This window comes from Micromonospora violae (assembly GCF_004217135.1).
Lineage (GTDB): Bacteria > Actinomycetota > Actinomycetes > Mycobacteriales > Micromonosporaceae > Micromonospora > Micromonospora violae.
The window spans coordinates 6,003,167-6,233,852 of sequence record NZ_SHKK01000001.1 but is presented as its reverse complement, the minus strand read 5'-3'; the positions used below and the strand labels follow the sequence as shown (position 1 = coordinate 6,233,852).

Annotated in this window: 211 protein-coding genes, 1 tRNA gene, 1 pseudogene and 1 riboswitch (2 of these 214 cut by a window edge); of the genes and pseudogenes, 87 read left to right on the top strand and 126 right to left on the bottom strand. The window is 71.3% G+C overall.

From position 1 onward, the window contains the following. From EV382_RS28190 to EV382_RS28180, 3 genes are all read left to right on the top strand, one after another. Positions 1–382, top strand: the 3' portion of a protein-coding gene (locus EV382_RS28190; protein ID WP_130406790.1) for a sugar kinase. It extends 560 nt beyond the left edge of the window; the window shows 382 of its 942 coding nt (coding positions 561–942); its start codon lies off the left edge, out of view; the stop codon is at positions 380–382. A gap of 19 nt (positions 383–401) precedes the next feature. After that, complete coding sequence (locus tag EV382_RS28185) at positions 402–1,283, top strand: SMP-30/gluconolactonase/LRE family protein (protein ID WP_130406788.1); 882 nt, start codon at positions 402–404, stop codon at positions 1,281–1,283. A 100-nt stretch (positions 1,284–1,383) separates the two neighbouring features. Then, positions 1,384–2,487: an L-dopachrome tautomerase-related protein gene (locus tag EV382_RS28180; protein WP_130406786.1), complete on the top strand. Its 1,104-nt coding sequence runs from the start codon at positions 1,384–1,386 to the stop codon at positions 2,485–2,487. Between the two features lie 20 nt (positions 2,488–2,507). Here EV382_RS28180 and EV382_RS28175 read toward each other — a convergent pair whose 3' ends face one another. The 8 genes from EV382_RS28175 to EV382_RS28135 form a co-directional block, all read right to left on the bottom strand. Beyond that, positions 2,508–3,263 (bottom strand): dienelactone hydrolase family protein, encoded by a 756-nt coding sequence (locus EV382_RS28175; protein WP_130406784.1) that lies wholly within the window; start codon positions 3,261–3,263, stop codon positions 2,508–2,510. A gap of 78 nt (positions 3,264–3,341) precedes the next feature. Beyond that, positions 3,342–4,022 carry a response regulator gene (locus tag EV382_RS28170; protein ID WP_130406782.1) on the bottom strand — a complete coding sequence of 227 codons (681 nt, stop codon included), beginning with the start codon at positions 4,020–4,022 and terminating at the stop codon, positions 3,342–3,344. Beyond that, on the bottom strand, positions 4,019–6,568 hold the full coding sequence (locus tag EV382_RS28165) for a sensor histidine kinase (protein WP_130406780.1): 2,550 nt from the start codon (positions 6,566–6,568) through the stop codon (positions 4,019–4,021). The genes EV382_RS28170 and EV382_RS28165 overlap by 4 nt, the downstream gene beginning before the upstream one ends. A gap of 95 nt (positions 6,569–6,663) precedes the next feature. After that, on the bottom strand, positions 6,664–7,545 hold the full coding sequence (locus EV382_RS28160; protein WP_130406778.1) for a potassium-transporting ATPase subunit C: 882 nt from the start codon (positions 7,543–7,545) through the stop codon (positions 6,664–6,666). Continuing rightward, complete coding sequence (gene kdpB, locus EV382_RS28155; protein ID WP_130406776.1) at positions 7,545–9,740, bottom strand: potassium-transporting ATPase subunit KdpB; 2,196 nt, start codon at positions 9,738–9,740, stop codon at positions 7,545–7,547. Before kdpB ends, EV382_RS28160 begins: the two co-directional genes overlap by 1 nt. 20 nt (positions 9,741–9,760) lie before the next feature. Continuing rightward, the gene (gene kdpA / locus EV382_RS28150) at positions 9,761–11,416 is read right to left on the bottom strand and encodes a potassium-transporting ATPase subunit KdpA (protein ID WP_130406774.1); all 1,656 of its coding nucleotides are present in this window, start codon (positions 11,414–11,416) and stop codon (positions 9,761–9,763) included. After that, positions 11,416–11,505: a K(+)-transporting ATPase subunit F gene (gene kdpF / locus EV382_RS28145; RefSeq protein WP_036390805.1), complete on the bottom strand. Its 90-nt coding sequence runs from the start codon at positions 11,503–11,505 to the stop codon at positions 11,416–11,418. The genes kdpA and kdpF overlap by 1 nt, the downstream gene beginning before the upstream one ends. Before the next feature lie 498 nt (positions 11,506–12,003). Beyond that, the gene (locus tag EV382_RS28135; protein WP_130406772.1) at positions 12,004–13,044 is read right to left on the bottom strand and encodes a TRM11 family SAM-dependent methyltransferase; all 1,041 of its coding nucleotides are present in this window, start codon (positions 13,042–13,044) and stop codon (positions 12,004–12,006) included. A 72-nt stretch (positions 13,045–13,116) separates the two neighbouring features. Here EV382_RS28135 and EV382_RS28130 point away from each other — a divergent pair, with 72 nt between their 5' ends. Next, complete coding sequence (locus EV382_RS28130; RefSeq protein WP_130406770.1) at positions 13,117–14,004, top strand: zf-HC2 domain-containing protein; 888 nt, start codon at positions 13,117–13,119, stop codon at positions 14,002–14,004. 3 nt (positions 14,005–14,007) lie between these two features. Here EV382_RS28130 and EV382_RS28125 read toward each other — a convergent pair whose 3' ends face one another. The 4 genes from EV382_RS28125 to EV382_RS28110 form a co-directional block, all read right to left on the bottom strand. Further along, a complete protein-coding gene (locus EV382_RS28125; RefSeq protein ID WP_130406768.1) occupies positions 14,008–14,667 on the bottom strand; it encodes a CGNR zinc finger domain-containing protein in 660 nt (219 codons plus the stop codon). Positions 14,668–14,671: 4 nt separating this feature from the next. Continuing rightward, positions 14,672–15,520, bottom strand: coding sequence for an MBL fold metallo-hydrolase (locus EV382_RS28120; protein WP_130406766.1), 849 nt, complete (start codon positions 15,518–15,520; stop codon positions 14,672–14,674). A 222-nt stretch (positions 15,521–15,742) separates the two neighbouring features. Continuing rightward, positions 15,743–16,399: a TetR/AcrR family transcriptional regulator gene (locus tag EV382_RS28115; protein ID WP_130406764.1), complete on the bottom strand. Its 657-nt coding sequence runs from the start codon at positions 16,397–16,399 to the stop codon at positions 15,743–15,745. 108 nt (positions 16,400–16,507) lie between these two features. After that, on the bottom strand, positions 16,508–16,765 hold the full coding sequence (locus tag EV382_RS28110) for a hypothetical protein (protein ID WP_130406762.1): 258 nt from the start codon (positions 16,763–16,765) through the stop codon (positions 16,508–16,510). A gap of 159 nt (positions 16,766–16,924) precedes the next feature. Here EV382_RS28110 and EV382_RS28105 point away from each other — a divergent pair, with 159 nt between their 5' ends. From EV382_RS28105 to EV382_RS28085, 5 genes are all read left to right on the top strand, one after another. Further along, positions 16,925–17,143, top strand: coding sequence for a helix-turn-helix transcriptional regulator (locus EV382_RS28105; protein WP_341870175.1), 219 nt, complete (start codon positions 16,925–16,927; stop codon positions 17,141–17,143). Between the two features lie 473 nt (positions 17,144–17,616). After that, entirely contained in the window at positions 17,617–18,783 is a 1,167-nt protein-coding gene (locus EV382_RS28100; protein WP_130406760.1) for an acyl-CoA dehydrogenase family protein, read from the top strand. Beyond that, complete coding sequence (locus EV382_RS28095) at positions 18,773–19,987, top strand: acetyl-CoA C-acetyltransferase (RefSeq protein WP_130406758.1); 1,215 nt, start codon at positions 18,773–18,775, stop codon at positions 19,985–19,987. Before EV382_RS28100 ends, EV382_RS28095 begins: the two co-directional genes overlap by 11 nt. A gap of 14 nt (positions 19,988–20,001) precedes the next feature. Beyond that, positions 20,002–22,158, top strand: a complete 2,157-nt coding sequence (locus EV382_RS28090; RefSeq protein WP_130406756.1) for a 3-hydroxyacyl-CoA dehydrogenase NAD-binding domain-containing protein — start codon at positions 20,002–20,004, stop codon at positions 22,156–22,158. Further along, positions 22,158–23,351: a CaiB/BaiF CoA transferase family protein gene (locus EV382_RS28085; protein ID WP_130406754.1), complete on the top strand. Its 1,194-nt coding sequence runs from the start codon at positions 22,158–22,160 to the stop codon at positions 23,349–23,351. The genes EV382_RS28090 and EV382_RS28085 overlap by 1 nt, the downstream gene beginning before the upstream one ends. 9 nt (positions 23,352–23,360) lie before the next feature. On the opposite strand, the gene EV382_RS28080 is transcribed toward EV382_RS28085, so the two are convergent. Both EV382_RS28080 and EV382_RS28075 read right to left on the bottom strand, forming a co-directional pair. Beyond that, a complete protein-coding gene (locus tag EV382_RS28080) occupies positions 23,361–24,224 on the bottom strand; it encodes a cytochrome c oxidase assembly protein (RefSeq protein WP_130406752.1) in 864 nt (287 codons plus the stop codon). Beyond that, complete coding sequence (locus EV382_RS28075; RefSeq protein WP_130406750.1) at positions 24,221–24,703, bottom strand: DUF2243 domain-containing protein; 483 nt, start codon at positions 24,701–24,703, stop codon at positions 24,221–24,223. The genes EV382_RS28080 and EV382_RS28075 overlap by 4 nt, the downstream gene beginning before the upstream one ends. A gap of 166 nt (positions 24,704–24,869) precedes the next feature. Here EV382_RS28075 and EV382_RS28070 point away from each other — a divergent pair, with 166 nt between their 5' ends. From EV382_RS28070 to EV382_RS28055, 4 genes are all read left to right on the top strand, one after another. Next, complete coding sequence (locus tag EV382_RS28070; protein WP_130406748.1) at positions 24,870–26,132, top strand: DUF2786 domain-containing protein; 1,263 nt, start codon at positions 24,870–24,872, stop codon at positions 26,130–26,132. A 179-nt stretch (positions 26,133–26,311) separates the two neighbouring features. Beyond that, the gene (locus EV382_RS28065; RefSeq protein WP_244237004.1) at positions 26,312–26,668 is read left to right on the top strand and encodes a YciI family protein; all 357 of its coding nucleotides are present in this window, start codon (positions 26,312–26,314) and stop codon (positions 26,666–26,668) included. After that, positions 26,665–27,918 (top strand): RNA polymerase sigma factor, encoded by a 1,254-nt coding sequence (locus tag EV382_RS28060; RefSeq protein WP_130406744.1) that lies wholly within the window; start codon positions 26,665–26,667, stop codon positions 27,916–27,918. Before EV382_RS28065 ends, EV382_RS28060 begins: the two co-directional genes overlap by 4 nt. 92 nt (positions 27,919–28,010) lie before the next feature. Further along, complete coding sequence (locus EV382_RS28055; RefSeq protein ID WP_130406742.1) at positions 28,011–28,673, top strand: class I SAM-dependent methyltransferase; 663 nt, start codon at positions 28,011–28,013, stop codon at positions 28,671–28,673. A gap of 75 nt (positions 28,674–28,748) precedes the next feature. Here EV382_RS28055 and EV382_RS28050 read toward each other — a convergent pair whose 3' ends face one another. The 4 genes from EV382_RS28050 to EV382_RS28035 form a co-directional block, all read right to left on the bottom strand. Beyond that, positions 28,749–28,922, bottom strand: coding sequence for a CsbD family protein (locus tag EV382_RS28050; protein WP_036410891.1), 174 nt, complete (start codon positions 28,920–28,922; stop codon positions 28,749–28,751). Between the two features lie 74 nt (positions 28,923–28,996). Next, positions 28,997–31,246, bottom strand: a complete 2,250-nt coding sequence (locus EV382_RS28045) for a heavy metal translocating P-type ATPase (RefSeq protein WP_130406740.1) — start codon at positions 31,244–31,246, stop codon at positions 28,997–28,999. 12 nt (positions 31,247–31,258) lie between these two features. Further along, positions 31,259–32,236 (bottom strand): hypothetical protein, encoded by a 978-nt coding sequence (locus EV382_RS28040; RefSeq protein WP_130406738.1) that lies wholly within the window; start codon positions 32,234–32,236, stop codon positions 31,259–31,261. 13 nt (positions 32,237–32,249) lie between these two features. Next, the gene (locus EV382_RS28035) at positions 32,250–32,459 is read right to left on the bottom strand and encodes a heavy-metal-associated domain-containing protein (protein WP_130406736.1); all 210 of its coding nucleotides are present in this window, start codon (positions 32,457–32,459) and stop codon (positions 32,250–32,252) included. A 93-nt stretch (positions 32,460–32,552) separates the two neighbouring features. On the opposite strand from EV382_RS28035, the gene EV382_RS28030 reads away from it, so the two are divergent. Beyond that, complete coding sequence (locus EV382_RS28030; RefSeq protein ID WP_030329541.1) at positions 32,553–32,849, top strand: metal-sensitive transcriptional regulator; 297 nt, start codon at positions 32,553–32,555, stop codon at positions 32,847–32,849. A 6-nt stretch (positions 32,850–32,855) separates the two neighbouring features. Here the strand turns inward: EV382_RS28030 and EV382_RS28025 are convergent, their stop codons facing one another. Further along, positions 32,856–34,979 (bottom strand): copper-translocating P-type ATPase, encoded by a 2,124-nt coding sequence (locus EV382_RS28025; RefSeq protein WP_130406734.1) that lies wholly within the window; start codon positions 34,977–34,979, stop codon positions 32,856–32,858. Positions 34,980–35,291: 312 nt separating this feature from the next. Here EV382_RS28025 and EV382_RS28020 point away from each other — a divergent pair, with 312 nt between their 5' ends. Together EV382_RS28020 and EV382_RS28015 are read left to right on the top strand one after the other, a co-directional pair. Beyond that, positions 35,292–36,662: a YibE/F family protein gene (locus EV382_RS28020; RefSeq protein ID WP_130406732.1), complete on the top strand. Its 1,371-nt coding sequence runs from the start codon at positions 35,292–35,294 to the stop codon at positions 36,660–36,662. 166 nt (positions 36,663–36,828) lie between these two features. Next, a riboswitch (cyclic di-AMP (ydaO/yuaA leader) is annotated at positions 36,829–36,959 on the top strand. A 4-nt stretch (positions 36,960–36,963) separates the two neighbouring features. Beyond that, a complete protein-coding gene (locus EV382_RS28015) occupies positions 36,964–37,983 on the top strand; it encodes a coiled-coil domain-containing protein (protein WP_130406730.1) in 1,020 nt (339 codons plus the stop codon). Between the two features lie 56 nt (positions 37,984–38,039). Here the strand turns inward: EV382_RS28015 and EV382_RS28010 are convergent, their stop codons facing one another. Continuing rightward, positions 38,040–38,774, bottom strand: coding sequence for a carbonic anhydrase (locus EV382_RS28010; protein WP_130406728.1), 735 nt, complete (start codon positions 38,772–38,774; stop codon positions 38,040–38,042). Between the two features lie 224 nt (positions 38,775–38,998). On the opposite strand from EV382_RS28010, the gene EV382_RS28005 reads away from it, so the two are divergent. After that, positions 38,999–39,334: a helix-turn-helix transcriptional regulator gene (locus tag EV382_RS28005; protein ID WP_130406726.1), complete on the top strand. Its 336-nt coding sequence runs from the start codon at positions 38,999–39,001 to the stop codon at positions 39,332–39,334. A gap of 52 nt (positions 39,335–39,386) precedes the next feature. Beyond that, a complete protein-coding gene (mycP, locus tag EV382_RS28000) occupies positions 39,387–40,616 on the top strand; it encodes a type VII secretion-associated serine protease mycosin (protein ID WP_244236835.1) in 1,230 nt (409 codons plus the stop codon). Positions 40,617–40,698: 82 nt separating this feature from the next. On the opposite strand, the gene EV382_RS27995 is transcribed toward mycP (EV382_RS28000), so the two are convergent. The 3 genes from EV382_RS27995 to eccCa form a co-directional block, all read right to left on the bottom strand. Then, positions 40,699–40,977 carry a WXG100 family type VII secretion target gene (locus EV382_RS27995; protein WP_030329555.1) on the bottom strand — a complete coding sequence of 93 codons (279 nt, stop codon included), beginning with the start codon at positions 40,975–40,977 and terminating at the stop codon, positions 40,699–40,701. Positions 40,978–41,002: 25 nt separating this feature from the next. Then, entirely contained in the window at positions 41,003–41,311 is a 309-nt protein-coding gene (locus EV382_RS27990) for a WXG100 family type VII secretion target (protein ID WP_030329557.1), read from the bottom strand. Between the two features lie 205 nt (positions 41,312–41,516). Beyond that, the gene (gene eccCa, locus EV382_RS27985; RefSeq protein WP_130406724.1) at positions 41,517–45,479 is read right to left on the bottom strand and encodes a type VII secretion protein EccCa; all 3,963 of its coding nucleotides are present in this window, start codon (positions 45,477–45,479) and stop codon (positions 41,517–41,519) included. Between the two features lie 166 nt (positions 45,480–45,645). Between eccCa and eccD the strand changes: the two genes are divergently transcribed. Next, positions 45,646–47,043 carry a type VII secretion integral membrane protein EccD gene (gene eccD, locus EV382_RS27980; RefSeq protein WP_130406722.1) on the top strand — a complete coding sequence of 466 codons (1,398 nt, stop codon included), beginning with the start codon at positions 45,646–45,648 and terminating at the stop codon, positions 47,041–47,043. A 22-nt stretch (positions 47,044–47,065) separates the two neighbouring features. On the opposite strand, the gene EV382_RS27975 is transcribed toward eccD, so the two are convergent. Continuing rightward, positions 47,066–48,247, bottom strand: coding sequence for a type VII secretion protein EccE (locus tag EV382_RS27975; protein ID WP_130406720.1), 1,182 nt, complete (start codon positions 48,245–48,247; stop codon positions 47,066–47,068). Positions 48,248–48,408: 161 nt separating this feature from the next. Here EV382_RS27975 and eccB point away from each other — a divergent pair, with 161 nt between their 5' ends. From eccB to EV382_RS27935, 8 genes are all read left to right on the top strand, one after another. Next, a complete protein-coding gene (eccB, locus tag EV382_RS27970) occupies positions 48,409–50,028 on the top strand; it encodes a type VII secretion protein EccB (protein WP_130406718.1) in 1,620 nt (539 codons plus the stop codon). Positions 50,029–50,074: 46 nt separating this feature from the next. After that, positions 50,075–50,485 (top strand): hypothetical protein, encoded by a 411-nt coding sequence (locus EV382_RS27965; protein ID WP_244236834.1) that lies wholly within the window; start codon positions 50,075–50,077, stop codon positions 50,483–50,485. Next, the gene (locus EV382_RS27960; protein ID WP_130406716.1) at positions 50,478–51,773 is read left to right on the top strand and encodes a WXG100 family type VII secretion target; all 1,296 of its coding nucleotides are present in this window, start codon (positions 50,478–50,480) and stop codon (positions 51,771–51,773) included. Before EV382_RS27965 ends, EV382_RS27960 begins: the two co-directional genes overlap by 8 nt. Before the next feature lie 197 nt (positions 51,774–51,970). Further along, a complete protein-coding gene (locus EV382_RS27955) occupies positions 51,971–52,330 on the top strand; it encodes a hypothetical protein (RefSeq protein ID WP_130406714.1) in 360 nt (119 codons plus the stop codon). Between the two features lie 153 nt (positions 52,331–52,483). Continuing rightward, on the top strand, positions 52,484–53,302 hold the full coding sequence (locus tag EV382_RS27950; protein ID WP_130406712.1) for a hypothetical protein: 819 nt from the start codon (positions 52,484–52,486) through the stop codon (positions 53,300–53,302). 33 nt (positions 53,303–53,335) lie between these two features. After that, a complete protein-coding gene (locus tag EV382_RS27945) occupies positions 53,336–53,677 on the top strand; it encodes a YkvA family protein (protein ID WP_130406710.1) in 342 nt (113 codons plus the stop codon). 30 nt (positions 53,678–53,707) lie between these two features. Beyond that, a complete protein-coding gene (locus tag EV382_RS27940; RefSeq protein ID WP_130406708.1) occupies positions 53,708–54,115 on the top strand; it encodes a pyridoxamine 5'-phosphate oxidase family protein in 408 nt (135 codons plus the stop codon). Between the two features lie 227 nt (positions 54,116–54,342). Continuing rightward, complete coding sequence (locus EV382_RS27935; RefSeq protein WP_130406706.1) at positions 54,343–54,987, top strand: C39 family peptidase; 645 nt, start codon at positions 54,343–54,345, stop codon at positions 54,985–54,987. A 10-nt stretch (positions 54,988–54,997) separates the two neighbouring features. Here the strand turns inward: EV382_RS27935 and EV382_RS27930 are convergent, their stop codons facing one another. After that, entirely contained in the window at positions 54,998–56,314 is a 1,317-nt protein-coding gene (locus EV382_RS27930) for an FUSC family protein (protein WP_130406704.1), read from the bottom strand. Between the two features lie 49 nt (positions 56,315–56,363). Then, the gene (locus tag EV382_RS27925) at positions 56,364–56,546 is read right to left on the bottom strand and encodes an antitoxin (RefSeq protein WP_130406702.1); all 183 of its coding nucleotides are present in this window, start codon (positions 56,544–56,546) and stop codon (positions 56,364–56,366) included. A 201-nt stretch (positions 56,547–56,747) separates the two neighbouring features. On the opposite strand from EV382_RS27925, the gene EV382_RS27920 reads away from it, so the two are divergent. Further along, positions 56,748–57,848, top strand: a complete 1,101-nt coding sequence (locus EV382_RS27920; RefSeq protein WP_130406700.1) for an AI-2E family transporter — start codon at positions 56,748–56,750, stop codon at positions 57,846–57,848. Here the strand turns inward: EV382_RS27920 and EV382_RS27915 are convergent, their stop codons facing one another. Next, positions 57,849–58,502 (bottom strand): dienelactone hydrolase family protein, encoded by a 654-nt coding sequence (locus EV382_RS27915; RefSeq protein ID WP_130406698.1) that lies wholly within the window; start codon positions 58,500–58,502, stop codon positions 57,849–57,851. 192 nt (positions 58,503–58,694) lie between these two features. Here EV382_RS27915 and EV382_RS27910 point away from each other — a divergent pair, with 192 nt between their 5' ends. Then, on the top strand, positions 58,695–58,889 hold the full coding sequence (locus EV382_RS27910; RefSeq protein WP_130406696.1) for a hypothetical protein: 195 nt from the start codon (positions 58,695–58,697) through the stop codon (positions 58,887–58,889). A 51-nt stretch (positions 58,890–58,940) separates the two neighbouring features. On the opposite strand, the gene EV382_RS27905 is transcribed toward EV382_RS27910, so the two are convergent. The 10 genes from EV382_RS27905 to EV382_RS27860 all read right to left on the bottom strand — a co-directional run bounded on the left by EV382_RS27905 (position 58,941) and on the right by EV382_RS27860 (position 72,492). Then, positions 58,941–61,313: a glycoside hydrolase family 65 protein gene (locus EV382_RS27905; protein ID WP_130406694.1), complete on the bottom strand. Its 2,373-nt coding sequence runs from the start codon at positions 61,311–61,313 to the stop codon at positions 58,941–58,943. Continuing rightward, complete coding sequence (locus EV382_RS27900) at positions 61,310–62,113, bottom strand: HAD family hydrolase (RefSeq protein ID WP_130406692.1); 804 nt, start codon at positions 62,111–62,113, stop codon at positions 61,310–61,312. Before EV382_RS27900 ends, EV382_RS27905 begins: the two co-directional genes overlap by 4 nt. A 59-nt stretch (positions 62,114–62,172) precedes the next feature. Further along, positions 62,173–62,637 carry a DUF4442 domain-containing protein gene (locus tag EV382_RS27895; protein WP_130406690.1) on the bottom strand — a complete coding sequence of 155 codons (465 nt, stop codon included), beginning with the start codon at positions 62,635–62,637 and terminating at the stop codon, positions 62,173–62,175. Positions 62,638–62,699: 62 nt separating this feature from the next. Further along, positions 62,700–63,674 (bottom strand): hypothetical protein, encoded by a 975-nt coding sequence (locus EV382_RS27890; protein WP_130406688.1) that lies wholly within the window; start codon positions 63,672–63,674, stop codon positions 62,700–62,702. 94 nt (positions 63,675–63,768) lie between these two features. Beyond that, on the bottom strand, positions 63,769–65,067 hold the full coding sequence (locus EV382_RS27885) for an ABC transporter ATP-binding protein (RefSeq protein WP_130406686.1): 1,299 nt from the start codon (positions 65,065–65,067) through the stop codon (positions 63,769–63,771). Positions 65,068–65,191: 124 nt separating this feature from the next. Then, positions 65,192–67,402: a bifunctional glycosyltransferase/CDP-glycerol:glycerophosphate glycerophosphotransferase gene (locus EV382_RS27880; RefSeq protein ID WP_130406684.1), complete on the bottom strand. Its 2,211-nt coding sequence runs from the start codon at positions 67,400–67,402 to the stop codon at positions 65,192–65,194. Positions 67,403–67,417: 15 nt separating this feature from the next. Continuing rightward, complete coding sequence (locus EV382_RS27875; RefSeq protein WP_130406682.1) at positions 67,418–69,478, bottom strand: DUF5941 domain-containing protein; 2,061 nt, start codon at positions 69,476–69,478, stop codon at positions 67,418–67,420. Then, positions 69,475–70,221, bottom strand: coding sequence for an ABC transporter ATP-binding protein (locus EV382_RS27870; RefSeq protein ID WP_130406680.1), 747 nt, complete (start codon positions 70,219–70,221; stop codon positions 69,475–69,477). The genes EV382_RS27875 and EV382_RS27870 overlap by 4 nt, the downstream gene beginning before the upstream one ends. Before the next feature lies 1 nt (position 70,222). After that, complete coding sequence (locus EV382_RS27865) at positions 70,223–71,050, bottom strand: ABC transporter permease (RefSeq protein WP_130406678.1); 828 nt, start codon at positions 71,048–71,050, stop codon at positions 70,223–70,225. Positions 71,051–71,121: 71 nt separating this feature from the next. Beyond that, a complete protein-coding gene (locus EV382_RS27860) occupies positions 71,122–72,492 on the bottom strand; it encodes an L-serine ammonia-lyase (RefSeq protein WP_130406676.1) in 1,371 nt (456 codons plus the stop codon). A 391-nt stretch (positions 72,493–72,883) separates the two neighbouring features. Between EV382_RS27860 and EV382_RS27855 the strand changes: the two genes are divergently transcribed. Then, positions 72,884–73,093, top strand: a complete 210-nt coding sequence (locus EV382_RS27855; protein ID WP_124774243.1) for a PspC domain-containing protein — start codon at positions 72,884–72,886, stop codon at positions 73,091–73,093. A 336-nt stretch (positions 73,094–73,429) separates the two neighbouring features. Here the strand turns inward: EV382_RS27855 and EV382_RS27850 are convergent, their stop codons facing one another. From EV382_RS27850 to pdxH, 7 genes are all read right to left on the bottom strand, one after another. Beyond that, complete coding sequence (locus EV382_RS27850) at positions 73,430–74,284, bottom strand: DUF4230 domain-containing protein (RefSeq protein WP_425272006.1); 855 nt, start codon at positions 74,282–74,284, stop codon at positions 73,430–73,432. A 96-nt stretch (positions 74,285–74,380) separates the two neighbouring features. Beyond that, the gene (locus EV382_RS27845; protein ID WP_130406672.1) at positions 74,381–75,544 is read right to left on the bottom strand and encodes an acyl-CoA dehydrogenase family protein; all 1,164 of its coding nucleotides are present in this window, start codon (positions 75,542–75,544) and stop codon (positions 74,381–74,383) included. 44 nt (positions 75,545–75,588) lie between these two features. Next, entirely contained in the window at positions 75,589–75,894 is a 306-nt protein-coding gene (locus EV382_RS27840; RefSeq protein ID WP_030329612.1) for a type II toxin-antitoxin system VapB family antitoxin, read from the bottom strand. A 187-nt stretch (positions 75,895–76,081) separates the two neighbouring features. Further along, positions 76,082–76,684, bottom strand: coding sequence for a nitroreductase family protein (locus tag EV382_RS27835; RefSeq protein ID WP_130406670.1), 603 nt, complete (start codon positions 76,682–76,684; stop codon positions 76,082–76,084). Next, positions 76,684–77,613, bottom strand: coding sequence for an aldose 1-epimerase family protein (locus tag EV382_RS27830; RefSeq protein ID WP_130406668.1), 930 nt, complete (start codon positions 77,611–77,613; stop codon positions 76,684–76,686). Before EV382_RS27830 ends, EV382_RS27835 begins: the two co-directional genes overlap by 1 nt. 18 nt (positions 77,614–77,631) lie before the next feature. Beyond that, on the bottom strand, positions 77,632–78,930 hold the full coding sequence (locus EV382_RS27825) for an MFS transporter (RefSeq protein WP_130406666.1): 1,299 nt from the start codon (positions 78,928–78,930) through the stop codon (positions 77,632–77,634). Next, on the bottom strand, positions 78,927–79,556 hold the full coding sequence (gene pdxH, locus EV382_RS27820; RefSeq protein WP_130409258.1) for a pyridoxamine 5'-phosphate oxidase: 630 nt from the start codon (positions 79,554–79,556) through the stop codon (positions 78,927–78,929). The genes EV382_RS27825 and pdxH overlap by 4 nt, the downstream gene beginning before the upstream one ends. A 278-nt stretch (positions 79,557–79,834) precedes the next feature. On the opposite strand from pdxH, the gene EV382_RS27815 reads away from it, so the two are divergent. The 3 genes from EV382_RS27815 (at position 79,835) to sepH (ending at position 83,534) form a co-directional block, all read left to right on the top strand. Next, positions 79,835–80,941, top strand: coding sequence for a citrate synthase 2 (locus EV382_RS27815; protein ID WP_030329620.1), 1,107 nt, complete (start codon positions 79,835–79,837; stop codon positions 80,939–80,941). A 197-nt stretch (positions 80,942–81,138) separates the two neighbouring features. Next, positions 81,139–82,266, top strand: coding sequence for a phosphoserine transaminase (serC, locus tag EV382_RS27810; RefSeq protein WP_130406664.1), 1,128 nt, complete (start codon positions 81,139–81,141; stop codon positions 82,264–82,266). A 185-nt stretch (positions 82,267–82,451) separates the two neighbouring features. Next, positions 82,452–83,534, top strand: a complete 1,083-nt coding sequence (gene sepH / locus EV382_RS27805) for a septation protein SepH (RefSeq protein WP_130406662.1) — start codon at positions 82,452–82,454, stop codon at positions 83,532–83,534. Positions 83,535–83,588: 54 nt separating this feature from the next. Here sepH and EV382_RS27800 read toward each other — a convergent pair whose 3' ends face one another. Both EV382_RS27800 and EV382_RS27795 read right to left on the bottom strand, forming a co-directional pair. Next, complete coding sequence (locus tag EV382_RS27800; RefSeq protein ID WP_130406660.1) at positions 83,589–84,410, bottom strand: alpha/beta hydrolase; 822 nt, start codon at positions 84,408–84,410, stop codon at positions 83,589–83,591. A 48-nt stretch (positions 84,411–84,458) separates the two neighbouring features. Continuing rightward, positions 84,459–85,124 carry a DUF4097 family beta strand repeat-containing protein gene (locus tag EV382_RS27795; protein ID WP_130406658.1) on the bottom strand — a complete coding sequence of 222 codons (666 nt, stop codon included), beginning with the start codon at positions 85,122–85,124 and terminating at the stop codon, positions 84,459–84,461. Between the two features lie 235 nt (positions 85,125–85,359). On the opposite strand from EV382_RS27795, the gene EV382_RS34020 reads away from it, so the two are divergent. Next, positions 85,360–86,109, top strand: coding sequence for a helix-turn-helix domain-containing protein (locus EV382_RS34020; protein ID WP_130406656.1), 750 nt, complete (start codon positions 85,360–85,362; stop codon positions 86,107–86,109). Between the two features lie 26 nt (positions 86,110–86,135). Here the strand turns inward: EV382_RS34020 and thpR are convergent, their stop codons facing one another. From thpR to EV382_RS27765, 5 genes are all read right to left on the bottom strand, one after another. Beyond that, a complete protein-coding gene (thpR, locus tag EV382_RS27785) occupies positions 86,136–86,717 on the bottom strand; it encodes an RNA 2',3'-cyclic phosphodiesterase (RefSeq protein ID WP_130406654.1) in 582 nt (193 codons plus the stop codon). 12 nt (positions 86,718–86,729) lie between these two features. Next, complete coding sequence (locus EV382_RS27780; RefSeq protein ID WP_130406652.1) at positions 86,730–87,239, bottom strand: hypothetical protein; 510 nt, start codon at positions 87,237–87,239, stop codon at positions 86,730–86,732. A gap of 95 nt (positions 87,240–87,334) precedes the next feature. Further along, complete coding sequence (locus tag EV382_RS27775; protein WP_130406650.1) at positions 87,335–88,618, bottom strand: MFS transporter; 1,284 nt, start codon at positions 88,616–88,618, stop codon at positions 87,335–87,337. Positions 88,619–88,690: 72 nt separating this feature from the next. Next, complete coding sequence (locus tag EV382_RS27770) at positions 88,691–89,140, bottom strand: MarR family winged helix-turn-helix transcriptional regulator (RefSeq protein ID WP_208758505.1); 450 nt, start codon at positions 89,138–89,140, stop codon at positions 88,691–88,693. A 114-nt stretch (positions 89,141–89,254) separates the two neighbouring features. Further along, on the bottom strand, positions 89,255–90,733 hold the full coding sequence (locus EV382_RS27765) for an NCS2 family permease (RefSeq protein WP_130409253.1): 1,479 nt from the start codon (positions 90,731–90,733) through the stop codon (positions 89,255–89,257). Positions 90,734–90,821: 88 nt separating this feature from the next. Here EV382_RS27765 and EV382_RS27760 point away from each other — a divergent pair, with 88 nt between their 5' ends. Continuing rightward, on the top strand, positions 90,822–91,067 hold the full coding sequence (locus tag EV382_RS27760) for a DUF2530 domain-containing protein (RefSeq protein ID WP_088986669.1): 246 nt from the start codon (positions 90,822–90,824) through the stop codon (positions 91,065–91,067). Between the two features lie 37 nt (positions 91,068–91,104). Here the strand turns inward: EV382_RS27760 and EV382_RS27755 are convergent, their stop codons facing one another. Continuing rightward, positions 91,105–92,034 (bottom strand): DUF3027 domain-containing protein, encoded by a 930-nt coding sequence (locus tag EV382_RS27755; protein ID WP_208758504.1) that lies wholly within the window; start codon positions 92,032–92,034, stop codon positions 91,105–91,107. Here EV382_RS27755 and EV382_RS27750 point away from each other — a divergent pair. Both EV382_RS27750 and EV382_RS27745 read left to right on the top strand, forming a co-directional pair. Next, positions 92,033–93,634, top strand: a complete 1,602-nt coding sequence (locus EV382_RS27750) for an MFS transporter (RefSeq protein WP_130406646.1) — start codon at positions 92,033–92,035, stop codon at positions 93,632–93,634. The genes EV382_RS27755 and EV382_RS27750 overlap by 2 nt on opposite strands. Further along, positions 93,631–94,281 (top strand): futalosine hydrolase, encoded by a 651-nt coding sequence (locus EV382_RS27745; RefSeq protein WP_130406644.1) that lies wholly within the window; start codon positions 93,631–93,633, stop codon positions 94,279–94,281. The genes EV382_RS27750 and EV382_RS27745 overlap by 4 nt, the downstream gene beginning before the upstream one ends. Before the next feature lie 12 nt (positions 94,282–94,293). Here the strand turns inward: EV382_RS27745 and EV382_RS27740 are convergent, their stop codons facing one another. Next, a complete protein-coding gene (locus tag EV382_RS27740; RefSeq protein WP_244236833.1) occupies positions 94,294–95,163 on the bottom strand; it encodes a helix-turn-helix domain-containing protein in 870 nt (289 codons plus the stop codon). A 602-nt stretch (positions 95,164–95,765) separates the two neighbouring features. Here EV382_RS27740 and EV382_RS27735 point away from each other — a divergent pair. Continuing rightward, positions 95,766–96,614 (top strand): 1,4-dihydroxy-6-naphtoate synthase, encoded by an 849-nt coding sequence (locus EV382_RS27735; RefSeq protein WP_130406640.1) that lies wholly within the window; start codon positions 95,766–95,768, stop codon positions 96,612–96,614. Here the strand turns inward: EV382_RS27735 and EV382_RS27730 are convergent. Both EV382_RS27730 and EV382_RS27725 read right to left on the bottom strand, forming a co-directional pair. Further along, positions 96,575–96,961, bottom strand: a complete 387-nt coding sequence (locus EV382_RS27730) for a cold-shock protein (RefSeq protein WP_088986676.1) — start codon at positions 96,959–96,961, stop codon at positions 96,575–96,577. The genes EV382_RS27735 and EV382_RS27730 overlap by 40 nt on opposite strands. Before the next feature lie 27 nt (positions 96,962–96,988). Next, positions 96,989–97,612 (bottom strand): HAD family hydrolase, encoded by a 624-nt coding sequence (locus EV382_RS27725; protein WP_130406638.1) that lies wholly within the window; start codon positions 97,610–97,612, stop codon positions 96,989–96,991. Positions 97,613–97,696: 84 nt separating this feature from the next. Here EV382_RS27725 and EV382_RS27720 point away from each other — a divergent pair, with 84 nt between their 5' ends. Then, positions 97,697–100,180, top strand: a complete 2,484-nt coding sequence (locus EV382_RS27720; protein ID WP_130406636.1) for a helicase-associated domain-containing protein — start codon at positions 97,697–97,699, stop codon at positions 100,178–100,180. A gap of 30 nt (positions 100,181–100,210) precedes the next feature. On the opposite strand, the gene EV382_RS27715 is transcribed toward EV382_RS27720, so the two are convergent. Further along, positions 100,211–100,453: a hypothetical protein gene (locus EV382_RS27715; protein WP_130406634.1), complete on the bottom strand. Its 243-nt coding sequence runs from the start codon at positions 100,451–100,453 to the stop codon at positions 100,211–100,213. Positions 100,454–100,550: 97 nt separating this feature from the next. Continuing rightward, positions 100,551–101,432, bottom strand: a complete 882-nt coding sequence (locus EV382_RS27710; RefSeq protein WP_130406632.1) for a L,D-transpeptidase family protein — start codon at positions 101,430–101,432, stop codon at positions 100,551–100,553. A gap of 172 nt (positions 101,433–101,604) precedes the next feature. On the opposite strand from EV382_RS27710, the gene EV382_RS27705 reads away from it, so the two are divergent. Beyond that, on the top strand, positions 101,605–103,284 hold the full coding sequence (locus tag EV382_RS27705; RefSeq protein ID WP_130406630.1) for a DNA repair helicase XPB: 1,680 nt from the start codon (positions 101,605–101,607) through the stop codon (positions 103,282–103,284). Positions 103,285–103,421: 137 nt separating this feature from the next. On the opposite strand, the gene EV382_RS27700 is transcribed toward EV382_RS27705, so the two are convergent. From EV382_RS27700 to EV382_RS27690, 3 genes are all read right to left on the bottom strand, one after another. Then, positions 103,422–104,144 (bottom strand): hypothetical protein, encoded by a 723-nt coding sequence (locus EV382_RS27700; protein WP_130406628.1) that lies wholly within the window; start codon positions 104,142–104,144, stop codon positions 103,422–103,424. Between the two features lie 160 nt (positions 104,145–104,304). Further along, complete coding sequence (locus EV382_RS27695) at positions 104,305–105,267, bottom strand: zinc metalloprotease (RefSeq protein WP_130406626.1); 963 nt, start codon at positions 105,265–105,267, stop codon at positions 104,305–104,307. A 160-nt stretch (positions 105,268–105,427) separates the two neighbouring features. Next, complete coding sequence (locus EV382_RS27690; protein ID WP_130406624.1) at positions 105,428–106,180, bottom strand: TIGR03089 family protein; 753 nt, start codon at positions 106,178–106,180, stop codon at positions 105,428–105,430. 141 nt (positions 106,181–106,321) lie between these two features. Between EV382_RS27690 and EV382_RS27685 the strand changes: the two genes are divergently transcribed. Further along, positions 106,322–107,413 carry a hypothetical protein gene (locus EV382_RS27685; RefSeq protein WP_130406622.1) on the top strand — a complete coding sequence of 364 codons (1,092 nt, stop codon included), beginning with the start codon at positions 106,322–106,324 and terminating at the stop codon, positions 107,411–107,413. A 54-nt stretch (positions 107,414–107,467) separates the two neighbouring features. Further along, a complete protein-coding gene (locus EV382_RS27680) occupies positions 107,468–109,774 on the top strand; it encodes an esterase-like activity of phytase family protein (protein ID WP_130406620.1) in 2,307 nt (768 codons plus the stop codon). Positions 109,775–110,101: 327 nt separating this feature from the next. Here EV382_RS27680 and ligD (EV382_RS27675) read toward each other — a convergent pair whose 3' ends face one another. Both ligD (EV382_RS27675) and ligD (EV382_RS27670) read right to left on the bottom strand, forming a co-directional pair. Further along, on the bottom strand, positions 110,102–111,022 hold the full coding sequence (gene ligD, locus EV382_RS27675) for a non-homologous end-joining DNA ligase (protein WP_130406618.1): 921 nt from the start codon (positions 111,020–111,022) through the stop codon (positions 110,102–110,104). Then, a complete protein-coding gene (ligD, locus tag EV382_RS27670; RefSeq protein WP_130406616.1) occupies positions 111,012–111,953 on the bottom strand; it encodes a non-homologous end-joining DNA ligase in 942 nt (313 codons plus the stop codon). The genes ligD (EV382_RS27675) and ligD (EV382_RS27670) overlap by 11 nt, the downstream gene beginning before the upstream one ends. A gap of 85 nt (positions 111,954–112,038) precedes the next feature. On the opposite strand from ligD (EV382_RS27670), the gene ku reads away from it, so the two are divergent. The 6 genes from ku to EV382_RS27640 all read left to right on the top strand — a co-directional run bounded on the left by ku (position 112,039) and on the right by EV382_RS27640 (position 117,346). Then, positions 112,039–113,064: a non-homologous end joining protein Ku gene (gene ku / locus EV382_RS27665; RefSeq protein ID WP_130406614.1), complete on the top strand. Its 1,026-nt coding sequence runs from the start codon at positions 112,039–112,041 to the stop codon at positions 113,062–113,064. Positions 113,065–113,137: 73 nt separating this feature from the next. After that, on the top strand, positions 113,138–113,776 hold the full coding sequence (locus tag EV382_RS27660) for a DUF4241 domain-containing protein (RefSeq protein WP_130406612.1): 639 nt from the start codon (positions 113,138–113,140) through the stop codon (positions 113,774–113,776). Between the two features lie 112 nt (positions 113,777–113,888). Next, positions 113,889–114,605, top strand: coding sequence for an FKBP-type peptidyl-prolyl cis-trans isomerase (locus EV382_RS27655; RefSeq protein ID WP_130406610.1), 717 nt, complete (start codon positions 113,889–113,891; stop codon positions 114,603–114,605). Between the two features lie 188 nt (positions 114,606–114,793). Further along, entirely contained in the window at positions 114,794–115,621 is an 828-nt protein-coding gene (locus tag EV382_RS27650; protein WP_130409251.1) for an SCO6745 family protein, read from the top strand. A 32-nt stretch (positions 115,622–115,653) separates the two neighbouring features. Then, positions 115,654–116,307 (top strand): HAD family hydrolase, encoded by a 654-nt coding sequence (locus EV382_RS27645; protein ID WP_130406608.1) that lies wholly within the window; start codon positions 115,654–115,656, stop codon positions 116,305–116,307. A gap of 28 nt (positions 116,308–116,335) precedes the next feature. Next, complete coding sequence (locus tag EV382_RS27640) at positions 116,336–117,346, top strand: NADPH:quinone reductase (protein WP_130406606.1); 1,011 nt, start codon at positions 116,336–116,338, stop codon at positions 117,344–117,346. A gap of 186 nt (positions 117,347–117,532) precedes the next feature. Here the strand turns inward: EV382_RS27640 and EV382_RS27635 are convergent, their stop codons facing one another. After that, positions 117,533–119,167, bottom strand: a complete 1,635-nt coding sequence (locus EV382_RS27635) for a fatty acid--CoA ligase (protein ID WP_208758659.1) — start codon at positions 119,165–119,167, stop codon at positions 117,533–117,535. A gap of 71 nt (positions 119,168–119,238) precedes the next feature. Here EV382_RS27635 and EV382_RS27630 point away from each other — a divergent pair, with 71 nt between their 5' ends. Beyond that, positions 119,239–119,730, top strand: coding sequence for an NUDIX domain-containing protein (locus tag EV382_RS27630; RefSeq protein WP_130406602.1), 492 nt, complete (start codon positions 119,239–119,241; stop codon positions 119,728–119,730). A 45-nt stretch (positions 119,731–119,775) separates the two neighbouring features. Here the strand turns inward: EV382_RS27630 and EV382_RS27625 are convergent, their stop codons facing one another. Both EV382_RS27625 and EV382_RS27620 read right to left on the bottom strand, forming a co-directional pair. After that, positions 119,776–121,476, bottom strand: a complete 1,701-nt coding sequence (locus EV382_RS27625; RefSeq protein ID WP_130406600.1) for a DUF11 domain-containing protein — start codon at positions 121,474–121,476, stop codon at positions 119,776–119,778. A gap of 218 nt (positions 121,477–121,694) precedes the next feature. Continuing rightward, positions 121,695–122,729, bottom strand: coding sequence for an aldo/keto reductase (locus EV382_RS27620; RefSeq protein WP_130406598.1), 1,035 nt, complete (start codon positions 122,727–122,729; stop codon positions 121,695–121,697). A gap of 124 nt (positions 122,730–122,853) precedes the next feature. Here EV382_RS27620 and EV382_RS27615 point away from each other — a divergent pair, with 124 nt between their 5' ends. Next, positions 122,854–123,486 carry a TetR/AcrR family transcriptional regulator gene (locus tag EV382_RS27615; RefSeq protein ID WP_130406596.1) on the top strand — a complete coding sequence of 211 codons (633 nt, stop codon included), beginning with the start codon at positions 122,854–122,856 and terminating at the stop codon, positions 123,484–123,486. 14 nt (positions 123,487–123,500) lie between these two features. Here EV382_RS27615 and EV382_RS27610 read toward each other — a convergent pair whose 3' ends face one another. Next, complete coding sequence (locus EV382_RS27610; protein ID WP_130406594.1) at positions 123,501–125,177, bottom strand: MDR family MFS transporter; 1,677 nt, start codon at positions 125,175–125,177, stop codon at positions 123,501–123,503. 157 nt (positions 125,178–125,334) lie between these two features. Further along, positions 125,335–125,877, bottom strand: coding sequence for a type 1 glutamine amidotransferase domain-containing protein (locus tag EV382_RS27605; protein WP_130406592.1), 543 nt, complete (start codon positions 125,875–125,877; stop codon positions 125,335–125,337). 199 nt (positions 125,878–126,076) lie between these two features. Here EV382_RS27605 and rfaE2 point away from each other — a divergent pair, with 199 nt between their 5' ends. Then, on the top strand, positions 126,077–127,909 hold the full coding sequence (gene rfaE2 / locus EV382_RS27600) for a D-glycero-beta-D-manno-heptose 1-phosphate adenylyltransferase (RefSeq protein ID WP_130406590.1): 1,833 nt from the start codon (positions 126,077–126,079) through the stop codon (positions 127,907–127,909). Then, positions 127,906–128,784, top strand: a complete 879-nt coding sequence (locus EV382_RS27595; RefSeq protein WP_130406588.1) for a glycosyltransferase family 2 protein — start codon at positions 127,906–127,908, stop codon at positions 128,782–128,784. Before rfaE2 ends, EV382_RS27595 begins: the two co-directional genes overlap by 4 nt. Before the next feature lies 1 nt (position 128,785). Here EV382_RS27595 and EV382_RS27590 read toward each other — a convergent pair whose 3' ends face one another. Continuing rightward, positions 128,786–129,892 (bottom strand): glycosyltransferase family 9 protein, encoded by a 1,107-nt coding sequence (locus EV382_RS27590; RefSeq protein WP_130406586.1) that lies wholly within the window; start codon positions 129,890–129,892, stop codon positions 128,786–128,788. 8 nt (positions 129,893–129,900) lie between these two features. Beyond that, the gene (locus EV382_RS27585) at positions 129,901–130,509 is read right to left on the bottom strand and encodes a DUF2231 domain-containing protein (RefSeq protein WP_130406584.1); all 609 of its coding nucleotides are present in this window, start codon (positions 130,507–130,509) and stop codon (positions 129,901–129,903) included. A 153-nt stretch (positions 130,510–130,662) separates the two neighbouring features. Here EV382_RS27585 and EV382_RS27580 point away from each other — a divergent pair, with 153 nt between their 5' ends. The 3 genes from EV382_RS27580 (at position 130,663) to EV382_RS27570 (ending at position 132,870) form a co-directional block, all read left to right on the top strand. Continuing rightward, entirely contained in the window at positions 130,663–131,280 is a 618-nt protein-coding gene (locus tag EV382_RS27580) for a pyridoxamine 5'-phosphate oxidase family protein (protein ID WP_130406582.1), read from the top strand. A 16-nt stretch (positions 131,281–131,296) separates the two neighbouring features. Beyond that, positions 131,297–131,941, top strand: a complete 645-nt coding sequence (locus EV382_RS27575) for a class I SAM-dependent DNA methyltransferase (RefSeq protein WP_130406580.1) — start codon at positions 131,297–131,299, stop codon at positions 131,939–131,941. 68 nt (positions 131,942–132,009) lie between these two features. Continuing rightward, on the top strand, positions 132,010–132,870 hold the full coding sequence (locus EV382_RS27570; protein ID WP_130406578.1) for a patatin-like phospholipase family protein: 861 nt from the start codon (positions 132,010–132,012) through the stop codon (positions 132,868–132,870). A gap of 19 nt (positions 132,871–132,889) precedes the next feature. Here the strand turns inward: EV382_RS27570 and EV382_RS27565 are convergent, their stop codons facing one another. Continuing rightward, positions 132,890–133,258, bottom strand: coding sequence for a hypothetical protein (locus EV382_RS27565; RefSeq protein WP_130406576.1), 369 nt, complete (start codon positions 133,256–133,258; stop codon positions 132,890–132,892). A gap of 120 nt (positions 133,259–133,378) precedes the next feature. Continuing rightward, entirely contained in the window at positions 133,379–133,933 is a 555-nt protein-coding gene (locus EV382_RS27560; RefSeq protein ID WP_130406574.1) for a hypothetical protein, read from the bottom strand. Between the two features lie 391 nt (positions 133,934–134,324). On the opposite strand from EV382_RS27560, the gene EV382_RS33625 reads away from it, so the two are divergent. From EV382_RS33625 to EV382_RS27525, 7 genes are all read left to right on the top strand, one after another. Further along, positions 134,325–134,888, top strand: a complete 564-nt coding sequence (locus tag EV382_RS33625; protein WP_130406572.1) for a hypothetical protein — start codon at positions 134,325–134,327, stop codon at positions 134,886–134,888. Between the two features lie 44 nt (positions 134,889–134,932). Continuing rightward, positions 134,933–135,397, top strand: coding sequence for a tyrosine-type recombinase/integrase (locus EV382_RS33170; RefSeq protein WP_244236832.1), 465 nt, complete (start codon positions 134,933–134,935; stop codon positions 135,395–135,397). A gap of 594 nt (positions 135,398–135,991) precedes the next feature. Next, positions 135,992–137,056: a HesA/MoeB/ThiF family protein gene (locus EV382_RS27545; RefSeq protein WP_130406570.1), complete on the top strand. Its 1,065-nt coding sequence runs from the start codon at positions 135,992–135,994 to the stop codon at positions 137,054–137,056. Positions 137,057–137,349: 293 nt separating this feature from the next. Continuing rightward, positions 137,350–139,020, top strand: a complete 1,671-nt coding sequence (locus tag EV382_RS27540; RefSeq protein WP_130406568.1) for an alpha/beta fold hydrolase — start codon at positions 137,350–137,352, stop codon at positions 139,018–139,020. 67 nt (positions 139,021–139,087) lie between these two features. Continuing rightward, positions 139,088–140,245: a tetratricopeptide repeat protein gene (locus EV382_RS27535; protein ID WP_130406566.1), complete on the top strand. Its 1,158-nt coding sequence runs from the start codon at positions 139,088–139,090 to the stop codon at positions 140,243–140,245. Next, positions 140,242–141,489: an MFS transporter gene (locus tag EV382_RS27530; protein ID WP_130406564.1), complete on the top strand. Its 1,248-nt coding sequence runs from the start codon at positions 140,242–140,244 to the stop codon at positions 141,487–141,489. Before EV382_RS27535 ends, EV382_RS27530 begins: the two co-directional genes overlap by 4 nt. A 72-nt stretch (positions 141,490–141,561) precedes the next feature. After that, positions 141,562–142,029 carry a flavin reductase family protein gene (locus tag EV382_RS27525; RefSeq protein WP_165435874.1) on the top strand — a complete coding sequence of 156 codons (468 nt, stop codon included), beginning with the start codon at positions 141,562–141,564 and terminating at the stop codon, positions 142,027–142,029. Between the two features lie 13 nt (positions 142,030–142,042). On the opposite strand, the gene EV382_RS27520 is transcribed toward EV382_RS27525, so the two are convergent. The 5 genes from EV382_RS27520 to EV382_RS27500 all read right to left on the bottom strand — a co-directional run bounded on the left by EV382_RS27520 (position 142,043) and on the right by EV382_RS27500 (position 147,771). Next, positions 142,043–143,053, bottom strand: a complete 1,011-nt coding sequence (locus EV382_RS27520) for a GNAT family N-acetyltransferase (RefSeq protein ID WP_130406560.1) — start codon at positions 143,051–143,053, stop codon at positions 142,043–142,045. Then, on the bottom strand, positions 143,028–143,951 hold the full coding sequence (locus EV382_RS27515) for a sporulation-delaying protein SdpB family protein (protein WP_130406558.1): 924 nt from the start codon (positions 143,949–143,951) through the stop codon (positions 143,028–143,030). The genes EV382_RS27520 and EV382_RS27515 overlap by 26 nt, the downstream gene beginning before the upstream one ends. After that, positions 143,936–144,508, bottom strand: coding sequence for a hypothetical protein (locus EV382_RS27510; protein ID WP_130406556.1), 573 nt, complete (start codon positions 144,506–144,508; stop codon positions 143,936–143,938). The genes EV382_RS27515 and EV382_RS27510 overlap by 16 nt, the downstream gene beginning before the upstream one ends. A gap of 10 nt (positions 144,509–144,518) precedes the next feature. After that, a complete protein-coding gene (locus tag EV382_RS27505) occupies positions 144,519–144,710 on the bottom strand; it encodes a hypothetical protein (RefSeq protein WP_130406554.1) in 192 nt (63 codons plus the stop codon). A gap of 85 nt (positions 144,711–144,795) precedes the next feature. Beyond that, positions 144,796–147,771: an AfsR/SARP family transcriptional regulator gene (locus tag EV382_RS27500; protein WP_165435873.1), complete on the bottom strand. Its 2,976-nt coding sequence runs from the start codon at positions 147,769–147,771 to the stop codon at positions 144,796–144,798. Positions 147,772–148,120: 349 nt separating this feature from the next. On the opposite strand from EV382_RS27500, the pseudogene EV382_RS34015 reads away from it, so the two are divergent. Continuing rightward, positions 148,121–148,219, top strand: a pseudogene (locus tag EV382_RS34015) (ADP-ribosylglycohydrolase family protein); the annotation flags it as partial. A 237-nt stretch (positions 148,220–148,456) separates the two neighbouring features. On the opposite strand, the gene EV382_RS27495 reads toward EV382_RS34015, so the two are convergent. Further along, positions 148,457–148,533: transfer RNA gene (locus tag EV382_RS27495), tRNA-Thr, on the bottom strand. A 145-nt stretch (positions 148,534–148,678) separates the two neighbouring features. On the opposite strand from EV382_RS27495, the gene EV382_RS27490 reads away from it, so the two are divergent. After that, on the top strand, positions 148,679–150,433 hold the full coding sequence (locus EV382_RS27490; protein ID WP_130406550.1) for a metallophosphoesterase family protein: 1,755 nt from the start codon (positions 148,679–148,681) through the stop codon (positions 150,431–150,433). Positions 150,434–150,569: 136 nt separating this feature from the next. On the opposite strand, the gene EV382_RS27485 is transcribed toward EV382_RS27490, so the two are convergent. The 6 genes from EV382_RS27485 to tmk form a co-directional block, all read right to left on the bottom strand. Further along, positions 150,570–151,409, bottom strand: coding sequence for a PSP1 domain-containing protein (locus EV382_RS27485; RefSeq protein ID WP_130406548.1), 840 nt, complete (start codon positions 151,407–151,409; stop codon positions 150,570–150,572). A 307-nt stretch (positions 151,410–151,716) separates the two neighbouring features. Further along, positions 151,717–152,397 (bottom strand): hypothetical protein, encoded by a 681-nt coding sequence (locus EV382_RS27480; RefSeq protein ID WP_130406546.1) that lies wholly within the window; start codon positions 152,395–152,397, stop codon positions 151,717–151,719. Continuing rightward, complete coding sequence (locus EV382_RS27475) at positions 152,397–152,702, bottom strand: hypothetical protein (protein ID WP_130406544.1); 306 nt, start codon at positions 152,700–152,702, stop codon at positions 152,397–152,399. Before EV382_RS27475 ends, EV382_RS27480 begins: the two co-directional genes overlap by 1 nt. Position 152,703: 1 nt before the next feature. Continuing rightward, positions 152,704–153,033, bottom strand: a complete 330-nt coding sequence (locus EV382_RS27470) for a YbaB/EbfC family nucleoid-associated protein (protein ID WP_007454690.1) — start codon at positions 153,031–153,033, stop codon at positions 152,704–152,706. A gap of 121 nt (positions 153,034–153,154) precedes the next feature. Next, positions 153,155–154,435, bottom strand: a complete 1,281-nt coding sequence (locus tag EV382_RS27465; RefSeq protein ID WP_130406542.1) for a DNA polymerase III subunit delta' — start codon at positions 154,433–154,435, stop codon at positions 153,155–153,157. After that, positions 154,435–156,531 carry a dTMP kinase gene (gene tmk, locus EV382_RS27460; protein ID WP_130409249.1) on the bottom strand — a complete coding sequence of 699 codons (2,097 nt, stop codon included), beginning with the start codon at positions 156,529–156,531 and terminating at the stop codon, positions 154,435–154,437. Before tmk ends, EV382_RS27465 begins: the two co-directional genes overlap by 1 nt. Before the next feature lie 308 nt (positions 156,532–156,839). On the opposite strand from tmk, the gene EV382_RS27455 reads away from it, so the two are divergent. Next, complete coding sequence (locus tag EV382_RS27455; RefSeq protein ID WP_130406540.1) at positions 156,840–158,048, top strand: amino acid deaminase/aldolase; 1,209 nt, start codon at positions 156,840–156,842, stop codon at positions 158,046–158,048. A 44-nt stretch (positions 158,049–158,092) separates the two neighbouring features. Here EV382_RS27455 and EV382_RS27450 read toward each other — a convergent pair whose 3' ends face one another. Continuing rightward, a complete protein-coding gene (locus EV382_RS27450) occupies positions 158,093–158,698 on the bottom strand; it encodes a TetR/AcrR family transcriptional regulator (RefSeq protein ID WP_130406538.1) in 606 nt (201 codons plus the stop codon). 226 nt (positions 158,699–158,924) lie between these two features. On the opposite strand from EV382_RS27450, the gene EV382_RS27445 reads away from it, so the two are divergent. Continuing rightward, positions 158,925–160,241, top strand: coding sequence for a D-arabinono-1,4-lactone oxidase (locus EV382_RS27445; protein ID WP_130406536.1), 1,317 nt, complete (start codon positions 158,925–158,927; stop codon positions 160,239–160,241). Positions 160,242–160,332: 91 nt separating this feature from the next. On the opposite strand, the gene EV382_RS27440 is transcribed toward EV382_RS27445, so the two are convergent. The 7 genes from EV382_RS27440 to EV382_RS27410 all read right to left on the bottom strand — a co-directional run bounded on the left by EV382_RS27440 (position 160,333) and on the right by EV382_RS27410 (position 169,546). Then, entirely contained in the window at positions 160,333–161,118 is a 786-nt protein-coding gene (locus tag EV382_RS27440) for a PDDEXK family nuclease (RefSeq protein WP_244236831.1), read from the bottom strand. Positions 161,119–161,415: 297 nt separating this feature from the next. After that, a complete protein-coding gene (gene topA / locus EV382_RS27435; RefSeq protein ID WP_130406532.1) occupies positions 161,416–164,265 on the bottom strand; it encodes a type I DNA topoisomerase in 2,850 nt (949 codons plus the stop codon). Between the two features lie 340 nt (positions 164,266–164,605). After that, the gene (locus EV382_RS27430; RefSeq protein ID WP_244236830.1) at positions 164,606–165,445 is read right to left on the bottom strand and encodes a hypothetical protein; all 840 of its coding nucleotides are present in this window, start codon (positions 165,443–165,445) and stop codon (positions 164,606–164,608) included. Continuing rightward, the gene (locus tag EV382_RS27425) at positions 165,436–165,975 is read right to left on the bottom strand and encodes a hypothetical protein (protein ID WP_130406530.1); all 540 of its coding nucleotides are present in this window, start codon (positions 165,973–165,975) and stop codon (positions 165,436–165,438) included. Before EV382_RS27425 ends, EV382_RS27430 begins: the two co-directional genes overlap by 10 nt. A 103-nt stretch (positions 165,976–166,078) precedes the next feature. Further along, positions 166,079–168,439 carry a sodium-translocating pyrophosphatase gene (locus EV382_RS27420; RefSeq protein ID WP_130406528.1) on the bottom strand — a complete coding sequence of 787 codons (2,361 nt, stop codon included), beginning with the start codon at positions 168,437–168,439 and terminating at the stop codon, positions 166,079–166,081. Positions 168,440–168,755: 316 nt separating this feature from the next. After that, a complete protein-coding gene (locus EV382_RS27415; RefSeq protein ID WP_030334228.1) occupies positions 168,756–169,193 on the bottom strand; it encodes an ATP-binding protein in 438 nt (145 codons plus the stop codon). Next, positions 169,190–169,546, bottom strand: a complete 357-nt coding sequence (locus EV382_RS27410; RefSeq protein ID WP_130406526.1) for an STAS domain-containing protein — start codon at positions 169,544–169,546, stop codon at positions 169,190–169,192. Before EV382_RS27410 ends, EV382_RS27415 begins: the two co-directional genes overlap by 4 nt. Before the next feature lie 173 nt (positions 169,547–169,719). Between EV382_RS27410 and EV382_RS27405 the strand changes: the two genes are divergently transcribed. The 4 genes from EV382_RS27405 (at position 169,720) to EV382_RS27390 (ending at position 174,305) form a co-directional block, all read left to right on the top strand. Further along, positions 169,720–172,185, top strand: a complete 2,466-nt coding sequence (locus EV382_RS27405) for a DEAD/DEAH box helicase (protein WP_425272005.1) — start codon at positions 169,720–169,722, stop codon at positions 172,183–172,185. 99 nt (positions 172,186–172,284) lie between these two features. After that, positions 172,285–172,494, top strand: a complete 210-nt coding sequence (locus tag EV382_RS27400) for a hypothetical protein (protein ID WP_130406524.1) — start codon at positions 172,285–172,287, stop codon at positions 172,492–172,494. Between the two features lie 165 nt (positions 172,495–172,659). Continuing rightward, positions 172,660–173,238: an LURP-one-related family protein gene (locus EV382_RS27395; protein ID WP_130406522.1), complete on the top strand. Its 579-nt coding sequence runs from the start codon at positions 172,660–172,662 to the stop codon at positions 173,236–173,238. Positions 173,239–173,456: 218 nt separating this feature from the next. Next, positions 173,457–174,305, top strand: coding sequence for a phosphotransferase (locus EV382_RS27390; RefSeq protein ID WP_130406520.1), 849 nt, complete (start codon positions 173,457–173,459; stop codon positions 174,303–174,305). Positions 174,306–174,385: 80 nt separating this feature from the next. Here EV382_RS27390 and EV382_RS27385 read toward each other — a convergent pair whose 3' ends face one another. The 10 genes from EV382_RS27385 to EV382_RS27340 form a co-directional block, all read right to left on the bottom strand. Continuing rightward, positions 174,386–174,754: an Rv3654c family TadE-like protein gene (locus EV382_RS27385; protein ID WP_244236829.1), complete on the bottom strand. Its 369-nt coding sequence runs from the start codon at positions 174,752–174,754 to the stop codon at positions 174,386–174,388. A 50-nt stretch (positions 174,755–174,804) separates the two neighbouring features. Then, a complete protein-coding gene (locus EV382_RS27380) occupies positions 174,805–175,122 on the bottom strand; it encodes a TadE family type IV pilus minor pilin (protein ID WP_165435872.1) in 318 nt (105 codons plus the stop codon). A 179-nt stretch (positions 175,123–175,301) separates the two neighbouring features. Beyond that, positions 175,302–175,469, bottom strand: a complete 168-nt coding sequence (locus EV382_RS27375; RefSeq protein WP_081883916.1) for a DUF4244 domain-containing protein — start codon at positions 175,467–175,469, stop codon at positions 175,302–175,304. A 22-nt stretch (positions 175,470–175,491) separates the two neighbouring features. Continuing rightward, positions 175,492–176,076, bottom strand: coding sequence for a type II secretion system F family protein (locus tag EV382_RS27370; protein ID WP_244236828.1), 585 nt, complete (start codon positions 176,074–176,076; stop codon positions 175,492–175,494). A 125-nt stretch (positions 176,077–176,201) separates the two neighbouring features. Next, on the bottom strand, positions 176,202–177,512 hold the full coding sequence (locus EV382_RS33620; RefSeq protein ID WP_244236827.1) for a hypothetical protein: 1,311 nt from the start codon (positions 177,510–177,512) through the stop codon (positions 176,202–176,204). After that, on the bottom strand, positions 177,485–178,696 hold the full coding sequence (locus EV382_RS27360; protein ID WP_130406513.1) for a TadA family conjugal transfer-associated ATPase: 1,212 nt from the start codon (positions 178,694–178,696) through the stop codon (positions 177,485–177,487). The genes EV382_RS33620 and EV382_RS27360 overlap by 28 nt, the downstream gene beginning before the upstream one ends. Next, on the bottom strand, positions 178,693–179,796 hold the full coding sequence (ssd, locus tag EV382_RS27355) for a septum site-determining protein Ssd (protein ID WP_130406511.1): 1,104 nt from the start codon (positions 179,794–179,796) through the stop codon (positions 178,693–178,695). The genes EV382_RS27360 and ssd overlap by 4 nt, the downstream gene beginning before the upstream one ends. A 220-nt stretch (positions 179,797–180,016) precedes the next feature. After that, on the bottom strand, positions 180,017–181,027 hold the full coding sequence (locus tag EV382_RS27350) for a CU044_5270 family protein (protein ID WP_130406509.1): 1,011 nt from the start codon (positions 181,025–181,027) through the stop codon (positions 180,017–180,019). Continuing rightward, positions 181,027–181,578, bottom strand: coding sequence for an RNA polymerase sigma factor (locus EV382_RS27345; protein WP_244236826.1), 552 nt, complete (start codon positions 181,576–181,578; stop codon positions 181,027–181,029). Before EV382_RS27345 ends, EV382_RS27350 begins: the two co-directional genes overlap by 1 nt. Positions 181,579–181,688: 110 nt before the next feature. Then, positions 181,689–182,879: a serine hydrolase domain-containing protein gene (locus EV382_RS27340; RefSeq protein ID WP_130406507.1), complete on the bottom strand. Its 1,191-nt coding sequence runs from the start codon at positions 182,877–182,879 to the stop codon at positions 181,689–181,691. Positions 182,880–183,028: 149 nt separating this feature from the next. Between EV382_RS27340 and EV382_RS27335 the strand changes: the two genes are divergently transcribed. Further along, the gene (locus EV382_RS27335) at positions 183,029–183,916 is read left to right on the top strand and encodes a tetratricopeptide repeat protein (RefSeq protein WP_130406505.1); all 888 of its coding nucleotides are present in this window, start codon (positions 183,029–183,031) and stop codon (positions 183,914–183,916) included. An 85-nt stretch (positions 183,917–184,001) separates the two neighbouring features. Here the strand turns inward: EV382_RS27335 and EV382_RS27330 are convergent, their stop codons facing one another. Further along, positions 184,002–184,604, bottom strand: a complete 603-nt coding sequence (locus tag EV382_RS27330) for a hypothetical protein (protein ID WP_130406503.1) — start codon at positions 184,602–184,604, stop codon at positions 184,002–184,004. Between the two features lie 163 nt (positions 184,605–184,767). Between EV382_RS27330 and EV382_RS33165 the strand changes: the two genes are divergently transcribed. The 3 genes from EV382_RS33165 to EV382_RS27320 all read left to right on the top strand — a co-directional run bounded on the left by EV382_RS33165 (position 184,768) and on the right by EV382_RS27320 (position 186,551). Continuing rightward, a complete protein-coding gene (locus EV382_RS33165) occupies positions 184,768–185,010 on the top strand; it encodes a hypothetical protein (protein WP_208758503.1) in 243 nt (80 codons plus the stop codon). Between the two features lie 195 nt (positions 185,011–185,205). After that, complete coding sequence (locus EV382_RS32935; protein WP_165435687.1) at positions 185,206–185,352, top strand: hypothetical protein; 147 nt, start codon at positions 185,206–185,208, stop codon at positions 185,350–185,352. A gap of 395 nt (positions 185,353–185,747) precedes the next feature. Next, positions 185,748–186,551, top strand: coding sequence for an HAD family hydrolase (locus tag EV382_RS27320; RefSeq protein WP_030486293.1), 804 nt, complete (start codon positions 185,748–185,750; stop codon positions 186,549–186,551). Between the two features lie 296 nt (positions 186,552–186,847). Here EV382_RS27320 and EV382_RS27315 read toward each other — a convergent pair whose 3' ends face one another. Continuing rightward, positions 186,848–187,594 (bottom strand): Fic family protein, encoded by a 747-nt coding sequence (locus EV382_RS27315; RefSeq protein WP_130406501.1) that lies wholly within the window; start codon positions 187,592–187,594, stop codon positions 186,848–186,850. Between the two features lie 329 nt (positions 187,595–187,923). Here EV382_RS27315 and acs point away from each other — a divergent pair, with 329 nt between their 5' ends. The 6 genes from acs (at position 187,924) to EV382_RS27285 (ending at position 197,262) form a co-directional block, all read left to right on the top strand. Then, positions 187,924–189,888 carry an acetate--CoA ligase gene (gene acs / locus EV382_RS27310; protein ID WP_130406499.1) on the top strand — a complete coding sequence of 655 codons (1,965 nt, stop codon included), beginning with the start codon at positions 187,924–187,926 and terminating at the stop codon, positions 189,886–189,888. 236 nt (positions 189,889–190,124) lie between these two features. Beyond that, a complete protein-coding gene (locus EV382_RS27305) occupies positions 190,125–192,920 on the top strand; it encodes an immune inhibitor A domain-containing protein (protein WP_130406497.1) in 2,796 nt (931 codons plus the stop codon). 34 nt (positions 192,921–192,954) lie between these two features. Further along, positions 192,955–193,152, top strand: a complete 198-nt coding sequence (locus EV382_RS27300) for a hypothetical protein (protein ID WP_130406495.1) — start codon at positions 192,955–192,957, stop codon at positions 193,150–193,152. 100 nt (positions 193,153–193,252) lie between these two features. Continuing rightward, positions 193,253–195,646: an immune inhibitor A domain-containing protein gene (locus tag EV382_RS27295; RefSeq protein WP_208758657.1), complete on the top strand. Its 2,394-nt coding sequence runs from the start codon at positions 193,253–193,255 to the stop codon at positions 195,644–195,646. A gap of 131 nt (positions 195,647–195,777) precedes the next feature. After that, complete coding sequence (locus EV382_RS27290) at positions 195,778–196,254, top strand: hypothetical protein (RefSeq protein WP_130406491.1); 477 nt, start codon at positions 195,778–195,780, stop codon at positions 196,252–196,254. Positions 196,255–196,329: 75 nt separating this feature from the next. Further along, positions 196,330–197,262 carry an alpha/beta fold hydrolase gene (locus EV382_RS27285; RefSeq protein WP_130406489.1) on the top strand — a complete coding sequence of 311 codons (933 nt, stop codon included), beginning with the start codon at positions 196,330–196,332 and terminating at the stop codon, positions 197,260–197,262. Between the two features lie 4 nt (positions 197,263–197,266). Here the strand turns inward: EV382_RS27285 and EV382_RS27280 are convergent, their stop codons facing one another. Together EV382_RS27280 and EV382_RS27275 are read right to left on the bottom strand one after the other, a co-directional pair. Further along, on the bottom strand, positions 197,267–197,632 hold the full coding sequence (locus tag EV382_RS27280) for a hypothetical protein (protein ID WP_130406487.1): 366 nt from the start codon (positions 197,630–197,632) through the stop codon (positions 197,267–197,269). Continuing rightward, positions 197,629–200,478 carry an SseB family protein gene (locus EV382_RS27275; RefSeq protein ID WP_130406485.1) on the bottom strand — a complete coding sequence of 950 codons (2,850 nt, stop codon included), beginning with the start codon at positions 200,476–200,478 and terminating at the stop codon, positions 197,629–197,631. Before EV382_RS27275 ends, EV382_RS27280 begins: the two co-directional genes overlap by 4 nt. A 152-nt stretch (positions 200,479–200,630) precedes the next feature. On the opposite strand from EV382_RS27275, the gene mycP (EV382_RS27270) reads away from it, so the two are divergent. Beyond that, positions 200,631–201,854: a type VII secretion-associated serine protease mycosin gene (gene mycP, locus EV382_RS27270; RefSeq protein ID WP_130406483.1), complete on the top strand. Its 1,224-nt coding sequence runs from the start codon at positions 200,631–200,633 to the stop codon at positions 201,852–201,854. Positions 201,855–201,939: 85 nt separating this feature from the next. On the opposite strand, the gene EV382_RS27265 is transcribed toward mycP (EV382_RS27270), so the two are convergent. Both EV382_RS27265 and EV382_RS27260 read right to left on the bottom strand, forming a co-directional pair. Further along, a complete protein-coding gene (locus EV382_RS27265; RefSeq protein WP_130406481.1) occupies positions 201,940–202,233 on the bottom strand; it encodes a WXG100 family type VII secretion target in 294 nt (97 codons plus the stop codon). Between the two features lie 21 nt (positions 202,234–202,254). After that, entirely contained in the window at positions 202,255–202,575 is a 321-nt protein-coding gene (locus EV382_RS27260) for a WXG100 family type VII secretion target (protein ID WP_030334170.1), read from the bottom strand. A 201-nt stretch (positions 202,576–202,776) separates the two neighbouring features. Here EV382_RS27260 and eccE point away from each other — a divergent pair, with 201 nt between their 5' ends. From eccE to rarD, 4 genes are all read left to right on the top strand, one after another. Next, on the top strand, positions 202,777–204,651 hold the full coding sequence (eccE, locus tag EV382_RS27255; RefSeq protein ID WP_130406479.1) for a type VII secretion protein EccE: 1,875 nt from the start codon (positions 202,777–202,779) through the stop codon (positions 204,649–204,651). A 62-nt stretch (positions 204,652–204,713) separates the two neighbouring features. Further along, positions 204,714–205,100 carry a phage holin family protein gene (locus EV382_RS27250; protein ID WP_130406477.1) on the top strand — a complete coding sequence of 129 codons (387 nt, stop codon included), beginning with the start codon at positions 204,714–204,716 and terminating at the stop codon, positions 205,098–205,100. A 125-nt stretch (positions 205,101–205,225) separates the two neighbouring features. Beyond that, entirely contained in the window at positions 205,226–205,723 is a 498-nt protein-coding gene (locus EV382_RS27245) for a GNAT family N-acetyltransferase (protein WP_130406475.1), read from the top strand. Then, a complete protein-coding gene (gene rarD, locus EV382_RS27240) occupies positions 205,720–206,670 on the top strand; it encodes an EamA family transporter RarD (RefSeq protein WP_130406473.1) in 951 nt (316 codons plus the stop codon). Before EV382_RS27245 ends, rarD begins: the two co-directional genes overlap by 4 nt. Before the next feature lie 111 nt (positions 206,671–206,781). On the opposite strand, the gene EV382_RS27235 is transcribed toward rarD, so the two are convergent. Beyond that, positions 206,782–207,498, bottom strand: coding sequence for an anti-sigma factor family protein (locus tag EV382_RS27235; protein ID WP_130406471.1), 717 nt, complete (start codon positions 207,496–207,498; stop codon positions 206,782–206,784). Continuing rightward, positions 207,495–208,010 carry a sigma-70 family RNA polymerase sigma factor gene (locus tag EV382_RS27230; RefSeq protein ID WP_051708644.1) on the bottom strand — a complete coding sequence of 172 codons (516 nt, stop codon included), beginning with the start codon at positions 208,008–208,010 and terminating at the stop codon, positions 207,495–207,497. The genes EV382_RS27235 and EV382_RS27230 overlap by 4 nt, the downstream gene beginning before the upstream one ends. Before the next feature lie 227 nt (positions 208,011–208,237). Between EV382_RS27230 and EV382_RS27225 the strand changes: the two genes are divergently transcribed. Further along, complete coding sequence (locus tag EV382_RS27225) at positions 208,238–210,367, top strand: PhoX family protein (RefSeq protein WP_130406469.1); 2,130 nt, start codon at positions 208,238–208,240, stop codon at positions 210,365–210,367. Between the two features lie 106 nt (positions 210,368–210,473). Here EV382_RS27225 and EV382_RS27220 read toward each other — a convergent pair whose 3' ends face one another. Further along, positions 210,474–211,256, bottom strand: coding sequence for an IclR family transcriptional regulator (locus EV382_RS27220; RefSeq protein WP_130406467.1), 783 nt, complete (start codon positions 211,254–211,256; stop codon positions 210,474–210,476). Positions 211,257–211,410: 154 nt separating this feature from the next. Here EV382_RS27220 and EV382_RS27215 point away from each other — a divergent pair, with 154 nt between their 5' ends. Continuing rightward, positions 211,411–212,634, top strand: a complete 1,224-nt coding sequence (locus tag EV382_RS27215; RefSeq protein ID WP_130406465.1) for an MFS transporter — start codon at positions 211,411–211,413, stop codon at positions 212,632–212,634. On the opposite strand, the gene EV382_RS27210 is transcribed toward EV382_RS27215, so the two are convergent. The 16 genes from EV382_RS27210 to EV382_RS27135 form a co-directional block, all read right to left on the bottom strand. Continuing rightward, positions 212,610–213,695: a polyprenyl synthetase family protein gene (locus EV382_RS27210; RefSeq protein WP_130406463.1), complete on the bottom strand. Its 1,086-nt coding sequence runs from the start codon at positions 213,693–213,695 to the stop codon at positions 212,610–212,612. The two genes, EV382_RS27215 and EV382_RS27210, sit on opposite strands and share 25 nt — an antisense overlap. A gap of 89 nt (positions 213,696–213,784) precedes the next feature. Next, positions 213,785–215,338 (bottom strand): NADH-quinone oxidoreductase subunit NuoN, encoded by a 1,554-nt coding sequence (gene nuoN / locus EV382_RS27205; RefSeq protein WP_130406461.1) that lies wholly within the window; start codon positions 215,336–215,338, stop codon positions 213,785–213,787. Beyond that, positions 215,335–216,867, bottom strand: coding sequence for an NADH-quinone oxidoreductase subunit M (locus EV382_RS27200; RefSeq protein ID WP_130406459.1), 1,533 nt, complete (start codon positions 216,865–216,867; stop codon positions 215,335–215,337). Before EV382_RS27200 ends, nuoN begins: the two co-directional genes overlap by 4 nt. Positions 216,868–216,931: 64 nt before the next feature. Then, complete coding sequence (nuoL, locus tag EV382_RS27195) at positions 216,932–218,860, bottom strand: NADH-quinone oxidoreductase subunit L (protein WP_130406457.1); 1,929 nt, start codon at positions 218,858–218,860, stop codon at positions 216,932–216,934. Between the two features lie 12 nt (positions 218,861–218,872). After that, positions 218,873–219,172, bottom strand: a complete 300-nt coding sequence (nuoK, locus tag EV382_RS27190; protein WP_030486270.1) for an NADH-quinone oxidoreductase subunit NuoK — start codon at positions 219,170–219,172, stop codon at positions 218,873–218,875. Next, positions 219,169–219,939, bottom strand: coding sequence for an NADH-quinone oxidoreductase subunit J (locus EV382_RS27185; RefSeq protein ID WP_130406455.1), 771 nt, complete (start codon positions 219,937–219,939; stop codon positions 219,169–219,171). The genes nuoK and EV382_RS27185 overlap by 4 nt, the downstream gene beginning before the upstream one ends. Continuing rightward, positions 219,936–220,577: an NADH-quinone oxidoreductase subunit NuoI gene (nuoI, locus tag EV382_RS27180; protein WP_130406453.1), complete on the bottom strand. Its 642-nt coding sequence runs from the start codon at positions 220,575–220,577 to the stop codon at positions 219,936–219,938. The genes EV382_RS27185 and nuoI overlap by 4 nt, the downstream gene beginning before the upstream one ends. A gap of 1 nt (position 220,578) precedes the next feature. After that, positions 220,579–221,931, bottom strand: coding sequence for an NADH-quinone oxidoreductase subunit NuoH (gene nuoH / locus EV382_RS27175; RefSeq protein WP_130406451.1), 1,353 nt, complete (start codon positions 221,929–221,931; stop codon positions 220,579–220,581). Then, entirely contained in the window at positions 221,928–224,441 is a 2,514-nt protein-coding gene (locus tag EV382_RS27170; RefSeq protein WP_130406449.1) for an NADH-quinone oxidoreductase subunit G, read from the bottom strand. Before EV382_RS27170 ends, nuoH begins: the two co-directional genes overlap by 4 nt. Continuing rightward, a complete protein-coding gene (gene nuoF, locus EV382_RS27165; RefSeq protein ID WP_130406447.1) occupies positions 224,441–225,757 on the bottom strand; it encodes an NADH-quinone oxidoreductase subunit NuoF in 1,317 nt (438 codons plus the stop codon). Before nuoF ends, EV382_RS27170 begins: the two co-directional genes overlap by 1 nt. Beyond that, a complete protein-coding gene (gene nuoE, locus EV382_RS27160) occupies positions 225,754–226,746 on the bottom strand; it encodes an NADH-quinone oxidoreductase subunit NuoE (RefSeq protein WP_130406445.1) in 993 nt (330 codons plus the stop codon). Before nuoE ends, nuoF begins: the two co-directional genes overlap by 4 nt. Next, positions 226,743–228,071 (bottom strand): NADH-quinone oxidoreductase subunit D, encoded by a 1,329-nt coding sequence (locus tag EV382_RS27155; protein WP_130406443.1) that lies wholly within the window; start codon positions 228,069–228,071, stop codon positions 226,743–226,745. The genes nuoE and EV382_RS27155 overlap by 4 nt, the downstream gene beginning before the upstream one ends. Beyond that, on the bottom strand, positions 228,068–228,805 hold the full coding sequence (locus tag EV382_RS27150) for an NADH-quinone oxidoreductase subunit C (protein ID WP_130406441.1): 738 nt from the start codon (positions 228,803–228,805) through the stop codon (positions 228,068–228,070). Before EV382_RS27150 ends, EV382_RS27155 begins: the two co-directional genes overlap by 4 nt. Continuing rightward, positions 228,802–229,479: a NuoB/complex I 20 kDa subunit family protein gene (locus tag EV382_RS27145; protein WP_007454590.1), complete on the bottom strand. Its 678-nt coding sequence runs from the start codon at positions 229,477–229,479 to the stop codon at positions 228,802–228,804. Before EV382_RS27145 ends, EV382_RS27150 begins: the two co-directional genes overlap by 4 nt. A gap of 14 nt (positions 229,480–229,493) precedes the next feature. Beyond that, positions 229,494–229,859: an NADH-quinone oxidoreductase subunit A gene (locus EV382_RS27140; RefSeq protein WP_007454588.1), complete on the bottom strand. Its 366-nt coding sequence runs from the start codon at positions 229,857–229,859 to the stop codon at positions 229,494–229,496. A 135-nt stretch (positions 229,860–229,994) separates the two neighbouring features. Continuing rightward, positions 229,995–230,686: the 3' portion of a geranylgeranyl reductase family protein gene (locus EV382_RS27135; RefSeq protein WP_130406439.1), read on the bottom strand. It continues 586 nt past the right edge of the window; 692 of the gene's 1,278 nt are visible here — the last part of the coding sequence; its start codon lies off the right edge, out of view — the gene reads right to left on this strand; the stop codon is at positions 229,995–229,997.

Below are 230,686 nucleotides of genomic sequence, written 5' to 3'. Positions count from 1 at the left end.
CTCGATCGACCTGGTGGTCGCCTCCGACGACGAGTTGGCCGTGCTGACCGACGCGGCCGACCCGGCCTCGGCGCTACTCTCGGCCGGCGTCACCGAGGTCGTGGTCAAACACGGCGCCGGTGGCGCGACCAGCCACAGCGCGACCGGCACGACCCACCGTCCAGCCCGGACGGTGTCGGTGGTGGACACCGTCGGCGCGGGCGACGCCTTCGTGGCCGGGCTGCTCTCCGGCTGGCTCGACGGCCTCGACGCGCCGACCCGCCTGGACCGGGCCGTCACCACCGGCGCGTTCGCGGTCGCCACCCGGGGCGACTGGGAGGGTCTGCCCGACCGGGCCGAGCTGGCGCTGCTCGACCACGGCCCCGGCGGTACGGTCCGCTGACGATCTTTGGAGGAGCACCATGGAGTTGACCGAGCCGACCGTCTGGAGCACCGACCGGCTGGAGTTGGGTGAGGGCCTGCGCTGGGTCGACGACCGGCTGGTCCTCGTCGACCTGCTGGCCGGGCGACTGTGGGAGACCGACGGCGACGCCCCGACACCGCTGCGGGAGCTGCGCCGCCTCGACGGGCCGCTCGGCGCGGTCGCCCCGGTGGCCGACCGGCCCGGCGAGTGGCTGGCCGCCGCCGGGACCGGCGTCACCCTGCTGCCCGCCACCGGCGACCCCCGACCGGTCGCCGAGCTGGTCGCCGACGCGCCCGAGCCGACCCGGCTGAACGACGCGGTCGCCGACCCGCACGGCCGCTTCTGGGCCGGCAGCATGACGTACGCGATGGTGCCCGGCGGTGGCACGCTGTTCCGCCTCACCCCGGGCGCCGACCCGGTCCCCGCGGTGACCGGGCTGACCATCCCGAACGGGCCGGCGTTCGACGCGACCGGCACCACCATGTACCTGGCCGACACACCCCGCGGCGAGATCGACCGGTTCACCGTCGACCCCGCCACCGGAGCCCTGCACGGGCGGGAGCCGTTCGTGCGACTGACCCCCGCCGACGGCGGCCCGGACGGCATGACGCTCGACGCGGCCGGCCACCTCTGGATCGCGCTGTGGGGTGGCTCCGCGGTCCGCCGCTACCGGCCCGACGGCACCCTCGACCAGGAGATCCGGCTGCCTGCCACGCAGCCGGCCGGCATCTGCCTGGGCGGCCCCGACCTGCGCCGACTCTTCATCGGCACGGCCCGGGTGGGGCTGGACACGCCCGGTCCGCAGGACGGCGCGTTGTTCGCCGTGGACGTCCAGGTGCCCGGCCTGCCCACCGCGCACGCCGCCGCGCCAGCGAGCTGACCCGAGGCATATCGGACGCCAGGTCGGGAACAACCGCACCGAAGCGCGGTACCAGCCGACCGGTAGGGAGCGAGCCGATGAACACCGTGGGACGGACGTCATGAACGGGCCGGTCGGCGACGAGCCGATGGGTGAACTGGAGCTGGTGCACACCTTCACCGGCCCGATGCCGACCGGGGTGAGCGTCTCGCACCGGGGCCGGATCTTCGTCAACTTCCCCAAGTGGGGTGACGAGGTGCCGGCCACCGTCGTCGAGCTGCGCGACGGCCGGGAGGTGCCCTACCCGGACCAGGCGTGGAACGACCCGTCCGGCGACGACGACGCGGGCGCGTTCGTGTCGGTGCAGAGCATCGTGGTCGACCCGGCCGACCGGCTCTGGGTGCTGGACACCGGCAGCCCGATGTTGCAACCCACCAAGCCGGGCGGCCCGAAGCTGGTCCGGGTCGACCTGGAGACCGACACCGTCGCCCAGGTGATCACCTTCCCGGCGGACGTGGCGCTGCCGACGACGTACCTCAACGACGTCCGCTTCGACCTGCGGCGGGGCGAGTCGGGGGTCGCGTACATCACCGACTCCGCGTTCGCCGGGCCGAACGGGATCATCGTGGTGGACCTGGCCAGCGGTGCCGCCTGGCGGCGGCTGCACGACCACCCGTCCACCAAGGCGAAGCCGCTGACGTCGTTCCGCCCGATTGTCGAGGGCCGGCCGTTCCTGGAACGGCCGGCCGACGGGCCGCCGAAGCCGGTAGCGATGGGCTCCGACGGCATCGCCATCTCCGCCGACGGCACCCGGCTCTACTACTGCCCGTTGGCGTCCCGGCGCCTTTACAGCGTCTCCACCGAAGCGCTGGCCGACCCGGGCGTCACCCAGGAGGCGGTCGCCGCGACAGTGGTCGACGAGGGCGACAAGGGCACCGCCTCGGACGGGTTGGAGAGCGACGACGCGGGACGGCTCTACCTCACCTCGTACGAGCACAACGCGGTGCTGCGGCGACTGCCGGACGGCGAGTACGAGACCCTGGTGCACGACCCGCGACTGCTCTGGCCAGACACCATGTCGGTGGCCGCCGACGGGCACCTCTACGTCACCGCCAACCAACTGCACCGGCAACCGCAGTACCAGCGCGGCCAGGACCTGCGGCGCAAGCCGTACGCGTTGTTCCGGACCCGCATCGACGCCGGGCCGGTGCTGCTGCGCCGCTGAGCACCGACGCTCGCCCTCGCTCAGCCGACGGGCAGGGCGCGGTCCAGGAGGTCGAAGAGCGCGCGCCAGTGACGCTCGGTGGCCTGCTCGTCGTACGCCGGGGTGTCGCTCATGGTGTAGCCATGGTGGGCGCCGGCGTACACCTCGGAGCGGTACCGCACTCCGGCGGCGTCGAGAGCCTTCTCCAGCGTGGCGATCTGCTCGGGCGTCATCGACTGGTCGGCGTCGGCGTGCCCGAAGTACAGCTCGCCGGTGATCGAGGCGACGCCCAGGTGCGGGCTGTCGGGCGCGTCGGTGACGATCCGCCCGCCGTGGAAGCTGGCGATCGCCGCGATGCGGTCCGGGTGCGCCTCGATGGCCCGCAGCGCGTTGGTGCCGCCCATGCAGTATCCGGTGATGGCGACCGGGCCTGGCCGGACGTCGTCGCGGGCGGCCAGGAAGTCGAGGTACGCGGCGGTGTCCCGGTTGATCACGTCCGCGGTCAACGCGCCGATCAACGGCATGGCCTTCGCGAAGAGTGCGGCGCGACCGTCGGCCTCACCGAGTCGGGACAGGTCGAACAGCGGTGCCCGGCCGCCCCGGTAGAGCAGATGGGGCGTCAGCACGAGGTAACCCCGGGCGGCGATCCGCTCGGCCATCTCGACCAGGCGCGGACGCGGCCCGATGGCGTCCATGAAGAGCAGCACCGCCGGGAACGGACCGTCCCCGTCCGGCCGGGTCAGGCTCGCGTCCGCCACTCCGTCGCTGGTCGGGATGTCCACCGTCGTCGTCAGCACTGTGCCTCCTCGTACGTCGATCATGGTCCGTTCACGACGCTACCCGCCGGGTCGGCAGGCCCGGGCGGCAACCAAGGGTCAGGGGCGGTAGCGGTAGCCCATTCCCGGCTCGGTGATGAGGTGCCGGGGGCGGGCCGGGTCGTCCTCCAGCTTGCGCCGCAGCTGGGCCAGGTACTGCCGCAGGTAGTTGGTCTCGTTCTGGTATTCCGGCCCCCACACGTCCTGGAGGAGCTGACGTTGGCTGACCAGCTTGCCGGGGTGCCGCAGCAGCTTCTCCAGCACGCTCCACTGGGTGGGGGTGAGTTTGACCTCGGTGCCGTCGTCGTGGTGCACGCGGTGGTCGGCCAGGTCGACGGTGTGTCGACCGATCCGCAGCGCCGGCACCGCTTCGTTGGACGCGCCGAGGCGGCGGGTCACCGCGCGGATGCGGGCCAGCAGCTCCTCCACCCCGAACGGTTTGGTGACGTAGTCGTCCGCGCCGGCGTCGAGCGCGGCGACCTTGTCCTCACTGCCGGCCCTCCCGGAGAGCACGATGATCGGTACGCTGGTCCACCCGCGCAGGCCCCGGATCACCTCCACGCCGTCGATGTCGGGCAGGCCGAGGTCCAGCACCACCAGGTCGGGCGGGTGGCTGGCGGCGGCCTTCAACGCGGCGGCCCCGGTGCCGGCGACGTCCACGTCGTAGCGGCGGGCCCGCAGGTTGATGCGCAGGGCACGCAGGATCTGCGGTTCGTCGTCGACGACCAGGATGCGCGTCATTCCTGCGGCCCTTCCGGGGTGGTCTGCGCGGCCGGCAGCCGCAGCACCATGGTGAGCCCACCGCCGGGGGTGGCCTCGGGGGTGATGCTGCCACCCATCGCCTCGGCCAGCCCCCGGGACAGGGCAAGGCCGAGACCGACGCCGGTCTGGTTGTCCCGGTCACCGAGGCGTTGGAACGGCAGGAAGACGTGCTCCCACTGGTCCTCCGGGATGCCCGGCCCCCGGTCGATCACCCGCAGCTCGACCTGGCCGGCGTGGGCGCTGGCGGTGATCCTGGGCGGCTGACCGGGCGGGCTGTGGCGTAGCGCGTTGGCGATGATGTTGACCAGCACCCGTTCCAGCAGGCCCGGGTCGGCGGTCGCGGCCGGCAGGTCGGCCGGGATGTCCGTGCCGACGGTCGCGGCCGCCGCACCGAGTTCGTCCAACGCCAGGGGTACGGCGTCCTCCAGGCCGATCGCGGTCGCCGAGATGCCCAGCACGCCCGCCTGGAGCCGGCTCATGTCCAGGAGATTGGCGACCAGCCGGGCGAGGCGGTCCAGCGACTCCTCGGCGGTCTCCAACAACTCCTCGCGGTCGGACTCGTCGAACTCGATGTCGTGGCTGCGCAGGCTGGTCACGGCCGCCTTGGCGGACGCCAGCGGCGTACGCAGGTCGTGGCTGACCGCCGCGAGCAGCGCGGTGCGCATCCGGTCGGCGGCGGCGAGGGGCCGGGCGGTCGCGGCCTCCTCGGCGAGCCGTTCCTGGCGCAGCGCGACGGCGGCCTGGGCGGCGAACGCCTCGACGATCCGCCGGTCGGCGGCCTCCAACCGCCGGCCGCTGAGCACCACGGTGATCCGGTCGTCGACCGGTACCGCCGTCTCGCCGCCGTCGGGCGTGCAGGCCGGCTGGTCGCCGACGCTGGCCACGACACACCAGGCGTGCTCCTCGCGGGCGCGCGCCGGACGCCCGCTGGCCTCCTCGGCCAACTCCAGCACGCTCACCGCGCGCAGCCCGAAGGTCTCCCGGAGCTGATCCAGCAGGGCGGGCAGCGGGCGTTCGCCGCGCAGCACACCACCGGCGACGGCGGCGAGGGTCTGCGCGTCGGCGGCGGCCCGGGCGGCCTCCCGGGTCCGCCGGGCGGCCACGTCGACGATCCAGCTCACCGCCAACGCCACCCCGACGAAGACGGCCAGGGCGAGCAGGTTGTCCGCCTTGGCGATGGTCAACGTGCGAAACGGCGGGGTGAAGAACCAGTTGAGCAGCAGCGAACCGCCGAGCGCGGCGACCAGGGCCGGCCACACCCCGCCGACCAGGGCCACCCCCACCACCCCGGCGAGGAACAGCAGGATGTCGTTGGTCAACGTCAGGTCGGGCATGGCCTTCAGCAGCAGGGTGAGCAGCGGCATCCCCAGCGCCGCGAGGCCGAAGCCGAGCAGCCGGCGGCGGCGGGACAGCGCCGCCGGGACGGCCGCCGCCCGACGGCCCTTGCCGGCCTGCTTGTGGGTGACCAGGTGCACGTCGATCGAGCCGGACAGCGCGGTGGTGGTCACCCCGACACCCCGGGCGAAGATCTGCGCGAGGCGGCCCCGCCGGCTGGCCCCGAGCACCAACTGGGTGGCGTTCACGCCCTGGGCGAAGTCCAGCAGCGCGGCCGGCACGTCGGTGCCGAGCACCTGGTGGTACGTGCCGCCCAGGCTCTCCACCAGCACCCGCTGGCGGGCCAGCTGGGCCGGGTCGGCGCCGGCCAGGCCGTCGCTGCGGGCCACGTGCACGGCGAGCAGGTCGGCACCCTTGCTGCGGGCCGCGACCCGGGCCGCCCGGCGGATCAGCGTCTCGCCCTCCGGGCCGCCGGTCAGCGCGACCACGACCCGTTCCCGGGCCTCCCAGGTGGCGGCGATCCCCTGCTGGCTGCGGTAGCGGTCGAGCTGCTCGTCGACCTTGTCGGCGAGCCAGAGCAGCGCCAGCTCGCGTAGCGCGGTGAGGTTGCCGACCCGGAAGTAGTTGCCCAACGCGGCGTCGATCTTGTCGGGGCGGTAGATGTTGCCGTGCGCCATCCGCCGCCGCAGCGCCTCCGGGGTCATGTCGACCAGTTCGACCTGCTCGGCGGCGCGGACGATCTCGTCCGGCACGGTCTCCCGCTGGGTGGTGCCGGTGATCTGCGCGACGACGTCGTTGACCGACTCCAGGTGCTGCACGTTGACCGTGGACAGCACGTTGATGCCCGCGTCGAGCAACTCCTGGACATCCTGCCAACGCTTGTCGTGCCGGGAACCAGGCACGTTGCTGTGCGCCAGCTCGTCGACCACCGCGAGCTGCGGCCGGCGGGCCAGCACCGCGTCCAGGTCCATCTCGGTGAACTCCGCGCCGCGGTAGTCCATGCTCCGACGACGCACCTGCTCCAGGTCGCCGAGCATCGCCGCGGTGTGCGGGCGGCCGTGGGTCTCCACAAAGCCGATCACCACGTCGGTGCCGCGCGCGGCCCGCCGTTGGGCCTCCTCCAACATGGCGTACGTCTTGCCGACGCCGGGAGCGGCCCCGAGATAGATGCGCAGTTCTCCGCGTGGCACGGGAACATCCTTCCTGGTGGGGATCGCCGATGCGGGAGACCGGGCGAGACCGCTCGAGGGGAACGGTCTCGCCCGGTGTCGTGCTCAGGGCCTGCTCAGCGTGCCGGGAACTGCTCGTCCAGTGCGATGTTCAGCTCCAGCACGTTCACCCCCGGCTCGCCCATGAAGCCGAGCGCCCGCCCGGTGGTGTGCGCGTCCACCAGTTTGCGGACGGCCGCCGGGTCCGCGCCGCGCTCCCGCGCGACGCGATCGACCTGCAACTCGGCGTACGCCGGGCTGATCTGTGGGTCGAGGCCGCTGCCGCTGGCGGTGACCGCGTCGGCGGGCACGGCCGGGTCGGCGGGCGCGTCGCCCCGGATCGGGGTGACCAGCCCACCGGCGGCCACGTAGTCCTCGCCGGGCTTGGCCAGCTCCACCGGCACCCCCTCGTACGAGGAGACGAACGGTGTCGCCGGGGCGGTCTGGTTGACGCTGACCACCCGGGTGACCGGGCCGGTGAGACCGTCGGCGCGGAAGACCGCGAGCACGGCGCCCACCCCGTCGTCGGTGCAGTACGGGCGGCGACCGTCGACGCCGTTGAGCTCGCCGACGGCCCTGCTGCGTTCGCAGACCTGGGTGAGCAGGCTTTCGCTGGATTCCTCCGGGTCGGTGGCGATGGTGTCGACCACGCTCTCCGGGCCAAGGTTGCTGGCCGAGGTCGAGGTCGGGTCGTAGCCGTCACCGGCGGCCGACGGGCGGGACTGGAAGTAGCGGGCGACGGGGTTGCCGTCCGCGTCCGTGAAGGACTGGCCGATCAGCGAGCTGCCGACCGTCGTCCCACCCAAGGTGATCAGCGAGCCGTCGGCCTTGTGGTGGAGGCCGGGCAGTTGACCGACCGCGACCAGGGCCAGCGGGTAGACCAGCCCGAGCAGCATCGTGAACACGAGCACGGCGCGCAGAGCGGCGAGGTGTTGGGCGATCCAGGTGGGTAGGCGCATCACGAAATCCCCGGAATGAACTGGATGAGCAGGTCGATGATTTTGATCCCGATGAAGGGCACGACGATGCCGCCCAGCCCGTACACCAGCAGGTTGCGGCTGAGCAGCTTCGACGCGGCGTTCGGCCGGTACCGCACACCGCGCAGGGCGAGCGGGATCAGCGCGATGATCACCAAGGCGTTGAAGATGACCGCGGACAGGATCGCCGACTCCGGGCTGGACAGCCGCATGATGTTCAGCGCGTCCAGGCTCGGGTAGAGGCCGGCGAACATGGCCGGGATGATCGCGAAGTACTTGGCGATGTCGTTGGCGATGCTGAAGGTGGTCAGCGCGCCACGGGTGATCAGCAACTGCTTGCCGATTTCCACGATCTCGATCAGCTTGGTCGGGTCGGAGTCGAGGTCGACCATGTTGCCGGCCTCCTTGGCGGCCGACGTGCCGGTGTTCATCGCCACCCCGACGTCGGCCTGCGCGAGTGCTGGCGCGTCGTTGGTGCCGTCACCGGTCATCGCGACCAGCCGGCCACCCTCCTGCTCCCGCTTGATCAGCGCGAGCTTGTCCTCCGGCGTGGCCTCGGCCAGGAAGTCGTCCACCCCGGCCTCGTCGGCGATCGCCTTCGCGGTACGCGGGTTGTCCCCGGTGATCATCACGGTCCGGATGCCCATCCGGCGCATCTCGTCGAACCGCTCCCGCATGCCGGACTTGACCACGTCCTTGAGGTGGATGACGCCCAGCGCGCGAGCGGGTTCACCGTCCACGTGCTCGGCGACGACCAGCGGGGTGCCACCGGTACCGCTGATCGCGTCCACGATCTCGCCGACCTGCTCGGTCGGGTGGCCGCCGTTCTCCCGTACCCACTTCATGACCGCGGCGGCGGCGCCCTTGCGGACCCGGCGGGCCGCGCCCACCGCGCCGCCGTCCACGCCGGCGTCCGGGGTGAGGTCGACGCCGCTCATCCGGGTCTGCGCGGTGAACGGTACGAAGGTGGCGTGCGGCATCACGCCGGGCTCGCGCTCGCGCAGCCCGAACTCGTTCTTCGCCAGGACGACCACCGAGCGCCCCTCCGGGGTCTCGTCGGCCAGGCTGGACAGCTGCGCGGCGTCCGCCACGGTCGCCGCGTCGACCCCCTCGACGGGTACGAACTCGGCGGCCTGACGGTTGCCCAGCGTGATGGTGCCGGTCTTGTCCAGCAGCAGGGTGTTGACGTCGCCGGCCGCCTCGACCGCCCGGCCGCTCATGGCCAGGACGTTGCGCTGGACGAGGCGGTCCATGCCGGCGATGCCGATGGCGGAGAGCAGCGCGCCGATGGTGGTGGGGATGAGGCAGACCAGCAGCGAGATCAGCACGACACCGGTCACACCGGAGCCGGTGATCGCCCCGCTGTCCGGTGCGGCCGCCTGGTACGCCTTGGAGAAGATGGCGAGGGGCTGGAGGGTGACCACGGCCAGCAGGAAGATGATCGTGAGCGCGGCGAGCAGGATGTTCAGCGCGATCTCGTTCGGGGTCTTCTGCCGGTTGGCGCCCTCGACCAGGGCGATCATCCGGTCGATGAAGCTCTCCCCCGGCTTCTGGGTGATCTTCACGATGATCTGGTCGGAGAGCACCTTGGTGCCGCCGGTGACCGCGCTGCGGTCGCCGCCGGACTCCCGGATGACCGGGGCCGACTCACCGGTGATGGCCGACTCGTCGACGCTGGCGATGCCCTCGACGATGTCGCCGTCGCCGGGGATGATGCCGCCCGCCTCGACCAGGACGATGTCGCCCTGCCGCAGCTCGGGCGCGGGTACCGCCTCGTCGCGGTAGGTGTTGGCCCGCGCGCCCGGCTTCCAGTCGATCAGCCGGGTGGCGATGGTGTCCTTCTTCGCCTGCCGCAGGGTCGCCGCCTGGGCCTTGCCCCGACCCTCGGCGACCGCCTCGGCCAGGTTCGCGAAGATCACGGTCAGCCAGAGCCAGATAGTGATCGCCCAGGCGAACACCGACGGATCGGTCACCGCCAGGACGGTGGTGAAAGCCGCGCCGACCTCCACGATCAGCATCACCGGGTTGCGCCACAGCGTGCTGGGGTTGAGCTTGCGTACCGCGTCCGGCAGGGACCGGATCAACTGCTTGGGGTCGAGCAGGCCCCCGCCGATCCGGTTGCCCTGGGTGGCGGGCGTACCGGGAAGTTGCTCTGTTGGGGCGGACGTGACGGACATGTCCTCGTTCCTCATGATGGTCAGAGCCCTTCTGCCAGCGGGCCGAGCGCGAGCGCGGGCAGGAAGGTCAGCGCGACGAGGACCACGGTGACGCCGACGACCATGCCGATGAACAGCGGTCGGTGGGTCGGCAGGGTGCCCTCGGACGCGGGGGTGGGTGCCTGGCGGGCCAGCGAGCCGGCCAACGCGAGCACGAAGATGAGCGGCAGGAACCGGCCCAGCAGCATGCACAGCCCGAGCGCGGTGTCCCACCAGGTGGTGTTGACGGTGATGCCGCCGAAGGCGGAGCCGTTGTTGTTGCTGGCCGAGGTGAACGCGTACAGCACTTCGGAGAGGCCGTGCGGGCCGACGTTGAGCGCCGTGGTGTTGTTGCCGGTGGCGAACGCCGCCGCCGTGCCGACGAGCACCAGAATCGGCGTGATCAGGAAGTAGAGCGAGGCGAACTTGATCTCGCGCGACCCGATCTTCTTGCCCAGGTACTCCGGGGTGCGGCCCACCATCAGCCCGGCCACGAAGACCGTGATCACCGCGAGGATGAGCAGGCCGTAGAGACCGGAACCGGTGCCGCCCGGCGCGACCTCGCCGAGCATCATGTTGACCATCGTCATCATGCCGCCGAGCGAGGTGAACGAGTCGTGGAACGAGTTCACCGCGCCGGTGGAGGTGAGTGTGGTGGCGGCGGCGAAGGTGGCCGAGTTCGACACGTCGAACCGCACCTCCTTGCCCTCCAGGGCCGCGCCGACGGCCTGCGGCACCGTGCCGTGGCCGGTCAGCTCGAAGACGTTGGTGATGACCACGCTGGCGAACGCGAGGATGCCCATCACCGCCGCGATGGCGTAGCCCTGCCGGTTCTGCCCGACCATCCGGCCGAACACCCGGGGCAGGCTGAACGGGATCAGCAGGATCAGGAAGATCTCCAGCCAGTTCGTCCACGCGGTCGGGTTCTCGAACGGGTGGGCGCTGTTGACGTTGTAGAAGCCGCCACCGTTGGTGCCCAGCTCCTTGATGACCTCCTGGCTGGCCACCGGGCCGCCGGTGATGGTCTGGGTGCCGCCGGTCAGCGTGCTCACGTCGGTGCCGCCGTCGAGGTTCTGCACCGCCCCGCCGATCATCAGCACGATGGCGCCGAGCACCGCGATCGGCAGCAGGATCCGCAGCACGATCCGGGTCAGGTCGACCCAGAAGTTGCCGAGCTGCCCGGTGCGGCTGCGGGCGAAGCCGCGTACCAGCGCGACCGCCACCGCGATGCCGACCGCCGCGGAGACGAAGTTCTGCACCGCCAGGCCGGCCATCTGCACCAGGTGGCCCATCGTCGACTCACCCGAGTACGACTGCCAGTTCGTGTTGGTCACGAACGAGACGGCAGTGTTCCACGCGCCGTGCGGCACCACCGGGTCGAACCCCAGCGACAGCCACAGGTGGTTCTGCACCCGCTGGAACAGGTACAGAAACAGGATCGAGATCGCGGAGAACGCCAGCACGCTGCGGGCGTACACGCCCCAGGTCTGCTCGGCGGCCGGGTTCACCCCGACCAGTCGGTAGATGCCCCGCTCGACCCGCGACTGCTTGGTGCCGGCGACCGCCCGGAACATGTAGTCGCCGAACGGCTTGTAGCTGGCGACGAGGGCCGCCACCAGGGTCAGCACGAAGATGACGCCCGCTGTTGTCATGGTCATCAGAAACGCTCCGGAAACAACAGGGCGAACACCAGGAAGGCGCCCAGGACGATCGCGAGCACCAGACCGACGGCGTTGACCGCGTTCACAGCTTCTCCACCGCCCGGATCACCAGGGCGAGCGCTGCGAACAGCGCCACCGTCAGGATCACGAACACCACGTCAGACACGCTGACTCCTCATACCGGAAAGGTTCGTCGCGACCGCCTTCCGGTCGCGCGGGGCAATCAAAGCCCCGCCACCCGCCGGCCGGCAGAGGTCATAACGCGACCATGACGGCGGCGAACCGTTTCTTGACGTGGTTTTCACACCTGCCCACTGAACAGGTGAAATGCGGCACAGGCCGGCGGTTGGTCCGCGGGGTCAAGGGCGTGTGCCCGCCCCTTTGCTCTGCACCTGCGGAGGCACCAGCGCCCGGCGCAGCGTAAGCGTCGCCTCGGCGGGTGCAGAGCTGCGGAGGCGCCAGCTACCCGGCTACCGAGCGTGAGCGTCGCCTCGGCGGGTGCAGAGCAAAGGGAGGACGGGAGGGACCGGGCGCGACCCGGGTGGGTCGCACCCGGCGCGGCAGAGCGGACGTGCCAGGCCGTTTCAGGCCGAGCGGCGGGCCACCAGCACGTCCCGCATGATCGACTGGTCCACCCGGTGCCGCAGCGCGCGGTAGGGCTCCTCGTCGACCACGGTCAGGCCGGCGTCGGCCAACGCCGCCGCCGCGTCGTCCCGGCTGGCGACGTGGGTGTTCCAGGAGATCCCGAGCGCGCCGCCGGGGCGCAACACCCGGGCCCAGACCGGCGCGGCGTCCGCGAGCAGCGCCAGCGGGTCGCGGGCCAACCCCTGCCCAGCGGTACGACTGCCGTGCTGCACGCCGTACGGGGTATCGGCGACGACCAGGTCCACGGTCTCCGGGCGGAAGAACTCCCCCGAGCGGGCGGTGTCGGCGTTGACCACGTCCAGCAGCTGCGTCTGGCCGGCCTTGTGCTCCTCACGGGTCGGCGCCAGCTCGATCCGTACCCGCCGACCGACCACCTTGCGCTCCCGCCGCACCGGCCCCGACTCCAGCACCCGGTGCTTGACCCGCTTCTGCTTCAGCCAGGTGGTGATGAACGCCCGGTACGCCTCGACGTCCTTCTGGTCGCGCTCCACCCCGGCGGCGTCGAAGCCGTACATCAGCGCCTGGTTGAGGGTGGTGCCCCGACCGCAGAGCGGGTCGAGCACCCGAAACCGGCGGCTGGTCATCTCGGTGGCCCAGTCCGAGGCGAGCAGGGTGACGTTGAGCAGCAGCTTGGTGAACTGCTCGTTGGTCTTGCCCGGGTACTTCTGGATGGTGAGCAGGTCGTCGTCGTAGCGGTCCAGTCGACTCCACTCGACCGGCCGCAGCAGCGCACCGACAATCTCGAAGAGCGCGTACCCGGCGGAGAGGTTGCCCAGCACGGACAGGTCACGCTCGGTCAGCCCGTCGCCCGTGAACGTGACGTAGGACGCCCCGCCGACGACCTCGGTGTCCAGCTCGCCGATCCGGCCGTCCAGCGCCGAGCGGCCGAAGATCTCCAGCTCGGCCCGGGTGAGGTCGATGGCGGCGCGGGCGTACACCCGGTTGGTGGCGGGCAGGATCAGCAGGCCGTAACGCGTCATGATCCGGCGAGTATTCCACAACCAGTCACGGTCGCCGGGAACCGGAGCGGCTGCCCGAGCGACTACCGATACATGGGGTGTGAGCAGTGGCGGGAGGTCCTGTCCACGCAGTTGGACGGGGAGGAGACCGCCGCCGAACTGACGGCGGCGCAGGGGCACCTCGACGGGTGTGCCGAGTGCCGGGCCTGGTTCACGGCGGCGACCGCGGTGACCCGTCGGGTTCGTACCCGGTTGGTTGTTGAGGTACCCGACCGGACGGAGGCGATCCTGGCCGCCGCCGCGGCGACGCCGGCCCGTGGGTCGTGGTGGCGGCGGCTGACCGGCCGAGGTCGGTTGGCGACCGGGCTGCGCCCGGCGTTCGGGCGTGGTGGGTCGCTCGCCGGCCTGCGCGCGGCGTTCGGACGTGGTCCGCTCGTCGCCGGCCTGCGGTCGGCGCTCGGGCTGCTCGGCGCGGTGCAACTGGTGCTCGGCCTGGCCCAGGTGGGCCGTGGCTCGAACGCCGACCACCTGCACCCCACCGGTCAGCACCTGTGGCACGAGTCAGCGGCGTGGAACGTGGCAGTGGGGGCGGGCTTCCTCTTCGTGGCGCTGCGCCGCAGCCCACCCGCCGGGCTGTTGCCGATGCTCAGCGCTTTCGTCGGCACGTTGCTGCTGCTGTCGGTCAACGACCTGGCCACCGGATCGGTGGGCGGCGAGCGGCTGATCAGCCACGGCTTCCTGGTGGTCGGCTACCTGATCACTGTGGCGCTGTCCCGGCCCGGCCTCCGGCCCGGTGGGCCGGCACCGCAACGGCAGCCGACACCTTCCCGCTGGCGGTTCGGGTCCGACGAGGTGGACCGGCCGCTGCGGGTGGTACGCCCCGAGTCGTACCCGGCGCAGGCCGCCGACCGGTACGCCGCTCCGGCAGCGCACAGCGGTCGGCCCCGCACCGGGCAGGGCGACGAGCGCCGGGCCGCCTGACCGTCAGTCCACCTGCCGTTGGCGCGCCCGGTGGGCGCGCAGGTTGGTCGGGTGCCCACAGACGCGTACGGAGTGCCAGACCCCGCTGTTGTTGCGGGAGCGGTCGTAGAACGCCACCCGGCAGCGGGGGTTTCGGCAGGTCTTGATCCGCCGCCCGACGTCGGCGAGCTGCGCCTCGAACAACCCGGCGAGGATGAGCGAGATCAGCAGATCGGCCCCAATCCCCGCCGGGTCGAGGTGGACGGACCCGTCCCGGTCGAGCCGGAGCGTGGCCTCGGTGGCACGGGTTCCGGCCGGAACCCGGTCCGACGCCTCGGCGGACTGCCCGAGGTCCGGCGTGCCGCGCAACCTGCTGTCGATCCCGTCCAGCAACTCCTCGCGGAGGATCCGCAGCGCCCGGAGCCCCGCCGGATCGAGTGGGACGTCGGGTGCCGGCCGCCCGGTGGCCGTCGACCACTGCGCGACGGCCAGCCGTGCCCACTCCGTGGCGCTGCCCAGATCGTCGAGGAGGTCCGGTTGCCGTGGCGCGCCGGCCGAGATCGTGTTGAGCAGATCCTGAACGAGCCCGAGGCTGCCTGGGGCGGCGTCCAGGTCGTACCTCGCGGTGGCAGGCCACGACCCGACCACCACATCTGCCGGGTGGTCGGGGATCGAAGGCACCATCAGCTCACTTCCCGAGCAGGGCAAGCGCCCCGTACCATGCCGGTCCCGGATTGAGCCGGTCTGGGTAGAGTCGCACGATCTCGTCGAAGAACTCGCGGGCGGTCTGCTTCTCGGCCAACAGCCGCTCCACGTTCAGCAGGTACTGCCGGGTCTCGTCGATGCTGGCCGGGTCGTCGGGGAGGTCCCGGTTCTTGTGGCTGGCGACGACTGCGCGGGGTGCGAGCGCCTCGACGCGGTCGAGGGCGTCGAGCCACTGCCGCAGGCCCCCGTTGGCGCTCTCCGAGATGTACTGGTGAACCCCGTTGTAGACGACGTCACCGGCGACCACCAGGCCGATCGACGGGACGTGCAGCACGGTGGACCGGTCGGTGTCGGTGTGCCCGGTCTCGACGGGCTGGATGAGGTTGCCCTCCAGCAGGAACCCTTCGGCCGGCACGGGCACCGCGTCAACCGGCGACTCCGGGATCAGGCCGGGGAAATCCCGGTCGAACACCTCACTCCGGCCAACCGTGGCCTGCTGGTGCATGACCTCGATGGTGCCGGGCGTCGCGTAGGTGACGGCACCGGGGAAGCGCTTGACCAGCTCAGCCGCACCGAACCAGTGGTCGCCGTGCCCGTGGGTGGCGTAGATGTACGTCAGCCGCTTACCCGACTGGGCGATCCAGTCGCCCACCTTCGCGATCTGCTCGTGGGTGAAGGGTGGGTCCACGAGAAGGGCCTCCTCGGCCCCGAAGATCAACGTGGACGCGACCGGGCTCCCGTAGAGCCGCGACCCGTCCGGCATGCGCCGATCACCGGCTCGCATCGGGCCGTCTGAGACGAATACCTCGTAGGACAGGGCAGATGTGGTCATGTCTCCTCCTCCGGTGACGCGGTCGACGGCACGTCGGGGCCGGATACCCGTCGTGGACTGAAATAACCGTAACCACTACGCCTATTTCACTGCCATACTCACGCTCGTGGGCTGCGGCACACTGGATCAGGCCCGCCGGATGTCACGCGATCAGGGCAGCGCGGACCGACCCGAGACCGAGGCAGGTTCGGGTTGCCTTGTCCGCCTTGTCCGCCGTACGTCCTACGCCGGTGGCTTGGCCGGGTGCGCCGGCCGGGCCGAACCGTCGATGACCTGCGGGATGACCTGCTCGACGATGGTCAGCAGGGTGGTGGTGAGCAGCAGGTGCACCTGGGCGCGGGTCAGCGCGCCGCGCTGGAGCCACTCGCGGGCGGTCGACGTCGCCAGCCCGCCGTACGCGCGAACCATCCCGCGCAACTCCTCGCGGTGCTCCGCCTCGCCGGCCAACCCGACGGCGACCAGCATCCGGTCCGCGGCGACCTCCTCGGCCTCGGCGAGCACCCGCTCCACGTCGGCGTCGCCGCCCACCCCTCGGGCGGTGACCGCCGCCAGCCACGAGGTGCTGTGCCGGGACACCACGTCGAGGAACCAGGTGACGCTGGCGTCGACCCGAGTCCGAAGATCACCCTTGGGCAGCCGTTCCAGGGCAACCTCCGGGATGGTCACCATGACCCGGACAACCTCCAGATAGAGGTCCTTCTTCGCACCGAAGTAGTGGTTGACCAGGCCGCGAGCAACACCGGCCTCGCGGGCGACGTCGGTAGTCGACACGTCGGCGTATGGGCGCTCACCGAACAGCCGGACCGCGCAGGCCAGGATCTGCCCACGCCGGGCGTCCGGCTCCAACCGGCGGCGGCGCGGAGCCGTCTCGACACTCATTTGCCCGACCCTATCGACCGCCCACCGGGTCGACCGCCATTCCTCACCTGGATCGCTTGATGCTCAGCGGTCGCCACACCAACGCCTCAACTGCCGACCATCAAGCGATCACCGCACGCCCCGGCGACGCCGAACCACGTGTCGTCCCAGGTGACGCAAGTTGGACGCCTCGCAGTAGAGCGCCGCATTGATCGCGCCGAGGGCCACCCCGGGCGCTCGCTGCACGCGGTCGACGTCCTGAACCACCCGGCCGATCAACGTCAACCGACAACGGAGATCGAACAACTCCCTCCGCGCGCAGTGCAGCGCCGTCTCCAATCCCCCGACCCGCTCCCGCAACCACGCCAACTCCGACACCTGATCCATGGGACACCCCTTCCTTCACCACACTCCACGCCGCCCAATCGGTAGCGCGCCGACGCACTCCGACCACCCTCAGCCACTTTCGACTGAGAGTCAACCTTTCGGGGACCCCTAATTGGGGATCCCCGATTGGGGGTTGGCGACCGTGCCTAGGTTCCAGGTGTGGGAGACAAGGGGCCGGGCGAGCTGATGGGGCCGTATGAGATCGGCCAGCGGCTGAACGTCTCCCGGAGCCGGTTCCAGCAAATCGCCATGCGGCCGAGCTTCCCGAAGCCTTACCAGGAGCTACGCGGCATGAAGGTGTGGCTGCGCGCCGACGTGGAGGCGTGGATCGCCGAGCACCGCCCGCCGCGCCCCACCGATGGCGACGAGGCCGAGTAGATCCCACTCCCCGCTCTGCACCCGCCCACTCGCCGCCCGCCCGCCCGCGCTGCGCAACAACGTCGGTTCGCCCGATTGGCCCACCCGACCCCCACCCCCACCCGCGCCCAACACCCCCTCGCGGCGGGCAAACTTTCGCAATCTTGGACAGTTTCCGTTAGCAGCTAACGGAAACTGTCCAAGATCTCCAGCGAGCCCGCCAGGAAAGCCGCCTCCAAGACCTCCGCCCATCCAGTCGCGATGGCCGATGCCCCCTGCGCCGGACGCAGCCTGCTTGCCCGAGCGCCACCCCCGACATAGGTCGATCATGGAGTTGTGGTGGGCGGTATGGCCACACCATTCCCTTTTGCGGGGCACCACAAGTCCATGATCGGCGACTGCCGGGCCAAGGGCCCGCACGATGCCGCCCGCCCGCACCGGCAGCTGATCACGACTTATTGACAGGTCGCCAACAGCAGGCGAGGGTGGTGCGCATGCCGACTCCCCCGCCCCACGGCTCCCCCTCACCCTGGCGCGAACCCGAGCATGACGACCTGGCCGACCTGGCCCGCACCTTCTTCACCAACGAGGTGTTGCCGCACGCCGAACGCCTGCGGGCGCAGGGCCACCCGGACCGCGAGCACTACCGGCGCGCCGGCGAGCTGGGGCTGCTCGGCCTGTCGGTCCCGGAGGAGTACGGCGGTGGGGGCGGAGGGTTCACCCACGAGGCGGTGCTGCTGCACGAGCAGGCGTACGCCGGGGAGGGCAGCCTCGGCCTGGCCGTCCACAGTGGCATCGTCACCGGCTACCTGGTGGCGTACGGCAGCGCGGAGCAGAAGCGGCGCTGGCTGCCCGGCCTGTGCAGCGGTGAGCTGGTCGGCGCGATCGCGATGACCGAGCCGGACGGGGGTTCCGATCTGCAGGCGATGCGGACCCGGGCGGTCCGGGACGGCGACGACTACCTGGTCAGCGGCGCGAAGACGTTCATCACCAACGGCGGCCTGGCCGACCTGGTCATCGTGGCCGTGAAGACGGACCCGGAGCAGCGGGCGTCCGGTGTGTCGCTGCTGGTGTGCGAGGTGGGTGGCGACCCGGAGGGTTTCCGTCGGGGGCGGTTGCTGTCCAAGATCGGGCTGCACGCCAATGACACGGCGGAGTTGTTCTTCGACGAGTTCCGGGTGCCGGCGGCCAACCTGCTCGGCGGCGTCGAGGGGTTGGGCTTCATCCAGCTCATGCAGCAACTCCCGCAGGAGCGGCTGGTCATCGGCGTCGGCGCGGTCGCGGTCATGGAACGGGCGGTGGCGCTGACCGTCGCGTACGCCAAGGAGCGCACCGCCTTCGGCAAGACCCTGATGGGTCACCAGAACACCCGGATGGTGCTCGCGGAGTGCGCCACCCGGGCCCGGGTCAGCCGGGTGTTCCTGGACGACTGCATCGTCCGGCACACCCGCGGCGAGTTGGACGTGTCGACAGCGGCGATGGCGAAGTCGTGGCTCACCGACGGGCAGTGCGAGGTCGTCGACCGGTGTCTTCAGCTCTTCGGCGGTTACGGCTACACCACGGAGTACCCGATCGCCCGGATGTACGCCGACGCCCGGGTCCAGAAGATCTACGGCGGCACCAACGAGATCATGAAGGAGTTGATCGCCCGTGCCCTCTGAGGCGTACGTCTATGACGCGGTGCGCACCCCGCGCGGACGCGGCCGGGACACCGGCGCGTTGCACGGGGTCAAGCCGATCTCCCTGGTGGTGGGCCTGATCGACGCGTTGCGTGAACGCAACCCCGGCGTGGACGTCGGCCGGTTGGAGGATCTGCTGCTCGGCATCGTGACCCCGGTTGGCGAGCAGGGCGGCGACCTGGCGCGGGCCGCCGCGCTGCTGGCCGGGCTGCCGGACCAGGTGGGCGGGGTGCAGCTCAACCGGTTCTGCGCCTCCGGGTTGGAGGCGGTCAACTCCGCCGCCGCGCGGATCCGCTCGGGCTGGGAGCATCTGTTGCTCGCGGGCGGGGTCGAGTCGATGTCCCGGGTGCCGATGGGCTCCGACGGTGCGGCGTGGGCCACCGATCCGCAGACCGCGCTGGCCACGTCGTTCGTGCCGCAGGGGGTCAGCGCCGACCTGATCGCCACCCTGGAGGGCTTCACCCGCGACGATGTGGACGGCTACGCCCTGCGGTCGCAGGAGCGGGCCGCCAAGGCGATGGCCGGCGGGTACTTCGCCCGCTCGGTGGTGCCGGTACGCGACGGCAACGGGTTGGACATCCTCACGGTCGACGAGCACCCGCGTCCCGAGACCACCCGGGAGGCGCTGGCCAGGCTGACCCCGTCCTTCGCCACGATGGGCGCGGCGGCCGGCTTCGACGCGGTCGCGTTGCAGAAGTTCCACTGGTTGGAGGCGATCGACCACGTCCACCACGCGGGCAACTCGTCCGGCATCGTGGACGGTGCCGCGCTGGTGCTGATCGGCTCGGGCGAGGTCGGTCGGGACCTCGGCCTCACCCCGCGCGCCCGGATCGTCGGCGCGGCGGTCAGCGGGGCCGACCCGACGCTGATGTTGACCGGCCCGATCCCGGCGACCCGTAAGGCGCTCGCCGTCGCCGGGCTGACAGTCGACGACATCGACCTGTTCGAGATCAACGAGGCGTTCGCGGCGGTCGTGCTGAAGTACGTGCGGGACCTGGGCCTCGACCCGGACCGGGTGAACGTCAACGGCGGCGCGATCGCCCTCGGCCATCCGCTCGGCGCGACCGGAGCGATGCTGCTCGGTACGGCGTTGGACGAGTTGGAGCGCCGCGACCTGCGCCGCGCCGTGGTGACCCTCTGCATCGGCGGCGGCATGGGCGTCGCCACCGTTCTCGAGCGCTGCTGACCGGGAGGACGACCATGACGAACACCATCCGGTACGACCGCGGCGCCGACGGCATCGTCACGCTCACCCTGGACGATCCCACTCAGTCCGCGAACACCATGAACCGGGCGTACGTCGCCTCGATGAGCGCTGCCCTCGACCGGCTGGAGGCCGAGCCCGATCTCGTCGGGGTCATCGTGACCAGCGCGAAGTCGACGTTCTTCGCCGGCGGCGACCTGCCCGAGATGATCCGGGCCACCCGCGAGGACGCGCCCGCCCTGGCCGACCTGCTCGGCACCATCAAACGGGACCTGCGCCGGCTGGAGACGCTGGGCCGGCCGGTGGTCGCCGCGATCAACGGCTCGGCGCTCGGCGGTGGCCTGGAGATCGCGCTCGCCTGCCACCACCGGATCGCGCTGGACGCGCCGGACAGTCGGCTCGGCCTGCCCGAGGTGACCCTGGGCCTGTTGCCCGGGGCGGGCGGCGTGACCCGGACGGTACGGATGCTCGGCCTGGCCGGCGCGCTGACCACCGTGCTGCTCACCGGTCGGCGGATGCGCCCGGCCGACGCCCGGTCCGCCGGGCTGGTCGACGAGGTGGTGGCCACGCCGGCGGAGCTGCTGGAACACGCCCGGACCTGGGTCGCGGCGAACCCGCACCCGGCACAGCCGTGGGACCGGCCGGACTACCGGATGCCGGGTGGCACCCCGGCCAGCCGGTCGCTGGCGGCACAGCTGCCCGCCTTCCCGGCGACGCTGCGCAAACAGCTCAAGGGTGCCCGGCTGCCCGCGCCGGAGGCGATCCTGGCCGCCGCCGTCGAGGGCGCGCAGGTCGACCTGGAGACCGCCCTGACCGTGGAGACCCGACACCTGATCGGCCTGCTCACCGGGCAGGTCGCCAAGAACATGATCGGTGCTTTCTTCTTCGACCTGAAGGCCGTCAACGGTGGCGCGGCCCGACCGGCCGGTGTGGATGCCCCGCCGGTGCGCCGGGTGGCGGTGCTCGGGGCCGGCATGATGGGCGCGGGCATCGCGTACGCCTGCGCCAGCGCCGGGCTGGACGTCGTGGTCAAGGACGTCACGCCGGAGGCGGCCGGCCGGGCCCGGGAGCACGCGCAGCGGTTGTCGGCCCGCGCGGTCCGCAAGGGCCGCACCACCGAGGCGGACGCCCGCGTCGTGCTGGACCGGATCACCACCACCGACTCGGTGGACGCCCTCGCTGGCTGCGACGCGGTCATCGAGGCGGTCTTCGAGGACCCGGCGCTGAAACAGCAGGTCTTCGCCGAGGTGCTGCCCGTGCTGGCACCCGACGCGTTGCTCGCCTCCAACACCTCCACCCTGCCGATCACCGGGCTGGCCGCAGGCGTCGACCGGCCGGCCGACTTCATCGGCATGCACTTCTTCTCCCCGGTGGACCGGATGCCGTTGCTGGAGATCGTGGTGGGCGAGCAGACCGGGGACGTGGCGCTGGCTCGGGCGTTCGACCTGGGCCGACGGATCGGCAAGACCCCGATCGTGGTCAACGACGGCCGGGGTTTCTTCACCAGCCGGGTGATCGGCCGGTTCATCGACGAGGCGGTCGGCATGGTCGCCGAGGGTGTTCCCGCCGCGTCGGTGGAGCAGGCCGCCCTCCAGGCCGGCTACCCGACCGGGCCGCTGGCGTTGGCCGACGAGGTCAGCCTGACGCTGATCCAGCGGATTCGCCGCCAGTTCGAGGCGGCCAGCGAGGAGTTCCGGCCGCTGCCGGCGCACCGCCTCGTCGACGAACTGGTCGACGCGTACGACCGGTCGGGGCGCGCCGCCGGACGCGGCTTCTACTCCTACGACGACGGCACCCGGAGTCGGCTGTGGCCCGGTCTGGCGGACCTGACCACCGAGGCGGGTCGGGCGGTGCCGTTCACCGACCTTCAGGAGCGGATGCTCTTCGCCGAGGCGCTCGACGCGCTGCGCTGCCTCGACGAGGGGGTCCTGCGCACCGAGACCGACGCCAACATCGGCTCGATCTTCGGCATCGGCTTCCCCGCGTGGACGGGAGGGGTGATCCGCTACGTCCGCCAGTACGCGGGCGGTCCGGCCGGCTTCGCGGCCCGTGCCACCGAGTTGGCCGACCGGTACGGCGACCGGTTCACACCCCCCGCCGACCTGGTCGACCGGCTCGCCGCCCGCCCCGCCGAACCCGCCGGAGCCGTGTGATGGCGTCCCCGGGAGGTTCACCCGCGGCAGAGCAGCCGGACGCGGTGACGCACGCCGGGTCGGGCAGACCGGCGCGCGGCGGGCCGCTCGCCGGTCTGCGGGTGGTCGAGCTGGCCAGCCTCGCCCCGGCGCCGTTCGGCTGCATGGTGCTCGCCGACCTCGGCGCGGACGTGGTGCGGGTGGACCGACCGGGCGCCCCGGGCGCGGGCCGGTTGGCCGCACCGACCAGCGGGCCGTTGCAGCGCGGACGGCGGGTCACCGCCCTGGACCTGAAGTCCCCAACCGGGGTGGTGGACCTGCTGCGCCTCGTCGAACGCGCGGACGTGCTGGTCGAGGCGTACCGGCCGGGGGTGGCCGAGCGGCTCGGCTTCGGGCCGCAGGTGTGCCAGGCCCGCAACCCCCGTCTGGTGTACGCGCGGATGACCGGCTGGGGTCAGGACGGCCCGTTGGCCGCCCGAGCGGGGCACGACATCGACTACATCGCGGTGGCCGGGGCGTTGGAGCCGTTGGGACGGGCCGGCGAACGCCCGTACCCGCCGATGAACCTGCTCGGCGACTTCGGCGGCGGTGGCATGCTGCTCGCCGTCGGTGTGCTGGCCGCGCTGCTGGAGCGGGAGCGCTCCGGCACCGGCCAGGTGGTCGACGCGGCGATGGTGGACGGGTCGGCGCTGCTCACCTCGTTCCTGCACGGGCTCCTCGGCACCGGCCTGTGGGCCGCCCCGCGTGGGCGCAACATGTTCGACGGCGGAGCGCCGTTCTACGACACGTACGCCACCGCCGACGGCGGGTTCATGGCCGTCGGCGCGATGGAACCGGCCTTCTACGCCGTCCTGCTCACCGGTCTCGGCCTGGCCGACGACCCGGACCTGCCCGCCCAGTACGACCCGAGCGGCTGGGACGAGCTGCGTCGCCGGTTCACCGAGCGGTTCGCCGAGCGCACCCGGGACGAGTGGACGGCGGTCTTCGCCGACCTGGACGCCTGCGTCGCGCCGGTGCTCGCCCCGGGCGAGGCGCACGGGCACCCGCACAACGCTGCCCGGGGCACGTTCGTCGAGGTGGGCGGTGAGATCCAGCCGGCCCCGGCACCCCGCTTCGACCGCACCCCGACCGCGCGGCCCACCCCGGCACCAGACCCGACACAGGACCTCCGACCGGTCGAGGACATCCTCACCGGCTGGCCGCACCGCCCCTGACCGCGGTGATCAAGAGGTTTGCGTCAGGGATCCGTCCTCCGGTGACGCAAACCTCTTGATCACCACCTTGGGGCGGGGGCGGGGGCGGGGGCGGCGGCGGGGGCGGCGGGATTGGTACCAGGTGGTGAAGAGGGCTACTGCCAGGAGGAGCTCGGTCAGGTCGCCGCCGTAGTACATGAGTTGGGCGGCTGAGCGGAACGCTTCCGGGTCGGCGTCGACAAGGCCGGGCGGGAGGGTTCCGGCCTGGGCGTACAGGTACTTGGCCAGCACGGCGTGACCGGCGGACGCGGCCAGTAACGCCCCGACCCGGACCGCCAGGCCGGGGCGGCGCGGCGCCGGATCCGGCCCGGCCACCGACCAGGCGAAGAGGTACCCGGCGGCCAGGTAGTGCAGGTGCACGGCGTGATGCAGCACGGGGTGCCGTTCGGCCGCCGCGTACAGCGGGGTGAGCAGCACCAGGGCCAACCCGCCGGTGGTCAGCAGCGCGGCGGTGGCCGGGTGGGCGAGCAGGTGCAGCGCGCGGGCGCGCAGCAGCCGGCCGATCGACCGGCGTACCGGCGGTGGCGCGACCCGCAGCAGCAGCGTCACCGGGGCGGCGAGCACCAGCCCCAGCGGGGCCAGCATGCCGAGCAGCAGGTGTTGCGCCATGTGCCCGCGCGGGTCGTCGGAAAGGGGGGCCAGCGGCCCGACGGCCACCACCAGCAGGGCGCAGCCGACCAGCCAGGAGGCGGTGCGCCGGTGGTCCCAGCCGCGCGGGTCGCGAATGGCGGCCAGCAGGTAGCCGCCCGCCAGCAACACGACCGGGAACAGCGGTAACCAGGTCGGCCCCGCCGTACCGTGCCCGGCGTGCGCCAGCGGCCCGGCCGCCGTCATCGCGGGCCAGCGTCGGGCCGGTGGGACCGGGCCCGCCACAGCACCGCGACGCCGGCCAGCAGCAGCACCGCGCCAGCCACATTCCAGACCACGTCGTACGGCACCAGGTGTACGCCGTAGCGGATCTGGTGCAGCCGGAGCACCTTGTGGTCGACGAGCCCGTCGAAGAGCTGGAACGCTCCGGCGCCGAGCAGGAAGCCACCCCAGGCCAGCCGGCTCGACAGGGCAGCCCGCCGACGCAGGTCGGCGAACCAGAAGAACCCGCCCACCAGGGCGATCACCTCGGCGGCGTGCAGCAGCCCGTCCGAGAGCAGCGCCACCGAGGGGGTGGAGCGGTCGTAGAAGTGGTGCCAGGCGAGCAGTTGGTGAAAGACGATCTCGTCCACCGCAGCCATGATCGCGACGCCGATCAGGACGCCGGCGAGGGTGGAGGACCGCAGGTCGGTGGTGGGGGCACCGGGCAGACGGGCATCGACCACCACACACCTCGCTTCCGCGTCAGGCCGGCCTCAAATTACCCCGGACCGGGTGAGTCATGCCGTCGGAGCCGATGACATGCCCGTTTCGCGACTACCCGGCCACGGGGAGCATGATCATGGAGCCTAGGAAGGCAGCGACCACCAGAGCTCGGAGAAGGAGGTGCCCGTGCCGGACGCGGACGAACTCGTCGCCAACGCGCTCGCGGCGGTGCGCGGCACTGACGTACGGCAGGCCGAACGGCAGCTGGACCAGCTGATGGTCGGCACCGGCGCCGCGGACGGCACCACGGCGGTGGACGCGGCGCTGCTGCGTCGCCTGGTCCGCGGCCTGGGCGCGCTCTGGCCCCGCGGTTGGCAGCCGGTCGACGTGGACCGGATCACCGGTCGACGGCTCGACGCCCGCGCGGCCCGGTTGGTTCGCGCGGCGATGGCGGTTCAGCGGCGCGACCAGGCCGGGCCGGTCCCCGCCTGGTGGGACGACCAGCTACGCGAGTTGGAGGCCAACGCGGTCGGTGACGACCGGAGTGTGCTGACTGGCTGGGCCACCCGGGAGGGCCTGGACCGGGCCGACGCGCTCCGCATGGCCGTGGACCTTCTCGCGCTGGTGGAGAGCCTGCCGCCGATCGCGGTGCTGCGCCCACCGCCCGGGGCGACCGGTGCCGCGCTGCCTCGCACAGCCGGTACGGCCCGCACCGGGTCACCGATGCTCGACCGGGTACGCGCGCTGCTGGCCAAGGCCGAGTCGACCACTTTCCCGGCCGAGGCGGAGGCGCTGACCGGAAAGGCACAGGAGCTGATCGCCCGGCACAGCATCGACGAGGCGCTGGTGGCTGCCGGGTCGGAGCGCGGGGACGTGCCCGGCGGGGTACGCCTGAGCACCGACACCCCGTACGCGGGCGCGAAGGCGCTGCTGGTGCAGGAGGTGGCGGCGGCGAACCGGTGCGAGTCGGTCTGGTCCGACGATCTGGGCTTCGCCACCGTGCTGGGCTGGCCGGCCGATCTGGTGGCGGTGGAGTTGCTCTACACGTCGCTGCTGGTGCAGGCCACGGCGGCGATGCTGCGCGGGCGCGCCGAGCGGCGGCCGGGGTCGGGGCGGCGGACGAAGGTCTGGGACGAGTCGTTCCTCAACGCCTTCGCGCTGCGGATCGGCGAGCGGCTGCGGACGGCCACCGAGGCGGCGACCGACGCGGCGGACCAGGCGGCGGCCGGCACTCCCGGTGCGGAGCGGCTGCTGCCGGTGCTCGCGGCGCGCGGCGAGGCGGTCCGGGAGCGGCTGGACACGCTCTTCCCCGGCGTCACCCGACGCCGGCTCAACGTGCGCGACGCCGAGGGCTGGTCGTCCGGCACCTCGGCCGCCGACCGGGCGTCGCTGGACGTCGGGAGCGGCCGGAAGCCCCGACAGGTGCCCGGCCGACCCGATCCGCGCTGAACGCTGCTCCGCCAACCGGGCCTCGAACTCGGCCCGTCCGGCGTGGGATCACCCCCAGCGGAGGATTCTGCGTTTTTCTTCGGTACGCGGTAGGGATCGGGGGAACGGCTCCGACCCTCCAGTGAGCCGCACCCCGCTCGGGGCGCGGCCAGAGTCTGAGGAGCATCGCCGTGAAGTACATGCTGCTGATCTGGAACCGGCCCGGCTTCACCGAGGAGCTGAGCGAGCAGGAGCGCACCGCCCTCTTCGGCGAGGTCGACGAGATCATGAAGGAGCTGACCGAGACCGGCGAGCTGATCGGCGGCCAGGCGTTGGCCAATCCGTCGCAGACGCTGACGGTCCGGCAGGTGGACGGCAACCCCGAGATCCTCGACGGCCCGTTCATGGAGAGCAAGGAGCAGTTCGCCGGTTACCTGGCCGTCGACTGCGACAGCCCGCAGCGGGCTGCCGAGATCGCCGCCCGCTGGCCGGACGTCCGGTACGGCGGTGCCATGGAGGTCCGCCCGATCATGGACGAGGCCGGGACGGAGATGTGACCGGGGACCGGACGGTCGAGGACCTGCTGCGCACGTTCGCGCCGCAGGTCCTCGGCCTGCTGGTCCGTCGGTACGGACAGTTCGACAGGTGCGAGGACGCGGTCCAGGAGGCGCTGCTCGCCGCCGCGACGCAGTGGCCCGGACAGGGCGTACCGGATAATCCGCGCGCCTGGTTGCTCACCGTGGCCACCCGCCGGCTCACCGACGAGTGGCGCAGCGAGAGCGCGCGCCGGGACCGCGAGGTGGCGGTGGCGCGGCGCGAGCCGGCGTACGCCGGGGTGGCGCCGGCGGCGGACGCGGAGCCCACCGTTGCGGCCGACGACGACACCCTCACCCTGCTGTTCCTCTGCTGCCACCCGGCGTTGCCCGGATCGGCGCAGGTGGCGCTCACCCTGCGGGCGGTCGGTGGTCTCAGCACCGCCCAGATCGCACGGGCGCACCTGGTGCCGGAGGCGACGATGAGTCAACGGATCCGGCGGGCCAAGCAGCGGATCGAGGCCGCCGGGGCCCGGTTCACCATGCCCGGGCCGGCCGAGCGGGAGGAGCGGCTGGGGACGGTGCTCCGGGTGCTCTACCTGATCTTCAACGAGGGCTACACCGCGTCCAGCGGCCCGGACCTGCGCCGGACCGAGCTGACCGGGGAGGCGATCCGGCTGACCCGCATCCTGCGCGGGCTGCTGCCCGACGACGGCGAGGTGGCCGGGCTGTTGGCGCTGATGCTGCTGACCGACGCGCACCGGGCGGCCCGGGTGGGGCCGGACGGGGAGTTGGTGCCGCTGGCGGAGCAGGATCGGGCACGGTGGGACGCCGCCGCCATCGCGGAGGGGATCGCGCTGATCACCGAGGCGTTGACCTGGTCGCCGCCGGGCCCGTACCAGCTCCAAGCGGCGATCGCCGCCGTGCACGCCGAGGCGTCGACGGCGGCGGAGACGGACTGGCCTCAGATCGTCGCGCTCTACCGGCTGCTGGCCCGGATCGCGCCGAACCCGATGGTCACCCTGAACCAGGCGGTGGCGGTGGCCATGGTGGACGGGCCCCGGGCCGGGCTCGCCCTGCTCACGCCGTTGGACGCCGACGAACGCACGGCCGGGCACCACCGGCTGGCCGCCGTCCGGGCGCATCTGTTGGAGTTGGCCGGGGATGTCGATGCGGCGCGGGCGGCGTACCTGGCCGCGGCGCGGGGCACCACGAGCCGGCCCGAGCAGCGGTATCTGGAGGTGCGGGCGGCCCGGCTGACCGGGCAACACTGAGAGCCGCCCATGTTGCTGTTTCGGCAAGAAACTTTGCGCATTGCCCGGTCGCCGGTCACAGTCGTTGCCGAACCGCGAAGGAGCAGGCACCCATGACCGAGCAGCACGAGTTCGACAAGGACTACTGGGAGCGGCACTGGCACCAGACGCACCACGACCGCCCCGGCGCGATGAGCACCAGCCCCGCGCACCCGTACCTGGCCCGGGAGACCGCCGATCTCGCGCCGGGCTCGGCGCTGGACGCCGGGTGCGGTGCGGGTGCCGAGGCGATCTGGCTCGCCTCCCACGGCTGGCAGGTCACCGCTGTCGACATCGCACCCGTCGCGCTCGCCCGGGCGGCCGAACGCGCCACCGAGAGCGGGGTGTCCGAGCGCGTGCGGTGGGTGGAGGCGGACCTGACGAGCTGGGCCCCGGACACACGGTTCGACCTGGTCACGACGCATTACGCGCACCCCGCGATGCCGCAGCTCGCCTTCTACGACCGTATCGCCGGGTGGGTGGCGCCCGGCGGCACCCTCCTGATCGTCGGGCATCTGCACACCACGGAAGGCGCCGAGCCGGGCCATGGCCACGAGCACGGACATGGGCATGGGCAGCACCCGCCCGCCGAAGCATCGGTCACCCTCGCGGACATCACCGCCGGCCTGGACAGCGCCACCTGGGAGATCGTCACCGCCGAGGAGCACCGCCGCACGATGCCGGGCCGGGAGGCCCCGCTGTACGACGTGGTCGTCCGCGCCACCCGACGTCGCTGAGCAGGCCGGTGGCCGTACACACCGCACGCCGGGCCGGTAATGATCACCGACCCGGCGTGCGGATTACCTCGTACGTCAGCTCTTGAAGGCGTCCTTGATCTTCTCGCCCGCCTGCTTGAGCTTGGCGGTGGACTGGTCAGCGCGACCCTCCGCCTCCAACTGCTCGTTGTCGGTGGCCCGCCCGGCGCCTTCCTTCAGCTTGCCGGTCGCGTCCTCGGTGGCGTTGTTGATCTTATCGTCGAAACCCATTGCCAACCTCCATCGCAAGCGTCGCTACGCCTACCGAAGTACCCCCGCCGTCACCAGCCCAACCATTACCGCCGTCACAGATCGGCGGTGGCGGCCGGACGAAAGCGCCGCAGGCGCAGGCTGTTGGCGACCACGAAGACCGAGGACAGCGCCATCGTGGCACCGGCGATCATCGGGTTGAGCAGCCCGGCGGCGGCCAACGGCAGGGCCGCCACGTTGTAGCCGAACGCCCAGAACAGGTTGCCCCGGATGATGCCGAACGTGCGTCGGGACAACCGGATGGCGTCCACCGCGGCGTCGAGGTCGCCCCGGACCAGGGTGAGATCGGCCGCCTCGATCGCCACGTCGGTGCCGGTGCCCATGGCCAACCCCAGATCGGCCTGGGCCAGCGCCGGGGCGTCGTTGACCCCGTCACCGACCATCGCCACCGACCGCCCCTCGGCCTGAAGCCGCTTGACCACGTCGACCTTTCCGGCCGGCAGCACCTCAGCCACCACCTCGTCGATGCCCACCTCGGCGGCGACCGCGCGGGCAACCGTGGTGTTGTCCCCGGTGAGCAGGACCGGGGTCAACCCCAGCCCACGCAGCCGGGCCACCGCCGCCCGACTGCTCGGTCGGACCACGTCGGCGACCGCGAGCACGCCACGGGCCTGTCCGTCCCAGCCGGCGACGATCGCCGTACGACCGGCGGCCTCCGCCTCGCGTACGGCCCGCTCGACCTCCGGCGGTACGTCGAACTCGCGCTCGCGCAGCAGCCGGACCCGGCCGACCAGCACGACCTGCCCGTCCACCGTGCCGGTCACGCCGAGCCCGTCGAGGTTGCCGAAGGCGGTCACCGGGGGCAGCGCGCCCGCGTCGCTGGCAGCGGTGGTGACCGCACGGGCGATCGGGTGCTCGGAGGCGGCCTCCACCGCCCCGGTGAGCCGGAGCAGCGCGGCCCGGTCCACACCGCTCGCCGGCAGCACGTCCACCAGAGTCATCCGGCCGGTCGTCACGGTGCCGGTCTTGTCGAGCACCACGGTGTCCACCCGGCGGGTCGACTCCAGCACCTCCGGGCCCTTGATCAGTACGCCGAGCTGAGCGCCCCGACCGGTGCCGACCAGCAGCGCGGTCGGGGTGGCCAGGCCGAGCGCGCACGGGCAGGCGATGATCAGCACGGCCACGGCGGCGGTGAACGCGGCGGTCGGGCCGGCCCCGGTGCCGAGCCACCAGCCGAGCGTGCCGACGGCGAGGGCGATGACGATCGGCACGAAGACTCCGGAGATCCGGTCCGCCAGCCGCTGCACGGCCGCCTTGCCGCTCTGCGCCTGCTCGACCAGGTCGGCCATCCGGGCGAGCTGGGTGTCCGCGCCGACCCGGGTGGCGGTGACGATCAGCCGCCCACCCGCGTTGATCGTGGCGCCGACCACGCCGTCGCCCGGGGCGACCTCGACCGGCACCGACTCACCGGTGAGCATGCTGGCGTCGACAGCGGAGGTCCCCTCGTCGACCACCCCGTCGGTGGCGATCTTCTCCCCGGGGCGGACCACGAACCGGTCACCGACGGCGAGCTGGTCCACCGGGATCAGGGTCTCCACGCCGTCCCGCAGCACCGCCACGTCCTTGGCACCGAGGTCGAGCAGCGCCCGCAGGGCGGCGCCGGCGGTGCGCTTGGACCGGGCCTCGAAGTAGCGCCCGGCCAGGATGAACACGGTGACCCCGGCGGCCGCCTCCAGGTAGATGTTGCCGGCGCCGTCGGTCCGGGTGATGTCGAAGCGGAACGGGTGCGTCATCCCGGGCATCCCCGCGTCGCCGAGGAAGAGCGCCCAGAGCGACCAGCCGAACGCGGCCAGCGTGCCGACCGACACCAGCGTGTCCATGGTGGCCGCGCCGTGCCGCAGGTTCGTCCAGGCGGCCCGGTGGAACGGCAGCCCACCCCAGACCACCACCGGGGCGGCCAGGGTCAGCGACAGCCACTGCCAGTAGTCGAACTGCCAGGCCGGGACCATGGCCAGCAGGATCACCGGCACGCTCAGCGCCACCGAGACCCAGAGGCGGGTACGCGGGGCCCGCAACGGGTCGACCGGCGGTTCCGCGCTGGGCGGGGCCGGCAGCGCCGCCGTGTAGCCGGTCTTCTCCACGGTGCCGATCAGGTCGTCCGGGGTGACACCGTCGACGTACCGGACGGTCGCCTTCTCGGTGGCGTAGTTGACGGTGGCGCTCACCCCGTCCATCCGGTTGAGCTTCTTCTCGATCCGGGCGGCGCACGCGGCGCAGGTCATCCCGCCGATCGCCAACTCGATCCGGTTCAGTGCCTCGGGCAGGGGTCTGCTGGTGGTGGTCATCGTCTGGTCCCGTCAGTTGTGGCCGTGTCCGGGGGCGCCGTGGTCGGCGTCGCCGGTCGGTGCGGGTCCGCTCGGGGTCGGTCCGCCCGGGGTCGGTCCGCCCGGGGTGGGGACGGCTCCGGTGGCAGCAGCGTCGACGACCACGGTGAACTCGGCGGTGTGCACCCGCCCGCCGTGCTGGAAGTCGAGGTAGAGCCGGTAGCTGCCATTCGAGGGCACGTCGGCGAGGAAGGTGACGGCCGGACCGGGCGGGGTGCGCCCGTCGCCCGGCGTCCCGTCCGGGTGCACGTGCAGGTACGCCAGGTCACCCCGACGCAGCGCCACCAGGTGCCCGTACGCGCCCAGGTAGGGCTCCAGGTCGGTGACCGGTTGCCCGTCCCGGCTGACGGTCAGGGTCAGCGGTGACGTGCGGCCGGGCTGCGGTGCGCCGGCCAGGGTGACCGTGTAGCCGTCGACGGTGGTGCTGGTCGCCGGGGCGGGCAACGGCCGTTCGGTCAGCTCGCCGGGGACTGTCACGTCCACGCCGAGGGTCAGCGGATCACCCCCGGCCGGGGTGAAGTCGGCGAACGCCCGCCACTGCCCGGGGCCGGCCAGTGGGGTGTCGACCCGCCAGGTGCCGTCCGGGCCCAGGTCGGGGTGGACGTGGCGGAAGCCGGAGAGGTCCCGTCGGGCGACGATCAGGTGCATCTGCCGGTCGTGCGCCACCTCGTACCGGGTGACCGGGCGGCCGTCCGGGCCGGCGATCCGGAAGGCGAACTCGCCGGCCGGCGCGGCGACCTGTTCCAGGGTGTGGCCGCGCTCGGAGACGAGCAGCCCGCCGGGGAACCGCTCGGCCGTGCCGTCCCGCTCATCCGCTGTCGGGGTGGCGGCATTCTCGTGCCGGTCCGCGGCGACCGGGGCCGGGTCGACGACCCGAGCGACGCCGTAGGTCGCGCCGAAGACCGCCGCCAGGCCGACGGCGAACCCGGCCAGTCTCGTCACCGTACGCATGGCGGCCCCCCGATCACGCGTCGACGAGGTCGTAACCGGCCTCGTCGACGGCGGCCCGGACAACCGCGGTGTCCAGCGGCTGCTCACTGCTGACGGTGACCCGGCCGGTCGCGAGGTCGACCTGGACGTCCCGCACGCCCTCGATGGCGCCGACCTCGGCGCTCACCGCGCTGACGCAGTGCCCACAGGTCATGCCCTGCACCTGGTACGTCGTGTTGACCATCGAATCGTCTCCTTCTAGGTACCGGTACCCGGTGGGGGTATCGCGTAGTGAGGACCGTACCATACCCCCTGGGGGTAGGCTATCCTGGTCGGCATGACTGCACCCACCCCGATTCGCGGATACACCGCCAGCAAGGACCAGCTGCTCGCGCGGCTCCGCCGCGTCGAGGGGCAGGTCCGGGGCATCGAGAAGATGGTCGACGACGACCGCTACTGCATCGACGTGCTCACCCAGATCTCCGCGATCCAGGCCGCCCTCGACAAGGTGGCCCTGGGGTTGCTCGACGGGCACGCCCGCCACTGCATGCACGAGGGCGCCGCCGAGGGGCGGGCCGACGAGATGGCCACCGAGATGATGGCGGCGGTCGGCCGGCTCATGAAGCGCGGCTGACCGCCCTCAGTTCGACGCGGGATCGAGACGGACCCGGCGCAGCAACTGGGCGTTGAGCGCCACCACGATGGTGGACGCCGACATCAGCACCGCGGCCACCGCCGGGCTCAACGCCACACCGGCCCCGGCCAGCACCCCGGCGGCCAGCGGCAGCGCGACCACGTTGTAGCCGGCCGCCCAGGCCAGGTTCTGGCGCATCTTCCGGTACGACGCCCGGGACAGCCGGACCACCGCCGCCACCCCGCGCGGGTCAGAGGACGCCAGCACCACCCCGGCGGACTCGATCGCCACATCGGTGCCCGCGCCGATCGCGATGCCCACGTCCGCCCGGGCCAGCGCCGGCGCGTCGTTCACCCCGTCGCCGACCATCGCCACGACCAGCCCCCGCCGCTGAAGCTCGGCCACCCGATCGTCCTTCTCCGCCGGCAACACCTCGGCGAAGACCTCGTCGACGCCGGGGCGGAAGCCGAGGTCGGCGGCGACCGCCTCGGCCACCGGCCGGGCATCGCCAGTGATCATGGCGATGGTGCGGACCCCCTCGGCACGCAACTCGTCGACGGCGCGCCGGGCCTCCGGACGCACCTCGTCGGTCAACGCGAACGCACCGAGCACGGCCCCCGGCAGCCGCACCAGGTGCAACACCGCCGCGCCCCGCGCCGACCACCGCCCGGTCGCGGCCTCCACCTCGGCCGGGAGCGCCAGGCCCAGTTCCCGCAGCAGCGCCGGCCCGCCCACCGCGTACTCCGTACCGTCGATTGTCGCCTGCACACCACGGCCCGGCAGCGCCCGGAACCCGGCGGCCCGCGCCGGGCCGACGCGCCCGGCCGCCGCGACGATTGCCCGGGCCAACGGATGTTCGCTCTCCGACTCGACGCCCGCCGCGATCCGCAGCACCTCGTCCCGCTCGACGCCAGCTGCCGTCACCAGGTCGGTCACGCCGTGCTCGCCCCGGGTCAGCGTGCCGGTCTTGTCGAACAGCACCGCGCCGACGGTCCGCATCCGTTCCAACGCCAACCGGTCCTTCACCAGAATCCCGGACCGCGCGGCGAGCGCGGTGGAGAGCGCGACGACAAGCGGGATGGCGAGACCCAGCGCGTGCGGGCAGGCGATCACCAGGACGGTGACCGCACGGACCACCGCCTCGTCCGGCTGACCGAGCACGGTCCAGACCAGGACGGTCAGCACGGCGGTGCCGGTGGCCAGGTAGAACAGCGCGGCCGCGAACCGGTCGGCCAGCAGTTGGGCCCGCCCACCGGAGGCCTGGGCCTGCGCGACCATCCGCTGGATGCCGGCCAGGGCGGTCTGCTCACCCACCGCCTCGACGCGCACCCGGACCGCCGAGTCGGTGGCGACGGTGCCGGCCACCACCCGGTCGCCCGTCGACCGGGCGACCGGCCGCGACTCGCCGGTGATCATCGATTCGTCCAGCTCGGCGCCGCCCTCGACGACCCGGCCGTCCGCGGGCACCCGACCTCCCGGCCGGACCAGCACCACGTCGCCGATCCGCAGGCCGGTCACCGGCACCGCCTCGACCCGCCCGTCCGCCGCCACCCGCTCGGCCTCGTCGGGCAGCAGCGCGGCCAGCGCCGCGAGCGCGCCCTGCGCCTGCCCGATGGCCTTCATCTCCTGCCAGTGCCCGAGCAGCATGATGGTGACCAGCGCCGCCAACTCCCACCAGAAATCCAGGTCGAAGGCACCGACGCTGGTGGCCAGGGACGCGGTGTACGCGACGGTGATCGCCATCGCCACCAGCAGCATCATCCCGGGCGCCCGGTCCCGCACCTCCCGGACCGCACCGACCAGGAACGGCCACCCGCCCCACCAGAACACCACCGAGCCGAGCACCGGGCCCACCCAGGATCGACCGGGGACGCCGTCACCGGCCAGGCCCAGCTGATCCGACACGAGATGACTCGTCAGCACCACCGGGATGGTCAACACCAGGCACACCCAGAACCGGCGGCGGAACATCGCCGGATCGTGCCCGGCGTGCTTGTCGTGCCCGGCGTGCTTGTCGTGCTCGGCGGACCCGGCGTGCCCGGCGTGCTCGTCGGACCCGGGGTGCTGGTCCGGCGGTGACGAGCCGGCGCGGTGCGGGTGATCGGGGTCGGGCGGTGACGAAGCGGGCATGGTTCCAACATGCCGCCCCGGGGCCCGTCGCGCGAGGGGTTCGGCCGCCCGACACTCCGCCACGACCTGCGACCCGCGGGTGGGCTGGCTAGCATCTCCCCCAATGGCCCTCCGTATCTTGCTGCGCCCTGGCGCACCGACGCCGCCACGACCCGGCGTCGTCAGCGGTCGACCGGGCCGAACACTGACCGTCAGTGATCGAACGGTCGTCAGGCAGCGACCTGCCCCCGCCGGCCGCCGCGTTTCCACCGAAACGGTGAACCGCCCGGCCCGCTGACCCGTACCCCGCACCGGATCGTTGGGAGTCTCGACTTGGGCGCCGGCCACACCCACCCCGCTCCGTCCGCCTCGCCACGGGTGCGACGGACCCTCGTCGTGACGGTGGTACCCCTCTTCATCGCCACCCTGCTCGCCACGGCGCTGCTCTGGCCGCGCGGCGGGTCACCACAGACCGATGGTGGCGCGGACGTGCCGCGCTACCCCGGCACCGTCACCCGGGTGGTGAATGAGCCGTGCCCGCCGGCGCCGTCGGTCCCGGAGGGCACACCGAGGGTCGGCGGCGGGCGGTGCGGCACGGTCGACGTCCGGGTGGACGACGGGCCGAGCGCCGGCCAGCAGGTACGGACGCCGGTGCCCGACGGCCCCGGCGCCCCCCGGGTCGACGTCGGCGACGAGGTCATCCTGGTCGAGCTGGCCGATCCCACCGACCCCACCGCCAGCAACTGGAACATCGCCGAACACCAACGCGGCACCCCGATGGTGTGGTTGGCGCTGGTCTTCGCGGCCGCGATCGTCGCGTTCGGTCGGTGGCGAGGTCTGGCCGCGCTCGCCGGGCTGGCCGCCAGCTTCGCCATCCTGCTCACCTTCGTGCTGCCGGGCATCGGCGCCGGCAGGTCGCCACTGCTGGTGGCGGTGGTCGGCGCGGCCCTGATCATGTTCGTGGTGCTCTATCTGACGCACGGGCTCACCGCACAGACCTCGGTCGCGGTCCTCGGCACCCTGGGCAGCCTGGTGCTGACCGGCGTGCTCGCCGCCATCGCCACGGCGGCGACGCACCTCACCGGCTTCGGCAGCGAGGATGCCACCACGCTGTCGATGTTCCACAGCGACGTGGACCTGCACGGACTGCTGCTCGCCGGGATCATCATCGGATCGCTCGGCGTGCTCGACGACGTGACGGTCACCCAGGCGGCCACCGTCACCGAGCTGGCGAACGCCAACCCCGAGCTGACCCGGTTGCAGCTGTACCGTGCGGCCACCCGGGTCGGCCGCGCGCACATCGCCTCCACTGTCAACACCATCGTGCTGGCGTACGCGGGCGCGTCGCTGCCCCTGTTGCTCCTGCTCACCGCCGACTCGCGCCCGATCGGGCAGATCCTCACCAGCGAGTTCCTCGCACAGGAGATCGTCCGCAGCGCGGTCGCCACCCTCGGTCTGATCGCCGCCGTGCCGCTGACCACCGGGCTGGCCGCGGTGGTGACCGCCGCCGGACGCACCGATACGACGCCGTCCACCGGTGCTCCCGCGCCCCGACCCCAGCCGGACCGCGCGGAGGCGCTGGCCGCACTCATCTCATCGCGAAAGGTCGGCTCGGACGAGCCGGATCGGACGCGGACCCCACCCCCATCCGAGGCCACCGACCGGTGGCCGGAGTCGAACAGGAGCACGGATTCGGCATGGTGACACTCCTCAGCGTGACCAGATCGGGCGACCACCCTGAGAACCACGTCACTGGTAACTCAACGCTATGGCGAAATGACGCTTTTGGTCGGCCTCCAGGCGTAGCTCACCCGGTCGACTCTCGGGTAACCTCGCTGCCGGTTACCGATGAAGGCGCGAAGCGGCGCCTGCGGTGCCACCGCCCAATCGCCAACCGGCGAGCCGGGGACCCAGGTACGTGGGGTGAATCCGCGTCAGCGGTAGGGGCCACTTCCGCCCCGAACCCGGCAGCTAACCCGGTCGGCGGTCGACGGAAGGGAACATTGTGACGGCACCCCTACGCCGCTGGTTGACACCCGTGGTGGCCGTGATCGCCGCACTGACCGTGTTCGCCGGGCCGCTCCCGGCGCACGCCGCGCCAACGACCCCCACCCCGTCCGGGCACGAGGAGGACGGCGAGCCCAAGCTGCTCACCGACGTCATCGAGCAGGCCAACCGCGACTACTCCGCCGCCAAGTCCAAACTGGACAAGTCGAAGAAGCGGCAGGGCGAGTTGGCGCTGGAGGTCGCGCGGGCCAAGGCCGACCTGGACGCGTTGGCCCCGCAGGTCGGGCAGATCGCCGCCCAGTCGTACCGGACCGGTCGGATCGGCGCAGTCGCGATGCTGCTGGAGAGCGACGGTCCCGACTCGTTCGTCCAGCGCGCGGCGGCGCTCGACGAGTTGAACATGGTCCACGAGAAGAAGCTCTCCGAGGTCAACGAGGTCAAGGCCCGCGCCGAGCAGGCGAAGCTGGCCCTCGACACGGAGGTCCGGGAGCAGCAGAAGCAGACCGCTCTGATGGCGAGGCGGAAGAGCGAGGCCAACAAGGCGCTCGCCCTCGTCGGCGGCAAGGGCTTCACCGGCGGCCTGGTGGACGCCACCTCCCCGGTGGCGAAGATCGGTCCGGGTCGCACCGCCGACGGTGACTGGAAGCCCCAGTCGTGCAGCGAGAACGACCCGACCACGTCCGGCTGCGTCACCCCCCGCACGCTGCACGCGTACAAGGAGGTCAAGCGGGCCGGGTTCAACCGGTTCGTCGGCTGCTACCGCCCCGGTGGGCCGTGGGAGCACCCGAAGGGCCGCGCCTGCGACTGGTCGCTGCAGAAGAGTGGCTTCGCGCCGTGGCACAACGAGGACACCCGGATGTACGGCAACAACGTCGCCGCGTTCCTCATCCGTAACGCCGACCGGCTCGGCATCTACTACGTGATCTGGAACCGGCAGATCTGGTTCCCGGCCACCGGTTGGAAGTCGTACAGCGGGCCGTCGAACCACACCGACCACGTCCACATGTCGCTGCTCTGACCCGTACGACCCCCGTCGAGGGCCGTTCCGCGTCGCGCGGGGCGGCCCTCGCCGCGTCAGACGGTGGCGGGCGCGGCCGACTCGACCGATCCGGTGGAGGGGTCCACCGTCGCGAAGCCGGCCGGCGCGGCGGCCACCGGGCGCACCGCTCCGGCGGCCAGCCGGTAGGACACCCCCACCACCGCGCACCGCCCGCCCGCCACCGCGTCGGCGAGCACCGGGGACTGCCCGAGCAACGTCTCGACGGTGTGCGCGATGTGGATGTCGACGATGTCGTTGATGTCATCCACCCCCTCGGCCTCGGCCCTGCGCAGGCTGGGCAGCACGGAGTCGACCACCGCGCCCAGATGGCCACTCGGCGCGGTACCGGTCGCGACCGACTCCCGGGCGGCCTGCACCGCACCGCACGAGTCGTGACCGAGCACCACCACCAGTGGAGTGCCGAGCACGGTCACCGCGTACTCGACGCTGCCGAGCACCTCCGGGCCGGCGGTGTGCCCGGCCGTACGGACCACGAACAGGTCGCCGAGCCCTCGGTCGAAGATGATCTCGGCGGCCAGCCGGGAGTCGGAGCAGCCGACGATCACCGCGAACGGGTGTTGCCCGTCGGCCACGGCGGCCCGGTGCCCGGCGTCCTGGTTGGGGTGGCGTGGGACGCCGCCGACGAAGCGCCGGTTGCCGGCGATCAGCTCGGCGTACGCCCGGGTCGGTTCGCTGAGCTGATCGCCGGACGCCGGGTCGGTGATCCGCTGCGAACCCGGCAGACCGCCGGAGTTCCCGGTATGACTCATCCCGCACCTCGTCTCGACGCATCTGACCTGCTCAAGCCGGCTTTCCGCCGGCCGGGCGGCGGGCCCTGGCTCGTGCTCCACCGTCACACGCACCGTAAGATGCGTCAAGGTATGCGTGATTTAGATTTCATACGTTGACCCCGGTCGCCCCCTGGGCAACCGTCTCCAGACGGGGCGGACAAGACTCTCCGAGGCAGGCGGACATCCGGAAAGGCGGTCACACGATGTCGAACACGGTGACGGACGACACCGGCGGCGGGCGGAACTGGACGTTCCTCACCAACCACGGGCACGTTCTGCTGGCCATCGCCCGCGACCCGACCGCCCGGCTACGCGACGTCGCGGCCGAGGTCGGTGTGACCGAACGGGCCGCGCAGGCGATCGTCGCCGACCTGGAGGCCGGCGGTTACCTGCGCCGCACCCGGGTCGGGCGACGCAACGAATACACCCTCAACCCGGCCGGCCGGTTCCGGCACCCGGCCGAGGCCGACCGGCAGGTCGGCGACCTGCTCGCGCTCTTCGCCGACGTTCCCACCGCGGAGGCACACCCCCGGGCCTGACCCCTCGTCACCGGGGGCCGCTGCCCGACGGTCCCGGCGGTAACCTTTGCGGGTGCGCGAATGCCCGCCGTTGAGCGCGACCCCGTCCCGACGTGCCCTGCGCCGCGTCCTCAGTGGAACGCTGGCGGCCCTGCTCGGCGCCGGCCTGGTGGCACCCGCCCCGGCGACCGCGGCGCCACCCCTCTGCGGTCCCAGGGGCACCGAGGGCCTGACCCAGATGCCGTGGGCGCTACGCCGACTGGAGCCGTCCTCCGCGTGGCCGCTGTCCCGGGGCGCCGGCGTCACGGTGGCCGTGATCGACTCCGGAGTCTCCGCCGCCCATCCGCTCCTCAAGGGGCAGGTGCTCGAAGGCCGCGACTTCAACGACCTGCCAGCCCACCAGGGCCAGTGCGACGAGGCCGGGCACGGCACCCTGATCGCCGGCATCATCGCCGGCCGGGAGGGAACGGTCGTCCCCTTCAGCGGCATCGCCCCGGCCGCCCGCATCCTGCCGATCCGGGTCCTGCCGCAACTCGGGGCGGTCAACAACCCGCAACTCCCCGCGCAGATCGCGGCGGCCATCGACTGGGCGGTCGACCAGGGCGCCGATGTGATCAACCTGTCCCTGACGACAATTCCCCGCCCCGAACTGACGGCGGCCGTCGAGCGCGCGCTGGCCGCAGGGGTGGTGCTGGTCGCCGCGGCGGGCAACCGTTCGGAAGACTCCCAGAACCTGCCCGGCTACCCGGCCGCGTACCCCGGGGTGATCGCGGTCGGCGGGGTGGACGAGCAGGGCAGCCACGTCGGCACCTCGATCAGCGGCGACTACGTCGACATCGCCGCGCCGGGGATGAACATCGTCGGGCCGGCACCCGGCAACAGCGGCTACCGCACCGTGCCGGAGGGCGGCACCAGCTACGCGGCGGCGTACGTCTCGGGAGTGGCCGCGCTGGTTCGGGCCGCCTACCCGAAGCTCAACCCGCAGCAGGTCGCGGATCGGCTGAAGCGCACCGCGGACAACCCACCCGAGGGTCAGAACGCCGACATCGGCCACGGGACGGTCAACCCGTACCGGGCCGTGTCGAGCCTGCTCGGCACCCGGGCGAACCCGCCCGCCAGTGCGCTGCCGGCACCCGCCGTACAGGACGACCCGCTGAGCTGGCAGCGGCCGGCCGCGATCTGGGCGGCGGTCATCGGCGCCCTGCTCGCCGGGCTGCTGCTGGTCGCGCGACCGATCGTGGCCCGGGGCCGCCGACGCGACTGGCGCCCCGGCCGACGCACCGACGCACCAACCGCCGGCTGACCGACGCACCACCCGGTGCCGGCACCAACGCAGAACGGCTCCGGGCCGGACGAACCGGACCGGAGCCGCTCGGGCGAAAGCCTCAGCTCCACACCTTGGAGTTGCTCATCTCCGTGGTGAGGTAGTTTTCGCGGGCGATGCCGACGGCACCGCCGATCTCGTTCAGGATCCGGTTGATGTCCCGGACCGCCGCGTCCCACTTCGCCTGGTGCTGCTCGTAGGCGACCCGGTCCTCACCGTCCCAGTGCAGCTTGGTCAGCATCGACCGCAGCGTGTCAAGCTTTTCCTCGAGGGTCTTCGAGATGGCCTGCATCTGCTGGTTGCTGCTCTCGAGGACCGCATAGTCAACTTTGATCGTCACGATTTCCTCCTCTGCCGGCTACGGATCACGGGTTGAGAGCAGAGTGGAACTTGTCCAGCATCTGCTGCTGCTCTTCGTCGTTGACCTGGTGCGTCGTACCCGACTTGTCGAGCAGGTCGGCGATGCTGTCCATCGCCGTCAGCAGCTTGACGGTGTCCTCGTTCCAGCGCGTCATCAGCGACTGGAAGCCCGTGGACGCCTGACCCTTCCACGCGATGGCCAGGTCGTCGACCACGTTCCACAGCTTCTTCAGCTCGCCGTCGACCTCGCTGCGCGTGGACCGCACGTCACTCGCGGCGGTATGCAGAGTCGCAGCTTCGACCTCGAACGCCATGCTTCACACCCTTCCGTCTGTTGTGGTGGCGGCTTCGCCGCACCCCTCCCCCGCGGCAAGGCAGCAACACCCCACCGACGGACACTCCTGTGAAGACCGTAGCGGAACCTGTCCAACCCTCGCAGCCCTGGCCGGTGACGTTCAATGGATGGCGGTGAATCGGGCCGGGACGGCCCACCACCACCTACCGAACGACCGACCACGCTCAGGCCGGCTCAGACCACGCGGTCTGAATCAGCTGCTGGCCGTCACGACGGCGCACCAGCGTGCCCCGACCAGGCGGTTGCGGGCTCGGACGCAACGTGCCGAAGACCGCGCCCTCCTCCCGGTTGCCGGACATCAGCAGGCCCGGCGAGTCCAACTCGCGCAGCCGTTGCAGCACCGGCTCGTAGAGCGCCCTGGACACACCACCGACCCGCCGCGTGATGATCAAGTGCAGACCGATGTCGCGCGCCTGCGGCAACAGCTCCTGCAAGGCGCTGAGCGGATTGCTGCCGCCGGAGGCCACCAGGTCGTAGTCGTCCACCAGGATGTACAGGTCCGGACCCTTCCACCAGCTCCGGTCGCGCAGCTGGGCGGTGGTGACGTCCGGGCCGGGCAGCCGGTTGGAGAGCGCACTCCGGATCGACCCGAGCCCCTGCGCGAACGCCTGGTTCGACGGGGCGTAGTCGAGCAGGTGGTCACCCTCCACCGCCCCCAGCAGGCCGCGCCGGTAGTCGGCGATCACCAGCCGGGCCTGCGCCGGCGTGTACCGCTCGGTGATACCCCGGGCGATCAGGCGCAGCAGGTTCGTCTTGCCGCACTCCGCGTCGCCGAACACCGTCAGGTGCGGCTCGTTGGCCAGATCCAGGTAGACCGGCGCGAGTGCAGACTCGTTGACACCGATCGGGAGGCCCGGTGCCGACCGGTCGATGATCCGGGCCAGCTCCGCCACCGGCAGCCGGCGCGGCAGCAACCGCACCTTCGGCGCCGGGCGACCCGGCCAGTTCGCCGCCACGTGCCCGGCCAGCGACACCGACGCCTCGCTCAGATCCTCGATGTCGCGGCGACCGTCGATCCGCGAGATCGCGGTGAGGAAGTGCAGCTTGTCCCGGGTCAGGCCCCGACCCGGTGCCTTCTCCGGCACGTTGTTCGCCGCACGGCGGTCGATCTCGGACTCCGACGCGTCGCCCAGGCGCAACTCCAACTTGGTGCCGAGCAGATCCCGCATGTTGATCCGGATCTCCGCCCACCGCACCGCGGTGAGCACCACGTGCACACCGAAGCCGAGGCCCCGGTTCGCCAGCGTGGTGATGGTCTGCTCCAACTCCTCGTACTCCTGGCGCAGGGTGTTCCACCCGTCCACCACCAGGAACACGTCGCCGAACGGGTCGTCCGCGAACTCACCGGCGGCCCGGCGACGGCGGTAGCTCGCCACCGAGTCGATGCCGTGCTGGGCGAACCGACTCTCCCGGTCGTCCAGCACGGCGACCACCTCAGCCACCGTCCGGCGGACCGCCTCGACGTCGCGCCGACCGGCCACGCCGGCCAGGTGCGGCAACCGCTCCATGCTGCGCAGCGCCCCGCCGCCGAAGTCCAGGCAGAAGAACTGCACCTCCCGGGGCGTGTGGGTGAGCGCCAGCGAGGCGAGCAGCGTACGCAGCATCGTGCTCTTGCCACTCAGCGACCGACCGACGATGACCACGTTGCCGCCGGCCCCGGCCAGCTCGACCATCATCGGGTCCCGGCGCTGCTCGTACGGGCGGTCCACGACGCCGACCGGCACGGTCAGTCGCCCGCGCCCCGGCCAGGACGCGGTGCACAGCCCGTAGGTCGGGTCGACCGCCAGCGGGCCGAGCAGCTCGCCCAGGCTCGGCGGGTCGGCCAACGGCGGCAGCCACACCTGGTGCGCCGGCCGACCCCGACCCTTGAGCTGGTCGATCAGCACGTCGAGCATCGCCACGGCCTTGCCGTCGGCCGGCTGCTCCGGCTCCGGGGTGTGCACCGGCACCTGCGGAACCTGCACCGGGACGAAGTCGAGGCCGTACGGCACGATCCGCCGCTGCACCAACGCCTGCGAGGCGGAGGCCTGCTGCCCCGGCGCCCGGTACGCCCCCGACACGTACGCGGCCCGGAACCGCAGCATGGTGCTGGTGTCCGTCTTCAGGTAGCCGTGGCCCGGAGCGTTCGGCAGCTCGTACGCGTCCGGCACGCCGAGCACGATCCGGCTCTCCACCGCCGAGAACGTCCGCAGACCGATCCGGTACGACAGGTGGGTGTCGAGGCCCCGCAGCTTGCCCTCTTCGAGGCGCTGGCTGGCCAGCAGCAGGTGCACACCGAGGGACCGACCCAACCGGCCGATCATCACGAACAGGTCGATGAAGTCCGGTTTGGCGGCGAGCAGCTCGCTGAACTCGTCACAGATGATCAACAGGCTGGGCATCGGCGCCAGCGGTTCACCGGCCGAGCGCGCCTTCTCGTACTCGAAGCGCGAGACGTAGTTGCCGGCCGCCCGCAGCAGCTCCTGCCGGCGCACCATCTCGCCGGCGAGCGCGTCGCGCATCCGGTCGACCAGCGGCAGCTCGTCGGCCAGGTTGGTGATCACCGCGCTGGTGTGCGGCAGCGCCTCCAGCGAGGCGAAGGTCGCGCCGCCCTTGAAGTCCACCAGGACGAAGTTCAGCTCCTCCGACGAGTGGGTCACCGCCAACGCGGCCACCACCGTACGCAGCAGCTCGCTCTTGCCGGACCCGGTCGCGCCGATCACCAGACCGTGCGGACCCATGCCCTCGTGCGCCGACTCCTTGAAGTCGAGCTCGACCACGTTGCCGTCCGGGCCGACGCCGAGCGGGATGCGCAGCCGATCGCGGTGACCACGCGGACGCCAGGTGTTCTGGACGTCCACCGCCGCGGCGTCACCGACACCGAGCAGGTCCGGCAGCTCCGTGCTGCGGGCCAGCGGCTCCTCGCCGCCGGTCTGCTGCTGGGAGAGCCGGAAGGGGGCGATCTGTCGGGCCAGCCCCTCGGCGGCCTCGGCGCTGAGCCGGTCGGGCCGACCCAGCGTCGACGACGAGGTGCCCCGGACCAGGTCGAGTGAACTGCCGTCGCCTACGTCGAGGCAGAGCAGCCAGCGGCCGGCGTCGCGCGGCACCGTCCCGGAGAGGTCGATCACGGTGGCGCCGAGCAGCCCCGGGCCCACAAGCTGACAGGTCGGTGAGATCTCCCCGCCGTCGATCACCACGACCAGGTGCGGGGCGGTGGTCAGCGGCTTGGCCTCCGGCGCGAACCGGGGCCGCCCGGCCAGCTCGGCGGTGAGCGCCGCCTCGGCCTCGGCCAGACTGGCGAAGACCAGCCGGCGTGCGCCGGCCGCGTCGGTACGACCGCTGTGGTGGGCGTGGGGCAACCACTTCACCCAGCCCCAGGACGACTGCCGGTCGGGGGCGGCGACGACCGCGATCACCAGGTCGTCCGGGGCGTGGAAGGTGGCCAGCTGCCCCAGAGCCGCCCGGGTCAGGTCGAGCACGGGCTCGCGGTCGCCGCGCAGCACCACCCGACTGAACGCGCGCACCGACAGCGCCGTCGGCAGATCGGGCACCGTGGAGTGTGCCCGGACGAACCGGCGGAGCGCGATGGCGCTCATCGGCTCCAGGTCCTCCACCGGCTTCGTCTCCGGTGGGACGATCTCCACGGCGAGCCGCTGCGGGCCGAGGGCGATCCGCGTCTCGCCGAAGTCGTCCTCGGTGATCCGCCGCTCCCAGAGCCGCCGGGACGCGGCGATCGACCAGAGCGCGTCGGGCTCCGGGTGCCGCCAGGCCATCGCCGCCCGCTGCTGCTCGGCGGCGCGCCGGGTGCGCTTGCGCATCTGCGCCAGGTAACGCATGTAGTCGCGGCGGTCGGCGTTCAGCTCGGCCTTGTCCTTGCCGCCGCTGTTGGCCAGCGAACCGATCGCCATGCCGAGCATTGAGACACCGAACAGACCACCGGCGACATACGTCATCATGCCGCCGCCCTTGCCGGCGTAGAGGAACGCCATGGCCCCGACCCCGCAGAACATCGGCAGGATCATGAGCAGCTGCCCCATCCCGCGGGGTGTCGGCTCCGGCAGCTCGGGAGGTGACTCCAGCAGCACCTCGCCGCGCGGTAAGGCCGGCCCCGGCTGACGCGGGAGCCGGCGGAACACCACCGTGCTCACGGCTGTCTCCTCCCCAGAAGCGGCCCTGATGACGTGCGGCCGCGGAACACCGCCCGCGGGTGGGCATCGTACGTGCCCGTCATCGTAGGTAATCTGCCGTGTGCGCGGTGGACCCGGACCGCCGCATCACAGACAGCCGATCACAGACGCACACCTGGAGGCCACTGTGGCGACGAAGACGGCGACCGGTGGTCTGAGCCGGATCACCATCGTGGCTCCGCGGACCCGGATGGATCTGGCGCTGCCGTCGGACGTGCCGATGGCCGACCTGCTCCCCACCCTGCTGCGCTACGCCGGCGAGGACATGGCCGACGAGGGTGCGCGGCACGGCGGCTGGGCGCTGTCCCGGTTGGGTGGTGCACCCCTCGACGGTGGTCGTACCGCGGCGCAGCTCAGCGTCCGGGACGGCGAGGTGCTCTACTTCAACCCCCGGTCCGACGCCGCGCCGGAGATCGTCTTCGATGACGTGGTGGACGCGGTCGCCACCGCCACCAACCAGCGTCCCGGCGCCTGGCAGACCGGCGCGACCCGCTCCTTCGCGGTGGTCTTCGCGGCGGCGGCGCTCGGTGCCGGCGCGGTGGCCGCGCTCTTCGCCGGCCCTCCGCACCTGCCCGGCGCGGTGGCCGCGCTGCTGGTCGCGGTGGCGCTGCTGGTGGGTGCCGCCGTGCTGTCCAGGGCCGCCGGTGACAGTGGCGTCGGCGCGGTGCTGGCCCTGGTCGGCCTGGCGCACGCCGCCACCGGCGGCCTGCTGCTGCTCGCCGGCGACCGATCGTTGACCGACTTGGCCAGTCCGCATGTCCTGCTCGCGGCCACCGCCGCGGTGGTGGCCGGCGCGGTGGCCGTGCTGGCGGTCGGTGACCGGTACCCCCTCTTCTTCGCCGCGATCGGGGTCGCGGCGGCGACCGGCCTGGGCGCGATGCTCTGCCTGGTCCTCGGCCTCGATGCGGCGGCGTCCGCCGCGGTGGTCGCGGCGGTCGCGTTCGGCGTGGTGCCGGCGCTGCCGATGATGGCCTACCGGCTGGCCCGGCTGCCGGTGCCGTCGATCCCGACCGGTCCGGAGGATCTGAAGACCGACAGCGAGTCGGTGGACGGCCGGCAGGTGCTCCAGCAGAGCGAGCGCGCCGACCAGTTCCTCACCGGTCTGCTGTGGACGGTGGCCCTGGTGGTGCTGGGCGCGCAGTTCGTGCTGGCCTTGGACGGACGCCTGCCAGCGGTGCTGCTGTGCCTGGTGCTGGCCCTGCTGGCGCTGCTGCGGGCACGTCCCCTCCTGGGTCGGGCCCAGCGCACCCCGGTGCTGTTGGCCGGCACCGTGGGTCTGGGCCTGGCCGCCGCCGCCACCTTCGCCGGTGGGTCGCTGCCGGTCCGGCTCGGCCTGATCCTGGGCGGGCTGGTGCTGGCCGCCGTGATCAGCCTGATCTACGGTCTGACCGTCGCCGGCAAGCGCATCTCGCCGGTGTGGGGCCGCCTGCTCGACATCGGCGAGATCCTGCTCATCATCTCGCTGGTGCCGCTCGCCTTCTGGGTCTGCGGCCTCTACGGCTGGATCGTCAACCTCCGGCCCTGACCGTGCCGCGCCGCCGTGCCGGTCAGCGCGACCGCGGACCGGTGGCGACGCCCGAGGCGACCGGGGCGGTGGCGTAGACGCCCGGACCGTGCTGGCCGTCCATCGGCCGGGTGCCCGCGCCCACCCGGCCGGCGACCTCGCGGACCACCTTGACCAGGGCCTCGACGTGGTTGTCCATCGCCGCGACCCGCAGCAGCGGTGCCGCCACCCGACCGTCCGCCGAGACGGTCACGGCCACCGTGTGCGACGGCGCCGAGGTCGCGGTGATCGCGTCCACCAGCGGGCCGAGCGGCGTGTCGGGGCGGCCCCGCAGCGCCATGCAGCGGTGCGTCCAGCCACCGCCCCGCAACCCGCGCCAGCTCTCCGCCGGCGCCTCGGGCACCAGGTCCAGACCGGCGGCCGAGACGATGGCCGCGCGTAGTTCCTCACGGCCCAACGGACGATGCGCCAGGCCCGCCGAGGTCAGCGCCTTGCCGAGCCGGCCGATCCCGGCGGCCACCGTACGGTGCACGCCGGTCAGCCCGCCGCCTCGGCTGACCGCCTCGACCCGGGCGTCCCGGACGCTGAGCCGCACCGCCACCCAGACGGTCCGGTGTGCCGCCGGAGGAGCGCCGGGCGCCGGGTACCAGACCAACGTGTGCGCGACGACCTGGGTCCGGGAGACCGGGGCGTTGAAGTCCGCGAGCACCCGCAGCGCCCGGTCCACCGCGGCGGCGTCGACGGAGCCGACCGCCGCACCGGTGGCGGACTGGAGGGCGACGGCGGCGAACCAGCCCTGGTCGTCACGCCCGATGCCGAGCCGGGTGCCTCGGTCGGTCAACTCGATGACGCTCAGCTCGGGAACGATCGCCGCCAACCGTGGATCCGGTGCCGTGCCGCCGGCCAGCGCGGCCGACGCGCGCTCGCCGCGCCGCCGCAGCCGGCGGCGCAGCAGCAGGTCCTCGAACCACCAGCGGCCACCTCGCCGGGCGAAGGCCGCCAGGACGATCAGCAGCGCCGCCGCACCAACCGGGGCGAGCAACCAGCTGGGTCCCGCCGTGGCGGCCCAGACGCCGACCAGGCACAACTCCAGCACGACGAGCTGCCCGACCAGTACGGGGCCGATCCGGCCACGGCCGGGCCGCTCAGCCGGGGGCACCGGCCGGGTCGGCACGTCGACATGGCCCGTGGCCGCTCGGGCGGGTGGCGCCTGAACCTGAGTCATCGCTGACTGTCCCTCCTGCACGGTACGGCTCTGCGCCGGGTCGGTCCGGTGCCGGCCACGAGCGGTGGTCCCAAGGAACCATCGTCGGCCCCTTATCGTAGGGAAGCCCGCGACGGCACTTCGACCTGATCGTCGCGGAAACACCCCGCCGGAGGTAAGTCATGCGGACCCGCCGCGATCAGGTGCAGGCGTACCGCTTCGTCACCCGCCGCATCGTCTCCGCTCTGCTGTCGGGCGATCCGGAGACCACCAATCTGCCGATGCGACGGCTCGGCATGGCCGTCTTCGGCAGCGTCCTGGCCGCGGCCATCGTGCTCGGCGGGGTGGGCGCCTACGGCCAGCTGACCGGCCGCACAGCGCCGCTGGACGAAAAAACCCTGGTCATCGAACGGGAGACCGGCGCGACGTACGTGTTCATCGAGGGGAAGCTGCACCCGACGCTCAACTACGCCTCGGCGCGCCTCATCGTCAACGATGCGAGCGCCGAGGTGCGGACGATGTCGCAGGCGTCGCTGCGGGACCGGCCCCGCGGCGTCACCGTCGGCATCGTCGGGGCACCGGACGCCCTGCCGGACCGCAAGTCGCTGACCGGGCTGCCCTGGTCGGTCTGCGACGTGCCCGACCCGGTCGATCGGAAGCGGTCCAGCACCCGACTGGTGATCGACCGTGCGCTGCCCGGCGGCACGCCGCTGGGCGACCGGGCGGTGCTGGTCTCGGTGGACGACCAGCGGTACCTGATCACCAACAACACCCGGCTGCAACTGCTCGACCAGGCCCGCACGATCACCGCGTTGCGGATGGCCGGCACCGAACGCCTCCAGGTCGGGCAGCAACTGCTCAACGCCGTGCCGGCCGGGCCACCGCTGCGCAGGCCGTCGCTGACCGGTGCGGGCGAGCCCAGCAACCGCATGGTGGCCGGGCAGTCGTACCCGGTCGGTTCGGTGTTCAAGGCGGCCGGGCGGCACTACGTGCTGACCCGGGACGCTCTGGTGTCGATCAGCGAGATCACCGCTCTGCTGCTCGTCAGCGACGGCGGTCGGATCACCGACATCACCCCGAATCAGGCCAGCGAGGCGTTCGAGGAGCGGCGGATCGAGGAGGCCGGCATGCCGGCGACGATGCCCGCCCTCTATGCGGCCCAGCCGGGTCAGACCACGCTGTGCGCGACGTACCGGAAAGGCCCGGCGGGCGGCCCGCCGACCACCACCCTGGAGGTCTTCGACCGGGTGCCGACCGAGCTGACCGAGAGCGATCCGGGCCTGGTGCCGGTACGCCAGACCCGGCGCGACGGCGTACGCACCGCCGAGGCGGTGCTGCTGCCCGGCGGCAAGGGTGTCATCGCGCAGGCCTCGCCGGGCGCCGGGACCAGCGGGTCCGGCGCGGCCGGGTCGACGATCTACCTGATCACCCCGCAGGGCATCCGGTATCCGCTCGGCTCGGCCGAGACACTGGAGGTGCTCGGCTACGGCGGGATCACCCCGGTCGCGGTGCCCGGCTCCCTGCTCGCGTTGATCCCGACCGGGCCGACCCTGGACCGCGAGGACGCGTTCGCCGTCTTCGCTCCCGACGCACCGGCACCGGCCGCGCCGCCGTCGGCCGCGCCGAAGTCCTCACCATCGGCGACACCGTCGGCGGGCTCTCCGTCGGCCGGGCCACCGTCGGGCTCGTCGTCGGCCGCCCCACCGTCGGGCTCGACACCGTCGACTCCGGCCAGTGGCACCCCGTCGAGCGGCGGGACCGGGGGTGGGCGGTCCGTGGAATCGACCGACGCCGACGGCTGAGCAGCATCGGCGGGTCGCCCGGAGTCGCACTGGTGGACTAACCTGGGTGTCGCTGACGGTTGTCAACCAGAACAACGGGGATGTTGCCATGGCCGGGCGTACGGAAGTCGACCTGTTGTCCCTTGAGGACTTCCACGAGAACCTGACGTCGCGCTTGAGCCAGGCCGAGTCGGTGCTGCGCAAGCTCAACACCGAGATGCAGTGCCGTCCGCCGGCGCTCGGCTCGTTCTTCGACGCCACCGACCAGGCGCGTCGCTACAGCGAGGTCCACCAGTCCTATGTCAAGCAGGCCGAACGGATCCGGCAGGCGGTGCTGGCGGCACAGCAGGCGACCAGCATGATCCTGCGCAACTACCGCACCGCCGAGGCCCGCAACGCGGCCAACGCCAGCGATGTCACCGCCGCGCTGACCCCGGTCGACCGGGCGTTGCAGCCGAAGGGGGACGGGCGTGTCTGAGTACACCCAGCGCTACCAGGGCAGCAGCCACCAGCAGTTGTACGACGGCCTGATGGCGGGCAAGCCGGAGCAGATCGAGGGCGTGGCCGCCCAGTGGGCTGAGCTCAAGGGCATCCTCGACGGTCTCGGCCGCGAGCTCAACGGCGACCTTGAGAAGCTCGCCAACACCTGGACGGGTTCGGCCGGTCGGGAGTTCCACCGGCGGCTCAGCCTGATCGTCGCCCACACCGACGCGTTGGGCGAGGGGATGGCCGGCGTCAAGCAGGGGTTGACCATGATGGCCGACCATCTGCGCGACGCCCGCAAGCAGGCCGAGAGTCCGGAGGAGACCGACGACAACGACAAGGCGATCGCCGGCGCGATCAAGGGTGGCGCGGCCTTCGGGCTGACCGGTCTGATCGTCGGGGGCATCGCGGGTCACCAGCAGGACAAGGCAGAGCAGGAGAAGTCCCACCAGCGGATGGTGAACCTGGTGGCCGACCTGGCCAGCAGTTACGACATCTCCGCCTACGACCGGGTGGTCGACCCACCCCCGCCGGACCCGGACACTCCGGACACCACCAGCAAGGATCCGACGACGCCGCAGAGCGTCTCGGCCATCGGCAGGGTGACCGGCGGCCCCACCACCGGCATCGACACCGGGCGCCCGGGTGACGCGACCATCTCCAGGCCGGACCGCGTGGCCCAACTGCCGGACGGCGGTTCGGCTCCGGACGGGGCCGGCTCGGGCACCGGCGGCAGCCCAACTGTCGGCACCGGCCCGATCGGCGTTGGCAGCGACCCCGCCAACAGTGGCACCTCCCTCGCCGGAGCGGACCCACTCGTCGGCGGTGCGTTGCTCGGCGGAGGTGCCGCCGGGCTGGTCGGCCTGACCGGGCCGGGCGGTGCGCCCACCGGGCCGAACAGTGGGCCGGGCCTGCTGTACGGAGCGCCGGGCGGGGCACCGGCCGGCGGGGTGTTGCGCAGCGGCGCGCTCGCGGGCTCGGGCGGCGCGCCCGCCCCTTCGGCGCGGCCGACCGGCGGTGGTGCGCCCCCGACGGAGAGCCGTGCCGCCAGCGGGATCGGTCGCAGCATCGACGGCCAGCGCGGCGGGGGTGGCGGACGCCCGGCGATGACCGGTGGCAACGCCCGGCCAGGGTCCGGCGGCGGCCGTCCCGGTGTGCTCGGCGGGCACGGTCGCGGGCAGGACGACGACTCCGACGAGCGAATGACCTGGTTGACCGAGGACGAGATGGTGTGGCAGGGCGGCGAGCGGGCCGCACCCCCGGTGCTCGGCACCGGCGACTGATCACGGCCCGCCGGCCGACCGCCGGCGACGCCACACGGACGATGCGCGGTGCCCCCGGTCGGAGTCGATCCGGTCGGGGGCGCCGCCCTTTCCGGGCGTCGGTCGGCAGCGTCCACAGTGCGCAGGGTGGTGGCGGTCACGCCGGCCCGGTCCGTCACCGTGCTGCGGCAGACCGGGACGGGCGATAGGTTGGTCGGGTGCCGTCCGCAGCGTCTGTCAGCCCACCCCGGTGGGCTGTGCTGCGGTCACTGCGAGACCTGACCCGCCTGGCGGTCACCGCACTGGTGCTCGCGGTCGGCCTCGGTGCCGCTCTCGCCGCGACCCCGCCGCCCGCCCCCACGCAGCTGCGACCCAGTGCCGTGAGCAGCCGGGTGGCGAGTGTCCGCCCCGACGCCGGCCCGGCCGTCAAACGGGCCGATGAGCCGACTGTCGCCCCGTCGGCTGGCACGCCCGACACCGCCACGGCGACCGGTCCGGTCGCGGTGGGCCTGGTGCACGCCCCGGCCATCGACCCCGGCCGCGGCACTCCGGCGCGGCGCGGCCCGCCCGCCCACTGAGACAGGCGCGACCCTCCCGGGGCCCGATCCCGGCTGATCCCGCACGGCACCTGAGGTCGCCGTCGACGGGACGACTCCGCCCCCGGGCCGACCGGTGCTTCCGCGCCCTCCTGCCGCCCGTCGATACCCGCCTTTGACCGCAAGGTGCTGATCATGCAGACCATCCTCTCCGCCGTCCTGCCAGACCTCTCCCGGGCCGCCGTCATCTGGCTGAGCCTGCTCGGGGTGGTCGCCGTCACCGTCTCCGCTCTCGTCCTACGGCCCGGCCGACTCCGCCTCGACCCGGGCGCCCGGATCCGCCGCGCGGCCATGCCGAGCCACCTTGAGCAGGTGCAGGAGGAACGGGAGCAGAGCCGCTACGCGCAGGAGGTCGCGGTGGCCGCCGAGCGGGCGACCACCACGGCGCGACGCCGGAGGGCGGAGTGGGAGGCCGCGCAGGAGGCGGTCGAGGCGGCCTGGCTGGCGTACGAGGCAGCCGAGGCTGGCCTGCGGCGACTCGACGCGGCGGCCGCGATGCCGCTTCCGCAGACCGCGAAGACCCCCGCCGAGTACGCCGACCGCGAGCGCTACCTGCACCGGGCGGCGTTGGATGCGTACTGGCGGCGGGAGTTGTCGGTGGAGCAGCTCAGCGACGTCTTCGCGCACCGCGACGGTTGGGACCCGCGACTGCACCCGGTCGAGCAGGAGTTGGTGCTCCAACGGGCGATCCGGAACAACCTGGCGGCCCGGCACGCTGCGGCCCGCGAGCGGGAGCAGGCCGCGTGGCGGGCGGCGGAGTTGGCTGTCGCCGCGGCTCGCAGCCTGCGCGAGGAGGCGCAGGCCGCGACCGTACGACGGGTCGTCGAGTCGGCGTCGGTGCTGCCGCTGAGCGAGGTCGCCCGGCCGGCGGGCGAGCAGACCCGGGAGAACGTCGAGCAGACCCGGGAGAACGCGCTGACGGCGCGCGGTCGTGCGACGGTGCCCGCGTTCTGAGCCCCGTGGGGTCGGGTGGGTTAGCGTGACGGCATGTCCCGACAGGCGTGGGTCCTCGTGGTGGTCGCCGGCATCCTGGCGCTCGCCACCCTGGTCGGTGCCGTGGTGCTGGCGGTGCGGGTGGTGCGGACGCGGCGGCTGTTGACCGGCCTGGGCGCGCGCGGCAAGGTCGCCTTCTACGGGGCGCTGATCTACACGATCTTCCCGGTCGACGTGCTGCCGGACCCGATCTACCTGGATGACATGGGGGTTCTGGCCGCCGCGCTGATCTACCTGACCCGCCTGGTGCACCAACGTCGGGCGGCGGGTCGCCAGCTGCCCGGTCAGTCGGACGTCCCGCCGGCTCAGGACCGGGTCCGCCGCCGCGTGCCATGATCGTGGCCGGTTCGGCGAACAGGGGACGGCATGGCGGGCGATCATCGGTTGGACGTGCACGATGAGCGGGTTGTCGCCTTCTGCGCGGAACGCCACCTCGCGACACTGACCACCCTGCGGGCGGACGGCACACCGCACGTCGTACCGGTCGGGGTGACGCTCGACCCGGCGGCCGGACTGGCCCGGGTCATCACCTCCGGCGCGTCGCAGAAGGCCCGCCAGGTGGCGGCGGCCGGCCCGGCGGGCGCGGCAGTGGCCGTCTGCCACGTGGATGGCCGCCGCTGGTTGACCATCGAGGGTCGCGCGGTGCTGCGGTCAGATCCGGCCGCCGTGGCGGAGGCGGAACGGCGGTACGCCGCCCGGTATCGCACCCCACGCCCGAATCCGGAACGGGTGGTCATCGAGATCACCGTGACCAGGCTGCTCGGAAGCCTCTGAACCGACCGCTCGTCCCGCGCTGACCGGTTCGTCCCACCGACGGGAACCGGTGCGACCCGGCACGCCCGTGGCCGGCGGAATTCTCGGCGGAGCAGAGCGGTTACGCCCTCGGTACGCCCCGGGCCGAGACCACTGCTGGTCGGCCCCCGTGTTGAGCCGAGCGCCATTCCCGGTGCTGCCGCCCTCCGCTGGTCGGAGGCGCCAACCCCCCGAACGGAGACTCGACCATGAATCCGATCGTCCAGAAGAGCGGTCTGTCCGTCGTCGGCCTGCTGGTGGCCGGCGGTTGCGCCCTCGGCCCGGCGGTGGCCGCGCAGGCCGCCCCGGTGCAGGCCGTCCCGGCCTCGTCGACCCAGAACGGCCAGAACGCCGAGCGGGTCCTCGACGTCGACTATCAGGCCCAGCCGAACTTCTACTACTGCGGCCCGGCCGCGACCCGGATCGCGCTGTCCGCCCAGGGCAAGGCGCTGTCCCAGGACCAGGTGGCCCAGCTCCTCGGCACCACCGAGGCGGGTACCCCCTCGGCCCTGGACACCACCCGGGTGCTGAACGAACTGACCGGTGGCAAGTACCGGACCACCGAGATCAGTGACTCGGTGGCCCGCCCCGACCAGGTCGAGCAGCTGCGCCGCGACGTACTGGCCGCGGTGGACGCCGGCCGACCGGTGGTGGCGAACATCAAGGGCACCACAGTCGACACCGACGGCAACCCGCACTCGTACGAGGGCGGCCACTACCTGACCCTGGTCGGCTACCGCGACGGCGGTGACACGATCCGGGTCGCCGACCCGGCCGACCCGGCGTTGGGCGAGTACTGGGTGAGCCTGCCCAAGGTCGCCAACTGGATCGCCGAGCGCGGCTACTCCTCCTGACAGTGACGGTTCACCGGGCCGGTCTCTCCCGTGCGGGGAGGCCGGCCCGACCGTCGTTACGGGTCCGGGCGTCGAGGTGCGCGCGGCGACGGGCTCGGGCGGCGCGCGTTGGTCGGGCCCGCCGCATCTGTCGCCGGGCCGGCGGGTGGATCTTCCCCTCACCGGCACCGGCCGCCCGGCGCACCACCCGGTTGGCGTCGTCCGGTTCACAACCGGCCGCCCGCAGCAGGTCGCTCGCCGAGGTGCGCAGGCCGGTGACGAGGGATTCACCGAACGAGCTGACCCCGCGCGCGGAGGCCTGCCCGGCCAGGTCGGCGCACTCCTCGATCAGCCGCCGGGTGTGCCGCGGGTCGTCGCCGACCTTGCACTCCGTACGCATCACCGTCACCGCCTGGCCCAACCGGCCCATCGCGTCCGCCAACTCCGTCGGGATCGGCTCCTGATACTGCAACGCGGTGGTCGACCAGCGGGCCATGGCCCGGCTGTCCAGCAACAACCGCTCCAGGTGATTCGCGCTGCGCGCGTAACGGTGGTACTGCTGCCGGCGGTGCCACCGCACTGGTGCGATCGTCACCACCTCCTCGGCCCCGCTCAGGGTGTCGTGCAACCGACCCAGGTCGTCCTCAGTGCCGCGGAGCCGGTCCAGGACGCCCATGGTCCGGGTGCCGTCGCGCTCGCGTAGCGCCTGCGACAGCTCGGCGAGTTGCCGGCAGAGGACTTCGAAGATCGGTGCGGCGGCCCGGTCCAGCACCCGCATCGGGTTGATCGGCAACAGCAGCGCGACCACCACCAGACCGACCGCGCCACCGAGGAGCGCGTCGAAGATCCGGGGGACCTCCAGGCCATGTTCCGTCGGGGCCAGGGTGGCGATCAGCACGGCGGTACCGCCGGCCTGACCGACCAACGGGCCGCCCTTCCCGGCGACCAGCAACGCGGCGGCGATGGCCATCGTGACCACCACGCCGGTCTGCCACGGGCCCGAGCCGAGCAGGAATCGCAGCGTGTCACCGATGACGATGCCCAGGGCCACGCCGGCCAACAGTTCGAAGGTGCGCCGGGCCCGCTGCCCGATGGCGGTGGCGATCGTACCGACGGCGGCGGCGGGAGCGAAGACGTGCGACCCGGGGCCGAGCAGCATATTGGCGAGCAGGGCGGCGATCGCCGCGGCCAACCCGGCCTGGATGGAGATCACCAGGGTGACCTCCCACTGCCGGGCCCGGATCCGGCCGGCCTGCCCACTGCGGTGCCGCACCCGCCGAACCGTCCGCTCGGCGGTCTCATCGAGCCGCGACTGGTCACGGTCGGCGGGTGGGCGGTCGTCGGCCATGGCGGCGGTTACCCCGGCGAGGGCCGGGCAATCGTGGCAGTGGCGCGGGTCAGCGGACCTGGTCGCCCTCGCCGGTGCGCGCCTGGGCCTGGTCCACGCCCTTGTCGATCTGGTCGCCGTACTTGCCGCCGGTGCGCTTGTCGGCCATCTCGCCGGCCTTCTCCGCGCCCTGGTCGACCTGCTTGTCGTGCTTGTCCGCGAAGTCCTTGGCCTTGCCCATGAAGTCACTCACGGCGTTCCTCCTCAGTCCGGTCCGTCCCGTCCGCGTTCCCTCGGCCGGACGGCGCAAACGCCCTCGGTCCGGGTGCGATTCGGGAACCCCCACCCGCCGCACGCCGACGGGCGTACGATCCGCGCGGGCGACGGCCAGCGAATCGGGTGTCGCGGCACGACCGACCGGGTACCGACCTCGTCGAGATCGAGGAGGACCGACATGGCCGCAGAAGATCCGGGACCGACCGGCGGCCCCGGGCCGCGCCAGACCTGGGCGGCGCTGCCCTGGCTGGTCCGGACCGCGGTGTTGTGGAGCGCCTGCCTGGTGGTGATCGCGGCGGGGCTCTACCTGCTCGGCCGGATAGCCGTCCTGCTGGCACCACTGGCCATCGCGCTGGCGGCCACCATCTTCCTCACCGCGCTGCTCGACCCGGTCCTGCTTCTGCTGCGCCGGCTGCGCCTACCGGCGGCGCTGGCCGCGCTCTGCACCGTGCTGCTGCTGCTCGGCATCCTGGTCGGCGTCGGCGCCCTGGTCTGGAACCTGACCGCCAGTCAGTTCGATCAGCTCAGCCAGGAGCTGACGCAGGGGGTCGAGCGCAGTCGGGATTTCGTGACGTCCACGTTGCCGGTCACCGAGGCACAGCTGGACCAACTGATCGACCAGGCCCGGCAGGGGCTCGGTGGCAGCTCTCCGGACCCGGTGGCCGGCGCCCGGACCGCCACCGAGGTGTTCGGCTCCGCGCTGCTGGCCCTGGTGCTGCTCTTCTTCCTGCTCAAGGATGGCCGGTCGATGTGGCACTGGGTGCTGTCGCGGGTGTCCGGCCCGAACCAGCCCGTGCTGGCCGAGGCCGGCCGGGCCGGGTGGCAGACGTTGGGCGCGTACAGCCGGGGCACGATGTTCATCGCCGCGATCGATGCGCTGGGCATCGGGCTGGCCCTCGTGGTGCTGCGGGTGCCACTCGCCCTGCCGCTGGCGTTGATCACGTTCCTCGGCGGGTTCGTGCCGATCATCGGGGCGACGGTCGCCGGTGCGGTGGCGGTGCTGGTGGCGCTGGCCGCGAACGGTCCCACCACCGCGCTGCTCACCCTCGCAGCGGTGATCGCCGTGCAGCAGATCGAGGGCAACCTGTTGGAGCCGCTGGTCATGAAGCGTCAGGTCCGACTGCATCCGGCGGTGATCCTGGTGGCGGTCACCGCGGGCACACTGATCGCGGGGATCGCCGGGGCCTTCGTCAGCGTCCCGATCACCGCCGTCCTCTGGCGGGTCATCGACACCGTTCAACAACGGCGAGCGGCCTCGGCCCTGCTGCCCACCGACTGATCATCGGCTGAGGTGTGTGGTGAACCAGGTGCCGGCCTGGTCGGCGACCTGCTCCAGGGTGCCGGGCTCCTCGAAGAGATGGGTGGCGCCGGGGATAACCCGCAGCTCGCCCACATCCCCCAACTCGGCCAACGCCTGCTCGTTGAGGGCGATCACCTCCTCGTCCAGCCCACCGACCAACAGCAACGTCGGCGTACGCACCTGGGCCAGCGCGGCTTCGGCCAGGTCCGGCCGACCACCCCGGCTGACCACGGCGGCCACCCGATCGGCCCGGGATGCCGCTGTGATCAGGGCGGCGGCCGCGCCCGTGCTGGCCCCGAACAGGCCGACCGGCACGTCACCGGCGGGCCGCTGCACGGCGAGCCAGTCGACGAACCCGGTCAGCCGGCTGGCCAGCAGCCCGATGTCGAAGCGCAGCTCGGCCGTTCGGGCGTCCACCTCGTCCTCGATCGGGGTGAGCAGATCCGCCAGCACCGTGCCGAGCCCACGGTCGTTCAGCGTCCGGGCCACCGCCACGTTGCGCGGGCTGTGCCGGGAACTGCCGCTGCCGTGCGCGAACAGCACCACACCGACCGGCTGGGCGGGCAGCGTCAGGTCGGCCGGGAGTTGAGCGTCCCCGATCGGCACTGTCACGGTTCTGCGCTGCTCGTCCATGCCCCACCTCCGTGTGGTCGCCGGTGGTCCGGGTACCCCGCCCGGCGCGCGGCACGCACGCCGATGGCCGCGTCACCCCCGGGTCGTGGGCGCGCCGCCGGGCCGCGTTTGCCCGCTGGGGCGTCGGGTACGCGACGAGCGACCGCAGACCGTGTCGGCGCAACCGCGCCCCGACGGATCGCGAGGATCGTCATGGCCAAGCAGCAGATCTCCCGGCAGCAGCAGCTGACCGAGCGGGCCCAGCGGGAACAGAACGCCGAGCGCAACCAGGACTTCGGGGACCAGGATTTCGGTGACCAGGCCGCTTCGGCCCGATTGCCCGACGATCCGAAGGCGGCAGCGCCCCGGGACGCGATCGGGCGACCGTCAACCGGCGAGCCGATCTGAGCCACCGCGACCGGCAGGGGCGGGTGGGGCGGGACACTCCCGCCCCACCCGTCACGGTTCGCGCTCGGGCAGCCGCAGCAGCGGAGACCGACCCGGTGGCTGCTCGGGCGCAGGGCCGGACGGCTCGGCCTGCGGCACCGGCACGGTCACCGGCTCGTCGCAGGTCACCCGCAGCAGTTGGCCGTGGTGGCGCAACGCCACCACGTCGTCCGGGCCCCCGTGGCGCAGCGAGTACGTCGTCTGGTGCGGCCGGACGTCCACCCGTAGCGCCAGCCCCCGCCACTGGAGCGAGAACTCCAACCGGCTGAGTCGGCTGGAGAGCCGGGGGGCGAAGGACAGCTCGCCGTCGTGGTCCCGCAGACCGCCGAACCCGCTGACCAGGGCGAGCCACGCACCGGCCAACGACGCCATGTGTACGCCGTCGCGGGTGTTCTCGTTGAGGTCGTGCAGGTCCATGAGCGCGGCCTCACGCAGGTAGGTGTGCGCGAGTTCGGGGTGGCCCACCTCGGCGGCGAGCACGGCCTGGGTGCAGGCCGACAACGACGAGTCGCGTACGGTGCGGCGCTCGTAGTAGAGGAAGTTGCGCAACTTCTCCGCGGGGGTGAAGGCGTCCCCCCGCCAGTGCATGGCGAGGACCAGGTCGGCCTGCTTCACCACCTGCTTGCGGTACAGCTCGAAGTACGGGTAGTGCAGCAGCAACGGGTACTTCTCCGCCGGTGTGTGCGTGAAGTCCCACTCCTGGAGTCGGGTGAAGCCCTCCGTCTGCTGATGGACGTCGAGCTCCTCGTCGTACGGGACGTGCATGGAGGTGGCGGCGTCCCGCCAGCTCGCGGCCTCCTCGTCGGTGACCCCGAGGTGGAACGCCTCGTCCGGGTAGCGCGTGACCACGTCGGCAGCGGCGAGCAGGTTCCGCTGCGCCATCAGATTGGTGTAGATGTTGTCGTTCTTGACGGCGGTGTACTCGTCCGGCCCGGTGACACCATCGATGTGGAACTGCCCCTGCCGGTCGTGGTGACCGACCGAGCGCCACAGTCGGGCGGTCTCCACCAGCAACTCCAGCCCGCACTCCCGCTCGAACTGGGTGTCCCCGCTGACCATCACGTAGCGGCGTACGGCGTCGGCGATGTCTGCGGCGATGTGGAAGGCGGCGGTGCCGGCCGGCCAGTAGCCGGATGATTCCGGGCCCTCGATGGTCCGCCAGGGGAAGGCCGCGCCTCGGAGGTTGAGGGTCTCGGCCCGTTCCTTCGCCGAATCCAGCGTGCTGTGCCGCCACTGCAACGCGCTGCGTACCGCGCTGGGCTGGGTGTAGGTGAGCACCGGCAGGACGAACATCTCGGTGTCCCAGAAGGCGTGACCGTCGTAACCGGGGCCGGTCAGCCCCTTCGCCGAGATCGGCCGCTGCTCGGCGCGCGCGCCGGCCTGCAACACCTGGAAGAGCCCGAACCGGACCGCCTGCTGCACCTCCGGATCGCCCTCGACCAGCACGTCCGACGCGTCCCAGAACGCGTCGAGGTAGCTGCGCTGCTCCCGGTGGAGCCCGTCCCACCCGTCGAGCCGGGCGCCGGCCAGCGCCGCGCCGACCTGGTCGCGCAGCGCCGGCAGGGACCGGCGACTCGACCAGCTGTACGTCAGATACTTGATCACCCGCAGCTTCTCGCCGGGCTTGAGCACGCAGGCGATCGTCGTACGCACCCAGTCCTGGTAGCCCTCGGACTCGATGGTGGTGTGGTCCGGGCCGTGCACCTCGTGCTCCATGGCGGCGGCGACCCGCAGGCCGGAGACCTTGGTGCGGTGGATCAGCTGCCCGCCGTCGGGGGTGGTCAGCTCCTCCTCGGCCTGGAGTGGTGACTCCAGCACCGCCGCGACCCGGGGGTCCTTGCTCTGCGCGGGCAGTGACTCGTTGGCCACCAGCTCGGACTGCACGATCAGCCGCAGCGGGCGGTCGACGGCCTCCACCTCGTAGCTGATGGCGGCCACGGATCGCTGGGTGAACGAGACGAGTCGGGTGCTGCGGACCTTCACCTCCCGGCCGGCAGGCGAGCGCCAGTGCAGCTCCCGGTGCAGCGTGCCGGCCCGCAGGTCGAGGGTCCGCTCGTGGCCGAGCAGCTCGCCGTACCGCACGTCGAGCGGTTCGTCGTCGACCAGCAACCGCATCAGTTTGCCGTTGCTGACGTTGACGATGGTCTGCCCGGACTCGGGGAAGCCGTAGCCCGCCTCCGCGTACGGCAACGGCCGCAGTTCGTAGAACGAGTTGAGGTAGGTGCCGGGCAGGCCGTGCGGCTCGCCCTCATCGAGGTTGCCCCGCAGGCCGACGTGCCCGTTGGAGAGCGCGAAGACCGACTCCGACTGGGCCAGTACGTCCATGTCCAGCCGGATCTCCCGGATGTGCCACGGCTCGACCGGATAGGCGCGTTCGCGAATCATGCGGAGCCTCGTTCCGCGGCGAGCGGGCCGGCCCCGGTGCGGGTCGGTGCCGGCGGGTCGGTGACGTCGAGCAGGTCGGCGAGGTCCGTCACCACGACGTCCGCGCCGTGGGCGAGCAACTCGTCGGCCTGCCCGGCCCGGTCGACGCCGATCACGTAGCCGAAGCCGCCGGCACGGCCGGCGGCCACCCCGGAGAGCGCGTCCTCGAAGACGGCGGCCTGCGTCGGGTCGACGTCGAGCAGCTTGGCCCCGGCGAGGAAGGTGTCCGGGTGTGGTTTGCCACGCAGCCGTTGAGCGCGGGCGACCACGCCGTCGACCCGGGCCTCCAGCAGTGACTCCAGGCCGGCGGCGGCGACCACCTCACCCCCGTTCGCGCTCGCGGTGACCACGGCTCGACGAAGCCCGGCGGCGGTGGCCGCCTTCAGGTAGCGCACCGAACCCGGATAGACCTCGACACCGGCGGTACGCAGCTGGTGCAGCAGCAGAACGTTCTTGCGGTTGCCCAGACCGTTGACGGTTTCGGCGTCCGGCGGGTCGTCGGGGTTGCCTTCGGGCAGCACGATCCCCCGGGAGGCGAGGAACGACCGGACGCCGTCGGCCCGGGGCCGGCCGTCGACATAGCGGTTGTAGTCCGGCCCCGGATCGAACGGTTGGAACGGTTCGCCGGAGGCCGTGGCGCGCTGGCGAAGAAACTCGTCGAACGTCTGCGTCCAGGCGGCGTTGTGTACGCGGGCGGTCTGCGTCAGCACACCGTCCAGATCGAAGAGACAGGCGGTCACGTGAGCAGGTAGGCCCAGCACGGTACGAATCTATCCACCCGACTGGGCCCGCAAACACGTTTCGGCTGCCCTGAGGCGGTTCAGTTCGGTCGCAGCGTCCAGATCACGGTCAGCTCCGAGGTCGGCTTGCCGTCCTCGGTGGCGATCTCCACCGCGACCGGGAATTCCGGCCGCCGCCCGGCCTCCAACTCCTCGATCACCTCGGCCGCGGGCCGGCCGAGTCGCGCGGTGGCCAGCACCGGACCCATGGCGACTTTCCGGTAGGCGATCTCCGCCCGAACGGCCAACGGCACGGCCCGGTCGAACAGCTGCCCGAAGGCGGCCAGCACGACCGCGCCGGAGGCCGTCTCGCCGAGGGTGAACATGGCGCCGGCGTGCGGACCGCCGATGTGGTTGTGGGTGGCCGGCGAGTCGGGCAGCCGGACGACTGCCCGCACGCCGCCGGCCGCCTCGGGGGCCACCTCGACGAACTCGAGACCGAGCGTACGAGCGAACGGCACCGCATCCAGCATGCGGGCCACCACCTGGCGGGAGTCGATAGTCATGGTCTGACGTTACTAATCGGTAACCAGGCCGGCAACCAGCAATTTCGCCGCCGAGAACACGCTCAGAGGTTGGCGATGGTGCGCAGGATCTCCGCGTAGAAGTTGCCGTCGATGCTGCGGAAGAAGGCGAAGTCCTGACCCGGGTCGCCGAAGAACGGCCGCAGTGTCCAGGCCAGTTGGGTGCCGACAAAACCGAAGAGCAGGATCCAGATGTAGAGCAGAGTCATGCTGGCCGGACGCTGCCGCGAATCGCCGGGGGCCGGGCGCTCACTCCACGAACGCTGGTACCCGGGGTGCAACACGCCGGGCGGGAACGAGGCACCGGCCGGCTGCGCGGGCACCGGAGCCGGCGCGGTGGTCACGGCACCGTTCGACGTCGACTCGGCCGCCGCGGCCCCGGCCGGCACGGCCCCGGCCGGCACGGCACTCTGGCCGGCCGGCGGCGTCGCCCCCACGGGCACCACGGCCGGCGTGGCCTGAACCGGCGCCGGAGCGGCGGCCGCCTCGTTGACCGTGGCGTTGGCGGTCTCCGGGGCGAGCAGGCCGTGGTCGTTGAGAACCTGCATCCCGCTGGTCAGGAAGCGCAGCCCGACCAGCGCCGAGAGGGTCAGGATCGCCACGTTGAGCAGCTTGAAGAACCCGTAGTCGTTGGCGGTGATCAGGAAGAAGAGGCTGATCGGCGCGAACGCCACCGCGAGCATCGAGGTGACCGTGATCGCCACCATCACCATTGCCAGCGACTGCCGCACCGAGAGCCGGGCACCGAAGACCAGGTTGAACAGGTAGAGCGTGGGCAGGCAGATGGCCAACGTGACCAGGAACAGCAGTGGCAGCTTCAGCGCCGAGGTCAGCGCCATCAGCGGGCTGTGGAAGAAGCCCAGCACCGCCCCGTAACAGGCCAACGCGATCGCGGAGCTGGTCAGCATCCGCCCGGTCAGGGCATTGAGGTCGCGCTCGGCCACGATCTGCTGCCAGATGCTGCCGCGGTCTCGCAGGATGCGCTCGATGACGAGCGGGCTGGGACGGTCACCCGACACGGGTGCACCCCTCTCGGTGGTCAGTTCCGGTGGACGGCGTGGGCAGACGGTAGGACACCGGATGGTGAAGCCGCCACCCCGCTCGGGCGCAACGTCAGCGCCAACCCACGTCGATCCGGTCGCCGCGCTCGTCGAAGAAGTGCAGCGCGTCCATCCGTACCGAGACGGCGAGCGGGTGACCGGCGCTGACCGCCGGGTACGGCGCCAGCCGCACCGCCAGCTCCGCCGGACGCCGGTGGTGCCGGCCCGGGTCGGGGAGCACGCTGGTCTGCACGCCGCTGGTCGGGGCCTCCGGCGAATCCACCGGCTTGCCGGTGAGCCGTTGCATGACCGAGCCGAACCGGCGCAGGCCGCGCTGGCCGACCGGTGGCGTTTCCAGTGGCGCGCCCATCTCGTCGACCACGATCGCCGTCGCGCCGATGTCGAGGAACGCCAACGACTCGTGCCCGTGATGCTCCAGGTAGCGGATCCGCCCCCGCAGCACGTCGCCGGGGCTGTCCGGTGCGACCGGGGTGAGCGCCTCGGCCCGCATGCCGACCACGATCCGCTCACCGTGGTAGTGCGCCACCGCCCGACTGCGGATGTCGTTCCAGGGCAGGTAGAGCGACTGCTCACCGAGGTTGAGCGTGACGTACCGGTCGAGGTGGACGTAGACCGACGCCTCCAGGAGGTTCATCCGTGGGCTGCCCAGGAACGCCGCCACGTAGAGCGTCGCCGGTCGGCCGTACACCTGGGTCGGTGTGCCCACGTCCTGAAGAACGCCCCGGCGCATGATGGCCACCCGGTCGGCCATGGTGAGCGCCTCGGCCTGGTCGTGCGTGACGTAGACGGTGGTGACGCCCAGCTCGCGGGTCAGGCCCGAGATCTCCGCGCGCAGCTCGGCGCGGAGCCCGCTGTCCAGGTTGGACAGCGGCTCGTCCATGAGGAACAGGCCGGGCCGGCGGACGATCGCCCGGCCCATCGCCACCCGCTGCCGCTGCCCACCGGAGAGCTGACCCGGCTTGCGGGCCAGCACGTCACCGATGCCCAGAGCGCTGGCCACGTCGCTGACCCGCTCACCCCTCGGCTCGGGCTCGATCCCGGCCAGCCGCAGCGGAAACGCGATGTTGTCGCCAACGGTCATGTGCGGGTAGAGGGCGAAGTCCTGGAAGACCATGGCGATCTTGCGGTCGCGTGGGGGGAGGTCGTTCGCCAACTCCCCGTCGAGCATGACCGCACCGCTGGTCGGCTCCTCCAGCCCGGCGATCATTCGCAGCACTGTGGACTTGCCGCACCCGGACGGCCCAAGCAGCACCATGAACTCGCCGTCGTTCACATCAAGATTGATGGTGTCGACGGCCAGCGTGCCATCCCGGAAAACCTTGGTCACATCCTTGAGCGTGACGGTGCTCACCGTCTTCCCCCCCAGCGCGTCGGCCAAACCCCCCAAGACTGTGACCAGGATCATGGATTTAGGACATCGGGTAAACGTCTTATGTTCGACCGATGACACTGCTATTACACGACAGAAACGCCGATCAGCAGTGCGCGGACCGCTCGCCCGGCTCCCCGAGGAACACCTGGCGCACCACCCGCTCCGCCGCCCGCCCGTCGTCCATCGTGCAGAACCGGGCCCGGAAGTGCTCGCGGGCCTTCACCGCCGCGTCCGAGCGCACCGCGTCGGTACGGAACAGATCGAGCAGATCGGCGAACGTGGATGCTACCGCACCCGGCGGCTCGGCGGTGACATCGAAGTAGACCCCCCGGGCCAGCCGGTACGCCTCCCAGTCCGGGGTGTACAGCACGATCGGCCGGTCCAGCACCGCATAGTCGAACATGGCCGACGAGTAGTCGGTGACCAGCACGTCCGCCACCAGGTAGAGATCCTCCACCCGCTGATGGCCGCTGACGTCGCGCACCCGCTCCCAGTCCCTCGGCTGGCCGGGACGCCGATCCCGGTCATGGAAGTAGTGGCTGCGCATCAGCAACCGACCCGAACCCCCCAGCGCCTGCACGAACTGGTCCGGGTCGAACGGCGGCCGGTAGCCGGGCAGGTGCTCGCGGTGGGTCGGGGCGTACAGCACGACCTGCTCGTCGGGGTCGAGGCCGAACTCCGCGCGGAGTCGGCGCACCTCGTCCGGGCCGGCGGTGACCAGGCGATCGTTGCGCGGGTACCCCACCTCCAGGGTGGTGTACGTGGCCGGGTACGCCCGGTCCCACATCTGGGTGGAGAAGCTGTTGGCGCTGACGCTGTAGTCCCAACGGTCCACCCGGCGCAGCAGCCCGGCGAAGTCCATCCGGCCCGCGCCGATCGGGTACCGCTGCTGGTCCAGCCCCATCACCTTCACCGGCGTGCCGTGGTGGGTCTGCACGTGCACCTGTTCCGGTCGCTTGCGGACGAAGTCCGGAAAGTTGACGTTGTTGACCAGCCACCGGGCGCGGGCGAGCACCCGGTAGTACGCCGGGGTGCCAGCGACCACGTACTCCACCCCGGCCGGCACGGCGTCCACCCGGTCCCGGCGCACGATCCACACCCCGCGTACCCCCGGCGCCAACCGGCGGGCGACCTCGTAGATCGCCGCTGGGTTGCAGGAGTAGCCCCGGTACCAGTACGCGGCGTACACCGCGAGCGTCGGGTCGACCGGCCGCCGCAACTCGGCCCGGTAGTACTCACGCAGCAGCCTGTCGCGGGTAAACCGGGCGCCACGCCGGGTGACCGGGCCGACCTTGCGCCGAGCGGTGCGGGCCCGCCGGCGGGCGGCGTCGCGGGCCCGGCTGGCCGCCCGCAACGCGCTGAAGGTGCGCCACCGGCCGGCAGCCACCAGCTTGTGCTTGATCCCCTCGACCCCGTCCGGCACCGGATAGCCGCCTGGCGGCAGCCAGCGCTCGTAGTCGGCGGCGATCTGCGCGAAGAACGCCTCCCGCAGCTCCGGCGCGATTCGCTGACCGTTGCCGAGCACGGTCAGGTAGTGCCAGATCATCCGTTCGAAGACCGCCGGCCGCAGCGCCTCGGTCGCCGGCCCCCACGAATCCATCAGGTGGAAGACCCGGTGCCACTGCGGAAAGACCTCGAAGTGCCGGTCGCCCCGGGTCCGGGTGATCGCGCCGGCGCGGCGTTGGCGGTAGTTGACGCAGACCCGATCCAGTACGCCGATCCGCCGCGCGGCCATCAGCACCGGATAGCTGAACGAGACGTCCTCGTACCAGCCGGGCGCGAAGCGCAGCCCCAACTCGACGAGGAACTCCCGACGGACCAGCCGGTTCCACGCGGTGTGCAGCAGGTGCATCGCCTGCGGCCGGTCGCGCAACCGGAACGTGTCCGCGCCCGGTGACTCCGGAAACACCTCGGCCATCGCGCTGCGGGTGGCGGTGTTGTTCCAGTGGGTGCGGACGTGGTCGACCAGCAGCACGTCCGGGCGGGTGCCCCGCAACCGCTCGGCCACCTCAGTCAGGCACTCCGGGGCCAGCCAGTCGTCGCCGTCGAGGAACCACACGTACTCACCGACGGCCCGGTCCAGCCCGATGTTCCGGGCCGGACCGAGGCCGACGTTCTCCGGCAGCCGAACCGAGTGGACCCGCTGGTCGCGGGCCGCGTACTCGTCGATGATGTCGCCGCTGGCGTCCGGCGAGCAGTCGTCGACGGCGATCACCTCGATGTCGGTCTCCGGCTGACCGAGGATGGAGTCCAGGCACTCCCGCAGGTACCCCTGCACCCGGAAGGCCGGCACCACGAAGCTGATCAGGGTCATCCGGCCGTCCCTCCGTCAGCGCGGCGCGGCACCTCCAGCGCCCGCCGGCGCGACCGACGCCCGCGCGCTACGGGCCGGTCGCACGAACCAGGCCAGGACGACGCTCACCACGAAAACCACGAGAAGGTACGTACCGAGTGTAGCCAGACCGATACCCGCAATACCGGCAATCGCCGCGAGGGCCACCAGCACCGAGCGCCCCTCCCAGCCCAGCGTCGCCGCGTGCAGAGGCGGTGCCGCCTGCCGCTTCTCCAACCGGGCGGTCAGGTCGTAGTGGTGCACGGTCAGCACGAAGACGTACCCGAAGATCAACCAGCCGGGCGCCCCGCCCACCACCCCGACCGCGATGGCGAACAGGTACTCGGCGGCCCGCAACGCCGCGGGCACCAGCCAGTCCAGCGGACCGTTGTGCGCCGCCCCGGCCCCCAGGGCGCCGACCAGCAGCACCAGCAACGCCACCGGCACCGCCCACCGCAGCCCCTCGGGCGCGTCACTCAGCACCGCCCCGACCAGCAGCACCGCCGGGCCGAGCGCGGCGATCACCGCCAGGGCCAGCGGCCCCATCGGGCGGACCACCGGCAACCAGCGGGCCAACGGCCCGTCGTCACGGTGCAGGGTGGCATCGACGGTGTCCAGCACCGGCACCCACATCCAGCGGGCCCGCAGCGTCCGCAGCGCCCCGGTGTACGCGAACGCCAGCACCCCCCAGACCAGCACGGCGATCAGGCTGACCAGCGGATTGAACAGCGCCACGGTCAACGCGATCAGCGCCCACCGCTCACCGATCGGGAAGACCACGGTCCGCTTCAGCCAGTACGACACCGACCCGGTGTCCGCCTGCACCCGGGTCGACGCCGCGTTGAGCCGGTCCCCGATCCCGCCGCTGGCGTTCGTCGCCGTACGCGGACGGCGGGCCGCCTCGTCGTGCAGCACCCCGTACCAGGTGTCGGTCATGTGCCGGACGGTCTGCAACGTCATCGCGGCGATCGCGAGCGCCCACCCGTTGCCCAGCCCGGCGTGGCTCACCCCGAAGCCCAACCCGGCGTAGACCACGTACTCCTTGGCCCGGTCCGCCATCGTGTCGAGCCAGCCACCCCAGGCGCTGAAATGCCGGGTGTAGCGGGCCAACTGGCCGTCCACGCAGTCCAGCACGAAGCCGAGGTAGAGCAGCACCGCGCCACCGACCAGCGCGGGTCGCCCACCGACCCCGAACAGCACCGCCGCGCCCAGCGCGAAGAGCACCGAGATCACCGTCACCCCGGTCGGGGTGAGCCGGAGCCGGGCCGAGAGCCGGACCACGTACGGCGACCAGGTGCTGACGAAGTAGGTGGAGAAGAAGTCGTCCCGCTCCTTCACCGACAGCCGCAGCTCGGCCCGGTCCTCGTCGACAGCTGTCACCGCCGCCTCGGCAGCGGTCAGCCCGGCCGCGTCCTCGACCCGGTGGGCGACGAGCAGGCGTACCCGCTGGGCGAAGATCAGGGTGCCGTGCGCCGCGAGACCCGCGAAGAGCCGGTCCACGGCGGACCCGGGGCCACCGGCCGCGACCGACCCCCCGGACCCGGCCCCGCCGGCCGCCGGCAGCGCCGACACGTCGCCGGCCGGGCCGATCGGGGCGGCGACGGGGAGCATCCCGGACGCGGCGGCCCGGGCGGCGGCGACGAGGGCCGGCAGGTCGTCCACGCCGACCCGCAACGCGCCGCCGAACACGCCAGTGGCGTCCCCGTCGAGGGCGCCCAACGCGCCGGCGTCGACCACCTGGCCGCGCTCCTCCCGCACGGCGGTCCGACCGGGCACCGGCGGGTCGCCGAGCACCAGCGCCACCGTGGGCCCCACCGGGCTGGTGGCCAGGTGCCGCAGTACGGCGGTGTGCGCGACCAGGTCCGTGCCGGTGATCAGCACCGGGGCGGTCGCGGTGGCGACCAGTTCGGTCAGCTCGTCGAGGTTGGCCGCGAAGCGCACCTCGTCCGCCCCGGCCCGGCGCAGCTGGGCGGCGAGGCGGTCGGCCAGCGATTCGCCGGTCGCCGTCGTCAGGCCCGCCGCGGGAGTTCCGGCGGCGAGCACGATCGCGAGCGTCACCGCGGAACCGCTGCGTGGTACGCGTCGAGCGCCTCGGCGATGGTGCCGTCGAGCGTCAACCGGCCCGCGTCGAGGTACAACCCCCGACGGCAGAACCGGGTCAGGTCCTTTTCGTTGTGTGAGACCAGCACCAGCGTGCGCCCCTCCCCGAGCAGACGATCAATCGTCGCGTAACACTTCTTGCGGAACTCCGCGTCCCCGACCGCGGTCACCTCGTCCATCAGCAGGATCGGGTGCGGCAGGTGCGAGATGATCGCGAAGCCCAGCCGCACCTTCATCCCCGACGAGTAGTGCCGCACCGACGTGTCGATGGCCCGTTCCACCTGCTCACCGGCGAACTCGACGATCTCGTCGAAGTGCCGCTTCAGATAGTTCGTCGACAGTCCGTGCAACCCACCGACCAGGTGCAGGTTCTCCCGCCCGGTCAGGTCGTTGGAGAAACCGGCGGACAACTCCAGCAACGGCGCCACCGCCCCGTGCACCCGGATGCTGCCCTCGTCCGGAATGAGCACCCCGGCGATCAGCCGCAGCAGGGTGCTCTTGCCGGTGCCGTTGCGCCCGATCACCCCGACGGTCTCACCGGGCTCCACGGTGAACGACACGTCCCGTAGCGGCCAGAACTGGCCGGGCAGCGCACCACGGGCACCCCGGTGGATGAACAACTCGCGCAGCCGCAGCTGCCGGCGACGGTTGCGGACGAACCGGATGCCCAGGCCGTCCGCCTCGATGATCGGCGCCGCCACCTCAGAGCTCCTTGAGCACGGCGGGCTCCAACCGGCGGAACGACCACCAACCGGCGACCAGCACCAGCAGGCTGCCGACGACCGTGGTGGCGAGCAACCGGGCGTCCGGGAACTCGTCCGGGTACCAGATCGCGTGGTGCAGCTGGAAGATCCCGACCAGCGGGTTCAGCTCGTACACCACCTTCAACCAGCCGGGCAGCCCGGACTCCCGGACCAGGCTGAGCGGATAGATGATCGGGGTGGCGTAGAAGAGCACCCGGATGATCAGCCGCATCAACCGTTCCACGTCGCGCATCAGCACGTTCCACGCGGACAACAGCAGGGCGAGCCCGATCAACAGGACGGCCTGGACGACCACCGCCAACGGCAGGGAGAGCAGCGACCAACCGGGATGGATCCGACCGTGCACCGCGTAGATCACCGCGATGGCGATCAGGATCGGCAGGCCGGCCGCGTACTCGGCGAACCGGCCGGTGACCCGGCCGATCGGAAAGACCTGACGCGGCACGTTCATCGTGGTGATCAGCCGGGACTGGCCGGTCAGCGCGTTCGTCGCCTCGCTCAACGCCGAACTGGTCCACATCCAGGCGAAAATGCCGGTGATCAGGAACAACGGGTACGACCCGGCGGCCTCACCGAGGTGCCGGCCGGTGTCCCGGGAGTAGAGCACCCCGAAGACGAACCAGTAGATGGCGCCCATGCCGAGCGGCTCGATCAACGACCAGAAGTAGCCCAGCACCGACTGCTGGTACTTGACCGCCAGGTCCCGTCTCACCAGGATGCGCAGCGAGTTGCGGTGCAACCACAACGCCGCGACGCCAGCGGTCACCGCAGCCTCCCGCCTCCTGAAACGGACGACAGGTTAGCAGTCGGTGAACGATTGCCCCGAATCGACCGGACTCAGCACTCGATCACGTTGACGGCCAGACCGCCACGCGCCGTCTCCTTGTACTTGACCTTCATGTCGGCGCCCGTCTCCCGCATGGTCTTGATGACCTTGTCCAGCGACACCTTGTGCACGCCGTCGCCGCGCAGCGCCAGCCGGGCAGCCGTGATCGCCTTGATGCTAGCCACCGCGTTCCGCTCGATGCAGGGGATCTGCACCAGGCCACCCACCGGGTCACAGGTCAACCCGAGGTTGTGCTCCATCCCGATCTCGGCCGCGTTCTCCACCTGCTCCGGGGTGCCACCGAGCGCCTCGGCCAACCCCGCCGCCGCCATCGAACACGCCGAACCGACCTCACCCTGGCAGCCGACCTCGGCACCCGAGATGGAGGCGTTCTCCTTGAACAGCACACCGATCGCGCCCGCCGTCAGCAGGAACCGCACCACGCCGTCGTCGTCGGCGTCCGGCACAAACCGGGTGTAATAGTGCAGCACCGCCGGGATGATCCCCGCCGCGCCGTTGGTCGGCGCGGTGACCACCCGGCCACCCGCCGCGTTCTCCTCGTTGACCGCCAGCGCGAACAACGTCACCCAGTCCATCGCGTGCAGCGGGTCCCTGGTGCCGGCCTCCGCCTCCAGGCCGCGCCGCAGCTCCGCCGCGCGCCGCCGAACCTTCAACCCCCCAGGGAGTACGCCGTCCCGCTCGCAGCCGTTCCGCACGCACTCCTGCATCACCCGCCAGATCTCCAGCAGGCCGGCCCGGACGTCCGCCTCACTGCGCCAGGAACGCTCGTTGGCCAACATCACCTCGCTGATCGACAGCCCGGTACGGGCGGTGACGTCGAGAAGCTCCGCCCCGGTCAGGAACGGGTACCGCACGACCGTGCTGTCCGGCTTGATCCGGTCCGCGCCCGCCGCCGCCTCGTCCACCACGAACCCGCCACCGACCGAGTAGTAGGTGCGACTGCGCAACTCAACCCCGGCCCGGTCGTACGCCACGAAGGTCATCCCATTCGGGTGGTACGGCAGCGACCGGCGGCGGTGCAACGTCAGGTCCCGATCCGGGTCAAAGTCGATCTCGTGCGCGTCGAGGATGTTGATCCGCCGCTCGGCCCGGATCCGCTCGACCCGAGGACCAACCGTGTCCGTGTCGACCGTCTCCGGCGACTCACCGGCCAACCCGAGCAACACCGCCCGGTCACTCCCGTGGCCGTGCCCGGTGGCACCCAGCGAACCGAACAGCTCCGCCTGCACCCGCGCCGTGTCCGTGAGAAGACCATCGGCCTTCAGCCCGCCAACGAACGTACGCGCGGCCCGCATCGGCCCCACCGTGTGCGAGCTGGACGGCCCGATACCGACGCTGAAGAGGTCGAAAACACTGATCATGGCTGCGCTTCCTCGCCGTCGTCCCGGCGTACGGGACCCGGCCGGGTCGTGACCGCCGATCTGGCGGCCCCGCTGGTGACCGTCCGGGGTATGGGTGCCGGCCCTCCGGGGTGTGGAAGGCCGATCCACCAGCCTACCTGCCCAGCTCACCGCCCCCCTGGCCCGGGACGTGACCACCCGACCACCGCCTCCCCGCCACCCGCCTCCGCGGGGCGCGGGCGCGGGGCGCGGACGGGCGGCGAGTTCGGGAGGCGTCAGCGAGGGGTTGCCCGGGTAAAGCACCTACGGGTCCACGGGTTGCCGCTCCTCCTCGGGACCGAGGGCGAGGCGGTCATCCGTTTCTACCGTGGATTGCAGACGCGGCGCACCGCCGCAGAGTGGGAGTACGACGATGAGTCGCAAACTGGTCCGACCCCGCGAGGGGCGCATGATCGCCGGTGTCTGCGCCGGCCTCGGTCGGCGGTTCGGCATGTCGGCCGGCATGGTCCGGCTGCTGTTCCTGCTGTCCCTGCTGCTGCCCGGCACCCAGGTGATCGTCTACCTGATCCTGTGGGTGCTGATGCCCAACGAGGACCGCTACCTCGCCCCCACCGGACACTAGTACCCGCCCCGCACAGCCCACGTAAGCAGAGATCTTGGACAGTTTCCGTTAGCACGGCCCGCCCACGTAACGGAAACTGTCCAAGATTGCTTATGTCTCGGCCGCAGTGGCACCGCAAAGGTGGCGAATCGGCCATCCGCCGCTGCCGGGGTGGCGGCTTGGGCCGCCGGCCCACCCCGCACGCCAGCACCGCAGGCCCACCCGCACGGCAGCGCCGCAAGCCCGCACCGGCACGGCAGCGCCGCAGGCCCGAGAGGCGAGGGCACCCACGCGAGAGCGCCCGCTCCGACGGGAGTCGGGGCGGGCGCTTCGACGTACCGGGGGGGGTGGGGCGGGTCAGGGGGCGATGTAGGTGACCGTGATCTGCTGGTAGCCAAGGGAGCGGAGCAGCCCTTCCAGCATCTTGCGGGTGTTCTCCTCGGCCCGGGCCGAGAGCCCGCTGTCGCGGGCGGCGGCGGTGATCCGGTCCTCGGCGAGCTGGTAGATCTGCTGCTGCCGGTTGGGGTCGTTGCCGACCAGGTCACCGAGCCGGTTGAGCAGACCGCGCTGCTGGGCGAAGACGTAGCTCTTCTCCATGTCGAGGTTGGTCTCGCCGAGCTGCGGCGCGGGCAACTTGATCTCGACGGACTTGCCGTCGGCGGACTGGACGACGGCGCCCTCACCGATCTTGGTGAAGTCGACGTACGCCTCGACGCTGCCGGCCCCGACGAACAGGGTGCGCTCGTTGAGCAGGAAGTCCGGAACATTGCGCCGGTCGTTCTGGGTGTCGACCACGACCTGGAAGTTGCCTTCGGCGGCCACGTAGCGGCTGAGGTCCTGAATCGACTTCAGCAGCGGTGGCTGACTGCGGTCGGTCTGCTCCTTGGCGAACGGGTTGCGGAATTCCGGCAGGATGCCGGTCGCCTGAATGCCGAGCAGCACGACCACGGCCAGCGCGGCGGCGCCGAGCAGCAGGAGCAGGCCCCGGGCCGCCGCACCGCCACCGGAACCGCCAGGGCCGCCAGAACCGCCAGAACCGCCAGGTCCAGCAGGCCCACCGGAACGGCCAGGCTCAGCGGGCCCACCGGAGCCGCCTGGTTCCTCGGTGGCCCACTCAGATGTCGCGGTCGACCGCGTCTTGAGGTCGTCACCGGTCGGGTAACCGGGGAACTCCCTCGTGGGCTCGTTGCTGCCAGCGTCGCGGGCCATCACGCTCACCGTCCTCGTCAGACACGTCGTCTGTCAATGACGGTACGGCCCCGATACGACAGCCGCGCGGCGAGCGCCTTCAATGCCCGAAAGGGCAGGTCAGGCGAATGCGGAGACCCCGGTGAGCCGCTGCCCGATGACCAGCTGGTGGATCTCCGAGGTGCCCTCGTAGGTCAGCACGCTCTCCAGGTTGTTGGCGTGCCGCATCACCGGGTACTCGCCGGAGACGCCGTTGGCACCGAGGATGGTGCGGCACTGCCGGGCGATGGCCAGGGCTTCCCGCACGTTGTTCAGTTTGCCCACGCTGACCTGCTCGGGGCGCAGCCGCCGGGCGTCGGCGAGCCGACCGAGGTGCAGCGCGAGCAGTTGCCCCTTCACCAACTCGACGGTCATGTCGGCGAGCTTCGCCTGGGTGAGTTGGAAGCCGGCCAGTGGGCGACCGAACTGGGTGCGGGTGGTCGCGTACGCCAGGGTGGTTTCCAGGCAGTCGCGGGCCGCGCCGACCGCGCCCCAGACGATGCCGTAGCGGGCCTCGGTGAGGCAGCTCAGCGGCGCCTTGAGCCCGACCGCCTCGGGCAGTTGGGCGTCGGCCGGGAGCCGGACGTCGTCGAGCACGATCTCGCCGGTCACCGAGGCGCGCAGCGACATCTTGCGGCGGATCTCCCGGGCCATGACGCCGGGCGTGTCCATGGGTACGGCGAAACCCCGTACGCCCTCGTCGGTGCGCGCCCAGATCACCGCGACGTCCGCGATCGGGGCGTTGGTGATCCACATTTTCCCACCGGTGAGCACCCAGTCGTCGCCGTCGCGGCGGGCCCGGGTGGCCATCGAGGCGGGATCGGAGCCGTGGTCGGGCTCGGTGAGGCCGAAGCATCCGATCGCCTCACCGATGGCCATCGACGGCAGCCAGCGTTGCTTCTGCTCCTCGCTGCCGTAACGCCAGATGGCGTACATGGCGAGTGACCCCTGCACGGACACCAGGGAGCGGACGCCGGAGTCGCCGGCTTCCAACTCCTGGCAGGCCAGCCCGTACGCGACGGCGGAGGCGCCGGCGCAGCCGTAGCCGGTGAGGTGCATGCCGAGCAGGCCGAGCTTGCCGAACTCGCGGGCCAGCTCCCGGGCGGGGACCCGGCCGTCCTCGTACCAGTCGGCGGCATGGGGGCGCACCCGGTCGTCGACGAGCTGGCGGACGACGTCGCGGATCTGCCGCTCTTCGTCGGTGAGCGACGGGTCCAGGTCGAGCAGGTCCAGCGGAGCGGTCATGGACGCCACCCTAACGAAGGCTCAGGGCAGCGCAGAAGGGCACGTCACTCGATGGGCTCGGAGAGCACCAGCACCCGCGCGTGGATCTGGTTGCGCTGCTGGAGGGCGGCGCGCAGCGCCCGGTGCAGCCCGTCCTCCAGGTACAGCCCGCCGTTCCACTGCACGACGTGCGGGAAGAGGTCACCGTAGAAGGTGGAATCCTCGGCGAGGAGCTTGTCCAGCGCCAGCTCGCGCTTGGTGGTGATCATCTGATCCAGGCGCAGTGGCCGAGGCGGGATCTCCGCCCACTGCTTGAGCGTCAGATTGTGCTCCGGATAGGGACGCCCGTCCCGGACCGCTCTGAAGATCACGACGGCACGCTCCCCTCCCCGTGGCCGGGCCGACCGACGGCGCCGAGCCGGGCCGCGGCGGGCACCGCGCGGCGCGGCACCGATGACCGTGCCAGCCTAGCCGCCCAGCGCACGCTGCGTTCTGCTCCCTGATGTCAGTTTCGCTACCGGTCGTCCGATCCTCAATCGGACGAACGGGACGTCCGCCTCAGTTCCACCGGCCGCGCCGTACGACCTCGTCGATCGGACGACGCCCCCGGCGCAACGACGGTGACCGATGGTCAGCTGCCCGGTAACCGATTGTGACGGCACCGATGGGTTGATACTCCGCCGGCACGCCGAACGCGTCCCGGTAGGTGGCGATCCGTTGCGGCGGTATGCCGAAGAAGCACGCCCCCAATCCCTCGTCCACGGCGGTGAGCAGCATCAGCAACGCCGCGAAGCCGGCATCCACGTGCCAGTACGGCACCGGCCACCGGTCCGTGGACTGGTCCGTCCAGCCCTTGTCCGGCTCCGCGTACCGCCGCAGGTAGGCCGACTCGTTGGCGTGCGGCACCACGATCAGCGGCGCGCGGCGCATGCCCGCGAGCCAGCGCTCCCGCCCACCGCCGTCGGGCGTGGTGGCGGCCCAGAACCGTTCCCGATCGGCCGGCTCCTCCAGCACCAGGAAACCCCAGCCCTGCGCGAAGCCGGCGGACGGGGCGCGGACCGCGTGGTCGAGGAGCCGGTCCACCACGTCGGGCGGGACCGGGCGGTCCGGGTCGTAGTTGCGCACCATCCGCCGACGGCGGACGACCTCGGCGAACTCCATCAGGCTCCGGGGCGGATGCCCCAGGCACCTCGCCACGTCGCGCCGGGCTTGAGGGTGAGCAGATCCTTACCCGACCGGAACGCGTCCGGCGGGCAGGTCATCGGCTCGATCGCCACCGAACGGCGGTGCCGCTCGCCGGCGAGGGAGTCACCGGTGAACACCTGCCACCAACCGAACTCGGCGTCCGCCCAGATGCTCACCCCGGTCGCACCGTCCGGCGCGGAGAGGCTCACCGACGACCCACCGTCCGCGTCCCGGATCACGTCGCCGAAGCAGGCGTCCAGCGTGGCCGCGCCGATCCGGCGAGCGCTGGTCCAGTCGTACTCGGTGCCGGCCACCGGCGTCACCCCCACCGGCAGCAGCCGACCGTCCACCAGCACCCGGCTGCGGGTGGGCAGCCGCAGCACCAGGTCGTCCACCGCGACACCCGGCAGTTGCAGGTACGGGTGCACGGAGAAGCCGAACGGTGCCAGCTCCCCGCCGATGTTCGTCACCTCGTGCTCGGCGCGCAGGCCGTCCGCGTCGACGCTCCACCGGCTGCGCAGCCGCAGCGGCCACGGGTAGCCGAGCTGCGGCGGCAGGTCGTAGCCGACCGTCACCGCGTCCGCCGACTGCTCCAGCAACTGCCACGGCACCCAGTTGACCAGCCCGTGAATGGCCACGTGCCGCTCCGGCTCGGTCAGCGCGAGCTGGTGCGTCCGCCCGCCGAACGGGTAGCGGCCATCGCGGATCCGGTTCGGCCAGGGCGCCAGCACCTGCCCGGTGCAGCCGGGGCAGACCTCGTCGGTCTCGTACCCGTCGACCAGGTCGACACCGTCGTGCCGGTACGTCCGGAGCCCACCGCCCACCTCCACGATGACGGCCTCATGGCCGGCGGCGGAGATGGTCCACTGGGCGCCGGAGAACGGGCGCGGATCGGGGCTGTCCATGCCGGCGACCCTAACCGGTCACGTCCGGTCGTCGCTCGACGCCGTCGCCGCCCGGTAGCGCAGCAGCGCCGGGAACGCGACCGCGAGCACCACCACGAGCACCGCGGAGGCGAGCCCACCGGCCACCCAGGCCACCCCGCCGCCGAACCCGGCGGCCATGGTGCCGGCCCGCAGGTCGCCCAGGCGTGGACCACCCGCCACCACGACCGTGTTGACGCCCTGGAGCCGGCCGCGCATCCGGTCCGGCGCGTAGACCAGCAGCATCGACTGACGCAGCACCGCGCTGATCAGGTCGGCGGCACCGGCCACGGCGAGCAGCGCCACCATCAGCCAGAGCTGGTGGGCCAACCCCGCCGCGGCGATCGCCAGTCCCCAACCGACCACCGCCAGCACCAGGCCGAGCCCCTGCCGGCGGATCCGGCCGATCCAGCCGGAGGTCAGACCACCGATCATCGAGCCGATCGCGATGGCGCTGTAGAGCAGGCCGACCGCGCCCCCGCCGCCGAACCGCTCGTGGGCGATCTCCGGGAAGAGGGCCCGTGGCATGGCGAGGATCATCGCGATCAGGTCCACCCCGAAGGACAGCAGCAGGACCGGTGTGGTGGCCAGGTAACGCATTCCGTCGATGACGCTGGCCAGGCCGGCCCGCCGGGCCTGGCCGTCGGTGGTGGGCTCGGGCGGGAGCGCGGGCAACCGCAGCGCGGCCCAGAGCATCGCGGTGAACAGCACCGCGTCCACCCCGTACGCGATCGGCAGGACCACCGTGGTGTCCGGCGAGGCGGCGAGGATCAGGCCGGCGGCGAGCGGCCCGGCCACCGAGGCGGCGGTAAAGGTCGTGTAGTTCAGGGTGGAGGCGGACACCACCAGGTCTTCCGGCACCAGCCGGGGCAGCATGGCGCTGCGGGCCGGCGAGCTGACCGCGAAGGCCACCGACTGCACCGCCATCAACACCAGCAACAGCACCGGGCTACCCACGTCCAGCAGGGCCTGGACCAGCAGACCGAGAGTGGATGCCCAGAGCAACAATGAACCGGCGAGCAGCACCGCACGCCGGTCACGGGCGTCGGCGACCGCGCCGCCCCAGAGCCCGAAGACCAGCAACGGTACGAAGGCAGCAACCCCCAGCAGACCCACCCAGAACGAGTCCCGGGTCAGGGCGTACATCTCCACCGGCACCGCGACGGCGGTGAACTGGAAGCCGAACATCGCCACCGTGTTGCCGAGCCAGAGCCGCCGGTACGCCGGCACCCGCAGCGGTCGCACGTCGATCGCCCAGCGGCGCGCCTTGCGCGGCCGGGTCTCCTGCACACCCGTCACGGCGCCAACCGCTCGACGGTCCAGCCACCCTCGTCGAGGCGGCGGAAGCGGAGACGGTCGTGCAACCGACCGGCCCTTCCCTGCCAGAACTCCACCGACTCGGGTTGGACCCGCAGCCCGCCCCAGTGCGACGGGGTCGGGATCTCGGGCTGGTCGGCGAACCGCTCGGTCGCCTCCCGGTACCGCTCCTCCAGCACCTCCCGGCCCGGCACGACCTGTGACTGCGGGCTGGCCCAGGCACCCAGTTGGGAAGCGCGGGGCCGGCTGGCGAAGTACGCCTCGCTCGTCGCGCGGTCGACGTGCGTGACCCGCCCGGCGACCACCACCTGACGATGCATGGGAAACCACGGAAAGACCAGGCTGGCGTACGGGTTGGCGGACGCCTCGACGCCCTTGCGCGACAGGTGGTTGGTGAAGAAGACGAAGCCCTCCGGGTCGTACCCCTTCAGCAGCACGGTCCGCCCGCTCGGCCGGCCGGCCGGGTCGGCGGTGCCCACCACCATGGCGTTCGGTTCGGGCAGCCCGAAGGCCACCGCGTCGGCGAACCACCTGTCGAACTGGCTGTGCCAGTCGCCGGCCAGGTCAGCCTCGGTCAGGCCCAGGTCCGCGGCGTACTCGTTACGCATCGCGGCCGGGCCGGGTGTGTCACCCGTCACGTCCCCACTCCTTCTCGGTGGCCCCGCCAACGCCCTCCCGCGCTGGCCAGCCCACCCTGCCCAGTCTCACCGAGTCGGCCGGAGAATGCGCATCCGGGGATGTCGCGTGCAGCACAGTCGCAGCGGGTCGCGTATCCCTTACTCAGCAGGCAAGATGTTCCGAACACATCCCTGAGGGTCGCCTAAGGCGCTCGGCCGATCGGGCCGGATGAGCGATCGGGCGCACCGACCAGATCCAGGAGAGCGACATGGCCGATTTCAAACCCGGGCTGGAGGGCGTCGTCGCCTTCGAGACCGAGATCGCCGAACCTGACCGTGAGGGCGGCGCGCTGCGCTATCGCGGAGTCGACATCGAGGATCTGATCGGCCAGGTCTCGTTCGGCAACGTGTGGGCCCTGCTGGTCGACGGCCGGTTCGGGCCGGGCCTGCCGCCGGCGGAGCCGTTCCCGGTGCCGGTGCACTCCGGTGACATCCGCGTCGACGTGCAGTCGGCGGTCGCCATGCTGGCCCCGTACTGGGGTCTCAACCAACTGCTGGACATCTCCGACGAGCAGGCCCGGGAGGATCTCGCCCGGGTGTCGGTGACCGCGCTCTCCTTCGTGGCCCAGTCCGCTCGTGGCCTCGGCCTGCCGGCGGTGCCGCAGAAGGAGATCGACAAGGCGCAGACCATCGTCGAGCGGTTCATGAAGCGCTGGCGCGGTGAGCCCGACCCACGGCACGTCAAGGCCGTCGACGCGTACTTCATCTCGGCCGCCGAGCACGGTCTGAACGCGTCCACCTTCACCGCTCGCATCGTCGCCTCCACCGGCGCGGACGCGGCCGCCTGCATCTCCTCCGGCATCGGCGCCCTCTCCGGCCCGCTGCACGGCGGCGCCCCGTCCCGGGTGCTCAGCATGCTGGAGGCGGTGGAGCGCAGCGGTGACGCGGAGGGCTACGTCAAGGGTGTCCTCGACCGCGGCGAGCGGCTGATGGGCTTCGGCCACCGCGTCTACCGTGCCGAGGACCCGCGCGCCCGAGTGCTCCGGCGTACCGCCAAGGAGTTGGGCGCGCCCCGCTTCGAGATCGCCGAGGCGCTGGAGAAGGCCGCTCTCGCCGAGCTCCAGGCCCGCCGCCCGGACCGGGTGCTGGCCACCAACGTCGAGTTCTGGTCGGCCGTGGTGCTGGACTTCGCCGAGGTGCCGGCGCACATGTTCACCTCGATGTTCACCTGCGCCCGGATGGGCGGCTGGAGCGCGCACATCCTGGAGCAGAAGCGCCTGCAGCGGCTGGTTCGCCCGTCCGCCCGCTACGTCGGCCCGGAGACCCGCAAGCCGTCCGACGTCGAGGGCTGGGCGGCCATCCCGCACGGCGTCTGAGCGCCAGGGCAGGGGCCCCTCGTCGACGCCGAGCGTCGAGGAGGGGCCCTTGTCGCCGGCGGCCGAGGCCCGACTGTGGCGAAGGACTCAGACCGACCGCCGGGACCCCGACCATCGCCGCGCGGCCCGGGTGCGAGGATGTGGGTCGGCAGTGTCGCCGGGCCCGCCCTCGCCCTTGCGGAAGGATCTTCAAGACCGTGGCTGACGCACCGATCATCCGGATTCCCGATGAGATCAAGCCCGCCGACGGACGTTTCGGCTGCGGCCCGTCCAAGGTCCGCCCGGCGGCGGTGTCCGCTCTCACCGAAGTCGCCACCAGCTACCTCGGCACCTCGCACCGGCAGAAGACGGTCCGTGACCAGGTGGCCCGGCTGCGCTCCGGCATCGCCGAGTTCTTCTCGCTGCCCGAGGGGTACGAGGTCGTGATCGGCAACGGTGGCACCACCGCGTTCTGGGAGGTCGCCACCTTCGGCCTGATCCGCGACCGGGCCCAGTTCGCCAGCTTCGGCGAGTTCGGCGCCAAGTTCGCCAAGTCGGTCAAGGACGCCCCGTTCCTGGGTGAGCCGACCGTCCGCAAGGCCGACGCGGGCAGCGCCCCGACCCTCGTCGCCGAGTCCGGCGTGGACGCGTACGCGACGCCGCAGAACGAGACCTCGACCGGTGTGGCCGTCCCGATCAGCCGGGTGGCCGGGGCCGACGAGGGCGCGCTGCTGCTGGTCGACGCGACCTCCGGCGCGGGTGGCCTGGAGGTCAACGTCGGCGAGACCGACGTCTACTACTTCGCCCCGCAGAAGTGCTTCGGCTCCGACGGTGGTCTCTGGCTGGCCCTGATGTCCCCGGCCGCCCTGGACCGGGCCGCCGAGATCAAGGCGTCCGGGCGCTACATCCCCGCCTTCCTCGACCTGGTCACCGCGATCGACAACTCGCGGCTGGAGCAGACCTACAACACCCCGGCACTGGCCACCATCTTCCTGGCCGCCGAGCAGACCGACTGGATGAACGCCCAGGGCGGCCTGGCCTGGGCGGCGAAGCGCACCGCCGAGAGCGCCGCCGCGGTCTACGGCTGGGCCGAGCGGTCCACCGTGGCCACCCCGTTCGTCACCGACCCGGCACTGCGCTCCAACGTGGTCGCCACCATCGACTTCGCCGACGGGGTGGACGCCACGGCGATCGCCAAGGCGCTGCGCGCCAACGGCATCGTCGACACCGAGCCCTACCGCAAGCTCGGCCGCAACCAGCTGCGGGTGGCGCTGTTCCCGGCCGTCGAGCCGGCCGATGTCGAGGCACTGACCGCGTCCATCGACTACGTGGTCGAGCGACTCTGACGTTCGTCACGGTCGGTGTCCGCCGGGGCCTCCACGGACACCGACCGTGATCATCGCCGCAGCTCAGTCACGACATGCGGGGTGTCGCTTCCCCCACCCCGAGGCAGATGCGCGTACGGTGGTCCGAGACGCCTGGGTGGCCGACTCGTGGCGTGCGGCCAGCGAAGCGGGACGGAGGCAACGCTATGCGCCCAGTACGCTTCGTCGCCCTCTCCGAGGACGGCCATGCCCTGGTTCTCGCCGACGAGGTCGGGCGGCTGCTCGCCCTGCCGATCGACGAACGGATCTCCAGCGCGTTGCACGCCGAGCCGGGTGCGCCGCCGCTGACGGTGGCGCCGACCGCGGCCGACCCGGTTCCGTCACTGTCTCCTCGGGACATTCAGGCCCGCATCCGCTCCGGTGAGTCCGCGGAGGACGTCGCCCGGATCGCCGGGGTGCCGGTCGACCGGGTGCTGCGCTACGCCGGCCCCGTGTTGCAGGAGCGGGCGATGCTCGCCCAGCACGCCCGCCGCACCCGCCTCAAGGGCGCGGAGAAGCCCACCCCGCTCGCCGAGGTGGTCAACGGTCGGCTGAGCCAGCACGGCATCGACACCGAGAAGATCTCCTGGGACGCGTACCGGCGTGACGACGGCACCTGGCGGATCATCGCCACCTGGCCGTCGGGCAAGGCCACCGCGCAGGCCATCTGGGATCTCGACAAGACCCGGCAGTCGGTCGCCCCGCACGACGACATGGCGCAGTACCTGTGCGCCGAGCGGCCCACGCCGATCCTCGGCCAGGAGCCGGCACCGGAGCGGGGCGGGCACGCCCTGCCTGGTCCGTCGCGCGGCGAGCCGAGTCGTGGTGGGCACGGGTTGCCGGCGGCGTCCGAGCACCCGCGCCCGGGCCGGGATCCGATCCGCGCCGGTCGCGACGCGTTGCTCGCCTCCCTGGACCGCCCGCTCGGCGCCTCGTCGGGTCGCGGGCTGGAACCGCGTACCCCGGCTGCTCTGGCCGGGTCGGACGCCCCCCGCCAGCGGCCGGTCGGTGGGGGTGCCGCCGCGCTGCTCGGTGGTGGCCCCGGGTCGGCCTTCGACGACGACACGGACGCGCCCAAGGAGGTGCCGGCCGTGCCGTCGCTGGCGGTGCTGCGGCCCCGCCGGACGGGCGCTGCGGCGGCCGCCGGCGGCGGCGAGTCCACCGATGCCAACGGTAAGCCGCGCAAGCGGCTGCCGAGCTGGGACGACGTGCTCTTCGGCAGCGGCCCGGCCGCCCGCGAATCCTCCTGACGCTGCGCGTTGACGGGTGGCACAAGGTCACCCGTCAACGCGGGCGTTCGGGTCTCACCGCATGTCTCCCACGCCGTCCCGATGAGGGGCGGCGACCCCGCGTACGGCCTCGGCGACGGCGCGAAAGTCCTTCTTGAGGATCGCACCGTGGTTGCTGGCGACCTTCGCGCTGATCGTGATGTTCGGGTTGCGGACGGTCACCGCGTCGAGGCTGACGCGGATCTGTTCCTGCTCGTCACCGCGACTGCCGAGGGACCTTCCCGAGGCGACCACGTACCGCACCGGGACGGTGATGCCGTCCAGCACCGGGCCCAGCGCCCGCTCGCGGGACAGTTCGCCCAGCTCGATGTTGCTGTTCGCCATCTGGTCGGCGTTCATCCGTGGGGTCAGGCCGGTCGGGCGCAGCAGGGGCATGAACAGGTTCATCCGGCGGAACAGCGTGCGGATCCGTTGCGCCGTGGCCTCGTCGAGCCAGTCGTGCGGGAACGCGCCGTCGACGAGGACCGCGCCCAGGGCACGCTCCGGATTCCGGTTGGCCCAGTGCGCCCCGACGACCGCTCCGTAGGACCAGCCCACCAGTAGCACCCGGTCGACGTTCCGGGCCGACAGCACGGCGTCGACGTCCCGGACGACCGCCTCGAAGGAGTAGTCCGCCGAACGCTTCGACTTCTTGCCGCGGGCCCGCTCGTCGTAGGTGATGTGGCGGAATCCGGTGCCGAGGTCGGCGATGACCCGCCGCCAGTAACCCTGGGTGGCGAACTGGCCGTTGAGGTAGACCACGGGGATGCCGGTGCCGCCGGTGTCGGTGACAGCGAGGGCCGTGTCGTCGACCGGCACCATGCCGGTCCACGTCGAACTGGTGTTGGTGATCGTCATGTCTGCACTCCTGGTCGCGTGGAAGGTCGGTCGGAGGTGGGGACGGCTTCAGCGGCTGCGGGCGGTGATGTCGCCGTGGGAGGTCGTGGCGCGGATGTCGAGTGCCGTGGTGCCGTCGTTCATGAGGCCGTTGCTGATGCGACCGAAGCCGGTGCCGGCGTCCAGGGCGGCCGAGACGCCGGTGGCGGCGACGACCGAGATGTCGCCGGACTGGGTGCGGAGCACGACCGTGCCGTGCACGGCCTCGGCGATCCGGATGTCACCCCTCGCGGTGCTGATCTCGGCGGGGCCGTTGAGCCGGCCGACCTCGACGTCACCGTCGATCGCGGTGAGGCGGACGCTCGCGGCTTCATCGATCTTGATCTGGCGGTACGCCCCTTCGAAGGCGACGTCCCCGAGACGCCCGACGCTACGGAGTTCGGCGCTGGCGGACGTGCCGTCGATGCGGGAGCCGGCGGGCAGCTGGACGGTGACCTCCAGGGATCCGGACGGACCGAAGAGCGGGTTGCCCGGGGCCGCCGTCGTGATCCGCAGGACGCCGTCGGCGTAGGCGACGGCGGTCTGCTCGGCGGCTCTGGCGTCGCGCTTCTTGGCCGGGTCAGCCGGCCGGACCTCGACGGTGGTGTCGGCGCGGTGAGCGGCGATGAGCTGGATGCGTCCGGCGGGGATGTTCAGGATGGCGGAGATCGGGGCGGGGGTGTCGAACTTCTGCATGGTGCTCTCCCGTGCGTTGCCGTTGTTTCTGACATTGGAAACGCTACGTTGCTTTCCAGAAACCGGCAACGACTTCGTTGCGTAGGACAGGCATTATTGCAGCTAGCCCGCGTGAAATCATTGCAATGGACGACGAGATAACGCAACGCCCCAGCGCCGCGCCATTGCAATGAGGAGGAGGTGAACGCTACTGTGGGGGCAGCGAACGTCGTGCCGGATCACCAAGGAGACAGCGATGCCCGGAGGCAGGCTCAGCCAGCAGGAACGCCAGCAGATCGCGCTGGGGCTGGCCGACAGCCTCCCCTACGCGGAGATCGCTCGACGACTCGACCGTCCCACCTCGACGATCACGCGTGAGGTGATGCGCAACGGCGGCCCCACCGCCTACCGGGCCGACCTGGCCCACCGCGCCACCGAGCGCCGCGCCCACCGGCGCAGGCCCACCCTCTCCCGAGGGGCGGACGCGCCCCCCCAGGAGCACGGACGCGACGCCGAGGCCGTGGCCGAGTACGAGGAGACGTTCACCACCGTCCTCATGGCCTCGGGCCTGAACAAGATGGCCGCCCGGGTGTTGACCTGCCTGTACACCACCGACGCGGGCAGCCTGACCGCGTCCCAACTCGCCCAGCGCCTTCAGGTCAGCCCGGCGTCCATCTCCAAGGCGATCGCCTTCCTGGAGAGCCAGAGCCTGGTCCGCCGAGAACGCGACGAACGCCGCCGTGACCGCTACGTCGTCGACGACGAACTCTTCTACCAGGCGACCATCGCCAGCGCCCGAGCCAACGACCAACTCGTCGAAACCGCGCGGCAGGGCGTGGCCATCCTCGGCCCGCACACCCAGGCCGCCGCCCGCCTGGAGAACATCGCCCGCTTCCTGGACTTCATGAGCGAAAGCATCACCCGCGCGGCCGAACAGGCCCGCGAAGTCCTCCACACCGGGACAGCTCCCGGCAGCCTCCACCGGCCAGGTCCGGAGGATGGGTAGACAATCGGCAGGTCGACGCCGCTGGGTCAGAGCGGCCAGGCGGCGATCCGGTCGTAGCGCGGTGGCCGGGAACCGGGGTGGCTACGCATCAGCCGCAGCTCGGTCGCCGGCCACTCGGGGCCCCGGTAGTCGTCCAGGACGGCGAGGTCGGCGTCGATGTCGACGAGGTCGACGAGGTCGCCGGGTCGGGCCACGGTGAGGTGCGGGCGTAAGGGCTTCTCGTCGTACGGCAGCCGGGCGTGCCGCAACCGGTCCCGGACCAGCCGGGCCAGCTCGTGCAGCGCCTCGACATCGCCCCGAAGGTCAACCCAGAGCACCGTGGACCGGCCCTCCCCGAACCGGCCACCACCGCCGAGGCTCAGCCGGGGCGGGGCGTCCCGGCCGTCGTGGAACCACTCGGCGGCCAACCCGAGCGCGCTCTCCACCACGACCAGCCGGGCCGCCTCGACGTCGCCGAGGAAGGCCAGGGTGACGTGCAGCTGGGCCGGGTCGGCGAGCCGGACGTCGACGCCGGCGGCGGCCGCCGCGCCGATCCGTAGCCGCGCGACCTGCGCGTTGAGGTGATCGACCGACTCGTGGCGTGGGTAGACCGCGACGAAGAGCCGCAACCGTCGGGCCGCTCAGTGGTGCCGTTGCCGGTGCCCGGCGCGGGCCGCCGGCAGTGCCAGCCCAGCCGCGTGCAGGACGCCCTCCACCCGGACCCGCTCGATCTCCTGGTCGACGCCCTCCAGCTCGGTCAGGTGCTCGGTGACACCGAGGGCCCGGCAGGCACGGCGAAGCCGGTCGTCGTACGCCTGGAGCAGCGCGCTGTGCCAGACCATCGACCGGCCCGTGCCGCCGATCCGCTGACCGCCGAGACGGCGCAGATCGGCGGCGAGCTGCTCCAGCGGCCGACGGTCGGCATTGTCGAACTCACTGAGGTCGATGTCCCGGGTCAGCGCGTCGGCCTCGATGGCCCGGTCGAGACGGGCGATCGTACGCGTCTCCCGTCGGCGGTCACGCCACTCGGACCAGCCGCAGACCACCCGGTCGACGATCTCGTCGTAGCAGAAGATCAGTGCGAAGGCCGCCGGCAGAATGGCCACGGCAAGGAACGCCAGGGCCAGCATCAGCGCGCGTCCAACCTCCACGTATCGACGCTAAGCCCCACCGTGCCACCCCGCCAGCGGTTTGGCCGCATCCGCGCGATCCGCGCATCCGGGCGCGGCCAACCCGGCGGTAAACCTCAGCAGTCGGTCGAGGTGACGTAGAAGCGGGGCATCGGCAGCACCCGGAAGCGCAGCCGGGCACCGGAGTGACGCAGCTGCCAGGTGAGGGCGATCACCGCGGCGGCCAGCGAGATGAGCCCACCCATCCAGATGCTGGCACCGGCACCGTAGCGCTCCGCCACCCAGCCGATCAGCGGCGCGCCGACCGGGTTGGTGCCCAGGAACACCAGCACCCACAGGGCCATCACCCGTCCCCGGAAGGCCGCGTCGACGCCCATCTGGATCCGCTGGTTGGCGGCCTGGGCGAAAAAGACCATGCAGAAGCCGGTCGGCACCAGCAGCACCACGACCAGCCAGTACACCGAGGCGAGGCCGACCATGGTGCCGAAGCTGGCACAGGCGATCGCCGCGCCGAGCACCAGCCACACCGACGGGCGGCTACGCCGACCGGTCCCGCTGAGCGCGCCACCGAGCGCGCCGACGGCCAGCGCCGTGCTGAACAGGCCGAAGGAGGCCGCGCCGGTGTGGAAGACGGTCTTGGCCAGCGCGGCCAGGGTGAGCTGGAAGTTGAACAGCGACATGCCGATCACCGACATGATCGCCATCGGCAGCAGCAGGTCCGGGCGGCGCCACACGTACCGCAGACCGTCGATGATCCGGGCCGACGCCCGCTCGTCGCGGGGCAGCAGGGCGTCGCGGTGCAGCTCCGCGGTACGCATGCGGACCACGTTGACCAGGGGCGCGACCGAACTGAGGGCGGTGAAGAGGAAGACCGGGCCCACGTTGAACGCGGCGATGGCCAGGCCGGCGACGGCCGGGCCGACGATCCGGGCCGAGTTGAACACGGCGGCGTTCAGCGACAGCGCGTTGGGCAGCAGTGGCGTACCGACGAGTTCGGAGACGAACGCCTGCCGGACCGGGGTCTCCACGGCGTTCGCCGTGCCGAGCAGCGCGGCGAAGGCGAAGACGTGCCAGAGCTGCACCAGGTCGGTGAGGACCAGCAGGGACATGCCGAGCGCCAGCAGGCTCCAGAAGGCGTTGGCGGCGAAGAGCAGCACCCGCTTGTCGTACCGGTCGGCGAGCCGGCCGGAGAGCAGGGTGAGCAGGAGCACCGGGGTGAACTGGCAGGCGGTGACCACGCCGAGCGCGGTCGCCGAGTTGTTGGAGAGCTCGAGGACGAGCCAGTCCTGGGCGATGAACATCATCCAGACGCCGATCAACTTGATCAGCTGCCCGGATGCGAAGAGGCGGTAGTTGCGGACCTGTAGGGACTGGAACATCGTGCTCAGCTTCGCCTGCACTCTTGGTGCGCCTCCTCCGGACGTACGCGTCATCGACAGGTGACGGCACGGACCCGGTGGCGCGGGTACGGCTCAGGCGCGAGCGAGCTGCTGAAGAATCTCGGAGGCCCTCTGCAGGGTCTCCCGTTCGTCCTCGTCGAGTGCGGCCAGCCGGTGGGCCAGCCACTCGTCGCGGGCCCGCTCGAACTGGTCGAGCACGGCCTGCGCTCCTTCGGTCGCCGCGAGGATGACCTGCCGCCCGTCGGTCGGATGGGGTGTCCGCCGCACCAGACCGCGGTCCTCCAACTTCCCGACGATCTTGGTCATCGTCGGTGGCTGCACCCGCTCCACGTCGGCCAGTTCCCGGGGTGTCATCGCGCCCGCCAGCCGCAGGCTGGTGAGCGCGGAGACCTGGGTGACCGTAAGGTCGCCGACCGGTCGGGCCTGTCGGACCCGCCGGTTGAGTCGGGTGATCGCATCACGCAGCTGGGGAGCCAGCTGCGCCGGTGGCACGCGTTCCGCCGTCACCGTCCGCTCCGTCACAGTAGTTAGCTTAACTAATGAGCATGGCTAACGACATCCGTTATGACCAGGCTCACGAGGGGATTCAGATGGTACGGGCGGGGAATCCGAGTCGATTCCCCGCCCGGACGTGCCTCAGAGCACCAGGGACTCGATCGGCCCCCGTAGGAAGTACAGCACGAACAACGCGGCCACCCCGTACAGCAGCGGGTGGATCTCCCGGGCCTTGCCCCGCGCCAGCTTGACCACCACGAAGGTGATCAGGCCAGCGCCGATCCCATTGGAGATCGAATAGGTGAACGGCATCAGCACGATGGTGAGGAACGCCGGGATGGCGATCTCGTAGTCGGACCAGTCGATCGTGCGCACCGCGGTCATCATCAGGAAGCCGACCACCACCAGGGCCGTCGACGCCGCCTCGAACGGCACGATCACGACCAGCGGCGCCAGGAACATCGCGAGCAGGAAGAGCACGCCGGTGACCAGGTTGGCCACACCGGTCCGCGCACCCTCCGCGACACCGGCGGCGCTCTCGATGTACGACGTGTTGCTGGAGGTGCTGGCCGCACCACCGGCCGCCGCCGCGATCGAGTCGACCAGCAGGATCTCCTTGGCCTTCGGCGGAGTGCCCTGCTCGTCGAGCAGGCCGCCCTCCTGGCCGACCGCGACCATCGTGCCCATGGTGTCGAAGAAGTCCGTGATCAACAGGGTGAAGATGAACATCAGCACGACCAGCCAACCGGCCCGACTCCACGAGTCGAGCACGTTGAACTTCCCGAGCAGCGACAGGTCCGGCAGGTCGACCACCGTCTTGGGCAGCTCCGGCACGTTCAGCGACCAGCCCTTCGGGTTGGGCTGACCGTTGACGAACGACGGGCCGATGTTGCCGATCGCCTCCACGATCACCGCCAGCACCGTCGAGGCGAGAATGCCGATCAGGATCGCGCCCTTCACCCGACGGACCACCAGCACCAGCGTGATCAGCAGACCGACCACGAAGACCAGCATCGGCCAGCTCACCAGCTTGCCGCCGATGCCCAGACCGACCGGAACGGTGGTGTTCGCGGCGTCCGGGATGCGCCGGACGAAACCGGCGTCCACCAGGCCGATGATGGTCAGGAACAGACCGATGCCGACCCCGATCGCGGTCTTCAACTGGGTCGGCACCGAGCGGAACACCGCGGTCCGCAGACCCGTCAGCACCAGCACCGCGATGATCAGACCTTCGATCACCACCAGGCCCATCGCGTCGGCCCAGGTCATCTCGGGGGCGATCTCGTACGCCACCAGGGCGTTCACACCCAGACCGGCGGCGAGCGCCAGCGGGAACCGGCCGACCACCCCCATCAGGATGGTCATCAGGCCGGCGACCAGCGCCGTCGCGGCAGCCAGCGCGGGAATCGGGAGGCTCTTGCCGTCACCGTCGACAGCGCCGCCCAGAATCAGCGGGTTGAGCACCACGATGTACGCCATCGTGAAGAAGGTCGCCAGGCCACCGCGTACCTCACGGCTCAACGTCGAGCCCCGGGCGGAGATCTCGAAGAACCGGTCGAAACCGTTACGCGGCTGAGCGGGATTGGGAGGTGTGCCGTTCTCGGGCGGCGCTACTGCCATCAGGTCCTCGCAGGTGATCTTCCGGTTGTCGCGCGCATCGTCCCAGATCACCGGTGGGCAGGGGAAGACGATCCCGTACGCTTGCCGAATGCCGAACGAGCAGCCACCGCGGCCCGCACCACTGGATCCGCCGATGGTGCCGTTCGCCCTCGCCGGGTTGATCGCGTGGGCGGTGGCCGGGTTGGTCCTGCTGATCTTCTTCCGGGGTTGGCTGACCGACAACGGTCACCAGAACTGGCTCTGGACCTGCCTCGCCGGGTTCCTGTGGGGTTTCCCGGGCCTCGCCGTGATGATGCGGCACGACGCCAACCGACGCCGCCGCCGCGCGAGGTGAGCTGACCAGCGCGCCGGAGCAACTCCGGCGCGGACGATCAGGAGTGCCCGTACGGCTCCGCCGGCTCCGCGGCCTCCACCGAGCCCGGGGCCCGGCTGACCGACATGGCCTCCACCGCGCTGTCGTCGTACACCGTGGGTAGCTCTTCGACAGCGGTCTCGGCCGCCTCGATCAACGTCTCGGAGTGGGCACCGCAACCGTGATCGGCGCTCACCACCCGGCCGTCGTCGGGCGCGTAGAAGTTGCCGCACGCCCCGAAGGACTGCCGCATCGCACCGGCCAACGGCAGGTAGAAGCCGCAGGTGCCGCAGCGGGCGGCGGCCGGGGCGGCGGTCGAGATGGCCGCGGCCGGGCCGTGGTCACCCTCGTACCAGCGCTGCGCGGTGTCGATGCGACCCTCGCGGGAGAGCACCCGGGCCCGCCCGAGGCCCAGCTCCCACGCCGTCTCCTCGACCGCCGGGTCGTCGGAGAGCAGGTAACCGGGGACCAGTCGATCGTCGTCCGGTGCGGTCGGGAGCAGGTCGCCCGGGCCCAGATCGCCCGGCTTGAGCCGCTCCTGCCAGGGCAGCCAGCCGGGTGCGAGCAGCGCGTCCGGGCCGGGCAGCAGCACCGTCTCGCAGATGGTCACCGTCTTGCTGCGCGGCACCCGGGTGACGGTGACCGCCCAACGCCAGCCGCGGTAGCCGGCGAGACGGCATTCGAAGTAGTGGGTGACCAGCCGATCGCCCTCGGCCACGACCTGCAGGTGATCACCGACATCGTCGGCGTCCACCTCGGTGATGCCGGCGCGGGCCACCTCGACGGCGGCGGCGCAGACCTGGTCGAGACGGGCGGCGCGGGTGGAGGCGGGCCTGGTCACCTCACCATTGTTCCCCATGCGCCCGACCGGGGTGACAGGGACTCCCGGGGAACCTTTCCCAGCGGTGATGCGGCGTACCCGGATCGGATGGGCAAGGATGGTGCACATGCCGTCGTACTCCCGCTCCGGGCGATCCGTCCTCGGACGGACCGTCGGCACCGGCATTCGCGCCGTCCGTCTGCTGCTGCGCGGTTCGGTGGGCAGCGGCCGCTGGGTGACCCGCCGGGCCGGCCGGGCCCGCGCCCGGGGTGCCGGCGGCGAGGTCGGCATGGTTCGCCTGTTCGACCTGCACGCGCTCTCCTGCGCCGGTGACACGCTGATCGCCATCGGCCTGGCCGGCACGATCTTCTTCAACGTGCCGCTCGGCGAGGCCCGCAGCAAGGTCGCGCTCTACCTGCTGGTGACGATGGTGCCGTTCGCGATGCTCGCCCCGGTGGTGGGCCCGCTGCTGGACCACTTCCGGCACGGCCGGCGGTACGCCCTGGCCGCGACGATGCTCGGCCGCGCCTTCCTGGCCTGGTTGATCTCCGACTACATCCACGGCTTCGGGCTCTATCCGGCCGCGTTCGGGGTGCTCGCGCTCTCCCGGGCGTACGGCGTGGCCCGCTCCGCGGCGGTGCCCCGGTTGTTGCCGGAGGGCCTCGGCCTGTCCCAGGTGGGTGCCCGGGCCAGCGTCTACGGCACGGTCGCGGGCGCACTGGTGGCGCCGATCGGGTTGGCCGCGTTCTGGTTCGGGCCGCAGTGGCCGCTACGCGTCGCGTCGGTGATCTTCCTGGTCGGCATGGTGATCTCCCTGCGGCTGCCACCGAAGGCCGACTCGGAGCCACCGGAGCGGGTCCCCCGCCCACTGCGGGCGCTGGGCCGCCGCCGCGGCGATCGGCCACTGGGTCGGGGCCGACCGTCCGGCCGGCTGGTCATCGCCACCCTGATCGGCGCCGCGACGCTACGCGCGCTCTACGGCTTCCTGCTGCTCTTCCTCGCCTTCGCGATCAAGAAGGGCGACCTGACCACCGTGGTGTTCGGCCGGGACCTGGGCGCCGAGTGGGCGTTGGGTGCGGTCGGTGGCGCGCTCGCGGTCGGCACCTTCCTGGCCACCGCCATCGGCACCCGACTGCGCATCCACCGGCCGATCGCCATCCAGTCCAGCAGCATGATCATCGTCGCCGGGGTGGCGGTGCTCGCCGTCATCCAGTTCTCGCTGCTGATGGTCGCCCTGCTCTGCCTGGTCGCCGCGCTGGTCAGCGGCATAGCGAAGCTGGCCGTGGACGCCTCGATCCAGGAGCGCATTCCGGAACGGCTGCGGGCCAGTTCCTTCGCCCATTCCGAGACGGTGCTGATGCTCGCCTTCGTCGCCGGCGGCGGGCTCGGGCTGGTGCCATTCGCCGGCCGGATGGGCATCGCCGTCGCCGCCGGGTTCGGCGTACTGGCCGCGATCCGGGGTGCGCTGGTCGCCGCCCGGTTGCGCGGCGAGAAGCTGGCCGGCCGACCGCTCGGCGACGACGAGCTGACCGAGGACGAGCCGGCGGACGAGCACGGGGATCCCACACCGACCTCACCGGCACCGGCCCAGACCAGCTCACCGCCGTACGACGATTCGAGCCTGGCCCCGCCGGGCTACCACATCTACCGCCCGTCGTCGGCCGTTGGCGGCCCGGGTGGCGGGGCCGACGACGAAACCCGCCGCGAGTCCCCCGGTTCACTCTCATGACCGGTCTGTTGGTGGTGACGGCGGTTCCCGCCGAGGCGGACGCGGTCCGCGCCGGTCTGACCGACCGCACCGTGACCGTCGCCCCGATCGGTGTGGGCCCGGCCGTCGCCGGTGCCGCCACCGCCCGGCTGCTGGCGCTGGCCGAGGCCGCCGGCCGCCCGTACCGTGCGGTGGTCAGTGCCGGCGTGGCCGGCGGTTTCACCGGGCGGGCCGAGGTCGGCGACACGGTGCTCGGCACCGCCAGCATCGCCGCCGACCTGGGCGCGGAGTCGCCCGACGGCTTCATCCCCATCGACGAGCTGGGCATGCCGCCCGCGCTGCTCGGTGTCGGCAGCGGCTTACCGACGGACCCGAGCCTGCTGGCGGCGCTGCGGGCCGCCCTCCCGACGGCCACGGCCGGCCCGGTGCTCACGGTCAGCACCGTCACCGGCACCACCGCCAGCACCGAGGAGCTGCGCCGCAGGCATCCGGATGCGGTCGCCGAAGCCATGGAGGGGTACGGCGTGGCGGTCGCCGCGGCGCAGGCCGGGGTGCCCTTCGCCGAACTGCGTACCATCTCCAACCCGATCGGCCCCCGCGACCGGGACGCCTGGCGGCTCCGCGAAGCCCTCGCCGCGTTGACCGCGGCGGCCCCGGCACTGCGCTGACCAGGCCCTCGCTCAGTAATGAGAGCGCTTGCCAGGATGGCCCAGACGCAGTGCGGCAGGGCGGCGTGCCTCGATCTCGAAGCCGCACGCCAGCAGCAGGTCGATGCCGACCCCCTCGGCGACGGCGACCGCATCGTCGATGCCCGCCTCGCGCATGCCGGCCACCAGCGCGGTGACCAGCCGACGGCCGAGCCCCAACCGCCGGTACCGGGCATCGACGAGCACGCCGTCGAGCACCATCTCGCGTTCCGGCATGTCCGGATGCCACTCCCCGAACTCCAGGAACGGGCTGCGCTCATGGGCCCGCAGTTCACCAATCAGCGATCCGTCCGGAAGCTCGGTGACGTACCGCCAGGAGGTGGCCGGCAGGTCGGTGTCGACCACCCGGCGCACCTGCGCATTTCTCTGGACCTCGGCGCCCCACCGCCGGTTGTCGCGATAGCGCCGGTTCAGCTCGTACGCGGCCGGCGGCAGCGGGAGCGGATAGCGGTGGGGCGGCAACCGGTACCACTCCGCCCACCAGGCGCCGGGCCAGTCCCGAGGCTCGTGGACCGGCCACACGTCCAGGTGGGCCGGGTACCGACGTCCTGCCACGTCCCGCATGTCGTCGTGCGGGACTGGCGTGAGCTCGACGGCGCCTGAGGTGGGCCCTGGGATGCCAATCGTCAACTGCCCACCTGCCGCCCGGACGAGTCGCTCCACTGTCCGGAATCGGGGATCGACCGCCCTCCCCGACTCGATCCGGGCCAGTGTCGGCTGCGGCACCCCGGATTTCTCGGCCAACTGCCGCTGACTCAGATCGGCCCACCGGCGCAGAGCACGGAGCGCCCGGCCGAGATCGACCCCGCCGCTCTCGTCGGTGTGGTCACTCGCCTCAGTCACAGGCCGATGCTCCACGCTGGTCAGCGCACTATCAACACCCACATCGGGGCTGTGGATAAAGCTGTGGACAACCTCCCGGACCGGTGGACGACCTACTCCGGCAACCCGCCACGAAGAAGGCCGGCCTGCCCGGGCGGCCGCCGCGCCGATCGGTTGCGCGGTCTCGACCCTTTGGAGCTGAATCGTTTGCGACATCACAACGGCCTGTCGCCACCACGACTCCAAGGCCTGCGGACCACACCACAACCCCGGCCCCCGACGGACCGCTGCACAACCTCAGACCGCGCCAGGACTCCCAACCGCTACAGACCTCACCACGACCCAGACCGCTGCGGCCCTGAGTTCAGTGCGATTCGTTTGCGACATCAGCTCCAAAGGGAGTCCGAGGTAGGTGCCCGACCTCCGCGCCCAGGGCGGATCACCGTCCGCGCTGATGCCAGCAACCGGCCACAGTCCGATGCCGCCAGCCAGCCGCAGTCCGGTGCGCCGGCCGCTACGGATCTCTGTCGCGGACCACGGCGGATCACACCGGTCTCCGGCGCGGATCACATCGGGCGGGGTGGGCGCGGGCGGCCGGGCGGGGGCGGGGCTAACGTGAGGGCGTGGCGCTCTCTCTGGCGATCTCGCCCTGCCCCAACGACACGTTCGTCTTCCACGCGCTGGTGCACGGGCGGGTGCCCGGCGCGCCGTCGGTCGAGGTGACGTACGCCGACGTGGACGTCACCAACACGGCGGCCGAGCAGGGCGCGTTCGACCTGGTGAAGGTGAGCTTCGCGGCGCTGCCCTGGCTGCTCGACGACTACCACCTGCTGCCCTGCGGCGGCGCGCTCGGTCGCGGTTGCGGCCCACTGGTGCTCACCAGGGGCGACCGCGACGGCGGGCCGGACCGCACCGACCTGACCGGTGCCACGGTGGCGGTGCCGGGCGACCGGACCACCGCGTACCTGCTGTTCCGGCTCTGGTCGGCGGGGCGACCGCCGGCCCGGATCGAGGTGGTCCCGTTCCACGAGATCATGCCGGGCGTGGCGGCTGGCCGCTACGACGCCGGGCTGGTCATCCACGAGGCCCGGTTCACCTACCACCGGCACGGCCTGAGCGCCCTGGTCGACCTTGGCGAGTGGTGGGAGGCGGACACGGGGCTGCCCATCCCCCTCGGCGCGATCCTGGCCCGACGCGGGGCGGTCGACCCGCAGGCCGCGGCCGGCTGGGTCCGCGAGTCGGTCCGGCAGGCCTGGGCAGACCCGGCGGCGAGCCGCGAGTACGTGCTGGCGCACGCCCAGGAGATGGAACTCGACGTGGTCGACCGGCACATCGGCCTCTACGTCAACGAGTTCACCGCAGACCTGGGCGAAGCCGGTTTCGCCGCGGTGGCGGCACTGCTCGACCGGGCCGCCACCGCTGGCCTGGTGCCTCAGACCTCCAGCTCGCGTGCCACCGCGTGGACCAGCTGAGCGATCTTCTGCGCGGTCTTCTTGTCCGGGTACCGACCACGGCGCAGGTCCGGCTGGACCTTCGCCTCCAGCACCTTGATCATGTCTTCGACCAAGCCGTGCAGCTCCTCGGCCGGCCGACGGCGCAGCTCCGCCATCGACGGCGGCGCGTCCAGCAGCTTGACTCCCATGGCCTGCGCGCCCCGGCGGCTGTCCACCACGCTGAAGTCGACCCGCTGGCCACCCTTGAGGTCGGTGACACCCGCCGGCAGCGCCCCCTTGGGCAGGAACACGTCGCCGCCCTCGTCACTCGTGACGAAGCCGTATCCCTTGGCCGTGTCGTACCACTTCACTCGACCCGTAGGCACCTGAAAACCCCTGCTTCACTTGAGCCGCTACTGCTCCAAGGCTAGCTGGATCATCCCGTCGAGCGCCGCTGGGAATTCGGTGAGCCCGTCGAGCACCACTTCCGCCCCGGCCGCGCGCAGGTCAGCGGAGGAACACGGGCCGGTGGTGACACCGATCCCGGGCACCCCGGCGGCAGCCGCCGCCACCATGTCCGCCACATGATCACCCACGTAGTGGGTCGCGCCGTGCTCCCGCAGAGCTGTCGCCTTCTCCTCGGCGAACAGGTCGCCGGCCAACTCGTCGACCGTGAGACCGAGATGGTCCAGGTGCAACCGGGCCAGCCGACCGATCTTGGACGTGACGACCAGCACCCGGCCACCCCGTGCCCGGATCGCGTCGACGGCCTCCCGCGCGCCCGGCAGCAGGAGCGTCGGGGTGATCGCGTACGCCGGGTACAGCTCGCGATACAACCGCACGGCGGACTCGACCTGCTCCGGCGGGAACCAGTGCGCGATCTCGGTACGCAGCGGCGGCCCGAGCCGGGACACCGCCAGCTCGGCGTCGACCGGCACACCGGTCTTCGCGGTCAGCGCCCGGTACGCGGCAGCGATGCCGGGACGCGAGTCCACCAGGGTCATGTCGAGGTCGAATCCGACGGTCAGTGCGGGCATGTCGAGAAACGTACCCGGCGACTCCGAGTCGGCCGGACGTCCGAGGGGCGCGGAAGCCCGGTGCCGGGCTAGCGTGGAAAGACGATGACCACCTCACTCGCCGACCACCTGCGGTCGCTGCCCGACGAGTCACTGGCCGCACTCCTCGCGCTGCGGCCCGACCTCGTCGTGCCCGTGCCGGCCGACGTCTCCGCCCTGGCCATCTGGGCCCAGTCCCGGGTCTCCGTGGCCCGCGCGCTGGACGGCCTGGACCAGTTCACCCTCCAGATCCTCGACGCCGCCCGCCTCACCCGGAATCCGGACGACGCCACCACGGCCACCGACACCGTGCTCGCGATGGCGACCGCCGGGCCGCAACCGCCGGCGCCGACGGCCGTCCGGGCCGCCGTAGGCCGACTGCGTGCGCTCTTTCTGCTGTACGGCCCGGAGCACGCGCTCCAGGTGGTGCCGGCCGTCGACGAAGTCGCCCCGTACCCCGCTGGGCTCGGCCGGCCGGCCGCGGAGCTGGACCCACGCACGGCCGCGCTCTGCGCGGACCCGGCGAAGCTCCGCCGGACGGTGCTCGCCGCCCCGCCCTCGGCCCGGGCGATCCTGGACCGGTTGGCGGCCGGCCCGCCGGTGGGCAGCGTGCCGCCGGGCGCGTTGCAGGCGCCGCCGCTCGGCGCGGAGGACCCGGTCCTCTCCGACCCGACCAACGGTGGCGCCCCGACCGGCTCCCCGGTGCGGTGGCTCGTCGACAACCGGCTGTTGGTCCCCGTGACGACCGGCTCGTCCACGGCCGGTGGCACGGTGGAGCTGCCCCGCGAGGTCGGCCTGCTGCTGCGCCGCGACACCGGCCCGCTCGGGCCCCTGCGTACCAGCCCACCGCCGGTGGCCGCCGCGCCACGCGAGCCGAAGGCGGTCGACTCGGCCGGGGCCGGCCAGACCATGGAGGTGGTCCGGCACACCGAAGGGCTGCTGGAGCAGCTCGCCGACGAGCCCGCGCCGGTGCTGCGATCGGGCGGCATCGGGGTGCGGGATCTGCGCCGGTTGGCGCGTACCGCCGGGCTGGACGAACCGACCGCCGCGCTGCTGCTGGAGGTCGCGTACGCGGCGGGGCTCGCCGGTGAGTTGGAGATGCCCGGCGCGGCCACCGGCCGGTACGGGGCGGACCAGCAGGTGCTGCCGACCGGCGGGTACGAGGTGTGGCGTGCCACCTCGCTGGCCCAGCGGTGGGAGCAGCTCGCCCGGGCCTGGCTGACCATGACCCGGCAGGTGGGGCTGGTCGGCCGCCGGGACGACCGGGACCGGCCGATCACCGCGCTCTCCGCGGAGGCCGAGCGGGCCAGTGCGCCGGCCACCCGACGGGCGGTGCTCGGCGTACTCGCCGATCTGGAGCCGGCGACCGCGCCCACCCCGGAGGAGGTGCAGGACCTGCTGGACTGGCGGGCCCCGCGCCGCAGCCGGGGCCGGGACGCCGCCCACCGGGAGGTGCTGGCCGAGGCCGCGCAGCTGGGCGTGACCGGGCTGGGGGCGCTCACCTCGTACGCCCGGCTGCTGCTGGGTGACCTGACGTCGACCGACGAGCGGGGCGACGACCCGCTGGGCGTGCACGCGGACGTCGAGAGCGGCGACCCGTCCGGTGCCGCGCGGGCGCTGGACGCGCTGCTGCCCGCCCCGGTCGACCACTTCCTGTTGCAGGCCGACCTGACCGTGGTGGTGCCCGGCCCGCCCGAGCCGGCGCTCGCCGTCGAACTGGAGGCGATGACCGAGCTCGAGTCGGCCGGTGGGGCCAGCGTGCACCGGGTCACCACGGCCAGCGTGCGGCGGGCACTGGATTCCGGTTACGTGGCCGACGACCTGCACGACGTGTTCCGGCGCCGGTCGCGTACCCCGGTGCCGCAGGGGCTCACCTACCTGATCGACGACGTGGCCCGCAAGCACGGCGGGCTGCGGGTCGGCCTGGCCGGGGCGTACCTGCGCAGCGACGACGAGACCCTGATCAGCGAGGTGCTGGCCGACCGGCGGTTGGAGTCGTTGGCGCTGCGCCGGCTCGCGCCGACGGTGCTGTGCACGCAGTACCAGGTGGGTCGGCTGCTGGGCGCGCTCCGCGACGCGGGGTACGCCCCGGTGCAGGAGGACGGCACCGGCAGCACCGTGCTGGCCCGGCCGCGAATCCGGCGAGCCCCGGCCCGGGTGTCGGTGACGACCCGGACGATCGACCCGTTGGCCGCACCGAAGCTGCCCATGCCCCGGCTGCTCGGCGTGGTGGAGCACATCCGGCGGGGTGACGCTGCGGCGCGGGCGGCCCGCCGGGCCCCGGCGGTGGTGCGTGGCGGCGCGGCGGGGCTGGGCGGCGGTCCGGTGCCGGCGCACACCCACAGCGAGGCTTTGGCGGTGCTCCAGCAGGCGGTCCGGGACAAGGCGCTGGTCTGGGTCGGGTATGTCGACGCGCACGGGGCGACCGCGTCGCGCCTGCTCAAACCGGTCTCGATCGGGGCCGGTTACCTGCGGGCCGAGGACGAACGGACCGAGATGCTGCACACGTTCGCGCTGCACCGGATCACCGCAGCGGTGGTGGCGGACTGACCGACGGCGCCACCGCGCGGGCGCTGTCGGTCAGCGCCGGCTGCGGCTGCGGCGTACGGTGCCGATCACCGAGATGATCAGCAGCAGCGCGAAGCCGGCGCCGGCGGACTCCCCGACCGAGTCGACGAAGCCCTGCTGGAGGACCAGCCAGCCGAAGAGGAACCAGCCGAAGAGGAGCGCCGCCGCGATGGCGTACGCGATCACCGTCGCTCGGGACACCTCGTCGGGTGGTGCTTGCTCGTGCTCTGCGATCACGTCACGGTCGACCGTCATGCCCAGCCTCCCCGCCCGGTCCGGCCCTGGACTCCCAGAGTGACACTCGTTGGTCCGGTCGGACAGGGGGCTACCACCCAGATCCGCTCCGTGTCGCTCAGGTGCCCGGGCGGCGACCGATCAGCACCACCCGGGTGCCGACCTTTCCAAGCTCCCACATCCGGACGGCGTCGGCGTGCAGGAGGTTGACGCACCCGTGCGAGCCGATCGACTTGTCGTGCAGGTAGGTGGTGGTTTCGTGGAAGCCCATCCCCTGGGTGAAGTGCTGCCAGTACGGCAGCCACACCTCGTACGGGTCGGACCACTCCTTGGGGTTGCGGAAGTTGACGGTGTACGTGCCGGCCGGGGTGCGGTAGCCGGACATCCCGGTGCGGGTCACCGTCGGCGCCATGATCACCTTGCCGCCGCGGAGCGCCCAGACGGTCTGCCGGGTCAGGTCCACGCAGAACGTGGTGCCCGTGCCGGCCTTGCAGCGGGCCGTGTCGGTGGTGGCGAGGCGCTGGGCCACGTCGGCGGTGGTCGGTCCGGCGCGACCCTCGACGGGGCGAATGCCGTACCTCTTCTGGAACTTCTTGATTGCGGCGCAGTCGGCGGCGGACTGCCGACCGTCCACGGTCACCGTCCCGAACCCGCCCAGCCGGGCCAGGTACGTCTCCACCGCGCGCTGGTGCTCGCCCTGGGGGCAGCCGATGGCTTTCGGCGTACCGCTGCTCGGGGTCGTCGTGGGTGCCGCCGTGCGGGTCGGCTTCGGGGTGGGTTTCCGGGACGGTTTCGGGGTGGGTACGGCCGGCGTGGGTAGGTCGTGCTGGTCCGGCCGGGGCGTGTCGCTCGCCCCCGTCGCCTTTTCCGCCGCACCGGCTGGGGCGGCTCCCCCGCCACCACTCCCGCCGGACTGCGGATCGAACGCGCACGCACCCGCGCCGACCAGCACGACCACCACAACGGCGACCAGCCGGGAAGTGACCCAGACACGTTCCATGGGACCTCCCCAGACAGTCGCCCCTTTACTAGACGTTCGTGAGTGCCGTCACGGTTGCGGCCGGTGAGCATCTTTCTTCGGTCATCCCGCATCGTGCAACACTGGATGGTCGGCCAGCGGCGGGTATGCGACCCGTTCCGGCCGGACGGCCAACCGAGGAGAGGACGCTGGCGTGAGCGGTGGACCACTGATCGTGCAGTCGGACAAAACCCTGCTGCTGGAGATCGACCACCCCGACGCGCAGGCCTGTCGGATGGCGATCGCGCCCTTCGCGGAGCTGGAGCGCTCACCGGAGCACGTGCACACGTACCGGCTGACCCCGCTGGGTCTGTGGAACGCCCGCGCGGCGGGGCACGACGCCGAAGGTGTGGTCGACTCGCTGATCAAGTACTCCCGCTATCCGGTGCCGCACGCACTGCTGGTGGACGTGGCCGAGACGATGGACCGGTACGGCCGACTTCAGCTCGCCAACGACCCCGCGTACGGGCTGGTGCTGCGCGCACTGGACCGGCTGGTGCTGATCGAGGTGGCCAAGAGCAAGAAGCTCGCCGGCATGCTCGGCGACAAGATCGACGACGACACCATCCGGGTGCACCCGTCCGAGCGCGGCCGACTCAAGCAGGCGCTGCTCAAGCTGGGCTGGCCGGCGGAGGACCTGGCCGGCTACGTCGACGGTGAGGCGCACCCGATCGAGCTGGCCGAGGCCGGCAAGGACGGGCGCAAGCCGTGGACGCTGCGCTCGTACCAGCGGGAAGCCGTCGAGGCGTTCTGGGCCGGCGGGTCGGGGGTGGTGGTGCTGCCCTGCGGCGCCGGCAAGACCCTGGTCGGCGCGGCGGCGATGGCCGAGGCGAAGGCGACCACCCTGATCCTGGTCACCAACACGGTCGCCGGCCGGCAGTGGAAGCGGGAGCTGATCGCCCGTACGTCGCTGACCGAGGAGGAGATCGGCGAGTACTCCGGCGAGCGCAAGGAGATCCGCCCGGTCACCATCGCCACGTACCAGGTGCTCACCTCACGGCGCGGCGGCGCGTTCACCCACCTGGACCTCTTCGGGGCCCGCGACTGGGGTCTGGTCGTCTACGACGAGGTGCACCTGCTGCCCGCGCCGATCTTCCGGTTCACCGCGGACCTCCAGGCCCGCCGCCGGTTGGGCCTCACCGCGACTCTGGTACGCGAGGACGGCCGCGAGGGCGACGTGTTCAGCCTGATCGGGCCGAAGCGGTACGACGCGCCGTGGAAGGACATCGAGTCGCAGGGCTGGATCGCCCCGGCCGAGTGCACCGAGGTCCGGGTGACCCTGACCGACGCGGAGCGGATGTCGTACGCGACGGCGGAGGCGGAGGAGCGCTACCGGATGGCGGCGACCGCCCGCACCAAGCTGCCGGTGGTGAAGGCGCTCATCGACCGGCACCCGGAAGACCAGGTGCTGGTGATCGGCGCGTACATCGACCAGCTGCACCAGCTCGGCGAGTACCTGGACGCGCCGATCATTCAGGGCTCGACCACCAACAAGGAGCGGGAGCGGCTGTTCGACGCCTTCCGGTCCGGTGCGCTGCGGACCCTGGTGATCTCGAAGGTCGGCAACTTCTCGATCGACCTGCCCGAGGCGGCGGTGGCGATCCAGGTGTCCGGCACGTTCGGGTCACGCCAGGAGGAGGCTCAGCGACTGGGTCGGGTGCTGCGGCCGAAGGCCGACGGCCGGCAGGCGCACTTCTACACGGTGGTCTCCCGGGACACGATCGACACGGAGTACGCGGCGCACCGGCAGCGCTTCCTCGCCGAGCAGGGGTACGCGTACACGATCGTCGACGCCGACGACGTCCTCGGCCCGTCCCTGCCGTCCTTCGACTGACCCCGGGCGGGCCGCCTGCGGCCCGTGCGGCTTGATCGACTCGGTTTTCAGGAAGTCGGGGTGTCCGAGGCACTCCGACACCGCGTTCTCCTGAAAGCCGAGTCGATCAAGGAGCCCGGGGCGCACAGGACGCCGCGTTACGACGTGGGGGGTGGGCAGCGGTCGGGGAGGGTGACCTGGCCGGGGCGGTGGTCGAAGGTGTCCATCGTGAACCACTCGTCCAGCTCGGGGTCGAAGAGATTTTGCAGACCGAACTGGAGCACCTGCCACCACCGGCTCGGGTCGCGCTGGTCGACGTAGATGTCGCCGAGCGCGAGCGGGAACCGGAAGAACTCTCCCGGCACGGTGGACCCGCCGACGACCCCCACCCGCCAGTGGTCGACACGCCGGTCGTGATCACCCTGAAGGATCTCCGGGCCGACGAAACGCGCCGTCTTCAGCTTGTCGTTGAAGATCTGGCGGTTGAAGAACCCCGGGACCTTGCTGCACGCGCGCGGCGGGAACAGCGGGATGTTCGGCCACTTGTAGGTGAGCGTGTAGAGCGTGTTCCCGTAGATCAGGTTGGTGAACCAGATCGGGTGGTCCGGGCCACCGGCGGTCATCTGGCTGTCGCCGTCGCGGCCCTGCCAGCTGAACGGCACGTCGATGCCGAGGTCACGCACGACGTACCGGCCGGTGCCCTGGAAGTCGGCGGGGAGCAGCGGTGGGCGCGGGTCGCGCGGCCCGGGGGCCACGTCGCCGTCCGCCTGGGCCGCGCGGGGCAGTGGCGCCGCCGCCGGCCCCGGCGCGACCACCCCGAGGGCGAACAGTCCACCGGCGACCGCCGACACCAGTGTCCGACGTGTACGCCTCGACGCCATGTGCCCTCCGCCGACGAAAGTGCCAGATGCTCTCGGCGAAGCGTAGGAGCAGGAAGATCGTGCGGACCGGAGGAATGAGCGGGCTCCACCGGAAGGGTGAGACGAACGGGGCCGGCGGTTCGCCGCAGCGCGACCCGCCGGCCCCGTTCATCCCTGTGAGCTATCCGGCCCCGCCGGCCCGGAACGCCACCCAGGCATCGCTCATCCGGTCGGCCTGACCAGCGGTGAACATGTTCATGCAGGAGTCCTGCGTGTAGTCCATGAAGTTGTGGATCGGGTCGAGCCCGGGCGCGGTGCAGGAGTCCGCGCCCACCGGGCAGTCGAACTGCGGCGCCGCCTCGCGCGGGGTGTCCTCGACGAAGTCGCCAGCCGCGGAGCAGCCGTGCGCGAAGGTGTGCTCCAGCATCAGCCAGTGGCCGACCTCGTGCGTCAGCGTGTCGCCGAGGGCATACTTGCCGGCCGTGCCGCCCGGCATCGACTCGTCGAGCATCACCACACCGTCGATGTAGTCGCGCCCGTTGTTGTAATCCTTCGGGAAGTACGCCCAACCGAGCAGCCCGCCGCCGATGTTGGCCGCGTACACGTTCAGGGTCTCCGAGTCGCCGGTGTACAGCGCCTTCTTCATGTCCCGCTCGTTCTTACCCGGCACGACCGTGTACCAGGCGCTGTTCACCGTCCACGTCGTGTCGACGAGCGAGAACCGGAACGGGGTGTCGGCGGCGTCTCCCGCCGTACGGCCCGCGAACGAGTCGTTGAGCACCGTCATCTGCGCGGCGATCAGGGTGTTCCACCTGGTCGTCTCGGCTGCGGTGAGCGGATGATCGGAGATCATGTGGAAGACGGTCGGCACGGTGACGCTGCCGTTCGCCAGTCGCGGCGCGTCCTTGACCACGCCGTAGGCCTTGGCTTCGTTCGTGGAGTACAGCTCCGGTTCCTGGGCGGTGGCACCCTCGGCCAGCCGGGCCGCGCCGTGCGCGTCGGCGCCCGGCTCACAGGCGGTGACGCCCGGGGAGGCGGTCGTCGGCGCGGCCGTGGCGAGCGCCCCGGAGGCACCGCCGGACGCCAGGAACGTCGCGGCGGTGGCGGTGAGGACCGCCAGTCGGAAGGTCGATCTTCTGCGCATCAATGCACCTTTCGATGAGGGAGTCGGTGCGGGTCGATGACGTCGCTGTTCGGGTATGAGAACACGTCGACGGCATCGGCAGAAGACCCTCTGAGCAGGGCAGACGGCGATGTAACGGAACCGGATCGGGCGGCGCTGTTTGGGGCCGCTCCGGTCGATTTCAGAGGACGCGGGTGATCCGTTCGGCGGCGACGACAGCGTCCCGCCGCGCCGGGTCGAGGTTGGCGCTGATGACCACGGACGCTCCCACCGAGAGGGGCGCGAGCAACCACTTCAGCGGCTGCTCGGTCTCGGCGGCGTCGACCAACAGCCGGTCGCCGGCCCGCAGGTCCAGCATCGTGGCGAACTCCTGGGCGAGCGCACCCCACTGACCGTAGGTGGTGCCGTCCGCGCTCGCCGGATCCGACGCGTGAATGGCGGTGTGGTCAGGCGTCGTGTCGCTGTGGCGAAGCACCTCGGCGGACCAGTCCAGCCAGCCCAACGGCACGTCGTCCAACCGCCCCGGCCCGGTGCCGACGAGGTAGCGGTGCGGCGCGTCCGGCACGTCCTCCAACCAGTCGTCCTGCCGCTCGGGCGTCACGAGGACCGCGTCGAACGGCCGGTCGCCGCCGGGTTCGAGCACCGGCAGGCCCGCGGTGGCGCGCGGTCGGAACGACACCGCCAGGCCGCTGGCCCACGCCCCCAACAACACCGCGGCGGTACGCCAGTGCGGCGGCAGCAGGACCGCTACGCGGCTGCCGGGGCCGAGACCGCAACCGTCGCGCAGCAGGCTCGCGCTGCGGGCCGCCCACTGGCCGACCTGCTGTGCGGTCAGGTCGACGCGCTCGCCGGTCGCCTCGTCGCGGTAGCTGAGCAGCGGCCGTTCGGCCTCGACGGGTCGGGCCGCCAGGTCGGCCGTGACGGTTGGCTGCATCTCCAGGCTCCCCGGGTCGACGTCGGCACCACCCTACTCAACGACTTTGGTCGCACCGTCCGCCGACCGATGGCCGTATCGGGTGACCGGACGGTCCGGGCACAGTGCAGGCGACCGTCGAACTGCCGCCGAGGAGCGCCCGTGCCGACCGAACCGGACCCCGCCACCACCGGCCGCCCTGTCGCCACCGACCGGCCCGCCACCACCGACCGGCCTGCCGCCGCGAACCGGCTGCCCCTGCGGCGACGACTCCTGCCGGTGATCGCTCTGCTGCTGCTCGCTCCGTGGGCGGCCGAGTGCTCGTGGGGTGGCTTCGCCATCGACGACTTCCTCCCAGTGTTGATCTTCCTCGGCCCGATGTACGGCGGGGCGGCGATCCTGATCCGGGAGACCGCCCGGCACCTCGGCGCGGGTTGGCCGACGATCGTGCTGCTCGCCGCCGCGTTCGGCGTACTCCAGGCCGGCCTGGTCGACCAGTCGCTGTTCAACCCGCACTACCTCGACGACACCCAGTACGCCGACACCCGTGCCGCCGCCGAGGCGTCGCTGGTGCCGGGGCTGGACTTCAGCCTCCGCCAGGCCTTCGACTATGTGGGCAACCACATCGTGCTGACCATCTGCGCGCCGATCGTGCTCGTCGAGTCGTTCCTCGGACCGGGCCGCCGGCTCCGGCCGTGGCTCGGCCGACCCGGTCTCGCCGTGATCGCCGTGCTGTACCTGCTCGGCAGCCTGCTGATCTTCGCGTCCGACGGGGGCCGGAAGAACTTCCTGGCCAGCCCTCTCCAACTGACCTTCGCCGCAGTGGTCGTGCTCGCCCTGGTCGCGACGGCGCTGCTGCCCCGCTGGCGTCGCCCCGCTCCGCGCCGGACCCGCCGGCTGCCGCATCCGCTGTGGCTGGGCCTGCTGGTCGTCCTCGTCCGGCTCGGCGCCGACCTCGCGCCGGGCTGGGCGGGGGTGGCCATCGCGCTGGTGCTCGCCGCGATCGTGGGGGCCGCCATCGCGTACTGGTCGTCGGGCGTGCGCTGGGGGCAGCGGCACGTGCTCGCGGCCGGCTCGGCCAGCGTGGTCAGCGCCGCCGCGTTCGCCTACCTGGTGCCGCCGTACTCCCCGGGGAACCCGACGGCGGCCCTGGCCGGCGACATCGCGGTCACCGTCATCACGGTGACCCTGGTCGGCGGCGCCTGGTGGCGGCTGCGCCGTGCTTCGCCGACTGTTCACGTCGGCGCAAGCTGATGCTCCTCAACAGCTGTCAGCCTCCGTTCGGGTACGACCTAACGGAGGAAGTCCTTGACACTCAGAAGAGCACTCACCGCGCTCACCGCAGCCGGTGTCGCCGCCGCCAGCCTGACCGGGGCCACCCCCGCGTCGGCCGGCGGGCACCACCATCCAGCCAGGTCGCTCGCCTTCGACCGGGTCGCCACGTACCCGGTCTTCCAGAACCGTCCGGCCGGGGAGGACCCGGCGACCCCGACGGTCGCCGAGATCTCGGCGGTCAGCGAGGACGGCCGCACCCTGATCCACACCGATGCGCTGGCCAAGCGGATCGGCTTCCTCGACATCTCCCGTGCCGACCGCCCGCGCGGCCTCGGCACGCTCTCCCTGGCCCAGCTCGGCGACGCCGAGGACGAGCCGACCTCGGTCGCCGTGGTCGGCAGGTACGTGCTGGTGGTGGTGAACACCAGCGGCAGCTACACCGCGCCGTCCGGCCGGCTCGACGTGATCGAGCTGGCCAGCCGCAAGCGGGTGGCCAGCTTCGACCTCGGCGGTCAGCCCGACTCGATCGCGATCAGCAAGGACAAGCGGTACGCCGCGATCGCCATCGAGAACGAGCGCGACGAGGAGGCCACCCCGCCCGGCGGCGAGGAGGGCGACCTGCCCCAGGCGCCCGCCGGCTTCGTGCAGATCGTCGACCTGGCCGGTAAGTCCCCGGCCGGTTGGCGGCTGCGGCCGGTCGCGCTGACCGGCGCCGACGGCAGCGCGCTGCCCGCGCTGGTGCACGCCGGCCTCGCCGCGCCGACCGACCCCGAGCCGGAGTACGTCTCGATCAACGGCCGCAACCAGCTGGCCGTGACGCTCCAGGAGAACAACGGCGTCGCCCTGATCGACCTGCCCACCGGCCGGATCACCAAGGTGTTCAGCGCCGGCACCGCCACGATCAGCGGGATCGACACCAAGAAGGACGGTGTCATCAACCTGACCGGCAGCATCACCGACGTGCCACGCGAGCCGGACGCGGTCGCCTGGGTCGACGACCGGTATCTCGCCACTGCCAACGAGGGCGACTGGCGCGGCGGCACCCGGGGCTGGTCGGTCTTCGACAGCCGCAGCGGACGGGTCGCCTGGGACGCCGGCAACACCTTCGAGCGGCTCGCCGTCACCTACGGGCTGCACAACGAGGACCGGGCCGGCAAGAAGGGCACCGAGCCGGAGGGCGTGGCGGTCGCCGAGTACGACGGCGTGCGGTACGCGTTCGTCGGCTCGGAGCGGAGCAACTTCGTTGCCGTCTACGACCTGAGCAACCCCACCCGGCCGATGTTCCGGCAGGTGCTGCCGACCACCAACGGGCCGGAGGGGCTGCTGCCCATCCCGTCGCGCGGGCTGCTCGCGGTCTCCAGCGAGGAGGACGACGCGTCGGTGAACGTCCGGGCGTCGGTGTCACTCTTCCAGCTCGGTAAGGGCACGCCGACGTTTCCGAGCATCGTGTCCGGCACCGATCGGGGCGGCGCACCGATCGGTTGGGGCGCGCTCGGCGCGTTGAGCGCGGCACCGGGCAAGCGGGACCAGCTCTACAGCGTCACCGACGCGGCGTACAGCCAGACCCGCATCCTGACCATCGACGCGAAGCGGACGCCGGCCGTAATCACCGGCGCGTTGCCGGTGAAGGACGCGACCGGCGCGCCGGTCGGCTACGACGCGGAGGGCATCTTCGCCCGCCCGCAGGGTGGGTTCTGGCTCGCCGTCGAGGGTGCCACGGGTGCGGAGAACAAGCTGGTCCGGCTCGACGCCGCCGGGGTGACCCGGCAGACCGTCGCGCTGCCCGCCGAGGTCACCGCCGGCCTGGCGAAGCAGGGCCTTGAGGGGGTCACCGCGACCACCGACCACAAGGGCCGGGAGATCGTCTGGGTGGCGGTGCAGCGGGAGCTGAGCACCGACCCGGCCGGGATCGTCCGGCTGGGCCGGTACGACGTCGCGACGGGCACCTGGAGCTGGTTCGGTTACCGGCTCGGCAGCACCAACGTGCCGGGTGACTGGATGGGCCTGTCCGAGATCACCGTGGTCGGCGACCGCCTCGCCGTCATCGAGCGGGACAAGCTGAACGGCCCGGCCGCCGCGGTCAAGCGGATCTACACCGTGCCGCTGCCGGGTGCCGCGGCAACCGGCCCGCTGAAGGTGCTGCCGAAGACGCTCGCCGTCGACGTGCTGCCCGCGCTGCGTGCCACCAACGGGTGGACGCAGGAGAAGTTGGAGGGTCTGACCGTGGCCGGCAACGGTGAGGTATACGCGATCACCGACAACGACGCGGTCCAGGACGCCACCGGTGAGACGGTGCTTCTGCGGCTCGGCTCCAGCCGGAAGGTCTTCGGCCGGAACTGACCCGCCGCCGAGCGCTGCGGACCTGGGGGCCTGGCGTCCATTCCGCGATGGACGCCAGGCCCGTTACACGAAGTGACGCCGAGCGCGCCCCGCCATCCTCACCCCGCCACCTTTGCTCTGCATACCTATATGCGACGCTCACGCTGCGCGAGCAGAGCATGGCCCGAGCGCCATCACGACCACCAAAAACCGCAGCTCATCGCGGTGGTGCCGATAGGTCTGCAGAGCAAAGGGCGTGGTCGGTCCGAGCCGGAGGCGCTCGCATTCTTACGATCGGTGACGGGAGTCGACAACCCGCCGCAATAACTCACCGTAAGCCGCCCGCGCCTACCTCACCTTGGCGGGTAACTCCGGGCCGCCGTCGAGCAGCGGGCCGAGCAGGTCGCCGTACTCCTCGACCCGGTCCAGGACCTCGGCGGCGGTGAACTGGCGGACGGCCGGCTTCCGGCCGCGCGCGCCGGCCTCCACCTCGTCCCAGGTCAGCGGCGTCGACACGGACGGCACCGACTGGGCCCGCAGTGAGTACGGGGCGACGGTGGTCTTCGCCGCGTTGTTCTGGCTCCAGTCGATGAAGACCTTGCCCGGTCGGAGGTTCTTCGCCATCTTCGACACGATCAGCTTCGGGTGGACCTGCTCCAACTCCTGGGCGATCCGCCGGGCGTAGTCGGAGACCAGGTCGGACGACTGGGTGCCCGCGATCGGGCAGCAGAGCTGCATGCCCTTCTTGCCGGAGGTCTTCGGGTACGACTCGATGCCGTCGTCGGCGAGGCGGTCGCGCATCAGCACCGCCACCGGGCAGCACTCGGCGAGCCCGGCCGGCGGCCCCGGGTCCAGGTCGACCACCATCATGTCCGGGTGCTCGCCCACCTTCCACTGCGGTGTGTGCAGCTCCAACGCGGCCAGGTTGGCCAGCCAGACCAGGGTGGGCAGGTCGTCGGCGACCACGTAGTCGATGGTCTCCCGGCCCTTCGTCGACCCGGGGGCGGGCAGGTTCTCCACCCGCACCCAGTCCGGGGTCGCGGCCGGCGTGTTCTTCTCGAAGAACGACTTGTCGTCCACCCCGTTGGGGAAGCGGATCCGGGTGACCGGTCGGTCCCGCAGGTGCGGCAGCAGCACCGGGGAGATCCGGGTGTAGTAGTCGATCACCTCACCCTTGGTGAAACCAGCCGCCGGGTAGAGCACCTTGTCCAGGTTGGACAGCTCCAGCGCGCGGCCCTCGACGTCCACCCGTAGCCGGTCAGCCGGCATCGTCGACCTCCTCCGGAGGCTTGTCCGGGCGCAGCCGCAGCACCCGGGGGAAGCGCAGCCGGCCGTCGGGGGTGCGCTGGCCGTACTTCACCTCCACCACCACCCGGGGTTCTACCCAGATGGCTCCCCGCGCATCCTCGCGCGGCACGCCCGGCGCGAACGGCGACACGCCGGACCGCAGCGGCTCCAGCTCGGCGAGGAGCTGCCGCTCGATGGCCGCGCCGATCCCGCCGCCGACCCGACCCCGGTAGATCAACCTGCCGTCCGGGCCGGGCACACCGACCAGCAGTCCGCCGATCCGGCGCGCGCCCGGTCGCCAGCCACCGACGACGAAGTCACCGGTCACCTCCAGCTTGACCTTCACCCAGTCCGGTGAGCGCACCCCCGGGCGGTAGACGGCACCGACCCGCTTGGCCATCACCCCCTCCAGGCCATGCTCACCGGCCGCCTCGTAGGTGGCCTGCCCGTCGGCGAACATCGGCGGCACCGCCCACCGGGGACCGCCGAGCGCGAGCTCGTCCAGGGCGGCGCGGCGGCGCTCGTACGGCCAACCGGTCAGGTCGTCGCCGTTGAGCCGGAGCACGTCGAAGATCATGTACGTCACCGGCATCACCGCCGCCAGCCGGGCGGCCTTGTTGCGGTCCCGCACGTGCATCCGCTCGGCCAGCGCGGTGAACGACGGCTGCCCGCCCTCGCCGAGCAGCACCACCTCGCCGTCGAGCAGCGCGTCGTCGACCTGTTCGGGAAGCGTCGCCAGCTCCGGGTACGCGGCGGTGATCTCCACGCCGGAACGGGCGTACAGGTGCTGACCACCGCCTGAGATGTCGGCGAGCGCGCGGACGCCGTCCCACTTGAACTCGTACGCCCAGCCGTCACCCGCCGGGAGCGGCCCGGTCATCGCGAGCATCGGCTTGAGCGGCGCGCCGGGCACGACCCGACTGTAGTAGCAGGCCGAACACCTCGCGTCCGGTTCTAACGGATGCGAGCATGGTCGATACCGGGGAAGGGAGCGCAGGATGCGTGCCATCTGGAAGGGAGCCGTGTCGTTCGGGCTCGTCTCGATCGGGGTGAAGCTCTACTCCGCCACGGAGGAGAAGGACATTCGGTTCCACCAGGTGCACCGTGAGGACGGCGGCCGGATCCGCTACAAGCGCACCTGCTCGGTCTGCGGCGAGGAGGTCACCTACGACGACATCGCCAAGGGTTACGACATCGGCGGCGGCGAGATGGTGATCCTCACCGACGAGGACTTCGCCGACCTGCCGCTGACCAGCTCGCGTGCCATCGACGTGTTGGAGTTCGTGCCGGCCGAGCAGGTCGACCCGATCCTCTACAACAAGGCGTACTTCCTCGAACCGGAGGGCGCGGCGACCAAGCCGTACGTGCTGCTGCGCGACGCGCTGATCGACTCGGAGCGGGTGGCCATCGTCAAGGTGGCGTTGCGCCAGCGGGAGCAGTTGGCGACGCTGCGGGTCCGCGAGGGTGTGCTGCTGCTCAACACCATGCTCTGGCCGGACGAGATCCGTACCCCGGACTTCGGTTTCCTCGACGAGGACCTCAAGGTGCGTCCGCCGGAGCTGGCCATGGCCAGTTCACTGATCGACTCGATGACCGGCGAGTTCGAGCCGGACGTCTTCACCGACGACTACCGGGCCGCGTTGCAGGAGGTCATCGACGCCAAGGTGGAGGGTCGCGAGGTCGTCCAGCCGGAGGAGGTCGAGGAGGCCCCGGCCGCGGCGGTGGATCTGATGGCGGCGTTGAAGGCCTCGGTGGAGCGCGCCAAGGCGGCCCGCGGCGAACAACCGGCGCGCGGTGGTGGTGGCGGCGAGCCGACGCCCATCTCGTCGGCCCGGTCCGCGCAGAAGGCCGCCGAGAAGAAGGCGGCCAAGGCGCCCGCGAAGAAGACCGCGACGAAGAAGACGGCCGAGAAGAAGGCTGCGGAGCCGGCGAAGAAGACCGCCGCCAAGAAGACCCCCGCGAAGAAGGCGGAACCGGCGAAGAAGACCGCCGCGCGCAAGACCGCACCCCGCAAGAGCGCCTGACCGTACGGCAGCCGCGGCGGTGTCCGCCGGGCCGGGTACGCTCCGCCGGCCGCTGGCGACCGGAGGAGCCCTCATGCCGTACACCCCTGACCTGGATCGGTTGTTGACGCCCGGCGCCCGCTTCACCGACGAGCACGGCGGATACCTGATCGAGGTCCACCCGGTGGACGACATCGTCTTGCCGACCGGCCGCGTGGTCGGCTGTGACCCGCTGGTCTGCCCGGAGGCGGAGCCGTTCACGGTGACCGTGCCGCCGGGGCGGTACGCCGCCCGTGCCTGGGTGGCGGTGGTGCTCCGGGAGGACGCCGAGGTGGACCGTCGGGTCGCCGCGTTGGAGCTGGTCGTCTCCGACGAGCCGACGACCCGCTGGGAGCCGGCCGTCGCGGGCGACCAGGACGTCGCCAGTCTCGGCGCGGACGACTACTTCGGATACGGGGTGGATGCCGGCGTCGGCACGTTCGCCGACCCGACCGCGCTCGCCGTCCTGGAGGGCTGGGACTCCGACCGGGTCGAAGCGGTCTTCATCCCCACCGAGCTGCCGTCGTCGCCGGTCCCCGGGCTGATCACGGCTGTGCTGGACGAGGCGAGCGGTGCCAACGTGGTCACCGTGGCCACGGGTTGGGGCGACGGCTGCTACGGCACCTGGATCGGACGCGCCGCCGATGGCCGGGTCACCTCGTTCGTGACCGACTTCATGGTCGTCCCGGAATAACCGCCCGGGATGGCCCCGGAACTGTCGGGCTGGGCGATCCGAGGCAAACGCGGCGGGCACGGTAGGCCGCGATGCGGGTACCGTGTGCGTCGGCTTTCCCCCCGGCACCAGGTTGCCGGCCACACCTTCGCAGCAGGGAGTCGACGACGTGAGCGAGCGGACGCAGCAGAACCGGTCGGCAGGGCAGGACCCGAGCACGGCGACCAAGTCGGGACGCCGGCTGGCCGCGCAGCTGGCGGCGAAGCAGGCTGCTGACCGGAGGCGGAAGATCAACGCCGTGCTCAGTGGCGGCGCCGCCCTCGCCGTGGCCGCGACGCTGATCGCCGTCTTCGTGGCGATTGGCGGAGGTAAGGACAAGCCGGCGAACCAGGCCGACGCGACCCCGTCCGCCTCTGCCGGAGCCCCCGACGAGGCCGGCGCACCCCCCGCTCCGCAGTTGCCCGAGGGCGCCGACCCGGCGTTGGGCACCAAGCCGGAGGTGAAGGCGGGCACGGGTGAGCTCAAGAAGCTCGCGGTCACCCCGCTGATCAAGGGCACCGGCCCGGCCGTGCAGAAGGGCCAGAACATCACCACCAACTACGTGGGGGTGTTCTACAAGGACGGCCAGGAGTTCGACTCCTCCTGGCGGAGTGGGCAGCCGGCCACCTTCCCGATCGGTGTCGGTCAGGTCATCCCCGGCTGGGACCAGGGCCTGGTCGGGGTGACCGTGGGCAGCCGGGTGCAGCTCGACATCCCGGGCGAGCTGGCGTACGGCAACGACGAGGCCGCCGCCGGTGGACGTCCGACCGGTCCGCTGCGCTTCGTGGTGGACGTGCTCGCCGCCCAGTGATCTGTCCGGGTCGTCCCGGTTGTCACCGGGGCGCGATGGAGTTGTTCACATGGGGCTTCCGGCCCGTCACCCAGCGGCAGTAGGTTCGGCGTCACCCCGGGCGGTTCGCCGCCCGGGTGGGCATCCGGAATCGGGACGCGGAGGTGCATGTGACGGCGCTGGACGAGCCCTTGCGGACGACCCGATCGATGTGGGCGTACTTCGAGCCGGTGCACGCGGTCACCTACCTCCACCCCCGGGCGCGCGCCGCGTACGAGGCGGTCGGTCTGCGCGGTTACTGGCGCGGTTACTTCGCCGGCCGGGCCGCGCCGTTGGGCGCCACCGAGGCGGCCCCGGTGATCGCCGCCTTCTTCAACTTCGCGCCGCCGATGGTGACCCGCGCGCTGCCGGCGGTGTGGCGGTTGGCGACCCCGCAGGAGGCGCTGCGCGCCCGGCTGACCGGTGCCGTGCAGGCGCTCGCCGAGCTGACCTACGAGCTACCGGAGTCGCACCTGGCGGAGGCCGCCGACCTGTTGGAGCGGGCCGCCTCGGCAGCGCAGATCGCCGGCCGGGTGCTCGGCGCTGCCAACGCGGCGCTCCCGATCGGGGAGTACCCGCTGGCGCGGCTCTGGCAGGCCGCCACCACGCTGCGTGAGCACCGGGGGGACGGGCACGTGGCGGCGTTGGTGGCCGCCGGGCTGGACCCGGTGGAGACGTTGACCGTGCGGGTCGCGTTGGACGGTTCCCCGCCGCAGTACCTGCTGGGCCGGGGCTGGTCCGAGGAGCAGTGGCAGGCCGCCCGCGAGCGGCTCACCCGGCGCGGATGGTTGACCGGGGACGGCGCGGCCACCGACCACGCCCGGGCCGCGTTCCAGGCCATCGAGGAGGCCACCGACCGGGCCGCCGCGCACCCGTGGCAGGCGCTCGGCCCGGACCACACGGACCGGCTCCGGGAGCTGTTGGAGCCGATCGCCCGGTCCAGCCACACGCTGCTCCCCGAGGGCAGCCCGCTCGGTCTGCCCGCGCTGCCCGGCTGACCGGACACCCGTCGGTCGGGCAGGATGGGCCCGTGACGGATGCGGTGGTCTTCGACCTGGACGGCGTGATCGTGGATTCCGAACCGGTGTGGGAGGAGGTCCGCCGGGCGTACGTGGCGGCGCACGGCGGGACGTGGCAACCGGACACGCAGCGCCGGCTGATGGGGATGAGCACCGGCGAGTGGGCCCACTACCTCAGCGGAGAGTTGGGCGTCGACCGCACCGCCGAGCAGGTCGCCGTCGAGGTGGTCGAGGAGATGACTCGACGCTACCGGGACCACGTCCCGCTCATCGACGGCGCTGACCAGGTCGTCCGCCGGCTGGCGGCGCGGTGGCCGCTCGGGTTGGCCAGTTCGTCGCCGACCCGGCTGATCGAGGCGGCGCTGGCGGCGACCGGCCTGACCGACGCGTTCGGCGCGACCCTCTCCACCGAGCAGACCGAGCGGGGCAAGCCCGCTCCGGACGTGTACCTGAGCGTGGCGCGGAGCCTCGGCGTCGACCCGACCCGCTGTGTGGCGGTGGAGGACTCGTCCAACGGGGTGCGCTCCGCCGCGGCGGCGGGGATGCGGGTGGTGGCGGTGCCCCACGGTTCGTACCCGCTCGATCCGGACGCCGCCGGCCTGGCCGTGGTGACGCTGAACGCGGTCGGTGACCTGACCCCGGAGCTGGTGGACGAGCTGGGTTGACGCGGGCCGAGCGGGGTAACGACCACGAATGAAGGCCATCGTGTACGAGCGCACCGGCGACCCTTCGGTGCTGGCTCTGGTCGACCGTCCGGTGCCGGAACCGGGTGCGGGTGAGGTCCTGGTGCGGATGGCGGTCGCGGGGGTGAACCCGACCGACTGGAAGTCCCGCCGCACCTCCCCGCCGGACGGGTGGCAGATTCCCGGGCAGGACGGCGCGGGGGTGGTCGAGGCGGTCGGCGGCGGGGTCGACCCGGACCTGATCGGTGAGCGGGTGTGGGTCTGGGAGGCCGCCTGGCAGCGACCGTGGGGCACGACGGCGGAGTACACGCTGGTGCCGGTCCGGCAGGCGGTACGCCTCGGCGACGCCGCGTTCGAACTGGGTGCCGCCCTGGGCATCCCGTTCCTCACCGCGCACCGCTGTCTGACCGCCGGCGAGTTCATGCCGGACACGCTGCGGGCCGGCGCGCTGGCGGATCACACGGTGCTGGTGCAGGGCGGCGCGGGCGCGGTCGGCAACGCCGCGATCCAGCTCGCCCGGTGGGCCGACGCCACGGTGATCGCCACGGTGAGCAGTGCGGAGAAGGCGCAGCTCGCAGCGTCGGCCGGCGCCTCCTTTGTGATCAACTATCGGGAGCAGGACGTGGTCGAGGAGGTCCACAAGATCGCCCCCGACGGGGTCCACACGATCGTCGAGGTCTCCCCCGCCCGCAACGCCGCGACCGACGTGCAGGTGCTGCGGCACGGGGGCGCGGTGTGCATGTACGCCGACGACGGCGGGGACGAGGTGCGCATCCCGATTCGGGCGATGATGGTGCCGAACGCCCGCTGGCAGTTCGTGCTGGTCTACACGGAGCCGAAGTCGGCCAAGGCGCAGGGCGTGAAGGATGTGGCGGCGGCGGCCAGCCAGGGTGGCATCCGGGTCGGCGCGGACGCCGGCCTGCCGTTGCACTACTACCCGCTGGCGGAGGCGGCTGCGGCGCACCAGGCGGTGGAGGATTCGACGGTGGGCAAGGTGCTCATCACCACCAGCGACGCCTGATCGGGTCGCTGGCCGCCCGATTTCCCCGTCGGCAGGACAAAGGCGAACAACTTTCGCAACAATAACGGGGCGGGTCATCCCGCGTGGAGCGGGCGGCCCCGGCGCGGTGCGAACGCCGGGGCCGCCCCTGGGGAGGGTTGTTCAGGAGTACTCCCGCCCTAAGAGGCGACAGTGCCTGGCAAAACGTTACGGGGCTGTCAGCTCCCGGACAGTCAGCTCGCCCCCGGCGTACCGCGAACGGACGACCTTCTTGTCGAACTTGCCCACGCTCGTCTTCGGCACCGTGTCGATGAACGCCCAGCGCTCGGGCAACTGCCAGCGCGCCACCGACCCGGCCAGGAAGTCCCGCAACTCCTCGGCGGTCACCGAAGCGCCCTCCCGAACCACCACGGTGGCCAGCGGACGTTCGTCCCAGCGCTCATCCGGGACGCCCACCACGCACGCCTCCAGCACTGCCGGGTGGGCCATCAGCGCGTTCTCCAGCTCCACCGACGAAATCCACTCACCCCCGGACTTGATCACGTCCTTGGCCCGGTCGGTCAGCGTGATGTACCCGTCCGGCGAGAGGGTGCCCACGTCTCCGGTACGCAGCCAGCCGTCGCGGAACTTCTCCTCGTCCGGGGCGTCGTCACCGACGTACCGGGCGGTCACCCACGGCCCCCGGACCTCCAGCTCGCCCACGGCCTGGCCATCGGCGGACATCGGCTCGCCCGACGGGCCGACGATCCGCGCCTGCACGCCCGCCGGCACCCGCCCCTGGGTGTAGCGGTAGCGCCACGCCTGCTCACCGGTCACCCCGGCGGGCGGACGCGAGACCGACCCCAGCGGGGACATCTCGGTCATCCCCCAGGCGTGGATGACGTCGATGCCGTGCCGCTCGTCGAACGCGTGCATCAGCGCCGGCGGGCACGCCGAACCACCGACGATCACCTCACCGAGCGAGGAGGTGTCCACGTCGTGGCTGTCCAGGTAGGCCAGCAGGTCGGTCCAGATGGTCGGCACCGCGCCGGCCAGGGTGGGCCGCTCGGCGGCGATCATCTCGGCGATCGGCGCGGCCTGGAGGAACCGGTCCGGCATGATCAGCGACGCGCCGGAGAGGAAGGCCGCGTACGGCAGACCCCAGGACATGGCGTGGAACATCGGCACGATGGCCAACTCGCGGTCGGTCGGCCCGAGACCGAAACCCTCCGGCATGCAGACCTGCAACGAGTGCAGGTAGATCGACCGGTGCGAGTAGGCCACACCCTTCGGGTTCCCGGTGGTGCCCGAGGTGTAGCAGAGCGCGGCGGCGTCGCGCTCGTCGACCTCGGGCCAGTCGTACGTGTCCGGTCGGTCGGCGAGCAACGCGTCCCAGTGATGCACCGTGATCCGGTCGCCAGCAGCCGCCACCAGCGGCGCCGGGTCGCCGCCGCCGACCACCACGACGTGCCGCACCGTGGTCAGCTCACCGATCACCCGGGCCAGCAGCGGGATGAGCGTGGTGTCGACGAGCACCACCCGGTCCTCGGCGTGGTTGGCGATGTAGACGACCTGGTCGGGGAAGAGTCGGATGTTGAGCGTGTGCAGCACCGCACCCATGCTCGGCACCGCGAAGTAGGCGACCAGGTGCTCGTTGTTGTTCCACATGAAGGTGGCGACCCGCTCGTCACCGGTCACCCCACACTCGTCGCGCAGCGCGTGTGCCAGGCGGGCGGCGGCGCGGCCCACCTCGGCGTACGTCATCCGGCGGGGTTCGGCGCCCGTCCAGGTGACCACCTCGGCCGTGCCGTGCACCCCTGCGCCGTGGTCGAGGATCCGGGAGATCTGCAGGGGGGCGTCCATCATCGTGCTACGCATGGGTAACAAGCTAGTGTCGGCGGTCACACGTTGGGAACCCCCGTAAGTTGTCGCAGGTGAGCATCTCCTGGGCCGACTCATACGTGGGGCAGTTGCGCGCGCTCGCCGGGGACCGGACGCTGATGTTCGTCGGCGCCCGTGCCGTGGTCAACGACGACGCCGGACGCATTCTGCTGATCAAACGCTCGGACAACGGCCAGTGGGCCATGCCGGCCGGCGCGATGGAACTGGGCGAGTCGATCGCCGACTGCGCGGTACGCGAGGTCCGCGAGGAGACCGGGCTGCGCGCGCTGCGGGTCTGCGCGTTCGCCCTCTACACCGGCCCGGACCGGACCAGCACCAACATGTACGGCCACACGTACCAGGTGTTCACCACCGCGTTCAAGGTGGAGGAGTGGGACGGGCAGTTGGCCCGGGCCACCGACGAGACCACCGACGCCGGATTCTTCGCCCGCGACCGGTTCCCCACCCCGCTCTCCACCTCGGTCATCGAAACCCTGGCCGACCTGGACGTCTTCGAGCAGACGAACCGACTGATCCTCAAGTAGGTCGGCCCCGGAGTCTGCTGACTCCGGGGCCTCACCTGGGCCGGTCTACGTCGCCGGAACGACACCGATGTCGATCGTCACCACGCCACCGTCCACCACCTCGACCAGCACGCTGTCGGCGTAGGGGGCGTTGTACGGCGACTCCGACACCAGCGTGACATCCGAGTCGGTGGTGTCGTCCCCGACGTCCGGGGTGGTGGGCAGCCAGCCGTAGGTCAGCCCGGCCCGGACGACGTACCTCCCGGGCGGCAGTGCCCGCTCGTAGCTGCCGTAGATCGACACGCCGGACGTGGGCGCGCCGATCGGGGACTCGCCCTCGGGGATGAACGTCAACGGGTTCACCGGAGGGTCGTAGCCGATCAGCGGTTCACCGGCATCCCGTTGGCCGTCGCGGTCCTCGTCGTACCAGGCGGTGCCGCGTACGGTGCCCTGCGGCAGGTAACTGGTCATCGCCGAACGGGTGTTGTTGGCCTGGTCGGTGTCCGGGTTGGCGGAGGTCACGGCGGCGGTCAGGGTCAGTTGACCGGCGGGCGTACCGGCGCCGGCCGTGACGTCGAGCGGAAGGTAGTGGTACTCCCCCCGGTACACGGCGTCCCGCTGGCACTCCCAGTACCAGACGCCGCTGTCGGCCTCCTGCCCCGGCGCGCAGGTCCAGTCCGGATTGCCGGCACCACCGCCGGTCGTCGGCCGGACCGTGGGGGCGAGCATCAGGCGGACCCGGACGTCCTCGGCCGGCTGGTCGGACAGGTTCTCCACCACCACACCGACCGGCACCGTCTCGCCCGCGACGACCTGGTCGTCGAGGAGCACCACGTTGGTGACCGCGATGTCGGTGGGGTCCACCGGGCCGGGCCCGGCGTAGCGGTACCGCACGTCCGCCTCGTTGTTCGAGTCGGTCAGCCACTCCGGGCTGGACGTGGTGACCCGGCCCCGCACGCCGAAACGCTCGTCGACGGTGCCGAGCGGGGCCCGCATCGGGATGGTGATGGCGGTGGTGGCATCCGGAGCCAGCGGACCGGCGGTGCAGACCAACGGGGTGGACGCCAGGTCGCAGGCCCAGCCGTCGCCGCCGGACGGCTCCCCGTCGAGCGTGACGCCAGCCGGTCGGTCGACGACCAGCCGGAGATCCCGGGCGGTCGCCGTCCCGGTGTTCTTGACGGTGAACATCGGCTGGAGCGGGCCGCCCTCGACCGGCACGTCGGTCTCACCCCACACCCCGGTGTCCGGGCCGGGGAACAGATCCAGGTCCGCGGTGAGCGCGTAGGTCGTCCGGACCTGGTCGGTGTTGTTGGTCCTGGTCACCTCGCGGGCGCTGGTTGAGGCGGTCGCCGCGATGGTGGCGACGGTTCCGGCCGGGCCGGCCGGCAGGCCGAGGTAGATCTGCAACGGCTCGGCCGAGCCACCGGCCGGCACCGGGCCGTGGATGTGGACGCATTCGAACGTGGTGTAGTCGCACTGCCAGGCTGGATCGCCGATGATCGAGCTGCCGGTGGGCACCTTGAAGGAGATCCGGACATCGTCCACGCCCGCCGCACCGATGTTGTCGACGGCGGCCCGTACGACCACCACCGTGCGGTCCGGTCGGATCAGGGCCGAGGAGCTGACAGTGGTCAGGTCGAGCCGTAGGTCGGCCCGGCCGGCGGGTGCGGCGCTGGCGGGTGCGACCGGCATCGTCGCGGCCGAGCCCGCTGCGGTGAGCAGCGCGAGTCCGACACCGAGCAGTCGGCGTCCGAGGTGTTGAGGCATGCACGTCCCCCGATTGGTAGGAGACCGCGCGCGGCCGGCGGACCGGTCGCGAGCGGCACCGGCCGGTACGCCCCGTGCGAGCCGGCCGGGGAACCGCCTTTCGGCGGTTCCCCCTGAAGGACGACAAGCGCCGTGAATTCGTTACATGATCCACGCAGGATGGACCATGACCTGTTCGCGCCCGGATGAGAGCGTGCGTGCCGGAGCCACGCGGGGGGTCACTGGGGCAGCCGGACCCCGGCGAAGTACCCCTCCTGGATCCAGTTCGGGTACGCGACCGGCAGCTTGGTGGCCTCGTCCAGCTCGGTGAGGTCCTGCTCGGTCAGGGTGAGGTCGGAGGCGGCGATGTTGTCCACCAACTGCTCGTGCTTGCGGGCTCCGACGATCACGCTGGTCACCGCGGGCCGGGACAGCAGCCAGGCGACCGCCACCCGGGCCGGGCTGACCTCGTGCCGCTCGGCGACGCCCTTGAGCACGTCGACCACCCCGAAGGCGTGCTCCGGGTCGAACGGGGTGAAGCTGGTGTAGCCGGGCTGGGCGCTACGCGCGCCACTGTCGGCGACGGCACCGTCCCGGCTGACCTTGCCGGAGAGGAAACCACCGGCGAGCGGGCTCCAGACGGTCAGCCCGACACCCTCGTTGAGCGCCATCGGCACCACGTCGCGCTCCACGTCCCGGCCCAGCAGCGAGTAGTACTCCTGCACCGAGACGAACCCGGCCAGCTTCTCCCGGGCGGAGATGCCCAGCGCCTTGGAGATCTGCCAGGCGGCGAAGTTGGCGGCCCCGATGTAGCGGACCTTGCCCTGCCGGACCGCGTCGTCGAGCGCGCGCAGCATCTCCTCCATCGGAGTGATGTGGTCGAAGTTGTGGATCTGATACAGGTCGATGTGATCGGTGCCCAGCCGGCGCAGGCTGTCCTCCAGGTTCTGCATGATGTGCAGCCGGGAGGTGCCGACGTCGTTCGGGCCGGGTCCCGTCCGGGAGTGCACCTTCGTCGCCAGCACGACGTCGCGACGCCGCTTGCCGAGCGCCTTGCCGAGCAGTTCCTCGCTCTCGCCGTCGCTGTAGCCGTCGGCGGTGTCGACGAAGTTGACGCCCGCGTCCAGCGCGGTGTCCACCAGTCGCTGCGCCTCGGGCAACGCCAGCCCACCGAGGGTGCCCCAGAGCGGGTGCCCGCTGCCGCCGAAGGTCATCGCGCCGAGCGAGATCTCCGAGACGTACACCCCGGTGGTGCCCAGCAGTCGGTACTTCACGTGTCTTGCTCCTCGTGGTGGGTGGGAGGCCGAGGTCAGGCCCTCCTGGTCACTATGTCGGACACTGTGTCCGGCAACGAGCGTACGTCGCCGATCCGGCCCCCGGCCACCTAGGATTCCGGCTATGCCCTCGATCACCCGCCGCCGCCCGCGCAACCCCGACGGACGAGCCGCCGTCGAGGCACGGGTGCTGGCGGCCACCGAGCGCCTGCTGCGGGAGGGGGTCCGCTTCACCGATCTCGGGGTACAGCGGATCGCCGCCGAGGCGGGGGTGGCGCGGTCGACCTTCTACACCCACTTCCGCGACAAGACCGAGTTGCTGATGCGCCTCGCCGGCACCATGCGGGAGACCTCGTTCGACCGCACCGGCGAGTGGAGTCCGGCCGGGCCGGGCGATCCGCTCGCGGCGCTGACCGAGGTCTTCGCCGACGTGATCCGGATCTACCGGACATACGCCCCGGTCCTGGCAGCGGTCAGCGAGGTGGCCGCGTACGACGAGGTGGTCCGCGAGTACTGGGCGGCCGGGCTCGAGCGGTTCGTGGCCCGTACGGTGCAGGCGCTCCGCGTCGAGCAGGAGGCCGGACGTACCCCCGCCAGCGTCGACCCGGAGACCGCGGGCCGACTGATCGTGATCGGCGGTGACCGCTTCCTCGCCGATCACGTCAGCGCCACCCCGGCCGACCCCGAGACCGACGCGGCGGCCGCCCGGGAGTTGGCGGCGACCTGGTGGTACGGCGCCTACCGCCGCCCCGCCTGACCAACCGGCCGCGCTCAGATCATCGTCTGGGACTTGGCCTCCATGTCGGCGGCCGCCTCCTCCTTGGACTCGCGGGTCAACGGCTTGCCACCCGGGGCCGGGGCCTCGCCGCCGAGCGGATCGGCACCACCGGTGGCACCCTTCGGGCCGGCACCGCGCAGCTGCGTGTTCGGCAGCGTCAGGGTGACCACCACCGCCACGATCGCGATCACACCGGCGGTCAGGAAGACCATGTCCAGCGCGTCGACGAAGGCGCCCTGGATGGCCGCGCGTACCGGCCCCGGCAGGGCCATGATGGTGGCCGGGTCGTTGATCGAGATGTTGGCGCCGCCACTCGCCGCCACGGCCGCCTGCTCCTGCGGCGGAAGCTGCGCGATCGCGCCGGGCAACCGGTCGGCGAGCCCACCGGTCAGCCGGGACGAGAGCACCGTGCCCAGGATCGCCACCCCGAACGAACCACCCAGCGACCGGAAGAAGGTCGCCGAGGACGTGCCGGCGCCCAGGTCGCGTACGGAGACCGCGTTCTGCACCGCCAGGATCAGCGACTGCATACACAGGCCCAGCCCGATGCCGATCACCACCATGAAGCCGAAGGCGACCCAGAGCGAGGTGGCCACCTCCAACTGGGTGAAGAGGAACATACCGATCAGGAGGGTCACCGAGCCGGCGACCGGGAACCACTTGTAACGGCCGATCCGGGTCATTGCGCGGCCGGTCAGGATCGACGTGATGATGATGCCGGCCATCATCGGCAGCATCAGGAGACCGCTGCGGGTCGGCGAGGCGCCCTTCACGATCTGCAGGTACAGCGGGATGAAGATGATCGAACCGAACATCACCAGACCGATGATGAGCAGGGCCGAGTTGGCCAGCGCGAAGGTGGCGCTCCGGAACAGCCGCAGCGGCAGGATCGGCTCGGCCACCCGGGCCTCCTGGAGGACGAAGAGCACCCCCAGCACCGCACCGACCACGAAGAGCGTGATGATCACGCCGGAGCCCCAGGGGTACTCGTTGCCACCCCAGCTCAGCGCGAGCAGCAGGGAACTCACCCCGGCGACCAGCAGGCCCGCGCCGAGCCAGTCGATCGAGTGGTCCCGCCGCTCGAACGGGATCAGCCGCATCACGTGGTAACAGACCACGATGGCCAGGACCGCCAGCGGCACGTTGATATAGAAGATCCACCGCCAGTCGGTCTCCGCGAAGTAACCACCGACCAGCGGCCCGGCCACCGACGAGATCCCGAAGACCGCGCCGAACAGACCCTGGTAGCGACCACGCTCCCGGGGTGACACCACGTCCGAGATGATGGTGAACGCGAGCGTCAGCAGACCACCGGCGCCGAGACCCTGGATACCCCGGGTGACGATCAACTGGGTCATGTTCTGCGACAGCCCGGCCAGCAACGACCCGACCAGGAACGTGCCGATCGAGAAGAGGAAGACCGGCCGGCGTCCGTACAGGTCGGCCATTTTGCCGTAGAGCGGCGTTGACGCGGTCGAGGCGAGCAGGTACGCGGTCACCACCCAGGAGTAGTGGTTGATTCCGCCCAGCTCGCCCACGATGGTCGGCAGCGCCGTACCGACGATCGTCTGGTCGAGCGCGGCCAGCAGCATGCCGGTCATCAGGCCGAGCATGAGCAGCCGGATCTGCTGACGATTCAGCACTGGCGCGTCGGAGGCTTCGGTGGTCATGTGCCCTTCTATCCCGACAGCCAGAGAACATGCGCCCAACCCCCAAAAAACCCCACCCCCGCAAACCCCCGCCCGGCCCCGACCCGTTGCGGTTGATCAAGAGGTTTGCGTCATGTGCACGGCGATTCTTGACGCAAACCTCTTGATCAACTCGGGTTTAAGGGGTGGTGAAGGTTTTGAGGATTGTTGCGCAGAAGGTGGGGAGGTCATCGGGTTTGCGGCTGCTGGTCAGGTTGCCGTCCGTCACGCACTCCTCGTCCACCCAGGTGGCCCCGGCGTTGGTCAGGTCGGTACGCAGCGTGGGCCAGGAGGTGATGCGCCGGCCGCGCACCACGTCGGCCTCGATGAGCGTCCACGGGCCGTGACAGATCACCCCGACCGGTTTGCCGGCGTCGAAGAACGCCTTCACGAACCGCACCGCGTCCGGGTCGCCCCGCAGGAAGTCCGGGTTCGCCACCCCTCCGGGCAGCACCAACGCGTCGTAGCCGGCGGCGTCCGCCTTGTCGACTGTCACGTCCACGTCGTACGTCCTGGAGTGGTCCAGGTGGTTGAAAGCCTGGATGGAACCGGGCTTCAGCGAGACCAGCTCGGCCGTCGCGCCGGCGTTCTCGACCGCCTCACGCGGTTGGACGTACTCGACCTCCTCGACGCCGTCGGCGGCCAGGAAGGCGATCCGCTTGCCCTGCAATGTCGCTGCCATCTCGGTACATCTCCTTTCCGGGGGTCACCTCAGTTCCGTTCCCGCCCTCGAACGCCCGAAACAGGTCGAGACAGGCCGGGACAGGACGAGGCACGTCGGCCAGGTTCGCGTCGAAGGCAGCGTGACCAGCAGCATCACCACCGGCGGGGCCGGTCGGTGCGCAGGTTTGTCCGCCAGGCCGCTGGGGACCCGGGGAGGCATGGCAGGAGCAGCAGCGGAACAGCGCCGGCTCGCCACCGTCGTGGAGAGCTGGCTCGGACGCCCAGTCCTGATCGTCGGTGACGCCATGTTGGACGAATGGCGGTTCGCCGACTCCGACCGGCTCTGCCGGGAGGCGCCCGCCCCGGTCCTCACCCTGCGTCGGCGCATCTCAGCCGCCGGTGGGGCCGCGAACACCGCCGTGAACGTCGCCGCCCTCGGTGGACGGGCGGTGCTGGTGGCGCCGGTCGGCGCCGACGTCGCCGGGGACGAACTGCACGACTGCCTGGACCGCGCGGGCGTCTGGGACCGCACGGTCAACCAGCCCGGTCGGCCCACCCCGGTGAAGCGGCGGATGTTGGCCGGCAACCAGATCCTGCTGCGGGAGGACTCCGGCGACCCGGAGGACGCCCTGGACCACGACGGGGTGGTCCGGCTGCTCACCGCACTGAGCTGCGCGACCGAGGAGCTGCGCGCCGCCGCCGGCGGGGAGGCACCGACTCTGGTGGTCTGCGACTACGGCCTGGGCGCGCTGCCCGCGCCGGTCCGCGCGTGGTTGGTCGAGAACCGCCAGCGGTACGCCACTGTCGCGTTGGACGCCCACGACCTGGCCGACTGGCGGGGCCTCGCGCCGACCGTGGTCACCCCCAGCTTCGCCGAGGCGACCCGACTGTTGGCCCGCGCGGGCGGTACGACCCGACCGACCGGTGGGACCGAACTGCACCTGGAACACCCGGACGGCGACGTGGCCGACGGGCCCTCCGAGATGACAGTGGGCGCGGCCCCGGGCGCGGTACGCGCCGACGACGTCACCTCGGGGCCGGTCGGTGAGCCCACCCCGGGCGAGGGCCGGGTGGCGCTCACCGGCGACGGGCTCAGCGTCACCGGCACCGGCGTCACCGTGAACACCCGGGCCGGAGAGGGCGTCGACCGGGCCGTCCTGGCCGAGTCGCGCCTGGCCGAACTGCGTGCGCACACCGGTGCCGACGTGGTCGCGGTGACCCTGGACACCGAGGGCGCGGTGGTCGGTGGGGCCGACGGGGAGCCACGACGCAGCCACAGCACCCCGGTGCCGGCGAGCCACGCCGTGGGTGCCGGCGACGCGTACCTGGCGGCGATGACGTTGGCCCTGGCCGCGGACGCGCCCCTGCCCACCGCCGCCCAGCTCGCCCAACTGGCGGCCACCATCACCGTCTCGGACACCGGCACCTGCGTGTGTCGACGGGACGACCTGCTCGCCGCGCTGGGCCAGCCGGCCGACACCACCAGCCACCCGGCGATGGTCGACGGCGACGAGTTGGACGCGATCGTCGCCGAGTACCGCGAGGCGGGACGGTCGGTGGTCTTCACCAACGGATGCTTCGACGTGCTGCATCGCGGGCACGTGCGGTACCTGGAGCAGGCCCGCGCGTTGGGTGACCTGCTCATCGTCGCGGTCAACTCGGACGGCAGCGTACGACGGTTGAAGGGCCCGGACCGGCCGGTCAACCCGGTCGAGGACCGGGGTGCCCTGCTCGCCGCGCTCGCCTGCGTGGACCACGTGGTGGTCTTCGAGGAGGACTCACCTGCCGCGCTGATCGAGGCGGTCCGACCGGACGTGTACGTCAAGGGCGGCGACTACCCGCCGGAGCTGGTGCCGGAGGCGCCGCTGGTGCGCCGGCTGGGTGGTCAGGTGCGCACCCTGGGGTACGTGCCGGACCGGTCCACCTCGGCGATCATCGAGCGGATCCGGTCGCACAGCCAGGACCCGTCCGGGCACCCCACGGAACCTTCGGCGTACGCCGATGATCGGCAACCCGAGCCGGCGCCGCGCACCCGCACCCAGGCGTCGTGAACCGCCCTCTCGACCTCGGCACCCCGGCGGAGTTCCGCGCCGACCGGCTGGTCGACGTGCTGATTCCGACCCGGAACCGGCCCGCCGAGCTGGCGGTCACCCTGGGCGGGCTCGCCGCCCAGGACGGAGTGCCCGGCTTCGGGGTGGTCGTCAGTGACCAGTCCGATGGGGATCCGGCGTACACGCATCCCGCCGCTGCCACCATGGTCCGGGCGCTCCGCCACCGGGGTCACCCGGTGCTGCTGACCCGTCGGCTGCCCCGCCGGGGGTTGGCCGAACATCGGGCGTACCTGCTCGCCGCCTCGGCCGCCCGGTACGTCCTCACTCTCGACGACGACATCTGGCTGGAACCGGGGGCGCTGCACCGACTGGTCACCGCGATCGGTGAGCTGGGCTGTGGGTTCGTCGGCAACGGCGTACACGGGCTGTCGTACGCCGACGACGTACGCCCGGAATCGCACGGCCACTACGAGGAGTGGGCCGGCCCGCCCACCCCGGAGCGGATCCGACCCGACACTCCCGAGTGGAACCGGGCCCGGATCCACTCGGCCGCGAACCTGCTGCACATCACCGAGCAGGTGGCGTTGGCGCCGGGCGAGTGGCGGGCGTACAAGGTCTCCTGGATCGGCGGGTGCGTGCTCTACGACCGGGCCAAGCTCGTCGACGCCGGTGGTTTCGACTTCTGGCGTCGGGTGCAGGAGAAGCACCAGGGCGAGGACGTGGCCGCTCAGCTCGCCGTGCTGTCCCGCTACGGCGGCGCGGGCATCCTGCCCAGCGGCGCGTACCACCTGGAGTCCCCCACCACGGTCACCGACCGGGACGTGGAGGCGTGGGAGGTCGTCCTCGCCGACGAGGACACCCCGCAGCCGGCGTGACCTACGGGGCGAGCAGCTCCCGGGCGGCCTCCAGCACCTCGATCACCGGTACGTCGGTGACGAAGGAATCCCGGTGCGGGCACTCGCCGTCGCCCGGCCGGTGCGGGTAGATGCCGGGTGTGCAGTCCACCCCGCAGACCGGGCAGTGCACCACCCAGGAGCAGATCGGTCGGTGCCGGCCGCGCAACGGGCTCGCCGTGTTGATCAGGTTGCCGACCCAGAAGATGCCCACGGTGGGCGTGCCCACCGCGGCGGCCAGGTGCAGCGGGCCGGTGTCGTTCGAGACGACCAGCGCGCAGTCGGCGTAACAGCCCACGAGCCCGCCCAGGCTGAGCGTGCCCACCTGCGGGCGTACCGGCACCTGCGCCGCGGCGACAACCCGGTCCACCACCTCCTGCTCGGCGGGCGTACCGGTGACCAGCACCTCGTACCCGTCGTCGTGCAGCGCTCGGGCCACCTCGGCGAAGCGTTCGGCGGGCCAGCGGCGGCGCGTGTCGGAGGCCCCCGGATGCAGCGCCACCCGGCGTCGCTCGGCCGGGCCGAGCACCCGGGCGGCCTCGGCCCGGTCGGCGTCGGTCACCGCCAGCGTCGGCATGATGCTGGTGGCCGACGCCCCCACCAGCGCCACCACCTCCAGGTAGCGGATCACCTCATGCTGGTAGTAGACGTAGCGGAGCCACCGGTCCAACGGCGGCGCGTCGTCGGCGCGCAGACCGACCGTCACCCGGGCACCGAGCCGGCTGATCAGCGGGTTGGAGTTGGCCCCGCCACCGTGGATCTGCACCGCCAGATCGAACTCCATACCGGCGGCAGCGGCCACGAAGTCGTCCATCGACGACTCCGGCTCTCCCGGGTCGGGCGTACGGATGCCGGGTGCCGGCGGCACCACCAGCACCCGGTCCACCGGGCCCGGCCGGTCGCGCCAGAGCTTCGCGTGCCACGGCGCGCCGAGCAACACGATCTCCGCCGAGGGGTACGCGCCGCGCAGCGCGTCCAGCGCCGGCAGGGTGAAGATGAAGTCGCCCAGCGCGTTGGCGCGCAGTACGGCGATCCGCCGCACGTCGGGAAGGCGCTCGGCGGTCGGGCCGAGCACGGACGGGGTGACCACCCGGCCCGCTACGGCCGGTCGATCTCGCCGGCGGTGTCCGGGCGGTGCAGCTCCCGGTCCGCAGCGGGATCGCCGGGCATCGGCGTACCCGTGGAGAGGTCGCTGGAGCGCGGCCCGGTGCGGCCCGCGGGAACGGTGCTCGCCGTCGGCCGTAGTGAGCTGGGCGCGTCCAGGTCGGCGTCCGGGTCGACGCCCACCCCGAGCCGGTCGACCAGTTCGCCACCGAGCCAGGCGCTGATGCCGAGGATCGCCACCGCGACCACCTCGATGGCGACCAGTGCCCCGCCGGCGGCGCGGGAATCCGCGTTGAGCCGCACCACCCACACGGCGGCGAAGAGCAGGACCACCGCGACGTTGGCGCCCGCGTGCAGCAGACCCACCCGTTTGGCGCGGGTGCCGGTCGGGATCGCCAGCAGGTCGAACGAGCCGGCCGCCGCGGCGAGCAGGCCGCCGATCAGGCCGACGGTGATGTTCCAGTACGCGACCTCGCCGAGGAAGTCGGGACCACCCACGGTGTCGATCACATCGAACAGCACCGCCGTGGCCAGCAGCGCGACCGGGAACATGACCAGCATCGGATGGACTGGGTGCCCCAGCACCTTGAGTCGGCTCTCCATCTCCCGGCCTCCACTGGTCGGCTGCGCTGCGCGACGGTCTCGTACGGCGGGCCGTACCCCGGGCGACCCGGCACAAACCTCGCGCTGGTCACGGCGGCCTAGGCTGACCACGGTGGTGCCCGCCACCAGGTCAACGGCTGAGGGAGGCCCGACGTGACGGTGGAGATCACCTCGCACGAGGAGTTGCGCGAGCTGCTTGGGGTGCCGAACGCGCGGGCCGCCAACAAGGAGCGCACCCGCCTGCACGAGCGGGACCGCGAGTGGCTCGGCGCCTCGCCGTTCTGCCTGCTCGCCACGGCCGGGGCCGACGGTAGCTGCGACGTGTCCCCCAAGGGCGACCCGGCCGGGTTCGCCCTGGTGCTGGACGACACGACCATCGCGCTGCCCGAGCGGCCCGGCAACAAGCGGGCCGACGGCTACCGCAACATCCTCGACAACCCCCACGTCGGGCTGCTTTTCATGATCCCCGGGCGCACCGACACGCTGCGGATCAACGGGCGGGCCCGCCTGGTCAGCGACGCACCCTGGTTCGACGACATGGTGGTCAAGGGGCACCGGCCGGTGCTCGCCGTGGTGGTGGAGATCGAGCAGATCTTCTACCACTGCGCGAAGGCGTTCCTGCGGTCCGCGTTGTGGCGGCCGGAGACCTGGCAGCCCGACCTGTTGCCGTCCCGCGCGCGCCTGGTCAAGGAGGTCGAGGCACCGAACGAGAACCTCGAAGACCTGGAACGGCACTACGGCCCCGAGTACGCCGCGAAGATCTACGTCTGAGCCGGGCGTTGGGGTCGTGACAGTGGGCGACTGGCTGGCAGAAACTCGCACCTCCTACGACACCGTCGCGGTCAGCTACGCCCACCTGGTACGCGACCTGCTGGCCGAGTCGCCGTACGAACGGGCCGCGCTGGCGTCGTTCGCGGAGTTGGTGGCGGCCGCCGGCGGCGGGCCGGTCGCGGATGTGGGCTGCGGGACGGGGCGCATCACCGCCCACCTGCGCACCCTCGGCGTCGACGCCTTCGGGATCGACCTCTCGCCCGGGATGATCGACGTGGCCCGCCGTGACCACCCAGGGCTGAGGTTCGAGGTCGGCTCGATGACCGACCTCGATCTGGCCGACGGTTCGGTGGCCGGTGTGGTCGCCTGGTACTCCCTCATCCATGTCCCCGACGACCAGATCGACGCGGTGTTCGCGCACTTCCGGCGGGTGGTGCGCCCAGGCGGCCCCCTGCTGCTCGGCTTCCACGTGGGCGACGAGACGACCCTCAAGACCGAGGGGTACGGCGGCCACCCGATGAACGTCCACGTCCACCGTCGGCAGCCAGCCCAGGTGGCGGCCTGGCTACGCCGGCACGGGTTCACCGTCGACTCGCAGACCACCGTCACCTCGGCGGAGAGCCGCCTCGGCGGCATCATCGTGGGACGACGACAGCCCTGATCCGCCGTCATCAATGGTAGAGTAAACCGCGAACGGCGTTAGCAGTTTTCGAGCCGAGCGGAGGACTGATGACGGACGACCCGCGCCCCGTCTGGGTGCTCGGTGGCGGTGGAGTGGCCGGCATCGCCTGGGAGGTCGGCATCCTCACCGGGCTCGCCGACGAGGGGGTGACCGTGACGCCGCAGGCCATCCTCATCGGCACCAGCGCCGGCGCCGTCGTGGGCGCCCAGGTCACCAGCGGCACTCCACTCGCGGACCTCTTCGAACACCAGCGCGGCGGCGTCGCCCACGAGACCTCACCCGCACTCGGCCTCCTCGACCTGCTCCGGCTCGCGCGGGCACAACTGTTCGCGCGCAGCCCCGAGCAGGCCGCTCGCCGCCTCGGCCGACTCGCCCGCGCCGCCCGCATCGACGACCCGTCCCGGCAGCGCCGCATTGCCGAAGCCCGCCTACCCAACCACGCCTGGCCGGACGACGCGGACCTGCGCATCGTGGTCGTCGACACCGAAACCGGCGTCAGCCGCACCATCACCCGGCACGACGGCGTCCCACTGGTGGACGCCGTCGCCGCGAGCTGCGCCATGCCGCTCTCTGCCACCCCGGTCAGCATCGGCGACCGCCGCTACATGGACGGCGGCATGCGGTCCACCCTCAACCTCGACCTCGCCCCCGGGAACGGCCCGGTCATCGCCCTCGCGCCCAGCACCGCCGCGATCGGACCGTGGGCGCGCATCGACAGACAGCGAGCCGCGCTGGGTGCCGGCCGCCGGGTGGAGCTGCTGCTGCGGGACCAGGCGTCCAAACGCGCCCAGGGAACCAGCGTGATGGACAGATCCGTCGTACCGGCGCTCGTGGCCGCAGCCCGCGAGCAGGGCCGACGCGAGGCGTCCCGGGTGGCCGCCGCACTGTCCACGGCCAGCCATCCATGACCTGCTCGCCAACGACGCGTCAGTCTTCGTGACCGGTGGCGGGGCGCAGGTGTTCCCCCTGCGGGTCGTAGCAAACGAGCCCGTGGTCGGCGGCCAGGCGCGCTGCTGCCGCCGAAACCTCGTCGGCCCGGTGGAAGGGGATCGTGAAGTAGACCATCGGGCCGGACGCCTCATCGATGATTCCGTTCGACAGGGGATAGAGCTGGGCGTCGTGGCCATAGAGGTCGGGCCACCGTTGCGCGACGGCATCGACGTAGGCGCGGATCCGGGGCGTGGGTGGCAGCTCCTCGCACTCGAAGTACTGCTGGTACAGGGCTTCGTACACCCCGCCGGCCGCTTCGTCGTCGGCGGGCATGTCGCCCTCCCACACCGCCAGGTCGTAGCTCATGCGGGGAAGTATGCCGCGTGTCGATGGCTCTCCCCGGCCGCGAGTCGGCAGACCGCCCAGCTCTCCGGCAGAAGGAGACCTAGGCTGACGCCCATGTCGGCGCAGCGTGAAGGCACAGGATCAACAGGCTGAATCCTGCCACTGACCGTCGGCGGGAGGCCTGGGGGACATGGTTGGTCCATTGCCGTTCTTGTCTGCAACCCAAGCGACAACCGGGATGGTCACTGAGGTCATTTTGTTGCGCACTACATAACTTCCCTTGCCAAGCGGCATCAAAGGCTGACCGGCAACGACTAGCCACGTTTGACCATCCAGAATGAAGATCAGGCCCATCTGGCGGCTCTCCGGATCGGGATGTGCCAGGACCAGACTTGTGCATGCTCCCAGGTCATCGAGCGACCACGCGCCGTAGGTGTCGATTGTTGTCTTGTCATCTTTGATCGCCCAGGACAGAGGCTGATCATCGTTCCAGCTGACCAGGGTGACGGAAGCTGCCGCGTCCGACGATCGGTTCTGAATCTGAACTGCGTCGGTCCCGTAGGGATTCAGAGCGTTCCCTTTCCGGACGGTCCAAATCGCTATCTGGTCGGCATTCCGGTGCTGCTCCTGCTCCTCGGCCATCAAGAAGGCTGCGCGCGCGTAAAACAAACTCAATACAGCCACGATGGTGGTCACGACAACCATCGTCAGGTTGATGAACCCTTGGTGCCGCATGAAGAAGTTGGGTCCCGAGCTTGCTGCCGTTTGCTCTGCAAGAGTTGCTTCATCGGGCGCAGAGCCCGGGGCGGGCGGCTCTGACCTAGGAGCCCTCTGCTCCGGTGAGCCCGAGGACGTTGCTGCTGAGGTCGCCTCCTCGGCTACCGCCGGTGGTGTCGCCGGCTCGGCTACCGCCGGTGGTGTTGCCGGCTCGGCTACCGCCGGTGGTGTTGCCGGGCCTTGAGGGTCCATAGCCAGAGTGTGGCCGATCGATGCCATGCTTGCCCCGCTGCCGGTCGGCCTCTCGCGGACCAGATGCGGATCGCGGGTCGGGCCGGAGCGTCAGTTATGCCACGACTACCTTGGTCCGGTGATCGAGATCCTGGACAGCCTCGATGTCCTTGCCCAACCCGTCCCTGATCTCCGGATGCTGACCCTCGCTGGGATTCGCTACGGATCGAACGCAGCTGACTCCGTCGACCGAGAGCGGATCGAGCAAGTCACCCTCTCCCCGATCGTTCACAGGCAGAAGAGCAGCGCCGGGGCGGAACGCGAATATTACGGTGCAGACGGCCAGCGACTCACTCTCGACGAGGTAGTCGACAGCGTCATCGACGCTGAGGGCATGCTGCATTTCGCCGGCAACATCAGCTACAAGATCGCGGGTGGAACAGTGGTCGGCTTCGCGTTGTACGGCGCGGAGCGCGGCCCCCTGGCCTACTTCGGTTCGCTGCGGTCGTATGAGGATTTCCTGACCGCGTTCGGGACACCCGACAACGTCGAACGCAATGAGGTCTACGGCGACCTGTTGGGATACCGCACCTACTACTGGGGCTCGAAGAAGCAGGCGTACTGGGACAGCTGGGACGAACGGTTGTCGTCGGTGAATCTGGGCGACCACGACGGGAACCACGGCCCCGGGCCAGCGTCCTGAGCTTCGACCAACAGTCGCGCTGGACCAGGCCTCGCAGTCACTATTTGCGACGGCTACCTACTGCGGCGGATCTCCTCGACGCAGGGCTGACTCCGCACGACCTGCGGCACACAGCGGCGAGTCTGGCGGTGGCGGCGGGCGCCAACGTCAAGGCGATGCAGCGGATGCTGGGGCACGCTTCGGCGTCGAAGATGCTCGACGTGTGCGTCGATGACCTGGGCTTCTGTACCGAGCCGCTTGACGGAATCGAACCGTCGACCTACGCACCTCGACCATCGCGCCTATGGACTTGTCATCAGTTACCAGAACTTGGAGTTGACCTGCAGACATGGCGCAACAAGGTGATCACGACCTGCCGGCGCTGGCCCGCCATGTGCAGCGGTCTTCGGGTAACGGGGGCTGTTTCGGCCAGCGCATCGCCGCTTCGGCCTTGCAGGGCTTCGGCCCCTACCGCACTTCGGGCTGTCGCGGGCGCTGAAGCCGACCCGTCGAGGGGCCGGCTTAAGTAGCGGGTCCACTTGGCGCTGCCGGTCGGGTCGACGATCGCGACGGCGGTCCGGATACCTGTTGCGGCCCAGGTCACCGACGGTCTTGATGTTGAACGCCTTGCCGGTCACCTTGGTGAGGTCGGCGGATACTCCATCAGCTTTCCGTCCTGCCAGCGGGTGCGTGCACTCCTGTTGCCTTCCTGTGCCGCAGGACCAAACCACAAGATCAACAGTCGCCGTGAGGCCGACCGCCACCACCACGAGTGAGACACCGGATATTGGACGAGGAGTCTCTCGATAGTCGACGTCGGCAGACTCACTTACGTCCCTCCCCCGAGGGCAACAAGTTAACTTCTCGCCTGGTCGCCGTTCCCGTCAGGAAGGTCAGCGATATGTCAACGTCAACGTTGGACCGCAACGTCGAGGTGGCCGATCGGGAAATCGACAACCCGACACGATTGTTCGACGACCGAGGGCCCGAAATCGAAAGGCGAGGACTCTGCTGCCGCTGCGGTCACCGGCACGCCCTGGACTGTAATTGCTTCCCATAGTCACGATTCCGGAGCGCCTGGGTCTGTCGCCGAATCGAACCTACGAACTGATTACGGAGCGACCGTGCGGATCAGGATGCGGCAACGAGCACAAGTTCTTGTGGATGGTGACGACCTGCTCGTCTTGATGCGTGGGCGGGCCTTGAAGACCGCCGATTCGGTCGAGACGCGATGGCTGTTGACCCGGGTCTGCGAAGGGGTCGACCCGGTGCAGATCGCCGGGCCCGCGACCGGCGACCGCCCGGCGATCACCGCCGAGGTCGTCCAGTCGACGGTCGCCGACCTCGAGGCGATCGGGGCCCTCGAGCGACTCGACGTCGATCACCAGCAAACGCCGGACGACATCGGGCGCAACGCTCGTACCCTGGAGTTTCTCTCCACACTCGAGGGCGCTGCCGGCTCTCGATTCGACATGCACGCGCGTGTCGCGAGGTCCTCGGTGCTGCTGATCGGCACCGGGGGTCTGGGTAGCTGGATCGCGTACGGCCTTGCCGCCGCGGGCATCGGGCGCCTCGGCCTGTGCGATCCCGACACCGTGGACCTGTCCAACCTCAACCGGTCGATCCTCTTCGACCGCGACTCGGTCGGCACCCTCAAGGTGGAGGCGGCACGGGACCGGCTCTCGCGGTTCTCACCGGATCTGCGGGTCGAAGTGTTCGCCGAAAGAGTCGAGGGACCTGAGGACGTCGCTCGGATCGGCGAGGGCTTCGATCTCATCATCGGTGCCGCGGACCGGCCACACCGCAGGATCCGGCGTTGGGTCGCCGGTGGGAGTCTGCGCTGCGGTGTCCCCTCGCTGCAGGCTGGCGGCGGCCGCATCGGTCCCTTGTATATTCCCGGCGAAACCAGTTGTGCGGGGTGCCTGCAGGCGTCACTCGTGCTTCCCGGCAGCAGGATGGACGTGCTGGCGGAACAGCCGCCCGAGTTTCCCACCCGCTCGCCCGGTTCGCTGGCGCCTTTCCCTGCCGCCGAGTCCGGCATGGTGGTGCTGGAAGCGTACCGATATCTGTCGAAAATGGCGCCGCCTGCGACAGTGAACGGCTACCTGTCCGAGGGACCCAACCTGTTCGACGGAAAACGGGTCGAGCTAAATCCGCATCCCGCATGCTCCGTGTGCGGCACCCAATAGACGGCCGAGCATTGCTCGGCGATACCGCTGGTGCTACCGATTAGGAGGTGAAAAATGGAGAACGCGATCATCGTCGCTGAGGAATTCGAGGTCCTCGCCGAGTGGGAGTACGCCTGATCCTCAACCGCCGCGTAACCACCTTATGAAGGGAGGTGAAATAATGGAGAACACGACGATTGTCGCGGAGGAGTTCGAGGTCCTCGCCGAGTGGGAGTACGCCTGATCCCACTGTCGATGGCGGGGGGATATCACGAAAGTGCGTGATATCCCCCCGCCGCTTCCCGGTCTTCAGATTGGACGCGAGCGGCGAGATGAAAGCGCTAGTCAAGAACGTCACCGAAGAAGTGACCGCAGCCGCCATCGTCAAACAAGCGGTCAGCGTGCCCAGCGGTCCCATCTACCGCCTCGTCACCCGTGGTGGCGGGTCGGAGATCGAACGATCAGGCAGTGATAGCCGCTTCCTGGTGCCCGACTCGTGGGCATCCGCACTCCGGCTGGACGGTGTCCTGGCCGACGGCGGGCTGGTCATCTCGGTGCCGACGGAGCAAGGCCGCCGGTCGTACGCGATCGACGAACTGGCTCAGGTCCGCGAGCTCGCCGCCTTGGAGCAAACCGACGCGGTGACGGCGGCCGGCAACCGTCTGGTGATCTTCGGGAGGGCTGGCCTGAAGGTCAGGAACACGGAGACCACGGAAGTGACGTATGGCACCAGCGTACGAGTTGCCGAAGCGTCGTCGAATCGAGCGGGCGACACGATCGCGTTCGTCACCCGTCCGTCGCCCTATCAGGACGCCCTGCTGTGGCGGACCGGCACACCGGCTGTGCCCCTCGTCACAGGCGGCCCGTCGGTGCGACCGGCCAAGGTCGCGAGCTGCGGCGACGGCTGCCACGTCAGTGTGCTCGTCCGGTTCCCGCGGGATCGCCAGATACTTGTCTTCGAGACGTCGCGTCTGGAGCAGATCGTTGTCGTGGAGCATGCGAGCAACATCTTCGCCTGGACCGAACGATGCAACTTGCTCCACCTCGACGACCACTGGCCGTACGCCCGTCTTCATCGCACCGACCCCGGCGGTGAAACCCTGTCGGCCGGCTACGTGCGTGGTGCGACCACCCGGCTTCTCCCTTCTGCGGACGGCACACACGTACACGCGAGCTCGGTGGACCACCCGCCCTCGGTGCTGCCGCTCGCCGAGGTTCTGGTCGAGGACGACGGTTCACTTCCCGCCGCCGGCACCGAGGTGCGCACCAGAAACGGCACGCTGCGGATCCTGCGCCGCCGGCACCGGCGCGGCCGCAGTGACCGGGACGTCTTTCTTCTGCACGGCGGCCCGTACGGCCTCTGGACCCCGTGCTGGGATCCGATCGTCGACCTGCTGGGCCGGCTCTCTCTCGAGGTTCATCAACTCGAGGCGCCGTACACCGCGGCGCTCCAGGGACGCCACGCACAGTTCAACTCCGGCGACTTCGGCGCGGTGGATGCGGAGAGTGTGGCCGAGGCCATCACCAAGGTCAGCGCCGGATCGCGGCTCGCGCCGCTGATCCTCGGACACAGTTACGGCGGTTACCTCGGCGCACGAGCCGCCCAACTGATCCCCGGCAGGGTCGGCGGGCTCTTCCTGATGAGTTCGATCTGGCAGGCGAACGATCTGGCGCGCCTTCGCGACGACGACCGCGAGAACCGCAGTCCGCTCTCTGCCTTCCTCGCCCACGCCTTCCCGCGTGGCTCCGCGATCCCGGCGACAGACCTTCCGCGTCATGTCCCCGTCCATGTCGTCCACGGATCTCGGGACCCCATCGTGCCCGTGGAATTCGCGGTCGCCGCGACGAGCGCCATCCCGAACGCCACGCTGACCATCCTGCCCGGCGAGGGACACATTCCGCAGCGACCGGCAGCTGTGTCCAGCACGCTGCACGACATCGCAAACTGGGTGGAGAGGACCAACAACCTTGTCTGGAGCCATTGAGCTACCTGCCCGCTACCGTCCCGATCAGGGACGAGAATCGCTGGCGGAGCGACTGCGAGCTCTGACGGTGGCCGACGTGCCCTCGACCTGTCCGGTGTACATCGGACTGGCCGCACCGGGATCGCGGTCGCCGAACCATGCGGTGGTCACCCGGACTATCGGCCGTCATCTGGTCGAGGGCGACGCCGCCCGCCTTCCCTGGTTCAACACGAGTCCCCCGCCGGTGCTGCGGATTCTCACGGCGGCGAGCTGGGGACGGGCGGATGCGATGGTTCTGCGCCCGGACGACCTGCCGTCCGATCTGATGAGTGACAGCTGGCGCGGACTGGTGACCATGCTCGCCGGCGGTCACCGCCGCTCGGACGCCGAAACGTCGGTCCTGGCCGATCTGCTGGTTCGGCTTGGTTTCGTCCGCTCGGCCGCCCGCCTCCTCGGGATCGCCGACGGCCAGCCGCTGAGTGACTTCGAGTTCAGCTCCTCGACGGCTCGGGCCGAACTCGGCGTGCTGTCCAGATTGCTGCCCCGCTCCGTCGATCTCGTTGCCTTGGCTGCGGCGGCCAGCCGGCACGTACGCTTCGCACCGAGGCAGCGGCTCGCATTCGTCAACTTCGTGATGGTGCGGCACGGCAAGGCCGGGGCCGACTCTCCGCTCCTCGACGAGCTGTTTGCAGTCGGCCGGGAAACGCTGGAGGTGATGTCCTGCAACGATTTCGACTACTGGATGGCCCGGCACACTCTCTACCGCGCGGCCGCGTACATCCCGTTCCTGCGCGACGAGAGGGAACGCACACTCGAACTTCTCGCGCAGGCGAGGGAGGCCGTGCTGGCCGCGCGGCCGCGTACGCACCTGGAACGGCTGTCGCTCGAAGACCACGTCTTCCCCATGTACGAGACGCTTGCGCGGACGAACGTCGTGTACGGCCGGCTCAACCAAGCCCTCGAGGCCACCGACGAGCTCGTCGCAATTTCACCGTGGGATTACCGGACGTGGTTCGCGAAGGGTCAGGTCCTCCTGCGTCTGGGGCACTTCGAGGACGCCATCGCGGCCTATCAACGTGTGTACGCCCTCGGCGGCCATCCGGTGGGCCAGGCCGCGTACTACGTGGGCTTCGCCCATGAAAAACTCGGCCGCACCGCGGAGTCCGTAGAGGCATACCAACTCTCCCACCGGGTCGATCCCACAGTGCCCGCGGTACGGGAAAAGCTCAAGGGAACGAGCGGATGACCAGAGCTGCCGAGTCGCAACGTCGTGACGAATCGACGTCCTCCGCATTCGTTCGAATCTGGGTGGCCCAGACCCTGTCCAACCTCGGCGACACCATCTTCCTGTCGTCGGTGATCTGGGCCGCGACCGTGCTCTACGGATCCGACTTCGGCACCATCGGCGTCGGGCTGGCGCTGTTCCTGCCGACCGCGTTGCTGCTGCCGTTCGGCGGTGTGCTGGTCGATCGGTACCCACGCCAGCGTCTCCTATTCGGCACCGATGTGATCCGGGCGCTGCTCACCCTGGCCCTCGGCGTGGTCTTGTCCTACGTGGAGCCCGCGGCGGCGATCCTGTTATTCACCGTGGCCGCCGTCCGAGTCGCCGGGGTCCTCTTCATGCCGGCGATGCATGCGCTTCTCGGGGAGGTCGCCCGCTCGGACGCCATGCTCCTCAAGCTGGACTCGTGGATGCTGGCCTCGCGGATGCTGGCCGGCATCGTCGGGCCACTGATCAGTGGCGTGGTCATCACGTCCGGCCTCGGCATGGCTCTGATCATCAACGGTGCGACGTTCGTGGTGTCCTGCATCGCCCTCTATCTGAGCCGTGATCTGCTCTCCCGGCCGAAGCCTCCGGCGCGGCGGTCGGCCGGCGTCCTGGCTGCGGCTAAGGAAGGAGCCGCGACAGCGCTGCACGATCCGATCTTCCGCCGGCTCGCCCCCACCCTGCCGGTGATCGACCTGGTCGGCTCGGGTCTGACCCTGCTGCTGCCCACCCTGCTGATGTCCCGCTCCGAGTCGCACGCGTCCTCGTACGGACTGCTCATCTCGGCGTGGGCCGTCGGCCGCTTCGGTGGGCTCCTGCTGTTCCGAATCCGTCTGCTCAGTGAACGCAGGGGCTTCCTGCTGGCCACGAACTGCGTCCTTCAGGGCGTCGTGGTCTGTGCTATCTCGCTGACCCCGGGCCTGATCCTGTCGGCGGCCCTGTTCGTTCTCCTCGGGCTTCCGTCCGGGGGCGCTTCGGTGTGCGTCAACGCCTACATCCAGACCGAGATCCCCAACGAGCTTCGCGGACGGGTCTTCAGTCTGCTCCAGTCGCTCGTCGCCGTGGCGATGCCGCTGGGTCCCCTGGTCGGCGGCGCGCTCGCGGCTTGGGGGCGCCCCTCCACCGCGGTCTTTCTCCTGGGCGGGCTGCTCACCGCCGTCGGGATCCCGGCCCTGCTCAGTCCTCGGGTATGGAACTGGAAGGCACCCGCCAGGGCAGCGTAGCTCGTCGAATTCAGCGAAGGGATCGACATGGCGCACCAAGGGATGGTCAGTGCCGAGGAACTAAGATCCGCGATGCGCACGTTCCCGACGGGCGTGGTCGCGCTCACGAGCGTCCGCGAGGGGAGGCCGGTCGGGGCGACGCTCGGCTCGTTCTTCTCGATTTCCCTCCGTCCTGCCCTCGTCGGGTTTTCCATCTCCCGGGATTCGGCCACCTGGCGATCGATCGGCCGGAGCGGACGGCTCGGCATCGATGTGCTGGCATTCGACCAGGAGTCGGTCGGCCTCGCCCTGGCCGCATCCGGAGACGACAAGTTCGAAGGCATCTCGTGGCGCTGGTCGGACAATGGCCTGCCGATCATCGACGGCTGTAACGCCCACTTCGAATGCCGGGTGGAGAACTGTCACCGCGCCGGCGACCATTTCATCGTCGTCGCGCGCGTCGAGGAGGTGCGGCGGCTACGTGACGTCCCGCCGTTGGTGCATTGTGATCGCAATTTCCACCAGTTGGCTGTCGTCTCGGCTCACTACGCGGGGTCCTGACGTTCGGGTACCTCTATGCCAACCGAGCCACCAGGTCTTCGACGTCACCCTCCACAAGCTGTGCGGTACGCGTGCGGACGAAGCCGAGTTCCTCGTTGATGCGGTTCATGTGGACGTTGCTGGGTGCCGTACTCGTCAGAATGCAGTCGAGGCCGGGAACGGGGTCAGCGGCCAGCCAGCGGAGCATCTCGCTCTTCATGAAGACGCCGAGCCGGTGCCCCCGGTGGGGGGCGGAGACCGCGGTGTCCTGTTGAAGGCCGATCGCCGGCCGCTCCGGGCGGAACTGCAACTCGGTCAGTCCGACGATTTCGCCGGTGTCCTCGTGAACGGCCGCAACCACACGCTGCTGCACGTTCCGTGCCACCAGATCGGCTTCGGCCGCTCGGACCCGCTCCACCGTCCAGGTCGGCAGATGGTATGACACGCTGCCGAACGGAGCGCCGTGGATCGCGGTCTTGGCGTGGGCGAAATTGGTGATCAGCTCGTCCGGCGCCGGGCTGATCCACCGGACCTGCCGATACCCGGCCGGCGCCGGACACCGCCAGCGAGTGGCGTCGGCGGTCGCGAAGCTCAGTTGCTGGATAAGCATCGTGGACGTCACCTTGAGCCCGAGACGCGCCGCGAGGGCGGCTCCCGGCGTGCCTTTGGTCAGCCAAGCACTTACTGACTCGCGGCCCGCGGCGTGCACGGCGTCCGCGACGACGCGCAGCAACGCCGTGCCGGCGCCTTCGCGCCAGCGTGTGGGATCGACCCGAACCTCCACCTGCGCATGGTGGCTGTTCTCGTGACCGGGCAGGGCCGCACGCGCCACACCGACCAGGCCACCGTCATCGCTGACGCTCCACAACAGGATGCGCCGGGCCGGCGTGGAGACAGCCTGGAGCCACTCGTCGGAGCCTTCCCGGGTCGGCGGCGGCTCGGTCGGCCGCTCGGCGGCCAGCGCCGCCGCCGCCAGCCGGTGGTGCGCGGCGAGGACCGCGTCATCCAGGTCGGTGGGGTCAATCGGCTGTACGTGCCAGAACATCTCCGCTCTCCTTCAGTAAGGGGACTTGCGGCTGACCGGCGGGGCGAGGGCCGGCGGAGGAAGACGCGGCGCTGAGGATCACCGCAGCGATCATGACGAGGCCGAACACCGGCAGGCCGAGCAGGACAGCGATGACGCCGTGCAGGGCGACACCCAGCGCGATGGCCAGCCGCCGGTAGGCCATCGGCGCCAGCACGAGCACGCCGAGGGACGCCTCCAGCCCCAGCACCGTCCACGTCGCCACGGCGCTGGCCGGGGTGCCCACCAGTGACCGGACCAGACATGCGAGCCCGTCGGACACCCCGAAACTCGGATTCAGAAGCGCCGCGGGCAGCGCCGATCCGTCGCGCCATTCGCTCTGCGCAAGCTTGGCCGCCGTCGCCGCCAGGTAGACGATGCTGAGCTGAACCGGCACCGCAAGAAGTGCCGCCGCTGCCGCTCCCGTCCAATGCGGCGCCAGGCGGGGCGGACCCCAGTGCCATCGCCGCCGATCGCCGAGGGCGAGCAGCACCAGCAGCATGGCCATGATCTGGGCGACGTAATCCGCACCGCTCGGCGCCGGCAGGGCCATCGCGAGGCTCGCGGTGATGTACCACTGAGGCAGACACAGCCATGACGGGCGCCACCCACTCACACAGACCGCCAGCACAACGAGCGCAAGCCAGCGAAGCACGGCCTGACTCTGCGGCGAGTCCCCGACGAGACACCACAGGCCCGCGCCGGCGACGCCGTCGCACCGCATGCCCGATGGATCGGCCGGAGTCGGTGCGAACAGAATCCCCGGAGGGTTGAACCCGAGCACGCTGAGGGTGGCGGCTGCCAGCAGGCTTCTCGGCAGACCGTAGCCGCCCAGGACCCGCAGCCGGGACGGCTGGGCGAGGGCTACCGACGCGAACATGTCAATGCGACATACGTCAGGCGCTCCGTCCGCACCACGTCAGCGGACCGATCGGATCGCCGGCTCTCGATCGTCAACAGCACGCTGCCGCAGAGAGTAGGCTCTGCAGCCGGGTTGACGAGCGTGACGGCCGGCTCGGGCGACGCGGGGAGGCAGGCCGCCAACCGCCCGCTCCGACAACTCCACCATCGGTCCACCGGAATCTCCGCAGACACCCGGGCAAGCTCGGCGAGTTGAGCGTGGGTGGTCCGGCGAAACCCTCCCACGCTGGCCCGGCTGGCCTGACGTACGGCGAGCGGCTCGGGCAAGCCACCCCGAACACCAGACCAGCGGTACGCCGACACCTGCGAACCACCCGCCACGTCGCTGTAGAAAGACCAGGTCTGTGGCCAAACCTGCCTCATCGTGGATCGGTAGAACGCAAGGTACCGGCCGGCGGGAAGCCATTGCGCCAGAACAGCGAGCGCCAGCAGCGACATCAGCAGCATGCGCCAGAACGAGAAGGACTGCCCTTGCAGGCCGAGGCCAGCCTGCTCTTCCCTATCCGACACGCTCACTCGCCTTCGATCAGCAGGCTGCGCAGTCCAGGTACGAGGGGCTCGGTGCCGACTTCGGCTTCTGCTGCTCGGCGGTGACCGACCTCCCCGTCGAAGCCGCGTTATCGCGATGGGCGGCCGCGCCACCGATGCCCACGGTCACCGTCAGGATCAGGGCCACCACGAGGCCGTACAGCGAGGACTTCTTCATCCCGGTACCCATTCATCGATCGTAGGAACGGAGCAAACACCCAGCGGACGACGACCGCTGTGCGGGCGTAATTGTTTCGGGGGCCGCTACTCGGTTACTACTCGCCCAGGTGGCGATCCGTTGCCTCCCGGGACGCGTGCCGGCATCTGTCGCACTCGACCGCACGGACGTCGGCAGCTTCGAGATGCCGCTTCGGCCCGGCTGCGTCGACGAATCCGTCGGGGCAGCGTTCCACGGCCCTTTGCCAGTGCTGCCGAGCGGCGTCGAGATCGCCCGCCCGGGCCCGCTCATGAGCGAGTCCTTCCTGCGCACGGGCGGTATAGCGGGTGAAACCGTATTCGTCGGCACGGCTCGACGCGCGATTGAAGACCTCGACCGACTCTGCGGGGCGATCCAGCTCCAACAGCGCCTCGCCGATACATGTCAGCGCCACGCACTCGATCTCCCGGAGCCGGAACTGCTGGGCGATCTCCAGCGCACCGCGGCCGAATTCGAGCGCCGGCTCCGCCTGCCACATCGCGCGGGAAACTGAGGACAGGCCCAGCAGGGCGATACCGATGCGCCGGTAGGAACGGGCCGCCGTAGCCTGCTCCAGAACCCAGGCGAACCGCTCGTACGCCGCCCGGTCAGAACCCTGCTGGCTCAGCACCATCGCTCGGTTCACATTCATCCAGAGCATGGCCTCGACCGGCAGCTCGGGCAACGCGGCCTCGGCAGCATCGAGGTGTCTCATCGCATCGTCGTAGGCGCCCAGCTCGCGGGAGACCACGCTGAGATTGTTGTTGAGCAGATGCACCGCGAACGGGTCGCCAGCCTCGGCGGCCAGATGCAGGCCGGCCTGGAAACTGCTTCGAGCCTGCTGTGGCTGACCGCTGTTGAGCTGCGCCGAACCCAGATCCGCGTACTGGTACGCCTGCCAGCCCGCGTTCCCCAGCTCCGCGGCGGCCTCGATGGCCTGTGTGAAGACAGTCGCCGCGAGGCCGCTCTCCCGACGCTCACGGGTAGCCAGCGCCAAGGCGTACAGCGCCAGGCATTCACCGTCGCGGTCGCCGGCGATCCTGGCTGACGTCACCGCCGACCGGATCACCTCGAGAGAGTCCCCCTCGAAATTGCGCAGGGCCAACAGCGGCTGGAGGGAACACGTCAGTTGCCATACCCGCCGGTGCATCCCCTCCCTGAGCGCCAACCGGATCGCCGCCACAAAGTTGACGCGCTCCCCTTCCAGCGCCTCGCGGACCGTGACGCCCGGTGGGCGCTCCGGCAGCGTCTCCCGTACCTCTTGTTCGGCCTCGAAGGCGAAGGGACGGATGGCCAGCGGTCCGCACCACGCGCGGGCGAGAGACAGGTAGTAATCGACGACGCGCTCGGCGGCGCGGCGGCCGTCAGTCGATGCGCCGTACTGCTCGTGAAGCTGTTGGGCCGCATCGCGGATCAGGTCGTGCAGTTGGTAGCGGCCGGCACGCGGTTGCAGCACGACGTTGTCGTCGAACAACGCCTCCAGGCTGGCCTCCGCCTCCGGCACCGATATACCGGCCAGCGCGGCCACGGAGTAGCCGTCGAACTCGGTAGCTGGGTGCTGGCTCAGGAGCCGGAAGATGCGCTGCTGCGTGGTGGTGAGGTGCCGGTACGAAAGGCTCAGGGCGACAACGACGCTCCGATCGCCCGAGGCGAGCAGTCGGGTCCGGGTGTGCTGATGGCGCAGCTGCCGTACCAAATCGTCGATCGACCACGTGGGCCGATGACGAAACCGCGCCGCAGCGATACGTGTGGCCAGCGGGAGCTGTCCGCACAACCGCACGACCTCGGCCACGGCCTCGTCGTCTAGCCGCGACCGGTCCTCGCCGCAGACCTGGCGGAACAGCGCGATACCGTCGTCCAGCGGAAGGGTGTCGACCGAGAGCGGAACCGCGCCCTCCAGCGACACCAGCCGACGGCGGCTGGTGATTACGACGAGTGAGCCGCCGGTACCGGGCAGCAGCGGACGGACCTGAGCAGCGTCAACGGCGTTGTCGAGGACGACCAGCGCCTGCTTGCCCGCCATCAGCGACCGCCATTGCGCCGCTCTTCCAGCCCCATCCGATTCCACCGACTCCACGGACAGGCCGGCGTCACGCAACAGAACACCGAGCGCCTGTTCCGGTGTCAGCGGCTCTTTTCCATTGGTGAATCCGCGAAGGTCGACAAAGAACTGACCATCCGGGAAATCATCCGAAATTTCGTGCGCGAACCGAATCGCCAACGCGGTTTTGCCGACGCCGCCCATGCCGTCGATCGCTGAGATCGCCAGGGTTGAGGTCCCGTTGCTCGCCGCTTTCTGCAGCAACCGGAGTTCTTCCGTCCGGCCGGTGAACTCGTGCGGGGTGTGCGGCAGAAGGCGTGGTGCTCGGGCTGCAACGGGATGCGGTGCAGGTGGCTCGTCGGACGGCTCAGCCGTCTTGTCATACGTACCCCGCAAGATCGCGGCGTGCAGATTACGAAGGTCGGCATTCGGATCCACGCCCAGTTCGTCGGCGAGAATCTGCCGGCCGCGCTCGAACACGGTAAGGGCCTCGGCCGGCCGCCCGGATTGCCACAACGCCCGCATGTAGAGCATGCGCAGCGACTCGCGGAGTGGGTGGGCGGCGACCTGGCTCGCCAGCAACGGCACCGCCTCGGCGGGCTCGCCCGCGTCGAGCTTGAGCTGCGCCAACTCCTCCACAAGGTCGACGAACATTCCTTCTAGGCGTGCCGCGAACTCCGCGCCCTCTGGATAGCCGGGATCCGGTATCGGCCCTCGCCACAGACCGACAGCCCGCCCGTATTCCTCCCTCGCCTCCGCCGCACGGCCTTCCGCCAGCCGCGAACGCCCAGCGGCGATCGCCGCCTGGAATTCGAGAGTGTCTAATCGATCCGACGAGACCTGGAGACGGAGGTAAGAACCGTCGCTGTGCAGTTGGACCTCGCCGTCGCCCGTGCGAACGAACGCCCGCAGGGCGCTTGCCGCATTGTGCAACTGCTGCTGCCAGCTCCGCGGTGGCGCGGTCCACAGGATACTGACGATCTTGTGGCGTGACACTCGCTCGTTCGCATGCATCAGGAGGACCGTCAGGAGGCGAGCCTGCCGAGGCCCGGGTAGCCGGACGGGGACGCCGTCGACATCAACCTCCAACCCGCCGAACAAGCGGAAAGAGAACCTCTTGACAACCTCCGAATTATCGACCGGCGTTGCTGAGTCAGGGGCCGCTCCCGCAGGCATCGACACATACCCCCCGTTGATCGTTCGCGGCACGGCGGATCCCCGAACGTTGGAAGCCTGCGCGCGGCCGGACTGTCGGGTCTCGACGGCACCGGCAACCTCGCCTTGATGGCCAGCAGCCGAGGGGTCTCCAATATGGCAATCGTAACGTTCGAGTGCATCGGTCCGTTGCCCCGAGGGGTGCCAGTTGACCATTCGCCTGTCCGCGACGCTTGGCGTCGGAAACGACACCGACACCGTGGCGGCGATCGCTGGTGCCCTGCTCGGTGCTCGATGGGGCATCTCCGGCATCCCCCTGCGGCGGCAGCGGATCGTGCACGGCAACCTGCTGACCGGCGCGGGTGCAGAGCGGCGGGCCCGCTGCGCGATTCTCCGTACCGGACGCGGCGGCGAGGAAGCACTGGGCGAGATGCGCGACTCAAATCTTTATCAATACAAACAATGCCCTGAGGAGCATCTCCTGGGGGTACAAAAAGGCCCCGTGACCTTGGCATATCGCCTGGTCACGGGGCCTTCGCCTTCGTGGAGCCGCCTGACGGAATCGAACCGTCGACCTACGCATTACGAGTGCGTCGCTCTAGCCGACTGAGCTAAGGCGGCAACGATCAGCAAGTGTACGGCACCGCCGGACCACCGCCCGAACGGGATACCCCCTCGCCGCTACGGCATGACTAACCGGACATCAGTCATCATCTGGACGCTTACCAGACAGCGGATGATCCGGGCCGCGACTACGCTGCGGCGGGTGAGCGACGAACGCGACCACCCCGACCACCGGGACGAGGCCACCGACCGTCCTGACCGCCCGCCGGCCGGTGAACGCGCCGCCCATCGGCCGCGCAGCACCGAACCGTTGGAGTTGGGCTTCACGCCGCGCAAGCCGGTGCCGTGGCTGGCGCCGTTCCTGCTGATCAGCACCGGCATCCGGACGCTGCTGGCGGTGCTCTTCGGGGCGTACCTGGACAAGCGTGAGTTGCAGAACGCGTTCGGCGACGACATCTTCCGCCAGGTCGGGCCGGACGGCGGGTTGTGGCTCGACTACGTGGCCGACCTGGGTGACGGCTTCAACGCGACGTACTCGGTGGCGTACCTGCTGGCGCAGCCCGAGCTGACCGTCGACGGGCACCGCCTGCCCCGGGCGCAGACCCTGGTGATGGGCGGCGACCAGGTGTACCCGTCGGCGGCCTACGCCGCGTACGAGGACCGGTGCAAGGGCCCTTACCAGGCTGCTCTGCCGGTGGCGCCGGCCGAGAAGCCGACGCTCTTCGCGGTGCCGGGCAACCACGACTGGTACGACGGCCTCACTGCGTTCCTGCGGTTGTTCGTCCGTTCCCGGGACCGCAACTTCGCGGGCTGGGGCACCGGGCAGTCCCGGTCGTACTTCGCGGTGGAGTTGCCGGCCGGCTGGTGGTTGCTCGGCGTGGACGACCAGTCCGGCTCGTACCTCGACGACCCGCAGTTGGCCTACTTCGACGAGGTGGCCCGGCGGCTCGGCCCGGAGTCGAAGGTGATCATCGCCGCGCCGTCGCCGACCTGGGTCAAGGCCGCCGACAACCCCACGGCGTACGACTCGATTGACTACTTCATCCGTACGATCATCGACCCGACCGGGGCACGGGTACGCCTGCTGATCTCCGGTGACCTGCACCACTACGCCCGCTATTCCGGGCCGGACCGGCAGCTGATCACGTGCGGTGGGGGCGGCGCGTACCTCTACCCCACGCACAAGCTGCCGGAGCACATCGAGGTGCCACCGCGGGACACGCCGACCCGCAAAGCCAGCCCTGCCCAGCCGTACGACCTGGTGGCCCGTTACCCCGACGCCGCGCGGTCGCGCCGCTACGGCTGGGGCATCTTCCCCCGCTTGCCGTTCCGCAATCCCGGCTTCACCACGTTGCTCGGCACCCTGCACACCCTGCTGATGCTGGCCATGGCGGGCGCCACGGCGAACTGGGCCGACAGCACCGACCAGCGGCTGTTCACCGTACCGCTGGTCGTGATGGTGCTGGTCACGGTGCTGGCGGCAGCCCTGTTCGCCAAGCCGCCGAGCGCGAGCGGCAAGCGTCACGCCCGGCACTGGATCCTCGGCGTCAGCCACGGCGTGGCGCAGGTGGCCCTGGCGGCGGCCGGCACCTGGGCCTGGTTGGCGCTGCCGTTCTACGACTGGGCGTGGCCGTTGCCGGCGGTCGCCGCGGCGGTGCTCTACGGCCCGGTGTCCGGTCTGGTGGCGAGCCAGCTGGTGGCGGCGTACCTGGTGGTGGCGAGCTCGTTCGGAGTGAACGTCAACGAACTCTTCGCCGGCCAGGGCATCGAGGACTCCAAGTCGTTCCTGCGGCTGCGAATCGACCCGGACGGCACGTTGACCATCTACCCGGTGGGGGTGGACCGGGTCTCCCGCGACTGGCAGGTGAACCCCGACCAGTCTCCCACCCAGAGCTGGCTGATCCCCAAATCTCCCCTGACCCCCCGCCTAACCGAACCCCCCACAGTCCTGCACTAACCACCCCCCCACCCCCTCCCAACCCTTTCCACCTTGTTGATCAAGAAGTTCGCGTCAAAAATCGGCCATGGCGTGACGCAAACTTCTTGATCAACAGGAGTGGGGGTGCGGGTGGGAGGGGGGTGCGGGTGGGTAGTTAGGGGGTGTAGTGCTGGTTGTGGGCTTGGCGGGAGCCGCAGACGTCGGCGCGGGAGCACATGGAACGCGAGCCGTCGGCGTCCAGGCGTACGGTCACCGCGTCGCGGGGGACGCTGTGGCCGACCACCCTGCCGTCGCCCTCCGGCGTACTGACCCGGCTACCCACCGCCGGGGCGGTCTCCTGGAAGCGTTGGTACAGCGGGTGCTCGTACTTGAGGCAGCACATCAGCCGGCCGCACGCGCCGGAGATGCGCAGCGGGTTGAGCGGTAGGTCCTGGTCCTTCGCCATCCGGATGGTCACCGGTTCGAAGTCGGTGAGGAACGTGGCGCAGCACAGGTCCCGACCGCAGGAGCCGATGCCACCCTGCACCCGCGCGGAGTCGCGGGCGGAGAGTTGGCGCAGCTCCACCCGGCAGTGCAGGGTCGCGCCCAGGTCGCGGACCAGGGAACGGAAGTCCACCCGGTGCGGGGCGGTGAAGTACACGGTGCTGCGCTCACCGCCACTCTCGGCGGAGCCGAGCACATGGTCGACCGCCACCACCTTCATCGGCAGGCCGTGCGAGCGGATCAGCCGTTTCGCGGCCACCTTCGCCTCGGCCTTGCGCCGACGCAACGCCTCATCCCGGCGCAGGTCGTCGTCGCCAGCCAACCCCACCAGGCGGGGGAAACCGTCGGTGTCCTCAGTCACCCACTGCGCTGCCCACACGCACTCCGCCACCTCGGGCCCGTCATCGGTGGGCACCAGCACGCGGTCGCCCACCTGCGGGCGCAATTCGCCCGGGTCGAGGTAGTAGAGGCGCCCGTACCGGTTGAAGCTGACCGCGCAGAGCATGCCCATCCCCCCACCCTACGACGGGTCACCGCCCCGGGCGTGACGGCCAGCCACGCCCGACCCCATTCATGACCGTCGACTCGACCGATTGCCGGACGTCCCGTCGTGCCGTTGCTGCTCGCCCGGACGGCTGAATCCGGGGCCGCGCGGAAGACAAGACTGCCTCGACGGCGTTGAGTGGAGGCAGACCTGCGGGGGGTGCAGGGGGAAGACCACGGCGTCGCCGCGGGCACCGACTCGGCGTCGGAAACCCGCGAGCGACGCCGTGGCCTGTCCACAACAGCCCGGCAACGGTTGGAGGGGCGCGGTTCGGTTACCAGCCGACCCGGGTGGGCTGGTCGTAGCGGGGTCGCCCGTCCGTGGGCGGACGCCACCCGGTCTCGGCCAGGCTCGGCGCCCACTGACGCAGCAGCGTCTCCGCACCGTCGTACGCGACGCAGAGCACCGCCAGCACCCGGGCGGCGATCTCGGCCGCGTCGGCCACTCCGGGCCCGACCGGCCCGGGGCGCGTCGCCGGGCCGTTGGCGGTGGCGGCGACCACGGCGACCGCTTCGGCCGAGCGGAGCACGTCGGCCAACGTGCGGGCCAGCGCGAGGCGGCTGCCCTCCACCCAGTCGGCGAGGGCATCGGCGTAACCAGCGGTGGATTCGAGTCGCCCGACCAGGCTGTCCGGCCCCTCGTCGAGGTGACGCAGCAGCGCCGCCCGCTCCTGCCCGTACGCGGTGGCGGCCGGGCCGGACCAGAGCACCGCGTCGGTGAGCGCGGCGGACACGTCGTCGTACCCCCGGACGAGCCGGCGCACCGCGTGGCCGGCGCTGGCGAGCGGCACCGGGTGCAGGTCGAGGAAACTGCGGACCGCGTCGCCCGGCAACACCTGCATGCGGCGCAGCAACGGCCAGACCCGGTGCCCCTCGGGGACACCGGCCGCGATCAGCGTGTCCACCCGGCGGAGCAGGTCGAGGCCGGGTTCGGCGAGCCGGTCCAACGCGTCCATCAGGGTTCTCCGGTGAGCCGGCGGCGAGCCGCCCGGTCGACGTCGGTGTAGCGGTCGGCGGCCTCCCGCACCGCCGCTGCGGCGGCGGCGAGTCGACCGGCGGCGGCGCGGGCCTCCCGGGCCCGGTCGTCGGTGGCGGTGGTCCACTGCCGGTGCAACGCCCGACCGATCTCGCCTGGGCGGCCTGGCGCGTCGACGCCGAACGCGGCCTGCGCCGGATCGCTGGCGGTGACGGTGTGCGAAACGACGGTGAGCGTGGCGCTCGCCTCGTCCAGTCGGGCGGAGAGCGCGCGCAGTGTGTCCATCTCAGGCCCCCGCGAGCGGTCGGTAGGCGGCGAACGTCTCGTTGTGCAGCTTCTCCCGGGCCCACTCGGCGGCGTCGGCCGCGGCGGTGACCGCGGCCTGCACGGAACCGGCCACGTCGCGCGGGCTGCGAGTGTGCAGCGGCCCGAGGAACCGGACGTCGGTGATCCGCCCACCGGCGGTGACCACCACCTCGACCAGGCCGTCCGGCGAGCGGACGGTCACCTCGACGGTCGACACCGCCTGGTCGAACTCGGCCTGGAGGGATTCGATCCGGCGGTAGCGTCGCACCGCCTCCTCGATCCAGGCTTCGTCGATCTCCCCCCGCGGCATCGGCCGACTCCTCCCGGGCGATCCATCACTCAGTGTGCTGTCACCGTCACCACGGCACACGGACCGTACCGCACAGCAATCGAGCCTGTCGATGCCTGTGGACAACGCCGGGACGTGCGGGTCAGCCCTTCCAGAGGGCCAGCATCATCGCCTCCACCGCGATCCGCGGCTTGACGTTCGCCTCGATCGCCGCACGGCAGGCCAGCACGGCCTCCAGCCGGCGCAGCGACCCCTCGGCGTCCCACTTCTGCGCACCAGCGCCGGCCAGCGCCGCCGTGTCGGTGTGCACCGGGGCGACGGGCGCGCGCAGCGCCATGGTGAGCGCGTCGCGGTAGAAGCCCGCCAGGTCGACGAGGGCGCGATCCAGCGCGTCCCGCTGGGCCCGGGTGGCCCGGGACTTCTGCCGCTTCTCCAGCTCCTTGAGCTGCCCGGCGGCACCCCGGATGGCGCCGGCCGCGCCCCGGCCGGTGCCGCCCGCGCCGAGCGCGGTCTCCAGTGCCGCCCGCTCGGTCGTGTCGGCCTCGGTGACGGACGCCGCGGCCTCCGCCTCGGCCGCCTCGATCAGCGCGGACGCCGCGTCGAACGCCGCGCCGACACCGGTCAACCGGCGGGGCACCGCGAGCACCGCCTCGCGCCGTTTACGGGCCTCCGGGTCGCGGGCCAGCCGGCGGGCCCGACCCACGTGACCCTGCGCGGCCGCCGCCGCCCACTGCGCCACGTCGGGCGCGATGCCGTCCCGACGAACCAGCACCTCGGCCACCGCGGCGGCCGGCGGCTGACGCAGGGGTACGACCCGACAGCGCGACCGGATGGTCACCGAGATGTCGTCCGGGTGGGTGGACGGCGCGCAGAGCAGGAAGACCGTCCGCGGCGGGGGCTCCTCGATCGCCTTGAGCAGCGCGTTGCCGGCGGCCTCGGTGAGCCGGTCGGCATCCTCGATGATCACCACCTGCCAGCGCCCGCCGGACGGGGTGCTGGCCGCGCGGAGCACCAGTGCGCGCATCTCGCCGACGCCGATGGAGAGCCCTTCCGGCACCACCAACCGCACGTCGGCGTGGGTACCGCCCATCGTGGTGCGACAGCCGGGGCAGTCCCCGCAGCCGGTGCCGTGCACGCACTGGAGTGCGGCGGCGAACGCCCGGGCGGCGACCGAGCGGCCGGAGCCGGGTGGCCCGGTGAAGATCCACGCGTGCGTCATCCCGGTGGACGGATCCGCAGCGGTCGCGGCACCGTCGGCCGGGAACGCGGACTCGTCGCCGCCGGCAGGGCCGGCGGCGACCGATGCGGGTGCCCGGTCGGCGACGCCCGCACGCAGGATGGTGGCGGCTGCTGCGGCTGCTGCGCGCCGCAGCTCGATCACCGCCTCGTCCTGACCGACCAGGTCGGCGAAGACGTCCGGCATCAGGTCTTGTGCTCCATCGTCACCAGCTCCGCGTCGGATAACTCGGGCTGCACCGAGGTGTCCGGGCCCTGTGCCGGCCGCGGGTGCACGATGCCGCCCGGCTTGCCGAGCATCTCCTCGACCCGCCGGACCACCAGCCCGGTGATCTCGTCAGCCGGCCGGGACGCGTCGAGCACCAGGTAGCGCTTCGGGTCGGCGGCGGCGAGGTCGAGGAACGCGTACCGGACGCGCTCGTGGAAGGCGATCGACTCGGCCTCCAGCCGGTCGGTGCCGGTGTTGCGCGAGGCCACCCGGGACAGGCCGGTGTGCGGCTCGACGTCCAGGAGCACCACCAGGTCGGGCTTGAGCCCGCCGGTGGCCCAGGAGGAGAGCCAGGAGACCTCGTCGACCGGGAGTGTCCGCCCCGCGCCCTGGTACGCCAGGGACGAGTCGACGTACCGGTCGCTGAGCACCACGCCGCCCCGAACCAGCGCGGGCCGGACGACGGTGGCCACATGGTGCGCCCGGTCGGCGGCGTAGAGCAGCGCCTCGGCCCGCGGGGAGGGCGCGTCGTCGCCGGAGGTGTCCAGCACCAGCGACCGGATTCGGCGGCCGACGCCGGTGGCCCCCGGTTCGCGGGTGACCACGACGTCGCACCCCTGACCGCGCAGCCGCTCGGAGAGCGCGCTGAGCTGGGTGGACTTCCCCGCTCCCTCACCCCCCTCGAAGACCACGAAGAGCCCGGCGGAGACGAACGGCTCGGCGGGCATCAGCGGACGACCCCGGATGGAGCCCCAGAGGTCGGCGAGGACCGGTACGCCCTTCTTGTCGTCCATCTGGCCGAACGCGCTGATCCCGGCGAAGATGCCCGCGGCGCCGGCGGCCAGCAGCAGCAGTCGGGTGGAGGAGACGGAGATGCCGAGGTCCGCGATTGCCAACGTGCGGGAGCCGCCGACACCGACCAGTAGGCTGCTCAGCCCGATGGCCAGGATCAGCACCAGCCGGGTGCCGATCTGCACCACGGCGAAGACCCGGCCGCGTACCTCGTCCTTGATCTCGCCGCCGAGCAGGGTGGTGCCGGCGAGGAAGGCCATGCCGGCGCCCGCGCCGACCAGCACCGCGCCGACGATCGCCATCGACAGGTGGATGGCGAAGGCGAGGGTCATCACGGCGGCGCTGGCCAGCACGATGCTCATGCCGAACCAGCGGCGTCGGGACATCTCCTTGACGATCATCGGGCCGAGGCCGATGCCGACGGCCAGGCCGATGAAGATGGCACCGAAGAGCAGGTAGAAGGCGGCGTCGCCCGCGCCGAGCGAGGCCGCGAAGAACTTCGCCGTGCCGATCACGATGCCACCGCCGGCGAAGGCGCCGAAGATGCCGAGCACCAGGCCGCGGACGAGCGGTGTCTGGCCGATGTACTTCCAGCCCTCGGCGAACTGACGCCGCATGCTCTGATCGGTGCGCTCCCGCTCACCGGTCTGCGCCTGGCTGATCTCCTTGATCCCGAATGCCACCACGAGGGCGGTGGCCAGCCGGGAGAAGGAGTTGACCCACAGCGCGAGCTGGGCGGGCTCGGCCCAGCCGAGGTCGCCGCCGGCGACGGCCCGGACACTGCGGTCGAGCACCGCGGCGACGACCGCCGCGAGGATCGGGGTGAGGCCGTACGTGGTGATCAGCGTGAGCTGGTTGGCCGCCTCCAGCCGGGCGCGCGGGATCAGGTTGGGGACCGCGGCCTCCTTGGCCGGAATCCAGATCAGCGTGATCGACTCGATCAGGAAGGTGGCGACGGTCGCCCAGAGGACCACCACCGCGCCGCTCGCGCCGGCCAGCGCCACCATCGGGATCGAGGCGAAGAGCACGAACCGCAGCAGGTCGCAGATGACCATCGTCCAGCGTCGGTCGAACCGGTCGGCGAGCACACCGGCGATCGGCCCGAGCACCAGCGCGGGGAGCAGGCGGATCGCGATCACACCACCGAAGGCCGCCCCCTTCGCGGTGTTGCCCTGGACCTGGGAGGCGGCGAAGACGGAGGTGGCCAGCAGGCCGAGCCAGTCACCGAAGGAGGCCGCGCCGAGCACGATCCAGAGCCGGCGGAACGGCTGGATGCGCAGCACGGACCGGATGGCGGCGTAACCGGACGGATCCACCTGACCACCGCTGGACGGGTTGGCGGCGTTGCCCGACCGGTCGCTCGAGCGCGACACGCCGGGCGACTCGCCGCTGTTCTGGCTTTCGATGGCCGTACCTCCACGTGCCGGCCCATCGCTGGGCACCTCCGGTGCAACACTCTAGACCCGGTGGGGGGCCACCCCCCGGGCGACATTCTCCTGCTCGCTGAGCGTAGGCCGCCGGAGGTGCCGACCGCAGCCCGGACGTACGCGAGGGTGTTTCGCATTCTCCGTCAGACAGTTAGCGTGCACACGTGGCCATCGAAAGCGACAAACTTCGCGAGCGCCTGGATCGGGCGACCGCCCACCTCGACCCCCCGTACGCGGTGGTCGACCTCACCGCCTTCGACGCCAATTCGGCCGCCCTGGCCGATCGCGCCGCCGGAAAGCCGGTCCGCCTCGCCAGCAAGTCGGTCCGCAGCCGGGAGTTGATCAGCCGAGCCCTCGCCCGGCCCGGCTGGCACGGCGTGATGGCGTTCACCCTGCCCGAGGCGATCTGGCTGGTCCGCGCCGGCGTGAGCGACGACGTGCTGGTCGCGTACCCGAGCGCGGACCGGGCCGCACTCGCCGAACTGGGTGCCGACCCGACGCTCGCCGCCGCGATCACGCTGATGATCGACGGCACCGGCCAACTCGACTTCATCGACGCCATCGCGGCCCCGGGGCAACGCGCCGAGCTACGGCTCTGCCTGGACCTGGACGCCTCCTGGCGACCACTGCGGGGGCGGGTGCACGTGGGCGTCCGCCGCTCACCGGTGCACAGCGCGCGGGCGGCCGGCGCGCTCGCCGCCGCCGTCGCCGGTCGACCCGGCTTCCGGTTGGTCGGGCTGATGTCGTATGAGGCGCAGATCGCCGGTCTGGGCGACGCGCCGCCGGGGCAGACGCTGCTGGCCGGCGCGATCAGGCTGGCCCAGCGCGGGTCGTACCGTGAGCTGTTGGCCCGCCGTGGCGCGGCGGTCGCCGCGGTCCGCGAGCACGCCGACCTGGAGTTCGTCAACGGCGGCGGCACCGGCAGCGTGGCCGCGACCAGCGCCGACCCCGCGGTCACCGAGGTCACCGCGGGATCGGGCCTGTACGGGCCGACGCTGTTCGACGCGTACCGCGCCTGGCGGCCCACCCCGGCGGCGTTCTTTGCCTGCGCGGTGGTCCGCCGACCGACCCCGGAGTTGGCGACGGTGCTCGGCGGCGGCTGGATCGCCTCCGGCCCGGCCGCCGACAGTCGGCTGCCCCGGCCGTGGCTGCCGGCGGGGCTGAAGCTGGTCGGCACCGAGGGCGCCGGTGAGGTGCAGACTCCGCTGTCCGGAGCGGCGGCGGCCGATCTGCGCGTCGGCGACCGGGTGTGGTTCCGGCACGCCAAGGCGGGTGAGCTGTGTGAACGGGTCAACGAGCTGCACCTGATCGAGGGGGACGCGGTCGTGGCGACCGTGCCCACCTACCGGGGTGAGGGGCAGGCCTTCCTCTGAGGCCGGGCCGTCGCCCCCACCACCGGGCGCGGCCCGCGCCCCACTCAGACGGGCTGGGCCGCCTCGGTCTGCTTTCCGGCGGTGGACGGGCCGTTGTCCGGGCCGTCGACCTGGCGGTGCAGGTACTCCCGGATCAGCGCCTTCGCCTCCAGCAGCACGCGCTCGTCGCCGTCGGACTTCCGACGGAACGCGAGCTTGATCAGCGCGTCCGCCGCCTCGACCGCGATCTCCAGCACGAAGCGCAGCTGGGGCACGTCGGTGAGCCCGAAACGTTCGGTGAGCACCCGGGCCAACTGGTCGGCGATCACGCCGTTGTTGTCCCGCTGCTCATCGAGCAGGTGCAGGTCGACCACGTCGCCGAAGTGCAGGGTACGGAAGCCCGGGACGGTGCGGTGCATCGTGATGTACTCGTCGATGCCCGCGTCGACGCCGTCCCACCAGTGGGTCATCTCGTCGGACGCGAACCGCTCGTCGAGGCGCTGAAGGTAGGACTCCATGGTCCGCAGGGTCAACGCCTGCACGATGGCGCGCTTGTCCGGAAAGAACTGGTAGACCGACCCGATCGCCACCTCGGCCCGCTCGGCGAGCAGCGTGGTGGTCAGCCCCTCGTACCCGACCTCGTCGACGAGCTCGGCGCAGGCATCCAACATGCGCTGTACCCGCGCGACACTTCGACCTTGCACCGGTACGCGGCGCAGCGGCCCGGTCGTGGCGGCTGGTGTGGACACTCTGCGCCACCCCCCTTCGACGGATGAACATATCTCCACGTCACGAGTCCGTGACTACCGGTACAACGAGCGGATCGCAATTGCGGTATTTACCAGCTAGAACGTTCCTGATATGAAGTCAGTTCATATTCATGAATGAGGAGCGCGCATGGTCCGCACCGCACCGCTCGGGGCTGGCTGGTCCAACTGGGCCGGGAACCAGCGTGGCAGCGCCAGCGCGATCCTGCGCCCCGGCTCGCCGACCGACGTCGTAGAAGCCGTCCGATCTGCCGCCGCCGACGGCGCTCGGATCCGGGTCACCGGCAGCGGCCACTCGTTCACCGCCGTCGCGCTCGCCGACGACCGTCGGATGGAGCTGTCCGACCTGGACACCACGGTCAGCGTGGACGTCGCCCAACGACTGGTCACCGTGCCGGCCGGCATGACCCTGCACGCGCTCAACGGCCTGCTCGCCCGACACGGTCTCGCGCTGCCCAACCTCGGTGACATCGACGCGCAGACCGTCGCCGGGGCGATCTCCACCGGCACCCACGGCACCGGCGCCGGCTACGGATGCCTCTCCACCTTCGTCGAGGCGATCACCCTGGTCACCGGCACCGGCGAGGTGCTGCGCTGCTCCGCCGACGAGCACCCCGACGTCCTCGCCGCCGCCCGGGTGTCACTCGGCGCGCTCGGCGTCCTGATCGAGGTGACCCTGCGTTGCGTGGACGCCTTCGTCCTGCGCGCCCACGAACGCCCGGCCGAACTGGCCGACGTGCTCGCCGAACTGCCCGCGCTGATCGACCGGCACGACCACGTCGAGTTCTACTGGTTCCCGTACACGTCCCGGGTCCAGGTCAAGGCCAACGACCGGGTACCCGCCAACGACCTGCCGCTGTCGCGCTGGCGCGGCTGGCTGGACGACGACTTCCTGTCCAACCGGGTCTTCGCCGGGGCGTGCCGACTCGGCCGGGCCGTGCCCGCGCTGGCCCCGGGGATCAGCGCGGTCTCCGCCCGTGCCCTCACCGAACGCCGGTACACCGGCCGCTCCGACCGGGTCTTCTGCACCCCGCGCCGGGTCCGCTTCGTGGAGATGGAGTACGGCCTGCCCCGCGAGGCATTGCCGGAGGCGCTCGCCGCGCTCCAACGGATCGTGGACGGCCTGCCGTTCAAGGTGCTCTTCCCGGTCGAGGTGCGATTCACCGCCCCGGACGACATCTGGCTGTCGCACGGCTACGGCCGGGACAACGCCTACATCGCCGTGCACCAGTACGTCGGCATGCCGTACGAGCCGTACTTCCGTGCCTTCGAGGAGGTGGCCGCCGGGCTGGGCGGTCGACCGCACTGGGGCAAGCTGCACTACCGCGACGCCGCCTCGCTGGCCACGGCGTACCCCCGCTTCGCGGACTTCCAGGCCGTCCGCGACCGGCTGGACCCCGACCGGCTCTTCACCAACCCCCACCTGACGCACGTCCTCGGCGCCTGACTTGACCACCGCGCACCGGCGCGCATTCTCGAGATCTTGGAAGGAAACCGCCCCTCCAGGGGCACTTCGCTTCCAAGGTCTACGGATTTGGCTAGCCTGGCCAGCCCGCGGCTTGGAGAGCGGCGCGAAGTTGGGTGATGATCTCGTCCGGTTTGGCACGGATAGCCCAGGCCGGGAAGCGCAGCAGGCGGTCACCGTCGACCCAGAGCGCGTTCTGGCGACGCATGTCCGCCCACCAGGCCCGCGGATCGAGGTGCTGTCCACCGTCGATGTCGACGTGCACCCCCCACTGCTCGAAGTAGGCGTCCAGGTGCCGACGCCGCCCGGCCGAGTCATGGCGGACCTTCTGCCGCGTCGGTTCGGGTAGTCCGGCGCGACGGATCAGGCCCAGGAAGTCCAGCTCCGCCAACGAGTGCGAGCCCCCTGCGGCGTCCGCAGCCGTGGCCAGGATCAGCTGGCGACGGTGGGCCCGGGGCAGCCGGTTGACGACCTGGTGCAGGTCATCGGCAGCCACAAGCCGTTGTTGGAATGCAGCGGCGATGATCGCCCGCGCCTCCTGATCACCGCTGGCCCACTGGGCTGCATCCACGATCGACCGAGCCGGCAGGGTCCGCCGGGGTTGCCCGACGGCCAGCACATCTCGGTCGGTCAGCGTGACGGTCCGGTGCACCAGCGCACCCGGTGGCAGCGATCCGCGTCGGCAGGCGGCCGGAAGTAGCACGTGCACCGGTCGACCCGGAAATCCCCGGAGCCCTCCAGCCTGTGCCGCGGTCAGACCACCGAGGACCGCCTGCGGACCTGCGGCGAGGATGGCTGCCCACCGGAGCTGACCGGCACTGACCGGCCCGTTGTGAGCGACGAACACGGCTCGGTGCATCTGGCGCCACCTCCCGGTCGCCACACGATGCCGAATGGCCTTGGTCGACAGGTGCCGTCTCGCCTGGTCGAGGCTCAACACGTCCTCTTGGTGGAAGAGCAGCCAGGTCAGCTCGTCCGCGTCATCACCAGGCAGCCGCCGACCCCAGGCAGCCAGGGACGACCCCCTCCGGAGACTCATGACACTCAAGTCTCCCGATCACCGACACCGCACGCTGCCCCTGTGGACAACGGCGAGATCTTGGAGAGAAAGTGCCCTTGGAGGGGCGGATTCCTTCCAAGATCTCGCAGATCCGGTCTACTCCGTGCTGGTGGCGGCCTTGCGCGGGGCGGCCTTCTTGGCCGGGGCCTTCTTCGCCGCAGTGGTGGCCTTCGCCGTCGTGGTCTTCTTCGCAGCTGTGGACTTGCTGGCGGCCGCCGTCTTCTTCGTGGCCGTGGCCTTCTTGGCGGCCGTGGCCTTCTTCGCGGGCGCCTTCTTCGCCGCCGCCTTCTTCCGCGGCGCCGGACCCTTCGCCCGCTTCTCGGCCAGCATCTCGGACGCTTCCTCGAGGCTCAACGCCTCCGGCGTCTGCCCGCGCCGCAGCGACGCGTTGAACTCCCCGTCGGTCACGTACGGGCCGAACCGGCCGTCCTTGATCACCAACGGCTTCTCGGTCGCCGGGTCCACGCCCATCTCGCGCAACGGCGGGGCCGCCGCCCGCCGCCCACGGGTCTTCGGGGCGGCCAGCAGAGCCAGCGCCTCATCCAGACCGACCGTGAACATCTGGTCCTCGGACTCGAGCGAACGGAACTCCTCGCCCCGCTTGACGTACGGGCCGTAGCGGCCGTTGTTGGCGAAGACCTCGACGCCGTCCGGCGCGACACCGATCAGCCGGGGAAGGCTGAGCAGCTTGAGCGCCTCCTCCAGGGTCAGCGAGTCCGGGGTCTGCGTACGCAGCAGCGACGACTTCCGCTCGCCACTGGACACGTACGGGCCGAACCGGCCGGACTTGAGCACGATCGGCTCGCCGGTGGCCGGGTCGTCGCCGAGCTTGCGCTCACCGCTGCCGCCGAGGAACAGCTCGTGCACCTTCTCCGGGGTCAGCTCGTCCGGGGCCAGGCCCTCGGGGATCGGCGCCCGGTCACCCTGGGCACCGCCCTCCTCGCCCTCGGCCGGTGCCGGCTGCTCGCCGCCGGGCAGCTCCCGTTGCAGGTACGGCCCGTACCGGCCGACCCGTACCACGACCTCGCGACCGTCGTCGTCGGTGAAGAGCGGGATGGAGTTGACGCTGCGGGCGTCGATGTCGCTGAGGTTCTCGGTGACCAGCTTCTTGAGCCCGCCGGAACGGGCGATGTCCTGGTCGCCGGCACCGTTGGCGCTGCCGAAGTAGAACGCGGTGAGGAAGTCGACAGCGGCGTGGTCACCGCCGGCGATCTCGTCCAGCTCGTTCTCCATAGTGGCGGTGAAGTCGTAGTCGATCAGGCGCGGGTAGTGCCGCTCCATCAACCCGATCACCGCGAACGCCAGGAAGGTGGGGATCATCGCCTGGCCGCGCTTGGTGACGTACCCCCGGTCCTGGATTGTCTGCATGATCGAGGCGTAGGTGGACGGCCGGCCGATGCCCAGCTCCTCCAGGGCCTTGACCAGCGACGCTTCGGTGTAGCGCGACGGCGGCTGGGTGTGGTGGCCCTGCGCGGCCAGCTCGTCGGCGGTCAGCGGCTGGTCCTTGACCAGGGTGGGCAGCCGACGCTCCGCGTCCTCGGCCTCGGCGTTCTCGTCGTCGCTGGACTCGACGTACGCGCGCAGGAAGCCCGGGTCGGTGATGGTCTTACCGGTCGCGCCGAAGTCGGCTTCCTCCTGGGAGGTAGAGACGGCCCGGATGCGCACCGACACGCTGGAGCCGACCGCGTCGGTCATCTGCGAGGCGATAGTGCGCCGCCAGATCAGCTCGTAGAGCTTGAACTCCTCGGCGGACAGTTCCTTGGCCACCTCGCCCGGGGTACGGAAGTTGTCCCCCGCCGGGCGGATCGCCTCGTGCGCCTCCTGCGCGTTCTTCACCTTGCCGGTGTAGCGGCGCGGCTCCGGCGGAACGCTGCGCTCACCGTAGAGCTCGACGATCTGACGCCGCGCCGCCGAGATGGCGGTCTCCGACAGGTTGACCGAGTCGGTACGCATATAGGTGATGTAGCCGTTCTCGTACAGCCGCTGCGCGGTGCGCATCGTCTGCTGCGAGGACAGGCGCAGCTTGCGGGCCGCCTCCTGCTGGAGGGTCGAGGTGATGAACGGCGCGTACGGGCGACGGCGGTAGGGCTTCTCCTCGACCCGGGTGACGGTGAACGGCCGCCCGTCGAGGCGGGCCGCGAGGCCCCGGGCCCCGCTCTCGTCGAGGTGTACGACGCCAGCACCGGCCTTGACCCGACCGGTGGTGGGCTCGAAGTCCTTACCGGTGGCGATCCGGTCGCCGTTCAGGGCGATCAGGGTGGCGTTGAAGTTTCGCGGACCCTCACCGGCGTTGGCCACGGCGAGGGTGGCCAAGATGTCCCAGTATTCGGCGGTGCGGAAGGCCATCCGCTGCCGCTCGCGCTCGACCACGATCCGGGTCGCCACGGACTGCACCCGGCCGGCCGAGAGCCGCGGCATGACCTTCTTCCACAGCACCGGGGAGACCTCGTAGCCGTAGAGCCGGTCGAGGATCCGGCGCGCCTCCTGGGCGTCGACCAGGTCCCGGTCGATCTCCCGGGGGTTGGCCACCGCCGCCTGGATCGCCGGCTTGGTGATCTCGTGGAAGACCATCCGCTTGACCGGGACCTTGGGCTTGAGCGTCTCGACCAGGTGCCAGGCGATCGCCTCGCCCTCGCGGTCCTCATCCGTCGCCAGGAGGATCTCGTCGACCTCCTTGGCCAGCTTCACCAGCTTGCTGATCTGCTGCTTGCGGTCGGCCGAGACGACGTAGAGCGCGTGGAAGCCGTTGTCGACGTCCACCCCGAGCCGGGCCCAGGGCTCGCCCTTGTACTTGGCCGGCACGTCGGCGGCGTTGCGCGGCAGGTCGCGGACGTGACCGAAGCTGGCCTCCACGACGTACCCCGGGCCGAGGTAGCCCGAGATCGTCTTGGCCTTCGCCGGTGACTCGACGATGACCAGACGGGTGGTTCCAGCGTTGCTCGGCACGTCTCTCCCCGACCTCACTCCTGCTCGTGGCCTGCCGGCGCCCGGACAGCGACCGCTTTCGACCCCGCCGTCGCACCGGCGGTCCGGATGTCCAACGTAACGCGCCGCCCGCGTTTCGGGTTTCGCGGGCCGCAAACCGCTTCGACGCGCTCGGCACTGCCGGACGGCGCCACCGTACACCGTGGGTAGGGCTCGAAGCGGGTCACTGTGACGATGGCGGACCCACGGCCGAGGTCCGACCCGCCCGTTTTCCGCCTGGATCAACCCGCCATCTGTCCGCCACCAGACACCCGCCCCCGCGCCCCACCCGCTGCCCGCGCCCCACCACCCACCCCGTCGATCATGGACTTATGGTGGGCGTTTTGAACCCGGAAGAGCGAAACATCCCCCACCACAACTCCATGATCGACCCGGTGAGGGGTGCGGTGAGGGGAGGGGTGGTGGGGGGAGGGGTGGTGGAGGGAGGGGCGGTGGGGGGTGGGGCGGTGGGGGGTGGGGCGCCTACCAGCTCGGCTAGGCGGGCCAGTCGGCGGCGGCCGGTGATTCGGTACGCCGGGCCGCCCTCGTCTGGACTGAGGAGCTTTCCGGTCAGCCCGGCTGCGGCGAGCGCTACCCCGATCGGCTCCCAACACTGCTGGTCGTCGGCGCCCAGCCGGAGCAGGAAGCAGTCGGGCGGTTCCGGCGTCCCGGCGGCGGCGAGCCACAGCCGCAACCGCCGGCCGGTCAGGTGGAAGGCCGCCGGCGGGCGTTTTGCCGAACCGTGCAGCCAGGCGGCCGCGAGCGGCTTCAAGATCCGGGTGTACGACGTACGAACGGTGTGTCGCTCGCCCTCGGTCGGCTCCCAGCTCGCCGCGAGCCCGCGCGACGCCAACTCGGCGACGAGCACGTGCACCCGCCAGGCAGCGTCCACCTGCACCGAGAGCCGGGCCGTCCCGCCCATCCGGACCACCTCGCCGGGCCCGGCGAGCAGCCCGGCGAGGTCGGCGACGGTCGGTTCGGCCGCGTCCGCACCGAAGAAGACAAGTTGGCGGTCACCCTGGGTCGGGGCGTTCTGGGGCGATTCGTTCTGTGGCGCGCCGCCGCGGCGTCGCACCGGAGTGGGCGTGTCGGGCTCGGGCGCGGGGAACAGCGCCGGGGGCGGCTGCGCCTTCCCGGTGTCACCGAACCCACTCAGCGACACTCCGGCACCTCGTCGAATGCCTGTTTCAACTCCTCGGAGTTGAGCTTGCTGGTGTCCAGCGCGCTGGCGTCGTACTCCTGGTTCAAGGTCTCCACCGCGGCCCGCACGCCGTCATAGAAGACGGTCGGCTCGCCGGTGCTCAGGCCGTCGATGGTGTCCCGGGCGTGGCCGTAGGCGTCCCGCATCTTCCCCAGTGAGCTGCGGAAACCCGCGGAGACGGCCTCGCCGTTGTCGGCCTCGGGGATGCCCGCCTGCTCCACCTTGCGGCGGGCGGCCTCGCTGGCCTGCTCCGCCCCGCCAAAGAGCCGCACCAGGTTCTCCTTGGCCTGCGCCGGCGTGGTCTGCGCGGTCATCTGCTCGTCGGTGCTGCTGGTCAACTTGTTGATCTCGGAGCGCCACGGGGTGAGCGCGCCGCAGACCGAGGCCGCCCAGGCCCGTGGGCTGGGACCTCCGCCGCAGCCGGTCAGGACGACGAGCGTGGCCAGGACCACCGTGAGCTTTCCGGCGGCAGACGTCCGGCACGTACGCATGCGTTGCAGCGTACGGCCTTTGGCCAGGTGTGGCACCGGGCCGGACGGCCGGGGTCCCCGGTCGACGCGGTACGTCGACCGGGGACCCCGGGTCGGTCCTGGGTCAGGCGTTGACCGTCTCCGGACGGTGATCGGCGCTGCCCGCGCCGGTGTTGCCATCAGCGTCCGAGTCGGACATCGCGATGCCCTTGCGCTTGCTGAACAACACCGACGCCACGATGACCAGCGTCGCGACCAGCGCGATGCCGACCCGCAGGCCGACATTGCGGTCGTCGCCGACGCTCCAGGCCACCACGGCGGGCGCGATCAGCAGCGAGACCAGGTTCATCACCTTGATCAGCGGGTTGATCGCCGGGCCGGCGGTGTCCTTGAACGGGTCGCCGACGGTGTCGCCGATGACCGTGGCGGAGTGCGCCTCGGAGCCCTTGCCGCCGTACGCGCCGTCCTCGACCAACTTCTTGGCGTTGTCCCAGGCTCCACCGGAGTTGGACAGGAACACCGCCATCAGGGTGCCGGCACCGATCGCACCGGCCAGGTACGCCGCGAGCGCGCCGGGCCCGAGGCCGAAGCCGACCGCGATCGGCGCCATGATGGCGAGCAGGCCGGGGGTCATCAACTCGCGCTGCGCGTCCCGGGTGCAGATGTCGACGACCTTGCCGTACTCCGGGCGCTGCGTGCCGTCCATGATGCCGGGCAGTTCACGGAACTGCCGACGGACCTCCATCACCACGGCACCAGCCGAACGGGACACCGCGTTGATGGCCAGCCCGGAGAAGAGGAAGACCACCGCCGCACCGATGATCAGGCCGACCAGGTTGCGCGGGTTCGCCACGTTCAGCGAGTTGAGGATCTCGGAGCCGACATCCTGCACACCCGCGCTGGCGTACGCCGTGCTGAGCGTGTCGGTGTACGAGCCGAACAACGCGGTCGCCGCGAGTACCGCCGTGGCGATCGCGATGCCCTTGGTGATCGCCTTGGTGGTGTTGCCGACCGCGTCCAGCTCGGTCAGCGTGCGGGCGCCCTGCTCGTCGATGTCGCCCGACATCTCGGCGATGCCCTGGGCGTTGTCGGAGATCGGCCCGAAGGTGTCCATCGCGACGATCACGCCGACCGTGGTGAGCAGGCCGGTACCGGCCAGCGCCACCGCGAACAGCGACAGCGTGATGGAGCTGCCGCCGAGGAGGAAGGCACCGAAGACGCCGGCGCCGATCAGCAGCGCCGAGTAGACCGCCGACTCCAGACCGATGCTGATACCCGCGAGGATCACGGTCGCCGCGCCGGTCTGCGAGCTCTTGCCGATGTCCTGCACCGGCCGCCGGTTGGTCTCGGTGAAGTAGCCGGTCAGCGCCTGGATCGCGGCGGCCAGCACGATGCCGATCACCACCGCGCCGATGGCCACGATCCGCGGGTCACGGTCGGTGAAGCCGAGGCCGCCGTCCAGCTCGGCGAAGGTCGCCGGCAGGTAGGCGTAGGCGGCGATCGCCACCAGCACCGCGGAGAGCACCGCCGAGAGATAGAACGCCCGGTTGATCGCGGTCAGGCCGTTGCGGTCGGACGCGCGCAGCCGCGTGATGAAGACGCCGACGATCGCGATCAACACGCCGATGGTGGAGATGATCAGCGGGAAGACCAGGCCTTCCTGACCGAAGGCGGCACGGCCGAGGATCAGCGCGGCGACCAGCGTGACCGCGTACGACTCGAACAGGTCGGCGGCCATGCCGGCGCAGTCACCGACGTTGTCGCCCACGTTGTCCGCGATGGTGGCGGCGTTGCGCGGGTCGTCCTCGGGGATGCCCTGCTCGACCTTGCCGACCAGGTCGGCGCCGACGTCGGCGGCCTTGGTGAAGATGCCGCCGCCGACCCGCATGAACATCGCGAGCAGCGCGGCACCGAAGCCGAAGCCCTCCAGCACGGTGGGCGCGTCACCCCGGTAGACGAGGACGACCAGCGCCGCACCGAAGAGGCCGAGGCCGACGGTGAGGAAGCCGACGACGCCGCCGGTCCGGAAGGCGATCTTCATGGCCGCCTCGCGGCCACCGGCTCGCTCCCGTGCGGCGGCGGCTACCCGCAGGTTGGCCCGTGTGGCCAGCCACATGCCCGCCCCGCCGATGAACGCGCTGAACAGGGCGCCCACCACGAAGAAGAGTGAGCGGCCGATCTTCACGGCGAGCTCGTTGCCGTCGGTGTCGTGCACCGGAAGCAGGAAGAGCAGCACCACGGCGACGACGACGAAGATCGCCAGGGTGCGGAATTGACGGAGCAGGTAGGCCGAGGCGCCCTCCTGGACCGCCCCCGAGATCTCCTGCATTTTGTCGGTGCCCTTACCAGCGGCCAGCACCGTTTTTGTCAGGGTGGCCGCGAAACCGAGCGCCACCAGCGCGACAACCGCGGCGATGACGACGTAGGTGACATTGCTTCCGGTAAGGGAAAGCCCGCCGCCGTCTGCGGCCAAGGTCTCGGACATCTGTGTCCTCCTGTTACCGAACAATCGCGCCGGTGAGTGGAGACGCACTGACCGACGCCTGGATGCGGACTCGCAAGCGCGCGCCAACCCACCAGCGGACCAGCGATGACCACCCATACCCGCTGGCTGCGCGATGGGTCACTTGCTGACAACCCGGGTACTGTAGCCCTCCGCAGTGTTGGAGGTCACACCCAGGTGGCACCGTGTCGCGATGATCTTCGTCGCTGTGTTATGAAACGGAATCTGATATAGGGCCCGATCCATGCACAGAAGGCCGCATCCCCAGCAGGGGACGCGGCCTACGCAACGGAACTGGTCAGCGGCCGACCGGCCACACCATCCGCACCTCGGTGCCGATGCCCTCATCGACCGGGCGCACCTGAAGGTCCTCGACGAAACCGGCGAGCAGCGCGAAGCCGACACCGGTGGTCAGCGCTTCATCGGTCAGCGACTCGTTGGCCAGCTCGTCCGGCGGCAGCGCGGTCAGGCCGATGCCCGCCTCGATCGGCGCCCGGTCCACCACCCGCACGGCGTACGAACCACCGTCGGACATCTCCACCAGCACCGGATCGGCCAGGCCGTACTGCCGGTGCAGGGCCACCGCGCGCGTGCACGCCTCACCGATGGCCAGGCGCACCTCGTCCAGCAGGTCCTCCCGGACCCCGGCCCGCCGGGCGACGGCGACGCCGACCAGGCGGGCGGTGCGCACGTGCACCGGGGCGGGCGAAAACGAGAGCTTGACTGTCGCCATCACGCGCCGGCGCCCGCCGAGTCGGCGCTGATCGCCGCGTCGACAGTCGGGTGCAGCGGAAACACCTGGTCCAGAGCGGTGATCCGGAAGATCTTGAGCAGGGGCTCCTTGTCGCAGACCAGAGCGAACGAACCACCCGCCGGACGGAGCCGCTTGAGCGCGCCGACCAGCACGCCCAGCCCGGTGGAGTCGAGGAAATCCACCCGACCGAGGTCGACCACCACGTGACGAGCACCACCGTCGATCAGTTCGAAGAGTCGTTCGCGGAGCCGGGGCGCGGTGTAGACGTCCACCTCACCACCGACCTCGAGCACCGTGTGCTCGCCCACGGTGCGGGTCGTCAGCGACAGCTCCATCGGTCCTCCTCGCCAGAGCCGTAAACTCTCGTGGGCATCTAACCACTACCGCCGCGGCGGCCTGCGGACGCCAGCGGAGGCTTCCCCTTACCCCGGTGTCCGACTTTTCATCTCCGAACACCAGTGCGAGAGTGCAGGGCGTGACCTCCAACGACTTCAGTTCCGCGCGCCACCTGCCGCGCCACGACCTGGAGTCGTCGTCCGCGGCCACCGTATCCGCTGGTCGCAGCCCCGGGCCAGCGCCGGCCGACCTGCTGCGCCGGCTACGCGCCCGGGGTGCCGCCGACCCGGTCACCCACGTCGAACGGGTGCCGGCCCGCACCGGGGTGCCCGCGCCGTGGCCGTCGTGGGCACCGGCGGAGTTGCGCGCGGCGTTCACCCGGCGCGGCGTGATCGCGCCGTGGCGGCACCAGGCCGAGGCGGCCCACCTGGCGTACGAGGGCCAGCACGTGGTCGTCGCCACCGGCACCGCGTCCGGCAAGTCACTGGCGTACCAGCTGCCGGCCCTGGCCACCCTGCTCGCCGACCCCCGGGCCACCGTGCTCTACCTGGCCCCGACCAAGGCGCTCGCCGCGGACCAGGTGCGCGCCGTCGCCGGGCTGGAACTGGAGGGGGTACGCCCCGCCTGCTACGACGGGGACACTCCGCGCGCCGAGCGGGAGTGGATCCGCCGGCACTCCCGGTTCGTGCTGACCAACCCCGACATGCTGCACCACGGCATCCTGCCCGGGCACGCCCAGTGGTCCGGCTTCCTGCGCCGACTCGCGTACGTGGTGATCGACGAGTGCCACACCTACCGCGGGGTGTTCGGCTCACACGTCGCGCACGTGCTGCGTCGGCTGCGCCGGCAGTGCGCCCGGTTCGGGGCCACCCCGGTGTTCGTGCTCGCCTCGGCCACCTCCGGCGACCCGGCCACCGCCGCCGGGCGGCTGACCGGCCTGCCGGTGACGGCGGTCACCGAGGACGCCTCCCCCCGCGGTGGGGTGACCTTCGCGCTCTGGGAACCGCCGCTGCTGCCACCCGACTCGGACTCTTCCCCACCGGCACCCCGCGACAGTTCCGCTCCCCTGGCACCGACCGGTTCCCCTCCCCCGACGCCGGGGGACGGTTTCCCTTCCCCGGCACCCTCGCAGTCGACGGGGGACCACGACGACCTCCGGCAGGTCCGCCGGTCGGCGCTGCGCGAGACCGCGGACCTGCTCGCCGACACGGTCGCCGAGGGGGTACGCACCCTCGCGTTCGTCCGTTCCCGCAAGGGCGCCGAGGTCGTGGCCGCCAACGCGCGGCGCGCGCTGGACGACGCGGTGCCGGGGCTCGGCGACCGGGTGGCCGCCTACCGGGGCGGCTACCTGCGGGAGGAGCGGCGCGAGCTGGAACGGGCGCTGCTGCACGGCGACCTGCTCGGCCTGGCCTCGACCAACGCGCTGGAACTGGGTGTGGACCTGGTCGGCCTCGACGCGGTGCTGATCTGCGGCTACCCGGGCACCCGGGCGTCGCTGTGGCAGCAGGCGGGCCGGGCCGGGCGTTCCGGGCAGGAGGCCCTCGCGGTGCTGGTGGCCCGGGACGATCCCCTGGACACCTACCTGGTGCACCACCCGGAGGCGATCTTCGGTGCGCCGGTGGAGGCGACGGTGCTCGACCCGGCCAACCCGTACGTGCTGGCACCGCAGCTCGCCTGCGCCGCCGTGGAGGCACCGCTCACCCCGGCCGACCTGGCGCTCTTCGGTGAAGGGGCGAAGGAGGCGGTCGACGAGTTGGTCGCGGCGGGGGCGCTGCGGCAACGGCCCACCGGCTGGTACTGGCGGCACCGGGAACGGCCCGAGGTGGACCTGCGCGGCGAGGGAGGGGCCCCGGTCGCCGTGGTGGAGGCGTCCACCGGCCGGTTGCTCGGCACTGTCGACGGCGGCTCCTCGCACTTCCTGCTGCACCCCGGCGCGGTCTACCTGCACCAGGGCGTCTCGTACGTGGTCGACCAACTGGACCTCGCCGACGGCTGCGCGTTGGTGCACGCCGAGGAACCGGACTGGTCCACCCACGCCCGCGACGTCACCGACCTGTCCGTGGTGTCGGTGCGCTCCTACGTGGACGCCGGGCCGGTCGGAATGTTCCTCGGTGAGGTGGATGTGACCAGCCAGGTGGTGTCGTATCAGCGGCGGCGGATCGCCACCGGCGAGGTGATCGACACCCGACCGCTCGACCTGCCCACCCGGGAGCTGCGCACGGTGGCGGTCTGGTTCACCCTGTCGCCGCAGTCGTTGACCCTCGCCGGGGTCCAGACGGCCGACGTGCCGGGTGCGCTGCACGCCGCCGAACACGCCGCGATCGGACTGCTGCCGCTGATGGCCACCTGCGACCGGTGGGACATCGGTGGGCTCTCCACCGCTCTGCACCCGGACACCGAGGCCCCGACCGTCTTCGTCTACGACGGGCATCCGGGTGGCGCCGGGTTCGCCGAACGGGCGTACCGGACGGCGGCGGCGTGGTTGCGGGCCACCCGGGACGCGATCGCGGAGTGCGGCTGCGAGACCGGCTGCCCATCCTGCGTGCAGTCACCGAAATGCGGCAACGGGAACAACCCCCTCTCCAAGCCGGGCGCGGTCCGCGTACTCGATGTGGTGCTGGCGAACCTGCCGGACTGAGCGTCTTGCATGAACGGGCCTGGCACGGGGCACAATGATGTGGGAGCGCTTCCATCGATGCCTTTGTTGCTGATCGCCCCCCGTGCCCGAGGAGAAGCTGTGGCCGACACCATCGCCGAGACCGTCGACCTGCTCTACACCATCGACCAGGACAATCTCACCCTCGACCAGCAGATCGCGCTGGGGTCGGCACTGGCCGCCCTGGCCCAGGCGGAACGGCTGGAACAGATCAACGAGCGGCTCCGCGGCATCCACCAGGTGCTCAACACCTGGGCGCTGCGGGCCGCGACCTCCACCGACACCCGCTGACATCTGCTGGAGTGATCCTGCTAGGGCACCAGTGATCACTCCGCGCTGGGTAGTCGTCCAATGGCCTCGACGGCTACCCAGCACCAACCGATCATGGATGGCGGGGAGCGCGACGGTCGTTGGGCTGTGCGAGACTCCGGCGCACCAACCCCCAGAGGAGTTCGCATGCAGCTCGACAACTTGCAGGGCCAGCACCAGTTCCACATCCGTCAGCGACTGCGCATGATGGTCAACCAGTACGAGGTCCGGGCGGTCGCCCCGGACGGCACCGAGGGTGAGTTGCTGGCGTTCGCGCAGCAGAAGCGGCTCGCCTTCAAGGAGCAGGTGACCATCTACACAGATGACTCCAAGCAGCAGCCGCTGCTCGGTTTCAAGGCCCGCCAGCGCCTCGACCTCGGTGCCACGTACGACGTCACCGACGCGGCCGGCAACCCCATCGGCCTGTTCCGCAAGGACTTCGCCCAGTCGCTGCTGCGGTCCACCTGGCACGTCGAGCAGGCCGGCCTGCCGCAGGTGACGGGCCAGGAGCGAAGCATGCCGGTGGCGTTGCTTCGTCGATTCGTCGACTCGCTGTCCTGGCTGCCGTACCACTTCGACTTCACCGCCGGCGGTCAGCCCGTCTTCTCCGTGGTCAAGAAGTGGGGCCTGCGCGACAAGTACATCGTCGAGGTGCAGAACCCGCAGATCGACCGCCGCCTGGTCATCGCGATGGCCGTCGCCCTCGACGCGCTCCAGAGCCGCTGACACACCCGACGTCACCCGTTGCCGTTGGCCGGGGCCTGGGCTCTGCTGCCCGCGCCCCGGCGCGGCACGCTGTCGTCCCCGGCCTGGCGTGCTGTCGTCCCCGGGCCGCCGGCGTGCTGTCGTCCCCGGCCTGGCGTGCTGTCGTCCCCGGCCCGGCACGGGTTCGAGGCCGAGTGCGGCTGGCTCGACGTCATCGTTCCTCTCCTAGGCTTCCCGTCATGGCCTCTGGGCTCGCGAGTCTCTCCGCACGGCAGCTGGCCCTGTTGGGTCGGTGGCTTCCCGGCGCCAAGGTGGAGAGGGACCACAGCTGGGGCCTGGTGCAGACGACGGTCCTGGAAATGACGCACGCCGGGTCACGATTCATCGTCAAGGCCGGCGGCGACGATGACCATCACGTCGAACGCGAACTGCGCGCCCACCTCAACTGGCTGAGCCCGTGGACCAGGCTGGGCCGCGCGCCGACCCTGGAGCATGGCGACGCGGCGGCGAAGCTTCTCGTCACGAGATACCTGCCGGGTGAACTGGTGCTCGGCAGCGAACACGCGAACGTTCCCGGGACCTTCCGGCAGGCCGGCGAACTCCTCGCGCTTCTCCACGCACAGACCCGCACCGTGGACGACGACTACGAGAAGCGGGAGAACGGGAAGTCGCTCACCTGGCTGGGCGAAGCGCACCGAATCGCTTCGAGCACGGTGGACCGGCTGCGCGCCGAGATAACCAGTTGGCCCACGCCGGCAGCCCTGCTCGTGCCGACTCACGGCGACTGGCAGCCCCGGAACTGGCTCGCCCACAACGGCACCGTCGGCATCATCGACTTCAGTCGCGCGGCGATGCGCCCCGCCTACACGGACTTCACCCGGCTGTCGGCCCTGGACTTCCGCCGCGACCCGGGGCTTGAGAGCGCGTTCCTCGACGGGTACGGCGCCGATCCGCGCCAGACGCCCGCCTGGCACCGCAGCCGAGTCCGCGAGGCGATCGCCACCGCAGCCTGGGCGTACCGGGTGGGTGACGAGCCGTTCGAGGCCCACGGGCACCGAATGATCGCCGACGTTCTCGCTTCGTCGTAGCGCCCACCAAGCCGACCACTCAGCCACGCACCGGGCCGGCACGGGGCAGCTCAGCCACGCACCGGGCCGGCACGGGCCGCTCAGCCACGCACCGGGCCGGCACGGGCCGTCGACGCGGCGACCCTGGTCAGGCCCGGCAGTGGCGTGATCGTCACCTCGGCGGTCACGAGCAGGTCCAGCCCGTCGAGCCGACAGCCGACCAGACGCCCACCGTTGCGAACGGCAATGTCTCCGGCGGACGCGCAGGCCGCCGGTTCGCCGTCGAGCGCCTTGGCGGCCCCGGCCAACGCGCCCAGGTCGGCCGCTACCGCCGCCCGCTGAGCCGCCATCGCAGCCCCGGCGACAGCCGCGCCGAACGTGCCCACCAGCACGAACACCAGCCCCACCGCCAGCAGGATGACGGTCGCCCCACCTCGCTCGGTGTCCTGCCGGCTGCCGTCCGGGTGCACGGCGTCTGATCGGTGACTGGTGCGAGGCGACCGGGCCTCAGGTCCCGGCTTCACGGCGTCCCCAGCCCGATGCGGGGTTCGAGTGCCGCGACGGCGGTGGCGACCACGGTGATCCGAGGCAGTCGACCGCCCAGCGTACGCACGGGTGCCCGTACCGTCGCCCGCACGCGACCCCCGTCGATCAGCACTGACACCTCCGCGCCCGGCGGCGTCGCGTACCCACCATCGCCGTTGTCCGCCTCGTCCCGGGCAGCGGCCAGCGCCGCCTCCCTGGCCGCGTGCAGGCAACTCGCCCTGGTGCTGACGGCGTTGACCGCGGTCAGACCGACGAGCAGGAGGAGAAGCAGCGCCGGCAGGCCGGCCGCCAACTCGGCGGTGAAGGACCCGCGCTCTGCGCCGGCACGGAGTGCCCTCCCCCCGCCGGATGCCCGAAGGGCGTTCCGCCCGGCACCGGAGACCTGGCCGATGAGACGGAACCTCCGCCTGCCGCCCGATCGACGCTCGGCGACCTCAGACCTCGGGACGCGGCCGGCCTGCCGGCGCCCGATCACTTCAGTGCCCGGTCGATGACGGCGGTCAGCGCCGACTGGACGTTGCCGGAGGTCAGCACCTTCAGCAGGATCCCGGCGAAAGCGACCGCGGCGAGCGTGCCGACGGCGTACTCGGCCGTGTTCATTCCGGCATCGCCACGCAGGCGTGCGATGAGTTTGCGCATGACTGTTTCCCTTCTCGATGGGTCAGAGCACATCGCCGAGCACGGCGACGATCACCGGCACCAGGCCGGCGAGAATGAACGCCGGCAGGAAGCAGAGCCCCAGCGGCAGGACGATGAGCACACCCGCCCGGCGGGCCGATGCCTCGGCAGCGGTGGCCCGGTCGGCGCGCAGATCGTCGGCGAGCCGGGTCAGCGCACCGGCCAGGGCGGCGCCACTGTTGGCCGAGCGCAACGCCGCCGCAGTGAGGCGCTCCGCGCCGGGCACCCCGTCCAACGCGGACCAGGCCTCGGCTGGGCCCCCGCCGAGCAGCAGAGTGCGACCGACCCGGGCCAACCGGCCGGCGAGCGGCCCGTCCAGCGCCTCGGCGACGGCCAGCACCGAGCGGTCCACCGGAGCGCCCGCCCGCATCGCCGCGCCCAGCAGGTCGGCGGCGAGCGGCAGGTCGGCGGCCTCCTGTTGCCGCCGCTTGCGTACGGCGGGCGGCTCGATCCGCCGCAGGAGGACATCGAGCAGGATCGCGGCGGGCAGAGCGCCGAGCAGCCCGAGCCAGCCCTCGACGACGATCGCCACGGCAAGCCCGCCCAGCGCCGCCACGAGCCGGATCATGTCCGGCCGCCGCCGACTGGTCGAGCGGGGCCGGCTCGCTGAGCTGCCTCGGCCGGCTGAGTCGCGTTGGCGCAGTGTGCTGAGCTGGCTCGGCGAGCTGGGCTGGCCGGCCGGGCCCCGGGCCGTCATGCGGCTCGCCCCGGTGCCGCGCCTAACCGTTCTGCCCAGAGCAGGCCGACGACCTGCAAGGCCACCGCGACAACCGCGCTGACTCCGCCGACGGTGCTGTGCAGGAGCACCGCCATCGGGTCGACGCCGATGCCGTACCCGAGCCCGATCCCACCGACCGGCAGCGCCGCCAGTAGCCAGGCAGTGGCGCGGGCACCAGCAGCCTGGGCTGCCGCTGCGGCCAGACCCCGGTCGGTCGCCCGCGCGTCCGCCTCGATCCGCTCGACGAGCTCCGCCAGCGGCGCGCCGGTCCGATCGGCCAGCCGCACCGCCGCCGAGGTCAGCTGACGTAGGCGGCCCTCCCCGTCACGCTCGACGGCCGCCACCTCGAGAGTGTGTGGAACGGACATCCCGGCCCGTAGGTCCGCCGCGAGGCCGCAGAGCTGGTCCAGCCCACGTCGCCGGTCCCGTTCGGCGCTCCGGTTCGCGCGCCACCGCAGCACGCCGCGCACGGCCAGCGTGCCGTACGCGGCCATCGCGACCGCCGCCACCGGGCCGCCGACCACGGCACCCACCCCGCCTCCGAGCAGACCGACCAGCGGCAGCACCCGGGGCATCGATCGCGGGACGCGCACCGACGGCGGCGTATCCGTCGTGCTGTCGGTCGGGTCGACGCGCCGTTGGTCACGGCAGTCGTCGGTGGCGCACTCGTCGAACACCGCCACACCGGACGCGTCGCCCCGACCGCCAGCGCCCAGGTCGCCGTGCCCATCGGCGGTCGCCGGGGCGCAGACATCGTGTCGACCGCCCCCGTCCACACGGCCGGCACCGATCGTGGCCGTGGCCGCCAACTCGCCGAGCCGTTGTTCCGCATCGAGCAGGGTGGTGGCGTCCGCCGGCCGGACGATGCCGGCCGGCCGGCGGGAATCCCGACGGGCCGGCGGGCGCGTCGGACCCTCCGGACGGGTGAACCCGCCTGCCGTTCCCAGCCACTTCGGGCGGCGGCTGACGTCCCGGTCGGGCCAGCCGAGCGCCGTCCGCGTTCCGTGGGCACCCGCTGCTGGTTCATAGGCGACGCCGACCGGATGACCCGACGTCGCGGCGGTGCCGTCGACCGGCCCGTCCGGCGGACGACCGAGTTCCCTGATCCACTGCACCAGGGCGTCATCGGGATCGACACCGCCGCTCGTCCGTGCCGGCGTCAGCACGCGACGTCGACGGGCCCGAATGCTGCGTACCGGCCATGCCACCAGCGCGGCGGCGGCCAGGAGCAGCGCCGCCACCAGCGTCGCCTCGCCGGTCATGCCGGACCCGCCGATCCGGGCCACGGCTCGCTGAGGATGGGCGGCACCGCCACCCCACGTTCGCGCAGCAATGCCCCGAGGGCACGGGCCGCGAGCCCGAGCCCACTGCCGCGCACCCAGGCGGGCACCACTGTCACCATCCGTTCGGGCCCCTCGGGCAGCAGCAGGCAGACCGACTCCAGGACGCGGCCCTGGTCGCCACGTCGTACCTGGAACAGCACCTGCAACGCGGCTGCCACCTGGGCGTGCAGTGCGGCGCGAGGCAGCCCACCCAACATGCCCAGGGCCTCCAACCGGGCCGGCACGTCCGACGGTGTGTTGGCGTGCAGCGTGCCGGCACCCCCGTCGTGGCCGGTGTTGAGCGCGGCCAGCAGGTCGACCACCTCACCGCCCCGGCACTCCCCGACCACCAGCCGGTCGGGGCGCATCCGCAGCGCCTGCCGGACCAGGTCCGCCAGGCTGACCACGCCCGTGCCCTCCACATTGGCGGTACGTGCCTGGAGCCCCACCACGTGCGGGTGCCCCGGACGCAGTTCGGCGGCGTCCTCCACCAGCACGATCCGTTCGGTAGCCGGCACCATCCCCAGCAGGGTGTTGAGCAAAGTCGTCTTGCCTGACCCCGTGCCACCGGTCACCAGGTACGCCAGCCGGGCCTCGACGACGGCGGCGAGCAGTGGTGCCAGCGGTCGCGGCACAGTGCCCTGGCGCACCAGCTCGTCGAGGGTGAACGGCCGATGCCGGAAGGTCCGCAGGGACAGGTAGGGACCTTCGGTCGCCACCGGCGGCAGCACGGCGTGTAGTCGGGTGCCGTCGGGAAGCCGCGCGTCCGCGTATGGGGAGCCGTCGTCGAGCCGCCGCCCCGCGCTGGCGATCAGCCGCTGCGCCAACCGGCGGACGTCCTCCGCCGAGCCCACCGGCACAGCGACCTGGTGCAGCCCCGACCCGCGGTCGACCCAGACGCGAGCTCCGTTGACGAGGACGTCGGTGACCTCCGGGTCGGCGAGCAGCGGCGCCAACGGCCCGGCACCGACGAGGTCGTCGCGCACCCGGTCGGCGATCCGCAGCATGGCCGTGTCACCGAGCACTGCGGCGGTGGGCTCGGCCCGTACCGCGGAGACGATCGCCGCCCCGGTGACCGGGGTGGTGGCGGCGGCGATCCGCTGCCGTACCCGGGCGGCGAGGGTGCCGTCCTCCGGCCGGCCGGTCATGCCGCACCCGTGGCCGGCACGCCGGTCAGGTCGGTGACGATCCGTTGGCAGAGTGCGGCCAGTGGGCCCTTGCCCCCGGCGGCCGGTGCCTCGCCCCGCTCCAGCCCACGGCAGAGCCCCGGCTCGGGGCGCAGCGTGCCGGCCAGGGGCAGGCCGAGCGCGCGTGCCACCTCGGTCGCCCGCAGCCGCCCCGGCGCAGGCCCACGCACCACCACCGAGAGCGCAGCGCAGTGCGGGGCGGCGGCGGCCACCACCCGAGTGGCCGCCGCGGTGGCGCGCAACTCGGCCGGCACGACGACGAACGCCTGGTCGGCCGCCTGCAGCGCCACCACGGCCGCGTCGTCCAACTGTCGGGGCAGGTCGACCACCACGAAGTCGCGCCCACGCCGGGCCGCGTCGACGGTCGCCGCCATCGCCGTCGCGGGCAACGGCAACATCTCGCCGCGGTCCCAGGAGAGGACCACCAGATCACCCCGGCTGGGCAGGGCCTGCACCAGCGCCGGAGCGTCCACCCGCCCGTCGGCGCTGGTGAGCGACGGCCAGCGCAGGCCTTCCAACTGCTCCCAGCCGAGCACGAGGTCGAGGCCACCACCGAGCGGGTCGGCGTCGACCAGGAGAGTGCGCAGCCGGGCCCGGGCGGCGGTCACCGCGAGACCACCGGCGAGCACACTCGCGCCCGCACCGCCGCGACCGCCGACGACCGCGACGACCCGGGCGCCCACGCCGGCCGGACGGTCCGGATCATGTTCGGCGAACCGATCCACCAGCCACGGCTCCGCGGCCGGCAGCGTGGCGACGTGCTCGGCCCCGATCAGCTCGGCGACCTGCCAGCCGGGGTCGAGCTGACCGGCCCGGCCGAACAGCACCAGCCGGGGCCGCTGCGGCAACCGGGCGCGCAGACACGCCTGCGCCTGATCGGCACCCAGCAGCACCAGGGGCGCGGAAAGCCAACGGGTACGGGCGGCCGCCGGGTCACGGGCGAGCTCCACCTCGGTCCCGCCGACGGCGGCGAGCCGGAGCACATCATCGAGCAGATCGTCGTCGCCGGTGACGACCAGCGGGAGCCGGCGGATCGGTGGAACCGGGGTACGGGGTGGCATCGCGGCCTCCAGCGGTCGGGCTCTGGTATGCCGCCGACCCTGCTCGGAATCCGCCCCACGGGTCGCTCCGATGTCGTCGCCTGTGGACAACCTGGTGGGCTGTGGAAAACGCCCGCCGAGACAGTTGATCTGCTACGAGCGTCCGCAACGTCGCAGCTACTGCCGCTGCGGGAAAGAGAGCGAGGCCGCTCCCGGAAGGAGCGGCCTCGCAAGTCGGCGGTTAGCCGACCCGGTCGGTCCAGGCGGTACCGAGGATCACCTTGTACGAGCTGATCCGCACGGGCGACAGTGTCAACCGCTCATGGGCGAGCAATTCGCCCGTCGCCGGATCGAAGATCAGAAGAGATTGCGCGTCGTGTTCGCGGTCGTCAAAGGTGACGGCGACTCCGTTCCGACCGGCGCGGTCCGTGACCTGCCCCCGCCAGCGGAAGCCGGGAACGTCGGCAAGGACCCGCAGGACCGCCGCTCGGGTCGCACGCGGTACGACGTACCGGCCGTAGAGCGTGCTGACCTCCTTGCTCGCCGCCCCCGCGCCGTACTCGACCTTCAGTCGCTCCCGCAGCTCGGACGCGACGGCCGACGGCGGCCTGAGCTCCCTGGGCGGTAGCGGAATGACACTCGGTGCGGGAGTGCCGGTGGCTGCTGGCCGCGCGCTGCTTTCGCGCTGCCAGTAGTCCCGAGACTCCTGGTCGGGGTATTGCGGCTCCAGTTGGGAGCTGGCCTGGTTACCGGTCCCGTCTGCGGCCTGCCAGACCTTCGTCTCGCTGGCAAAGGCCACGTGGTGGCGACCGTCGGCGGACGTCATCACCGGATCGCCCCACAGCTTCGAGTGGTGATACATGTAGCGCCCGCTCTGATGGTCGTACGCCGCGTCTTTGATCTTGTCGGCCAGCCTGCGCAGCTGCGGGCCGGCGGGCGGCGGATCCGCGTCGAACTGGTACGCGACCGGCACGAGTACCAACCCCGCTGCCGCCACCGGTTCGTCCGACGTGTCCGGTGCGCCCCCGCCGAACGGCTGGAGCACCGCCACGGCACCCACCGCGACCGCCAGGGTGCCGGCCACCAGAACCACCCGGCGTGCCGGTCGTACGCGACGACGCCCGGCCACCATCTCGGTGGCGTCGGCGCGGTCGATCAGCTCGCGCGCCGAGACCAGTGGTGGCCCGACGGCGGCGTTCCGGGCCGGGTCGGCCGGGCCGAGAAGAGTACGGGTTCGCTCTGCTCCGAACATCACAGATCCTCTCGAATGGTCATCAACACCGGGCTACGCCGGGTCGTCGCGGGCCGGTCCGACATCGCTTCGGCAAGACGGCGGCGCGCGCGATGCAGGCGCACCGCGGCGGTCGCCCCGGTGCAACCGAGAACCTTGGCCGCCTCGGACACCGTCAGCTCCTCCCAGCCGACCAGCCGCAGGATCTCCTGGTCGAGGTCGTTCAGGTTGGCCAGAGCAGTCCGGATGTCGGCGACACCGACGCTCGTGTCGGCACCCGACGATCCGGCCAGTCGCTCGAGGTCGACATCGGTGATCGAGAGGAGGTCCGGTGCGGCACGTCGCGACCGCCACTGGTTCGCCAGGAGGCGCCGGGCCACCCCGTACAGCCAGGGCAGATTCCGCTCCGGCACCTCGGCGCGGCGACGCCAGGCGACGACGAAGACCTCCTGGGCAAGCTCCGCGGACGCATCCCGGTCAGCGAGCCGGCGCAGGCCGTATCGGACGATGTGCTCGTACTCGGCGGCGTAGAGACTGGTGAACCAGCCCTCGTCCCGCTGCAGTGGACCCACCCGAACCCCCATTGCCTCGGCGACTCTCACAGTGGCTTGTGTCGCTAGAGGCTCCGGGATTACCGCGCGGCCTCGGGCGGGTGCCGCCCACCCGGAGACGAGCGGTGCGGTCAGTCGTCGATCGCCTGGTAGACGGTGGTCCAGAAGTCCTGCCACATCGGCAGCCGTTGGTCGCCCGCGTGCGCCCGCTGCATGAACACCATCGCCGTCAGGTCCTCGGCGGGATCGTTGTACCAGACGGTGCCGTAGAAGCCGGGCCATCCATAGCTGCCCACCGAGGGCCCGAGGTGGGTGCGGCGGGTGCGGACCGACATGCCGAGACCCCAGCTGATGGCGTCGAAGTATCCGGGCCAGAACCCGGAGACGGCCTTCTGCGCCGGGGTCAGGTGATCACTCGTCATCAGCGTCACCGCCGGCCGTGACAACACCCGCTCGCCGCCGTAGGTGCCGCCGGCAAGCAGAGCCGAGGCGAAGGCAAGGTAGTCCTGGGCGGTCGAGACGAGCCCGCCGCCACCGGATTCGAACAGCCGCGGTCGGCTGAACCGCCCGTCGGGGGCGTCTTCGACAACCGGCTCGCCGGTGGTGGCGTTGTCACGCTCGTACGCCGTCGCCAACCGGCCGATGCTCTCGCCTCCCACGCTGAACGCGGTGTCGGTCATCCCGAGCGGCTTGCAGACCCGTTCGCGTACGGCATCCCCGAACGACATGCCGGTGGCTCGGGCGATGAGCACACCGGCCACATTGGCGGCGGTGTCGTACATCCAGCGCTCACCCGGCTGATGAACGAGCGGAAGGGCACCGAGCTGGCGGATCCATTCGTCCGGCGACGGATAAACGAGAGCGTCCAGCGCGTCGGCGATCGGGACCGTACCCGGCTCGGCGGGGACCATGCCGGTGCCCAGGGTGCCGTCCAGGACGTCCCGCAGCGTGATCGGGCGGGCCGCCGGGACGGTGTCGTCCAGCGGCCCGTGCGGATCAACTAACACCGTCATGTTCGCCAACTCTGGGAGGAGATCGTCGACCGGGTCGTCAAGACGGAGGGTGCAGTCCTCGACGAGGGTCATCGCGCACACGGCGACGATCGGCTTCGTCATCGAGCCCAGGCGAAAGATCGTGTCGCCCGCCATGGGCGTCCGCGACCCCGGGCCCTCGAACGCGAGATGACCCGTCGACTCGATGTGCACCTCCCCGTGGCGGGCGAGGACGGCCACCACGCCCGGGACGAAGCCGGACTCGACGTGGCGCTCAAGCAACCCCTGCACCCGAGCCAGCCGTCTCGACGAGAAGCCGCCAACAGCCACGTGTTCCCCCTCAGGTCGTCCCGTCTGGGAAATTACACGCCGAGTGGCGTTCGCGCGGTCCGTGCCCAGGTGGGGCGGAATTTCACCGACATCGCGGGCGCGGGTGATACTTCCTTGCCCGCTGATCGAGGGCGACAAGGAGCAGCCGCATGCAGCTGGAGTCCGGAAACGGCGACGATGCCGTCGCACGCGCACGGGAGCTGGTTCTGGCCAAGCAGTTCGAGCCCGCCGTCGCACTGCTACGCGAACATCTGACTACGCATCCGGACGACGGTGTCGGCTGGCGCCGCCTCGCCGGCGCGTTGATCGGGCTCGACGAAGAGGCTGCCGCGGTCGGTGCCGCCAGCCGAGCAATCGAGATCAATCCCGAGGATGCGGTGGCCTACCGCTATCGCGCGCTGGCTCATCAGCAGATCAGCAGGTACCGGGAGTCGTATGTCGACGCGAAGAGAGCAGTGGAGCTTGCACCCGATGATCACGAAGCGCTGAGCCTGCTCGCCTTGAATGTCCTCGCGGTCGGTCGCGACACGGCACGGTTCAAAGAGCTCATCCAACGAGCGCTCACCGTGAATCCAGACAGCGCCACAGCGAGGGGCGCACTCAAGGGGTATCGGGAGATCCAGCGCCGCACCGTGGCGGTCGCGGCAAGCCTTGCGGCCTTCCCCGTCGCGGTCGTGCTGCTGTGTGGTTGGTTCGCGGTAGACACCGGCAGGTCGAGCGACGCTCGTTGGATGATCTGGCCCGGCATTGTCGCCGTAACCGCCATGGTGGTTCTCGCCCCGCTCACTCGGTCTGCGGGACGAGTGTTTCCGACGCTCACGTTGACCCAGGTGTCCACGGCGGCGATCGCCGCTGGAGTCATCGCGGCCGGTGCGGGGTACGGCGCCACGCGAGCAGTCCCAGCCGCAGCCGCCCTTGGCCTGCTTTCCGTCGCGATATCAGGCTTGTCGGGAATTCCTCTCTCGCGGCGCGGCGCACGAAAAGGCACGTCCTTGCACCACGCAGGTTCTGAAACCGATCTGTCACGCGTGTCCTGAGACCCGACATCGCGGGCACGTAACGGGCACGACCGACTCTCCGCCACCACCGACACCCTGTTCGTGATCGCCGCGGTTGTGCGGCCTACTGGTACGTCAGCGGCAGATACCGCTCCCGGCCGCTCTGCTCAGTCGTCTGCGTGAACCCGGCCGCCTCCAGGATGGCAGCGAACTTAGCCCGTCTGCGTCGACGAATGGAGACCAGAAATAGGGTGACAGACATCAGCGCCGCCCAGGCGACGGCGGCGACAGCCGCGGCGGCGGTGGGGGACGTCGCTCCTAGCCCGAGCCGCACACCGAGGATCGCGCACAGCACGGTGAGGAAGACATAGAGGAGCCACGTTCGCTGCTTGTCGTCATTCCAGCCCTCGAGGTCGTAGCTGATGCGGGCCTTGAACAGCTCCAGCACGTCGGGTTCCACGGGGGGCAGTGGGCCCCCGGTGGAAGCATCCGGGTACTGCACTCGGTTCCGCTCGGCCCTTTCGCGGGCCTGCGGACGGGGGTCGGGTACGAAGAACAACTGCGGTCCGCTGCGGTGTCGCTGCCGTGTGTCCGTGTACGCGTAACCGAATTGCTCGGCAACAGCGGCCATAAGGGCGAGTGAGCGCAACGTGGCCACCTGCTCGACCTCCACCGGCTGCCCGCCGGCCATCTTCCGCAGCATTTTCCGCACGTGCCGCTGTCCCACCAGCGATCCCCCATCACATCGTTGATCAGACTTGCACAGCCTCTCGCCCGGGAAAGACCGGAGGTCCATCCACCAGTGCCATGGTCCCGGTTGAGCTAAGCCCACCGTAGCGAGTTCGAGACATGCCGCAGGGAAGCGGGCCGCCGATCGGCCCACATGGGCCGTGCCCGCGCTGGCGTTCCTCGGCCTGTCCAAACTCATCTTCTCTACCACCCCAGCGGCACCCGTCGACAACGCCGGCGAAAACCAAGCGGCGACCGCCGTGAAGGACACCGACAAACACCCTCGCCCTGCGAACCTGCGTCCGGTCCCGACGATGCCGGTTCAGCGGCGGCCAGGGCTGGTGCCCGTGCCGGCAGCGGCGTTCGCGCCTCGCACCAGCTCCGACCTGAAGCAGAACCGGTGAAGCAACCCGAACTCATCCCCACCACGCCCGTCGAGCAGCCCCGCCCGGGGCCCGAGCGGACCGGCTCCGTAAGCCCTTTGCCAAGGACGCGCTCAAGCAACTCGCCGAAGAGAACGGCGTCTGCGTCCGACCTCTGGCCCTGCGGCGCACCGACACCACCACCGGTCTGACCGAGGTCGTCGAAGTGCCGTGCGGGTGACCATCACGTGGCGGGTGACGGACGGGGTGCCGGTCAACGTGGTGCGGCGGGTGGTCGGGCACGAGAAGGCGTCGACGACGCTGGACCGGTACACGCACACGCCCGAGGATTACGCCGACCGGGTTCGGCTGACGATTCGCTGACTTTCCGCCCGTCGCCTCGACCGGCCGACCCGGGAGACACCCCGTCACCTGGCCGGAAGCGCTCCCGGCAAAGGGACGACCCCCGTCGGGGGGAGACGGGGGTCGTCGGAGGTTCGGCTCCGGGGGGGTCGAGCCGAACCACTCAGCGGTCACGGGGGGTGCAACCGCTGAGGGTCTGCCTGTTTCGAGGATGTGAATGCTCGTCGTACGGACAAGTCTGCCTGAGCGGGCCCGTCACGTCGAGTGGTGCCGACTCCACTCACTGCGAAATTATCCTCGCAGAGTGTGAGCGCCATCACGCGGAGCGGAGATGATGCTGCCAGCCCGCAGGTCTGAGGGGTGGCATGACCCCGGGCACCCGCCGACGATAGACCATCCGGCTAGACTTTCGCGCCGTGGGCCGAAGTGCCGCTTTCTTCGATCTGGACAAGACCGTCATCGCCAAGTCGAGCGCCCTGGCGTTCGGTAGGCCGTTCTACCGGGATGGGCTGATCACCCGGCGTGACGTGGTCAAGTCGGCGTACGCGCAGCTGATGTTCCGGCTGGGCGGCACCGACGAGCAGACCATGGCCCGAACACGGGACTACCTGGCCGCGCTCTGCAAGGGCTGGCAGGTGGAGCAGGTCCGCCAGATCGTCGCGGAGACACTGCACGAGCTGATCAACCCCTATGTGTACGCCGAAGCCGCCGCCCTGATCGAGGAGCACCAGGCGGCAGGGCGGGACGTGGTGCTGGTGTCGGCGTCGGGCGAGGAGATGGTCCGGCCGATCGGCGAGTTGCTCGGGGTGACCGACGTGATCGCCACCCGGATGACGGTGCGGGACGGCCGGTACAGCGGTGAGGTCGAGTTCTACGCGGCCGGCCCGAGCAAGGTCGAGGCGGTCAGCGAGTTGGCCGCCGCCCGGGACTACGACCTGGCTGATTCGTACGCCTATTCCGACTCGTACAGCGATCGCCCGCTGCTGGAGTGCGTCGGCCACCCGAGCGTGGTCAACCCGGACCGGCAGCTACGCAAGCTGGCCTCGGAGAACGCGTGGCCGGTGCTGGAGTTCCGGCACCCGATTCCGCTGGGTCGGCGCCTGCGGGAGCGACCCGCGGTCCCGGTGGCCGCGGCGGCCCTGGGCGTCGGGGTAGGTGTGGCGATCGGCATCGCCTGGTACGGCCGACACCGTCGCACCCGCGCCGCCACCACCGCCTAACCCACCCCACCCACCGCCCGACCCACCCCGCCCCACCGCCCCTAGCGTCGATCAAGGAGTTGCGGTGGGCACGTTCGACGCATCTGCACCTTTTGCGGGGCACCACAACTCCATGATCGACGCGGCGCAGCCGGCTGCGGCCGGGGTAGCGGGGCGCGCTGGCGGGGCGACGTGGCGCAGCCGGCTGCGGCCGGGGTAGCGGGGCGCGCTGGTGGGGCGACGCCGTGCAGCCGGCTGCGGCCGGGGTAGCGGGGCGCGCGGGCGGGGCGGGGCCGGGTTGGGGACGGCGGGGCTGGTCAGGTGGTGGCTAGGATTTCGTCTCCGATGGTGGTGAGCTGGTCGGCGCCGACCTCGACGGCGGCCATGTAGTGGCGTAGCCAGGAGCGCAGCCCGTCCGGGGTGCCGGTGGCGAAGGCACCGGCCGCGCCGACGTACTCGGGCTCCCTCTCACGGTGCCCGACGTCGACGGCGAGCAGCCCGCGCGGGTCGAGGCCGCTGGCGAGCAGCACCAGCCGGGCGGCTCCGCGGGCCACCACACCGGACGGCCCGGCGAACGGGCGTAGGTTCAGCAACTCCCCGTGTACGACCGCGGCGAGCACCAACGGGGAGACCTTCGTGCCGCCGGCGACGAGACCGGCCAGCCCGTCCAGCCGGGTGGCGACCACGGGGTCGGCCACCGGGCGGCCCAGCTCGGCTTCCGACACCAGGTCGCGGGCGGCGAGCACGTGCAGCTTCGCGAGCGCCTGGCGGGGTGCCTTCGGCCAGAGCTCGCTGAGGCCCGGCAGCGCCCCGGCGACCCGCAGCGCACCCTGGAGCACCGGGTCGGTCACAGTGCCGGCCCGGACCGCCTCGCGCTCGTGGTCAGCCCCTTCGAGAGCCGCGCTGGCGACCGCCGAGCGCAGGCTGACCTCGGCGGCGACCTGTCCCCCGTGGCGGCGCAGCGCCCGATGCCCGAGCGCCTGGTCGAACCGCTCGCGGGCCTGCTCGACGGCGGCGGCGATGTCGGCGAGCGCGAGCAGGGGCGCGAGCGGGTCGGTGGTCACCCCGCCACGCTAACGACCCGACCCGACCCGGCGGGCCCCACCCGCCCGCATCGCGACCCGGACCACCCGACCCGATGCGATTGGCCGGCCGGCCGAGCCTTGATCAACACGGGATTGGTGAAATCGGGGGGTTCACGCGAGCCGGACACCCCGATTTCATGAAACCCGTGTTGATCAAGAACCGTCCGCGACGGACGGGGACAGGGCCGTCGGGCGCGCGGCGGGGGCCACTCGGCGCGACGGAGTGGGCAGCCGTGGCCGGTCGAGGTCCCCGCGACTACCCTCGTGCCATCGAGACGCAGGTCACCCCGAGGATGAGGAGCCACGGCATGAGCGAGGCATTGGCCAATCTGCTGAGCGAGACGCGCCAGTTCCCCCCGCCGGCCGAACTCGCCGCGCACGCCAACGTCACCATCGACGCGTACGCCGAGGCGGAGGCCGACCGGCTGGCCTTCTGGGCGAAGCAGGCCGACCGTCTGGCCTGGTCGAAGAAGTGGGATGAGGTGCTCGACTGGTCGAATCCGCCGTTCGCGAAGTGGTTCGTGGGTGGGCAGCTCAACGTCGCGTACAACTGCCTGGACCGGCACGTCGAGGCGGGCCGGGGCGACAAGGTGGCGATCCACTGGGAGGGCGAGCCGGGCGACACCCGCACCATCACGTACGCCGACCTGCACGCGCTGACCTGCCAGGCGGCGAACGCGCTCACCGACCTGGGGGTGACCGCCGGTGACCGGGTGGCGATCTATCTGCCGATGATCCCGGAGGCGGCGGTGGCGATGCTGGCGTGCGCCCGGATCGGCGCCGCGCACAGCGTCGTCTTCGGTGGCTTCTCCGCGGACTCGTTGAGCAACCGGATCCAGGACGCCAGCGCCAAGGTGGTGATCACCGCGGATGGTGGTTACCGGCGGGGCAAGCCGTCGGCGTTGAAGCCGACGGTGGACGAGGCGGTGGCGAGCTGCCCGTCGGTGGAGCACGTGCTCGTGGTTCGCCGTACCGGCGAGGAGGTGGCGTGGTCGGCGAAGGACCACTGGTGGCACGAGACGGTGGAGACCGCGTCGGCCGAGCACACCGCGCAGCCGTTCGATGCCGAGCACCCGCTGTTCATCCTGTACACCAGCGGCACCACGGCGCGCCCGAAGGGCATTCTGCACACCACCGGCGGCTACCTCACCCAGGCGTCGTACACCACGCACGCGGTGTTCGACCTGAAGCCGGAGACGGACGTCTACTGGTGCACGGCCGACATCGGTTGGGTCACCGGGCACTCGTACATCGTGTACGGCCCGCTCTCCAACGGCGCCACCCAGGTCATGTACGAGGGCACCCCGGACACCCCGCACAAGGGCCGGTTCTGGGAGATCGTCGACAGGTACAAGGTGAGCGTGCTGTACACGGCTCCCACCCTGATCCGGACGATGATGAAGTGGGGCGACGACATCCCGGCCGGGTTCGACCTGTCGTCGCTGCGGCTGCTGGGCAGCGTCGGCGAGCCGATCAACCCGGAGGCGTGGATCTGGTACCGGCAGCACATCGGCCGGGGCGAGCTGCCGGTCGTGGACACCTGGTGGCAGACCGAGACCGGCGCCATCATGATCTCGCCGTTGCCGGGGGTGACCTCGGCCAAGCCGGGTTCGGCGATGACGCCACTGCCGGGCATCGTGGCCGACGTGGTGGACGACCAGGGCCAGTCGGTGCCGAACGGTGGGGGCGGCTACCTGGTGCTGCGCGAGCCGTGGCCGTCGATGCTGCGCACCATCTGGGGTGACGACGACCGGTTCATCGACACGTACTGGTCGCGTTTCCAGGGCATGTACTTCGCTGGCGACGGTGCGAAGAAGGACGACGACGGGCACATCTGGCTGCTCGGCCGGGTGGACGACGTGATGTTGGTGTCCGGGCACAACATCTCGACGACCGAGGTGGAGTCGGCGTTGGTGTCGCACCCGTCGGTGGCCGAGGCGGCGGTCGTCGGCGCGACCGATCCGACCACCGGTCAGGCGATCGTCGCGTTCGCCATTCCGCGGGGCAGCACGGACATCGCTGGTGACGCGGGCGAGCAGCTCATCGCCGACCTGCGTAACCACGTGTCGAAGACGCTCGGCCCGATCGCCAAGCCGCGGCAGATCATGCTGGTGCCGGAGCTGCCGAAGACCCGCTCGGGCAAGATCATGCGCCGGCTGCTGCGGGACGTGGCGGAGAACCGGTCGCTGGGCGACGTGACCACGTTGCAGGACTCCTCGGTGATGGACCTGATCTCCTCGGGGATGAGCGGCGCGAAGTCCGACGAGGACTGACGAGAGGGCGTACCCCAGCGGTGGGTGGCGGTCCGGACGGACCGTCACCCACCGTTGTCTTTTGTGGAGGACGCCGCAGGGGCCATGTGATAAACCGGTTAACCAGATAACGCATCGATCACGATCCGGCCGTGGGGGGTTGTTCGTCATTTAGTTTTCTCGCTGGTCGGGCGACCTCGAGGAGCCTCACGCACATCGAATCCGCCCGACGTCCTCTGCCCGAGAAACGGAGTGGCATGAACAGAAACTCCCATCCGGGGTCGCGTCGACGACTACTCGTCGCGCTGCCCGTCATCGCCCTCGCGGCCACGTCACTGACCGTGAGTGGCAGCGCGGCTGCCCAGACGCCGTCCAGCACCCCCCGGGCGGTGATCGGTGCGGATGAGTACTACATCAACTACGCCGAGCCCGAGGTGCAGCCGGACACCACCGGCCGTGAGGTGAAGGGCAAGGGTGGCATCTACACCCCTGCCGCGGAGTCCGCGCGCCAGTTCGACCAGAAGCACGCCCGGGGCAACCCGGTGACGGCACGGCAGCTGGCCAAGGCCGAGGCCCAGTCGCTGAAGACGGGCAAGAACCCCCGCCAGTTCAAGAAGGCGCCGACCACCCAGACGGCGAAGCTGCTCACGCTGCTGGTGGAGTTCAACAACAACGCCAACGACGACTTCACCAACGTGATGGTCCCCAAGACGGTGTTCGAGGACCGCACCTGCGTCCCCGGCACCGTGCAGAACGGGCCGAAGCACAACAAGATACCGGACCCGGCGAGGTTGCCCCACAAGGACAACAATTCGATGTGGGTGCCGGACTTCTCGCCGCAGCACTACAACAAGATGCTCTACAGCAAGAAGGGCATCACCGAGCGGGTCCGCACGGACCTGAAGGGCCCGGACGGCAAGAAGGGCATCGACCTCTCCGGTCGCACGATGCACAACATGTACCTGGAGATGTCCAAGAACGCGTACACGGTGGACGGGCAGGCCAGCCCGTGGATCACCGTGCCGCACTCGGAGGGCTGGTACGCGGCCAACCGCTGCACCCAGGACGCGGAGGGCAACTGGGTCCCCGGCCGGGAGCAGTCGATGAACGGCCACCCGGACAACCCGGCCGGCGCCGGTCGCCTGGCGGGCGACGCGATCGAGGCACTCGCCGCGAAGGACCCGGACTTCCCGTGGGCCGACTACGACATCGAGGACCAGGCCGACCGCGACGGTGACGGCAACTTCTTCGAGCCGGACGGCGTGATCGACCACCTCGTGCTGGTGCACGCTGGCAAGGGCAAGTCGAGCGGCGGCGGCGACCAGGGTGTGTACGCCGTCTGGGCGCACTCCTCCTCGGTTCCGGGTGGCTACACCATCCCGGGCACCGACCTCAAGGTGTCGAACTACATCGTGCAGCCGGAGGACGCCGGCGTCGGCGTCTTCGCCCACGAATTCGGCCACGACCTGGGCCTACCGGACCTCTACGACACGTCCGGCAACGCCGACTCCGACGTGGACTTCTGGGACCTGATGGCATCCGGATCGCACTCGGGTGAGATCTTCCAGGCGCTGCCCACGCACATGGGCATCTGGGACAAGTGGGTGCTCGGCTGGGCCGACCCGCTGACCATCCGCCCCGGGTCGAACCCGCGTGAGGTGAAGCTCGGTCAGACGTCGCGTACGCCGATCGACTCCGAGGACGGTATCAAGGTCGACCTGCCGGACAAGGTGACGACGTTCGCCACGCCACACAGCGGCACCAAGATGTGGCACAGCAACAACGACCAGGAGTGGGCCGACGTCAAGCTCAGCCGCTCGGTCGACGTGCCGGCGGCCGCCGACTCGAAGTTCTGGATGTGGAACAACTACATCATCGAGGAGGACTGGGACTACGGCTTCGTCGAGCTCTCCACCGACGGCGGCACGACCTGGACCGAGCAGAAGGTCTACGACGAGGCCGGCACCGTGGTCACCACGCCGGACAACTACGGCGACCCGAACGGCCGGATGAACGACTTCGGCGGCAAGAAGTACGGTCTGACCGGCAGCACCGACGGCTGGCGGCACGACTACGTCGACTTGTCGGCGTACGCCGGGACGACCGTGCAGCTGCGGCTGCGCCTCGCCACCGACGAGGCGTTCGAGGAGCGCAACTGGTTCGTCGACGACTTCTCGGTCACCGGCGGCGGCGCCACCACCTGGAGTGACGACGTCGAGGGCGGCGCCAACGGCTGGACGGCCACCGGCGGCACCTTCGTCGACACCACCGGCGAGGGCTGGGTGATCGACAGCGGCACCGAGGTCCACGCCCAGTACTACCTGGCGGAGTGGCGCAACTTCGACGGCTTCGACGCGGGCCTGCAGTACACCTACGACACCATCTACTCGCGCGACGCGTGGAAGGTCGACCGGATCAAGTACAACGCGCCGGGCATGCTGGTCTGGTACCGGGACACCGCCCTCGGCGACGTCAACCACGTCACCGGGCAGATGACCGCGCTGCCCAGCTACGGCGCGAAGGGCGGCCTGCTCATCGTCGACTCGCACTTCGACCCGTACCGCCGTACCGGCGAGGCGGCGGTGAAGGACCCGTCGGTGACGGACAATCTGCCCAGCCGTCCGCAGTCGTCGAACGCGGCCTTCACCTTGCAGCGGACGTACCCGTTCAAGGAGTGCCTGGAGGCGGCGGACGAGCCGTACAGCGAGTACTGCACGCAGTTCAAGGGGCTGCCGCCGGTGAAGAAGTTCACCGACGCCCAGGGCTGGTACCCGGGCATCGAGATGCGCGACGGTGCCGCGTACGCCCGGGACAACGACGCGTCGGTGGTCCTGCCGTCGCGGGACAACGCGCCGTACACCACCCGGGTCACCAACCCGGACGGCAGCCCGGCGCCGGAGTTCTACGGCGTGACCCTGGGCGGTGGAGCGATCGTGCTGGGCACCGGCAACCCCGGCGACGAGGGCGTGAACTACGGCGTCTCGCTCACCATCAAGAAGGCGGCCGCTGACAACTCGTCCGCCACGATCTTCGTCACCCCGGCGAAGAAGTAACGGATTCGCAGCTCGGCAACTGACGGTGGGGCCGGTGGCGGAGACGCTGCCGGCCCCACTGGCGTACATCGATCAAATTGATCGAAATGGGTCGCTGTATACGGGATCGAGCCAATCGTCGCTGGTCAGCGTGGCTGATGAAGCGCAGGTGTGTGACGGTGAAAAGCATTCCCAACAAAATCTTGCAACAAATCGACGCGACCGTCTTCCCACCCGTCCCGCCAGTGTCTAAGTTCACCATTGGTCCCACTAGTGGGATCGATCTCCCACCGGCCCGTACCCCCGTTGGGCCGGTTCCCTCACACCGGAGGTACCACGTGCGCAAAGTCGCAGTGGGTCTGCTCGGGCTCTCACTGACGGCGACAGGCCTGGCGTTCGGACCGTCCGCCAGCGCCGCGCCACAGCCGAAGTTGCCGACGGCCGCGCCGTCGGCGGCCGAGCCCGCCCATGTGGACCATGATCTGCCGAACCCGCTGGAGGACAAGCGGCGCGCTCTGCGCCAGGAGGGCCTGAGCGAGGTCCTGACCGGCAAGTCCAAGGCGCAGAAGATCAACGGCAGCACGGTCGTCAAGGTTGGCAAGACCCAGGCCAAGGGGACCAACGGCCGCATGGCCAAGTCGAGTGCGACCTCGACCGAGGATCAGTACGTCGAGCTCTCCCGGGAGCGCACCGACAAGATCTTCGTGATCCTGGCCGAGTTCGGTAACGAGCGGCACCCCAACTACCCGGATCAGGACACTGACCCGGACACCGCCGGTCCGACCCGCTTCGACGGCCCGCTCCACAACGAGATCCCGGCCCCCAACCGAGCGGTGGACAACTCCACCATCTGGCAGCCGGACTTCAACGCGGACCACTACCGGCAGCTCTACTTCGGCACCAACCCCGGTGACGAGTCGCTGAAGCAGTACTACGAGGCCCAGTCCTCGGGCCGCTACAGCGTCGAGGGTGAGGTCACCGACTGGGTCAAGGTCAAGTACAACGAGGCCCGCTACGGTCGCTCCGGCGGCTACCCGTGCGCCTCGAACGTCTGCACCAACACCTGGAACCTCGTCCGCGACGCCGCGAACCAGTGGGTTGCCGACCAGAAGGCCGCCGGTCGCACCGACGAGGAGATCGCCGCCGACGTCAAGTCGATGGACGAGTGGGACCGGTACGACTTCGACTCGGACGGCGACTTCAACGAGCCGGACGGCTACATCGACCACTTCCAGATCGTCCACTCCGGCGGTGACGAGGCCGACGGTGACCCGCACCAGGGTGAGGACGCCATCTGGAGCCACCGTTGGTACGCCTTCGCGTCCGACCAGGGCAGCACCGGTCCGGTCAACTTCCCGGCCGGCGGCACCCAGATCGGCAACACCGGCGTCTGGATCGGTGACTACACGGTTCAGCCCGAGAACGGCGGCCGTAGCGTCTTCTACCACGAGTACGGCCACGACCTCGGCCTGCCGGACGACTACAACGTGATCAACGGTGGCGACAACAACAACGAGCACTGGACCCTGATGGCCCAGAGCCGGCTCGGCGCCAAGAACGACGCCGGCATCGGCGATCGTGGTGGCGACCTCGGCGCGTGGAACAAGTTCCAGCTCGGCTGGCTCGACTACGAGGTGGTCGTTGCCGGGCAGAAGAAGACCTTGACGCTCGGCCCGCAGGAGTACAACTCGCCGGAGGCCCAGGCCGTCATGGTCGTTCTCCCGAAGCGGGAGTACACCTTCGAGAACGGCGCGCCGGCCGAGGGCAGCAAGCAGTTCTTCTCCGGCAACGAGGACGACCTCAACAGCACGCTGACCCGCACCCTGGACCTCACCGGGAAGTCGACGGCGGCGCTGTCGATGAAGGGCCGCTACAGCATCGAGGCCGGCTTCGACTACATGTTCTTCGAGGCGTCCACCGACGGCGGCCAGACCTGGACGCCGATGCCGGGCACCGTCAACGGCCAGCCGATTCCGGAGATCTCTCCCGGACGTCCGGCGCTCGACGGCACCAGCAACGACCAGTGGGTCGACATCAACATCCCGCTGGACGCGCTGGCGGGCAAGGTCGCGCAGTTCCGGCTGCGCTACCAGACCGACGGCGGTGTGTCCGAAGGCGGCTTCTACGGTGACGCCATCACCGTGACCGCGGACGGCCAGACCGTGCTCTCCGAGGGTGCCGAGACCGGCGCGCCCGGCTGGACCCTGGCCGGTGGCTTCGAGATCGTCGCGGCCACGTACACCCGCGAGTTCGAGAACTTCTACATCGCGGGCACCCGGTCGTACATCTCGTACGACAAGTACCTCAAGACCGGCCCGTACTTCTTCGGCTACTCGAACACCCGCCCGGACTACGTGGACCACTACGCGTACCAGGAGGGTCTGCTGATCTCGTACTGGAACCTGCGGTGGGCGGACAACGACACGTTCGCGCACCCGGGTGAGGGTCGCAACATGATCATCGACGCGCACCCGCAGCCGATCTACAACCTGACCGGTGCTCCGTGGCGGGCCCGCGTCCAGGTCTACGACGCGCCGTTCAGCCTGAAGAAGGCCGACTCGTTCACGCTGCACCTCAACAGCCGGGCCGAGTACATCCGCGGCCAGGCGGCGCAGCCGCTGTTCGACGACACCAAGCAGTACTGGTACCCGGAGCTGCCGAACCACGGCGTCAAGCTCCCGGCCACCGGCACCAAGATCAAGGTGCTGGAGCAGGACGGCATCAACACCAAGATCCGCATCTCCTGATCGTCGGATCGCGCGACACCCGCACCACCGCGATGCCCGGGCAGGTCACCTGCCCGGGCATCGCCCTTTCCCGAGGCGACCCCAGGCGGCCGGTGCGGAACCCCGGCGCGCCCGATCGCGTCCGATCGCTCGTGCACCCGCGAACCCGCACCATCCTGACCAGCGCCGGCCTTGCCCTCGCCCTGGCGCTGACCGGCTGCGCCACCGACACCCGCAACGGAGACACCGTGTCCGCCGAGCAGGACCCGTCCGCCACCCCACCCACCGCCACACCACCCGCCGTCGCGCCGGGAGGCTCGTCCCCGGCCGGCCGGCCGACCCGGTCCCGGCCCCCGCTGCCGACCATGGGCCCGCCCACCGGGCCACCCCGCGAGCCGACCGACCTGCGGAAGAAGAACCTGCTCGCCGGCCGGATCAACAGGGGCGGCGACGGCCCTTGTTACGGGCTGATCACCGACGACGGCAAGCAGTACGCGCTGCACGGGCCTGGCCTGGGGACCTTCGGAGTCGGCACTGTCGTTCGGGTCACCGTCGGGCCGGCCAACCCAGCGGTCGACTGCGGCCCGGGCACCCCGGCCAGCATCGTCAAGATAAGCACCGTCGGCTGAACCAGCACCGCCGGTCCGAGGCGCCCCGGGGTCGGCGAAACGGCCGCTCGGCGCGGGGGTCCTAGGCTGTCAGCCATGACTGACCAGCGCGGCGGGGCCGTCGACGAGTCCTGTGTCCTCACCGAGGGGCCATGGACACACCGTTTCGTCGGCGCCAACGGCAGCCGGTTCCACGTGGTCGAGGCCGGCACCGGGCCGATGGTGCTCTTCCTGCACGGCTTCCCGGAGCACTGGTGGGCCTGGCACCAGATGCTGCCGGCTGTCGCCGACGCCGGCTTCCGGGCCGTCGCCGTCGACCTGCGCGGCTACGGCGCCAGCGACAAACCACCCCGGGGGTACGACGGCTACACCCTCGCCGCCGACATCGCCGGGCTGATCCGTGCGCTCGGTGAACGGTCCGCGACGATCGTCGGCAGCGGCCTCGGCGGCATGGTCGCCTGGACGGTCGCCTCGTTCCACCCGTCCCTGGTCCGCCGGCTCGTCGTGTTGGGGGCACCGCACCCGCTGCGGCTGCGCGCCGCCATCTTCGCCGACCCGCGCGGGCAGTTCACCGCCTCCACCCCGGCGTTGAAATTCCAGCTACCCCGCTACGAGCACGTGTTGACCCGCGACGGCGCCGCCGCCGTCGGCGAGATCATGCGCCGCTGGGGCGGCCCCCGATGGGTGGCCGGGCCGGACTTCGAGACGTACGCCGAGCGGTGCCGGGAGGCGATGCGCATCCCGCAGGCCGCCTTCTGCGCGCTGGAGGGTTACCGCTGGGCGTTCCGCTCGCTGCTGCGGCTGCACGGCTACCGGTTCGTCCGGCTGATGCAGAAGCCGCTCTCCACCCCGACCCTGCAACTGCACGGTGCCGTGGACGCCGCCTCCCTGCCCCGGACCGCCCTGGGCTCCGGCCGGTACGTCGTCGCTCCGTACGAGTGGCGACTGCTCGACGGGGTGGGGCACTTCCCGCACCTGGAGGCACCGGAGTTGGTGCTCGGCGAGATCCTGCGGTGGGCGAAGACCTGACTGGTCAGACCCGCTGCTCCCGCAGGTCGGTGACCTCGGCGGCCGGCGCCCAGCCCTGGTAGACGCCGAAGTCGAAGACCTCCAGCCGCATCGCCTCGGCGACCGGCCAGCGACCACCCGTGTACTCCACCCGCAGCCAGGCGTCGTGCTCGCCGAGCACGATGAACGGCTGCCCCTTCCAGGTGCAGGTGGTCCGCACGTACGCCAGATCCTCGATCTCGCTGGCCGGCAGCACCCGGACGTAGCGGCCCGGGCGAACCTCCTCGAAGCCGTCGCCCGGCTCGGGCTGGTAGAGGCGGATGTCGTCGCCGTCCGGGCTGGCCTGGTATTCCCGGCCCTGCCAACGGGCCACGTAACCATCGCGCATCACGCCTCCCCGACCCGTCGCCAGGTGACCGAGTCGGTGTCCAGCTCCGCGACCACCCGCTCGGTGCCGTCCGCGCCGACGCGCCAGAGCTGGGCACCGTGCGGCAGGCGGGCGCTGTCCACTTTGAACTCCGCCACCACGTCGCTGCTCTCCCCCGGAGCGAAGCCGTTGCCCCGGAACGGCGGGCGTTCGATGACCCAGCCCTCCATGGCCCGCATCGCCGACTCGTTCTGACCGCCGTACGGGATGCGGTAGAGGCTCGGCCGGTGCGCCGGCCACCGCAGCACGTAGATCTCCTCGGCGTCGGGGGCGAACGGTGAGCCGGGGTAGCTGAGGCCGAGCGCGTCGTGCAACTGGGCCGGTGTGGACAGGTGGGACAGCTCACCGGCCCGGTGCACGAACCCGGACACCCGGTCGTACCCGCGGTCCAGGTAGTAAGCGAGCTGACTGGGCGCGATCGCCTTCTGCATGACCGTCGGCCGGGCCGGGTCGACCGCAGCGGGCGCGTACCGGGGGCGGGCGGTAGGCTCGGCCACGGCCGGCGCTTCCTCCTGGTCCACCTCCAGGTCGTCCCCGAGCCCCACCTCGGCGGCCCAGTTGGCCAACGCGACGATCTGCTCGCCGGGCAACTTGGCGCCGACCGGGGTGCCCGGGTTGACGGCGAACGACCAGTCCTCGTCGGGCCAGCGGCGGATCAGTTGGGCGAACTTCACCCGGACCGTGTCGATGTCCCCCTCGACATGATCGGCGAGGCGCTCCGGCGACGTGTAGACCACCACGTACGTCTCGCCGTCGAGCTGCCCGGTACGCCAGACGAAACCCGAGTCCCCCGGGCGGCTGCCGCGCACCGAGTCCGGTGCCGCCGGTAGCAGCACCCGGGCCAGCAGCAGCGTGGACAGGAAGGTGTCGGTGCTGCCGGAGGTGGCGGCACTGAGCAGGTCCTCCTCGACCGTGTTGGCCGGCTCGAAGTCGACCGGCGTCGGCTCGTCGGCCGACGGGCGCGGACCGTCGTCGGCGATCGTGCCCTCGCCGTCGGCGCGGGCCGTACCGGCCAGGTCGACAGACGAGTCACCGCTGTCGGCGAAATCCACGTCGACCGGAGCATCGGTACGCATGTCACCCAGACCGGGCTGGTCGGCCTCGGTCGGCGCGGTGGGGTGCGGGGCGGACGGGCTCGGGGCCGGCGGAGCAGGGCTGAACGACGGGGGCGCGGACGGGCTGGGCTCGAAGGTCGACGGACCGAACAGGCCCGGGTCGGCGGGCACCGAACCGAACGGCGGTGGGGCGGTCGCGGCAGGGCTGGGAGACGACGGGCTGAACAGGCCCGGACCGGAGGGTGCCGCACCGAACGGCGGTGGGGCCGCGTCGGTGGGGCTGGGCCGGCGGGCCGCCTCGACCGGCGCACTGCTCTCGACCGGGTCGGTGAGGTCGCGGGACTCGATGATGGTGCCCTCGATGACGATGGGCGTGAAGCCACGGCGCGGCGCGGGCGGCCCGGAGACGGGTTCCGCGACGGACGCCGGCAGATCTTCCACCGGCCCGAACCGGCCCGGCCGGTCCTGGGGGATCGCCTGGGTCTCCTCCGCCGACCGACCCGGTCGGCCAGGCGCACCGGCCAGCGGAGGCTCAGTGGTCATCCGGAACGCGCGGGTGGGCTCCTCGGCCAGCGGGTTGTGCCGGCGTGGCGGCAGCGGCTGGGTGATTTCCTCGCCGGACGGCGGTACGCCCACCCCACGGGGTACGCCGAGGCCGCCCTCCGGCCGACGGATCGGCTGGGTGGCCGTCGGGTCCGCGGCCATCGGGAAGGCCCGCGTCGCGGTGTCGTCGCCCGGCGCATCGGCTGGGCGGCGGCGAGGAAACGGCTGGCTGCCTCGGCCGAACCGGGTCGGCGGGGCCGCCCGGTCACCGGGACGACCCCCGCTCGCGGCCGGGTCACGGGCCGGGCTGGGGTCGAAGAAGGAACGCCGAGGTGCCGCCTGCGGGCCACCGTTGCCGTTACCCACGGCGGGGCCGTCAACATCACCCGGCCGGGTCGGTGCCGGCCAACCCACGCCCGGCCCAGGCTGGTCGGTGGTGGGGCCGGCGGACGCCAACGGGGTGAACCGGGACGGCCGCCCGGAACGGGGCAACGCTCCGGTGCCCGGGGCGGGCCGGGGCGGTTCGGTCGGGTGCCGTTGACCGGCGGCGGGCAGGTCCTCCTCGCCGGGCCGGCGAGCCGGCTCAGCAGGGACGGGGGGCCGGGGGGCCGGGCCCGGCACCGGTGGGGCACCGACCCGGGGCACCCCGCCCCGGCTGGGCCGTCGGGGTGCGAGCGGAGTCGCCTCAAGCCCCGGCGCGGCCGCCCCTGTCGCGGGAGGCGGTCCAGCGGCTGGCCCGCCGTCCCGAGCGGGCATGCCGGGCCGGGTACGCGCCAACGTCTCGGCTCGTTCCAGCCGGGCGCGGGCACCCATGGCCCGGCCGGGCAGTCGTACGTCGCCTCGGGACAGCTGCGACACGAACCAGGCCGGCAGGTAGCCCTCCACCGGCAGGCCCGGATTCACGGCGAGCCACCACTCGTGGTTGGGCCAACTGGCCGCGAGGTCGGCGAAGGGGATACGTCGGTTGCCGCCGGCGTGGTCGCCGAGGCAGGCCCGGAGTGCGGCGGCGGAGGTGAAGGCCAGGACGTGGGTCCGGCCGCCGGTGGTCCAGGTGCCCCATCCGGCGGGTGGTTGGCCAGGCTGTGTCGGCGCGGAGACCGGCAGCAGCACATCGGTGCGGGACAGGAGCCGGAAGTAGAGCTCCTGGTCGTTGGCGCGCAGCGCGTCGCGCATCGCCACCTCGGCCTCCGTGGCCGGCTCCCATTCGGTCACGGCCACCTCCCCTTCCGAGAACAGGCCACAGGTATCGCGTACAACCTACAAGGTGGTACCAAGATCACAATGGCTGGCCGGCGGCGGTCCGCCGGGGCGCGGAGGAGGCGATAGCATCCCGTTCCGGAGCCGACACGATACGGAGGGTGTCGATGTCCCGATCGATCACGCGCCCGGTCCTCGCAGGTCTGGCCGCCAGCCTGTTGACCGTACCGGGCCTCCCGGTCGTCGCCGCCACCGCCGGGCTCCGGGCGGCACCGATGTGCGCGACCCCACTCTCCCCCGTCCGGCCGGTCGCGGCCACACCCTGGCCACAGCAACGCTACGACCCCGCGCGGCTCGCGACGCTGGCCACCGGCGCCGACGTGACCGTGGCGGTGGTCGACTCCGGGGTGGACCGGGTGCACCCGCAGTTGGCGGGGCGGGTGCTGGCCGGCACCGACCTGCTCGACCCGGGCGGGGACGGCGGTCGGGACTGCGCCGGGCACGGCACCGGTGTGGCGAGCATCATCGCGGCGGCGCCCCGCCCCGACGTCGCCTTCCGCGGCCTGGCACCGGGTGCCCGGATCCTGCCCGTGCGGGTGAGTGAGCAGCAGGTGGTGCAGGGGCGGGAGTCGGGGCGTACGGTCAGCGCCGACGAGTTCGCCCGGGCCATCCGGTGGGCCGTCGACCACGACGCCGACGTGGTGAACCTGTCCGTGGTGCTGTACGCCGACGACCCGGAGGTCCGGTCGGCCGTGCGGTACGCGGTCGACCGGAACGTGGTGCTGGTGGCCGCCGCCGGCAACCTGCACGACAGCGGGGACCCTCGCCCGTTCCCCGCCAGCTACGACGGGGTGCTCGGCGTGGGCGCGATCGGGGCGGACGGTGGGCGGGCGACCTTCTCGCAGACCGGCCCGTACGTCGACCTGGTGGCACCGGGCAGCGAGGTCCTGACCGCCGCACCTGGTCTGGGCCACCATCGGGTCGAAGGCACCAGTTACGCCGCGCCCTTCGTGGCCGCCACCGCCGCGTTGCTGCGCGAATACCGGCCGGAGCTGACCGCCGCCCAGGTGGCGCAGCGGATCATCGCCACCGCCGATCCAGCACCCGGGCCGGGTCACGGCGGCGGGTACGGGGCCGGGGTGTTGAACCCCTACCGAGCGGTCACCGAGACCAGCGGCGGCGGCGCGGCCGGTGCGCGCCCGGTCGCCGCGCTCGCCGACGATCGGACCGACCCGGCGGAGCTCGCCCGGCAGTCCCGCCGGGCCGCCGCGCGGGACCGAGCCCTGCTGGTCGGCGCGGTGGCCGGCCTGACAGCGGTCACCGTGGTGCTGCTCGCCCTGGTGGTGCCCCGCGGGGTCCGTCGACGCTGGCGCCCGGCCGGCCCGGCCTGAGCCCGCCCACGCCCGGCGCTGCCCGCCGGCCGGCTGCGGGCCGGGCGCTGGCCCGGACACGGTCAGCGCTCCCGGCCCACAACGCTCACTGGAACAGCCCGGTGTTCTTCTTCTCGGTGTCCAGGTAGTCGGCGGCGGAGTCGTTCACCGCCAGCCTGATGTCACGCAGCATCCCCTGCAGGTCCTGCGAGGCCGAACGCCACCGCGCCTGCCGCTGCTCGTAGGCCTGCCGCGCCTCGCCCGACCAACTCGCCACCAGCGGGGCGGCGTCCCGTTCGAGTTGGCCGAGTTGCGCATCGAGGGTGTTCAACGCTTTCTGGATGTCAGCGCCGGCCTGCTGTAGCGCGGCGAAGTTGACGACCAGCACACCATGGTCCATCGGATTCCCTCCCCAGCGGGATCAGAGCGGCAGTTGGATGCCGCCGCGGTTCGTGCCGGCCACCCGGCTGGCCACCTCGTCGTCGGACACGTCGTACTGCCGGCCGGCGGTGCGGATCGCGCCGGCGGTCTCGCGCAGCGCTCGGTGCAGCGCCGCCTGGTCCTGTGACCACTGCTGCTTGACCTGCTCGAACGATCGGCCACCAGCGCCACGCCAGGCCTGCTGCAACACCTCCAGCTCGGCCAGCAGGCCGGTCAGCATGGACTGCAACGACTGGTCCACCTGCTCGAACTTCGCGGCGGTCTGCTGCATCACCGCAGCTTCTGCCTTGGTCTGGGACACCTGGACGTCACCTCGTCTCTCGGATCGCACCTGGCTGTCGCCGCGCCCACCGTGGGGCGACGCGTCGTCGCCTACCCGGTCGTCGAACACTGAGACACGGGTCAGCGAAGGAGTTCGTAGCTGACGGTAGCGACCTCGTAGCGGTTCTGCTACCCCGTGGGCTTCCCCTGTGGACAACCGGGGAGCCATCGGTCGCTTACGATGTGCGGCAGCCACGTCGCGGCGTGTGACGGGCCGCCGACGGGCGGCCGGCCGTCCCACCCGGTCCCCACTGGTCGAGGAGGCACGGTGCCGGCGATCACCACAGGCGCGCGAGCCGGCCAACTCGTCACCGCACAGGTCGCAGCGACGCTCGTCCTGGTCGCCCTCGGCCGACCCGCACCGGTCGTCGCGGTGGTCGTCCTGGTGGCCGTGCTGCTGGTCGTGGTCGCCTGGGTGCCCGTTCGCGGGCGGTGGCTCTTCGAGTGGCTCGGCACCGCCATCGGGCACCTCACCCGCCGGCGGGCGCTGGCCGGGCCGGCCGGAGCGGCCGACCTGCTCGACCTGGTCGCCCCGGGCACCGTTGTCCGCTCGACCGAGCTGACCGGCGGGCCGGCGGCCGTCCTGGAGGACACCACGGGCCTGGTCGCGCTCCTGGAACTCGGCGACCCGGGCGACCTGCTGGGCGACGTGTCCCAGCCGATCCCCGCCCCGGCCGCGTTGCTCCCTCCGGCCGGGCCGGACCAGCCCCCGCTCGTGGTCCAACTGCTGCTGGCCGGGGCGCCGGCACCGGTGCCGAGCGCCGGCGGCACGGTCGGCACGTCATACCGGCAGCTCACCGACGGCCGGCTCGCCGGGCGCGAACGGGCCGTCGTGGCGGTCCGGGTGCTGCGGGTGAACGGTTGGTCCGAGGAGGACCTGCGCCGCGTCCTCGCCGGCACGGTTCGCCGGATCCTCCGCCGACTCGAGCCGCTGGCCGCCCGGCCACTCGGGGTGCCTGCGGCGCTGCGCGTCCTGGCCGAGCTGGCCCACCACGAGGGCGATCCGGTCCGGGAGTCCTGGCCGGTGATCCGGTCCGGCACCCTGGTCCAGGCCACCTTCCGACTCATCCGGTGGCCCGGCGCGGACAGTGCGCCCGGACGCCGGCTGGTGCCCCGCCTGCTCGCGCTGCCGGCGACGGCCAGCACGGTGTCGCTGTGCGCAGGGCCGTCGCCGACGATGCCGTCCGGCCCATCGTCGACCACCGGAGTCCCGACCGAGCTGACCGTACGTCTGGCCGCCGCTACGACGACCGAGCTGGCGGCGGCCACCGAGGCGCTGATCCACGTGGTGACCGACCTGGGCGGAAAGCTGCGCCGGCTCGACGGCGGCCACCTGGGCGGGCTGGCCGCCACGCTGCCGTTGGCGCTGACGACACCCGCGGCGCAGCCCCGCCCACCGGCGTCCGGGGCGCGACCAGGCCCAGCGGTGGACGGGGGAGGGCTCTCGCTGGGCGACGCGGGGATGCTGGTCGGTACCAACCGACACGGTCGGGCCGTCACCGTGCGCCTGTTCCGGCCGGAGAACACCCGCGTGCTCCTGGTCGGCGGGGTACGCGCAGCCCAACTGGTGGCCCTGCGCGCGTTGGCGCTCGGTGCCCTGGTGGTGGTGCAGACCGCCCGGCCACGCGCCTGGGAGCCGTTCATCCGGGGGGTTGGCGCACCGGGCGGCACGATTCCGTTGCTCCCGCCCGGCCGGGCGGTCGCCGACGGTGTGGGCACCGCGCTGCGTCCGCTGCTGCTGATCGTCGACGCCGGGCCGGTGGCGGCCGATGCCGCGCCGGGCCCGCCGTGGCGGGCCACCCTGGTGGTACGCGACGAGCTGACCCCGGCCGATGTGGACGCGTTGAGCCGGGCCGACCTGGCGTTGCTCCAACCGCTGACGGCCGCCGAGGCCACTCTGGCCGGTGCCGCGCTGGGGCTGGGCGGGTCGGCCGAGTGGTTGACCCGGATCCGGCAGGACATGGTGGCCGTGGTCAACCGTCGGGCGCTGCGCTGGGCGCTGCTCTCCCCGACGCCGATCGAGGCGCAGCTGATCGGGCCGCCGACGCGCGGCTGAACCACCAGGATGGGCCAGCTGCCGGGTTACGCCGGTGCGTGGTCCGTGGCACGATCCCCGCCATGGGTTTTCTGAAAGGTCTGCTGATTAGGCTGGCCAGCACCGCTCTGGCTTTCTGGCTGGCCACGTTCCTCATCCCGGGCATCTCCCTGGAATCGAACTCGGCCACCGAAACGGTGACCACGCTGCTGCTGGTGGCGGTGATCTTCGGCGTGGTCAACGCGGTCCTCCAGCCGATCATCAAGACCGTCGGCTGTGGCTTCTACCTGCTGACCCTGGGTCTCATCGCCCTGGTGGTGAACGGGTTGCTGTTCCTGCTCACCAGCTGGATCGCCGACCAGGCCGGGCTGCCGTTCTCGGTGGACGGTTTCTGGCCGGCGGCCGTACTCGGCGCCCTCTTCGTGAGCATCGTGACCTGGATCCTCGGCGCCGTCCTCGACCGGGACTGAGACCAGCCAGCACCGACCCCGGCCCGCCCGGGGCTCCGACCTCGGCCGGCGCCCCGGGCGGGCCGACAACCAAATGTCGGGAATTGGCCGGCCTCGGCGGCCACCTCGACGGTTACCGTCGCGACATGTTCTCGCTGACCTCCACCGATGGCTACCTGCTCAGCACCGATCCGGCACGGATCGACCTCGACCTGGTACACCACTGGTTGTCCACCGACGCGTACTGGGCGCTCGGACGAGACCGGGAAACCACCGCGCGGGCGTTCGCCGGCTCACTGCCGTTCGGCATCTACCGGCCGGAGGACGGCCGGCAGGTGGCGGTGGCCCGGGTCGTCACCGACCGCGCCACCTTCGCCTGGCTCTGCGACGTGTACGTCGACCGTCCGGCCCGGGGTCGAGGGCTGGGCGGGTGGCTGGCCGGCGCGGTCCGCGACCACTTGGCCGAGCTGGGCGTACGCCGGATCCTGCTCTGCACCAACGACGCACACCAGGTGTACGCGGGGGTTGGCTTCACGCCGCTGGAGGTTCCGGAGCGGTGGATGCAGCTGGACCGCCGTCCCCCGGTGACGCCGATCACCGGAAAGGAACAAAGCAGCAGTACGCCCCTTACGGTGGAGGCGTGACGCCACTCCGCCTGGGATACCTCTACGGCCTCGGCGCGTACCTGCTCTGGGGTTTCTTTCCGCTCTACCTGAAGTTGCTGCGACCCGCCGGCCCGCTGGAGATCCTGGCCCACCGGATCGTCTGGTCGGTGCTCTTCGTGGCCCTGCTGCTGGCGGCGCTGCGCAACATCGGCTTCCTGCGGGCGCTGCTGCGCCGCCCGTGGGCGGTGGCCGGGATCGTCGCCGCCGCCGCGCTGATCGCCGTCAACTGGGGCACCTACATCTACGGGGTCAACTCCGACCGGGTGGTGGAGACCGCGCTCGGCTACTTCATCAACCCGCTGGTCGTGGTGCTGCTCGGGGTGACGGTGCTGCGGGAGCGGCTCCGCCCGGCGCAGTGGGTGGCGCTGGGGATCGGCGCGTCGGCGGTCACGGTGCTCACCGTGGACTATGGCCGGCTGCCCTGGCTGGCGTTGACCCTGGCGTTCAGCTTCGCCGGTTACGGCCTGGTCAAGAAGCGGCTCGGGCTGCCGGCGGCCGAGGGGCTGTTCGTCGAGTCGGCGGTGCTGGCGTTGCCGGCTCTGGGCTACCTCGGCTGGCTGACGGCGAAGGCCGACCTGACCTTCGGGCACGTCTCGGCCGGACACACCGCGCTGCTGGTGCTGGCCGGCGCGGCCACGGCGATTCCGCTGCTGCTGTTCGCCGGGGCGGCCAACCGACTGCCCCTGAGCAGCCTCGGCATGGTCCAGTACCTGGCGCCGATCCTTCAGCTCGGCTGCGGTGTGTTGATCTTCCACGAGCCGATGCCGCCGGCCCGCCTGGCCGGTTTCGCGCTGGTCTGGCTGGCCCTGATCGTCTTCACCGCCGACGCCGTCCGCACCTCCCGCCGCACCCGAACCCGCACGCCCCGCCACACCCCACCCCCTGCTGCGGTCGATCATGGAGTTGTGGTGCCCGCCCAGCACTAGTTCGGGCGATTTGTCACCCACCACAACTCCTTGATCGACCCGGATGGGCGGGCGGGGCGGGCGGGCGGGGCGGGGGCGGGGGCGGGGTGCGGGCGGACGGGCTTGGGCTGGTTATGGGACGGCGTAGGTGAGTAGGGGGGTGCCGTCGGCTTTCTGTAACTCCACGCTTACCAGCTCGGCGTCGGTGAACCGGGTGGCGCCGGTGAAGCTGAGGTCGTCGCCCGGGGCCGCCAACCAGGAGCCGATCTGCTCGGTGGCACCGTTCGGGCCGCGCGCCACCAGCCGGAACGGGTACGCCTTGCCGTAGCTCGTCCGCGCGTCGTACCCGCAGCGCATGGTCACCTCCGTGCCCCACTTGGTGCCGGTGAGCCCGAGGTCGGCGTGCACCGGCCCGGCGGCGGCCACCGGTCGCATCGCCACCATCGACACCTGCGGCGCCGGGGTGCCCTGCGCACCGGAGGGCCTGGAAGGGCTGACCGGTCGAGGCAGCGCCACGGCGGTACCCACACCGACCAGCAGCGCCAGGCCGGCGGCGGCCAGTGTGGTCAGCGCGTACCGTCGCCGGTCCGCGGAGCGTTCCCGACGACGACGCCGACGGGCCTCGTCGAGCAGCGCGGGCACCCGGGGCGGGGCCGGCGGCGGCAGGATCTGCTCCAGCCCGGCCGGGTCGAGACGCCCGAGCAACCCGGGCAGGACGGCGATCTCGGCGACCGCCTCCCGGCACGAGGCGCAGCCGCCGAGGTGTCGCTCGTAGGCCGCCCGCTCGGCCGGGGCCAGGGCACCCAGCACGTACGCGCCGTCGTCGTAGGCGAACTCGCACCGGGTCATCCCGTCACCCCCATCTCGGCCAGGACCAACCGTAGAGACCGCAGCGCGTAGTGGGTGCGGGACTTCACGGTCCCTGGCGGCACGCCCAAGCGGGATGCCGCCTCGGCCACCGACCGCCCCTGATAGAAGCACTCCACCAGCACTTCCCGGTGGGTCGGGCTGAGCCGGTTCAGCGCCTCGGCGACGGTCCACGCCTCCACCGCCCGTTCGGCCTCGTCGATCACCTCGGGCGGTTCGGGCAGATCGTCGGTGAACACCTCGCCGACCCGGGTGGATCGCCGCCGCCAGGCGTCGATCGCCAGGTTGCGGGCGGTGGTGAACAGCCAGGACCGCACCGATCCACGCCGCGGGTCGAGTGACTCCGGATGTCGCCAGGCCCGCAGCAGCGTCTCCTGTACCAGGTCCTCGGCCCGCTGTCGGTCCCCGTTGACCAGCCGCAGGGCATGGGCGTACAGCGCCTCCGCGTGCTCGTCGTGCAGCGCGCGCAGCAGTTGGGCGTCGTGGTCGCTGATGGCGGTCTCCTCGCTTCCGGCGCGCGTCCGGCGGTGCGTCCGCCCGGGAATACGTGCGGTCACGCCGATCGGTTCAGCCCGAGGTCAGACCGGTTGCGGGGTGGTTGCCGCCCACGAAGGTGTTCATGCCCGGTTCACACCGTGGCCGACGGGCGCTCACCACGTCCTCCTAGCGTCCGGCTGGTACGCCGCCTGTCGTGCCACCGACTCCTCTGGAGGCCTCCCCCATGAGCGACCGCCCCCGGCTGCTCCCCCTGTTGACCGGCGCCCGCCACGGCACCCGTGACGCCATGACCTGTCTGTACCGGTGCGGAAACGCCTGTGACCACCCGGTTCCGAACACCTCCGACAACCCGTACTTCGGCGACGTGGTGAACGCCGAGATGTCCCGGCGTGGCGTGGTCCGGGCCGGCGCGGTGGGCGCGCTGGTCCTCGGTCTCGGCGGCGCGGCGGCCGGTGCGCTCGCCGGTGCGGCCCCGGCAGTGGCCGCGCCGGCCACCACCCCGGACGTCCCGGAGGCCTTCGGTTTCGGCCGCCCGAGCACCGGAGTCGGCAGCGGAGCGCTGACCTTCAAGCCGATCCCACCGAACAAGTTGGACACCCTCGTCGTGCCGAACGGCTACGACCACGCCGTGGTGATCAAGTGGGGTGACCCGGTGCTGCCGGGCGCACCGGAGTTCAACCTGCACCACCAGACCGCCGCCGCGCAGTCCAAGCAGTTCGGTTACAACAACGACTTCGTGGGTGTGCTGCCGCTGGACAAGCAGGGCAAGCGGGCGCTGCTCGTGGTCAACCACGAGTACACCAACGAGGACCTGATGTTCCCGGGCTTCCCCGGCCTGGACGGGCTCTCCGTGGAGCAGCTACGCACCGCCATGGCCGCGCACGGCATGTCGGTGGTGGAGCTCGAGCGGGTCGCGGGCACCGGGCAGTGGCAGCCAGTCAGCAAGGGACCCCGGCCGTACAACCGGCGGGTCACCGCACTGAGCACCAAGTTCGACCTCACCGGGCCGGCCGCCGGCTCCGCCTGGCTGAAGACCGCCGCCGACCCCAAGGGTCGTACCGTCGTCGGCACCCTGAACAACTGCGCCGGTGGCGTGACCCCGTGGGGCACCGTGCTCTCCGGCGAGGAGAACTTCAACCAGTACTTCGTGGGCGCCGACGCGGCCCCGGCCGAGCTGAAGCCGAAGCTGGACCGCTACGGCATCAGCACCGCCAGCCGCTACCCCAGCGGCAGCCGCAAGTGGGAGCGCGCCGACGAGCGCTTCGACCTGGCGAAGCACCCCAACGAGGCGCACCGATTCGGCTGGATCGTCGAGATCGACCCGTTCGACCCGGAGAGCCGCCCGCGCAAGCACACCGCGATGGGCCGGTTCAAGCACGAGGGTGCCAACGTGATCGTCGCGAAGGACGGCCACGTGGTCGCGTACATGGGCGACGACGAGCGGTTCGACTACCTCTACAAGTTCGTCTCAGAGAAGAAGTTCATGAAGGGCAACTCCTGGGCTGCCCGCAAGCACAACCTGACCCTGCTGGAGTCCGGCACGCTCTACGTGGCGAAGCTCGACCAGAGCAGCGCCGCCGAGATCGACGGCTCGGGCAAGCTCCCCACCGACGGCGCCTTCAACGGCCGGGGTCGCTGGATCAGGCTGGTCAGCGGCAACCGGTCGTTCGTCGACGGGATGACCGCCGCGGACGTGCTCACCTTCACCCGGCTCGCCGGTGACAAGGTCGGCGCGACCAAGATGGACCGCCCCGAGGACGTCGAGCCGAGCCTGCTCACCGGCAAGGTGTACGTGGCGTTGACCAACAACACCAACCGCGGCGTCGGCAGCAACCCGAAGGCGGACGAGGCCAACCCGCGCACCGCCAACAAGCACGGGCAGATCCTGGAGCTGGTCGAGGACCGCAACGACAACGCGGCGGAGACCTTCGCCTGGTCGCTGCCGATCGTCTGCGGCGACCCGACCGACCCGTCGACCTTCTTCGCCGGGTACGACAAGGCCCAGGTGTCCCCGATCTCCTGCCCGGACAACGTCGCCTTCGACGCCACCGGCAACCTCTGGATCTCCACCGACGGCAACGCGCTGGGCAGCAACGACGGCCTGTTCGCCACCGCCGTGGAGGGTCCGCAGCGGGGTCACCTCAAGCAGTTCCTGACCGTGCCGCTCGGCGCGGAGACCTGCGGCCCGTTCATCACCGGCGACAACCGTTCGCTCTTCGTCGCGGTGCAGCACCCGGGCGAGATCAGCGGCGCTTCGGTGGAGAACCCGGCCTCGAACTGGCCGGACGGTGACTACGCCAAGCCGGGCGTGGTGGTCACCTGGCGCCTCGACGGCGGCCCGGTGGGCAGCTGAGGTCGTCGTACCCGCGGCCGAGAGGCCGGTGACGTTGTTCCCGGCGGTCCGGCGCTGGACCGCCCCGAGAGGCCCTCTTCCAACCGGGGAGAGGGCCTCTCGGCCGTCAGTTCTCGGAGGCGATGCCGTCGGCCACGCTGCGAGCCGCGGCGAGCAGCTTGGCTCGCACCACTCGGGCGGAGGTCATCATCTCGCTGGCCGGCAACGCGCAGGCCAGCACGGTCCGGCGTTCCATGTCCTTGTCCGGTGCGACGAGCACCGCGGCGCAGGCCACCCCCTGCCGGAACTGCCCCAGCTCCAGCTGCATGCCGCGCCGGTCGCCGGCAGCCAGGTCGGCCTCGAAACTCTCGGCGGTGGTCAGCGTGGCGGAGGTGAACGGTCGCATGCCGTACTCGCGCAGGTAGCGGTAGCGCTGATCGGTGGTGAGGGTGGCCAGCAGCGACTTGCCGAGAGCGGTGGCGTGCGCACCCTCGTCGAAACCGGGGACCAGATCCTCCAGGTAGGGCGAGCGGTGCCCCTCGGCGACCGCGGTGAGGGCCACCTGGCCGCCGACGAACCGACCGAGGTAGTGGCTGTAGCCGGTGTCCAGGGCGGCCCGCCGCAGCGTCTCACCGACCGCTGGCGGGCCCCGGAACGCCGTCACCAGCTCCCGGTACCGGTCGGCCACCTCCAACCCCACGATGTACGTGCCGTCCTCACGACGGATCACGTAGCCCTCGTAGGCGAGGGTGCGGACCAGGTGGTAGGTGGTGGCCACGGTCAGCTCGCAGCGCCGGGCGATCTGCTTGACGGTCAGGCCCTTCGGGGCGCGACCGACCGACTCCAGCACCCGTAGCGCTCGGGACACGCTGCGAATCAGGTCCGAAGGTTCTGCCAAGGGGTCGCGCACAACCACCTCCGCCGCCGGGGACTTACACCATATGAAAAACAGGCCCGGTGCGAAATGCCTGTTCGGGTCGAGGATGCCAGATCACCATCCACAGCTTGTGCCCCGCCCGTCACCAGGAGTGCAGTGAGCAGGGTTCGCGTAGGTTTGCCGAACGATGACCGACACCTCCATCACCCCAGGTCCAGCCACCGCCAGACCCCACCCGATCCGGGCGAGCGCCGGCGCAGTCGTCACCACCGTGGCCTGCGTACTCCCGGTCTTCCTGCTCGGCGGTCTCGCCGTGCAGATGGGCACGGACCTCGGCTTCTCGCCGGCCGGGCTGGGCCTGGCCGTCTCCGTCTACTTCGGGGTCAGCGCACTGGCCTCGGTGCCCTCCGGCCGCCTGGTCGAGCGGTACGGACCGGCCCTGGTCGCCCGCTGCGGCATCCTGCTGTCCGCCGGGTCGATGCTGGCCGTGGCCGCGTTCGCCCGGTCGTACCCGGTGCTGGTCGGCCTGCTGGCGCTCAGCGCCGCGGCGAACGCGCTCGGCCAGTTGGCCAGCAACGCGGCGCTGGCCCAGCACGTGCCGGCCCGGCGGCAGGGGCTGTCGTTCGGTGTCAAGCAGGCCGCCATTCCGGTCTCCACCCTGCTGGCCGGGGCGGCCGTGCCCACCATCGCGTTGACCGCCGGCTGGCGTTGGGCGTTCGTGGCCGCCGCGGTGGCCGCGTTGACGGCGCTGCCCGCCGTACCCCGGCAGGTGCGCGGCCTGGCCCGACGGGCCGGCGCCACCCGGGCCGGGCGGGCGACGACGGCGCTGGTGGTGGTCGGCGCGGCGGCGACGTTGGCCTCGGGCGCGGCCAACGCGCTCGGCACCTTCCTGGTGGACTCCGCCGCGGCCCGGGGTCTGACGCCGGGCCTCGCCGGCCTCACCCTGACCCTGGGCAGCGCGGTCTGCGTGGTGGCCCGGGTGGGCGCGGGCTGGTTGGCCGACCGCCGCGAGACCGGCCACGTCGCCCTCATCGCCGCGATGCTGCTGGTCGGCGCGGTGGGGCTGGGCCTGCTCGCGTTGACCGGCTCGGCACCGCTGGTGGTCGGCGTGGTGCTCGGCTTCGGCCTGGGCTGGGCCTGGCCCGGCCTGATGAACTTCGCGGTGGTCCGGCTGCACCCACAGTCACCGGCCGCCGCCACCTCGATCACCCAGACCGGGGTGTACGCGGGTGGCTGTCTCGGCCCGTTGAGCCTGGGCCCGGTCGCCGCTCACCTCGGCTACCCGGCGATGTGGACCATCGCGGCCGTGGCGATGCTGCTCGCCGCCGCGCTGATGCTCGTCGGCAGCCGGCTGTTGACCCGCGCCGCCGTGAGCCCGGGGGCGGGTCAGCTGGTGCGGTCGGCGATGTAGTCGCAGAGCGACTCGAGCGCGCTGCGGGACGGGCCGTCCGGCAGCGGGGCGAGCTGCCCGCGGGCCTCCTCGGCGAAGCTGCGCACAGTTTCCCGGGCCCGCTTCAGCGCCGGGCTCTCCCGGAGCAGCCCCAACGCCTCGGCGTGCAGAGCGTCGTCGGTCAACGGGCCGGTCGCCAGGATCTCCCGCAGCCGCACCGACGACGCGTCGGAGTCGTCCGCCTCGCGGGCGTAGAGCACCGGCAGCGTCGGGACACCCTCGCGCAGGTCGGTGCCCGGGGTCTTGCCCGACTGCACCGACTCGGAGGCGATGTCCAGCAGATCGTCGGAGAGTTGGAACGCGACACCGATCGTCTCGCCGTACCCGGCGAGGGCCTCCACGTGCTCCGGGGCGGCACCACCGAACATGCCGCCGAACCGGGCCGAGGTGGCGATCAGCGAGCCGGTCTTCTCGGCGATCACGTGCAGGTAGTGGGCCACCGGGTCGTCGCCGGCGCGCGGCCCCACGGTCTCCGCGATCTGGCCGTGCACCAGCCGGGCGAAGGTACGCGCCTGCAACCGGACCGCCTCGGGGCCCAGGTCCGCGGCGATGTCCGCCGCGCGGGCGAAGAGGTAGTCGCCGACCAGGATGGCGACCGAGTTGGTCCAGCGGGAGTTCGCGCTCGGCGCGCCCCGACGGACAGCGGCCTCGTCCATCACATCGTCGTGGTAGAGGGTGGCGAGGTGAGTGAGCTCCATCACCACGGCGGCCGGCACCACCTGCGCGCCGGTCGGGTCACCGAACTGGGCGCCGAGCGCCACCAGCAGCGGCCGGAACCGCTTCCCGCCGGCCTCGACGAGGTGCCGGGCAGCCTCGGTGACGAACGGATCGGCGCTGGCAACGCTGCCCCGCAACTCGACCTCGACCGTGTCGAGCAGGCCCAGCACGGACGCCTCGACACGGGGATCGGCGAGGTTGAGGCCAAGCGCGCCGAACTGACTCATGCTCGCCTGACCCCGCCGACCGCCGGAGCCGGAGGCACCTGAACGCTCGCCCGCCGGATTCACCACGCTATCAACCATGCCACACCCGTTCGACCTGCTCCGGGCCGGGGATACGCACCGGGGGCCGGCGCGTGAACACGCGCCGACCCCCGGTGATCGTTCCCTCGTTATCGAACGAATTCGGCGGCGCCGGCGGCCAGATCGAGCAGCGGCGCCGGGGCGACGCCCAACACCAGCGTCGCCAGCACACCGATCATCAGCGCGGCGGAGGTGAGCCCACCGGGCACGGTGACGGTCGGGGTCGACTCGCCCGGCTCGGAGAGCCACATCATCACCACGACCCGCAGGTACGGGAACGCGAGCACCATGCTGGTCAGCACACCGGCGATCACCAGCCACGCCTGGCCACCCTCCAGCGCCGGCCCGAAGATGGCGAACTTGCTGGTGAAGCCGCTGGTCAGCGGGATACCGGCGAAGGCGAGCAGAATGAACGTGAAGATCGCGGCGAAGAACGGTGACCGCCGGCCCAGCCCGGCCCAGCGGGACAGGTGGGTGGCTTCGCCGTCGTCGTCGCGCACCAGCGTCACCACGGCGAACGCGGCCAGCACCGAGAAGCCGTACGCGACCAGGTAGAACATCGTGCCGGCGAGCCCGTCGCGGCTCGGTGCCAACACACCGACCAGCAGGTAGCCGGCGTTGGCGATCGAGGAGTACGCGAGCAGCCGCTTGATGTCGGTCTGGGTGACCGCGAGCACCGCGCCCACCAGCATGGTCAGCACCGCCACCGCACCGAGGACCGGGGTGAAGTCCCAGTTGGCGTCGGCGAACGCGACCTGGAAGACGCGCAGCAGGGCACCGAACGCGGCGACCTTGGTGCAGGCCGCCATGAAGCCGGTGACCGGCGTCGGCGCGCCCTGGTAGACGTCCGGCGTCCAGACGTGGAACGGGGCCGCCGCGGCCTTGAAGAGCAGACCGATGGCGAGCAGCGCCATGCCGGCGAAGAGCAGCACCGGGCTGGCCGGCGAATCACTCACCGCCGCGTGGATGGTGGCGAAGTCGACGCCGGCCGGGCGGCCTGGGATGCCGGCGGTGAAGCCGTAGATCAGGGCCACGCCGAACAGGAAGAACGCCGAGGCGTACGCGCCGAGCAGGAAGTACTTCATCGCCGCCTCCTGGCTCAGCAGACGCCGGCGACGGGCCAGCGCGCAGAGCAGGTAGAGCGGCAGGGAGAAGACCTCCAGCGCGATGAACATGGTCAGCAGGTCGTTCGCCGCCACGAAGATCAGCATGCCGCCGATGGCGAAGGTGGTGAGCGGGTAGACCTCGGTGAGACCGTTGCGCCCCTCGGCCTGCCGCCGGTCGTCGGCCGACTCGGCGGTCACCGCGGCCTGGGCGACGAACGCCCCGCCCCGCTCGACCGAGCGGTCACCGATCAGCAGCAACGCCATCGCGGCCAGCACCAGGATCGCGCCCTGGAGGAAGAGCGTCGGCCCGTCGATCGCGAGGGCCTGACCGGCGGTGATGATCCGCTCGTCGGCGCTGAGAACCACCATGGTCAGTGCCGCGAGCACCGCGAGCAGCGCCAGCGTCAACTGCACCAGGTGCCGCCAGCGCCGGGGCACCAGGGCCTCGACCAGCACACCGAGCAGCGCGGTGCCCAGCATGATCAGGATCGGGGAGATCGCCGCGTAGTCGATCGACGGCAGTTTCAACTCGGTCACTTTGCCGCCTCCTGGACGGTGCCCACCGACGGGGCGGGGTCGGTCCTGCCGATGTCGTCCATGGTCGCCTGGACGGCGGGGTTGATCACGTCGGTGACCGGCTTGGGGAAGAAGCCGAGCAGCACGATCAGCGCGATCAGCGGGGCGACCACGACCTTCTCGCGCAGGTTGAGGTCCCGGCGCATGCCGTCGACCTCGGTCAGCGCCGGGTTGAGGGTGCCCTGGGTGGTGCGCTGCACCATCCACAGCACGTACGCGGCGGCCAGGATGATGCCGAGCGTGGCGATGACCGCGACCGGCTTGTTCACCGTGAAGGTGCCGATCAGCACCAGGAACTCGGAGATGAACGGTGCCGTACCGGGCAGCGCGAGCGAGGCGAGACCGGCGAAGAAGAGCACCCCGGCGAGCACCGGGACCAGCTTGCCGGCACCCCCGAAGTCGCTGATCAGCGCCGAACCGCGCCGGGAGATCAGCATGCCCACCACCAGGAAGAGCAGGCCGGTGGCGAGACCGTGGTTGAGCATGTAGAGGACCGCGCCGGTGCCGGCCTGGGTGGTGAAGGCGAAGATGCCCACCCCGATGAAGCCGAAGTGCGCGATCGAGGTGTACGACACCAGTCGCTTGAGGTCGTTCTGACCGACCGCCAGCAGCGCGGCGTAAACGATGCCGATCACGCCCAGCGCCAGCGCCCACGGCGCGAACCACTTCGACGCCTCGGGGAAGAGCGGCAGACAGTAACGCAGGATGCCGAAGGTGCCGACCTTGTCCAGCACGCCGACGAGCAGTGCCGCCGCACCCGCCGGGGCGGCCCCACCGGCGGCGGGCAGCCAGGTGTGGAACGGGAAGAACGGCGCCTTGATGGCGAACGCGAGGAAGAAGCCGAGGAACAGCCACCGCTCGGTGCCGGTGCTGATGTCGACCTGCGAGAGCGCCTGCCAGTCGAAGGTCTTCCCACCGACCACCCACAGGCCGATCACCGCGGCCAGCATGAACAGACCGCCGACGAGTGAGTACAGGAAGAACTTCACCGCCGCGTACTGCCGCTGGTGGCCGCCGTAGCTGCCGATAAGGAAGTACATCGGCACGAGCATGACCTCGAAGAACACGTAGAACAGGAAGACGTCGGCGGCCGCGAAGACGCCGATCATCGTGCATTCGAGGACCAGCAGCAGCGCGAAGTAGACCGGCACCGACCGCTTCGACGACTCGGCGTCGTGCCAGGACGCCAGGATCACCAGCGGCACCAGCACCGCGATCAGCATCAGCATCACCAACGCGATGCCGTCGGCGGCGAAGGTGAAGCTGACCCCCCAGTTCGGAATCCACGAGTACGACTCGCGGAACTGGAACCGGTCACCGCCTGCGTTGAAGCTGACCCACATCACCACCGAGAGCACCAGCACGAGCAGCGACCAGGCGAACGCCACCTGCTTGGCCAGCTCCGGGCGGTGGCGCGGCAGGAAGGCCACCACCAGGGCACCCACCAGCGGCGCCACGGTGAGCACCGAGAGGAACGGGAAGTTGGACATTATGCGGCCTTACCTCCGTCGTCACTGCGTGGTCCGCCGGCGGGGGCGGCCGGAAAGAGGTCGATCACGCCAACCACCCCGCCTGCACCGCCAGGAACGCCGCCATCACCAGCAGCGCACCGGCCAGGATCGAGGTGGCGTACGAGCGGACAAAGCCGGTCTGCATCCGGCGGAGGCGACCCGAGCCCCCGCCGACCGCGGCGGCGAGCCCGTTGACGAGCCCGTCGATGCCCCGGTTGTCGAGGTACACCAGCGCCCGGGTGAGGAAGATGCCCGGCTTCTCGAAGACCGCCTCGTTGACCGCGTCGGTGTAGAGGTTGCGGCGGGCGGCGGTGACCAGCACCCCGGCCGGCTGCGGTGCGGTGGCCGTGCCGGCCCGGAACAGGAACCAGGCGAGCCCGGCACCGAGCACGGTGACCAGCAGCGACAGGATCGTGATCACCGTGTGGGAGAGCACCCCGTGCGCCGCACCGGCGGCCTCCTCGCCGAGCACCGGCGCCAGCCAGGACGCGACACCGTCGTTCCAGGCCATCAGCCCGCCGGCCACGACCGACCCGGCGGCCAGGAGGATCAGCGGGATGGTCATCAGCTTCGGCGACTCGTGCGGGTGCTCGATGTCCTCGGTCCACCGCTGTGGGCCGTGGAAGGTGAGCACGAACAGCCGCGTCATGTAGAACGCGGTCAGCCCGGCGCCGAGCAGCGCCGCCCCGCCGAAGAGCCAGGCGGTCCAGTCCTCCCGCTCGAAGGCGCTCGCGATGATCGGCTCCTTCGAGAAGTAGCCGGAGAGCGGCGGGAGGCCGATGATCGCCAGCCAGCCCATCATGAAGGTCAGCCAGGTGATCTTCATGTGCTTCGACAGCCCACCGAAGCGGCGGATGTCGACCTGGTCCTTCATTCCGTGCATGACCGAGCCGGCACCCAGGAACATGTTGGCCTTGAAGAAGCCGTGCGCCAGCAGGTGGATGATCGCCAGCGCGTACGCCCCACCACCGAGGCCGACGCCGACGAACATGTAGCCGATCTGGCTGACGGTCGACCAGGCGAGCACCCGCTTGATGTCGTCCTTGGCCGCACCGATGATGCAGCCGATCAGCAGGGTGAGCGCGCCGACGCTGACCACCACGAGTTGCAGCGTCGAGTTGGCGGAGAAGATCGGGTTGGACCGGGCGATCAGGTAGACGCCCGCGGTGACCATGGTGGCGGCGTGGATGAGCGCCGACACCGGGGTCGGGCCCTCCATCGCGTCCGGCAACCACGCCTGGAGCGGGAACTGACCGGACTTACCGGCCGCGCCGAGCAGCAGCAACAGGCCGAGGATCAGCACCGTGGTCCCGGTCAGCGCGCCGACGGAGTTGAACACCTCGTCGTACTGGGTGGTGCCCACGGTGGCGAACATGATGAAGATGCCGATGGCCAGGCCGGCGTCGCCGACCCGGTTCATCAGGAACGCCTTCTTGCCGGCGGTGGCCGCGCTCGGCCGTTCGGTCCAGAAGGAGATCAGCAGGTACGACGCCAGACCGACGCCCTCCCAGCCGAAGTAGAGCATCACGTAGTTGTTGCCGAGCACCAGCAGCAGCATCGCCGCCACGAACAGGTTGAAGTACGCGAAGAACCGGCGTCGGCCGGCGTCGTGTGCCATGTACTCCACCGCGTACAGGTGGATCAGGAAACCCACCCCGGTGATCAGCAGTACGAAGACCGCGGCCAGCGGGTCGAACAGCAGGCCGAAGTCGACGCGCAGATCACCGACCGCGAGGAAATCCCACAGGCTCAGCTCGACCGACTTGTTTTCCAGGCCACGCAGCTGGAAGAAGAAGCTCAGGCCGAGCACGAACGCGACGCCGATGGCGGCGACGCCCAACCAGTGCCCCCAGCGGTCGGCCCGGCGGCCGAGCAGCAGCAGGATGGCCGCGCTGACCAGCGGGATCGCCACCAGCAGCCAGACGCCCCCGAGCAGCCCCGTGGCCTGGGCGTATTCCACAGTCTCTTCCACCGGTGGACCCCTCTAGTACTTGAGCAGGTTGGCGTCGTCGACGCTCGCCGAGCGTCGCGTCCGGAAGATGGACATGATGATCGCGAGCCCGACCACGACCTCGGCCGCCGCCACCACCATCACGAAGAACGCCATGATCTGGCCGTTGAGGTCACCGTTGATCCGGCTGAAGGTGACCAGCGTCAGGTTGGCCGCGTTGAGCATCAGCTCCACGCACATGAACAGCACGATCGCGTTGCGCCGGACGAGCACCCCGGCAGCGCCGATGGTGAACAGCACCGCCGCCAACACCAGGTAGTAATCAGGCGTCATGAGTCCGTACCTTTCAGGGTGGTCTCCTGCGCGGTCAGCTCCCGCACCGGCAGGATCTCCGGCGTGCTGCGCTCGGAGAGGCGGCCGTCCGGCAGTCGGGCCGGGGTGGCCACCGAGGACGAGGTCGCGAAGACGCCCGGGCCCGGCTTGGGGCCGGGGTAGTTGCCCGGCGCGAACCGGGCCCGCATCGTCGACACCTGGTCGACCTTGTCCTGCTTGCGGCGCTCGATGTGCGCGAGCACCATGGCACCGACCGCCGCGGTGATCAGCAGCGCCGACGTCAGCTCGAACGCGAACACGTACTTGGTGAAGAGCAGCCGGGCGATGCCCTGCACGTTGCCCTCGGCGTTGGGCTGCTCCAGGCCGACCGCGGTGGTGCCCTCCAGCGCCCGGTAGAGGGCGCCGCCGACCAGGCCGGCGAAGCCCAGCCCGAGGACGATCGCGGCGGTCCGCTGGCCGCGCAACGTCTCGATCAGCGAGTCGGTGGAGTCCCGGCCGACCAGCATCAGCACGAAGAGGAAGAGCATCATGATCGCGCCGGTGTAGACGATGATCTGCACCATGCCGATGAACGGCCCGGCCTGGAGCACGTAGAACACGCCCAGGCAGAGCATGGTGAGCACCAGCCAGAGCGCGGAGTGCACCGCGTTGCGCGCGGCCACCATCCCGATCGCGCCGATGAGCGCGAGCGGCCCGAGGATCCAGAAGGTGACCTGCTCGCCACCGGACACCGCACCCGCCGCGGCCAGCACCGTAGACGTGGTCATGCCTTCTCTCCCTTGCCGGCCGCGACGCGCTGGGCGGCCTGCTCGGCGCCCGGGAACGTCACGCCGGGGTGCTCCTCGACCTGGTAGCGGCCGGGGCCCATCGGGGACGTCTCCGCACCGGCGGAGGTGCCCGGGTTGTCCAGCGCGCCGACGTAGTAGTCCTTCTCGCTGTCACCCAGCCGCATCGGGTGCGGCGGCTGCTCCATGCCCTCGAGCAACGGCGCGAGCAGCTGCTCCTTGGTGAAGATCAGGTCCTGCCGGTTGTCCCGGGCCAGCTCGTACTCGTTGCTCATGGTGAGCGACCGGGTCGGGCAGGCCTCGATGCACAACCCGCAGAAGATGCACCGGGCGTAGTTGATCTGGTAAGTGCTGGCGTACCGCTCACCCGGCGAGAAGCGCTGCTCGTCGGTGTTGTCGCCACCCTCGACGTAGATCGCGTCCGCCGGGCAGGCCCAGGCGCACAGCTCGCAGCCGATGCACTTCTCCAGGCCGTCCGGGTGCCGGTTGAGGATGTGCCGCCCGTGGTAGCGCGGCGCCGACACCGGCGGCTTGAACGGGTAGTCGGTGGTGACGACCTTCCTGAACATGTGCGAGAAGGTGACACCGAATCCCTTGAACGTTCCGGTGATCGAGCCCACGTCACACCTCCCTGGAGTCCGAGCCGGCGACGATGTTGGCCGGCTCCCGCTCGGCGACCACGCGCGTGATACGCGGGCTCGGTGGTACCTGTAGATCCATCGGCGGCAGCGGGAAGCTCCCGTACGGCCGGTTGTCGACCTGTTCCTGCGTCGTCTGCTTCGGCTGCGGCTTGCGGCTCGGCCAGAAGATCGTGGCGATCAGCAGGATGCCGGCCGGGATGCCGACCGCGATCACCTTGCTGCGGGGGTCCCAACCCTCGATGGAGCGCAGGCCCGACAGGACCAGGATCCAGACCAGGTTGATCGGCAGCAGCACCTTCCAGCCGAGGCGCATGAACTGGTCGTAGCGCAGCCGGGGCAGCGTGCCGCGCAGCCACACGAAGACGAAGACCAGCGCGATCACCTTGCCGAAGAACCAGAGCATCGGCCACCAACCGGAGTTGGCGCCCTCCCAGAGGGTGATCGGCCAGGGTGCCCGCCAACCGCCCAGGAACAGCGTGGTGGTGACCGCGGACATGGTCACCATCGCGACGTACTCACTGAGCATGAAGAGCGCGAACTTCAGTGAGCTGTACTCGGTCATGAAGCCGGCGACCAGCTCGGACTCGGCCTCGGGGAGGTCGAACGGCGCGCGGTTGGTCTCACCGACCATGGCGATGAAGAAGATGATGAAACTCGGCAGCAGCAGGATCGCGTACCAGCCCGGTGCCGGGATCGTCTGGCCGAAGATGGACAGCTCGGTGCCGTGGGCCTGCTTGGCCACGATCCCGCTGGTGCTCATCGTGCCGGCGGTCATGAAGACCGCCACGATGCTGAGCCCCATGGCGACCTCGTAGGAGATCATCTGGGCGCTCGACCGCAGACCGCCGAGGAGCGGGTACGTCGAGCCGGAGGCCCAGCCACCCAGCACGATGCCGTAGACGCCCATCGACGAGCAGGCGAGCAGCAGCAGCACCGCCACCGGCACGTCGGTGACCTGCAACGGCGTGTGGTGGCCGAAGATGCTCACCATCGGGCCGAACGGCACCACCGACAGGGCGGTGACCGCGCAGATCACCGAGATGGTCGGGGCGAAGAAGTAGACGACCTTGTCGGCCGCCTTCGGCAGGATGTCCTCCTTGAAGGCCATCTTCAGGCCGTCGGCGAGGGTCTGCAGCAGGCCGAACGGGCCGACCTGGTTGGGGCCGGGCCGCACCTGCATGTAGCCGACGACGCGCCGCTCGAACCAGACACCGAGCAGGGTGGCCAGCAGCCCGAAGGCGAACGCGAAGACAATCTTGCCGAGCACCAGCCACCACGGATCCCGGCCGAAGTCGGCCAGCGTCGGATCCTGGGCCAGGACGATCGGGTTCACTGGTTACCCCCGGAATTGAGGAGCGGTCCCGGGAGCCCGGTCTCGTCGGCCGCCACTCGCCCGGCCGGGATGGCCGTACTCGGTGCGGGGACGGAGATCCGGACGACCGCTCCGGACGTCGCCCCGAGGCTGCGTCGCACGGTCGAACCGGGTGAGTTGGTCGGCAGCCAGACCACGCCGTCCGGCATTTCGGTGAGTTCCGCCGGCAGGGTCAGCGCCCCCCGGTCGGTGCCGACCGTGACAGCGTCACCGTCGACCACACCGAGCGCCTCGGCGGTGCCCTTGCCCAGCCGGACCACCGGCGGACGGGCGGTCCCGGCGAGGTTCTCGTCGCCCTCGGTCAACGTGCCCAGGTCGACCAGCTGGTGCCAGGTGGCCAGGACGGCCTCCCCAGCGTTCGGCTGCGGCACCCGGCCCGGCGCGACCGACGGCGCGGCCGGTCGGGACGTCCGCGTCGCCGGCAGCGAGCCCAGCTCGCGGCGCACACTCGGCACGTCGGCCGTGCCGAGGCGCACGTCGAGCAGCGCGGCCAGTGCGTCGAGCACCCGGCCGTCGGTCATCGCGGAGGTGTTCAACACCGCGTCGAACGGGCGCAGCCGGCCCTCCCAGTCCAGGAAGCTGCCGGCCTTCTCGGCCACCGGGGCGACCGGCAGCACCACGTTCGCCCGCCGGGTCACCGCGCTGGCCCGCAGCTCCAGGCTGACCAGGAACGGCACCGCGTCCAGGGCGGACTCGGCCAGTCGCGGGTCGGCCAGGTCGGCCGGGTCGACACCGCCGACGACCAGCGCGCCGAGCTGCCCGTTGGCCGCCGCGGTCAGGATGCCGTCGGTGTCCCGGCCGGCCTGGCTCGGGATCACCCCGGCCGGGATGTCCCACGCCTCACCCAGCTCGGCCCGGGCGGCCGGCTCGGTGACCAGCCGTCCACCGGGGAGCAGGTTGGGCAGGCAACCCGCGTCGACCGCGCCGCGGTCACCCGCGCGCCGCGGCACCCAGGCCAGCTTCGCGCCGGTACGCCGGGCCACGTCGGCCGCGGCGGAGAGCCCACCCGGCACGGTGGCCAACCGCTCGCCGACGATCAGGATCGCGCCCGGTGCGCTCAGCGCCTCGCTGACCGTGGCGTGCTCGGCGAGCACGCTGGCCTCCTCGCCCGGCACCACCCGGGCCAGCTTGGCACCGAGCTTCTCCAGGCCGCGGGTGGCGAAGGGCGCCAGCGCGTACACCGTCAGGGTCTTCTTCAGGTACGCCTTGCGCAGCCGCAGGAAGAGGATCGGGCACTCCTCCTCGGGCTCCAGGCCGACCAGCACCACCGCCGGCGCGTTCTCCACGTCGGTGTAGGTGACGTCGGTGACCCCGGCGACCGAGCTGGCCAGGAAGTCGGCCTCCTCGCGGGAGACCGGCCGCGCCCGGAAGTCGATGTCGTTGGTGTTCAACGCGACCCGGGCGAACTTGGCGTACGCGTACGCGTCCTCGACGGTCAGTCGACCGCCGGTGAGCACCGCCGTGCCCTGCCCGCTCTCCCGGGCCGCGTGCAGCCCTTCGGCGGCCACGGTGAGCGCCTCGCTCCAGGACGCCTCGCGCAGCTCACCGGTGTGCTCGTCGCGGACCAGCGGAGTGGTCAGCCGGTCGGCGGCCCGGGTGTACTGGAAGCCCCACCGGCCCTTGTCGCAGTTCCACTCCTCGTTCACCGCCGGCTCGTCACCGGCCAGCCGGCGCAGCACCTTGCCGCGCCGCCAGTCGGTGCGCTGCCCGCAGCCGGCCGAGCAGTGCTCGCAGACGCTCGGGCTGGAGACCAGGTCGAACGGGCGGGCGCGGAAGCGGTACTGGGCACCGGTCAGCGCGCCCACCGGGCAGATCTGGACGGTGTTGCCGGAGAAGTAGGAGTTGAACGGGACGTCCCCGCTGTCCTCCCCGGACTCCGCGCCGTACGCGTCGTCCCGGTAGATGTTGATTTCTTCGGCGGACGACCGGCCCATCAGGTCGATGAACTTGTCGCCGGCGATCTCCTCGGAGAACCGGGTGCACCGCTGGCAGAGCACGCACCGCTCGCGGTCCAGCAGCACCTGGCTGCTGATCGCCATCGGCTTCTCGTACTCCCGCTTGTGCTCGTGGAAGCGCGAGTCGGTGCGGCCGGTGGACATCGCCTGGTTCTGCAGCGGGCACTCACCGCCCTTGTCGCACATCGGGCAGTCCAGCGGGTGGTTGAGCAGCAGCAGCTCCATCACCCCCTCCTGCGCCTTCTTGGCCACCGGGGAGGTGATCTGCGTACGCACGACCATGCCGTCGGCGACGGTCTGGGTGCAGGAGGCGACCGGCTTGCGCTGCCCCTCCACCTCGACCAGGCACTGCCGACACGCGCCAGCCGGGGCCAGCAGCGGGTGGTCGCAGAACCGGGGGATCTCGGTGCCCATCTGCTCGGCGACCCGGATCAGCAGCGTCCCCTTGGGGGCGGTGACCTCGACGCCGTCGATGGTGAGGGTGACCGTCTCGGTCTGCTTGGCTACGTCCGTCATCAGTGCGCCCCTACCAGGGTCTTCTCCGACAGCATGGGAGCTTTACGTCCCTCGATGTAGTCGAGGTAGTCCTGCTTGAAGTACTTCAGCGAGGAGGTCACCGAACTGGTCGCGCCGTCACCCAGACCGCAGAACGAGCGGCCGAGGATGTTGTCGCAGGTGTCCAGGAGGGTGTCCAGGTCTTCGTGGGTGCCCTGACCTGCGAGGATCCGCCGGTAGACCCGGACCATCCAGTAGTTGCCCTCGCGGCACGGGGTGCACTTTCCGCACGACTCGTGGTGGTAGAACTCCAGCCACCGGTACGTCGCGTAGACCGGGCAGTCCTGGTCGGAGAAGATCTGCGTGGCCGTGGTGCCGAGGATCGAGCCGGCCGCCGCCACCCCCTCGAAGTCCAGCGGCACGTCCAGGTGCTCGGCGGCGAGCAGCGGGGTGGACGAGCCGCCCGGGGTCCAGAACCGCAGGTTGTGTCCGGGCTGCATGCCACCCGCCAGCTCCAGCAGCTCGCGCAGCGTGACACCCATCGAGCACTCGTACTGGCCCGGGTTGGCGACCCGGCCGGAGAGCGAGTAGATCATCGGCCCGGAGGACTTCTCGGTGCCCATGCTCTTCCACCAGTCGGCCCCACCGAGCACGATCGGCGGCACGCTGGCGATGGTGCCGACGTTGTTCACCACCGTCGGGCTGGCGTACAGGCCGTGGGTGGCCGGGAACGGCGGGCGTAGCCGGGGCTGGCCCCGGAACCCCTCCAGCGAGTCCAGCAGCGCCGTCTCCTCGCCGCAGATGTACGCCCCGGCCCCGGAGTGCACCACCAGCTCCAGGTCGTACCCACTGCGCAGGATGTTCCGGCCCAGGTAGCCCTTGTCGTACGCCTCCTGGACCGCGTTGCGCAGCCGACGCGCGGCGTGCACCGCCTCGCCCCGGATGTAGATGTAGGCGCGGGCGGCCCGGATCGCGTACGACGCGATGATGACGCCCTCGACCAGCGCGTGCGGGTCGTGGGTCATCAGCGGCAGGTCCTTGCAGGTGCCCGGCTCGCCCTCGTCGGCGTTGACCACCAGGTAGTGCGGCTTACCGTCGCCCTGCGGGATGAAGCCCCACTTGAGGCCGGTGGGGAAGCCGGCGCCGCCTCGGCCCCGCAGCCCGGAGTCCTTGATCAGCTGGATCAGGTCGTCCGGGTGGGCCTTGAGCGCCTTGCGCAGCGCGGCGTAGCCGTCCAACTGCTCGTACGTGCCGATCCGCCAGGCGTCCGGCGACAGCCAGCGCTTGGTCAGCACCGGCGTCAGCTTGGCCAGCGTCTCCGGGCGGGGAGTGGTCACTTCTGGGCCCCCGTTTCGTTCGCGTCGGCGGAGTTCGCGCCATCGACGCGCGCCGACGCTTCGTTGAGGTTGCGCTCCTGCTCGCCGGTGGAGTCACCGGCGGGCTTGCCGTCGCCGGCCGCCGGGTTGGCCGCGACGCCGGCGGCCTGCGCCTCCTGCGCGTCCCGGGACGCCGGCGCCGTGGTGCCGGTCGGGGCGGACGCCCCGTCGCCACCCTTGACCGGTGCCGCGCTGGCCTCGGCGGGCGCCGGCTTGGCGGCCTCCGCCTTCGCCTTCGCCTCGGCGGCGGCCTTGTCGGCCTCGGCCTTGCTGCGGATCGGGGTGTTCGGGTCGAAGCCCGGCACCGAGACGCCGTGCTGGTGGGCCAGCCGCAGCCCGCGCAGGGTGGGCTCGCCCGGCCCGCCGTCGGCGACCGCGCCGTCGCGCTCGTCGGCGAAACCGGCGAGCTGCACCGCCATCTCCTTGAGGGTGCAGAGCCGGGCGCCCCGGGTCGGCATCGGCCGGCCGCCGGCCCGCAGCTCGTCGACCACACCGACCGCCGTGGCGGCGTCCACTCCGTCGAAGAAGTCGTAGTTGACGGTCATCACCGGGCCGTAGTCGCACGCCGCCAGGCACTCGGCGTGCTCCAGCGTGATCGTGCCGTCCGCGGTGGTCTCGTCGTGCCCGACGCCCAGGTGCTCGGCGAGGGTGTCGTAGACCTCCTGCCCACCGAGCACGTTGCACATCGTGTTGGTGCAGACGCTGACCAGGAAGTCACCGGTCGGCTTGCGCTTGTACATCGTGTAGAAGGTGGCCACCGCGCCGACCTGGGCCTTGTTCAGCCCCAGCACCTCGGCGCAGAACGCGACCCCGGCCGGGGAGACGTACCCCTCCTCGGCCTGCACCAGGTGCAGCAGCGGCAGCAACGCCGAGCGGGACCGGTCGGCCGGGTAGCGGGCGATGATCTCGCGCGCCCGCTCCCGGGTCTCCTCAGTGAACGTCGTCGTCATCGGTCACAACCACCCATCACGGGATCCAACGAGGCGCCGCCGGCGATCACGTCGGCGATCAGGCCGCCCTCGGCCATCGCCGGAAGGGCCTGAAGGTTGACGAAGCTCGGCTCCCGGTAGTGCACCCGGTAGGGCCGGGTGCCGCCGTCGGAGACCGCGTGGACGCCCAGCTCACCGCGGGGCGCCTCGATGGCGACGTACACCTGGCCGGGCGGGACCCGGAAGCCCTCGGTCACCAGCTTGAAGTGGTGGATCAGCGACTCCATCGACTGACCCATGATTTTCGCGACGTGCTCCAGCGAGTTGCCCATGCCGTCCACGCCGATGGCCAACTGCGCCGGCCAGGCGATCTTTCGGTCGGCGACCATCACCGGGCCCGGACGGAGCCGGTCCAGGGCCTGCTCGACCAGCTTCATCGACTCCCGGATCTCGGCGAGCCGGACCTGGTAGCGACCCCACACGTCACCGTCGGGGTGGGTCGGCACGTCGAACTCGTACGTCTCGTAACCGCAGTACGGCATGGTCTTGCGCAGGTCCCAGGCGAGGCCGGCCGAGCGCAGCACCGGACCGGTGATGCCGAGCGCCACACAGCCGGTGACGTCCAGCACCGCGACGTTCTTCGTCCGCTCGGTCCAGATCGGCTGGCCGGAGAGGAGGTCCTCGTACTCCTTGAGCTTCTTCGGCATCATCTTGAGGAACTCGCGGATCTTGACGATCGCCTCATCCGGCACGTCCTGCGCCACACCGCCCGGCCGCACGTACGCGTGGTTCATCCGCAGACCGGTGATGGTCTCGAAGATGTCGAGGATGTACTCCCGCTCGCGGAAGCCGTACAGCATGATCGAGATCGCGCCCAGCTCCATGCCGGTGGTGGCCAGCCAGACCAGGTGCGACGAGATCCGGTTGAGCTCCATCATCAGCACGCGGATCGTGGTGGCCCGCTCGGTGATGTCGTCGGTGATGCCGAGCAGCTTCTCGACCGCGAGGGCGTACGCCGTCTCGTTGAAGATCGGGGCGAGGTAGTCCATCCGGGTCACGAACGTCGAGCCCTGGACCCAGTTGCGGTATTCGAGGTTCTTCTCGATGCCGGTGTGCAGGTAGCCGACGACCGAGCGGGCCTCGCGGACCGTCTCGCCCTCCAGCTCCAGGATCAGCCGCAACACCCCGTGCGTGGACGGGTGCTGCGGACCCATGTTGACCACGATCCGCTCGTCGTTGATCGGGTCGGTGCCCGCGACGATCGTGTCCCAGTCACCGCCGGTGACGGTGAAGACCCGACCCTCGTCGGTCTCGCGCTCGCTGGCGTAGTTCGACGTCGCGCTCACTGGTAGGACCTCCTCCGGTCCGGCGGGGCGATCTCCGCGCCCTTGTACTCGACGGGTACGCCGCCGAGTGGGTAGTCCTTGCGCTGCGGGTGGCCCTCCCAGTCGTCCGGCATGAGGATCCGGGTCAGGCTGGGGTGGCCGTCGAAGACGATGCCGAACATGTCGTACGCCTCCCGCTCCTGCCAGTCCGCGGTCGGGTAGACGGCGGTCACGCTGGGCAGGTGCGGGGCCTCGACGGAGACGGCGGCCTCCAGCCGCACCCGCCGCCGGTACGTCATCGAGGTGAGCAGGTACACCACGTGCAGCCGGCGCTCGTCGGCACCCAGGTAGTCCACCCCGGACACCGAGGAGCACAGCTCGAAGCGCAGCGCCAGATCGTCACGCATGACCTGGCAGACCTCGGCGATCCGCTCCGGGCGTACGTGCAGGGTCAGCTCACCCCGGTCGACCACGACCTTCTCGATCGCGTCGTTGAAGGCCGGGTACGCCTCCTCCAACGCGTCGCGGACCTCGTCGAAGTAGCCCCCGTACGGTCGGGACGCCTCCTCGATGGGCTGGCGCTGGCGGACCAGGCCGCCGTAGCCGGACACGTCGCCGGTGCCCTGGTTGCCGAACATTCCGCGACCGGCCGGGCTGGCCGGCGGGTACTCGGCCGGGGCGGTGCTGCTGGCACCGACCGGCGTGACCGGTACCGGCACCCCGCCGTCGTTGGGCTTGTCCGTGGGAGACGTCATTTCGGGCCTGCCTGCGGGTGGAGGTGGTTCTGAGCGTTCATCCAGTTCTCGATGCGCAACTGCTCCTCGCGGCCCTCGCGGACCGCCTGGGTCCACTCGGCACGCCGGGCCTTGTCGTTGCGGTACGAGGAAGGCATCGAGCCGTAGGGCACGACGGGGACGTCGCCGCGCTCCTGGCGGGCCGCGAGCATCTTGCGACCGTTGGGGCCCAGCGGCTCGTACATGATCTTCTCGCGGAGCTTGAGGATCGCGTCGATGAGCATCTCCGGCCGGGGCGGACAGCCCGGCAGGTACATGTCGACCGGCACCACGTGGTCGACGCCCTGCACGATCGCGTAGTTGTTGAACATGCCGCCGCTGCTGGCGCAGACGCCCATCGAGAGCACCCAGCGCGGCTCAGCCATCTGGTCGTAGATCTGGCGCAGCACCGGGGCCATCTTCTGACTCACCCGGCCGGCCACGATCATCAGGTCGGCCTGCCGGGGCGACGCCCGGAAGACCTCCATTCCCCAGCGGCCCATGTCGTAGTGCGGACCACCGGCGGCCATCATCTCGATGGCGCAGCAGGCCAGGCCGAAGGTGGCGCCCCACACGGACGACTTCCGAGACCAGTTGACCAGCTTCTCCACCGAGGTGAGCAGGACGCCGGCGGGAAGCTTCTCCTCGATGCCCATCTGACGTTCCTTCCTCAGTCCCAGTCCAGGCCGCCGCGCCGCCACACGTAGGCGTACGCAACGAAGACCGCGACGATGAACAGGACCATCTCCACGAAGCCGAAGATCGGCAGAGCGTCGAACGAGACCGCCCAGGGGTAGAGGAAGATGATCTCGATGTCGAAGACGATGAAGAGCATCGCCGTCAGGTAGAACTTGATCGGGAACCGCCCGCCGCCGACCGGCTGCGGGCTGGGCTCGATGCCGCACTCGTAAGCCTCGAGTTTGGCCTTGTTGTAGCGACGGGGACCGGCGAAGCGGGCGGCGCCAACGGAAAACAGCGAGAACGCCGCGGCGAGGGCGAACAGCCCGATGATCGGTGCGTAAGGCGAGAGCGACATCGTTTTCTCCTGCTCGTCCTTCCCTGCCCTCGGTGCTTGACGAAAATCACACTATTCACGTCCCTCGCGGTGGCAGTCGGCGGGGGTCGATCTTTGTCAGCTTCGGGGCCGTGACCAGCACCGATGCCGTCCTACTTACACGGCTGGCGCGGCTTTCGTCATCGCGTTGATGACCCGGTCCATCGCGTCCCCGCCACGGGGGTCGGTCAGGTTGGCCAACAGCTTGAGCACGAAACGCATCAGCGTCGGGTGCGGCATGCCGTGTTTGGTGGCGATCCGCATGATCTCGGGGCGGCCGATCAGTTTCACGAAGATGCCGCCCAACCGGTAGTAACCGCCGAGCCGGGCCTTCAACTCGTTCGGGTACGCCAGCAGCGCGCGCTCCCGTTCCGGGCCGGCCGGCCGGGCCAGGGCCTGGACCACGACCTCCGCGGCCAGTTCGCCGGACTCCATCGCGTACGCGATGCCCTCACCGTTGAACGGGTTGACCATGCCGCCCGAGTCACCGACCAGCAGCACGCCCCGCGTGTAGTGGGGCACCCGGTTGAAGCCCATCGGCAGCGCGGCGCCGAGGATCGGGCCGTCGGCGTTGGCCTCGTCGGTCATCCCCCAGTCTTCCGGGGTGTTGGCGAGCCAGTCGGTGAGCAACCGGCGGTAGTTGGTCTTGCCGAACGCCGAGGACGAGTTGAGCACGCCGAGGCCGACGTTGACCCGGCCGTCGCCGAGGCCGAAGATCCAGCCGTACCCGGGCAGCAGGTTGTCGCCGCTGTCCTTGCTGCGCAGCTCCAGCCAGGACTCCAGGTAGTTGTCCTCGTGCTTGGCCGGCG

What these genes read in the sequence shown, in the direction of transcription:
- EV382_RS27465 (WP_130406542.1), bottom strand. Translation starts at nt 154,435, where the DNA reads ATGCCGGACGTCTTCGCCGACCTGGTCGGTCAGGACGAGGCGGTGATC.
- EV382_RS27185 (WP_130406455.1), bottom strand. Translation starts at nt 219,939, where the DNA reads ATGACCACGTCTACGGTGCTGGCCGCGGCGGGTGCGGTGTCCGGTGGC.
- nuoK (WP_030486270.1), bottom strand. Translation starts at nt 219,172, where the DNA reads ATGACGCCTGATTACTACCTGGTGTTGGCGGCGGTGCTGTTCACCATC.
- EV382_RS27905 (WP_130406694.1), bottom strand. Translation starts at nt 61,313, where the DNA reads ATGATTCGCGAACGCGCCTATCCGGTCGAGCCGTGGCACATCCGGGAG.
- EV382_RS27440 (WP_244236831.1), bottom strand. Translation starts at nt 161,118, where the DNA reads ATGCACCGAGCCGTGTTCGTCGCTCACAACGGGCCGGTCAGTGCCGGT.
- EV382_RS27945 (WP_130406710.1), top strand. Translation starts at nt 53,336, where the DNA reads ATGTCCCGACAGGCGTGGGTCCTCGTGGTGGTCGCCGGCATCCTGGCG.
- EV382_RS27700 (WP_130406628.1), bottom strand. Translation starts at nt 104,144, where the DNA reads ATGGCGTCGAGGCGTACACGTCGGACACTGGTGTCGGCGGTCGCCGGT.
- mycP (WP_130406483.1), top strand. Translation starts at nt 200,631, where the DNA reads ATGTCCCGATCGATCACGCGCCCGGTCCTCGCAGGTCTGGCCGCCAGC.
- EV382_RS27915 (WP_130406698.1), bottom strand. Translation starts at nt 58,502, where the DNA reads ATGGACGAGCAGCGCAGAACCGTGACAGTGCCGATCGGGGACGCTCAA.
- EV382_RS28115 (WP_130406764.1), bottom strand. Translation starts at nt 16,399, where the DNA reads ATGAGTGTCGAGACGGCTCCGCGCCGCCGCCGGTTGGAGCCGGACGCC.
- eccB (WP_130406718.1), top strand. Translation starts at nt 48,409, where the DNA reads ATGCGGACCCGCCGCGATCAGGTGCAGGCGTACCGCTTCGTCACCCGC.
- EV382_RS28045 (WP_130406740.1), bottom strand. Translation starts at nt 31,246, where the DNA reads ATGACCACCACCAGCAGACCCCTGCCCGAGGCACTGAACCGGATCGAG.
- EV382_RS27835 (WP_130406670.1), bottom strand. Translation starts at nt 76,684, where the DNA reads ATGGAGTTCGCCGAGGTCGTCCGCCGTCGGCGGATGGTGCGCAACTAC.
- EV382_RS28040 (WP_130406738.1), bottom strand. Translation starts at nt 32,236, where the DNA reads ATGCGTACGGTGACGAGACTGGCCGGGTTCGCCGTCGGCCTGGCGGCG.
- eccE (WP_130406479.1), top strand. Translation starts at nt 202,777, where the DNA reads ATGTGCGGCAGCCACGTCGCGGCGTGTGACGGGCCGCCGACGGGCGGC.
- rfaE2 (WP_130406590.1), top strand. Translation starts at nt 126,077, where the DNA reads ATGGCAGGAGCAGCAGCGGAACAGCGCCGGCTCGCCACCGTCGTGGAG.
- EV382_RS27475 (WP_130406544.1), bottom strand. Translation starts at nt 152,702, where the DNA reads ATGGACACACTGCGCGCGCTCTCCGCCCGACTGGACGAGGCGAGCGCC.
- EV382_RS27210 (WP_130406463.1), bottom strand. Translation starts at nt 213,695, where the DNA reads ATGGTTGATAGCGTGGTGAATCCGGCGGGCGAGCGTTCAGGTGCCTCC.
- EV382_RS27660 (WP_130406612.1), top strand. Translation starts at nt 113,138, where the DNA reads ATGCCGTACACCCCTGACCTGGATCGGTTGTTGACGCCCGGCGCCCGC.
- EV382_RS28030 (WP_030329541.1), top strand. Translation starts at nt 32,553, where the DNA reads ATGACTGCACCCACCCCGATTCGCGGATACACCGCCAGCAAGGACCAG.
- EV382_RS27920 (WP_130406700.1), top strand. Translation starts at nt 56,748, where the DNA reads ATGGCCGCAGAAGATCCGGGACCGACCGGCGGCCCCGGGCCGCGCCAG.
- EV382_RS27725 (WP_130406638.1), bottom strand. Translation starts at nt 97,612, where the DNA reads ATGCCCGCACTGACCGTCGGATTCGACCTCGACATGACCCTGGTGGAC.
- EV382_RS28170 (WP_130406782.1), bottom strand. Translation starts at nt 4,022, where the DNA reads ATGACGCGCATCCTGGTCGTCGACGACGAACCGCAGATCCTGCGTGCC.
- EV382_RS27390 (WP_130406520.1), top strand. Translation starts at nt 173,457, where the DNA reads ATGGCCTCTGGGCTCGCGAGTCTCTCCGCACGGCAGCTGGCCCTGTTG.
- EV382_RS27640 (WP_130406606.1), top strand. Translation starts at nt 116,336, where the DNA reads ATGAAGGCCATCGTGTACGAGCGCACCGGCGACCCTTCGGTGCTGGCT.
- EV382_RS27860 (WP_130406676.1), bottom strand. Translation starts at nt 72,492, where the DNA reads ATGATCAGTGTTTTCGACCTCTTCAGCGTCGGTATCGGGCCGTCCAGC.
- EV382_RS27910 (WP_130406696.1), top strand. Translation starts at nt 58,695, where the DNA reads ATGGCCAAGCAGCAGATCTCCCGGCAGCAGCAGCTGACCGAGCGGGCC.
- EV382_RS27710 (WP_130406632.1), bottom strand. Translation starts at nt 101,432, where the DNA reads ATGGAACGTGTCTGGGTCACTTCCCGGCTGGTCGCCGTTGTGGTGGTC.
- pdxH (WP_130409258.1), bottom strand. Translation starts at nt 79,556, where the DNA reads ATGCGTAACGAGTACGCCGCGGACCTGGGCCTGACCGAGGCTGACCTG.
- EV382_RS27370 (WP_244236828.1), bottom strand. Translation starts at nt 176,076, where the DNA reads ATGATCCGGCTCGTGGCGGCGCTGGGCGGGCTTGCCGTGGCGATCGTC.
- EV382_RS27930 (WP_130406704.1), bottom strand. Translation starts at nt 56,314, where the DNA reads ATGGCCGACGACCGCCCACCCGCCGACCGTGACCAGTCGCGGCTCGAT.
- EV382_RS27170 (WP_130406449.1), bottom strand. Translation starts at nt 224,441, where the DNA reads ATGACGGACGTAGCCAAGCAGACCGAGACGGTCACCCTCACCATCGAC.
- EV382_RS27650 (WP_130409251.1), top strand. Translation starts at nt 114,794, where the DNA reads ATGTGGGCGTACTTCGAGCCGGTGCACGCGGTCACCTACCTCCACCCC.
- EV382_RS27895 (WP_130406690.1), bottom strand. Translation starts at nt 62,637, where the DNA reads ATGACTATCGACTCCCGCCAGGTGGTGGCCCGCATGCTGGATGCGGTG.
- EV382_RS27445 (WP_130406536.1), top strand. Translation starts at nt 158,925, where the DNA reads ATGGTCCGCACCGCACCGCTCGGGGCTGGCTGGTCCAACTGGGCCGGG.
- EV382_RS27815 (WP_030329620.1), top strand. Translation starts at nt 79,835, where the DNA reads ATGGCCGATTTCAAACCCGGGCTGGAGGGCGTCGTCGCCTTCGAGACC.
- EV382_RS28005 (WP_130406726.1), top strand. Translation starts at nt 38,999, where the DNA reads ATGTCGAACACGGTGACGGACGACACCGGCGGCGGGCGGAACTGGACG.
- EV382_RS27935 (WP_130406706.1), top strand. Translation starts at nt 54,343, where the DNA reads ATGAATCCGATCGTCCAGAAGAGCGGTCTGTCCGTCGTCGGCCTGCTG.
- EV382_RS27615 (WP_130406596.1), top strand. Translation starts at nt 122,854, where the DNA reads ATGCCCTCGATCACCCGCCGCCGCCCGCGCAACCCCGACGGACGAGCC.
- EV382_RS28125 (WP_130406768.1), bottom strand. Translation starts at nt 14,667, where the DNA reads ATGGTGCCTTCGATCCCCGACCACCCGGCAGATGTGGTGGTCGGGTCG.
- EV382_RS27750 (WP_130406646.1), top strand. Translation starts at nt 92,033, where the DNA reads ATGCCGTCGTACTCCCGCTCCGGGCGATCCGTCCTCGGACGGACCGTC.
- EV382_RS28065 (WP_244237004.1), top strand. Translation starts at nt 26,312, where the DNA reads ATGCTGCTGATCTGGAACCGGCCCGGCTTCACCGAGGAGCTGAGCGAG.
- EV382_RS27525 (WP_165435874.1), top strand. Translation starts at nt 141,562, where the DNA reads ATGCGCACGTTCCCGACGGGCGTGGTCGCGCTCACGAGCGTCCGCGAG.
- EV382_RS27305 (WP_130406497.1), top strand. Translation starts at nt 190,125, where the DNA reads ATGAACAGAAACTCCCATCCGGGGTCGCGTCGACGACTACTCGTCGCG.
- EV382_RS27360 (WP_130406513.1), bottom strand. Translation starts at nt 178,696, where the DNA reads ATGACCGGCCGGCCGGAGGACGGCACCCTCGCCGCCCGGGTACGGCAG.
- EV382_RS28025 (WP_130406734.1), bottom strand. Translation starts at nt 34,979, where the DNA reads ATGCCCGCTTCGTCACCGCCCGACCCCGATCACCCGCACCGCGCCGGC.
- EV382_RS28035 (WP_130406736.1), bottom strand. Translation starts at nt 32,459, where the DNA reads ATGGTCAACACGACGTACCAGGTGCAGGGCATGACCTGTGGGCACTGC.
- EV382_RS27530 (WP_130406564.1), top strand. Translation starts at nt 140,242, where the DNA reads ATGACCAGAGCTGCCGAGTCGCAACGTCGTGACGAATCGACGTCCTCC.
- EV382_RS28135 (WP_130406772.1), bottom strand. Translation starts at nt 13,044, where the DNA reads ATGACGCGTTACGGCCTGCTGATCCTGCCCGCCACCAACCGGGTGTAC.
- EV382_RS27585 (WP_130406584.1), bottom strand. Translation starts at nt 130,509, where the DNA reads ATGGAGAGCCGACTCAAGGTGCTGGGGCACCCAGTCCATCCGATGCTG.
- EV382_RS27610 (WP_130406594.1), bottom strand. Translation starts at nt 125,177, where the DNA reads ATGACCACCGAAGCCTCCGACGCGCCAGTGCTGAATCGTCAGCAGATC.
- EV382_RS27470 (WP_007454690.1), bottom strand. Translation starts at nt 153,033, where the DNA reads ATGCCGCGGGGGGAGATCGACGAAGCCTGGATCGAGGAGGCGGTGCGA.
- EV382_RS27715 (WP_130406634.1), bottom strand. Translation starts at nt 100,453, where the DNA reads ATGACGGTCGACCGTGACGTGATCGCAGAGCACGAGCAAGCACCACCC.
- EV382_RS34020 (WP_130406656.1), top strand. Translation starts at nt 85,360, where the DNA reads ATGCCCGGAGGCAGGCTCAGCCAGCAGGAACGCCAGCAGATCGCGCTG.
- EV382_RS27375 (WP_081883916.1), bottom strand. Translation starts at nt 175,469, where the DNA reads ATGCGCAAACTCATCGCACGCCTGCGTGGCGATGCCGGAATGAACACG.
- EV382_RS27235 (WP_130406471.1), bottom strand. Translation starts at nt 207,498, where the DNA reads ATGACCCGGTGCGAGTTCGCCTACGACGACGGCGCGTACGTGCTGGGT.
- EV382_RS28185 (WP_130406788.1), top strand. Translation starts at nt 402, where the DNA reads ATGGAGTTGACCGAGCCGACCGTCTGGAGCACCGACCGGCTGGAGTTG.
- EV382_RS27690 (WP_130406624.1), bottom strand. Translation starts at nt 106,180, where the DNA reads ATGCAGCCAACCGTCACGGCCGACCTGGCGGCCCGACCCGTCGAGGCC.
- EV382_RS27990 (WP_030329557.1), bottom strand. Translation starts at nt 41,311, where the DNA reads ATGGCGTTCGAGGTCGAAGCTGCGACTCTGCATACCGCCGCGAGTGAC.
- EV382_RS27760 (WP_088986669.1), top strand. Translation starts at nt 90,822, where the DNA reads ATGCCGAACGAGCAGCCACCGCGGCCCGCACCACTGGATCCGCCGATG.
- EV382_RS28120 (WP_130406766.1), bottom strand. Translation starts at nt 15,520, where the DNA reads ATGACCACATCTGCCCTGTCCTACGAGGTATTCGTCTCAGACGGCCCG.
- EV382_RS27515 (WP_130406558.1), bottom strand. Translation starts at nt 143,951, where the DNA reads ATGTTCGCGTCGGTAGCCCTCGCCCAGCCGTCCCGGCTGCGGGTCCTG.
- EV382_RS27625 (WP_130406600.1), bottom strand. Translation starts at nt 121,476, where the DNA reads ATGCCTCAACACCTCGGACGCCGACTGCTCGGTGTCGGACTCGCGCTG.
- EV382_RS27250 (WP_130406477.1), top strand. Translation starts at nt 204,714, where the DNA reads ATGGGTTTTCTGAAAGGTCTGCTGATTAGGCTGGCCAGCACCGCTCTG.
- EV382_RS27500 (WP_165435873.1), bottom strand. Translation starts at nt 147,771, where the DNA reads ATGCATGCGAACGAGCGAGTGTCACGCCACAAGATCGTCAGTATCCTG.
- EV382_RS28050 (WP_036410891.1), bottom strand. Translation starts at nt 28,922, where the DNA reads ATGGGTTTCGACGATAAGATCAACAACGCCACCGAGGACGCGACCGGC.
- kdpA (WP_130406774.1), bottom strand. Translation starts at nt 11,416, where the DNA reads ATGACCATGACAACAGCGGGCGTCATCTTCGTGCTGACCCTGGTGGCG.
- ssd (WP_130406511.1), bottom strand. Translation starts at nt 179,796, where the DNA reads ATGCCACCCCGTACCCCGGTTCCACCGATCCGCCGGCTCCCGCTGGTC.
- EV382_RS27425 (WP_130406530.1), bottom strand. Translation starts at nt 165,975, where the DNA reads ATGCGTACGTGCCGGACGTCTGCCGCCGGAAAGCTCACGGTGGTCCTG.
- EV382_RS27765 (WP_130409253.1), bottom strand. Translation starts at nt 90,733, where the DNA reads ATGGCAGTAGCGCCGCCCGAGAACGGCACACCTCCCAATCCCGCTCAG.
- EV382_RS27880 (WP_130406684.1), bottom strand. Translation starts at nt 67,402, where the DNA reads ATGACCCTGATCAGCTTCGTGGTGCCGGCCTTCCGGGTGCAGGGGTAC.
- EV382_RS28080 (WP_130406752.1), bottom strand. Translation starts at nt 24,224, where the DNA reads ATGACGGCGGCCGGGCCGCTGGCGCACGCCGGGCACGGTACGGCGGGG.
- EV382_RS27940 (WP_130406708.1), top strand. Translation starts at nt 53,708, where the DNA reads ATGGCGGGCGATCATCGGTTGGACGTGCACGATGAGCGGGTTGTCGCC.
- EV382_RS27450 (WP_130406538.1), bottom strand. Translation starts at nt 158,698, where the DNA reads ATGTTGGATGCCTGCGCCGAGCTCGTCGACGAGGTCGGGTACGAGGGG.
- EV382_RS27150 (WP_130406441.1), bottom strand. Translation starts at nt 228,805, where the DNA reads ATGACGTCTCCCACGGACAAGCCCAACGACGGCGGGGTGCCGGTACCG.
- EV382_RS27350 (WP_130406509.1), bottom strand. Translation starts at nt 181,027, where the DNA reads ATGTTCGGAGCAGAGCGAACCCGTACTCTTCTCGGCCCGGCCGACCCG.
- EV382_RS27335 (WP_130406505.1), top strand. Translation starts at nt 183,029, where the DNA reads ATGCAGCTGGAGTCCGGAAACGGCGACGATGCCGTCGCACGCGCACGG.
- EV382_RS27975 (WP_130406720.1), bottom strand. Translation starts at nt 48,247, where the DNA reads ATGACTCAGGTTCAGGCGCCACCCGCCCGAGCGGCCACGGGCCATGTC.
- EV382_RS27420 (WP_130406528.1), bottom strand. Translation starts at nt 168,439, where the DNA reads ATGTCCGAGACCTTGGCCGCAGACGGCGGCGGGCTTTCCCTTACCGGA.
- EV382_RS27200 (WP_130406459.1), bottom strand. Translation starts at nt 216,867, where the DNA reads ATGTCCAACTTCCCGTTCCTCTCGGTGCTCACCGTGGCGCCGCTGGTG.
- nuoE (WP_130406445.1), bottom strand. Translation starts at nt 226,746, where the DNA reads ATGACGACGACGTTCACTGAGGAGACCCGGGAGCGGGCGCGCGAGATC.
- EV382_RS28160 (WP_130406778.1), bottom strand. Translation starts at nt 7,545, where the DNA reads ATGCGCCTACCCACCTGGATCGCCCAACACCTCGCCGCTCTGCGCGCC.
- EV382_RS28085 (WP_130406754.1), top strand. Translation starts at nt 22,158, where the DNA reads ATGGCGTCCCCGGGAGGTTCACCCGCGGCAGAGCAGCCGGACGCGGTG.
- ku (WP_130406614.1), top strand. Translation starts at nt 112,039, where the DNA reads ATGCGTGCCATCTGGAAGGGAGCCGTGTCGTTCGGGCTCGTCTCGATC.
- EV382_RS27795 (WP_130406658.1), bottom strand. Translation starts at nt 85,124, where the DNA reads ATGCAGAAGTTCGACACCCCCGCCCCGATCTCCGCCATCCTGAACATC.
- EV382_RS27410 (WP_130406526.1), bottom strand. Translation starts at nt 169,546, where the DNA reads ATGGAGCTGTCGCTGACGACCCGCACCGTGGGCGAGCACACGGTGCTC.
- EV382_RS27215 (WP_130406465.1), top strand. Translation starts at nt 211,411, where the DNA reads ATGACCGACACCTCCATCACCCCAGGTCCAGCCACCGCCAGACCCCAC.
- EV382_RS28180 (WP_130406786.1), top strand. Translation starts at nt 1,384, where the DNA reads ATGAACGGGCCGGTCGGCGACGAGCCGATGGGTGAACTGGAGCTGGTG.
- EV382_RS27285 (WP_130406489.1), top strand. Translation starts at nt 196,330, where the DNA reads ATGACTGACCAGCGCGGCGGGGCCGTCGACGAGTCCTGTGTCCTCACC.
- EV382_RS27145 (WP_007454590.1), bottom strand. Translation starts at nt 229,479, where the DNA reads ATGGGCATCGAGGAGAAGCTTCCCGCCGGCGTCCTGCTCACCTCGGTG.
- sepH (WP_130406662.1), top strand. Translation starts at nt 82,452, where the DNA reads ATGCGCCCAGTACGCTTCGTCGCCCTCTCCGAGGACGGCCATGCCCTG.
- EV382_RS27485 (WP_130406548.1), bottom strand. Translation starts at nt 151,409, where the DNA reads ATGGGCATGCTCTGCGCGGTCAGCTTCAACCGGTACGGGCGCCTCTAC.
- EV382_RS27265 (WP_130406481.1), bottom strand. Translation starts at nt 202,233, where the DNA reads ATGGACCATGGTGTGCTGGTCGTCAACTTCGCCGCGCTACAGCAGGCC.
- EV382_RS27520 (WP_130406560.1), bottom strand. Translation starts at nt 143,053, where the DNA reads ATGTTCTGGCACGTACAGCCGATTGACCCCACCGACCTGGATGACGCG.
- EV382_RS27720 (WP_130406636.1), top strand. Translation starts at nt 97,697, where the DNA reads ATGACCACCTCACTCGCCGACCACCTGCGGTCGCTGCCCGACGAGTCA.
- EV382_RS27140 (WP_007454588.1), bottom strand. Translation starts at nt 229,859, where the DNA reads ATGTCGCTCTCGCCTTACGCACCGATCATCGGGCTGTTCGCCCTCGCC.
- EV382_RS27395 (WP_130406522.1), top strand. Translation starts at nt 172,660, where the DNA reads ATGCAGCTCGACAACTTGCAGGGCCAGCACCAGTTCCACATCCGTCAG.
- EV382_RS27845 (WP_130406672.1), bottom strand. Translation starts at nt 75,544, where the DNA reads ATGACCGCTCCGCTGGACCTGCTCGACCTGGACCCGTCGCTCACCGAC.
- EV382_RS27505 (WP_130406554.1), bottom strand. Translation starts at nt 144,710, where the DNA reads ATGGGTACCGGGATGAAGAAGTCCTCGCTGTACGGCCTCGTGGTGGCC.
- EV382_RS27635 (WP_208758659.1), bottom strand. Translation starts at nt 119,167, where the DNA reads ATGGACGCCCCCCTGCAGATCTCCCGGATCCTCGACCACGGCGCAGGG.
- EV382_RS28100 (WP_130406760.1), top strand. Translation starts at nt 17,617, where the DNA reads ATGCCGACTCCCCCGCCCCACGGCTCCCCCTCACCCTGGCGCGAACCC.
- EV382_RS27830 (WP_130406668.1), bottom strand. Translation starts at nt 77,613, where the DNA reads ATGGACAGCCCCGATCCGCGCCCGTTCTCCGGCGCCCAGTGGACCATC.
- EV382_RS27800 (WP_130406660.1), bottom strand. Translation starts at nt 84,410, where the DNA reads ATGACGATCACCAACACCAGTTCGACGTGGACCGGCATGGTGCCGGTC.
- EV382_RS27745 (WP_130406644.1), top strand. Translation starts at nt 93,631, where the DNA reads ATGACCGGTCTGTTGGTGGTGACGGCGGTTCCCGCCGAGGCGGACGCG.
- EV382_RS28130 (WP_130406770.1), top strand. Translation starts at nt 13,117, where the DNA reads ATGGGGTGTGAGCAGTGGCGGGAGGTCCTGTCCACGCAGTTGGACGGG.
- EV382_RS27695 (WP_130406626.1), bottom strand. Translation starts at nt 105,267, where the DNA reads ATGCGCAGAAGATCGACCTTCCGACTGGCGGTCCTCACCGCCACCGCC.
- EV382_RS27245 (WP_130406475.1), top strand. Translation starts at nt 205,226, where the DNA reads ATGTTCTCGCTGACCTCCACCGATGGCTACCTGCTCAGCACCGATCCG.
- acs (WP_130406499.1), top strand. Translation starts at nt 187,924, where the DNA reads ATGAGCGAGGCATTGGCCAATCTGCTGAGCGAGACGCGCCAGTTCCCC.
- EV382_RS27950 (WP_130406712.1), top strand. Translation starts at nt 52,484, where the DNA reads ATGCAGACCATCCTCTCCGCCGTCCTGCCAGACCTCTCCCGGGCCGCC.
- EV382_RS27570 (WP_130406578.1), top strand. Translation starts at nt 132,010, where the DNA reads ATGACGGACGACCCGCGCCCCGTCTGGGTGCTCGGTGGCGGTGGAGTG.
- EV382_RS27755 (WP_208758504.1), bottom strand. Translation starts at nt 92,034, where the DNA reads ATGTGCACCATCCTTGCCCATCCGATCCGGGTACGCCGCATCACCGCT.
- EV382_RS28110 (WP_130406762.1), bottom strand. Translation starts at nt 16,765, where the DNA reads ATGGATCAGGTGTCGGAGTTGGCGTGGTTGCGGGAGCGGGTCGGGGGA.
- EV382_RS27855 (WP_124774243.1), top strand. Translation starts at nt 72,884, where the DNA reads ATGAGTCGCAAACTGGTCCGACCCCGCGAGGGGCGCATGATCGCCGGT.
- EV382_RS27565 (WP_130406576.1), bottom strand. Translation starts at nt 133,258, where the DNA reads ATGAGCTACGACCTGGCGGTGTGGGAGGGCGACATGCCCGCCGACGAC.
- kdpB (WP_130406776.1), bottom strand. Translation starts at nt 9,740, where the DNA reads ATGTCCGTCACGTCCGCCCCAACAGAGCAACTTCCCGGTACGCCCGCC.
- EV382_RS28090 (WP_130406756.1), top strand. Translation starts at nt 20,002, where the DNA reads ATGACGAACACCATCCGGTACGACCGCGGCGCCGACGGCATCGTCACG.
- EV382_RS27480 (WP_130406546.1), bottom strand. Translation starts at nt 152,397, where the DNA reads ATGGACGCGTTGGACCGGCTCGCCGAACCCGGCCTCGACCTGCTCCGC.
- ligD (WP_130406618.1), bottom strand. Translation starts at nt 111,022, where the DNA reads ATGCCGGCTGACCGGCTACGGGTGGACGTCGAGGGCCGCGCGCTGGAG.
- EV382_RS28055 (WP_130406742.1), top strand. Translation starts at nt 28,011, where the DNA reads ATGACCGAGCAGCACGAGTTCGACAAGGACTACTGGGAGCGGCACTGG.
- EV382_RS27225 (WP_130406469.1), top strand. Translation starts at nt 208,238, where the DNA reads ATGAGCGACCGCCCCCGGCTGCTCCCCCTGTTGACCGGCGCCCGCCAC.
- EV382_RS28010 (WP_130406728.1), bottom strand. Translation starts at nt 38,774, where the DNA reads ATGAGTCATACCGGGAACTCCGGCGGTCTGCCGGGTTCGCAGCGGATC.
- EV382_RS27605 (WP_130406592.1), bottom strand. Translation starts at nt 125,877, where the DNA reads ATGGCAGCGACATTGCAGGGCAAGCGGATCGCCTTCCTGGCCGCCGAC.